Origin of the sequence: Stutzerimonas kunmingensis (genome assembly GCF_014764705.1) — a bacterium.
In the GTDB taxonomy this organism is placed as follows: domain Bacteria; phylum Pseudomonadota; class Gammaproteobacteria; order Pseudomonadales; family Pseudomonadaceae; genus Stutzerimonas.
Map to the genome: position 1 here is coordinate 55,364 of NZ_JACXXG010000005.1, position 169,355 is coordinate 224,718.

The 169,355-nt window shown below is 61.8% G+C and carries 168 protein-coding genes, 2 tRNA genes, 2 other RNA genes and 3 pseudogenes (1 of these 175 cut by a window edge); 132 read left to right on the forward strand and 43 right to left on the reverse strand.

Features of this window, described 5'->3' with window-relative positions; genetic code table 11:
- From IEG05_RS06395 to IEG05_RS06405, 3 genes are all read left to right on the forward strand, one after another.
- Nucleotide 1 carries a 1-nt sliver of a hypothetical protein gene (locus IEG05_RS06395; RefSeq protein ID WP_046618665.1) on the forward strand. 260 nt of this gene lie to the left of the window's left edge, so just 1 of its 261 coding nucleotides falls inside the window; the start codon falls outside the window, past its left edge; only part of the stop codon is in view: it crosses the left edge, with 1 base visible at nt 1.
- Between the two features lie 106 nt (nt 2-107).
- Nucleotides 108-1,934 (forward strand): phosphogluconate dehydratase, encoded by a 1,827-nt coding sequence (edd, locus tag IEG05_RS06400; protein WP_046618661.1) that lies wholly within the window; start codon nt 108-110, stop codon nt 1,932-1,934.
- Nucleotides 1,931-2,890, forward strand: a complete 960-nt coding sequence (locus tag IEG05_RS06405; RefSeq protein WP_046618660.1) for a glucokinase — start codon at nt 1,931-1,933, stop codon at nt 2,888-2,890. The genes edd and IEG05_RS06405 overlap by 4 nt, the downstream gene beginning before the upstream one ends.
- A 72-nt stretch (nt 2,891-2,962) precedes the next feature.
- On the opposite strand, the gene IEG05_RS06410 is transcribed toward IEG05_RS06405, so the two are convergent.
- On the reverse strand, nt 2,963-3,832 hold the full coding sequence (locus IEG05_RS06410; RefSeq protein WP_014820929.1) for a MurR/RpiR family transcriptional regulator: 870 nt from the start codon (nt 3,830-3,832) through the stop codon (nt 2,963-2,965).
- Between the two features lie 171 nt (nt 3,833-4,003).
- On the opposite strand from IEG05_RS06410, the gene zwf reads away from it, so the two are divergent.
- The 6 genes from zwf to sugE all read left to right on the forward strand — a co-directional run bounded on the left by zwf (nt 4,004) and on the right by sugE (nt 10,194).
- The gene (zwf, locus tag IEG05_RS06415; protein ID WP_046618659.1) at nt 4,004-5,473 is read left to right on the forward strand and encodes a glucose-6-phosphate dehydrogenase; all 1,470 of its coding nucleotides are present in this window, start codon (nt 4,004-4,006) and stop codon (nt 5,471-5,473) included.
- Nucleotides 5,460-6,173 carry a 6-phosphogluconolactonase gene (gene pgl / locus IEG05_RS06420; protein WP_046618657.1) on the forward strand — a complete coding sequence of 238 codons (714 nt, stop codon included), beginning with the start codon at nt 5,460-5,462 and terminating at the stop codon, nt 6,171-6,173. Before zwf ends, pgl begins: the two co-directional genes overlap by 14 nt.
- Nucleotides 6,174-6,191: 18 nt before the next feature.
- The gene (locus IEG05_RS06425) at nt 6,192-6,929 is read left to right on the forward strand and encodes a bifunctional 4-hydroxy-2-oxoglutarate aldolase/2-dehydro-3-deoxy-phosphogluconate aldolase (RefSeq protein ID WP_046618655.1); all 738 of its coding nucleotides are present in this window, start codon (nt 6,192-6,194) and stop codon (nt 6,927-6,929) included.
- A 70-nt stretch (nt 6,930-6,999) separates the two neighbouring features.
- Nucleotides 7,000-8,628: an NADP-dependent glyceraldehyde-3-phosphate dehydrogenase gene (locus IEG05_RS06430; protein ID WP_003299666.1), complete on the forward strand. Its 1,629-nt coding sequence runs from the start codon at nt 7,000-7,002 to the stop codon at nt 8,626-8,628.
- Between the two features lie 12 nt (nt 8,629-8,640).
- Nucleotides 8,641-9,504: an aldo/keto reductase gene (locus IEG05_RS06435; RefSeq protein WP_046618654.1), complete on the forward strand. Its 864-nt coding sequence runs from the start codon at nt 8,641-8,643 to the stop codon at nt 9,502-9,504.
- A gap of 369 nt (nt 9,505-9,873) precedes the next feature.
- Complete coding sequence (sugE, locus tag IEG05_RS06440; RefSeq protein WP_046618651.1) at nt 9,874-10,194, forward strand: quaternary ammonium compound efflux SMR transporter SugE; 321 nt, start codon at nt 9,874-9,876, stop codon at nt 10,192-10,194.
- Nucleotides 10,195-10,231: 37 nt separating this feature from the next.
- On the opposite strand, the gene IEG05_RS06445 is transcribed toward sugE, so the two are convergent.
- From IEG05_RS06445 to mfd, 4 genes are all read right to left on the reverse strand, one after another.
- Complete coding sequence (locus tag IEG05_RS06445) at nt 10,232-10,798, reverse strand: hypothetical protein (protein ID WP_023446743.1); 567 nt, start codon at nt 10,796-10,798, stop codon at nt 10,232-10,234.
- Nucleotides 10,799-10,943: 145 nt separating this feature from the next.
- The gene (locus IEG05_RS06450; protein WP_046618649.1) at nt 10,944-13,274 is read right to left on the reverse strand and encodes a DEAD/DEAH box helicase; all 2,331 of its coding nucleotides are present in this window, start codon (nt 13,272-13,274) and stop codon (nt 10,944-10,946) included.
- A 73-nt stretch (nt 13,275-13,347) separates the two neighbouring features.
- Nucleotides 13,348-13,866 (reverse strand): CsiV family protein, encoded by a 519-nt coding sequence (locus tag IEG05_RS06455; RefSeq protein WP_046618648.1) that lies wholly within the window; start codon nt 13,864-13,866, stop codon nt 13,348-13,350.
- Entirely contained in the window at nt 13,867-17,313 is a 3,447-nt protein-coding gene (gene mfd / locus IEG05_RS06460; protein ID WP_014820921.1) for a transcription-repair coupling factor, read from the reverse strand.
- Nucleotides 17,314-17,471: 158 nt separating this feature from the next.
- On the opposite strand from mfd, the gene IEG05_RS06465 reads away from it, so the two are divergent.
- From IEG05_RS06465 to sthA, 10 genes are all read left to right on the forward strand, one after another.
- Nucleotides 17,472-18,923, forward strand: coding sequence for a glyceraldehyde-3-phosphate dehydrogenase (locus IEG05_RS06465; protein WP_003299659.1), 1,452 nt, complete (start codon nt 17,472-17,474; stop codon nt 18,921-18,923).
- A gap of 334 nt (nt 18,924-19,257) precedes the next feature.
- Nucleotides 19,258-20,595, forward strand: a complete 1,338-nt coding sequence (locus tag IEG05_RS06470) for a Na(+)-translocating NADH-quinone reductase subunit A (RefSeq protein WP_046618646.1) — start codon at nt 19,258-19,260, stop codon at nt 20,593-20,595.
- Between the two features lie 3 nt (nt 20,596-20,598).
- On the forward strand, nt 20,599-21,810 hold the full coding sequence (locus IEG05_RS06475) for an NADH:ubiquinone reductase (Na(+)-transporting) subunit B (RefSeq protein ID WP_044316179.1): 1,212 nt from the start codon (nt 20,599-20,601) through the stop codon (nt 21,808-21,810).
- Nucleotides 21,803-22,597 (forward strand): Na(+)-translocating NADH-quinone reductase subunit C, encoded by a 795-nt coding sequence (locus IEG05_RS06480; protein ID WP_046618644.1) that lies wholly within the window; start codon nt 21,803-21,805, stop codon nt 22,595-22,597. The genes IEG05_RS06475 and IEG05_RS06480 overlap by 8 nt, the downstream gene beginning before the upstream one ends.
- A complete protein-coding gene (locus IEG05_RS06485; protein WP_172602757.1) occupies nt 22,594-23,268 on the forward strand; it encodes an NADH:ubiquinone reductase (Na(+)-transporting) subunit D in 675 nt (224 codons plus the stop codon). Before IEG05_RS06480 ends, IEG05_RS06485 begins: the two co-directional genes overlap by 4 nt.
- Complete coding sequence (nqrE, locus tag IEG05_RS06490; RefSeq protein ID WP_003283709.1) at nt 23,268-23,876, forward strand: NADH:ubiquinone reductase (Na(+)-transporting) subunit E; 609 nt, start codon at nt 23,268-23,270, stop codon at nt 23,874-23,876. The genes IEG05_RS06485 and nqrE overlap by 1 nt, the downstream gene beginning before the upstream one ends.
- 12 nt (nt 23,877-23,888) lie before the next feature.
- Entirely contained in the window at nt 23,889-25,115 is a 1,227-nt protein-coding gene (gene nqrF, locus IEG05_RS06495) for an NADH:ubiquinone reductase (Na(+)-transporting) subunit F (RefSeq protein ID WP_172602804.1), read from the forward strand.
- A 130-nt stretch (nt 25,116-25,245) separates the two neighbouring features.
- Nucleotides 25,246-26,169, forward strand: coding sequence for an FAD:protein FMN transferase (locus tag IEG05_RS06500; RefSeq protein ID WP_046618688.1), 924 nt, complete (start codon nt 25,246-25,248; stop codon nt 26,167-26,169).
- The gene (gene nqrM / locus IEG05_RS06505) at nt 26,166-26,393 is read left to right on the forward strand and encodes a (Na+)-NQR maturation NqrM (RefSeq protein WP_003283705.1); all 228 of its coding nucleotides are present in this window, start codon (nt 26,166-26,168) and stop codon (nt 26,391-26,393) included. Before IEG05_RS06500 ends, nqrM begins: the two co-directional genes overlap by 4 nt.
- 165 nt (nt 26,394-26,558) lie before the next feature.
- Nucleotides 26,559-27,953, forward strand: coding sequence for a Si-specific NAD(P)(+) transhydrogenase (sthA, locus tag IEG05_RS06510; protein ID WP_003299651.1), 1,395 nt, complete (start codon nt 26,559-26,561; stop codon nt 27,951-27,953).
- 145 nt (nt 27,954-28,098) lie between these two features.
- Here the strand turns inward: sthA and IEG05_RS06515 are convergent, their stop codons facing one another.
- The 3 genes from IEG05_RS06515 to IEG05_RS06525 are packed head-to-tail and all read right to left on the reverse strand — an operon-like array spanning nt 28,099 to nt 29,766.
- Nucleotides 28,099-28,821 (reverse strand): glycerophosphodiester phosphodiesterase, encoded by a 723-nt coding sequence (locus tag IEG05_RS06515; RefSeq protein ID WP_046618642.1) that lies wholly within the window; start codon nt 28,819-28,821, stop codon nt 28,099-28,101.
- A 15-nt stretch (nt 28,822-28,836) separates the two neighbouring features.
- A complete protein-coding gene (locus IEG05_RS06520; RefSeq protein ID WP_152664396.1) occupies nt 28,837-29,127 on the reverse strand; it encodes a phosphodiesterase in 291 nt (96 codons plus the stop codon).
- A 3-nt stretch (nt 29,128-29,130) separates the two neighbouring features.
- Nucleotides 29,131-29,766 carry a PilZ domain-containing protein gene (locus IEG05_RS06525; protein ID WP_080950566.1) on the reverse strand — a complete coding sequence of 212 codons (636 nt, stop codon included), beginning with the start codon at nt 29,764-29,766 and terminating at the stop codon, nt 29,131-29,133.
- 36 nt (nt 29,767-29,802) lie between these two features.
- Between IEG05_RS06525 and IEG05_RS06530 the strand changes: the two genes are divergently transcribed.
- From IEG05_RS06530 to IEG05_RS06540, 3 genes are read left to right on the forward strand one after another with little or no spacing between them, the layout of a single operon-like run.
- Nucleotides 29,803-31,050, forward strand: coding sequence for a lipoprotein-releasing ABC transporter permease subunit (locus IEG05_RS06530; protein WP_046618639.1), 1,248 nt, complete (start codon nt 29,803-29,805; stop codon nt 31,048-31,050).
- Nucleotides 31,051-31,057: 7 nt separating this feature from the next.
- On the forward strand, nt 31,058-31,756 hold the full coding sequence (gene lolD / locus IEG05_RS06535) for a lipoprotein-releasing ABC transporter ATP-binding protein LolD (protein ID WP_046618685.1): 699 nt from the start codon (nt 31,058-31,060) through the stop codon (nt 31,754-31,756).
- A complete protein-coding gene (locus IEG05_RS06540) occupies nt 31,756-33,000 on the forward strand; it encodes a lipoprotein-releasing ABC transporter permease subunit (protein ID WP_041014588.1) in 1,245 nt (414 codons plus the stop codon). Before lolD ends, IEG05_RS06540 begins: the two co-directional genes overlap by 1 nt.
- A gap of 6 nt (nt 33,001-33,006) precedes the next feature.
- Here IEG05_RS06540 and IEG05_RS06545 read toward each other — a convergent pair whose 3' ends face one another.
- Entirely contained in the window at nt 33,007-33,522 is a 516-nt protein-coding gene (locus tag IEG05_RS06545) for a DUF2062 domain-containing protein (RefSeq protein ID WP_003299644.1), read from the reverse strand.
- A 150-nt stretch (nt 33,523-33,672) separates the two neighbouring features.
- On the opposite strand from IEG05_RS06545, the gene IEG05_RS06550 reads away from it, so the two are divergent.
- From IEG05_RS06550 to murB, 8 genes are all read left to right on the forward strand, one after another.
- Nucleotides 33,673-35,898 carry a DNA internalization-related competence protein ComEC/Rec2 gene (locus IEG05_RS06550; RefSeq protein ID WP_080950565.1) on the forward strand — a complete coding sequence of 742 codons (2,226 nt, stop codon included), beginning with the start codon at nt 33,673-33,675 and terminating at the stop codon, nt 35,896-35,898.
- 71 nt (nt 35,899-35,969) lie between these two features.
- A complete protein-coding gene (locus IEG05_RS06555) occupies nt 35,970-36,602 on the forward strand; it encodes a MotA/TolQ/ExbB proton channel family protein (RefSeq protein ID WP_046618636.1) in 633 nt (210 codons plus the stop codon).
- Nucleotides 36,599-37,027, forward strand: coding sequence for an ExbD/TolR family protein (locus IEG05_RS06560; RefSeq protein ID WP_014820907.1), 429 nt, complete (start codon nt 36,599-36,601; stop codon nt 37,025-37,027). The genes IEG05_RS06555 and IEG05_RS06560 overlap by 4 nt, the downstream gene beginning before the upstream one ends.
- The gene (lpxK, locus tag IEG05_RS06565; RefSeq protein ID WP_046618633.1) at nt 37,027-38,031 is read left to right on the forward strand and encodes a tetraacyldisaccharide 4'-kinase; all 1,005 of its coding nucleotides are present in this window, start codon (nt 37,027-37,029) and stop codon (nt 38,029-38,031) included. Before IEG05_RS06560 ends, lpxK begins: the two co-directional genes overlap by 1 nt.
- A gap of 45 nt (nt 38,032-38,076) precedes the next feature.
- Nucleotides 38,077-38,262 carry a Trm112 family protein gene (locus IEG05_RS06570; RefSeq protein WP_003299639.1) on the forward strand — a complete coding sequence of 62 codons (186 nt, stop codon included), beginning with the start codon at nt 38,077-38,079 and terminating at the stop codon, nt 38,260-38,262.
- Entirely contained in the window at nt 38,259-39,023 is a 765-nt protein-coding gene (gene kdsB, locus IEG05_RS06575; protein ID WP_046618632.1) for a 3-deoxy-manno-octulosonate cytidylyltransferase, read from the forward strand. Before IEG05_RS06570 ends, kdsB begins: the two co-directional genes overlap by 4 nt.
- 1 nt (nt 39,024) lies before the next feature.
- Nucleotides 39,025-39,489, forward strand: coding sequence for a low molecular weight protein-tyrosine-phosphatase (locus IEG05_RS06580; protein ID WP_046618630.1), 465 nt, complete (start codon nt 39,025-39,027; stop codon nt 39,487-39,489).
- Nucleotides 39,486-40,505, forward strand: coding sequence for a UDP-N-acetylmuramate dehydrogenase (gene murB / locus IEG05_RS06585; RefSeq protein WP_046618629.1), 1,020 nt, complete (start codon nt 39,486-39,488; stop codon nt 40,503-40,505). The genes IEG05_RS06580 and murB overlap by 4 nt, the downstream gene beginning before the upstream one ends.
- 372 nt (nt 40,506-40,877) lie before the next feature.
- Here the strand turns inward: murB and rne are convergent, their stop codons facing one another.
- The gene (gene rne, locus IEG05_RS06590; RefSeq protein WP_191121784.1) at nt 40,878-44,012 is read right to left on the reverse strand and encodes a ribonuclease E; all 3,135 of its coding nucleotides are present in this window, start codon (nt 44,010-44,012) and stop codon (nt 40,878-40,880) included.
- Between the two features lie 557 nt (nt 44,013-44,569).
- Between rne and rluC the strand changes: the two genes are divergently transcribed.
- Genes rluC through sppA form a run of 3 tightly spaced genes read left to right on the forward strand, consistent with a single transcriptional unit; the run spans nt 44,570 to nt 47,175 of the window.
- Nucleotides 44,570-45,523, forward strand: coding sequence for a 23S rRNA pseudouridine(955/2504/2580) synthase RluC (gene rluC, locus IEG05_RS06595; RefSeq protein ID WP_014820901.1), 954 nt, complete (start codon nt 44,570-44,572; stop codon nt 45,521-45,523).
- Entirely contained in the window at nt 45,516-46,202 is a 687-nt protein-coding gene (locus tag IEG05_RS06600) for an HAD-IA family hydrolase (protein ID WP_023446723.1), read from the forward strand. The genes rluC and IEG05_RS06600 overlap by 8 nt, the downstream gene beginning before the upstream one ends.
- Complete coding sequence (gene sppA, locus IEG05_RS06605; RefSeq protein WP_046618625.1) at nt 46,192-47,175, forward strand: signal peptide peptidase SppA; 984 nt, start codon at nt 46,192-46,194, stop codon at nt 47,173-47,175. The genes IEG05_RS06600 and sppA overlap by 11 nt, the downstream gene beginning before the upstream one ends.
- 14 nt (nt 47,176-47,189) lie before the next feature.
- Here the strand turns inward: sppA and IEG05_RS06610 are convergent, their stop codons facing one another.
- Nucleotides 47,190-47,768 (reverse strand): Maf family protein, encoded by a 579-nt coding sequence (locus IEG05_RS06610; protein ID WP_046618623.1) that lies wholly within the window; start codon nt 47,766-47,768, stop codon nt 47,190-47,192.
- Nucleotides 47,769-47,871: 103 nt separating this feature from the next.
- Here IEG05_RS06610 and IEG05_RS06615 point away from each other — a divergent pair, with 103 nt between their 5' ends.
- The 14 genes from IEG05_RS06615 (at nt 47,872) to IEG05_RS06680 (ending at nt 59,567) form a co-directional block, all read left to right on the forward strand.
- Nucleotides 47,872-48,399, forward strand: coding sequence for a YceD family protein (locus IEG05_RS06615; RefSeq protein ID WP_080950564.1), 528 nt, complete (start codon nt 47,872-47,874; stop codon nt 48,397-48,399).
- Nucleotides 48,400-48,411: 12 nt separating this feature from the next.
- The gene (gene rpmF / locus IEG05_RS06620) at nt 48,412-48,594 is read left to right on the forward strand and encodes a 50S ribosomal protein L32 (RefSeq protein WP_046618619.1); all 183 of its coding nucleotides are present in this window, start codon (nt 48,412-48,414) and stop codon (nt 48,592-48,594) included.
- A 3-nt stretch (nt 48,595-48,597) separates the two neighbouring features.
- Nucleotides 48,598-49,668 carry a phosphate acyltransferase PlsX gene (gene plsX, locus IEG05_RS06625; protein ID WP_046618617.1) on the forward strand — a complete coding sequence of 357 codons (1,071 nt, stop codon included), beginning with the start codon at nt 48,598-48,600 and terminating at the stop codon, nt 49,666-49,668.
- Between the two features lie 62 nt (nt 49,669-49,730).
- The gene (fabD, locus tag IEG05_RS06630; protein WP_042922584.1) at nt 49,731-50,669 is read left to right on the forward strand and encodes an ACP S-malonyltransferase; all 939 of its coding nucleotides are present in this window, start codon (nt 49,731-49,733) and stop codon (nt 50,667-50,669) included.
- 14 nt (nt 50,670-50,683) lie between these two features.
- Entirely contained in the window at nt 50,684-51,427 is a 744-nt protein-coding gene (gene fabG / locus IEG05_RS06635) for a 3-oxoacyl-ACP reductase FabG (RefSeq protein WP_042922585.1), read from the forward strand.
- Between the two features lie 193 nt (nt 51,428-51,620).
- Entirely contained in the window at nt 51,621-51,857 is a 237-nt protein-coding gene (acpP, locus tag IEG05_RS06640) for an acyl carrier protein (protein ID WP_003283670.1), read from the forward strand.
- A 173-nt stretch (nt 51,858-52,030) separates the two neighbouring features.
- On the forward strand, nt 52,031-53,275 hold the full coding sequence (gene fabF, locus IEG05_RS06645) for a beta-ketoacyl-ACP synthase II (RefSeq protein ID WP_044316189.1): 1,245 nt from the start codon (nt 52,031-52,033) through the stop codon (nt 53,273-53,275).
- A 2-nt stretch (nt 53,276-53,277) separates the two neighbouring features.
- Nucleotides 53,278-54,093: an aminodeoxychorismate lyase gene (gene pabC / locus IEG05_RS06650; protein ID WP_046618615.1), complete on the forward strand. Its 816-nt coding sequence runs from the start codon at nt 53,278-53,280 to the stop codon at nt 54,091-54,093.
- A complete protein-coding gene (gene mltG / locus IEG05_RS06655; protein WP_046618613.1) occupies nt 54,090-55,160 on the forward strand; it encodes an endolytic transglycosylase MltG in 1,071 nt (356 codons plus the stop codon). Before pabC ends, mltG begins: the two co-directional genes overlap by 4 nt.
- Nucleotides 55,157-55,789 carry a dTMP kinase gene (gene tmk / locus IEG05_RS06660; RefSeq protein ID WP_041014478.1) on the forward strand — a complete coding sequence of 211 codons (633 nt, stop codon included), beginning with the start codon at nt 55,157-55,159 and terminating at the stop codon, nt 55,787-55,789. Before mltG ends, tmk begins: the two co-directional genes overlap by 4 nt.
- Nucleotides 55,782-56,768 (forward strand): DNA polymerase III subunit delta', encoded by a 987-nt coding sequence (locus IEG05_RS06665; protein WP_014820889.1) that lies wholly within the window; start codon nt 55,782-55,784, stop codon nt 56,766-56,768. Before tmk ends, IEG05_RS06665 begins: the two co-directional genes overlap by 8 nt.
- Before the next feature lie 31 nt (nt 56,769-56,799).
- Nucleotides 56,800-57,156, forward strand: coding sequence for a PilZ domain-containing protein (locus IEG05_RS06670; RefSeq protein WP_003283656.1), 357 nt, complete (start codon nt 56,800-56,802; stop codon nt 57,154-57,156).
- 119 nt (nt 57,157-57,275) lie between these two features.
- Entirely contained in the window at nt 57,276-58,061 is a 786-nt protein-coding gene (locus tag IEG05_RS06675; protein ID WP_014820888.1) for a TatD family hydrolase, read from the forward strand.
- 108 nt (nt 58,062-58,169) lie between these two features.
- Nucleotides 58,170-59,567 carry an amino acid permease gene (locus IEG05_RS06680; protein WP_046618611.1) on the forward strand — a complete coding sequence of 466 codons (1,398 nt, stop codon included), beginning with the start codon at nt 58,170-58,172 and terminating at the stop codon, nt 59,565-59,567.
- A gap of 204 nt (nt 59,568-59,771) precedes the next feature.
- On the opposite strand, the gene IEG05_RS06685 is transcribed toward IEG05_RS06680, so the two are convergent.
- Entirely contained in the window at nt 59,772-60,905 is a 1,134-nt protein-coding gene (locus IEG05_RS06685) for an aminotransferase class V-fold PLP-dependent enzyme (RefSeq protein WP_014820886.1), read from the reverse strand.
- A gap of 75 nt (nt 60,906-60,980) precedes the next feature.
- Here IEG05_RS06685 and IEG05_RS06690 point away from each other — a divergent pair, with 75 nt between their 5' ends.
- The 4 genes from IEG05_RS06690 (at nt 60,981) to IEG05_RS06705 (ending at nt 63,905) form a co-directional block, all read left to right on the forward strand.
- On the forward strand, nt 60,981-61,601 hold the full coding sequence (locus tag IEG05_RS06690) for a TetR/AcrR family transcriptional regulator (protein ID WP_003299617.1): 621 nt from the start codon (nt 60,981-60,983) through the stop codon (nt 61,599-61,601).
- A gap of 38 nt (nt 61,602-61,639) precedes the next feature.
- On the forward strand, nt 61,640-62,536 hold the full coding sequence (locus IEG05_RS06695; protein ID WP_125876424.1) for a radical SAM protein: 897 nt from the start codon (nt 61,640-61,642) through the stop codon (nt 62,534-62,536).
- 129 nt (nt 62,537-62,665) lie between these two features.
- Complete coding sequence (locus IEG05_RS06700) at nt 62,666-63,280, forward strand: DUF4823 domain-containing protein (RefSeq protein ID WP_046621915.1); 615 nt, start codon at nt 62,666-62,668, stop codon at nt 63,278-63,280.
- A gap of 55 nt (nt 63,281-63,335) precedes the next feature.
- The gene (locus tag IEG05_RS06705; RefSeq protein ID WP_046621918.1) at nt 63,336-63,905 is read left to right on the forward strand and encodes a DUF1285 domain-containing protein; all 570 of its coding nucleotides are present in this window, start codon (nt 63,336-63,338) and stop codon (nt 63,903-63,905) included.
- 55 nt (nt 63,906-63,960) lie between these two features.
- On the opposite strand, the gene IEG05_RS06710 is transcribed toward IEG05_RS06705, so the two are convergent.
- Complete coding sequence (locus tag IEG05_RS06710; RefSeq protein ID WP_046621920.1) at nt 63,961-65,616, reverse strand: electron transfer flavoprotein-ubiquinone oxidoreductase; 1,656 nt, start codon at nt 65,614-65,616, stop codon at nt 63,961-63,963.
- Between the two features lie 329 nt (nt 65,617-65,945).
- On the opposite strand from IEG05_RS06710, the gene IEG05_RS06715 reads away from it, so the two are divergent.
- The 7 genes from IEG05_RS06715 to IEG05_RS06745 all read left to right on the forward strand — a co-directional run bounded on the left by IEG05_RS06715 (nt 65,946) and on the right by IEG05_RS06745 (nt 71,830).
- Nucleotides 65,946-66,695, forward strand: coding sequence for an electron transfer flavoprotein subunit beta/FixA family protein (locus IEG05_RS06715; RefSeq protein ID WP_046621922.1), 750 nt, complete (start codon nt 65,946-65,948; stop codon nt 66,693-66,695).
- Nucleotides 66,696-67,625, forward strand: a complete 930-nt coding sequence (locus tag IEG05_RS06720; protein ID WP_046621923.1) for an electron transfer flavoprotein subunit alpha/FixB family protein — start codon at nt 66,696-66,698, stop codon at nt 67,623-67,625.
- A 126-nt stretch (nt 67,626-67,751) separates the two neighbouring features.
- A complete protein-coding gene (locus IEG05_RS06725) occupies nt 67,752-68,576 on the forward strand; it encodes a substrate-binding periplasmic protein (RefSeq protein WP_031298316.1) in 825 nt (274 codons plus the stop codon).
- A gap of 8 nt (nt 68,577-68,584) precedes the next feature.
- Nucleotides 68,585-68,941 carry a DUF4398 domain-containing protein gene (locus tag IEG05_RS06730; protein ID WP_042922615.1) on the forward strand — a complete coding sequence of 119 codons (357 nt, stop codon included), beginning with the start codon at nt 68,585-68,587 and terminating at the stop codon, nt 68,939-68,941.
- Nucleotides 68,938-69,735, forward strand: coding sequence for an OmpA family protein (locus IEG05_RS06735; RefSeq protein ID WP_046621924.1), 798 nt, complete (start codon nt 68,938-68,940; stop codon nt 69,733-69,735). The genes IEG05_RS06730 and IEG05_RS06735 overlap by 4 nt, the downstream gene beginning before the upstream one ends.
- A gap of 110 nt (nt 69,736-69,845) precedes the next feature.
- Nucleotides 69,846-71,276, forward strand: coding sequence for an aminotransferase-like domain-containing protein (locus IEG05_RS06740; RefSeq protein WP_014820876.1), 1,431 nt, complete (start codon nt 69,846-69,848; stop codon nt 71,274-71,276).
- 32 nt (nt 71,277-71,308) lie between these two features.
- Nucleotides 71,309-71,830, forward strand: a complete 522-nt coding sequence (locus tag IEG05_RS06745) for a superantigen-like protein SSL4 (RefSeq protein WP_046621925.1) — start codon at nt 71,309-71,311, stop codon at nt 71,828-71,830.
- Nucleotides 71,831-71,857: 27 nt separating this feature from the next.
- Here the strand turns inward: IEG05_RS06745 and IEG05_RS06750 are convergent.
- Nucleotides 71,858-74,425, reverse strand: a pseudogene (locus IEG05_RS06750) (bifunctional diguanylate cyclase/phosphodiesterase).
- A gap of 122 nt (nt 74,426-74,547) precedes the next feature.
- On the reverse strand, nt 74,548-74,715 hold the full coding sequence (locus tag IEG05_RS06755; protein ID WP_080950615.1) for a DUF2897 family protein: 168 nt from the start codon (nt 74,713-74,715) through the stop codon (nt 74,548-74,550).
- Nucleotides 74,716-74,881: 166 nt separating this feature from the next.
- Here IEG05_RS06755 and pyrF point away from each other — a divergent pair, with 166 nt between their 5' ends.
- Nucleotides 74,882-75,577 carry an orotidine-5'-phosphate decarboxylase gene (gene pyrF, locus IEG05_RS06760; RefSeq protein ID WP_046621926.1) on the forward strand — a complete coding sequence of 232 codons (696 nt, stop codon included), beginning with the start codon at nt 74,882-74,884 and terminating at the stop codon, nt 75,575-75,577.
- A 51-nt stretch (nt 75,578-75,628) separates the two neighbouring features.
- On the opposite strand, the gene IEG05_RS06765 is transcribed toward pyrF, so the two are convergent.
- The gene (locus IEG05_RS06765; protein WP_046621928.1) at nt 75,629-76,633 is read right to left on the reverse strand and encodes an NADP-dependent oxidoreductase; all 1,005 of its coding nucleotides are present in this window, start codon (nt 76,631-76,633) and stop codon (nt 75,629-75,631) included.
- 217 nt (nt 76,634-76,850) lie between these two features.
- Between IEG05_RS06765 and IEG05_RS06770 the strand changes: the two genes are divergently transcribed.
- Nucleotides 76,851-77,612, forward strand: coding sequence for an SDR family oxidoreductase (locus IEG05_RS06770; RefSeq protein ID WP_014820870.1), 762 nt, complete (start codon nt 76,851-76,853; stop codon nt 77,610-77,612).
- A gap of 45 nt (nt 77,613-77,657) precedes the next feature.
- Here the strand turns inward: IEG05_RS06770 and IEG05_RS06775 are convergent, their stop codons facing one another.
- Nucleotides 77,658-78,845 carry a benzoate/H(+) symporter BenE family transporter gene (locus IEG05_RS06775; RefSeq protein ID WP_046621930.1) on the reverse strand — a complete coding sequence of 396 codons (1,188 nt, stop codon included), beginning with the start codon at nt 78,843-78,845 and terminating at the stop codon, nt 77,658-77,660.
- Nucleotides 78,846-79,091: 246 nt separating this feature from the next.
- Between IEG05_RS06775 and fliE the strand changes: the two genes are divergently transcribed.
- The 18 genes from fliE to flhB all read left to right on the forward strand — a co-directional run bounded on the left by fliE (nt 79,092) and on the right by flhB (nt 94,545).
- Nucleotides 79,092-79,421: a flagellar hook-basal body complex protein FliE gene (fliE, locus tag IEG05_RS06780; RefSeq protein WP_003299599.1), complete on the forward strand. Its 330-nt coding sequence runs from the start codon at nt 79,092-79,094 to the stop codon at nt 79,419-79,421.
- 13 nt (nt 79,422-79,434) lie between these two features.
- Nucleotides 79,435-81,216 (forward strand): flagellar basal-body MS-ring/collar protein FliF, encoded by a 1,782-nt coding sequence (gene fliF / locus IEG05_RS06785; RefSeq protein ID WP_046621931.1) that lies wholly within the window; start codon nt 79,435-79,437, stop codon nt 81,214-81,216.
- Nucleotides 81,209-82,225 (forward strand): flagellar motor switch protein FliG, encoded by a 1,017-nt coding sequence (gene fliG / locus IEG05_RS06790; protein WP_014820867.1) that lies wholly within the window; start codon nt 81,209-81,211, stop codon nt 82,223-82,225. The genes fliF and fliG overlap by 8 nt, the downstream gene beginning before the upstream one ends.
- A gap of 19 nt (nt 82,226-82,244) precedes the next feature.
- Nucleotides 82,245-83,021 (forward strand): flagellar assembly protein FliH, encoded by a 777-nt coding sequence (gene fliH, locus IEG05_RS06795; protein ID WP_014820866.1) that lies wholly within the window; start codon nt 82,245-82,247, stop codon nt 83,019-83,021.
- On the forward strand, nt 83,011-84,369 hold the full coding sequence (gene fliI, locus IEG05_RS06800; protein WP_014820865.1) for a flagellar protein export ATPase FliI: 1,359 nt from the start codon (nt 83,011-83,013) through the stop codon (nt 84,367-84,369). The genes fliH and fliI overlap by 11 nt, the downstream gene beginning before the upstream one ends.
- 3 nt (nt 84,370-84,372) lie before the next feature.
- A complete protein-coding gene (gene fliJ, locus IEG05_RS06805; RefSeq protein WP_014820864.1) occupies nt 84,373-84,825 on the forward strand; it encodes a flagellar export protein FliJ in 453 nt (150 codons plus the stop codon).
- Nucleotides 84,826-85,062: 237 nt separating this feature from the next.
- The gene (locus IEG05_RS06810; protein WP_003299593.1) at nt 85,063-85,368 is read left to right on the forward strand and encodes an STAS domain-containing protein; all 306 of its coding nucleotides are present in this window, start codon (nt 85,063-85,065) and stop codon (nt 85,366-85,368) included.
- Between the two features lies 1 nt (nt 85,369).
- On the forward strand, nt 85,370-87,061 hold the full coding sequence (locus IEG05_RS06815) for an ATP-binding SpoIIE family protein phosphatase (protein WP_191121785.1): 1,692 nt from the start codon (nt 85,370-85,372) through the stop codon (nt 87,059-87,061).
- Nucleotides 87,062-87,089: 28 nt separating this feature from the next.
- On the forward strand, nt 87,090-87,440 hold the full coding sequence (locus IEG05_RS06820; RefSeq protein ID WP_014820862.1) for an Hpt domain-containing protein: 351 nt from the start codon (nt 87,090-87,092) through the stop codon (nt 87,438-87,440).
- 166 nt (nt 87,441-87,606) lie between these two features.
- Nucleotides 87,607-88,845, forward strand: coding sequence for a flagellar hook-length control protein FliK (locus IEG05_RS06825; RefSeq protein ID WP_046621932.1), 1,239 nt, complete (start codon nt 87,607-87,609; stop codon nt 88,843-88,845).
- A 244-nt stretch (nt 88,846-89,089) separates the two neighbouring features.
- Complete coding sequence (gene fliL / locus IEG05_RS06830) at nt 89,090-89,623, forward strand: flagellar basal body-associated protein FliL (protein ID WP_191121786.1); 534 nt, start codon at nt 89,090-89,092, stop codon at nt 89,621-89,623.
- 13 nt (nt 89,624-89,636) lie between these two features.
- Nucleotides 89,637-90,608: a flagellar motor switch protein FliM gene (fliM, locus tag IEG05_RS06835; RefSeq protein ID WP_042926994.1), complete on the forward strand. Its 972-nt coding sequence runs from the start codon at nt 89,637-89,639 to the stop codon at nt 90,606-90,608.
- 40 nt (nt 90,609-90,648) lie between these two features.
- Entirely contained in the window at nt 90,649-91,122 is a 474-nt protein-coding gene (gene fliN, locus IEG05_RS06840; protein ID WP_046621939.1) for a flagellar motor switch protein FliN, read from the forward strand.
- Between the two features lies 1 nt (nt 91,123).
- Complete coding sequence (gene fliO, locus IEG05_RS06845; RefSeq protein WP_046621941.1) at nt 91,124-91,543, forward strand: flagellar biosynthetic protein FliO; 420 nt, start codon at nt 91,124-91,126, stop codon at nt 91,541-91,543.
- A complete protein-coding gene (fliP, locus tag IEG05_RS06850) occupies nt 91,543-92,319 on the forward strand; it encodes a flagellar type III secretion system pore protein FliP (RefSeq protein WP_041014454.1) in 777 nt (258 codons plus the stop codon). Before fliO ends, fliP begins: the two co-directional genes overlap by 1 nt.
- Before the next feature lie 11 nt (nt 92,320-92,330).
- The gene (gene fliQ, locus IEG05_RS06855) at nt 92,331-92,600 is read left to right on the forward strand and encodes a flagellar biosynthesis protein FliQ (RefSeq protein WP_003296594.1); all 270 of its coding nucleotides are present in this window, start codon (nt 92,331-92,333) and stop codon (nt 92,598-92,600) included.
- Between the two features lie 4 nt (nt 92,601-92,604).
- Entirely contained in the window at nt 92,605-93,381 is a 777-nt protein-coding gene (fliR, locus tag IEG05_RS06860; protein WP_014820856.1) for a flagellar biosynthetic protein FliR, read from the forward strand.
- A 27-nt stretch (nt 93,382-93,408) separates the two neighbouring features.
- Nucleotides 93,409-94,545, forward strand: coding sequence for a flagellar biosynthesis protein FlhB (flhB, locus tag IEG05_RS06865; RefSeq protein WP_191121787.1), 1,137 nt, complete (start codon nt 93,409-93,411; stop codon nt 94,543-94,545).
- A gap of 43 nt (nt 94,546-94,588) precedes the next feature.
- Here flhB and sodC read toward each other — a convergent pair whose 3' ends face one another.
- Nucleotides 94,589-95,110: a superoxide dismutase family protein gene (sodC, locus tag IEG05_RS06870; RefSeq protein ID WP_191121788.1), complete on the reverse strand. Its 522-nt coding sequence runs from the start codon at nt 95,108-95,110 to the stop codon at nt 94,589-94,591.
- Nucleotides 95,111-95,331: 221 nt separating this feature from the next.
- On the opposite strand from sodC, the gene flhA reads away from it, so the two are divergent.
- The 15 genes from flhA (at nt 95,332) to IEG05_RS06945 (ending at nt 109,988) form a co-directional block, all read left to right on the forward strand.
- Nucleotides 95,332-97,452, forward strand: a complete 2,121-nt coding sequence (gene flhA / locus IEG05_RS06875) for a flagellar biosynthesis protein FlhA (RefSeq protein ID WP_179486165.1) — start codon at nt 95,332-95,334, stop codon at nt 97,450-97,452.
- A gap of 15 nt (nt 97,453-97,467) precedes the next feature.
- Complete coding sequence (gene flhF / locus IEG05_RS06880; protein ID WP_042926986.1) at nt 97,468-98,760, forward strand: flagellar biosynthesis GTPase FlhF; 1,293 nt, start codon at nt 97,468-97,470, stop codon at nt 98,758-98,760.
- Nucleotides 98,761-98,851: 91 nt separating this feature from the next.
- Entirely contained in the window at nt 98,852-99,679 is an 828-nt protein-coding gene (gene fleN, locus IEG05_RS06885) for a flagellar synthesis regulator FleN (RefSeq protein WP_014820851.1), read from the forward strand.
- A 17-nt stretch (nt 99,680-99,696) separates the two neighbouring features.
- The gene (fliA, locus tag IEG05_RS06890) at nt 99,697-100,422 is read left to right on the forward strand and encodes an RNA polymerase sigma factor FliA (RefSeq protein WP_014820850.1); all 726 of its coding nucleotides are present in this window, start codon (nt 99,697-99,699) and stop codon (nt 100,420-100,422) included.
- Between the two features lie 74 nt (nt 100,423-100,496).
- Nucleotides 100,497-100,871: a chemotaxis response regulator CheY gene (locus IEG05_RS06895; RefSeq protein WP_011913679.1), complete on the forward strand. Its 375-nt coding sequence runs from the start codon at nt 100,497-100,499 to the stop codon at nt 100,869-100,871.
- A 23-nt stretch (nt 100,872-100,894) separates the two neighbouring features.
- Entirely contained in the window at nt 100,895-101,689 is a 795-nt protein-coding gene (locus IEG05_RS06900) for a protein phosphatase CheZ (RefSeq protein WP_191121789.1), read from the forward strand.
- Between the two features lie 11 nt (nt 101,690-101,700).
- Nucleotides 101,701-103,893, forward strand: a complete 2,193-nt coding sequence (locus IEG05_RS06905; protein WP_191121790.1) for a chemotaxis protein CheA — start codon at nt 101,701-101,703, stop codon at nt 103,891-103,893.
- A gap of 53 nt (nt 103,894-103,946) precedes the next feature.
- A complete protein-coding gene (locus IEG05_RS06910) occupies nt 103,947-105,062 on the forward strand; it encodes a protein-glutamate methylesterase/protein-glutamine glutaminase (RefSeq protein ID WP_191121791.1) in 1,116 nt (371 codons plus the stop codon).
- 16 nt (nt 105,063-105,078) lie between these two features.
- Entirely contained in the window at nt 105,079-105,819 is a 741-nt protein-coding gene (locus IEG05_RS06915) for a flagellar motor protein (protein ID WP_014820846.1), read from the forward strand.
- 5 nt (nt 105,820-105,824) lie between these two features.
- Nucleotides 105,825-106,667, forward strand: coding sequence for a flagellar motor protein MotD (gene motD / locus IEG05_RS06920; RefSeq protein WP_191121792.1), 843 nt, complete (start codon nt 105,825-105,827; stop codon nt 106,665-106,667).
- A gap of 87 nt (nt 106,668-106,754) precedes the next feature.
- Nucleotides 106,755-107,543, forward strand: a complete 789-nt coding sequence (locus tag IEG05_RS06925; RefSeq protein ID WP_014820844.1) for a ParA family protein — start codon at nt 106,755-106,757, stop codon at nt 107,541-107,543.
- Nucleotides 107,544-107,630: 87 nt separating this feature from the next.
- Nucleotides 107,631-108,431: a CheW domain-containing protein gene (locus tag IEG05_RS06930; RefSeq protein WP_101274882.1), complete on the forward strand. Its 801-nt coding sequence runs from the start codon at nt 107,631-107,633 to the stop codon at nt 108,429-108,431.
- 83 nt (nt 108,432-108,514) lie between these two features.
- Nucleotides 108,515-108,994 carry a chemotaxis protein CheW gene (locus IEG05_RS06935; RefSeq protein ID WP_014820842.1) on the forward strand — a complete coding sequence of 160 codons (480 nt, stop codon included), beginning with the start codon at nt 108,515-108,517 and terminating at the stop codon, nt 108,992-108,994.
- A gap of 3 nt (nt 108,995-108,997) precedes the next feature.
- Nucleotides 108,998-109,411, forward strand: coding sequence for a DUF2802 domain-containing protein (locus tag IEG05_RS06940; protein ID WP_041014448.1), 414 nt, complete (start codon nt 108,998-109,000; stop codon nt 109,409-109,411).
- Between the two features lie 136 nt (nt 109,412-109,547).
- Nucleotides 109,548-109,988 carry a rhodanese-like domain-containing protein gene (locus tag IEG05_RS06945; RefSeq protein WP_014820840.1) on the forward strand — a complete coding sequence of 147 codons (441 nt, stop codon included), beginning with the start codon at nt 109,548-109,550 and terminating at the stop codon, nt 109,986-109,988.
- Here the strand turns inward: IEG05_RS06945 and IEG05_RS06950 are convergent.
- Nucleotides 109,969-110,301, reverse strand: a complete 333-nt coding sequence (locus IEG05_RS06950) for an EscU/YscU/HrcU family type III secretion system export apparatus switch protein (RefSeq protein ID WP_014820839.1) — start codon at nt 110,299-110,301, stop codon at nt 109,969-109,971. The two genes, IEG05_RS06945 and IEG05_RS06950, sit on opposite strands and share 20 nt — an antisense overlap.
- Entirely contained in the window at nt 110,298-111,827 is a 1,530-nt protein-coding gene (gene fliK, locus IEG05_RS06955; protein WP_191121793.1) for a flagellar hook-length control protein FliK, read from the reverse strand. The genes IEG05_RS06950 and fliK overlap by 4 nt, the downstream gene beginning before the upstream one ends.
- A 137-nt stretch (nt 111,828-111,964) precedes the next feature.
- Between fliK and ccmA the strand changes: the two genes are divergently transcribed.
- From ccmA to IEG05_RS07025, 15 genes are all read left to right on the forward strand, one after another.
- A complete protein-coding gene (gene ccmA / locus IEG05_RS06960) occupies nt 111,965-112,600 on the forward strand; it encodes a cytochrome c biogenesis heme-transporting ATPase CcmA (protein ID WP_014820837.1) in 636 nt (211 codons plus the stop codon).
- The gene (gene ccmB, locus IEG05_RS06965; RefSeq protein ID WP_014820836.1) at nt 112,597-113,268 is read left to right on the forward strand and encodes a heme exporter protein CcmB; all 672 of its coding nucleotides are present in this window, start codon (nt 112,597-112,599) and stop codon (nt 113,266-113,268) included. The genes ccmA and ccmB overlap by 4 nt, the downstream gene beginning before the upstream one ends.
- A 93-nt stretch (nt 113,269-113,361) precedes the next feature.
- Nucleotides 113,362-114,117, forward strand: coding sequence for a heme ABC transporter permease (locus tag IEG05_RS06970; RefSeq protein ID WP_125861582.1), 756 nt, complete (start codon nt 113,362-113,364; stop codon nt 114,115-114,117).
- Nucleotides 114,114-114,290, forward strand: coding sequence for a heme exporter protein CcmD (ccmD, locus tag IEG05_RS06975; protein ID WP_014820835.1), 177 nt, complete (start codon nt 114,114-114,116; stop codon nt 114,288-114,290). Before IEG05_RS06970 ends, ccmD begins: the two co-directional genes overlap by 4 nt.
- Nucleotides 114,287-114,754 carry a cytochrome c maturation protein CcmE gene (gene ccmE, locus IEG05_RS06980; protein WP_041014444.1) on the forward strand — a complete coding sequence of 156 codons (468 nt, stop codon included), beginning with the start codon at nt 114,287-114,289 and terminating at the stop codon, nt 114,752-114,754. The genes ccmD and ccmE overlap by 4 nt, the downstream gene beginning before the upstream one ends.
- The gene (locus IEG05_RS06985; RefSeq protein ID WP_191121794.1) at nt 114,751-116,724 is read left to right on the forward strand and encodes a heme lyase CcmF/NrfE family subunit; all 1,974 of its coding nucleotides are present in this window, start codon (nt 114,751-114,753) and stop codon (nt 116,722-116,724) included. The genes ccmE and IEG05_RS06985 overlap by 4 nt, the downstream gene beginning before the upstream one ends.
- A 1-nt stretch (nt 116,725) precedes the next feature.
- Complete coding sequence (locus tag IEG05_RS06990; protein WP_102828911.1) at nt 116,726-117,253, forward strand: DsbE family thiol:disulfide interchange protein; 528 nt, start codon at nt 116,726-116,728, stop codon at nt 117,251-117,253.
- Nucleotides 117,250-117,720 (forward strand): cytochrome c-type biogenesis protein, encoded by a 471-nt coding sequence (locus IEG05_RS06995; protein WP_191121795.1) that lies wholly within the window; start codon nt 117,250-117,252, stop codon nt 117,718-117,720. The genes IEG05_RS06990 and IEG05_RS06995 overlap by 4 nt, the downstream gene beginning before the upstream one ends.
- The gene (gene ccmI, locus IEG05_RS07000; RefSeq protein WP_191121796.1) at nt 117,717-118,937 is read left to right on the forward strand and encodes a c-type cytochrome biogenesis protein CcmI; all 1,221 of its coding nucleotides are present in this window, start codon (nt 117,717-117,719) and stop codon (nt 118,935-118,937) included. Before IEG05_RS06995 ends, ccmI begins: the two co-directional genes overlap by 4 nt.
- Nucleotides 118,938-118,954: 17 nt before the next feature.
- Entirely contained in the window at nt 118,955-119,395 is a 441-nt protein-coding gene (locus IEG05_RS23245; protein ID WP_041207339.1) for a hypothetical protein, read from the forward strand.
- A 150-nt stretch (nt 119,396-119,545) separates the two neighbouring features.
- Nucleotides 119,546-119,842, forward strand: a complete 297-nt coding sequence (gene fliT / locus IEG05_RS07005; RefSeq protein ID WP_014820829.1) for a flagellar protein FliT — start codon at nt 119,546-119,548, stop codon at nt 119,840-119,842.
- 373 nt (nt 119,843-120,215) lie between these two features.
- Nucleotides 120,216-121,685 carry a sigma-54 dependent transcriptional regulator gene (locus IEG05_RS07010; RefSeq protein WP_042926965.1) on the forward strand — a complete coding sequence of 490 codons (1,470 nt, stop codon included), beginning with the start codon at nt 120,216-120,218 and terminating at the stop codon, nt 121,683-121,685.
- 162 nt (nt 121,686-121,847) lie between these two features.
- A complete protein-coding gene (locus IEG05_RS07015) occupies nt 121,848-123,035 on the forward strand; it encodes a sensor histidine kinase (RefSeq protein ID WP_045665532.1) in 1,188 nt (395 codons plus the stop codon).
- Nucleotides 123,036-123,040: 5 nt separating this feature from the next.
- Nucleotides 123,041-124,429 (forward strand): sigma-54-dependent transcriptional regulator, encoded by a 1,389-nt coding sequence (locus IEG05_RS07020; protein ID WP_102832857.1) that lies wholly within the window; start codon nt 123,041-123,043, stop codon nt 124,427-124,429.
- A gap of 61 nt (nt 124,430-124,490) precedes the next feature.
- A complete protein-coding gene (locus tag IEG05_RS07025) occupies nt 124,491-125,150 on the forward strand; it encodes a thiopurine S-methyltransferase (protein WP_102832856.1) in 660 nt (219 codons plus the stop codon).
- 25 nt (nt 125,151-125,175) lie between these two features.
- Here the strand turns inward: IEG05_RS07025 and IEG05_RS07030 are convergent, their stop codons facing one another.
- The 4 genes from IEG05_RS07030 to IEG05_RS07045 form a co-directional block, all read right to left on the reverse strand.
- The gene (locus IEG05_RS07030) at nt 125,176-125,820 is read right to left on the reverse strand and encodes a DUF2959 domain-containing protein (protein ID WP_102832855.1); all 645 of its coding nucleotides are present in this window, start codon (nt 125,818-125,820) and stop codon (nt 125,176-125,178) included.
- Between the two features lie 81 nt (nt 125,821-125,901).
- Nucleotides 125,902-126,774, reverse strand: coding sequence for a protease HtpX (htpX, locus tag IEG05_RS07035; protein ID WP_003299548.1), 873 nt, complete (start codon nt 126,772-126,774; stop codon nt 125,902-125,904).
- Between the two features lie 88 nt (nt 126,775-126,862).
- Nucleotides 126,863-127,333 carry a hypothetical protein gene (locus IEG05_RS07040; protein WP_191121797.1) on the reverse strand — a complete coding sequence of 157 codons (471 nt, stop codon included), beginning with the start codon at nt 127,331-127,333 and terminating at the stop codon, nt 126,863-126,865.
- Nucleotides 127,334-127,336: 3 nt separating this feature from the next.
- Nucleotides 127,337-128,548, reverse strand: coding sequence for a pyridoxal phosphate-dependent aminotransferase (locus tag IEG05_RS07045; protein WP_014820822.1), 1,212 nt, complete (start codon nt 128,546-128,548; stop codon nt 127,337-127,339).
- Nucleotides 128,549-128,738: 190 nt separating this feature from the next.
- Between IEG05_RS07045 and msrB the strand changes: the two genes are divergently transcribed.
- The 3 genes from msrB (at nt 128,739) to IEG05_RS07060 (ending at nt 130,625) form a co-directional block, all read left to right on the forward strand.
- On the forward strand, nt 128,739-129,137 hold the full coding sequence (msrB, locus tag IEG05_RS07050; RefSeq protein WP_003299543.1) for a peptide-methionine (R)-S-oxide reductase MsrB: 399 nt from the start codon (nt 128,739-128,741) through the stop codon (nt 129,135-129,137).
- Nucleotides 129,138-129,163: 26 nt separating this feature from the next.
- Nucleotides 129,164-129,646 (forward strand): glutathione peroxidase, encoded by a 483-nt coding sequence (locus IEG05_RS07055; protein WP_191121798.1) that lies wholly within the window; start codon nt 129,164-129,166, stop codon nt 129,644-129,646.
- Nucleotides 129,647-129,734: 88 nt separating this feature from the next.
- The gene (locus IEG05_RS07060; protein WP_191121799.1) at nt 129,735-130,625 is read left to right on the forward strand and encodes an ATP-binding protein; all 891 of its coding nucleotides are present in this window, start codon (nt 129,735-129,737) and stop codon (nt 130,623-130,625) included.
- 63 nt (nt 130,626-130,688) lie between these two features.
- Here the strand turns inward: IEG05_RS07060 and IEG05_RS07065 are convergent, their stop codons facing one another.
- Both IEG05_RS07065 and IEG05_RS07070 read right to left on the reverse strand, forming a co-directional pair.
- The gene (locus IEG05_RS07065) at nt 130,689-131,366 is read right to left on the reverse strand and encodes a glutathione S-transferase family protein (RefSeq protein ID WP_023445004.1); all 678 of its coding nucleotides are present in this window, start codon (nt 131,364-131,366) and stop codon (nt 130,689-130,691) included.
- 36 nt (nt 131,367-131,402) lie between these two features.
- Nucleotides 131,403-132,170: a hypothetical protein gene (locus IEG05_RS07070; protein WP_313486273.1), complete on the reverse strand. Its 768-nt coding sequence runs from the start codon at nt 132,168-132,170 to the stop codon at nt 131,403-131,405.
- A gap of 217 nt (nt 132,171-132,387) precedes the next feature.
- Here IEG05_RS07070 and IEG05_RS07075 point away from each other — a divergent pair.
- Nucleotides 132,388-132,463: transfer RNA gene (locus IEG05_RS07075), tRNA-Glu, on the forward strand.
- A gap of 17 nt (nt 132,464-132,480) precedes the next feature.
- Nucleotides 132,481-132,556 (forward strand) — tRNA-Gly (locus IEG05_RS07080).
- A gap of 223 nt (nt 132,557-132,779) precedes the next feature.
- On the opposite strand, the gene IEG05_RS07085 is transcribed toward IEG05_RS07080, so the two are convergent.
- The gene (locus IEG05_RS07085; RefSeq protein ID WP_014820817.1) at nt 132,780-133,070 is read right to left on the reverse strand and encodes a metal-sensing transcriptional repressor; all 291 of its coding nucleotides are present in this window, start codon (nt 133,068-133,070) and stop codon (nt 132,780-132,782) included.
- Nucleotides 133,071-133,253: 183 nt separating this feature from the next.
- Here IEG05_RS07085 and IEG05_RS07090 point away from each other — a divergent pair, with 183 nt between their 5' ends.
- From IEG05_RS07090 to IEG05_RS07105, 4 genes are read left to right on the forward strand one after another with little or no spacing between them, the layout of a single operon-like run.
- Nucleotides 133,254-133,571 (forward strand): ArsR/SmtB family transcription factor, encoded by a 318-nt coding sequence (locus tag IEG05_RS07090; RefSeq protein ID WP_003299535.1) that lies wholly within the window; start codon nt 133,254-133,256, stop codon nt 133,569-133,571.
- Entirely contained in the window at nt 133,568-134,002 is a 435-nt protein-coding gene (locus tag IEG05_RS07095) for a YeeE/YedE family protein (protein WP_014820816.1), read from the forward strand. The genes IEG05_RS07090 and IEG05_RS07095 overlap by 4 nt, the downstream gene beginning before the upstream one ends.
- A 2-nt stretch (nt 134,003-134,004) precedes the next feature.
- Nucleotides 134,005-134,424 (forward strand): YeeE/YedE family protein, encoded by a 420-nt coding sequence (locus IEG05_RS07100; RefSeq protein WP_014820815.1) that lies wholly within the window; start codon nt 134,005-134,007, stop codon nt 134,422-134,424.
- 13 nt (nt 134,425-134,437) lie between these two features.
- A complete protein-coding gene (locus IEG05_RS07105; protein WP_003299529.1) occupies nt 134,438-134,638 on the forward strand; it encodes a YgaP family membrane protein in 201 nt (66 codons plus the stop codon).
- A gap of 73 nt (nt 134,639-134,711) precedes the next feature.
- On the opposite strand, the gene IEG05_RS07110 is transcribed toward IEG05_RS07105, so the two are convergent.
- The 7 genes from IEG05_RS07110 to IEG05_RS07140 all read right to left on the reverse strand — a co-directional run bounded on the left by IEG05_RS07110 (nt 134,712) and on the right by IEG05_RS07140 (nt 142,787).
- Nucleotides 134,712-135,092 (reverse strand): rhodanese-like domain-containing protein, encoded by a 381-nt coding sequence (locus IEG05_RS07110; RefSeq protein ID WP_014820814.1) that lies wholly within the window; start codon nt 135,090-135,092, stop codon nt 134,712-134,714.
- Complete coding sequence (locus IEG05_RS07115; RefSeq protein WP_191121800.1) at nt 135,089-136,867, reverse strand: SulP family inorganic anion transporter; 1,779 nt, start codon at nt 136,865-136,867, stop codon at nt 135,089-135,091. Before IEG05_RS07115 ends, IEG05_RS07110 begins: the two co-directional genes overlap by 4 nt.
- Nucleotides 136,864-138,612 (reverse strand): bifunctional protein tyrosine phosphatase family protein/NAD(P)/FAD-dependent oxidoreductase, encoded by a 1,749-nt coding sequence (locus tag IEG05_RS07120; protein ID WP_191121801.1) that lies wholly within the window; start codon nt 138,610-138,612, stop codon nt 136,864-136,866. The genes IEG05_RS07115 and IEG05_RS07120 overlap by 4 nt, the downstream gene beginning before the upstream one ends.
- Before the next feature lie 23 nt (nt 138,613-138,635).
- Entirely contained in the window at nt 138,636-139,499 is an 864-nt protein-coding gene (locus tag IEG05_RS07125; RefSeq protein WP_191121802.1) for an MBL fold metallo-hydrolase, read from the reverse strand.
- A 154-nt stretch (nt 139,500-139,653) separates the two neighbouring features.
- On the reverse strand, nt 139,654-140,385 hold the full coding sequence (locus IEG05_RS07130) for an ABC transporter ATP-binding protein (protein WP_191121803.1): 732 nt from the start codon (nt 140,383-140,385) through the stop codon (nt 139,654-139,656).
- The gene (locus tag IEG05_RS07135) at nt 140,378-141,598 is read right to left on the reverse strand and encodes an ABC transporter permease (RefSeq protein WP_191121804.1); all 1,221 of its coding nucleotides are present in this window, start codon (nt 141,596-141,598) and stop codon (nt 140,378-140,380) included. Before IEG05_RS07135 ends, IEG05_RS07130 begins: the two co-directional genes overlap by 8 nt.
- Nucleotides 141,599-141,602: 4 nt before the next feature.
- Entirely contained in the window at nt 141,603-142,787 is a 1,185-nt protein-coding gene (locus IEG05_RS07140; RefSeq protein WP_191121805.1) for an efflux RND transporter periplasmic adaptor subunit, read from the reverse strand.
- A gap of 186 nt (nt 142,788-142,973) precedes the next feature.
- On the opposite strand from IEG05_RS07140, the gene IEG05_RS07145 reads away from it, so the two are divergent.
- Entirely contained in the window at nt 142,974-143,906 is a 933-nt protein-coding gene (locus IEG05_RS07145) for a ZIP family metal transporter (RefSeq protein ID WP_003299516.1), read from the forward strand.
- Between the two features lie 4 nt (nt 143,907-143,910).
- On the opposite strand, the gene IEG05_RS07150 is transcribed toward IEG05_RS07145, so the two are convergent.
- The 3 genes from IEG05_RS07150 to IEG05_RS07160 form a co-directional block, all read right to left on the reverse strand.
- Nucleotides 143,911-144,642 carry an OmpA/MotB family protein gene (locus tag IEG05_RS07150; protein WP_046622121.1) on the reverse strand — a complete coding sequence of 244 codons (732 nt, stop codon included), beginning with the start codon at nt 144,640-144,642 and terminating at the stop codon, nt 143,911-143,913.
- Nucleotides 144,639-145,454 (reverse strand): motility protein A, encoded by an 816-nt coding sequence (locus IEG05_RS07155; protein WP_003299513.1) that lies wholly within the window; start codon nt 145,452-145,454, stop codon nt 144,639-144,641. The genes IEG05_RS07150 and IEG05_RS07155 overlap by 4 nt, the downstream gene beginning before the upstream one ends.
- A 101-nt stretch (nt 145,455-145,555) precedes the next feature.
- Nucleotides 145,556-146,542, reverse strand: coding sequence for an NAD(P)/FAD-dependent oxidoreductase (locus tag IEG05_RS07160; RefSeq protein ID WP_191121806.1), 987 nt, complete (start codon nt 146,540-146,542; stop codon nt 145,556-145,558).
- A 307-nt stretch (nt 146,543-146,849) separates the two neighbouring features.
- Between IEG05_RS07160 and ffs (IEG05_RS07165) the strand changes: the two genes are divergently transcribed.
- The 3 genes and pseudogenes from ffs (IEG05_RS07165) to IEG05_RS23250 all read left to right on the forward strand — a co-directional run bounded on the left by ffs (IEG05_RS07165) (nt 146,850) and on the right by IEG05_RS23250 (nt 148,471).
- Nucleotides 146,850-146,946: signal recognition particle sRNA small type (gene ffs, locus IEG05_RS07165), an RNA gene on the forward strand.
- 142 nt (nt 146,947-147,088) lie between these two features.
- A pseudogene (locus IEG05_RS23625) lies at nt 147,089-147,157 on the forward strand (hypothetical protein); the annotation flags it as partial.
- Nucleotides 147,158-147,568: 411 nt separating this feature from the next.
- On the forward strand, nt 147,569-148,471 hold the full coding sequence (locus IEG05_RS23250) for a site-specific integrase (RefSeq protein ID WP_336509757.1): 903 nt from the start codon (nt 147,569-147,571) through the stop codon (nt 148,469-148,471).
- Here IEG05_RS23250 and IEG05_RS07175 read toward each other — a convergent pair.
- Nucleotides 148,363-148,962 (reverse strand): Rha family transcriptional regulator, encoded by a 600-nt coding sequence (locus tag IEG05_RS07175; protein ID WP_191121808.1) that lies wholly within the window; start codon nt 148,960-148,962, stop codon nt 148,363-148,365. The genes IEG05_RS23250 and IEG05_RS07175 overlap by 109 nt on opposite strands.
- A gap of 90 nt (nt 148,963-149,052) precedes the next feature.
- The gene (locus tag IEG05_RS07180; protein WP_191121809.1) at nt 149,053-149,259 is read right to left on the reverse strand and encodes a hypothetical protein; all 207 of its coding nucleotides are present in this window, start codon (nt 149,257-149,259) and stop codon (nt 149,053-149,055) included.
- A gap of 386 nt (nt 149,260-149,645) precedes the next feature.
- Here IEG05_RS07180 and IEG05_RS07185 point away from each other — a divergent pair, with 386 nt between their 5' ends.
- Entirely contained in the window at nt 149,646-150,047 is a 402-nt protein-coding gene (locus IEG05_RS07185) for a MarR family winged helix-turn-helix transcriptional regulator (RefSeq protein WP_191121810.1), read from the forward strand.
- Nucleotides 150,048-150,310: 263 nt separating this feature from the next.
- Here IEG05_RS07185 and IEG05_RS07190 read toward each other — a convergent pair whose 3' ends face one another.
- Together IEG05_RS07190 and IEG05_RS07195 are read right to left on the reverse strand one after the other, a co-directional pair.
- Nucleotides 150,311-150,454: a hypothetical protein gene (locus IEG05_RS07190; RefSeq protein WP_191121811.1), complete on the reverse strand. Its 144-nt coding sequence runs from the start codon at nt 150,452-150,454 to the stop codon at nt 150,311-150,313.
- Complete coding sequence (locus IEG05_RS07195; protein ID WP_191121812.1) at nt 150,454-151,275, reverse strand: antA/AntB antirepressor family protein; 822 nt, start codon at nt 151,273-151,275, stop codon at nt 150,454-150,456. The genes IEG05_RS07190 and IEG05_RS07195 overlap by 1 nt, the downstream gene beginning before the upstream one ends.
- Nucleotides 151,276-152,314: 1,039 nt before the next feature.
- On the opposite strand from IEG05_RS07195, the gene IEG05_RS07200 reads away from it, so the two are divergent.
- From IEG05_RS07200 to IEG05_RS07210, 3 genes are read left to right on the forward strand one after another with little or no spacing between them, the layout of a single operon-like run.
- Nucleotides 152,315-153,877 carry a type I restriction-modification system subunit M gene (locus IEG05_RS07200; protein ID WP_191121813.1) on the forward strand — a complete coding sequence of 521 codons (1,563 nt, stop codon included), beginning with the start codon at nt 152,315-152,317 and terminating at the stop codon, nt 153,875-153,877.
- The gene (locus tag IEG05_RS07205) at nt 153,874-155,046 is read left to right on the forward strand and encodes a restriction endonuclease subunit S (RefSeq protein WP_191121814.1); all 1,173 of its coding nucleotides are present in this window, start codon (nt 153,874-153,876) and stop codon (nt 155,044-155,046) included. Before IEG05_RS07200 ends, IEG05_RS07205 begins: the two co-directional genes overlap by 4 nt.
- Nucleotides 155,047-155,061: 15 nt before the next feature.
- On the forward strand, nt 155,062-158,244 hold the full coding sequence (locus tag IEG05_RS07210) for a type I restriction endonuclease subunit R (protein ID WP_191121815.1): 3,183 nt from the start codon (nt 155,062-155,064) through the stop codon (nt 158,242-158,244).
- Between the two features lie 52 nt (nt 158,245-158,296).
- Here the strand turns inward: IEG05_RS07210 and IEG05_RS07215 are convergent, their stop codons facing one another.
- The gene (locus IEG05_RS07215) at nt 158,297-158,881 is read right to left on the reverse strand and encodes a recombinase family protein (protein WP_191121816.1); all 585 of its coding nucleotides are present in this window, start codon (nt 158,879-158,881) and stop codon (nt 158,297-158,299) included.
- A 218-nt stretch (nt 158,882-159,099) separates the two neighbouring features.
- Between IEG05_RS07215 and IEG05_RS07220 the strand changes: the two genes are divergently transcribed.
- From IEG05_RS07220 to efp, 4 genes are all read left to right on the forward strand, one after another.
- Nucleotides 159,100-159,846, forward strand: coding sequence for an abortive infection family protein (locus tag IEG05_RS07220; protein WP_191121817.1), 747 nt, complete (start codon nt 159,100-159,102; stop codon nt 159,844-159,846).
- Between the two features lie 320 nt (nt 159,847-160,166).
- Nucleotides 160,167-160,263, forward strand: an RNA gene (ffs, locus tag IEG05_RS07225) — signal recognition particle sRNA small type.
- A gap of 195 nt (nt 160,264-160,458) precedes the next feature.
- Nucleotides 160,459-161,613: an elongation factor P maturation arginine rhamnosyltransferase EarP gene (earP, locus tag IEG05_RS07230; RefSeq protein ID WP_191121818.1), complete on the forward strand. Its 1,155-nt coding sequence runs from the start codon at nt 160,459-160,461 to the stop codon at nt 161,611-161,613.
- 150 nt (nt 161,614-161,763) lie between these two features.
- Nucleotides 161,764-162,330: an elongation factor P gene (gene efp, locus IEG05_RS07235; RefSeq protein ID WP_003280508.1), complete on the forward strand. Its 567-nt coding sequence runs from the start codon at nt 161,764-161,766 to the stop codon at nt 162,328-162,330.
- A 131-nt stretch (nt 162,331-162,461) separates the two neighbouring features.
- Here the strand turns inward: efp and IEG05_RS07240 are convergent, their stop codons facing one another.
- Nucleotides 162,462-163,811: a class II 3-deoxy-7-phosphoheptulonate synthase gene (locus IEG05_RS07240; protein WP_191121819.1), complete on the reverse strand. Its 1,350-nt coding sequence runs from the start codon at nt 163,809-163,811 to the stop codon at nt 162,462-162,464.
- Between the two features lie 132 nt (nt 163,812-163,943).
- Between IEG05_RS07240 and IEG05_RS07245 the strand changes: the two genes are divergently transcribed.
- From IEG05_RS07245 to IEG05_RS07255, 3 genes and pseudogenes are all read left to right on the forward strand, one after another.
- Nucleotides 163,944-164,693 (forward strand): spermidine synthase, encoded by a 750-nt coding sequence (locus IEG05_RS07245; RefSeq protein WP_023444991.1) that lies wholly within the window; start codon nt 163,944-163,946, stop codon nt 164,691-164,693.
- A 273-nt stretch (nt 164,694-164,966) separates the two neighbouring features.
- Nucleotides 164,967-167,128 (forward strand): annotated as a pseudogene (locus tag IEG05_RS07250) (methyl-accepting chemotaxis protein).
- 376 nt (nt 167,129-167,504) lie between these two features.
- On the forward strand, nt 167,505-169,175 hold the full coding sequence (locus IEG05_RS07255; RefSeq protein WP_014820801.1) for a DEAD/DEAH box helicase: 1,671 nt from the start codon (nt 167,505-167,507) through the stop codon (nt 169,173-169,175).
- The last annotated feature ends 180 nt before the right edge of the window (nt 169,176-169,355 follow it).

Sequence of the window (169,355 nt, forward strand, 5' to 3'; positions counted from 1 at the left end):
AGGTGGTCGTAATTTTGTTGTTTTAATAAACATATTTCTTCGAAATCGCCTGATTCGCCGTTATGATCCCGACCTATTGTTTATAAAAACTATAAATAGGAGGTTTCATGCATCCCGTAGTCGTCGAAGTCACTCAGCGCCTGATCGAGCGCAGCCGCCCGACGCGCGAGGTCTATCTCGCCATGATTCGCGGCGCTGCTAGTGCTGGCCCGGCGCGCAACGGGGCGCAGTGCGCAAACTTTGCCCATGGCGTCGCCGGCTGCGGCGCGCAGGACAAGCAGCGTCTGCGCCTGCCGGACGCGGCTAATGTCGCCATCGTCACCGCCTACAACGACATGCTCTCGGCGCACCAGCCCTACGAGGATTACCCCGAGCGCCTGCGCCAGGCGCTGCGCGAGATCGGCTCGGTGGGGCAGGTGGCGGGCGGTGTGCCGGCGATGTGTGACGGCGTCACCCAGGGCGAGCCGGGCATGGAGCTGGCCATTGCCAGTCGCGAGGTGATCGCCATGAGCACCGCGGTGGCGCTGTCGCACAACCTGTTCGATGCGGCGCTGCTGCTCGGTATCTGCGACAAGATCGTCCCCGGACTGCTGATCGGTGCGTTGCGCTTCGGTCATCTGCCCGCCGTGTTCGTGCCGGCCGGGCCGATGCCGTCCGGTCTGGCCAACAAGGACAAGGCCGCGGTGCGCCAGCGCTATGCCGAAGGCAAGGCCAGTCGCGACGAGCTGTTGGCGGCAGAGATGCAGGCCTATCACAGCCCTGGCACTTGTACGTTTTACGGCACCGCCAACACCAACCAGATGCTGATGGAAGTCATGGGCCTGCATCTGCCGGGCTCGTCCTTCGTCAACCCGGGCACACCATTGCGCGATGCACTGACCGCCGAGGCCGCGCGCCAAGTCACCCGACTGACGCCCCAGGGTGGCAACTTCACGCCGCTGGGTGAGCTGGTCGACGAGCGTGTACTGGTCAATGCCATCGTCGCGCTGCATGCCACCGGCGGCTCGACCAACCACACTCTGCACATGCCGGCAATCGCCCAGGCGGCGGGCATCCAGCTGACCTGGCAGGATATGGCCGACCTCTCCGCGGTGGTGCCGACGCTGGCGCGGGTCTATCCCAATGGCTCGGCCGATATCAATCACTTCCATGCCGCGGGCGGCGTCGCGCTGCTGGTGCGCGAGCTGCTCGCGGCCGGCCTGCTGCACGAGGATGTGCATACCGTGATGGGTCGCGGCCTCAATCGCTACACCCAGGAGCCCTTCCTCGAAGACGGTCGATTGACCTGGCGTGAAGGCGCTGCGGCGAGCCTGGACGAAAGCATCCTGCGGTCGGTCGCGCGGCCGTTCTCGGCCGAAGGCGGGCTGCGGGTGATGAGCGGCAATCTCGGTCGCGGCGTGATGAAGGTGTCCGCCGTGGCGCCCGAGCACCGTGTCGTGGAAGCGCCGGCGCGGGTCTTTGCCGATCAGCTGGAGCTGGTCAAGGCGTTCAAGGCGGGCGAACTTGAGCGCGACGTCGTTGCGGTGGTGCGCTTCCAGGGGCCGCGTGCCAACGGCATGCCCGAGTTGCACAAGCTGACGCCCTATCTAGGTCTGCTGCAGGACCGCGGTTTCAAGGTCGCGCTGGTCACCGACGGGCGTATGTCCGGTGCGTCCGGCAAAGTGCCGGCGGTGATTCATGTGTGCCCGGAGGCAATTGATGGCGGGCCGTTGGCGTGCGTGCGCGACGGCGATCTGCTGCGCGTGGATGGGCAGACCGGCGCGCTCGAGGTGCTGGTCGATGCTGCCGAGCTGACCGGCCGATCGCCTGTTGCTGCGCCGGCTGCGAGCGTGCAGGGTTGCGGGCGCGAGCTGTTTGGCTTTATGCGCTCGGCGTTCAGCTCCGCCGAGCAGGGCGCCAGTGTGTTCACTGCCGGGCTGGAGGCGCTGCGATGAGGCTGGCGCTGGTCGGCGATATCGGCGGCACCAATGCGCGTTTCGCGCTGTGGCGCGACTCGCGGCTGGAGTCGGTACGGGTGCTGGCGGCGGCGGATTTCGCCACGCCCGAAATGGCGGTTGAGTATTACCTGGCATCCCTCGGCCTGGCGCCGGGCAGCGTCGAGGCAGCCTGTCTGGCCTGCGCCGGGCCGGTCAAGGGCGAGCAGTTCACTTTCACCAACAATCACTGGCGGCTGACGCGAAGCGACTTCTGCGGCGCCCTGCAGATGGACGAGCTGCTGCTGATCAATGACTTCGCTGCAATGGCGCTGGGTATGACGCGGGTAGGCGAAGCGGGGCGCCGCATGATCTGTGCTGGCGAGGCCGAGCCCGATGCGCCGGCACTGGTTATCGGGCCGGGCACCGGGCTTGGCGTTGCCGGGTTGCTACCCTTGGGTGGTGGCAGCTGGCGTGCATTGCCGGGGGAGGGTGGGCATGTCGACCTGCCCGTGGCGGATGCTCACGAGGCGGCGCTGTGGCAGATGCTCTTCGCCCAGCTTGGCCATGTGCGCGCGGAAGACGTGCTCAGTGGTGGCGGCCTGTTGCTGCTCTATCGTGCGGTCTGTGCCCTGGCCGGTTTGATGCCGCGACTGGCGTCGCCGGCTGAGGTCACGGCGGCTGCGCTCGCTGGCGATCATGTTGCGGTGGCGACCCTGGAGCAGTTTTGCGTCTGGCTCGGGCGGGTTGCCGGCAACAACGTGCTGACGCTCGGTGCGCGGGGAGGGGTGTATATCGTTGGCGGTGTAGTGCCGCGTTTCGCCGATTTCTTCGCGGCCAGTGGTTTCGCCCGAGGCTTCGCCAGCAAGGGCTGCATGAGTGGTTATCTCGGCGATGTGCCGGTGTGGCTGGTGACTGCTGAGTTTCCAGGGCTTGAGGGCGCCGGTGTGGCGCTGGAGCAGGCGCTGGCGCGCTGATCGGGCGCTTTCGGGTATGGAAGGCGGGATGTTGTTATAGCAACATCCCCTTCTCGTGTCGGCGCGGTTGCCTTAGCTCGGTTCTTCATCCGCCGGATAACGGCTGGCGTTGAGGCTTTCCTTTACCTTGCGCAGGTGCGGCTGGAAATCCACGCCGCGGCGCAGGGTCATGCCGGTGGCGAGCACGTCGAGCACGGTGAGCTGGATGATGCGTGAGGTCATCGGCATGTAGATGTCGGTGTCCTCGGGCAGCGGGATGTTCAGGCTTAGCGTGCTGGCCTGTGCCAGCGGTGAGCCGGCGGCGGTCAGGCCGAGTACCGAGGCGCCGTTCTGCCGCGCGATACGTGCCACCTCCACCAGTTCGCGGGTGCGCCCGGTGTAGGAAATGATCACGAACAGCTCGCCGGTATGCGCCACCGAGGCCAGCATGCGCTGCATCAGCACGTCCGAATGTGCGGTCACTGCCAGGTTGAAGCGGAAGAATTTGTGCTGCGCATCCAGTGCCACCGAGGCTGAGGCGCCGAGGCCGAAGAAGTGGATCTGCCGGGCCTGGATCATCAGGTCGACGGCTCGGCTGACCAGCTGCGGATCGAGGCTCTGGCAGGCGCTGTCCAGCGAGGCAATGGCCGAGCCGAAAATCTTGCGCGTGTATTCCGCCGGGCCGTCGTCGGGCTCCACCGCCTGGCTGACATAGGCGGCGCCGCTGGCCAGGCTCTGCGCCAGCTGCATCTTCAGTTCCGGGTAGCCGCTGACGCCGAACGAGCGACAGAAGCGATTTACTGTCGGTTCGCTGACCTGCGCGGTCTGCGCCAGGGTGGCGATGCTGAAGCGGGTCGCCTGCTGCGGATTGCGCAGGATCACCTCGGCGACCTTGCGCTCGGCCTTGTTGAGGTCTTCGATGCGGCGCTGGATCTGCTCGAGCAGGTTGTGTACGCGGTCCATGTCGGTCCTGATGCGGCTTGCCAAAGGGGTGGCCTATGCTACTGAGCGAGATGCGGAGCGACCATAGGAATCTTGTTTTGCAGTAAATGTTGTTTTTATTACTACATTGAGCTTGAATAACAGGGCATCGCCGTGTATTCATAGCGCAGTTTTAGTAGAAGAACAAACATCATGACGCCACTATCTGTCGAACCCTGCACCCTGGCGCTGTTCGGCGCCCTCGGTGATCTGGCCCTGCGCAAGCTGTTTCCCGCGCTCTATCAGCTCGATCGCGCCGGTCTGCTGCCAACCGAAACGCGCCTGCTCGCGCTGGCGCGTGAGAGCGGCGAGCCGGCAAGCCATCTGGCGATGATCGAAGAGCATCTGCGCCGCCACGTCGGCGAACGCGACCTCGATGAAGCCGTGCTGCAGCGCTTCATGGCGCGCCTGGACTACCTGAGCATGGATTTCCGCCGCGCCGGGGATTTCGCCGCGCTGGCGGACAAGGCCGGCAACGCGGAAAGCATCGTCGCCTTCTTCGCCACCCCGGCTTCCGTCTACGGCGCGATCTGCGCCGGGCTGGCCGAGGCGGGCCTGGCCGAGCGCACCCGCGTGGTGCTGGAAAAGCCCATCGGTCATGACCTGGAATCCTCCCGCGAAGTGAACGACGCGGTGGCGCGCTTCTTCCCGGAAGACCGCACCTACCGCATCGACCATTACCTGGGCAAGGACACGGTGCAGAACCTGATCGCCCTGCGTTTCGCCAACAGCCTGTTCGAAACCCAGTGGAACCAGAATCACATCTCCCACGTGGAGATCACCGTTGCCGAAACCGTCGGCATCGAAGGCCGCTGGGGCTACTTCGACCAGGCCGGCCAGCTGCGCGACATGATCCAGAACCACCTGCTGCAGCTGCTCTGCCTGATCGCCATGGACCCGCCCAGCGACCTCTCGGCCGACAGCATCCGCGACGAGAAGGTCAAGGTGCTCAAGGCGCTGGCGCCGATTGCGCCAGAACATCTTGGCCAGCAGCTGGTGCGCGGCCAGTACGTCGCCGGCAGCATCCTTGGCCGCCACGTGCCGGGCTATCTGGAGGAAGAAAACTCCAACACCCAGAGCGACACCGAAACCTTCGTCGCGCTGAGGGCGGAAATCTGCAATTGGCGCTGGGCCGGCGTGCCGTTCTACCTGCGTACCGGTAAGCGCATGCCGCAGAAGCTGTCGCAGATCGTTATCCACTTCAAGGCGCCGCCGCACTACATCTTCGCCCCGGAACAGCGCCAGCTGATCGGCAACAAGCTGATCATCCGCCTGCAGCCGCAGGAGGGCATCTCGCTGCTGGTTATGACCAAGGACCAGGGCCTGGACAAGGGCATGCAGCTGCGCAGCGGCCCGCTGCAGCTGAACTTCTCGGAAACCTACAAGAGCCCGCGTATCCCCGATGCCTACGAGCGCCTGTTGTTGGAAGTGATGAAGGGCAACCAGAACCTCTTCGTGCGCAAGGACGAAATCGAATACGCCTGGAAGTGGTGCGACCAGCTGATCGACGGCTGGCAGCGCGTCGGCGCCCCACCCAAACCTTATGCAGCAGGCAGCTGGGGACCGGCTGCCTCGATTGCCCTGATCAGCCGTGATGGCAGGAGTTGGTATGACGATCTCTAATCTCGATCTGCCCGTGCAGACCCTGGGTTTCAGCCTTGGTGACGCCGAGCAGCTGGCCGGCGAACTGGCACTGACCGTTAGCAACGCCCTGCGTGGTGCGATCACCGAGCGCGGTGCGGCGACCCTGGTGGTTTCCGGCGGCCGCAGCCCGATCGCCTTCTTCGAGCGCCTGGCGCAGCAGGAACTGGATTGGGCCAAGGTCACCGTCAGCCTCGCCGACGAGCGCTGGGTGCCGGTCAGCCATCCCGAAAGCAACGAAGGCCTGCTGCGTCGCCATCTGTTGCAGGGGCCGGCCGCCGCGGCACGCCTGGTTGGCCTGTACCAGAGCGCGGCGAGTCTGGAAGAGGCCGCCGAACGCGCCGACGCCGTATTGGCCGAGCTGCCGCCGATCGACGTGCTGGTGCTGGGCATGGGCGAGGACGGCCACACAGCCTCGCTGTTCCCGGAGAGCCCGAATCTGCAGCAGGCGCTCGACCCGCGTGGTACGCGGCGCTGCCTGCCGATGCAGGCGCCAACTGTGCCGCGCCAGCGCCTGAGTATGAGCCTGTCGCTGCTGGCCAGCGCCCGCCTGACGCTGCTCGCTCTGCACGGCCCGGGCAAGCTGGCCACGCTCAATCAGGCCCTGGCTGGCGAGCCCTACGAAGCGATGCCGATTCGCGCCTTCCTCGCCCGTCCCCTCGAAATCTACTGGTGCCCCTGAGGCCGCAAGGAATTATCCATGACATCTATCCAAACCAGCGCCGACGCCATGAACGACAAGATCGCCCTGATCGACAAGTGGTGCAGCGCTGCGCGCATCCTGCCGGTGATCACCATCGAGCGTGAGGCGGACATCCTGCCGCTGGCTGATGCTCTGGCCGCCGGTGGCCTGCGCGTGCTCGAGATCACCCTGCGTTCGGCGCTGGGCCTGGGCGCCATTCGCCTGCTGCGCGAGCAGCGCCCGGAGCTGATCGTCGGCGCCGGCACCGTGCTCGACGCCAACATGCTGGAGCAGGCCGAGGCCGCCGGTGCACAGTTCATCGTCTCGCCCGGCAGCACGCCGGCGCTGCTCGAGGCCGCGTTGCAAGGGCCGCTGCCGCTGCTGCCGGGCGTCGCCAGCGCCTCGGAAATCATGCTCGGCTACGCCATGGGCTATCGCCGCTTCAAGCTGTTCCCCGCCGAGATCTGCGGCGGCGTAGCAGCACTCAAGGCGCTGGGCGGGCCGTTCGGTGACATCCGCTTCTGCCCGACCGGTGGCGTCAATGCGCGCAATGCGCGGGATTACCTAAGTCTGGCCAATGTGATGTGTGTCGGCGGTACCTGGATGGTCGATGCCAAGGCCGTGCGTGCCGGCGACTGGGCCGCCATCGAAAGCGCCACGCGCCAGGCCCTGCAGGCGCTGGACAGCGCGCCGGCGGTCGAGCTGCCGCGCGACTTCGACCTGCGCGCCGAGCGTGCCGAACAGCGCGAGCTGTAATCGTCCCATCCCCTCGCGGCGGGCGAAGGTCCGCCGCATCTTCCCCATCTTCTCGCTACCTGGAGGTTGCATGAGCAACGCGCGCCCGCTTTCCGAGCTTTTCCCCCGTCTGGATGAGATTCCCGAGGCCTATCGTCCGGATGCACCGGTTACGCAGCGCGATTATCTGGTCGATGGCGAGCTGATGAACTGGGACGGTCCTATGGCCGAGGTACGCAGCCCGGTGTTCCTGCGCGAGGCGGACGGCTGCGAGCGCCAGGTAGTCCTTGGCAGTACGCCGCTGCTGGATGCCGACGCCGCGCTACGCGCATTGGACGCCGCTGTCGCCGCTTACGATAACGGCCGCGGCGCTTGGCCGACCATGCGCGTGGCTGAGCGCATCGCCCACGTCGAGAGCTTTCTGGCGCGCATGCGCGAGCAGCGCGAGGCGGTGGTCAAGCTGCTGATGTGGGAGATCGGCAAGAACCTCAAGGATTCCGAAAAGGAATTCGACCGCACCTGCGACTACATCGTCGACACCATTCATGCGCTGAAGGAGCTGGACCGCAGCTCCAGCCGCTTCGAGCTGGAGCAGGGTACGTTGGGGCAGATCCGTCGGGTACCGATGGGCGTGGCGCTTTGCATGGGGCCGTACAACTACCCGCTGAATGAAACCTTCACCACGCTGATCCCGGCGCTGATCATGGGTAACACGGTGGTGTTCAAACCGGCCAAGTTCGGTGTGCTGCTGGTACATCCGCTGCTCGAAGCCTTCCGCGACAGCTTCCCGGCCGGCGTCATCAACGTCATCTACGGCCGTGGTCGCGAGACAGTCAGTGCACTGATGGCCAGCGGCAAGATCGACGTGTTCGCCTTTATCGGCACGCACAAGGGCGCCGCCGATCTGAAGAAACTGCATCCGCGTCCGCACCGCCTGCGTGCTGCGCTGGGGCTGGACGCGAAGAACCCGGGCATCGTCCTGCCGCAGGTCGATCTGGACAACGCGGTGGAAGAGGCCGTGACCGGCGCGCTGTCGTTCAATGGCCAGCGTTGCACGGCATTGAAGATTCTCTTCGTGCACGAGGCGGTGCTCGATGGTTTCCTCGAACGCTTCGCTGCGCGGGTCAACGCGCTCAAGCCGGGCATGCCCTGGGAGCCGGGCGTGGCGCTGACGCCGCTGCCCGAGCCGGGCAAGACCGATTATCTGCATGCCGTGCTCGAAGACGCCGTGGCCAAGGGTGCGCGGGTGATCAATGCCGGCGGCGGCGAGTCGCACCAGACCTTCTTTCATCCGGCGGTGCTGAGCCCGGTTGATTCGTCCATGCGTGTCTATCACGAAGAGCAGTTCGGCCCGCTGGTGCCCGTAGTGCCGTACCGCGACCTGCAGGAAGTGATCGACTATGTGACCGCCTCCGATTACGGCCAGCAGCTGTCGATCTTCGGCAACGATCCGGCGCAGGTCGGCGAGCTGGTCGATGCCTTCGTCAACCAGGTCGGTCGCATCAACATCAATGCCCAGTGCCAGCGCGGGCCGGATAGCTATCCGTTCAACGGCCGCAAGAATTCGGCCGAGGGAACGCTGTCGGTACACGATGCGCTGCGGGTGTTCTCCATCCGCACCCTTGTGGCGACCCGTTTCAACGAGGCCAACAAGCAGTTGGTTGACACCATCATCCGGGAGCGTCGCTCGGGCTTCCTGACCACCGATTACATCTTCTGACGGAGCCTTGCCATGGCCTCGCCCGTGCTCGCCCAGCCGCTGTTGCTGGGCATGATGCGCCTGCTGGAATACCCCGAGCTGGGTGAACCCCAGGCACTGCTGGCGTTCATCGAACGCTGCGTCGAGCGCGGGCTGAACGGTTTCGACCATGCCGATATCTATGCTGGCGGGCGCTGCGAGGCGCACTTCGGCGTGGCCCTGCGTCAGGCGCCGGGGCTGCGTCAGCGCCTGCAGATCATCGGCAAGGCCGACATCGTACCGGCCGGGCAGGATTGTTCGCGCTGGCGGGTCAAGCACTACGACTCCAGCGCCCGCTATCTGCGCCAGGCGGTGGACGGCAGCCTGACGCGGCTGGGTGTTGAGCGGCTAGACGGTTTTCTGTTGCACCGGCCGGACCCGCTGTTGCAGGTCGACGAGGTGGCGGACACGCTGAACGACCTGATCGCCAGCGGCAAGGTCGGCTGGGTAGGGCTGTCAAACGCCGGGGTGTTGCATTGCCAGGCATTGGCGCAACGCGTGCCGCTGCGCTGCAACCAGATCGAACTCTCGCTGCAGGCCCAGCAAGGGGTATGGGACGGCGGTTTGCATGCCTTGCAGGCCGCGGGTCTGCAAGTGCTGGCCTGGTCGCCGATGGCCGGTGGGCGTTTCGGCGAGCGACTGCGCAGTGCGCTCGAGGAAGTCGCCGCTGATCGGGGCGCAACGGCCAATCAGGTGGCGCTGGCCTGGCTTCGGGAATTGCCCGGCAGCCCGTTGCCGATCCTCGGCAGCCTGCGCTGGGAACGTATCGAGGAGGCGCTGCTGGGCGCTGAATTAGAGCTGGACCGTCCCGCCTGGTTCTACCTCAGCGAAGCGGCCCGCGGGCATGAGGCGGCGTAGGGCTGAGTGTTCATCTGCCGCCAATCCAAGGTGGAAAATGCTTCGCAGTTTTCCACCCTACGGGGTGGTTCGTAGGGTGGATGACGCTTCACCCATCCACCGCGTGGCATTCGCGATGGGACCGCATCGGCTACATCTTTGATGACCATGCCCACGCTCCGGCGCCGACACGGGAGCTGCTGATGGTTCCACGCTGGAGCATGGGACCAACATCGATCTCCGTTCAGCAATCAGTAAACCTGCGATCGACGGACGCTGCGAGTGGTCCAAAACAGTGCGCCGCTGTGCTAGGGTCGCGTCCGCCGCGGGACGACCCGCTGGCATGTCGAATCGTGCGGGGACGGCCCTGCAGTTGATGGAGTCATCGTCATGCATTCGGCCTGGATCATGCTGATCGTAGCCGGCCTTCTGGAAGTGGGTTGGGCCATTGGCCTCAAGGCTTCCGAAGGCTTCACCCGCCCGCTACCCAGCGTGTTCACCATAGCGGCCATGGCTGGCAGCTTTTTCCTGCTCGCGCGTGCCATGCAGGTTCTGCCGGTGGGTACGGCCTACGGCATCTGGGTCGGTATCGGCGCATTGGGTACCGTGCTGCTGGGCATTCTCATCTTCGGCGAAAGCGCCTCGCCCGCGCGGCTGGTGAGCGTGCTGCTGTTGCTGGCTGGGCTGGTTGGTCTGAAGCTGAGCGCCTGAGGAATCTCTGCGGCGCTCACTCCCGAACGTGTGCCCGTCAGTCCTGCAGCTTCAGATGCGATATATCCGGCACCACGGCGGTGGTGTCGCGCGGCTTTTCGCCCATGTCGCTTCCCACCGGGGCAAGGCTGAACTGAGAAAGGTCCACGCGCGGCGCCTCTGGCTCGGGCCGGGCGTCCTGCAGGTCGACACCGATCGGCGCAATACCGAAGTCCGGTGCCTCGACGTCGGCGAAGGCCGCCATGTATTCGTCACGCGGCGTCACCTTGAGTGTGGCCGGGGCGTCGCTCGTTTTTCCTGCGCTGCTCTCGGTGCTGGCCGCGCTGGTCGCCGTCGATGCCGGAGGCGGCGCCAGTTCGATTTCCTCCACATCGACGGGCAGCGGTTTGAGTTCTACCTGCGCGCCGGCACGCTCCATCGCCTGGCGATATTTTTCGGCCGCGGCGAAGTCCAGATTCTGCTTGATCACGATGCGCCGGCCGGAGAACAGCAGCGCGATACGCTGGGCGTCGGCCTGGAACAGCTTGGTCAGGTTGGCCTCGACCTGCTCGAGCTTGGCGCCCGGGAGCAGTTGGCCGGAAAAGGCGATCTCGTAGAGACTCATGGTGCGGTTCCTTTTGTAACCGATGCCAGTGATCGTGGAGGCGGCGGGGCGCCTCGGGACGGAAACGTAAGCGAGGTGGCGATGATCTGGCAAAGCGCAAACTGCTGCACTCGCCGGTGTCACAAGTTTGCATGCCGCCATAGCGTCAGGGTAGCGGTGCGAACAGGGCGTCGATGTCGCGTTCGCCAAGCTGCAAGCTGCCGTCGACTGCACCTTCGAGTACACCTGCCGCGAGTTCGGCCTTGCGCGCCTGCAACTCGCGGATGCGCTCCTCGACGGTGCCGCGGCTAATAAGACGATAGACGAAGACCGGCTTGTCCTGGCCGATGCGATAGGCGCGGTCGGTCGCCTGGTTCTCCGCAGCGGGATTCCACCAGGGATCGTAGTGGATCACCGTATCCGCCGCCGTCAGGTTGAGCCCGGTGCCACCGGCCTTCAGGCTGATCAGGAACAGCGGCACTTCGCCGGCCTGGAAGCGCTCGACCGGTGTGCGTCGATCATCGGTCTCACCCGTCAGCTTGACGTACTCGATGCCGCGCTTGTGCAGCGCCTGCTCGATCAACGCCAGCATCGAGGTGAACTGGGAAAACAGCAGCACCCGCCGGCCTTCGCTCATCAGCTCGTCGAGCATCTCCAGCAGGCTGTCGAGCTTGCCGGAGCTGCTGCCGCGTGCGGCTCGTGCCGGCTCACCCTTCAGCAGGCGCAGGTCGCAGCAGACCTGACGCAGCTTGAGCAGCGCCTCGAGGATGACCATCTGGCTGCGCGCGAGTCCCTTGCGCTCGATCTCGTCGCGCACCTTGCGATCCATTGCCAGCCGCAAGGTCTCGTAGACCTCGCGCTGGACGTCATTCAGTTCGACCCAGTGGACGAACTCGTTCTTGGCCGGCAGCTCAGTGGCTACCTGTTCCTTGGTGCGCCGCAACAGGAACGGCCGAATGCGGGCGCGCAGGTGCGCCAGTCGTGCATCGTCGCCGTGTTTTTCGATCGGATTGCGGTACTCCTGGGTGAAGCTTTTGGCGTCTCCAAGCCACCCGGGCATGAGGAAGTGGAATAGCGACCAGAGCTCGCCGAGGTGATTCTCCAGCGGTGTGCCGGTCAGGCACAGGCGCTGCCGGGTCTGCATTTCGCGTACGGCCTGGGCCGCTTTGCCGGACGGGTTCTTGATGTGCTGCGCCTCGTCGAGAATGAGTAGGTGCAGCGGCTGCTCACGCAGTGCGGCTATGTCGCGCGTCAGCAGCGCATAGCTGGTCAGCAGTAGATCGTGCTCGCCAAGTTCGCCGAAGTGTTTCTGCCGGGTGCTGCCCTTGAGCGTCAATACCCGTAGCTGCGGGGCGAAACGGCTGGCCTCGTCCTGCCAGTTGGGAATCAGGCTGGTCGGCATCACCACCAGCGCCGGACGATCGAGCCGTCCTGCCTGCTTTTCGGCGAGGATGTGGGCAAGGCTCTGTAGCGTCTTGCCCAGGCCCATGTCGTCGCCGAGGATGCCGCCGGCGCCCAGCTCACGCAGCGTCTGCATCCAGACCAGGCCCTGCTGCTGGTAGGGCCGCAGTTTGCCAGCGAGCCCGGTTGGGGGCGGGCAGGCCTTGATATCAGGGTTGCGCAGGCGCCCGGCGAACTCACGCAGTCGTTCACCGCCTTTCCATTGCGGTGCCAGGCTGTCGAGCCCGGCCAGGCGCGCGCCGTCGGCCTTGCTCATACGCAGCGATGGCCCATCCATCTGCTCGCGCATGTAGAGCTCGCCGAGGGTGGCCAGAATCGGCTTGATGCGCCCCAGCGGTAGCGTCACGTGCAGCGCCTGCTTGTCGTGTTGTCCCGGCCGGTCCAGTTGCACGCGCAGCTGCTCCTCATCGCTACGCAGCGCGATGGCGCGAGGGCTGAGCAATTGAGGGTTCTGGCGGATCAGCCGCAACAGGATCGGCAGCATGCCGATACGCTGCCCGTTGACGATGATGCCGAGATCGAGATCGAACCAGTCCTCATCAGCTGACTCGTCGATCTGCGCGTACCAGCTGTCGATGGCGGTCAGGTCGTAGGCGAAGCCGGGATGGATATCGATCTGCCAGCCTTGTCGGCGCAGTTCGGGCAGTTGCTGCTGAACGAACCTGAGCCAGGCATCTTCGCCGGGCAGCTGGAACATCTCCGCCGACTCCTTCGGCAGCGCCAGGCTCTGGCGCAGCGCCGGCCGGAAGCCCAGCTGTTCAAGCTGTCTGCGCAGCGCCTGTTCGGCTTGGGGATGGCGTGCGATCAGCTGTAGCTCGTTGCCGACCAGATGGCGGACACGTTCGCCGTCGCGCTTGCCGTGGATGCGCGCGTCCCCATAGAGAAACGACAGGCCGGCGCGGTGCTGATGGTCGCTGACCATGCGCTGGTTACCCGGCTGGTAGTTGATTGCCAGATGACTGCCGAGACTGAGCAGCGGCACGGGCGGCAGATCGTCGATCAGCCGTTCGTCGCGAGGTGCCAGCGGAGGGCTCATCTGCCGGGCCCTCTGTGCCGGAGTGCGGCAAGGCAGGCCAGCCGGCTACCGGCCGGATATCGGCGCGAAATGCTCATAGTGGTTTCAGTTCGATCAGCAGCCCGAGGCTGCCATGGTCGATGTAGGTCAGACGCCCAGGGACCAGGCGAACGCGCTGCGTCAGACGCTCGCTGGCGAGCAGTTGGCCGTACTCGCCGAAGCGGTTCACCCAGAAGGTCATGTCAGTCTGCATATAGCGCCCGGGTCTGACCCTCAGCAGACCCTGAATCGGGTAGTGCTCGAATTGGCGTTGCCCCTGGTGCAGTGCAATGGTCGGCGCATCTTCGCTGACTGCTTGCTGCCAGGCGCGTTGCATCAGTACCTGGTAGCCCTGGTCCGGCGTAAGCCTGGCGGCGACATGCTCGAGGGCTGGCTGGCGTTCGGCGCGCCTGTCCAGCACCTGCGCACTATCGGCCCAGTCGTAGGGCGCGTGCTGGCTGGCTTCCAGTGGCGGGGCGTGGCGAAACAGGATCAGCTCGACGCGATATAGCGCCTCGGCGTGAGCCTGAGGCGCCAGCAGCGTCAGCAGCAAGACCAGATAGCGAAGTGGCATCTACGATCCTTGCTCGTTGGGCGCCAGCCGCTCGAGCAGCGCTTCCAGCGTATTGAAGCGTTCCTCCGGGCGTTCCATCGGCACCTGGAATTTGAACAGCGTGGCGCCTTCGAACTTGTAGCGATTCGGCTGGCTCTGGATCAGCTTGATCAGCACCATCGGGTCGACCGAGGTGTCGGCTGAGAACTCGATGCGCCCACCCTGCGGGCCTGCGTCGATCTTGGTAATGCCGAGCTTTTCCGCCTGCAGCTTGAGCAGTGTCAGGCGCACCAGGTTCTTCGTCGGTTCCGGTAGCAGGCCGAAGCGGTCGATCATCTCCACCTGCAGTTCTTTCAGCCCGTCTTCGTCGGCCGCATTGGCAATGCGCTTGTAGAGGATCAGGCGGGCATGCACATCCGGCAGGTAGTCTTCCGGGATCAGGGCTGCCAGGCGCAGGTTGATTTCCGGCCCGCCGCCGAGCGGCTGCTCCAGATTCGGCTGCTCGCCCTTGCGGATCGCTTTGACCGCGCGCTCGAGCATTTCCATATAAAGGGTGAAGCCAACCGCCTGGATCTGCCCGCTCTGGCCCTCGCCGAGCAGCTCGCCGGCGCCGCGGATTTCCAGGTCGTGGGTGGCGAGTACAAAGCCTGCACCGAGGTCCTGGGCATTGGCGATGGCCTCCAGACGCTTCTGCGCGTCATCGGTCATTGCCTTGCGGGTCGGGGTCAGCAGATAGGCATAGGCCTGGTGGTGACTGCGCCCGACCCGGCCACGCAGCTGGTGCAGCTGCGCAAGGCCGAACTTGTCGGCGCGCTCGATGATGATGGTGTTGGCACTCGGCACGTCGATGCCGGTTTCGATAATGGTCGAGGCCACCAGCACGTTGAAACGCTTGTGGTAGAAGTCGCTCATGACCTGTTCGAGGTCACGCTCGCGCATTTGCCCGTGGCCGATCGCGACGCGTGCCTCCGGCACCAGTGCCTGCAGGTCGGCGGCGCATTTCTCGATGGTCTTCACATCGTTGTGCAGGTAATAGACCTGGCCGCCGCGCAACAGCTCGCGCAGCAGCGCCTCCTTGATCACGGTGTTCTGCTGTTCCATGACGAAGGTGCGAACCGACAGCCGGCGCGCCGGCGGCGTGGCGATGATCGACAGGTCGCGCATGCCGGCGATGGACATGTTCAGCGTGCGTGGAATCGGCGTGGCGGTCAGCGTGAGAATGTCCACTTCGCTGCGCAATGCCTTGAGCTGTTCCTTCTGGCGCACGCCGAAACGGTGTTCCTCGTCGATGATGACCAGGCCCAGGTTGCTGAACTTGACGTCATCCTGCAGTAGCTTGTGGGTGCCGATGAGAATATCGATCTTGCCCTCGGCAAGCTCGGCGATAGCGTTCTGCACTTCCTTGGCGGACTTGAAGCGGCTCATCACCTCGACCCGCACTGGCCAGTCGGCGAAGCGGTCGCGGAAGCTGTTGTAGTGCTGCTGAGCGAGCAGGGTGGTCGGCACCAGTACGCCAACCTGCCGGCCGCCATGGACGGCGATGAAGGCGGCGCGCATGGCCACCTCGGTCTTGCCAAAGCCGACGTCACCACAGACCAGACGATCCATCGGCTTGGCCGACAGCAGGTCCTCGCGTACCGCGTCGATGGCGGCCTGCTGATCGGGCGTCTCTTCGAACGGAAAGCCTGCGGCGAACGTCTCGTAGTCGACCTGCGGGTCCTTGAAGGCATAACCCTCGCGTGCGGCGCGGCGGGCGTAAATATCCAGCAGCTCGGCCGCGACATCGCGGACCTGCTCGGCCGCCTTACGCTTGGCTTTCTGCCAGGTTTCCGAGCCGAGCCGGTGCAGTGGCGCGAGCGCGTCGTCGCTGCCTGTATAGCGGGCGATCAGGTGCAGGCTGGCGACCGGTACGTAGAGCTTGGCGTCCTCGGCGTACTGCAGCAGCAGGAATTCCTGCGCCTGGCCTTCGATCTCCAGGGTAACCAGGCCCTGGTAGCGACCGACACCGTGATCGATGTGCACCACCGGCGAGCCTTCGCGCAGCTCGGTGAGGTTCTTGATGACGTTCTCGCCACCGTCGCGACTCTTCTCGCGTCGCCGGCGCTGCATGACGCGCTGACCGAACAGCGGGCTTTCCGCAACCAGTGCGACGTCGTCCAGTTGCAGGCCTTCGTCGAGCGGAGCGATGGTGATCGCCAGGCGCTCCTGGCTGGCGAGGAATTCCTCCCAGCCTTCGACTTCTTGCGGGCGCAGCTTCAGACGGGCGAGCAGCTCCAGCAATACTTCGCGGCGGCCGGCTGATTCGGCAGTAAACAGCACACGCCCGGCATATTCGTCGAGGAAGCGTCGTAGCTTGCCCAGCGGTTCGCTCGCCTTGGCCTCGATTGCCAGTTCCGGCAGGGCCTGCGCGGTGAAGCGTTCGCGGCCGATGCCAGGCTCGACATCCTGTTGGCTGGCGACCACACGCGGCCAGAGCTTGAGCCGAGCGAAGCAGTCCTCCACCGGCATGAACAGTTCGGCCGGCGGCAGCAGCGGTCGCTCGGGGTCGACGCGGCGTTCTTCGTAGCGATTGCGAACGTCGCTCCAGAACTGCTCGGCGGCCTGCTCGATGCCGGGCAGGGAGAACACCTGGCTGTCTTCAGGCAGGTAGTCGAAAAGCGTCGCGGTTTCTTCGTAGAACAGCGGTAGGTAATACTCGATGCCCGCTGGGGTGATGCCGGTAGAGAGGTCCTGGTAGATCGGGCAGCGGCGGAAGTCGACGTCGAAACGCTCGCGAAAACGCGCGCGGAAGCCGGTGACTGCCTCCTTCTTCAGGGGGAACTCGCGTGCTGGCAACAGGCGGATCGACTCGACCTTGTCGATCGAGCGCTGGTTCTCCGGATCGAAGGTGCGCAGTGTCTCGATCTCGTCATCGAACAGGTCGATGCGGTAGGGCAGGGGGCTGCCCATGGGGAACAGGTCGATCAACGCGCCGCGCACGGCGAACTCGCCGTGCTCGTACACGGTGTCCACGCAGCGATAGCCGGCTGCTTCCAGGCGCAGGCGCATCTGCTCCACATCCAGCTTCTGCCCGACGTCCAGCACCAGGCTCGAACCCAGCAGGAAGCGCTTTGGCGCTAGCCTGTGTAGGGCGGTGGTGATCGGCACTACCAGCACGCCGTGGCTCAGCTCCGGTAGTTGGTAGAGGGCGGCAATACGCTGGGAGACGATGTCCTGGTGCGGCGAGAAGATGTCGTAGGGCAGCGTTTCCCAGTCAGGAAAATGCAATACCGCCAGCTGTGGCGCGAAGAAGGCGAGTTCTTCCTGCAGGCGCTCGGCGCTCTGGCTGTCGGCAGTGAGCAGGAGCGTGAAGCGTTTGGCGTTGCTGGCTGCTTCGGCAATCGCCAGGCTTAGCGCAGCTCCTGGAAGATTGCCCCAATGTTGCTTGCCGCTGGCGGCAGGCAGGGGGGGAAGGCGCAAGACGGACACGAGTGGGCGTGGCTCCGATCAAAAAATAGGCCGCCGGGATTGTAACTATCGAGGCGCTTGGCTGTCAGTGTTTCGTCCGCTGCAGATTGCCGGCGCTAGGGTGCGCCGTCATAATGTAGCCCCTTTTCTCAGCCCCTACATGTTGGAAGGAACTGCCCGTGACTCAGAAGCCCGACCAGTGTCTTGGTGAATGGATTGACCGCGAAGCGCTCGCCGAAGCGATGATTCCGCTGATTGGTCAGCTGTATCGCAACAACAACGTGGTGACTTCGATCTACGGCCGTGGCCTGATCAATCGTTCGGTGATCGCCATCCTCAAGGCACACCGTTTCGCCCGTCACCGCATCGCCGACGAAACCGAGCTGTCGGTGCACGACACCTTCCAGATCCTCAAGACGATGAGCGAAATGAACCTGGGCGCCGCTTCGGTGGACCTGGGCAAGCTGGTCGCCAAGTACAAGGAAGTGGGCAACGGTCGCAATCTCGAGCAGTTCGTCCGTGAAGAGCTGGCTGAGGTGGCCGACAAGCGTCACGCCGCAGCTGGTCACAAAGGCACTGACGTGGTTCTCTACGGGTTCGGCCGTATCGGCCGTCTGCTGGCGCGTATCCTGATCGAGAAAACCGGTGGTGGCGACGGCCTGCGCCTGCGCGCCATCGTCGTGCGCAAGGGCGCGGACAACGATCTGGTCAAGCGTGCCAGCCTGCTGCGTCGCGACTCGGTGCATGGTCCTTTCGATGGCACCATCACCATCGACGAAGAGAACAGCACCATCACCGCCAACGGCAACCTGATTCAGGTGATCTACTCCAACGATCCGTCCTCGGTGGATTACACCCAGTACGGCATCGAGAACGCGCTGCTTGTCGACAACACTGGCAAGTGGCGTGACGCTGAAGGCCTGGGTCAGCACCTCAAGTGCCCGGGTGTTGCTCGCGTCGTATTGACCGCGCCGGGCAAGGGTGAGCTGAAGAATATCGTGCATGGCATCAACCATGGCGACATCACCGCCGATGACAAGATCATCTCCGCCGCATCCTGCACCACCAACGCCATCGTGCCGGTGCTCAAGGCGGTGAACGATCAGTACGGCATCGTCAACGGTCACGTGGAAACGGTGCATTCGTACACCAACGACCAGAACCTGATCGACAACTTCCACAAGGGCAGTCGTCGTGGTCGCAGCGCTGCGCTGAACATGGTGATCACCGAAACGGGTGCCGCCACCGCTGCAGCCAAGGCACTGCCGGTGCTTAAAGGCAAGCTGACTGGCAACGCGATCCGCGTCCCTACGCCGAACGTGTCCATGGCAATTCTCAACCTGAACCTGGAGAAGGCCACCAGTCGCGAAGAGATCAACGAGTACCTGCGCCAGATGGCCATGCACTCGGATCTGCAGAAACAGATCGACTTCGTCAACTCTCAGGAAGTTGTATCCACTGATTTCGTCGGATCGCGCCATGCTGGCGTGGTGGATGCCGAAGCGACCATTTGCAACGACAACCGTGTCGTGCTTTACGTCTGGTACGACAACGAGTTCGGCTACAGCTGTCAGGTCGTGCGGGTGATGGAAGACATGGCAGGGGTTAACCCGCCAGCCTTCCCGCGCTAAACGCTGCGGACGGTGAAATCGAAACGGGAGCCTCGGCTCCCGTTTCGCGTTTCTGGGCGGTAGTAATAGCGCGAGCTGCCGGGGTTGAGCGGCCGAGCGGTCGGCTCGATTTCGTGCGCCGCTAATTTTGCTTCTCTTGTTTCGAGTCAAAAATCCGCAATGCTTGGGTGGTCAGTCAAGGTCCGCGACCTCTATAATCGGGCGGATTTTTTACCTGGGTCCGCGACATGGTGTCGCGTCAATAACGTATTGGCGCGCGCGGCGCAATCCTACTTTGCGCCATGCCGCTGGGCCTGCAAAAAAAGCTTTCTAAAATCAGTGGTTAGGCAAACCGATGATCAATATAAAACGAGGGCTTGATTTGCCCATAGCCGGTGCGCCGGCGCAGCGTATCGAGGCCGGCAGGCCCGTGCGCAGCGTCGCCGTCGTCGGCTTCGACTATCCGACCATGAAGCCAACCATGGCTGTTCAGGTCGGTGATCGGGTTAAGCTGGGGCAGATCCTTTTTTCCGACAAGAAGTCCGAAGGCGTGCATTACACCGCGCCCGGCGCCGGTGTCATCAGTGCAGTTCACCGCGGCGAAAAGCGCGTGCTGCAATCGGTGGTCATCGACCTCGAGGGCGATGAAGAGGTCACCTTCACGAGCTATTCGCCAGCCCAGCTGGATGGTCTGAGCGGCGAGCAGGTGCGTGAAAACCTGCAGCAGTCAGGCCTGTGGACCGCGCTGCGCACGCGCCCGTTCAGCAAGGTGCCGGCCGTCGATGCCACGCCTGCCTCGATTTTCGTGACCGCGATCGACACGCATCCGCTGGCAGCCGATCCGGCGATCATCATCGCTGAACAGCCTGAAGCCTTTGAAGCCGGACTCAAGGTCCTGACTAATCTGGCCAAGGTGTTCCTGTGCAAGGCGCCAAATGCCTCGTTGCCAGGCGAGTCCCTGGCCAAGGTTCAGGTCGAAAGCTTCAACGGTCCGCATCCTGCCGGGCTGGCTGGTACCCACATCCATTTCCTCGACCCGGTAAGCGCCAGCAAAAGCGTCTGGACCATCGGTTATCAGGACGTGATTGCCGTGGGCAAGCTGTTCACCAGTGGGCGTTTGTCGGTGGAGCGCGTTGTCGCCCTGGCCGGCCCGGTGGTCGAGCAGCCACGTCTGGTACGTGCCCGTCTCGGTGCCAACCTCGACGAACTGACCGCTGGTGAGCTGCAACCCGGAGCCAATCGCGTCGTTTCCGGCTCGCTGCTGGGTGGTCGTACCGCCCATGGTGCGTTCACCTACCTTGGTCGCTACCACCAGCAGGTTTCCTGCCTGCGTGAGGGCAAGGAGCGCGAGATGCTCCATTACATGCGCCCGGGCGTCGACAAGCATTCGATCCTCAATATCTATATCTCCAAGCTGATGGCCGGCAAGAAGTTCGCCTTCTCTACCTCCACCAACGGCAGCCCACGGGCGATGGTGCCGGTAGGTAACTACGAAGAGGTCATGCCGCTGGACGTCCTGCCGACCCAGTTGCTGCGTGCACTGATCGTGGGTGACACCGAAGTGGCGCAGAAACTCGGTTGCCTGGAGCTGGATGAAGAAGATCTGGCGCTGTGCAGCTATGTCTGTGCCGGGAAATACGAATACGGCCCGATCCTGCGGGACAATCTGACCCGCATCGAGAAGGAGGGTTAAGGCATGGGCATTCGCGCATTCCTCGACAAGATCGAGCATCATTTCGAAAAAGGCGGCAAGTACGAGAAGTGGTACGCGCTTTACGAAGCGGCCGACACCTTCCTCTATCGTCCCGGCAGCGTCACCAAGACCACGGCCCACGTGCGCGACGGCATCGACCTCAAGCGCATGATGATCACCGTCTGGATGTGTACCTTCCCGGCGATGTTCTTCGGCATGTGGAACACCGGCTACCAGGCCAACCTGATCTTCGCGCAGAGCCCTGATCTGCTCGCAGCTCAGGAAGGCTGGCGCTTCGGTCTGATCGGCGCACTGGCGGGCTTCGATCCGAACAGTCTCTGGGATAACTTCATCCAGGGCGCAGCCTACTTCCTTCCGATCTACGCGGTGACCTTCATCGTCGGTGGGTTCTGGGAAGTGCTGTTCGCTTCGATCCGCAAGCACGAGGTCAACGAGGGCTTCTTCGTTACGTCCGTGTTGTTCGCCCTGATCCTGCCGCCGAGCATTCCGCTGTGGCAGGTCGCGCTGGGTATCAGCTTCGGCGTGGTAATCGGCAAGGAAATCTTCGGTGGTACCGGCAAGAACTTCCTGAACCCGGCGCTTACTGCGCGGGCGTTCCTGTTCTTCGCCTACCCGGCACAGATGTCCGGTGACGGCGTCTGGACTGCGGTCGATGGCTATGCCGGCGCAACTGCGCTGAGCCTCGGTTTCGTCGGCGGTATCGAAAACGTGATCGACAACGGCATCACCTGGATGGACGCCTTCGTCGGTACCATTCATGGCTCGATCGGTGAAACCAGCACGCTGGCGATCTTCATCGGCGGCGTGATCCTGATCGGTAGCAAGATTGCCTCCTGGCGCATCGTTTCCGGTGTGATGCTCGGCATGATCGGTCTGAGCTTCCTGTTCAACCTGATCGGTTCCGACACCAACCCGCTGTTCGGCATGCCCTGGTACTGGCACATGGTCGTCGGTGGCTTCGCCTTCGGCATGATCTTCATGGCGACCGACCCGGTGTCGGCCTCCATGACCAATACCGGCAAGTGGGTGTTCGGCATCCTGATCGGTGTGATGGTCGTGCTGATCCGCGTGGTCAACCCCGCCTTCCCGGAAGGCATGATGCTGGCGATCCTGTTCGCCAACCTGTGTGCGCCGCTGATTGACCATTTCGTCATTCAGGCCAATATCAAGCGGAGGCTGGCACGTAATGTCTAGTCAGAAAGAATCCACCGTTCGCACGCTGACGGTAGCCCTGTTGGTCTGCCTGGTGTGCTCCATCTTCGTGGCTGGCGCCGCCGTGGCGCTTCGCCCGACTCAGCAGGAAAACCGTCTGCTGGACAAGCAGCGCAGCATCCTGGCGATCGCCGGTCTGGGCGAGGCGGGCATGTCCGGTAATCAGGTCAAGCAGTTGTTCAACGAGCGCATCGTCGCCCGTCTGGTCGATCTGGAAACCGGCAAGTTCAGCGATGAATTCGAAGCCAAGACCTTCGATCCGCTCGCCGCTGCCAAGGACCCTGCGCTGTCCCAGGCGCTGCCTGGGGAGCAGGATATTGCCTCGATCAAGCGTCGCGAGCGTTACAGCACCGTTTATATCGTCGAAGGGCAGGGCGAGGGCGAGATCGATACGCTGATCCTGCCGGTTCGTGGCTACGGTCTCTGGTCGACGCTCTATGGCTTCATGGCAGTCGAGGGTGACCTGAATACCGTTGCCGGCTTCGGCTTCTACCAGCACGGTGAAACCCCGGGCCTTGGCGGTGAGGTCGACAATCCGAAGTGGCGCGGCATGTGGCCCGGCAAGGAACTGTACGACGACAACGGCAAACTGGCGGTGCAGATCGTCAAGGGCGGTGCCGACCCTCAGAGCCCGAAAGCCGACCACCAGGTCGATGCCCTGGCCGGTGCGACCCTGACCAGCAACGGCGTCAACTCGCTGTTGCACTTCTGGTTGGGCGAGAACGGCTTCGGTCCATTTATCGCTAATCTGCGCGCTGGGGAGGCTTGATCATGTCGCAACCCACTGTCAAAGAAGTTCTGCTCAATCCGATCTTCAATAACAACCCCATCGGCCTGCAGATTCTCGGAATCTGCTCGGCGCTGGCCGTCACCTCCAACCTGAACACAGCGCTGGTGATGTCTGTCGCGCTGACCCTGGTGGTGGCGTTTTCCAACCTGTTCATCTCGATGATCCGCAGCCAGATCCCCAACTCGATCCGCATGATCGTGCAGATGGTGATCATCGCCTCGCTGGTGATCCTGGTGGATCAGGTGCTCAAGGCCTACGCGTTCTCGCTGTCCAAGCAGCTCTCGGTGTTCGTCGGTCTGATCATCACCAACTGCATCGTGATGGGGCGTGCGGAAGCGTTTGCCATGCAGAACCCGCCAATGCTGTCGTTCTTCGACGGTATCGGCAACGGGCTGGGCTATAGCGCCATGCTGATTGCACTCGGCTTCATTCGCGAGCTGACTGGTGCTGGCAAACTGATGGGTTACACCATTCTGCCCGTCGTCAACGACGGCGGTTGGTATCAGCCCAACGGCATGATGCTGCTGCCGCCTTCGGCATTCTTCCTGATCGGCCTGTTCATCTGGGGCATTCGTGCCTGGAAGAAGGAGCAGGTCGAAAAGCCTGCCTTCAAGATGGCGCCGCAAGTCTCGAACAAGGAGGCTTACTAATGGAGCATTACATCAGCCTGTTCGTCCGTGCCGTGTTCATCGAGAACATGGCCCTGGCGTTCTTCCTTGGCATGTGTACCTTCATCGCGATTTCCAAGAAGGTGGAAACCGCCATTGGCCTGGGTATCGCGGTCATCGTGGTGCAGGCCATTACCGTGCCTGCCAACAACCTGATCTACACCTACCTGCTGAAAGCCGGAGCTTTGTCCTGGGCAGGATTGCCAGATGTGGACCTGAGCTTTCTCGGTCTGCTCAGCTATATCGGCGTGATCGCGGCCATTGTGCAAATCTTGGAAATGCTGCTGGATAAGTACGTACCTAGCCTCTACAACGCACTGGGCGTATTCCTGCCGCTGATCACCGTGAACTGCGCCATCATGGGCGGCACTTTGTTCATGGTCGAGCGTGACTACAACCTGGGCGAGAGTGTCGTCTACGGGTTCGGCTCCGGCGCATCCTGGGCGCTGGCCATTGCTTTGCTGGCCGGTATTCGCGAGAAACTGAAGTACAGCGATGTTCCGGATGGGTTGCAGGGGTTGGGTATCACCTTCATCACCATCGGACTGATGTCGCTGGGCTTCATGTCTTTCTCTGGCGTACAGCTGTAAGGACGGAACGAACTGATGAGTTACGAAATTTTCCTCGCCATCGGTATGTTCACCGCCATCGTGCTTGCGCTGGTGGTGATCATCCTGGCTGCACGCGCCAAGCTGGTATCCAGCGGTGACGTGTCAATCGAAATCAACGGTGAGCGTACGATTACCGTGCCCGCCGGTGGCAAGTTGCTGCAGACTCTGGCCGCCAACAACATCTTCCTCTCGTCAGCCTGTGGTGGCGGCGGTACCTGCGCGCAGTGCAAGTGCATCGTCGAGAGCGGTGGTGGCGAGATGCTGCCTACCGAGGAGTCGCACTTCACCCGTCGCGAGGCGGGCGAGGGCTGGCGCCTGTCCTGCCAGACTCCGGTCAAGGCGGACATGAAGATCGAAGTGCCGGAAGAAGTCTTCGGCGTGAAGAAGTGGGAATGCACCGTTGAGTCCAATCCGAACGTCGCGACCTTCATCAAGGAACTGACACTCAAGCTGCCGGAAGGCGAGAACGTCGACTTCCGCGCTGGTGGTTATGTGCAGCTCGAGTGCCCGCCGCATGAAGTGCGTTACCGGGACTTCGACATTCAGGAAGAGTATCGCGGCGACTGGGACAAGTTCGACCAGTGGAAGTACGTGTCGAAGTGCGACGAGACCGTCATTCGCGCCTACTCCATGGCGAACTATCCGGAAGAGCGTGGCCTGGTGAAGTTCAACATCCGTATCGCCTCACCGCCGCCAGGCCGTGACGATATTCCGCCGGGCAAGATGTCATCCTATGTCTTCAGCCTGAAGCCGGGCGACAAGATCACCGTTTACGGACCGTTCGGCGAGTTTTTCGCCAAGGACACCGACGCCGAGATGGTCTTCATCGGCGGTGGCGCGGGGATGGCACCGATGCGCTCGCACATCTTCGACCAGCTCAAGCGTCTCAAGTCCAAGCGCAAGATGAGCTTCTGGTATGGCGCGCGCTCCATGCGCGAGGCATTCTACGTGGAAGAGTACGACCAGTTGCAGGCGGAGAATCCGAACTTCCAATGGCATCTGGCCCTGTCCGATCCGCTGCCGGAAGATAACTGGGATGGTCCGACCGGCTTTATCCACAACGTGCTGTACGAGAACTATCTGAAGGATCATCCGGCTCCGGAAGATTGCGAGTTCTACATGTGCGGGCCGCCCATGATGAACGCATCGGTGATCAAGATGCTCACCGACCTCGGCGTCGAGCCGGAGAATATTCTGCTCGACGACTTCGGCGGCTAGCATGACCCGAGCGTCACTGCAGGCTCTCCATGCTGTCGTGTACCTCCGGCCCGTCATCGCTGTCGCTCTCGCGGCAGCCCTGACGGGCTGTCTGTTTCAGGACAGGGTCGAGGTCATCAGCGGCCCAACGATGGGCAGCACCTATACCGTCAAGTACGTAAGCAGCGGCGACGTCCCGTCCAGGGAGGAGCTGCACGGTGAAGTCGAGGCCATTCTCGGCGACATCGACAAACAGCTGTCCACCTACCGAAGCGATTCCGATGTCGAGCGCTTCAATGCGCTGCCCGCCGGAAGCTGCGAGTCGATGCCGGATACGGTGCGCGAATTGGTCGCAGCGGGCGATCAGCTATCGGCCGACAGCGATGGCGCGTTCGATCTTACACTCGAGCCATTGCTGAACCTTTGGGGCTTCGGTCCGCAAGGTCGTGCCGAACAGGTTCCATCCGCGGCGGATATCGAGGCTGCGCGGGCGTTGACCGGCCATCGGCATCTACGTATCGATGGCGATCAGTTGTGCAAGACGGTGGCGCTGCAGCTGGACTTCAACAGTATTGCTGCCGGTTATGCGGTTGATCGCGTTGTCGATCGTTTGAAGGCGCTCGGCGTAGAGAGTTACCTCGTTGAGATCACTGGCGAGCTCAAGGCTGAGGGCCGCAAGCCCGATGATTCACCGTGGCGCATAGCCATTGAAGCGCCCAGGGATGACCAGCGGGTTGCGCAGAAGATCGTCGAACTCGATGGTCTGGGCGTATCCACCTCCGGCGACTATCGAAACTATTTCGAGCAGGACGGCCGGCGTTATTCACATACCCTGGACCCGCAAAGCGGCAGACCGATCGAGCATCACCTCGCTGCGGTGACGGTCATCGATAAATCGACTTTGCGTGCTGACGGGTTGTCTACCGCGTTGATGGTGCTCGGCCCCGAGCGGGGGCTGGCACTGGCAGAGCGTAATGCGATCGCCGCGTTCTTCGTCGTGCGCGAGGGGCAAGGCTTCGTAACAACGAGCACCAAGGCTTTTGACGAGCTGTTCGGTGCGGGAGTAGAGCAATGACTTGGTTACTGGTTTTTCTGGTGATGCTGCTTGTGGTATTCGGCATGGCCATCGGCGTGATCATGGGACGCAAGCCCATCGCGGGTTCCTGCGGGGGTATCGCCAATCTGGGCATCGAGAAGGAGTGCTCCATCTGTGGCGGTAGCCGCGAGAAGTGCGAAGAAGTGAACGAGGCGAAGAACGCGGGTAACGCCGATCTCGCCTACGACGCCACCAAGCGTTGATGTGAACCTTTGCGCGTCCAGGCAGCCCTGAGCGGGCTTGCCTGACCGGGCTCCTGATGGGCACGGCGCGCGCAGAGCTTGAAAGAAGTGGCTGGTTTGCGTCTTTGGACATCGGCGAATTCGTTGACAGCAGCGGCGTCTCCCGCTGCGTTTTCAGGAGTGTATATGGCGGTCTATAACTACGATTTGGTGGTATTGGGTTCCGGTCCGGCCGGGGAGGGCGCGGCAATAAATGCCGTCAAGGCGGGACGCAAGGTCGCCGTGGTAGATAACCGTCCGCTGGTTGGGGGCAACTGCACACACCTGGGCACCATCCCGTCCAAGGCCTTGCGCCATTCGGTACGGCAGATCATGCAGTACAACACCAACCCGCTGTTCCGCCAGATCGGCGAACCACGCTGGTTCTCCTTTCCGGACGTGCTGAAGAGTGCCGAGAAGGTCATCAGCAAGCAGGTCACTTCCCGCACGAGTTACTACGCGCGTAACCGCATCGATACCTTCTTCGGGACTGCCAGCTTCTCCGATGAGCAGAGCGTCGAAGTGGTCTGCCTCAATGGCATGGTGGAAAAGCTGGTTGCCAGCCAGTTCGTCATCGCCACCGGCTCGCGCCCGTATCGACCGGCTGATATCGACTTCAATCACCCGCGTATCTACGACAGCGACACCATTCTTACTCTCAGTCACACGCCGCGCCGGATGATCATCTATGGGGCCGGCGTCATCGGTTGCGAATATGCATCGATCTTCAGCGGTCTGGGCGTGCTGGTCGATCTGATCGACAACCGCGAGCAGCTGCTCAGCTTCCTCGATGACGAGATTTCCGATGCGCTCAGCTATCACCTGCGCAACAACAACGTGCTGATTCGCCACAACGAAGAGTACGAGCGGGTCGAGGGGCTGGAGAACGGCGTCATCCTGCATCTTAAGTCGGGCAAGAAGATCAAGGCAGACGCATTCCTCTGGAGCAACGGACGTACCGGTAATACCGACAAGCTCGGGCTGGAGAACATCGGGCTCAAGGCCAACAGTCGTGGTCAGGTCCAGGTTGATGAGCACTACCGCACCGAGATCGGCAATATCTACGCTGCCGGCGATGTGATCGGTTGGCCGTCGCTGGCCAGTGCCGCTTATGACCAAGGCCGCTCGGCAGCGGGCAGCATCGTCGAGAATGACTCCTGGCGTTTCGTCGATGACGTACCGACCGGTATCTACACCATTCCCGAGATCAGCTCGATCGGCAAGAATGAGCGCGAACTGACCCAGGCGAAGATTCCCTATGAAGTCGGTAAGGCGTTCTTCAAAAGCATGGCGCGGGCGCAGATTTCGTTCGAGCCAGTGGGCATGCTGAAGATTCTCTTCCACCGCGAAACGCTGGAAGTGCTCGGTGTGCACTGCTTCGGTTATCAGGCTTCGGAGATCGTGCACATTGGCCAGGCGATCATGAACCAGAAGGGGCCGGCGAACAGCATCAAGTACTTCGTCAACACAACCTTCAACTACCCGACAATGGCCGAAGCCTACCGCGTCGCTGCGTTCGACGGGCTCAACCGGCTTTTTTGAGCAGCTCCGGCCGCTGGCCTGAGGCGGCTGGAGAGGGCGGCGACTCCCGTAATTGGCATTGGCCTAACCGGGAGAGCTTCTGATCAGGTGAGGGTGAATCCGGCAGCGGCCTGCGCTGCCGGATCGTGCCGCGGTGCGTTGGCTGTCAGGATCGCGATAGCGTACTGACAGCCAGGCCGGGGTAGTCGGTGATCAGGCTGTCGACGCCGAGGTCGGCCAGGCGGCGCATCAGGGCTGGTTCATTGACTGTCCACACCGATACATGCAGGCCCTGTTTACGCGCTTTTTCCAGACGCTCCGGGGTGCACAGCGTCCACTTCAATGCCAGCAGGCTGCAGCCATATTGACGGGCGACCTTCAGTGGGTCGAGCCAGTTGTGCTCGGCTACCAGCCCGCGTGATATCTCTGGCGCCAGCCGGTTCAGCGCACGCAGGACTTCACGAGAACTCGACGTGACGGTGATGCGATCGAGCAACCGATGCTGTTCGGCCAGCTCCTTGATCGCCATGACCGTACGCGCGGCGCGCACCCGTGAAGCACTCTTGACCTCAAGCTGCCAGTGCTCGAAATCGCATTTTTCGAACAGCTCGCTCAGCCTCGGAATAGGGCAGGGTGTCTTCCAGCCAGGTCCGCCTTCCCGGGCGTCGTAGTTCACAAGCTCGTCGGCATCATGTTGCACGACTTTTCCCCGGCGACCGGTGGTGCGCTTGAGTGTCGGGTCGTGGATGACCATCAATTCGCCGTCGCGGGAAAGATGCAGATCCAGCTCGCAGCGGCGCACGCCGTGCTGGAGGCATTGCTCGAAGCTCACCAGGGTGTTTTCTGGCGCTTCGCCCTTGGCGCCGCGATGGCCGTAGATGAGTGTCACGGTTGCAAGTCTTCCTTAGGGGGATGATGGGGGGCGTTGATGATGGCGCACGCTGCTGATCACCCGGTCGCCTTCGAAGTACACGGAAAACTCCCGGTAATCCCAGCGGGTGATCGGCGGCTGGCCGACGGCGGGTCGCTCTTCATCGGCCAGGCCGAAGCGGTCCAGAACCTGGTTCTTCGAGTCGCCACGACTCGGCATGGTCATTTCCGGCAGGCCTTGTTGGCCAACAGGTATCCGAATGTCTTCGGCGAACAGGGGGGGACTGAATGTCAGTACGAGCAGCAGAGTCGCCAGGCGGCGCATCGGTCAATCTCCTTGCAGGCTTTCCAGGGCCAGGCGCCGCTCCAGCGCCTGTTTCTGCAGGATATGTCGTGCGAGCAACTGTCGCTGTGCATCAGTCAACGCTTCGAACTCTGTGCCGATATCGTAACGCCCGTCATCCATCGGCGTGCAGTAGATAACCCGCGCGGCCAGCACAAGGCCAAGCCCCTGGGGCAGCAGAATCAGCTTCAGTGTGAGCCCCTCTCCTTCAGCTTTGGGCTGCTCGCTGGCGAAGCTGATACCGCCTTCGGACAATATCACCGGCTGCGGTGCGCCCTGATCCTTCAGCAGATCCTGCGCCAGTGCCTGGCCCAGGAGTTCGATTCGTTTGTTCTGCACCTTCAGGTAATTGGCCAGCGTGCGATTGCTCTCGGCAATCTGCCGCAACAAATGCTGCGCTTCGAAATCAAGTTGGTGCAGCTCGCCGAGCAGGCTGAAAAGCGGCGGTAGGGGCGCTGCGTCGGCCTCCTGGCCTTGGCCGGCCGGGATGATTTCCAGTGCCACACGATCCTCGATACGGTAGTATTCGCGGCGTTCTTCAGTGTCTTGTGTCGGCATGGCGATACCCCGGATGCAGTAATGGCCAGAGTGTATCAGGCCCCGCGGTGACGTCAGCTGCATGTTGTTTCTTCCCCCGCCAGCGAACCCGTCGATCTTATGTTCAGACCGCTGTCCGTCTTTATCGGCGCGCGTTACACCCGCGCCAGACGTCGTAGCCTCTTCGTCTCCTTCATCTCCCTGACATCCATGATCGGGCTCGCCCTGGGTGTGCTGGTGATGATCGTCGTGCTTTCCGTGATGAACGGCTTTGATCACGAGATGCGTACCCGCGTGTTGGGCATGGTGCCGCATGCGACGATCGAAAGCCCGACGCCAATTGGCGACTGGCAGACACTTGGGAAGCGCCTCGAAGGGCACTCCCAGGTCGCGGCGACGGCACCTTTCATTCAAAGCCAGGGGTTGCTGACCCATCAGGGGCAGGTGACCAAAATCCTGATCAACGCAGTGGACCCCGAGGCCGAACGGCGGGTTTCGATCATCGATCAGTTTTTCCGCGAGGGTTCGCTGGACGATCTCGCCGCAGGCGAGTTCGGTATCGTCATCGGTGACAAGGCTGCGACCAAGCTCGGTGTCGGCGTGGGGGACAAGATCACCTTCGTGGCGCCCGAAGTCATCGTGACTCCAGCTGGGATGTTCCCGCGCATGAAGCGTTTTACCGTGACCGGAATCTTTCATGTCGGAGCCGGCGAGATCGATGGCTACGTTGCGCTGGCGAACATCGCTGACATAGCACGGCTGCAGCGCTGGAAGCCGGACCAGGTCCAGGGAGTTCGTCTGCGTTTCGACGACCTGTTCCAGGCGCCCCGCATTGCCTGGGAGCTGGCCGGCCAGCTCGGCGATGATTTCTATTCCCGTGACTGGACCCGCACCCATGGCAACCTGTACCAGGCGATTCGCATGGAGAAGGCCATGATCGGACTGTTGTTGCTGCTGATCGTGGCGGTGGCGGCGTTCAACATCATTTCGACGCTGGTGATGGTAGTAACCGACAAGCGCGGCGATATCGCCATCCTTCGCACGCTGGGCGCGACCCCGAAACAGATCATGGCGATATTCATGGTCCAGGGTACGGTGATCGGCGTCGTCGGCACCTTGGTCGGGGCGCTGCTGGGCATGTTCGCGGCAGTCAATGTCAGCAGCTGGATCGCTGCCCTGGAACGCCTGATCGGACACAAGTTTCTCAGCGCCGACGTCTATTTCATTGACTATCTGCCGTCACGGCTGATGGCGGCCGACGTCATCCAGGTCTGTGTTGCCGCGCTGGTCCTGAGTTTCCTCGCGACCCTGTATCCGGCCTGGCGCGCTGCGCGCACCCAGCCGGCAGAGGCGCTACGTTATGAGTGAACAGGTTATGAACGAGCTTTCTTCGCAAAAGCACGCGGTGCTGAGCTGCCGCAATCTTGGCAAACGCTACGAGCAGGGTCCGGAGTCGGTGGAAGTGCTGTCCGGCCTGCAACTCGAGTTGTTCCCGGGGCAGCGCGTCGCCATCGTCGGCAGTTCCGGCTCGGGCAAGAGCACCCTGTTGAACCTGCTTGGCGGGCTGGATACGCCCAGTGAGGGCAGTGTCTGGCTGGCCGGTGAGGAGCTTTCGGCGCTCAACGAAAAGGATCGCGGGTTATTGCGTAACCGCGCGCTGGGCTTCGTTTACCAGTTCCATCACCTGCTCGCCGAATTCACTGCACTGGAGAATGTCTGCATGCCGTTGCTGATCGGGCGGACGCCGATCCCGAAAGCGCGGCAGAAGGCCGCTGCGCTGTTGACGCGTGTCGGACTCGGGCATCGCCTTGAGCACAAACCGGCGGAGCTCTCGGGCGGTGAACGCCAGCGTGTGGCGATTGCACGGGCGCTGGTGAACGAGCCGGCGCTGGTACTGCTCGACGAACCTACCGGAAACCTTGACCATCACACGGCGCAAGGCATCCAGGACCTCATGCTGGAGCTCAGCAAGTCGTTGCAGACTGCCTTCCTCGTGGTTACCCATGACCGTCAGCTTGCCGCGCAGATGGATCAGATCCTGCGGTTAGAAGACGGACGTCTGGTGGTCGAATGATGTTCAGGCCTCTGAGTGTCTTTATCGGCAGCCGCTACACCCGTGCCAAGCGGCGCAACCATTTCATCTCGTTCATCTCCCTGACCTCGCTAATCGGCCTGGCACTTGGCGTGTTGGCGATGATCATGGTCCTGTCCGTGATGAACGGATTTCAGCGCGAGATGAGTTCGCGCATTCTCGGGATGGTGTCCCACGCCACCGTCATCGGTGATCAGCCATTGGACGACTGGCAGGCCGTTGCGTCGCGCCTGTCGGCGCATCCTCAGATTGTCGGCAGTGCACCCGTCACCCAGCTCGAAGGCATGCTGTCATTCAAGGGCAGCATGCAGCCGATACAGATCAGCGGTATCGATCCGCAGGCTGAGGCGGATGTATCCATCGTCGGTGATCGCCTGGTCGGGGGCAGTCTGGATGCGCTGAAACCGGGTGAGTTCGGCGTCATCATCGGCTTGATGACCGCCCGGCGCTTCGGTCTGAAGCTGGGCGACAAGTTGACACTGATCGTGCCGGAAGTGAGCTCCTCGCCCGGTGGAGTCACGCCTCGCATGCAGAGGCTGAATGTGGTTGGCGTTTTCAAGGTGGGCGCCGATCTGGACGGCAGCCTGGGGATGATCCACCGCGCCGATGCTGCGCAGATCCATCGTTGGGCGCCGCAGCAGGTGCAGGGCGTGCGGCTCAAGCTGAGCGACCTGTATCGGGCGCCGGAGGTGGCAGCGCAGGTGGCTGAAATGCTCGGTGATGGCTACCGCGTGGAGGACTGGTCTTATACGCAGGGCAGCCTATTCAGCGCGATGAAGATGGAAAAGACCATGATTGGGCTGTTGTTGATGCTGATCGTTGCGGTGGCTGCCTTCAATATCATTGCGACGCTGATCATGGTCGTTGCCGACAAGCGAGCCGATATCGCGATTCTGCGCACGCTTGGCGCGACTCCACGGCAGATCATGGCGATCTTCATGGTTCAGGGCAGCATCATTGGCTTCAGTGGCACCGTGATAGGCGTGATTCTGGGCGTACTCGGTGCGCTGAACGTAAGTGCTCTGGTGGCCTGGCTGGAAAAAGTGTCAGGCCAGCATATCTTTAGTTCCGACGTCTACTTCATCAGCACCCTGCCATCGGAGCTGCGTCTGGAGGACGTGGTGCTGGTATCGGTCGCGGCGCTGACCTTGAGCTTCTTGGCTACGCTCTATCCGGCATGGCGAGCCGCGCAGACCCAGCCGGCCGAGGCACTGCGCTACGAGTGATGGCCGTTAGCGCCGGCCGTTCTGTCGCCGGCGCCAGCTGCGCCCGACCCACCAGCGCCAGTAGGCCTGAGTTAGAACGTAGCCGAGAATGGCGAAAACGACGCCCGAAACCAGCGAGCCCAGATACAGCGGCTGCCAGTTGTGCTGCAGCATGTGACTTACCCAGGCCAGGCTCAATTCTGCCGGCATGTCAGAGGCCGGTGTATCCAGCAGCCAGGTTCCGACCTTGTAATTGCAATAGAACACCGGAGGCATGGTCAGCGGGTTGGTCAGCCAGACCAAACCTACCGCGATGGGCAGATTGGCTCTCGCGGGAAGCGCACAGACGGCCGCCGCGAGCATCTGCATGGGCATCGGAATCATCGCCCAAAACAGGCCGATAGCCATGGCTCGCGCCACCGAGTGCCTATTGAGATGCCAGAGATTGGGATCGTGAATCAGCGCGCCGAGAAAACGCAGGGACTTGTTAGTCTTGATGCGATCGGGGTGCGGCATGTAGCGTTTGAAAAAGCGACGCGGCATGAAGGTTCTCTGGCAGGCTGCAGCCCGGCGATTATGCCTCGAATCGCGATGCGGCGCTGACAGGAGTTTTGTGACATTAGGTCTACGCCCGCGACAAATTGACCATCCGCCCACAGCGGTCCCGGAATGGATTCCAGGAGTCGAAAAAGCATGCGCACATGGATGTTGGCGCTCGCGGCAGGCCTCGTCTTGCCCCGTTTCTTACCGGCGTTGCCCTCTGTCTGGATCTTGTGCGTGCTTGGCGTGCTGGGGGGCTTGCTGCTTTCGCGTCGGCGCTGGGCGTCGTCCGGGTTGCTTCTCCTCGGGTTCGCCTGGGCATGCTGGCAGTGCCAGAGTGCCATTGATGATCGCCTGCCCGTTTCGCAAGATGGCCGGACATACTGGATCCAGGGGACGGTCAGTGGATTGCCCACCAGCACGGGCGATGTCGTGCGCTTCGAGTTGGAGGATATCGAGTCGAGGCATGCTGGGCTGCCGTCGAAGGTGCGTCTGTCCTGGTACGGCGGCCCGCAAGTGCGGGCCGGCGAGCGCTGGCGGCTTGCGGCTCGACTGAAACGTCCGCGTGGCCTGGTCAATCCGCATGCGTTCGACTACGAAGCCTGGTTGCTGGCGCGTCGCATTGGCGCGACCGGTTCGGTCAAGGCGGGAGAGCGCCTCTTCGCGCCGCACTCCGTGAATAGTTGGCGCGACCGCTTGAGGCTCCGTCTGATGGAGGTCTCCGCGTCCGGTCGACAAGGCGCGATTGCGGCACTGGTGGTCGGTGATGACTCCGGCCTGAGTCATGAGGATTGGCAGGTGTTGCAGGACACCGGCACGGTGCACCTGATGGTCATATCCGGACAGCACATCGGCATGCTGGCTGGCTTGCTATACGGACTGGTTTCGCTAGCAGCTCGATGGGGCTTCTGGCCCAGCCGTTGGCCCTGGCTTCCATGCGCATGCGCGTTGGCTCTCGCTGGCGCGCTTTCCTATGGATGGCTCGCGGGGTTCGATGTGCCGGTGCGTCGTGCGTGTCTCATGGTCGCCGTGGTCCTGCTCTGGCGCTTGCGCTTTCGTCATCTGGGTGTCTGGCAGCCGCTGTTGCTGGCGCTGAATGGTGTCCTGCTGGTCGACCCCCTGGTCTCGTTGCAGCCGGGGTTTTGGCTCTCATTCGGGGCCGTTGCGGTGCTCGCGCTGGCGTTCTCCGGTCGGCTCGGCCGATGGAAGTGGTGGGCGACGCTGACGCGCGCCCAATGGGCAGCTTCCCTCGGCCTGCTGCCTCTGTTACTGACGCTGGGACTGCCGGTCAGCGCCAGCGGGCCTTTGGCCAATCTGATTGCCGTACCCTGGGTAAGCCTCACCGTTCCCTTCGCGCTGCTCGGTACGTTGCTTCTGCCGTTGGGCGCTATCGGCGAGACGCTACTCTGGTTGGTCGGCACCTCGCTGGCGCTGCTGTTCGAGCTGCTGTCCGCCATGGCTACCTGGCAACCCGCCTGGCTGGCGGTCGGTATACCCATCTGGGCCTTGCTGATGATTGGGCTGGGTGTGCTGTTGATGTTATTGCCGTCAGGTGTGCCGGTGCGTGCGCTCGGACTGGTGCTCCTCGCGCCGTTGGTGTATCCCCCGTATTCCGAAGTAGCCGAAGGACGGGCGCAGGTCTCGGTGCTGGATGTGGGGCAGGGGCTTTCGGTACTGGTGCAGACCCGGGAGCACGCGTTGCTCTACGATGCGGGACCGAGGCAGGGTGATTTCGATACCGGCGAGCGTGTCGTGTTCCCGTCGCTGCGAAGCCTGGGCGTGAAGAGGCTGGACATACTGCTGCTGAGCCATGCGGATAACGATCATTCCGGTGGCGCTCAGGCGATCCGTCGACTGCTTCCGGTCGCGCGGACCGTCAGTGGGGAGCCGCAACGACATGCGACCGATCTGAATGCCAAGCCCTGTGAAAACGGTGCCGAGTGGCGGTGGAACGGCGTGCGTTTCAGTCTCTGGCAATGGCAGACGGCCCGGGAAAGCAATCAGACGTCATGCGTTCTGCTGGTCGAGGCCAATGGCGAACGGGTTCTGCTTACCGGCGATATCGATCAGGCCGCGGAGCAGGCTTTGCTGCTCAGCGGACAGGACGTAAAGGCGCAGTGGTTGCTATTGCCTCATCACGGCAGCCTCAGCTCATCGTCGGAGCCATTCCTGCGAGCGGTGGAACCGAGCGCCGCGCTGATCTCACGGAGCCTGCACAACGCTTTCGGTCATCCTCATCCGACTGTGACCGCTCGCCTCGAAGCGTCCGCGATCGACGTTTACGACACTGCCTTGCACGGCGCGATCCGCATCGATCTCGGCGATTTCTCGGTGGCGGAGATACAGCGTGCGGAACGTCGGTTCTGGCGGGAAAAATGAGAACGGCGGCCGTCGGCGACCCCGCGACCCTATGCTAGAGTGGCGCCACTTTTTCGAGGGGGATTCATCTCGTGTGGGAGCTGGTCAAAGCAGGCGGCTGGATAATGCTGCCAATCATCCTGTGTTCCATCGCCGCCGCCGGCATCGTTGCTGAGCGCCTGTGGACACTGCGCCCGAGTCGTGTCACGCCGCCGCATCTGCTTGGCCAGGTGTGGAAGTGGATCAAGGACAAGAAACTCAGCAACCAGAAGCTCAAGGAGCTGCGCGCGGATTCGCCTTTGGGTGAGATTCTTGCCGCCGGCCTCAGCAACTCCAAGCGTGGTCGCGAGATCATGAAGGAGTGCATCGAAGAGGCGGCCGCGCGCGTCGTTCACGACCTGGAGCGCTACCTCAACGCCCTTGGCACCATTGCCGGCATCGCGCCCTTGCTTGGCCTGCTGGGAACGGTGCTGGGCATGATCGAGATCTTTAGCGCCTTCATGGGCTCTGGCATGGCCAACGCGCCGCTGCTCGCCGGCGGTATCGCCAAGGCGCTGATCACCACCGCGGCGGGCCTGATGGTCGGTATCCCAGCGCTGTTCTTCCATCGTTTCCTGCAACGCCGCGTCGACGAGCTGGTCGTTGGCATGGAGCAGGAAGCGATCAAGCTGGTGGAAGTGGTGCAGGGCGACCGCGATGTCGATCTCGGTGAGGGCAAGGCGTGAAATTCCGTCGCAAACCCCGGGAGAACGTGGAGATTGGGCTGGCACCGCTGATCGACGTGGTCTTCATTCTGCTGTTGTTCTTCGTGGTCACCACGACCTTCACCCGTGAAACGCAGCTCAAGGTCGATCTTCCGGAAGCCGCCAGCGGTACACCGCCGCAGGATGCCGAGGTCCGCCAGCTGGAAGTGCTGATCGACGTGGCCGGCAATTATTCGCTCAACGGCAAAGCGCTACTGAAGAGCGACCTCAATTCGCTGATGGCGGCGTTGAGCAAGGAATCAGGCGGCGACAATCGGCTGCCGATGGTCATCAGCGCCGATGGTAAGACCCCGCATCAGGCGGTGATCACCGCGATGGATGCCGCCGGCAAGCTGGGCTTCGGCCAGCTGCGCATCACCACGGTCGAGGCGCAGGCCTCTCCCTGATGTCATTCGCCGATCGCCTGCAACGCGCCTGGTATCAGGGGCATCCGGCCCTATGTGTGCTGGCTCCGCTGGAGCTACTCTATCGGCGCGTTGTCGAGGCAAAGCGACGGCGCTTTCTCAAAGGTGAAAGCGCTGCCTATCGCGCACCAGTGCCGGTCATCGTGGTGGGTAACATCACCGTAGGTGGAACAGGCAAGACTCCACTGATTCTCTGGCTGATCGAGCATTGCCGTAGCCGCGGGCTGCGCGTCGGCGTCGTCAGCCGCGGCTACGGTGCCAGGCCGTCGGCGCTGCCCTGGCGCGTTCAACCCGAACACTCGGCGGAGCAATCAGGCGACGAGCCGCTGTTGATCGTGCAGCGTACCGGCGTGCCGCTTATGATAGATCCCGACCGATCACGCGCGGTACGGTGCCTGCTGGAGACCGAATCGCTTGACCTGATCCTTTCCGACGATGGCCTGCAGCACTATCGGCTGGCCAGGGACCTCGAACTCGTACTGATCGACGCGGCACGCGGGCTGGGCAACAGGCGCTGCCTGCCGGCTGGCCCCTTGCGCGAGCCGGCCGAACGCCTGAATAGCGTGGATGCTGTGCTGGTCAACGGCACCGATTCGGATACCGCCGACGGCTATGCGTTCAGCCTCAAGCCGGTCGCGCTGGTCGAACTGTGCTCCGGCGAGCGCTGGCCTCTCGATCACTTTCCCGCCGGCCAGCGGCTGCACGCGGTGGCTGGCATCGGCAACCCGCAGCGTTTCTTCACCACGCTCGAAACGCTACACTGGCGTCCGATTCCGCACCCCTTCGCCGATCACGCCGCCTACAGCCAGGAGCAGCTGGAATTCAGCCCCGCCCTGCCGTTGGTGATGACCGAGAAGGATGCGGTGAAATGCCGGGCATTCGCACCGCCGGGTTGGTCATATCTTCAGGTGCACGCCGTACCTTCTGCGGCTTTCGTCACCTGGTTCGACGGCCAGTTGGCGCGATTGCTGCCCGATCACTCTTAAGCCGCTCGCACTGCCATCGCAGTCGAACGCTTCCAAGGACTGCGCATGGATACCAAACTGCTCGACATACTGGCCTGCCCACTATGCAAGGGGCCGCTGAAGCTGACCGATGACAAGTCGGAACTGATCTGCAAGGCCGACGCCCTGGCGTTTCCCGTGCGCGATGGCATCCCGGTGATGCTCGAGAGCGAGGCCCGTACGCTGGACGTGGATGAGCGCCTCGACAAATGAGCACTGCCTACACTGTCGTGATTCCCGCCCGCTATGCCTCGACCCGCCTGCCTGGCAAGCCATTGCAGGACATCGCCGGCAAGCCGATGATCCAGCACGTGTGGGAGCAGGCAAGCAAGAGCACGGCTCAGCGCGCGGTCATCGCCACCGACGACTCGCGCATCGTCGATGCCTGCTCGGCATTCGGTGCGCAGGTTGTTTTGACCCGCCCCGACCACAACTCCGGCACCGACCGGCTGGCTGAGGTGTGCGAGCAGCTTGGTCTGCCGAGTGACGCCATCGTGGTCAACGTGCAGGGCGACGAGCCGCTGATTCCCCCGGCAGTCATTGATCAGGTTGCCGCCAATCTGGCTGCGCACCCCGAGGTGGCCATCGCCACGCTCGCCGAACCATTGAGTGATGTGCAGGCGCTGTTCAATCCAAACGTGGTAAAGGTGCTCTCGGACACCAATGGCCTGGCGCTGACCTTCAGTCGGGCGCCGCTGCCCTGGGCAAGAGATGCGTTTGCCGCCGATCGCAGCGTACTGCCTGCTGGCGTGCCGTACCGCCGGCACATTGGTATCTACGCCTATCGCGCCGGTTTCCTCGCTGATTTCGTTTCCTGGGGTCCTTGCTGGCTCGAGGACACCGAGTGTCTGGAGCAGTTGCGCGCGCTCTGGCACGGCCAGCGTATTCACGTTGCAGACGCGGTACAGGCACCGCCTGCGGGGGTGGATACCGCGGAAGACCTGGAGCGGGTCCGTCGTCTGCTGGGCGGCTGAGATGAGAATCCTGTTCGTCTGCATGGGCAACATCTGCCGTTCGCCCACCGCCGAAGGCGTGTTTCGCCAGCGCGTCGAGCAGGCCGGGCTCGGCAGTCGGATCGAGATCGATTCTGCTGGGACCGGCGATTGGCATGTGGGCAAGGCTCCGGACTCGCGTGCTTGCGCCGCGGCCGGCAAACGCGGCTATCGGCTGACAGCGCTGCGCGCGCGCCAGGTGCAGCCGGAAGACTTCCTGCGTTTCGACCTTATTCTGGCGATGGATCACGACAACCTGGCTCGACTGGAGGCCTTGCGCCCCGAAGCGAGCAGGGCGGAGCTTGATCTGTTGCTACGCCGTTGCGGACTGGCGCGTGACGTGGTGCCAGACCCTTACTACGGCGAGGCAGGCGGCTTCGAGGAAGTGTTGGATCTCCTCGAGGAGGCCTGTGATGCGCTGCTTGCGGAATTGAAGGGGCAACTGTGAGCCTGATCCTCGAATCGAACCGATCACTCAAGGCATTCAACACGTTCGCTGTCGATCAGCGTGCGCGCTACTTCGCGGCCGCTCATAACGATGAGGATGTTCGTGACGCGCTCGCCCAGGCGCGTCGGCTCGACGTTCCGCTGCTGCCGATCGGTGGTGGCAGCAACTTGCTGCTGACTCGTGACGTGCCGGCGCTTGTCCTGCATATGGCCAGCCGTGGCAAACGCATCATCGATGAGTCTGCCGAGCAGGTTCTGGTCGAGGCGGAGGCAGGCGAGCCCTGGCACCCATTCGTGCTCTGGACGCTGGATCAAGGCTTGGCGGGCCTCGAGAATCTGAGCCTGATACCAGGTACCGTTGGTGCATCACCAATCCAGAATATCGGTGCCTACGGTGTCGAGATCAAGGACGTATTTGCAGGGCTCACTGCGCTGGATAGTGAAACTGGGATCATCCGTGAGTTCAGCGAGGACGACTGCGCATTCGGTTATCGCGACAGTCTGTTCAAACAGCAGCCCGGGCGTTTTCTGATTCTGCGAGTGCGTTTCGCGTTGCGTCGCCAGGCAGCGCTGCATCTTGAGTATGGGCCGATCCGCCAGCGTTTGGCGGAGCAGGGGATTACCGTACCTTCCGCGCAGGATGTGAGCCGAGCTGTTTGTGCCATCCGCAGTGAAAAGCTGCCGGATCCACAGCAGCTGGGCAATGCCGGGAGTTTCTTCAAGAATCCGCTGGTGCCGGCTGCCGCTGCTCAGACGCTGCGCGACCGTTACCCCGAGCTGGTCGGTTATCCGCAAGCCGACGGTCAAGTGAAACTGGCGGCTGGCTGGCTGATCGAGAAGGCTGGCTGGAAGGGATTTCGTGACGGCGACGCAGGGGTGCATCGGCTGCAGGCGTTGGTGCTGGTCAATCATGGCCTGGCCACGGGGGTGCAGCTGCTGGACCTGGCGCGACGTATCCAGGCCGATGTGCTGGAGCGCTTCGGCGTAAGCCTTGATATCGAGCCAAATGTGCTCTGACTACGACTCGTACGGTCAGTTCTCGCTGCGTTAAAGCCAGGCCGTGCGGTGGTGTAGATATCTGGTTCCGGTCGCTTGAGTTGTACTGATCTCGTACTTCGGTTCGCCTAGCGCGGGCAACCAAGCAGAACCTGCGATGTGCATCGGATGTAAGCGAGCTCAATTTCGACCTGCAGCCGGTCCGGCTTCTCAAGCTTGCAGTGACGGCTTTTTCGGGGAGAGATGGGGCAGTGAATAGCCTTGCTGACTGCGCCGCACCCCTTCTGCCATGAGCGTTCTCCTGATGAATAAGACGAAGGTGTAAACCTTATTCAGGACGGGACAATGCAAAAAAAAGGATGCCGAAGCATCCCTTTTTTAGGCCGGCGGTGTTTAGCCTTGCGGCTTCTCACGGTTATCTGGCTGGTCACCTTCTGCAGCTTGTTCCGGCTCCTGGGGTGATGGCTGAACCACTTCCTCAGTTGTCGGTGCTTCTGGCTTCTGCTCGTCTACTTCAGCGGTCGACACCTGTGCTTGTTCGGCGGGCTCGTCAGCCTCGGCGAGCGACTGCTCGTGGAGGGTGGTGACTGGCTCGGCGAACTGCTCAGGCTGGGCGTCGGCAGCCACCGGCTCCGCAACTTGTTCAACTTGCGCTTCGACGACTGGCTCGCTGGCGACGATCTCCGGGCTGGCCAGAGGTTGCTCCGCTGCGGCCTTGGCGTCGGCTTCTGCCGCTTCCTTGGCCAGACGCTCGGCTTCACGCTGACGGCGACGGACCTCGCGCGGATCATTAGGCGCGCGTCCGCTCGGCGCCAGTACTGGCGCCACGGCCGGTGCGACTTCGACTTTCTCGACCACCGGCTCCGGGGCAGGCTGCGGGGTGACGTCGGCTTGGACGACCTGTGCTGCTTCGCTCGGCGCAACTTCGGCAGCGTGTGTCGATGTCTCGTCTGCAGCTTCGATAGCTATCGACTGCTCGGCCACAGTGCGCTGCTTGTCCGTACTTTCCACGCTTGGCGCATGCTCGACAATCGTCGCTACACCATCGGTGCTGGTTTGAATCACGGCGTCATCAGCGAGCTTAGCCTGTGGAGCCGCTTCGGTGTCGGCGGTGTTCGCGGCCAGGGCGGCGGCTGTTGCTGCGACGGCGATTTCCTCGGTTTTCACCGGGGCGTTGCTCTCGTCGACCTCGTCGATTTCGTTACCGTTGGCGTCACGCTGACGCTCACGGCGATTGCTGCGACGACGCTGGCCGCGGGAGCGGCGGCGTGGGCGGTCGCCGTCGTTGCCTTCGCTGCCCTCGTTGGAGTCCTGGGCGTCCTCGGCTTCGTTCGCATCCTCGGTTTGCTGCAGCAGCTCATCGGCGGCTACCGGGGCTTGCCGTTCGGCGCGCGGCTTGCGCTCTTCGCGCGGGGCGCGTGGTTGCCGCTCGGCCTGCTCTTCTTCTGCTGCTACAGCGATCGGAGCTTCGTCGATTGGTGCTCGCAGTTCGCGCTTACGCTCCTCGCGGGGCTTGCGGTCCTCGCGTGGGGCTCGCTCGCGGCGCGGCTGGCTTTCGGCAACTTCGGCCTGTTCACGGGGTTTGCGTTCCTCGCGTGGTGGGCGCGGCTGGCGCTCTTCGCGGGGCTGACGCTCCTCGCGAGCTTGGCGCTCCTCACGGGGCTGGCGTTCTTCGCGCGGCTTGCGCTCCTCATCACGGCCACCGCGCGAATCGCGGCGACGGTTCTGCTGGCGTCCGCTGCGGCGCTCGTCATTGCGCTGCGGGCGCGGCGAGGCGGGCTTCTTCTCGACTTCGGCTGTGGCCTGCGGTTCTTTCGTCTCGCCTGCGAACAGTCCGACCAGGGATTTGATCAGGCCCTTGAACAGACTTGGTTCCTGCACCGGCGCGGCAACGGGTGTTTCGGCTGGCGCTGCGGCGGCTGCCGCCGGTGCGGTGCGCTGCGGTGCGGTCTTGACCGCCGCTTCCTGACGAACCAGGGTGCGTGTGGAGCTGACCGGCTGAGCTTCTTCGGCCTCGGTCGGGCTCATTTCGTAGCTGGCTTGGCCTGCCATGATTTCTGGGCTGTCGTCACGCAGTCGCTGAACTTCGAAGTGCGGCGTTTCCAGGTGATCGTCCGGCAGTATGAAGATGCGCGCACGGGTGCGCAGCTCGATCTTGGTGATCGCGTTGCGTTTCTCGTTGAGCAGGAATGCTGCTACCTGGAACGGCACGCGGGCGCGAACCTCGGCGGTGCGGTCCTTGAGGGCTTCTTCTTCGATCAGGCGCAGAATCGCCAGCGACAGCGATTCGACGTCACGAATGATGCCTTGGCCGTTGCAGCGTGGGCAGACGATGCCGCTGGTCTCGCCCAGAGAGGGGCGCAGACGCTGGCGGGACATTTCCAGCAAACCGAAGCGCGAGATACGGCCGACCTGGATACGTGCACGGTCGGCTTCCAGTGCTTCGCGCATCTTCTCCTCGACGGCGCGCTGGTTCTTGGCAGGGGTCATGTCGATGAAGTCGATGACGATGAGTCCGCCGATGTCGCGCAAACGCAGCTGGCGGGCGATTTCCTCGGCCGCCTCCAGATTGGTCTGCAGGGCGGTTTCTTCGATGTCGCCACCCTTGGTGGCGCGAGCCGAGTTGATGTCGATGGATACCAATGCTTCGGTCGGATCGATGACGATAGAGCCGCCGGAAGGCAGTTTTACTTCACGCTGGAAGGCCGTCTCGATCTGGCTTTCGATCTGGAAGCGGTTGAACAGCGGTACGGAATCTTCGTACAGCTTGATCTTGCTGGCGTACTGCGGCATCACCTGCTGGATGAAGCTCAATGCCTCGTCCTGTGCTTCGACACTGTCGATCAGCACTTCGCCGATGTCCTGGCGCAGGTAGTCGCGGATGGCGCGGATGATGACGTTGGATTCCTGATAGATCAGAAATGGCGCGGGGCGATCCTGGGACGCATCCTTGACTGCGGTCCAGAGCTGCAACAGATAGTCGAGGTCGCACTGCAGCTCTTCGCTGGAGCGGCCCAGGCCTGCCGTGCGGACGATCAGACCCATGTCAGCGGGGATATCGAGACCGTTCAGGGCTTCACGCAATTCATTGCGTTCTTCACCTTCGATGCGGCGCGAAATGCCACCAGCACGCGGATTGTTCGGCATCAGGACCAGATAACGGCCGGCCAGACTGATGAAGGTGGTCAGTGCAGCGCCTTTGTTGCCGCGCTCTTCTTTTTCGACCTGAACGATGACTTCCTGGCCTTCGCGCAGGACGTCCTTGATGTTCACGCGGCCTTCAGGCGATTTGCTGAAGTATTCGCGAGAAATTTCCTTGAGGGGGAGGAAGCCATGGCGCTCGGCGCCGAAGTCGACGAAAGCAGCTTCGAGACTGGGCTCGACGCGGGTGATCTTGCCCTTGTAGATGTTGGCTTTCTTCTGCTCGCGGGCACCTGATTCGATGTCCAGATCGAACAGACGTTGGCCGTCGACCAGTGCGACACGCAACTCTTCGGGCTGAGTTGCGTTAATTAGCATTCTTTTCATGTAGTACCGTCGGTTTCCGTGGCATCCGGAAACGGCGTTCGGCACACACGACTCTCGCGGTCGGTGTCAGGTGAGTCAGGAATGGCTGTAAAGCACTCCAGTGTCCAGCGATGTGCGGCCAAATGGGCCGGCGTCGCGACGACGTCTCCTGCTTGCTGTCGGAACAGAAGCAATGGTTCGGGAGGAGGAATCAGGCATCGGTAGCGGACGGAATGAAGCGTCTGTGAAAGCCTTTGCTACGCAATCCGATGCTGTGCATCTCCACCCAACACGCATACTTTGAAAATCGGGTGCCGCTCGCAGAATCCGGGGAGCGGGTTGTCGATTATCGCGATTCCCATAGGGGGCACGCATCATGTCTTCAAGGCTTGTTTCGCAACTTCTCCGCTACTTGAGGGAAGCTCCGTCGGACGGCCTCACGTCCTAGAACATTTTTTTGCCGGTCTGGGTTGGCGGTATCGCTGGCATCCCTGGACCTGACCGCTTTTGGCGGCGTTCGCGACTATAACAGCAATGTTTAAGTGCTTCAATTCCATGAAAATTGATATGATGCCGCGATGACCAATACCCCCTCCCAGACCTCCGGTGTGCAAATACTCGAGGTCGCGCCGGAACTTGCCGGCCAGCGCATTGATAACTTTCTCCGCAATCAGCTCAAAGGCGTGCCCAAGACGTTGATCTACCGCATCTTGCGCAAGGGCGAGGTGCGTGTGAACAAAGGGCGCATCAAGCCTGAGTACAAGTTGCAAGCCGGTGATCTGGTGCGCGTGCCGCCGCTGCGCCTGGCCGAGCGCGACGAGCCTGAGCCGCTTGCTCAAGGACTGTTGGAAAGGCTGGAAAAGGCCATCGTGCACGAGGACAAGGCGCTCATCGTACTGAATAAACCGGCCGGCATAGCTGTGCATGGTGGTAGCGGGCTCAGCTACGGGGTGATCGAGGCTTTGCGGCAACTGCGTCCTGATGCCAAGGAGCTTGAATTGGTGCATCGACTGGATCGCGATACCTCCGGTCTGCTGATGGTCGCCAAGAAGCGCAGCATGTTGCGCCACCTGCATCAGGCGTTGCGCGGTGACGGTGTAGACAAGCGTTATATGGCTCTGGTGCGTGGTCGCTGGGAAACGTCGAAGAAGCAGGTCAATGCGCCGTTGCTGAAGAACACACTGCGCTCTGGTGAGCGAATGGTCGAGGTGACCGAAGACGGCAAGGAAGCGCTGACATTGTTTCGCGTGCTTCGTCGCTTTGGTGACTTCGCAACGCTAGTGGAGGCCAAGCCAGTTACCGGTCGCACGCACCAGATTCGTGTGCACGCGCGCCATGCCGGGCACAGCATCGCCGGCGACAGCAAGTACGGTGATGAGGAGTTCACTCGCGAGATTCGCGAACTAGGCGGCAAGCGATTGTTCCTGCATGCATACGCGCTGAAGGTTCCCTTGCCTGATGGCGGTGAGTTATCCCTGGAGGCGCCCGTCGACGAAATGTGGGCGCGAACGCTGGAGCGTCTCGGTGAGTGAGTACCGGGTTCTGATATTTGATTGGGATGGCACGCTGGTCGACTCGATCGGGCGTATTGTCGAATCGATACATGTTGCGGCGCAAAATTGTGGTTTGCCGCAGGTCGATGATGCCTCGGTCAAGGGCATCATCGGGTTGGCCTTGCCGGAAGCGATTGGCGTGTTGTATCCGGATCAGGCGGATGTCGCGCTGATCGAGGATTTTCGTCACTGCTATAGCGAGTATTATCTGTCCCTGGAGACCCAGCCTTCAGCTCTTTATCCGGGAGTCGCCAAGGCGTTATCCGAGTTCCGTGACGCCGGGTATATGCTCGCTGTCGCGACTGGAAAGGGGCGTCGCGGCCTTGATCGCGTTTTGGCTGGGCAGGGGTGGGAGGACTTCTTCGATATCACCCGTTGTTCGGACGAGACGGCAAGCAAGCCCGATCCACTGATGATCCACCAGATTCTTTCTCACTGCGGTGCTCGTCCGGAGCAGGCGCTGATGGTCGGTGATTCGGTGTTTGACCTGCAGATGGCTCATCGCGCGGGTGTGGATGGCGTAGCTGTCGCTTATGGCGCACAACCACTGCACATCCTGCAGCAGTGCAAGCCGCGCACTGCGATCAATCATTTTTCGGAGCTTGGTGATTGGCTGCGCTCCTTGGCGGTTTCTGAGGTGAATGCAAATGTCGGATGAGTGGAAGGCTCCGGTAGACGAGTCCAAGGGTGATCGTAATAGCTGGAAGCTGCTGGAGAAGACGCTGCTTGCAGGGGTTCAGGAGCAGCGGCGCGCTAGGCGCTGGGGTATCTTCTTCAAGTTATTGACCTTCATTTACCTGTTCGGCGCGCTGGCACTGTTTTCCCCGGCGCTGCAGTTTGGTTCCAGCAAGGGCGCGGAGGGTAGTCATACGGCGGTCATCAATGTGCGCGGCATGATCGCGGATGAAGAGCCTGCCAGCGCCGATAACGTCGTCGGTGCCTTGCGGGCAGCCTTCGAGGACGCCAATACCAAGGGTGTGGTGCTGCGAATCAACAGCCCGGGGGGCAGTCCGGTGCAGTCGGGCTATATATATGACGAAATCCGGCGTTTGCGCGGCGAACATCCGACCATCAAGGTCTATGCGGTGATTACCGACCTGGGGGCGTCGGGTGCGTACTACATCGCTAGCGCCGCGGACGAAATTTATGCTGACAAGTCCAGTCTGGTGGGGTCGATCGGTGTAACCGCGGCCACCTTTGGCTTCGTTGATACCATGGAAAAGCTCGGCGTCGAGCGGCGTGTCTATACGGCGGGTGAGCACAAGGCTTTTCTGGATCCGTTCCAGCCGGAAAAGCCTGAGGAGACCCAGTTCTGGCGAGGCGTGCTGGCTACCACCCATCAGCAGTTCATCGACAGCGTCAAGCGTGGTCGCGGCGATCGCCTTCAGGAGGAGCAGCATCCGGAGTTGTTCTCAGGTCTGATCTGGTCTGGGGAGCAGGCATTGGAGCTCGGGTTGATCGATGGTTTGGGAAGTACGGCGCATGTCGCGCGCGAGGTGATCGGTGAGCCCGAGCTGGTGGACTTCACTGTCAAAGAGTCGCCGCTGGATCGTTTTACCAAGAAACTTGGTGCTGGCGTCGCCGAACGCTTGGCTGTTCTGGTTGGGGTGCAGGGGCCGGTGTTGCGATAGCAGCCGGCTCGCGCTCACGGAACGTCGTAGCCTGCGTTCAGTAGCATGTCCACTAGGCGGATGAGCGGAAGGCCTACCAGGCTGGTAACGTCCTCGCCTTCGGTGGCGCGGAAAAGACTGATGCCTAATCCTTCAGCCTTGAAACTGCCCGCGCAATCGTAGGGCTTTTCAATTCTCAGATAGCGCTCGATTCGGGCTTCATCTAGTTCTCTGAAGTGTACGGTGAACGGTATGCAGTCGGTCTGAATTCTGCCTGTCGCGCTGTCGAGGAGCGCCAGTCCGGTCAGAAATCGGACGCTGTTGCCGCTGGCGGATTGCAGTTGCTGTTTTGCCCGCTCGAACGTGTGCGGTTTGCCGATAATCTTCGAGTCCAATACTGCAGTCTGATCGGAGCCGATAATCAGGTGATTCGGATACCGCTCGGCAAGCGCTCTGGCCTTCTGCTCGGCGAGTCGGTTTACGAGTTGTTCGGCGCTTTCTCCGGGTAGATGGGTTTCATCGATATCCGGGGCGCAGCTTTCGAACGGCAGTCCCAGCCGGGAGAGCAATTCCTGTCGATAGGGTGAGCTGGATGCAAGCAGCAGGCGGCGCATGATTCCTCCTTTATATACAGGTGCGAGATTGTATGCGTTGCGTCGTGAAGCTGGGCGGAATTCCTTTGACAGGCTGCGGGCGCGTCCCTAGAATGCCGCGCTTATGTTGAAAGGACCGATACCACCGCACGTTGATCCGCGCAAGCTCGCCGACCGAGCGGCCACCCTAGCCGGTGAGCTGCAATTGTCGCAGCTGAAGCGGCTCGCCGATCCTCTTGAAGAGGATCAGGGTGTGGTGCGCGCCAGTTTTGCCTTTGGGCGCGACGAGCAGCGTACTGCGGTTATCCGTAGTCAGCTCGACGTTGAAGTCAAAATGATTTGCCAGCGTTGTCTGGAGCCGGTTGTTCTGCCGATTCACAGCGAGTGCGATTACGCGGTTGTGAATGAAGGGGCGAGCAGCCAGCACCTGCCCAAAGGGTATGACGTGCTGGAAGTGGGAGAGGATCCTCTGGATCTGCTGGCGCTGGTCGAAGACGAGCTGTTGCTCGCTCTGCCGATTGTTCCACTCCATGACCCTGAAATTTGCCAGCCGCCGGTTGGGCCAGATGAGCCTGAACCGAGTGAGGACGAGGTAACGCGGTCCAACCCGTTCAGCGTACTGGCGCAGTTAAAGCGTGACCCAAACGTTTAGGAGTTGATCCAAATGGCTGTTCAGCAGAACAAAAAATCCCGTTCCGCCCGTGACATGCGTCGTTCCCATGACGCTCTCGAGCCGAGCGCGCTGTCCGTGGAAAAGAGCACCGGTGAAGTTCACCTGCGTCACCACGTGTCCCCGGACGGTTTCTACCGTGGTCGCAAGGTGATCGACAAGGGCGCTGACGAGTAATCCTTGTCCGCTCCGGTCATCGCGATCGATGCAATGGGTGGGGACTTCGGTCCCCACTGCATTGTTCCTGCCAGTCTGTCCTGTCTGGCTGAAAGCCCCTCGCTGCATCTGGTCCTTGTCGGCCAATCTTCCCTTCTCGAACAGCTTGTCGCCCAGCATCCTGGGGTCGATCGTTCGCGCCTGAAAATCGTCGATGCGCCTGAAATCATTGGTATGGCTGAACGCCCGGCTCAGGCATTGCGTGGCAAGCCACGCTCTTCCATGCGTATTGCCCTCGAGCAGGTTCGCGACGGTAATGCCAATGCTTGTGTAAGCGCCGGTAACACCGGCGCGCTGATGGCATTGGCGCGCCAGGTTCTGAGAACGCTGCCAGGTATCGATCGGCCGGCGATGGTGACAGCGCTCCCTACGCAGGCTGACCCATGCCTGCTGCTGGACCTGGGCGCAAATGTCGATTGCCCGCCCGAGCAGCTTTTCCAGTTTGCTGTCATGGGGGCTGTGGCGGCCGAATCGCTGGGGCGACAACAGCCTAGGGTCGCGCTGCTGAATGTCGGTACCGAAGAGATCAAGGGCAATCAGCAGGTCAAGCAAGCCGCGCTGCTGTTGCAGCAGGCCGCTGATCTCAACTATCAGGGCTTCATCGAGGGGGATGGTCTGTATCGCGGTGAAGCCGACGTGGTCGTATGCGATGGCTTTGTCGGCAACATATTGCTCAAATCCAGCGAGGGCTTGGCTGGGATGCTGGTCGCCAGAGTCGAGGCGCTTTTCAAACGTTCGCTTGGCGCGCGCATTGTCGGTGCTGTCGTATTGCCGTTGTTGCGCCGTCTGCGGGCGGATCTCAATCCGGCTCAGTACAACGGTGCGAGCTTTCTCGGGCTGCAGGGAATTGTCGTCAAGAGTCATGGTAGTGCCGGCGCGGAGGGCTTCAAAGCAGCGATCCGGCGCGCGGCGCAGGATGTCGAGCATGATCTCCCTGGGCAACTGAGGAGCAGGCTGGGGCATTTTCTGCGGCCGCCTCATCCGTTCGATGATGTGGATGATGTGACCGCAGGTGGTGGCCAGCCATCCAACTGAAATTCGCGACGCCGGTCCCTGGCGTATTCTTCAGACGAACAGAACCACAAGAGAGTCGTTTCATGTCCGCATCACTTGCTTTCGTCTTTCCCGGTCAGGGGTCTCAGTCCCTTGGCATGCTGGCCGAGCTGGGTGCCCAGCAAAGCGTGGTCGTCGATACTTTTGCCGAGGCATCTTCGGCGCTCGGGTACGACCTTTGGGCGTTGACCCAGACCGGTCCGGAAGAACAGCTGAATCAGACCGACAAGACCCAGCCGGCGATTCTTGCCGCCTCCATTGCAATCTGGCGTTTGTGGCAGACAGAAAGCGGCGCGCAGCCCGCATTCGTTGCCGGACACAGCCTCGGTGAGTACTCCGCTCTGGTGGCGGCGGGCAGCCTGCCGTTCGCTGACGCCATCAAGCTGGTTGAATTGCGCGGTCAATTGATGCAGCAGGCAGTGCCGGCCGGGCAGGGCGGCATGGCCGCCATTCTCGGGCTGGAAGATGCCGATGTATTGGCCGCCTGTGCCGAGGCCGCGCAAGGTGAGGTGGTCAGTGCGGTCAACTTCAACGCTCCGGGTCAGGTGGTGATTGCCGGCAGTGCGGCGGCGGTAGAGCGCGCGATCGAAGCGTGCAAGGCCAAGGGTGCCAAGCGTGCGATGGCTTTGCCGGTGAGTGTCCCCTCTCACTGCGATCTGATGCGCCCGGCTGCCGAACGCTTCGCTTCCTCGGTGGAGTCGATCGAATGGCAAGCGCCGCAGATTCCGTTGGTGCAGAACGTCAGCGCAGCAGTCGTCGCGGATCTGGAAGTGCTCAAGCGTGATCTGCTGGCACAGCTCTACAGTCCGGTGCGCTGGGTCGAGTCCATGGTTGCTCTGGGAGACCGTGGCGTCACCTCGCTGGTCGAGTGCGGACCCGGCAAGGTTCTGTCGGGCCTCAACAAACGCTGCGTCAAGGGCGTCAGCACCTACAATCTGGATACCCCCGAGGCCTTCGCGGCCGCTCGTGCCGCATTGGCTTGAACAAGGAGAATGCTATGAATCTGCAAGGTAAGGTGGCGTTGGTAACCGGCGCGAGCCGCGGTATTGGCCAGGCCATTGCCCTTGAGTTGGGCCGCCAGGGCGCGATCGTAATTGGTACTGCGACCACGCCAACCGGCGCCGAGCGCATCGCCGAGACACTGAAGGAAAACGGTATCGAAGGCGCTGGGCTGGTGCTCGATGTTGGCAACGATGAATCTGTCAGCAGCACTCTTGAGCACATTCAGCAGCATCTCGGGCAGCCGGCAATCCTGGTCAACAATGCCGGTATTACCCGCGATAACTTGATGCTGCGCATGAAGGATGATGAGTGGCATGACGTCATCAACACCAACCTGAATAGCCTGTATCGCCTTTCCAAGGCCGTGCTGCGCGGCATGACCAAGGCTCGCTGGGGGCGAATCATCAATATCGGTTCGGTGGTTGGTGCCATGGGCAACGCCGGACAGGTAAACTACGCGGCAGCCAAGGCCGGTCTGGAGGGTTTCAGCCGTGCATTGGCTCGTGAGGTCGGTTCTCGTGGTATCACGGTAAATTCCGTGGCGCCTGGTTTCATTGATACCGACATGACTCGCGAGTTGCCGGAAGCCCAGCGTGATGCGCTCGTGGGGCAGATTCCCCTGGGACGTCTCGGTCAGGCCGAAGAAATTGCAAAGGTCGTTGCGTTTCTCGCTTCGGACGGCGCTGCCTACGTCACCGGTGCTACCGTTCCGGTGAATGGCGGCATGTACATGAGCTGAGTGTGACGCCTACGCAGGAGGACAGTCTTAGAGGCTGTCTTTAAATTAGCTATAAAACCGCAGCTGGTTTATAGACAGAAGGTTGAAGGCGGCGTCATGCTTGCCTGCTTCCAGCTTGAAATGCGGAAAACGCTTTCTATACACTACCGCGCAAACCAGCTGCCTGATTTTTCCATAGGAGTGAAAACAAGGTATGAGCACCATCGAAGAACGCGTCAAGAAAATCGTTGCCGAGCAACTTGGCGTTAAAGAAGAGGAAGTAACCAACAGCGCTTCCTTCGTCGAAGACCTGGGTGCCGACTCTCTTGACACCGTTGAGCTGGTGATGGCTCTGGAAGAGGAATTCGAGACCGAGATCCCGGACGAGCAAGCTGAGAAGATCACCACCGTTCAGGAAGCCATCGATTACATCAACGCGCACGCGCAGTAAGTTGTAATCTGCTTCAGAAACAGGAACAGCCGCACTGCCTTTGAACGAGGTAGTGCGGCTTTTCTTTGAGAGGGATTCATCCAGGTCGCGGGGGCTCCATTGCACCCAACCGGGGATGGTTCCTGTCTTGGCGGGAACCGAGCCAAGTACGTTTAGGTATAGGAGTAATCGCTGTGTCGCGTAGACGCGTCGTAGTCACCGGGATGGGCATGCTATCGCCACTGGGTAACGATGTGCCAAGCAGCTGGCAGGGAATTCTCGCCGGCCGCAGTGGTATCGGCCTGATCGAGCACATGGATCTTTCTGCCTATTCCACTCGTTTTGGCGGGTCGATCAAAAGCTTCGATGTCGAGCAGTATCTGCCGGCAAAAGAGGCACGCAAACTCGACCTCTTCATTCAGTACGGCCTTGCCGCGAGTTTCCAGGCGGTGCGTGATTCCGGGCTGGAGGTCACTGACGCCAATCGGGAGCGCATCGGCGTCGCGATGGGGTCCGGTATCGGCGGCCTGACCAATATCGAAAACAGCTGCAAGGCACTTATCGAGCAAGGTCCGCGGCGTATATCTCCCTTCTTCGTGCCGGGCTCCATCATCAACATGGTGTCTGGTTTCCTGTCGATCCATCTGGGATTGCAGGGCCCCAACTATGCGATCGCTACCGCCTGTACCACGGGCACCCACTGCATTGGCATGGCCGCCCGTAACATTGCCTATGGCGAGGCGGATGTCATGGTGGCCGGCGGTTCCGAGATGGCTGCCAGTGGGCTTGGTATCGGAGGCTTTGCAGCAGCACGCGCACTGTCCACCCGCAACGATGACCCGGCGGCTGCGAGCCGGCCCTGGGACAAGGGGCGCGACGGTTTCGTCCTCTCCGATGGTGCCGGTGCGCTAGTGCTGGAGGAGCTGGAGCATGCCAAGGCCCGGGGGGCGCACATCTATGCCGAACTGATCGGTTTCGGCATGAGCGCCGATGCGTTCCACATGACCTCGCCGCCCGACGACGGCGCCGGTGCTGCGCGCTGCATCCGCAATGCGCTGAAGGACTCCCAGTTGAATGTCGATCAGGTGCATTACATCAATGCACACGGCACCTCGACTCCCGCAGGTGACAAGGCCGAGGCTGCTGCTATTCGCAGCGTATTCGGTGATCACGCCTATGAGCTGTCGGTCAGTTCGACCAAATCCATGGTCGGCCACCTGCTGGGTGCTGCCGGTGCGGTGGAAGCGATCTTCAGTGTTCTGGCTATTCGTGATCAGGTCGCTCCGCCGACCATCAATCTGCATGAGCCGGATGAAGGCTGCGACCTTGATTTCGTTCCGCACGAGGCCAAGCCCCGACCGATCGAAGTGGCGGTGTCCAACTCGTTCGGTTTTGGCGGAACCAACGGTTCGCTGGTATTCCGCCGGTTCGCCGAGTGACATTGAGCTGGCTGAACGGGGAGCCCTGTGATGGGCTGCCCATTCATGATCGAGGACTGGCCTACGGCGATGGGCTGTTCGAGACTATTCGCGTCGCAGGTGGCCAGGCGCGGTTGGTCGAACGCCATCTGCAGCGGCTGCAAGATGGGTGTGAGCGCCTCGCCATTCCCGTTGATGCAAATCTGCTGCGCAATGAGCTGATGCGCTTCTGCCGGGCACTGGGGCAGGGCGTCGCCAAGCTCATCGTCACGCGTGGCGCCGGACAGCGTGGTTATGCAACGCCACAGCCGTGTCAGCCGCAGCGTCTGCTGTTAGGCTCGTCCTCTCCATCTTATCCGCCACAGCATGCTGAAACCGGCATCAGGCTATTTCCGTGCGAGACCCGGCTTGCCGAGCAACCGCGACTCGCCGGCATCAAGCATCTGAATCGCCTGGAACAGGTGTTGGCGCGTGCCGAGTGGCATGATCCGGTCTACGCGGAAGGGTTGATGCGCGATATGTCCGGCCGAGTGGTGGAGGGCGTTTTCAGCAATCTGTTCATCGTGGAAGCCGGAAAACTGCGTACCGCGCCGCTGACTCGTTGCGGAGTCGCTGGGGTCATGCGTGCGGAGATCATTGCGCGCGCAGCACAGCACGGGCTCCCGGTCGTGATCGACGACATCAACTATGCCGAGCTTGTGCAGGCCGATGAGGTATTCCTCTGCAACAGCCTTTACGGCATCTGGCCCGTGACAGCTTTGGCCGAGTGCGTCTGGCCCGTCGGTCCGCTGACCCGTAAACTGCAGTCCGTTGTCGCCGACCTGTTGAGTGATTCGTGATCCGTATAATTCTTGTTCTTCTGCTGACAGTGTTGCTGTTGGCGGCGATTGCGCTCGGGCTGTTCACCTGGAAACAGCATGCTGCGCTCGAGCAGCCTCTGGCCGTTACCGACGAGGCCCTGCTGCTCGACGTGCGTCCGGGCGATACGCCCAGTGGCGTACTTCAGCGGTTGGAGGCCGAAGGCGTATTGGAGGATGCCTTCTGGTTGCGTTTGTATTGGCGTTTGAACCTGTCCGGGCAGAGCTTGCACACCGGCGAGTATCGCCTGACCCCCACTATGACGGCGCGGGACATGATCGGGCTTTGGCAGCGTGGCGAAGTGGTGCAATACAGCCTGACTCTGGTCGAGGGCTGGAACTTCCGCCAGTTGCGTAGCGCCCTGCAGAATCAGCCCAAGCTGGAGCAAACCCTGGATGGTTTGACTGATGCCGAAATCATGTCGCGCATAGGTGCGTCGGGCCAGCACCCGGAAGGACGCTTCTTCCCAGATACCTATCGTTTCACCCGCGGCACATCCGATGCAGACCTCTTGCGCCGTGCCTACGCCCGGCTGGAGCAGGTCCTCGAGGAGGAGTGGCAGCAGCGTGCCAGGGAGCTACCGTACAAGGACGCTTATCAGGCGCTGATCATGGCCTCGATCATCGAGAAGGAAACCGGCGTGCCCGGCGAGCGTGGAGAGATTGCCGGCGTCTTTGTGCGCAGGCTGGCGCGGGGCATGCTGCTGCAGACCGACCCAACCGTTATCTACGGCATGGGTGAGAAGTACAAGGGCCGGATCACCCGCGCCGATCTGCGCACGCCGACACGCTACAATACCTACACCAATGCCGGCCTGCCGCCGACCCCGATCGCGATGGTCGGGCGCGAGGCGATCCACGCCGCGCTGCATCCGGCGGATGGCACCAGTCTCTACTTCGTCGCCCGTGGCGATGGCAGCCATGTTTTCAGCGATACGCTCAATCAGCACAACCGTGCGGTGCGCGAGTATCAGCTCAAGCGCCGTGCCGACTACCGCTCCAGCCCGCCGCCACGGCAGGCACCGGCGGACAACGGAAACGTACAATGAAAGGACTCTTCGTGACCCTCGAAGGCCCTGAAGGGGCCGGCAAGAGCACCAATCGTGAATATCTCGCCGAGCGCCTGCGCGCATGTGGCGTGGATGTCGTGCTGACCCGTGAGCCCGGTGGGACGCCGCTGGCCGAGCGTATCCGCGAGCTGCTTCTCACCCCGGCCGACGAGCCGATGGCGGTGGATACCGAGTTGCTGCTGGTCTTCGCCGCACGTGCTCAGCATCTCGCGCAGGTCATACGCCCGGCACTGGAGCGCGGGGCGGTGGTGCTCTGCGATCGTTTCACCGATGCCACCTATGCCTATCAGGGCGGGGGTCGAGGGCTCTCTATCGAGCGGATCGCCCAGCTGGAAGCCTTCGTGCAGGGTGAGCTGCGACCTGATCTGACCTTGATCTTCGACCTGCCGGTCGAGGTGGGGCTGGCCCGTGCTGCGGCGCGCGGTCGTCTGGATCGCTTCGAACAGGAAGGCCTCCGCTTTTTCGAATCGGTACGGCGCGCCTATCTGGAGCGCGCCAAGGCTGCGCCGTCGCGCTATCGAATCATCGATGCAGGGCAGCCATTGAATGTCGTGCAGCAGGATGTACAGGCCCTGATTCCCGACCTGATGGGGCGCCTCGATGGCTGACGTCCTCCCCTGGCAAGCGGAGCTCTGGCGGCAGCTGGCAGGTCGTACGCAGCATGCTCACGCTTACCTGCTGCACGGTCCTGGCGGCATCGGCAAGCGGCAGCTCGCCGAGCAATTGATGGCGCTGCTGCTTTGCCAGCGGCCCGTGAACGCCACGGCCTGTGGTGAATGCAAGGCTTGTCAGCTGTTGGCTGCACATACGCACCCGGACCATTACATACTCGAGCCGGAAGAGGTCGACAAGGCCATACGGGTCGACCAGGTGCGTGATCTGGTCGGCTTCGTCACCCAGACTGCGCAGCTGGGTGGGCGCAAGGTGATACTGCTGGAGCCCGCCGAGGCGATGAATCTCAATGCGGCCAACGCATTGCTCAAGAGCCTTGAGGAGCCCTCCGGCGATACGGTACTGCTGCTCATCAGTCACCAGCCGAGTCGCCTGTTGCCGACCATCAAGAGCCGTTGCGTGCAGCAGGCCTGCCCTCTGCCGGGACGGCAACAGAGTCTCGACTGGCTGGCTGGACAGCTCCCCGAGCTGGCAGCGGAGCTGCGTGAGCAGCTACTGACACTGGCGGCGGGGTCACCTCTGGCCGCCTTGAAGTTGCATGAGCAGAAAGTACTGGATTTGCGCGCGCAGGTTGTCGACAGCGTGAAGAAGCTGCTCAAGCAGCAACAGTCACCCAGTCAGCTGGCTGAGGGCTGGAATGCGCTGCCGCTGATCCTGCTGTTCGACTGGTTTTGCGAGTGGACGCATCTGATCCTGCGGTATCAGATGGCCGGTGATGATGCTGAGCTCGGTGCAGCCGATATGCAGAAGGTGTTGCAGTACCTTGCGCAGAAGTCAGCGCAACACAAAGTGATGGCGCTGCAGGACTGGCTGCTCGAACATCGGCAAAAAGTGCTAGGCAAAGCCAACCTCAACCGTGTGTTGCTTCTCGAAGCGCTGCTGGTGCAGTGGGCAACGCTGCCCGGCGCGGGCTAGAATCGACTGGAATTTTCGTTAGGAACACCGCATGAGCCTGCCAGCAAATCTTGGTCCGCGTAATGGCATCCTGTCCCTGACCATCAAGGACAAGTCGGTGCTCTATGCCGCGTTCATGCCCTTCATCAAGCATGGAGGTCTGTTCATCCCGACCAACAAGAGCTACAAGCTTGGCGACGAAGTGTTCATGCTGCTCAACCTGATGGACGAGCCGGAAAAGATTCCCGTTGCCGGCAAGGTCGTCTGGATCACCCCAAAGGGTGCCCAGGGCAGTCGCGCTGCGGGAATTGGCGTGCAGTTCAACGAAGGCGACAGTACCGCACGCAACAAGATCGAAACCTATCTAGCCGGTGCGCTCAAATCCGACCGTCCGACCCACACGATGTAACGCTCTGAGTCACTGAACGTCATCCCTCGCCAGACGGCAGGGTGTTCGTTGGCCTTTCCTGACAACCGGCCATTTGCTCTACAATCGCCCCTTTTTCGCGATAGCAAGTAGTGCATTTCATGCTGGTAGATTCCCACTGTCACCTTGACCGACTCGACCTGACCGCACATGACGGTTCACTGGATGCCGCGTTGGACGCTGCGCGCTCGCGCGGTGTCGGGCATTTCCTCTGCATCGGCGTTAGCGCCGACAACGCAGCGACGGTCAGATCGCTGTCCGAGCGCCATGCCGACGTGGATTGCTCGATCGGTGTTCATCCTCTGGATCTCGAGCCGACGAGCCAGCCGGTGCTGGACTGGTTGCTTGGCGAGCTCCAGCATCCGCATGTGGTTGCCATTGGTGAAACCGGTCTGGATTACCACTACGAGCCCGAAGCTGCGCAGATGCAGCAGCAGTCCTTCCGGCTGCATCTTGAAGCAGCCAGGCTGACCGGCAAACCGGTCATCGTGCACACCCGGGCTGCCCGCGCCGATACGCTGGATCTGCTGCGTGAAGCGGCGCTGCCGCAGGCGGGTGTATTGCATTGCTTTACCGAGGACTGGGACATGGCCAAGGCTGCGCTTGATCTCGGTTTCTATATCTCGCTGTCGGGGATCGTCACGTTCCGCAATGCCGATGCGCTGCGCGATGTGGCCCGCAGAGTTCCGGCTGATCGCTTGCTGGTCGAAACCGATTCGCCGTATCTGGCGCCGGTTCCCCACCGTGGCAAAGCCAACCTGCCGCAGTATGTGCGGGAGGTCGCCGAGTTTGTTGCGGAGTTGCGTGGCGTTCCGTTCGAGGCTCTGGCTGAGCAAACCACTGCCAACTTCAAGACACTGTTCCCGCTGGCCAGGGTGCGCAGCTGACGTCGCCGCCGCGCAGGGTTGATGCTTTCCAGCACGTCCGGTGCGCTGCGTTCTTTCTCGCCGACACGAGCGGCGCTTTTCTTGCCCTGAAGATCCACAAGGTGGCGTATGACCGCTGAAACGCTGCACACCGGACCGCTCCAGCGCGGTCTGAAGAATCGCCATATCCAGCTGATCGCCCTGGGCGGAGCGATTGGAACGGGACTGTTCCTGGGCTCGGCCGGAGTTCTGAGAAGTGCCGGCCCGTCGATGATCCTGGGTTATGCGATCGGCGGCTTCATCGCTTTTCTGATCATGCGCCAGCTGGGGGAGATGATCGTCGAGGAGCCGGTCGCAGGGTCGTTCAGCCATTTTGCACACAAATATGGCGGCGGTTATGCGGGGTTCCTTTCCGGCTGGAACTACTGGGTGCTGTACGTCCTGGTGGGCATGGCCGAGCTGACGGCGGTCGGCAAGTACGTACAGTTCTGGTGGCCTGATATTCCCGCCTGGGCCACAGCCGCTGCGTTCTTCGTGCTGATCAATCTGATCAATCTCAGCAACGTCAAGGCTTTCGGTGAGGCCGAGTTCTGGTTTGCCATCGTCAAGGTCGCCGCCATCGTCGGCATGATCCTGCTCGGGCTTTTCCTGCTGGTCAGTGGCCAGGGGGGCGAGCAGGCAAGCATCAGCAACCTGTGGACGCACGGTGGCTTCTTCCCTAACGGCTTCAGCGGCATGCTGCTGGCGCTGGCGATCATCATGTTCTCCTTCGGTGGACTGGAGCTAGTCGGCATCACGGCGGCAGAAGCGGCGGAGCCAAAAACCGTGATTCCCAAGGCGATCAATCAGGTCGTCTATCGCATTCTGATCTTCTACATAGGCGCGCTGACGGTGCTGCTGGCGCTGTATCCCTGGGACGCGCTGTTGCAGACGCTGGGCTCCGCGGGCGACCCCTACAGCGGCAGCCCCTTCGTGCAGATATTTTCGCTGATCGGCAGCGATACGGCGGCGCTTCTGCTGAACTTCGTCGTGCTGACGGCTGCGCTTTCGGTCTATAACAGCGGCGTGTATTGCAACAGCCGTATGCTGTACGGCCTGGCAGAGCAGGGCGATGCGCCGCGCAGCCTGATGAAGATCAATGCCCGGGGTGTCCCGGTGCTAGCGGTGGGCGTGTCGGCCCTGGTAACCCTGCTCTGCGTGGCGGTGAACTACCTGTTTCCGCAGGGCGCGCTCGAACTGCTGATGTCCCTTGCGGTGGCTGCGCTGGTAATCAACTGGGCGATGATCAGCCTTGCGCACCTGAAATTTCGTCGCGCCATGCAGCGCCAGGGCGTTGAGCCGAGCTTCAAGGCGTTCTGGTTCCCGCTGAGCAATTACCTGTGCCTGGCCTTCGTCAGCGGGATCCTGGTCATCATGCTGTGGCTGCCCGGCATCCGCATGTCGGTGTTCGCGATTCCGGTCTGGGTCGGGTTTCTCTGGCTGTGCTACCGGCTGCGGACTCGTTTGCTGGCGCAGCCCCAGACCTGAGAGCAAAAAAAACCCGGTTTCCAGGGAAGCCGGGCCAAGACCATTAGGAGTATGAAATCGCAATCCTAGCGACCTCATCTGGCTGGGCAGTGGGGGGATTGCCCGGCCAGTTACTCAAGTATTAACGCTGCTCCGCGGGTTTGCCGGCGGATTTCCCTGATTTTTAAACGCATTTGGAATACAAGTCTCGCTGGCTGATCGCCTTCAGTGCGCAGCCAGGTCATGCAAAAGGCCTAGCGTTTCGTCTATGACGTGCTCCGGCGTGTAGAAATGTGGCGAGAAGCGGATGCCGCCGCCGCGTTGTGCACACACCACCTGTTCAGTCTTGAGTCGCTCGAACAGAGTGGCATTGGGCCAACCGTCGAGGCGGAACGTGACGATGCCGGAGCGTCTCTCCGCTTGGCCTGGCGAGAGGGTTTCTACTCCTTTCAGCTTGCTGATCCCGTGAGTCAGCCACTCGATTCGCTCGTCCAGCGATCGGGCGACTTGCTCCATCCCCACGTCCTCCAGCAGCGACAGGCTGGCTTCGAGTGCCATTGCCCCCAGCATGTTCGGGCTGCCGCACTCGAACCGCCTGGCACTGCGTGCGGGCTCCCAGTCGCTACGGTCGTAATCGCCGGCGTGCTCCAGCATGTGCCAGCCGTACTCGTGCAGTTTCAGTTGCTCGCGTAGGTCGCTGCGACAATAGAAAACACCGAGTCCTTCCGGGCCGAGCATCCACTTGTGACCATCCGCCATGGCGAAGGCGCAACGGTTCTGCTGGACATCGAAGGGCAGGGCGCCCAATTGCTGGATTGCATCGATGCACAGAAGCACGCCGCGTTGCTCGCAGCCTTCGCCCAGGCGCGGAAGATCCAATCGCATGCCGCTCGCATATTGCACGGCGCTGATCGACATCAGGCGTACCCGAGGACCACACGCTGCAAGGAGGTCAGCCTCGGGATCGACACCCTTGAGACTGACCTGAATGACTTCCACGCCGAGCGGCCGCAATGCCTCCCAGACCACCCGATTGGACGGAAACTCCTGGTCGCTGATCACGATCTGGTCACCGCTTTTCCAGTCCAGCCCGAAGGCGACGAATGAGAGCGCTTCGGAAGTGTTCTTGACCAGCGCCACATCGGCACTGCTCGGCGCGTTGAGCAGTCGCGTCAGGCGTTGGCGCAGGCTGCGTTCCACTGTGAGCCATTCGGGGTAGTCGCGCGCGCCCAAGGTTGCATTCTGCTCGGCAAAGGCGCTCACGGCCCGAGCGGCCCGCCTGGGCCAGGGAGCGACGGCAGCATGGTTCAGATATCGCAAACCGACTATTTGCGGGAATTCGTCATTTATTTGAATCATGGTTGGATGCCCCGTGCATTTCATGACCGGTTAGGCATAATGGCTGCCTCGTTTTTCACCTCAAGCAGCCTTCCTATGCAGAATGAACCTCGTAAGGTCCGCGAATTTCGTCGCCGCGAACAGGAAATCCTCGATACCGCGTTGCAGCTTTTTCTCGACCAGGGAGAGGACAGCGTTACTGTCGAGATGATTGCCGATGCGGTCGGTATCGGCAAAGGCACGATCTACAAGCACTTCAAGTCCAAGGCCGAAATCTACCTGCGGCTGATGCTGGACTACGAGCGCGACCTGAACCAGATCCTCCACTCTCCCGACCTGGACCGCGACAAGGAAGCGCTTTCGCGCGCCTACTTCGAGTTCCGCATGCGCGACCCGCAGCGCTATCGGCTGTTCGACCGCCTCGAGGAGAAAGTGGTCAAGGGCAATCAGGTGCCGGAAATGGTCGAGCAGCTGCACAGCATCCGCGCCTCCAACTTCGAACATCTGACCCAGTTGATCAAAGGCCGTATTGCCGAAGGCAAGCTGGAAGACGTGCCGCCGTATTTCCACTATTGCGCCGCCTGGGCGCTGGTGCATGGTGCGGTGGCGCTGTACCACTCGCCGTTCTGGAGCAACGTGCTGGAAGATCAGGACGGCTTCTTCCAGTTCCTCATGGATATCGGCGTACGCATGGGCAACAAGCGCAAGCGTGACTGAATCGGCGGCAGCGTGAAGATCGAACAGGCGTGGACGCAATGAACGTGAGCGAGTTTCCCATCCGCTACATCGAGCCGGTATTTCGGCCGCCCAGCGAGGCGCATTCGCTGATCCTGCCGGTGACCAATGGTTGTTCCTGGAACAGCTGTACCTTCTGTGAGATGTATACCTCGCCGCAGAAGAAGTTTCGTGCTCGCGATGAGGCGGAGGTGCTCGACGAGATCCGTCGTTGCGGCGAGCAGTTGATCGTGCAACGCGTATTCCTCGCCGATGGTGACGCCTTGGTGTTGCCGACCCACCGGCTGTTGAGAATCCTTGAACAGATCCGCCAGTGCCTGCCCGAAGTTCAACGTGTCTCGAGCTATTGCCTGCCACGCAACCTGCGCAAGAAGTCGGTTGCCGAGCTGCAGGAACTGGCGGATGCGGGGCTCGGCATGGCCTATGTCGGTGCCGAGTCCGGCGACGATGAGGTGCTGGCGCTGGTCAACAAGGGGGAGACCTATGAATCGACGCTCAGCGCGCTGGATAAGCTGGGGGCGGCGGGCATCGCACGCTCGGTGATGATTCTCAACGGGCTTGGCGGTCGCCAACTGAGTCGCCAGCACGCACGCAATTCGGCGCGGCTGATGAATGCAGCGCAGCCCGAGTTTCTGTCCACGCTGGTGGTCAGTTTTCCGCAGGGTGAAGCGCGTTTTCGGCAAACCTTCGAGGATTTCGAGCCGCTGGTGCCGGCCGATCTGTTTCGCGAACTGGAGTGGTTGCTGGAGGATCTGGAGCTGACCGATACGGTTTTTCGCAGCGATCACGCGTCCAATTATCTGGTGCTTAAAGGCATTTTGGGTGCCGATAAGCCTGGCCTGCTGCGTCGGGTACGTGAGGCCATCGAAGACCCGCGTAACGCTCCGTTGCGTCAGGAGTGGCAGCGAGGGCTGTAGCCGCCTCGTTCGAGCGGGGAGTCGAGAGCATCCAGCTGAACCGGCTCGCCTCGGTGCTGGAAGTGGCGTGGATGCTGCATTGGCTGTCGAATCGTCGGTTTTTCGTCGCCGTCCTATGAGGTGAGTTTCATGCGATTTCTGTTACTGGCAGTGCCAGGCTTGCTTGCATTGCTCTTGCTTTCTGGCTGCATGAAGGTCAGCGACATGGCGGAGGGTACCCGTTATCACCTTCGCGATGCCGGAATTCTGGATCATAGCGAAACCCGTCGTTCCAACTCCTGGCGCCTGCAGGCGGACTCATTCATCTATATCGCGCAGGGACATTTCGTGCCGCCCGGTGACGCATACCCGCGGCCGAACGTCGTGGCCGAAGAGGCCTTCAGCGGGTTTGTCGAGTACTTCCCAATGGTTCGTCGAGCCCGTGGCCCGCTCGGGCTCGAGGAGGCAATGGCCGAAGCGTCGGCAATGGGGGCGCATTATCTGCTGTATCTGCGGTTTGCCGCGGCTGATGATCGCATCGGCAGTTTCGACGAGCTGAACGATCAGCGCGCACTGGATCGCCTTGGTGTCGATTCCGGCGTGGTGCAGTTGATGCTGGTGGAAACCGGAACTCGCTATCTGGTCGATACCGCTCGCATTCGTAATCGTGGCGGCGTGCTCGGCATCTACGATGCCAAGCCGGAGCAACTCTTGCGTCCGCCACTGCAGGACTATGCTCGTCGTTTGTTGGGCCTGTCACGTTGAGCGATGTGGCAGTATCGGGAACAGGCGATTACCTCATTCAATCGAGGAGGACCGAATGACCGATACAGGCAAGGCTGGGGATCTGCTGGCGCAGCTGTCCGCTGGCGGGAAGAAGAAAGGGTTGCCGCCGGTGCATCTGTGGAACCCTCCGTTCTGTGGCGATCTGGACATGCGCATCGCGCGCGACGGGACCTGGCACTATCAGGGTTCGCCGATCGGGCGGCCGGCAATGGTGCGTTTGTTTTCCACGGTGATTCGCCGCGACGGCGACGACTACTTCCTGGTGACACCGGTAGAGAAGGTCGGTATCCAGGTCGAAGATGCGCCTTTCGTTGCGGTCTGGCTGGAAGTCAGTGGCGAGGGTGAGACGCAAAGCCTGCGCTTTATCACCAATGTCGAGGACGAGGTCGAGGCTGGTGAAGAGCACCCTTTGCGCGTTGTCACCGACCCGCAAACGCAGGAGCCGGCGCCATATGTGCATGTGCGTGCCAACCTCGAGGCACTGATCCATCGCAATGTGTTTTATGAGCTTGTGGAGCTGGCGGTGCCCGGCAAGGTAGATGGCAAGGATTACCTCGGTGTGTGGAGTGGCGGGACGTTCTTCCCGATTGGCGCCGCTGAGTAGCTGTTTCGTTACCCATGATCAAAAAAGGCTCCCGAGGGAGCCTTTTTTGATGGTCTTACATGTTGGGGTAGTTCGGTCCGCCGGTACCTTCGGGCGCGACCCAGGTGATGTTCTGCGCCGGGTCCTTGATGTCGCAGGTCTTGCAGTGCACGCAGTTCTGCGCGTTGATCTGGAAGCGCTTGCTGCCATCGTCGTTGCTCACGACCTCGTAAACGCCGGCCGGGCAGTAACGCTGTGCCGGTTCGTCGTACATCGGCAGGTTCTTTTCGATCGGAATGCTCGGGTCGGTCAGTTTCAAGTGAACCGGCTGCTCTTCCTCGTGGTTGGTATTGGAGAGGAATACCGAGGAGAGCTTGTCGAAGCTCAGCTTGCCGTCCGGCTTGGGGTAGTCGATTTTCTTCGACTCTGCAGCCGTCTTGAGACAGGCGTAGTCCGGCTTGGTGTCGTGCAGGGTGAAGGGGATCTTGCCACCGAAGATGTTCTGATCGATGAAGTTGAACGCGCCACCCTTGATTGCGCCCCACTTGTGAATGGCAGCGCCGAAGTTGCGGCTCTTGTATAGCTCGTCGTACAGCCAGCTGGACTTGAAGCCCTCTTCGTACGCGGTCAGTTCGTCGCCACCTTCGCGTCCGGCCAGCAGTGCGTCCGCAGCGGCTTCGGCAGCCAGCATGCCGGACTTCATCGCCGTGTGGCTGCCCTTGATCTTGGCGAAGTTCAGGGTGCCGGCGTCGCAGCCGATCAGTGCACCGCCATTGAATACCATTTTCGGCAGGCAGTTGATGCCGCCCTTGGCGATCGCACGTGCGCCATAGGAAACGCGCTTGCCGCCTTCCAGGTACTGCTTGATCACCGGATGGTGCTTGTAGCGCTGGAATTCGTCGAACGGCGACAGATACGGGTTGCTGTACGACAGGTCGACGATCAGGCCGACGACCACCTGATTGTTTTCCAGGTGATAAAGGAAGGAGCCGCCGGTGTTTTCGTCGTTCAGCGGCCAGCCCGCGGTGTGTACCACCAGGCCCTGCTCGTGCTTGGCCGGATCGATGTCCCACAGTTCCTTGATGCCGATGGCGTAGTGCTGCGGGTCGACGTTGGCGTTGAGCTGGAAGCGGTTGATCAGCTGCTTGCCGATATGACCGCGGCAGCCTTCGGCGAACAGCGTGTACTTGGCGCGCAGCTCCATGCCTGGCGTGTACATGCCTTCCTTCGGATTGCCTTCGCGGTCGACGCCAAGGTCACCGGTGACGATACCGCGCACGACGCCGTTTTCGTCGATCAGCGCTTCCTGAGCGGCGAAGCCTGGGTAGATCTCGACACCCAGGTTCTCGGCCTGCTGGGCCAGCCAGCGGCACAGGTTGCCGAGGGAAATGATGTAGTTGCCTTCGTTGTGCATGGTCTTGGGGACCAGTGCATTGGGCAGCTTGCTGGCGGCTTCGGCGGTCTTGAGCAGGTAGATGTCGTCACGCTTGACCGGCGTATTGAGCGGGGCGCCGAGCTCTTTCCAGTCAGGGAACAGCTCATTCAGTGCGCGCGGCTCGAAGACTGCGCCGGATAGAATATGGGCGCCTACTTCGGAGCCTTTCTCAACGACGCATACACTGATTTCTTGACCAGCGTCGGCGGCTTTCTGCTTCAGGCGGCAGGCTGCGGATAGGCCTGCAGGGCCGGCGCCGACGATGACAACGTCGAATTCCATGTATTCGCGTTCCATTGGGCTTTCTCCTACTCAGGGCTTGGTTGTTATATAAGTGGTGGAGGGCTGTGATCGGTCCTGACCGAGCCGGGCCGGCGCATTATATATAGACGCTCGAATCGGTCCAATACAAACGTTTGTTTGAATTTTCTGGAAGCCTGTTAGAATCGCCCGAACCGCGTCGTTATGACGGGTCATATGCGTTGTTGACCCCGTCCGCGGCCTGCGGTCAAGATACGGACGGTTTGCACTCGCCGAACAGGGCAGCGGCTATCAAAACCCAAGCCACGAGCAAGGCTCGGTTCGCCTCGGCGGAATTCTATTCACCGGAGAGTAACGAGGAATCCATGAAGGTTCTTGTAGCTGTCAAACGAGTGGTCGATTACAACGTCAAGGTTCGCGTCAAGGCGGACAATTCGGGCGTTGACCTCGCCAACGTCAAGATGTCGATGAACCCCTTCTGCGAAATTGCCGTGGAAGAAGCCGTACGCCTGAAAGAGAAGGGCGTGGCGAGCGAAATCGTTGTCGTCTCCATCGGTCCGACCGCTGCCCAGGAGCAGCTGCGCACCGCGCTGGCGCTGGGCGCCGACCGCGCCGTGCTGGTCGAGTCCAACGACGAACTGAACTCCCTGGCTGTCGCCAAGCTGCTCAAGGCCGTGGTCGACAAGGAGCAGCCGCAGCTGGTCATTCTCGGCAAGCAGGCGATCGACAGCGACAACAACCAGACCGGGCAGATGCTCGGTGCACTGACTGGCTATGCCCAGGGCACCTTCGCCTCCAAGGTGGAAGTGGCTGGCGACAAGGTCAACGTGACCCGCGAAATCGACGGCGGCCTGCAGACCGTCGCGCTCAGCCTGCCGGCGATCGTCACCACGGACCTGCGTCTGAACGAGCCGCGCTACGCGTCGCTGCCGAACATCATGAAGGCCAAGAAGAAGCCGCTGGAAACGCTGACTCCAGATGCGCTGGGCGTCACCATCACGTCTACCGTGAAGACCCTGAAAGTCGAAGCGCCGGCTGCCCGCAGCGCCGGTATCAAGGTCAAGTCCGTGGCTGAACTGGTCGAGAAACTGAAGAACGAGGCGAAGGTACTCTAAATGACTATCCTGGTTATCGCTGAACACAATAATGCCGTCCTCGCGGCCGCTACCCTGAACACCGTTGCCGCCGCCAAGGCCATTGGTGGCGACATCCACGTACTGGTAGCCGGCAGTGGCTGCGGTGCTATCGGTGAAGCAGCCGCGCAGATCGAAGGCGTGGCCAAGGTATTGGTCGCTGACGACGCGGCTTACGCCAATCAGCTGCCGGAAAACGTCGCGCCGCTGATCGCCCGCCTGGCGAAGAACTACAGCCACGTGCTGGCTGCAGCGACCACCAATGGCAAGAACTTCCTGCCGCGCGTTGCTGCTCAACTGGATGTCGATCAGATCTCCGAGATCATCGCTGTGGAAAGCGCCGATACCTTCAAGCGCCCGATCTATGCCGGTAACGCCATCGCTACCGTGCAGTCCAGCGCTGCCATCAAGGTCATCACCGTGCGTGCCACCGGCTTCGATGCCGTGAATGCCACCGGCGGTTCGGCTGCGGTCGAGCAGGTCTCAGGCGCTGGCGATGCTGGCAAGTCGGCTTTCGTTGGCGAAGAGCTGGCCAAGTCGGATCGCCCCGAGCTTACCGCTGCCAAGATCGTCGTTTCCGGCGGTCGTGGCATGCAAAACGGCGAGAACTTCAAGCACCTGTACTCGCTGGCCGACAAGCTCGGCGCGGCTGTTGGTGCCTCCCGTGCCGCGGTCGATGCCGGCTTCGTGCCGAACGACATGCAGGTCGGCCAGACCGGCAAGATCGTTGCACCGCAGCTGTACATCGCGGTGGGTATCTCCGGTGCCATCCAGCACCTGGCAGGCATGAAGGACTCCAAGGTGATCGTCGCGATCAACAAGGACGAGGAAGCGCCGATCTTCCAGGTTGCCGACTACGGCCTGGTGGGCGACCTGTTCGAGATCGTGCCGGAGCTGGAAAAGCTCGTCTGAAGCTGATTGCTGTTGAAGAAACCCGCTCATGTAGCGGGTTTTTTCATGGGCGATGGGCGGGTTCGTCGGTGTACCATCGGCGAACTTCGACCAGCATCAGTTAACTCGCGCAATAAGGGGATCTTCATGCGTTTCGCTTTTCCGTTGAAATTGGCCATGGTCGCGCTGGTGTTGGCAACGCCATTCACGGCAGCGGCAGCGGGGAAGTGCGACCGTCTGGTGGCGACTGGCGCAGCGGACAACCCTCCCTTTCTCTGGCGCGATCCGCAGAACCCGAAGCGTCTGATCGGGGCCAATGCGGACCTGCTTGGGCAGATCGCCGACTCGCTCGATCTGAAACTGGACCTGCTTTACACCGGTGACCGAACCAAAGCGCTCGAAGAGGTGCGCAGTGGCCGGGTCGACGTACTGGCCGATGCGACGCTGACGGTGCAGCGACTCGAAGAACTGGATTTCGTCCACCCGGCCATCCTGCAATTGCAGACCGTCGCCTGGGTACGCAATGAGCCCGGCTTCTTCTATGCCAGCCGTGAAGATCTTGGAGGCCACGCCGGCTTGATCGCTGGCACCAGCCGCTTCGGTAGCGAGTTCGACGCCTTCGCGAAAAAACACCTGCAATTGCAGCCGGTCGCCGACCTCGCTCAGGGGCTGAAGCGGATCGTTGCGGGCAATGGCGACTACTTGCTGCATGAGCGGTACAGTGCAGTCGCGGCGGCTGATGCATTGGGGCTGCTGGACAAGGTGCAGCGTCTCGAACCTCCAGTGGTAGGCCGGGATATGCACCTGGCCATTTCGCACGACTCGGCCTGCAATGATCCCTGGCTGCGCGGACAACTGGCGCGGAAGATGACAGAATTGCGCGCCGCCGGTGTGCCTGAGCAACTGGTGGCGCACAACCTGACCGTCTGGAAGAACCAGCAGTCAGAGCGGGCAAAGGCTTCGAAAAAGTAGGACTCGCCGTGTTGAAAAGACTTTTCGCCAGCCCATTTCTGGTCCTGGTTTTCCTGACTGGCTGTGCCAGTGATCCCGCCCCGACAGAACAACTGCGCCTGAGCTCGCAGGCCGTGGCGCAGGCACGCTCCGTAGGCGCAACCGATGCGTACGAGGAGCTGGTGCTGGCCGAAAGCAAGTTGAGCAAGGCCCAGGAGGCACTCGAGGCGGGCGATAATCGCAAAGCCCGGCTGCTGGGCGAGCAGGCGGAGCTGGATGCTCGTCTGGCGGAGAGCAGGGTTCTGAAGGACAAGCGCGAGGCGCAGATCGACGATCTGAATCGTCGCATTCAGCGGCTACGGCAGTTGCTGGGGGAGGCCAGGTGAGAAGTGGATTTGCGATAGCCCTGGCTGGGCTGATACTGGCCGGTTGCTCGACGCCGCAGACCGAGCTCGAATTGAACCGCGCATCTGCGGCGCTGCAACGCATTCAGGCTGACAGTATGGTCCAGCGCAGCGCGCCGAAGGATGTTCAGCGTGCGCTCGAGACGCAGCAACGCGCCGAGCGTTTCAACCAGTACTGGGGGGGCGCCGCCGACGCCCGGCATTACGCCTACCTGAGTCAGCGCTACAGCGAAATCGCCGCGCAGCAGGGTGAGCTGCTGCAGCATCAGGAACAGGTCGCACGCCTGGAGATGGAGCGCGACCGGTTGCGGCGCATGCTGCAGGACGCCAGGTTGATGACCGCCGAGCAACAGGGTCGCTGGCTGGAAGACCAGATGATGAGCCTGGCTGCCAGCGAAACCGATCGCGGCATGGTCATGACGCTGGGCGACGTGCTATTTCGTGCCGGCAGTGCCGACCTCAGCCACACGGCCAATCGCACCTTGCTCAAGCTGGTGCATTTCCTCCAGCTCAATCCGCAGCGCAAGATTCGCATCGAGGGATACAGCGACAGCCGCGGCGATGCCCAGGAGAATCTCGCGCTGTCACAGGCGCGGGCGCAAACGGTGGCGGATCTGCTGATCAATCTTGGCGTCGCTGCCGAGCGGGTAGAGGTGCGCGGCTATGGTGAGCGCTTTCCGTTGGCCGAGAACGCCTCGGCACGCGGTCGCGCGCAGAACCGTCGCGTTGAGATCCTGTTCTCCGACGCGGAAGGCAATCTCGGTCCCGACCGTTAGTCGCGCGGCCATCTGAGCAGACTGTTTCGCCTAGACGTGACCTAACTGTATTGGTCTGGGTCTCCAGCAGTGCGCTACTGTTACGGTTCAGTTGGCAGGAGACCGGCGAGATGACCAATCTGTTGCTCTATCAGCGCATTGCCCAGCAGCTTGCCGAAGATATTCGGCGCGGCGTATATCGCCCCGGTGAGCGCGTGCCGTCGGTACGCAAGATGAGCCGACAGCTGAGTGTCAGCCACGCCACGGTGTTGCAGGCGTACGCCAATCTCGAAGATCAGGGCATGATCCGTGCGCGCCCGCAGTCCGGCTTCTACGTCCACCAGACGCCCGTACTCACTGCGCCGACGCCGGATATTGCCCAGGTCGAGCGGCCGAAACTGGTCACCCGCAGCAGCATCATCAATCAGGTGCTCAGCGAGTCGCGCCGTGAGGGGCTGATTCCGCTGGGCGCGGCCGTGCCGCATGTGGATTATCTGCCGGTGCGGGCGTTGCACCAGCAGTTGGCCAAGGTCACGCGGTTTCACAGCCCTCGGGCATTCAGCTACATGTTCAGCCCGGGCTACGAGCCTCTGCGCCGCCAGGTGGCGATTCGCATGCGCGATGCCGGTGTGGTGGTGGATTCGAGCGAGATCGTCATCACCCACGGCTGCGTCGACGCGCTGCAGATGTCACTGCGGGTCCTGACCAAGCCGGGCGATCTCATCGCCGCCGAGTCGCCGACCTATTACGGCTTGCTTCAACTGGCCGATCTGCTCGGACTGAAGGTCATCGAGATCCCCAGCGACCCGGATACCGGAATGAGCCTTGAGGCGCTGCAGCTTGCGGCAGGGCAGTGGCCGATCAAGGCCCTGGTGCTGACCGCGCGCCTGAGTAATCCGCTGGGCGTGAGCATGCCTGACCACCGGCAGAAGCAGCTGCTGAGCCTGGCGGCGCGTTTCGACATCCAGATCGTCGAGGACGATATCTATGGCGAACTGATGTTCGACCAGGGCCAGTACAAGGCGCTCAAGTCCAATGATCGGGACGGACGTGTCATCTACTGTTCCAGCTTTTCCAAGACGCTTTCGCCGGGGGTGCGGATCGGTTGGGTCATCGCCGGGCGCCATCAGGCCGAGATCGAGCGCCTGCAGACCTTCAGCACCCATTCGGCGTGCAGCGTCACTCAGATGGGTGTGGCGGCTTATCTGGAGAACGGGGGTTACGATCGACACCTGCGTGCCATCCGCCAGGAGTACCGCAAGAATCTCAGCGCGTTTCAGCTGGCGGTACAGCGCTACTTCCCGGAAGGCACACAGATGACGCGCCCCAAGGGCAACTTCATCCTCTGGGTCAGCCTGCCGGTGCGGGTCAATACCCAGGACCTGCACGTCAGGGCGCTGGAGCGGGGGATCAGCATCGCGCCGGGACTGATCTTCAGCAACACTGAACAATTCAACCACTGCATTCGTCTCAACTGTGGGCTGCCCTGGAATAACGAGACCGAGCGGGCGCTGCGGACACTCGGGCAGCTGGCTTCGGAACTGTGCCGGGATGCCCAGTAGCGCCCCAACCTGCCGCTGTAAGGAGCGATCGGATGCGAAGGCCGCTGTTGTTATTGCTGTCGTTGGCCTTGCTGGGGGGATGCGGGGACGACGAATCGACTTCATCGCGTGCGCCCGCGCCGGTCGAGCAGCTCTCTGAACCGGAGAGTATCGTCGAGCAGGAAGAGGTGCCGCCTGATCTCGATATTGAGCTGGCGCCAATCGAAGAAACCTCCGATGCCGAGCCGCCGGAGGTGGAGATCAGCCTGCCCGAACCCGTTCCCGAGGACGAGGCGCCTGCCCCGGCGCCGCAGCCATCGACGGCCAAGCGCTCCACGCCGCCGCCAGCGAAGGTCGAACTGCCCGAGCCGGAACTCGATCTGCGCTTGCCCGAGGAACTGGTCGAGGAGCTGGCGCCAGGGCCGGGTGATGAATCGATGCGGCTGTTACCGCCGCTTTTCGAGGGTGGCGGGCCGTCGCGATCGATGCAGATCGGCGGCCGGCTGATTTCCGGCGAGGCAGAAGACGAGGAGCTCATCGAGGGCGCGGAGATTCGCCTCGAATTCAAGCGCTGAGGTGCATGCGTTCGCCGGTCCTGCGCTTTAGTCCCTGGCTGGCAGCAGCGATAGCAGCCGCTGCAGTTCATCGGCCGGCATCGGGTGGCTCATGTGGAAGCCTTGCACCTCGGTGCAGCCGTCGTCTTTCAGCAGCCGCAGCTGTTCCTCGGTTTCCACGCCCTCGGCCGTCACGCGCATCTGCAGGCCGCGGCCCAGTTCGATCAAGGCGCGTACGATCGAATGATCTTCCATCGACTGCCCGATACCGGCGACGAAGCTGTTGTCGATCTTTATCACATCGAAGGGGTAGTGGCGCAGGCTGGTCAGCGACGAGTAGCCCGTGCCGAAGTCATCCACGGCCAGGTGTACGCCGAGCGCCTTGATCCGCTTGAGCTGGTCCAGCGTGCCCTGCGTTTCCCGTAGCAGTGCACTCTCGGTAACCTCCAGCTCCAGCCGCTTGCCTGGCAGATCGTTCTCGCCGAGTGCCTGGGCTATCTCGTCGAGTAGCCGATCATCATGCAGCTGCAATGGCGAGAGGTTGACCGAGACGACCGTATCGCCTGGCCAGCGGGTCGCCTGGCTGCAGGCCTGATGCAGTACCCAGCGCCCGAGTGGAATGATCAGTCCGGTATCTTCGGCCAGTGGAATGAACTGCTCTGGCAGTAGCAGCCCACGCTCGGGGTGATTCCAGCGCACCAGTGCCTCGGCGCCGATGATCTGCATGCCGTGGCTCAGGTAGCGCGGCTGGTAGTAGACCTCCAGCTGCTGCTCGGCAATCGCGACGCGCAGTGCCTCTTCGCGCTGGAGCCGCTCGTGCAGCCGCTGATCCATCTCGCGGCCATAGGCACGCCAGGTTCCCCGGCCTGCATCCTTTGCCTGGTAGAGCGCAATGTCGGCGCAACGCAGCAGTTCGTTGGCCTGGTTGGCATCGTCGGGCGCCAGGGCTACGCCGATGCTGGCGCCGATATTGATCTGCTGATCCTCGTAGACGAAGGGCGCGCTGATTGCCTCGATGATGCGGTTGCAGAGACGGTCGATATCGGTGTCTTCGCTCATCCGGTGGAGCGCGACGACGAACTCGTCACCGCCCAGCCGCGCCACGAGGTCGCCGTCGCGGGTGTGTTGGCGCAGGCGGGATGCCACGCCGATCAGTACTTCGTCGCCAGCGGCGTGACCGAGGGTGTCATTCACCGGTTTGAAGCGGTCCAGGTCGATGTAGAGCAGTGTCAGCGCCGAGCCGCTACGAAGCGCCGCCAGATTCTGATCCAGGTAGTCGCGCAGCCGGCTGCGGTTGGGCAGGCCGGTCAGGGCATCGTGCTGAGAGAGGTACTGAACGCGAGCCTGCGCCTTGGTTTCCTCGGTGATGTCGCTAGCGGTGCCGCGATAGCCGACCAGCTTGTCGTCCTGATGGATGGCGCGGGCAGCCAGCCGGCAGAAACGCTCGCAGCCATCGGCGGCACGATAGCTGCTGCGCAGTGGTGCGACCTGTGGTGCCTGGAGCCAGTTCTGCAGCGCAGCACTGTCGCTGATCAACAGTTCCAGCAACGGGCGGCCCAGCCACTGGCTGGATTCGTGTCCGGTGATCTGGCGAAAGCGATTGGAAAGAAAGGTCAGCCGAGCTTGCGCGTCGGTTTCCCAGATCCAGTCGGAAGCGGCCTCGGCGACATCGCGAAAGCGCTCTTCGCTATCCGCCAGTGCGCTGCGACTGGCGGCCAGCCTTGCATAGCTGATGTCGAGCAAGTGCAGGCTGCGCAAGGCATGGCGAATGAGCAACCAGGCGAGCAGCCCCAGCCCCAGGGCCACGGCCGCGAGGATTGGCAGGGTAACCCACAGCAGCAGGCGCCCCGGCTGCGCCGGCGTCCAGGTGAGCTGAATGGTCGAACCATCCTCCAGCAGTCGCTCGATGCGCGGATCATCGGTTGGTGTCGAGTCGGGAGCCAGGCGCAGGCGCTCGATCGCATACTGCTCACCAATCTCCGCCAGCCGCTCGGCATCCAGCAGGTCGACAAACAGCAGAATCGACGCCGGACCTTCGTCCTCGTCGATATCCGTACCACCGGTGGTCAGCGTGGCTGCAGCGACCAGCGCCGGCTGACCGTCAGCCCAGAGCAAAGCGGAGACGCCCGATTCCTCCTCGACAGCTTCCCGGGCTCGCGCCAACAGTTACGCTAAACCGTGCTGGAGAAACACGAAACCGTCGATCGTCTGCAGTTCGCCGCTAACCACGGAATAGGCCGTATCGCCTGCCGAAGTGATGACCAGCACCGCTTCGTAGCCGAAGTCCTTGTACAGGGACGGGCCTAGGTTGGCCTGGGTAAAGGCCCAGTCGAGATCGACCTGGCTGTTTAGGTGCGCGTAGGCATCACCCCAGAATGCATAGTCGACGATGGAGCGGTTCATCGAGTCGCGCTGTGCTTGTAGCGCCTTGCCTGCGAGGAAATGGCTTTGTCGCAGCGCATCCTGATCGATGCGTCTGGCGATATGGATCAGCGCAGCGGCAGCCACAACGAGGGCGATCACCAGCAGCGAGACCATGCCAGGAAGAATACGGCGAGCGAAGATCAATCTGGCCTTCGGTTTGACCGGGCCATCAGCGGGAGGGGGCGTTTGCATGAGGGATTCCTGCCAGCACTGCATTGAAACGCGGCAATGGCGGCATGGTGCCACTGCCGTTCGGCAAAATCATCGTAAATAGCAGCGGGCTGCCGGGCCGAACTGCTGCGTCGGGCGGGCGTTCAGCGGTCGCGGGAGTCCTGCGCGTCCGCCTCGTCGTTGCGTTGAGCGATGCGCTTTTTCTGTTCTTCGGTCAGGGGAATCTTCTTTGCCGTCGAGCGCAGCATCAGCAGGCTACCGACGATCGAGCCCAGCGCGACGAGCAGAATAAGCCAGAAATACCAGGGCATGTTTTTCCTCCGGGCGGTTGGGCGGCAGTGACGAGCCGCACTCTACGTGGCTGCGTCAGGGTGGTCACTATCGGCGTTGCGATAGCTATTCTGACCCCGCAGGGAGGCTTTCGTCGCGCGTGGTGTTTTCTGCGACAATGCGCGCCGACTTTTCCGAGGACGTGTCATGACCTGCCAGACTCCGATTATCGTAGCGCTCGATTTCCCCTCCCGCGATGCTGCTTTGGCATTGGCGCGCCAGCTCGATCCGCGGCTTTGCCGGGTCAAGGTCGGCAAGGAGCTGTTCACGCGTTGCGGTCCGGCGGTGGTCGAGGCGTTGCAGGGAATGGGCTTCGAGGTGTTTCTCGACCTCAAGTTTCACGATATCCCTAACACCACCGCGATGGCGGTGAAGGCCGCTGCCGAGCTGGGTGTGTGGATGGTCAACGTGCACTGCTCCGGCGGTCTGCGGATGATGGCGGTCTGCCGTGACACGCTTTCTGGCATGGCCGGACCCACGCCGCTGCTGATTGGTGTCACCGTGCTGACCAGCATGGAGCAGGACGATCTCGCTGGCATCGGTCTGGATATCGCACCGCAGGAGCAGGTGCTGCGGCTGGCCGGGCTGGCTGCGCAGGCTGGGCTGGATGGACTGGTCTGTTCGGCGCAGGAGGCAGTTCCGCTCAAGGCGCAGTTCCCGGCGCTACAGCTGGTCACACCGGGCATTCGTCCGGCCGGCAGTGCGCAGGACGATCAGCGCCGCATCCTGACTCCGGCCCAGGCCATGGCTGCAGGCTCCGATTATCTGGTGATCGGCCGGCCGATCGCGCAGGCAGCCGATCCGGCGCAAGCGCTGGCAGCCGTGGTGGCCGAGCTGGCATGACGAAAAAAGGCTGGGCCTCACGGCTCAGCCTTTTTCGCAGCGGGCAGTTGCTCAGCTGACCTTGAGCACCAGCTTGCCGAAGTTGCCGCCGGTGAACAGCTTCATCAGCGTGTCCGGGAAGGTCTGCAGTCCCTCGATGATGTCTTCCTTGCTCTTGAGCTGGCCGCTCGCGAGCCATTCGGCCATGTCGCGCATCGCCTCGGGATAGCGAGTGACATAGTCAGTCACCACCATGCCTTCCATTCGCGCGCGGTTGACCAGCAGCGAAAGGTAGTTGGACGGGCCCTTCACCGCCTCCTTGTTGTTGTACTGGCTGATGGCGCCGCAGATCACCACTCGCGCGCCGACGCTGATGCGCTGCAGCACCGTATCCAGGATGTCGCCGCCAACGTTGTCGAAGTACACGTCCACGCCTTTCGGGCATTCGCGCTTCAAGCCAGCGGCCAGATCTTCGTTCTTGTAATCGATGGCGCCATCGAAGCCGAGCTTCTCAGTGAGGAAGCGGCACTTGTCAGCACCGCCGGCGATGCCCACGACGCGACAGCCTTTGATCTTGGCGATCTGCCCGGCAATGCTGCCGACCGCGCCGGCGGCGCCGGAGATCACCACGGTCTCGCCGGCCTTGGGCTGGCCGACCGCGAGCAGCGCAAAGTAGGCGGTCATGCCGGTCATGCCCAGCGCGGACAGGTAACGCGGCAGCGGAGCCTGTTGCGGGTCGACCTTGTAGAAACCCTTCGGCTCGCCGAGGTAGTACGCCTGCACGCCCAGCGCACCGTTTACATAGTCGCCTTCCTTGTAGTCAGGATGCTGCGAGGCAATCACCTTGCCGACACCGAGAGCGCGCATTACTTCGCCGATGCCCACAGGTGGAATGTAGGACTTGGCATCGTTCATCCAGCCGCGCATGGCTGGGTCTATGGACAGGTATTCGACCTTGACCAGAATCTGATTGGGGTCAGGCTCGCTCACCGGCTTCTCGACGTAGTCGAAGGTCTCCCGGGTCGGCGCACCGATCGGCCGCTGGGCTAGCAGGAATTGCTGGTTGAGCAGGGTCATGGAATAAGCCTCGTGTTTGCGAAAGGTTTGGTTTAGCCCGGCCAGCGCCGCGCCGCAAGCTACGTCAGCAGGCTGGAATGAACGGGCATCCAGTTCGGTGATATGACCGTGCCGGCAGTTAAATGCGCGAGCGCATAGCGGTATAAGTTCGACCGGGAAGCCTTGTGCGGTCATTTTGCGGGCGCAAGGTGAGTCGAATTCTTCGGGAAGAACAATCATGAGCATGACATTCTCCGGGCAGGTTGCCCTGGTTACCGGCGCAGCAGCAGGAATCGGTCGCGCCACCGCGCAGGCGTTCGCCGAGCAGGGCCTCAAGGTGGTGCTGGCCGACATCGACGAAGCGGGCATCCGCGACGGCGCAGAAAGCATTCGTGCTGCTGGCGGCCAGGCGATCGCCGTGCGCTGCGACGTCACGCGCGATGCGGAGGTCAAGGCGCTCATTGAGCAGACGCTGGCGCAGTACGGGCGGCTCGATTACGCCTTCAACAATGCCGGCATCGAGATCGAGCAGGGACGCCTGGCCGAAGGCAGCGAGGCGGAGTTCGACGCGATCATGGGCGTCAACGTCAAGGGTGTCTGGCTGTGCATGAAGCACCAGCTGCCGGTCATGCTGGCGCAGGGTGGTGGCGCTATCGTCAACACCGCGTCCGTTGCGGGTCTCGGTGCTGCGCCGAAGATGAGCATCTACGCGGCATCCAAGCATGCGGTGATCGGCCTGACCAAGTCGGCAGCGATCGAGTACGCCAAGAAGCAGATTCGCGTGAATGCGGTATGCCCGGCGGTGATCGACACCGACATGTTCCGCCGTGCCTACGAGGCCGACCCGCGCAAGGCGGAGTTCGCTGCGGCCATGCACCCAGTCGGGCGCATCGGCAAGGTCGAAGAGATTGCCGCCGCGGTGCTGTACCTGTGCAGCGACAGCGCCGCCTTCACTACCGGTCATGCGCTGGCGGTAGATGGCGGGGCGACGGCGATCTGACGGCGCGCCCGGCGCTGTCTGGCCGGGCACCCCTTTCAGCGCCGCTCAGTTACGACGGCGCAGAATCAGCAAGGTGATTACACCTGCGATCAATCCCCACAGCGCCGCGCCGATGCCGAACAGCGTCAGCCCTGACGCCGTGACCATGAAGGTGATTAGCGCTGCCTCTCGCTCGTCGGGCTGCTGCATCGCCTGGGTCAGCCCCGAGCCGATCGAGCCGAGCAATGCCAGCGCGGCGACGGACAACACCAGTGCCGCGGGGAAGGCGGCGAACAGCGCGGCCAGGGTTGCGCCGAAGATGCCGGCAATACCGTAGAACACCCCGCACCAGGCAGCTGCGGTATAGCGTTTTTGCGGGTCGGGATGAGCTTCTGGGCCTGCGCAGATGGCCATGGTGATCGCCGCCAGATGAATGCCGTGGGAGCCGAACGGCGCCAGCAGTACCGAAGCGATGCCGGTGGTGGAGATCAGCGGCGAAGCCGGCACCTGATACCCCTCGGCACGCAGCACGGCCAGGCCTGGCATGTTCTGCGAAGCCATGGCGATGACGAACAGCGGGATGCCGATACTGAAGATCGCCGCGAGGGAAAACGCCGGTGTGGTCCACACCGGCACCGCGACCTGCAGGCTGAAGCGCTGGAAGTCCAGCAGACCGGAAATGCCGGCGATCAGGCAGCCGACCAGCAGCGCTGCGAGCACGGCGTAGCGGGGCTGCATTCGCTTGGCCAGCAGGTAGCTGAAGAACATGCCGAGCACCAGCACCGGCTGAACCTCGACGGCACGGAAAATCTCGCTTCCGATATTGAACAGCACGCCCGCCAGCAGCGCGGCAGCCAGCGATGCCGGTACTCGCCGCATCAGCCGATCGAAGCTTCCAGTCAGGCCGCACAGGGCAATCAGCGCCGAGGCGAAGATGAAGGCGCCGATGGCTTCGGCGTACGGCACGCCGGGCAGACTGGTGATCAACAGGGCCGCGCCGGGCGTCGACCAGGCAACCACCACCGGCGTGCGATAGCGCAGCGACAGGCCGATGCTGCAGATCGCCATGCCGACCGACAGTGCCCAGATCCACGAAGAGATCTGCGCCGTGCTCAGGCCTGCTGCCTGGCCGGCCTGGAACATCAGCACCAGCGAGCTGGTATAGCCGGTGAGCATGGCGATGAAGCCGGCGACGACGGTCGAAGGCGAGCTATCGCTCAGGGGGCGCAGGGCGGTACGGCTGATTTCGTTCATTGCTGATTTCTACTTATGCAAGGTATGACGTCGCGCGGCTGCGGCAGCCTATCCTACAGAGCCTATTGGCCGTGGTCGGGTAGCGTCGCGGTACAGCCGCCCGCGTATTGGACGTAACAGTTGCGACGGGCGTAAGTGCAGGTCATCGCCGCGCCTGGCCGCTGGTATTCGATCTGGCACCCTTGTTGCTATCTAGTCTTTGCCTGCCGCGATACGTCAAAAAAACCGCGGCTGTTGGAGGATTAGATGAGTCAGGGTGTTCAATTCAATCGCTTGATGCTGGAAATGCGGGCCATGCAGACCGATGCAATGGCGCGCGCCAAGCCGGAGGTCAAGACCCAGGAGGTCGGCGCTCCGAGCTTCTCCGACATGCTTGGCCAGGCGGTGAATAAAGTGCACGAAACCCAGCAGGTTTCGAGTCAGCTGTCATCTGCCTTCGAGATGGGGCAGGGCGGTGTCGACCTGACCGAAGTGATGATCGCCTCCCAGAAGGCAAGCGTTTCCTTTCAAGCCATGACCCAGGTGCGCAACAAACTGGTTCAGGCTTATCAAGACATCATGCAGATGCCGGTGTGAGGCGGATTGAATCATGGCTGAAGCGGTGAACGTTCCGGTGCCGGCTACTCCCGAGGGTGTCAAGAAGCCCCTGCTGGGCTTGTCCTTTCTGGAAAACCTTTCGGATATGTCCATGCTGCGGCAGGTCGGCCTGTTGGTCGGGCTGGCGGCCAGCGTGGCGATCGGTTTTGCCGTGGTGCTCTGGTCGCAGCAGCCCGATTATCGTCCGCTGCTCGGCAGCCTGGCGGGGATGGATGCCAATCAGGTGATGGAAACCCTCGCCGCTGCGGATATCGCCTATACCGTCGAACCGAACTCCGGCGCCCTGCTGGTCAAGGCGGATGATCTTGCTCGCGCACGTCTCAAGCTCGCCGGTGCGGGTATCGCGCCGGCCGACAGCAACATCGGTTTCGAAATCCTCGACAAGGAACAGGGGCTGGGTACCAGCCAGTTCATGGAGGCGACCCGTTATCGCCGTGGTCTCGAGGGCGAACTGGGCCGCACCATTTCCAGCCTGAACAACGTCAAGGGCGCCCGTGTGCACCTGGCGATCCCGAAGAGCTCGGTGTTCGTTCGCGACGAGCGCAAGCCCAGTGCCTCGGTACTGGTGGAGCTTTACCCGGGCCGCGCGCTGGAACCGAGCCAGGTGATGGCGATCATCAACCTCGTCGCCACCAGCGTGCCGGAACTGGGCAAATCGCAGATCACCGTGGTGGATCAGAAGGGCAACCTGCTGTCCGATCAGCAGGAACTGACCGAGCTGAGCATGGCCGGCAAGCAGTTCGACTACAGCCGCCGCATGGAAGGCCTCTACACCCAGCGCGTGCACAACATTCTGCAGCCAGTGCTGGGCAGCGGCCGTTATAAGGCCGAAGTCTCCGCGGACGTGGATTTCAGCGCCGTCGAATCCACCTCGGAAACCTTCAACCCCGATCAGCCGGCGTTGCGCAGCGAACAGAGCGTCAATGAGCAGCGCCAGAGCAGCCTGCCGCCGCAAGGCGTGCCGGGCGCCCTGAGCAATCAGCCTCCTGGCCCGGCGACCGCGCCCGAGCAGGCCAATCAGGCCGCAGCCGCCGCGGGTGCCGTGGCTCCTGGTCAGCCTCTGCTCGATGCCAATGGTCAGCAGGTCATGGATCCCGTGACCGGTCAGCCGATGCTCGCGCCTTATCCGGCCGACAAGCGCGAGCAGGCTACGCGCAACTACGAACTCGATCGCTCGATCAGCTATACCAAGCAGCAGCAGGGTCGCCTGCGCCGGCTCTCGGTGGCAGTAGTGGTCGACGATCAGATGACGCTCAATGCGGCCGGCGAGATGGTTCGCGTACCGTGGAACGCCGATGATCTGGCGCGCTTCACTCGCCTGGTGCAAGACGCGGTGGGTTTCGATGCCAGCCGCGGCGATAGCGTCAGCGTGATCAACACCGCGTTCGTCGCCGACAGCGCTGGTGAGACCTTCGAAGAGATACCGTTCTACTCGCAACCGTGGTTCTGGGATGTGGTCAAGCAGGTCCTCGGCGTGCTGTTCATCCTGGTGCTGGTGTTCGGTGTGCTGCGTCCGGTGCTCAAGAGCCTCACCAATCCGTCCAGCGGCAAGGAACTGCAGGTTGCCAGCGGTCCGGGCGAACTGGGTGACGATGATGGACTGGACTCCGGCCTGGCCAGTGACCGGGTCAGCCTGAGCGGCCCGCAGAACATTCTGCTGCCGAGCCCCAGCGAGGGATATGAAGCCCAGCTGAACGCGATCAAGAACCTTGTGGCCGATGACCCGGGACGGGTAGCCCAGGTGGTGAAAGAGTGGATCAACGCCGATGAATGACAATCGAGTTCAAGCCAAGCTCAACAAGGTCGACAAGGCCGCCATCCTGTTGCTCTCGCTGGGTGAAACCGACGCTGCGCAGGTCCTGCGTCACCTCGGTCCGAAAGAGGTGCAGCGCGTCGGTACTGCCATGGCGCAGATGCGCAACGTGCAGAAGGCACAGATCGAACAGGTAATGAGCGAGTTCGTCGAGATCGTCGGCGACCAGACCAGCCTCGGCGTCGGCTCCGACGGTTACATCCGCAAGATGCTTACCCAGGCGCTCGGCGAGGATAAGGCAGGCGGCCTGATTGATCGCATCCTGCTGGGCGGCAACACCAGCGGTCTGGACAGCCTGAAATGGATGGAGCCGCGTGCGGTGGCGGATGTGATCCGCTACGAGCACCCGCAGATCCAGGCCATCGTGGTGGCCTATCTCGACCCGGACCAGGCTGGCGAGGTGCTCTCGCATTTCGACCATAAGGTGCGCCTGGACATCGTCCTGCGCGTGTCCTCGCTCAACACCGTGCAGCCGGCTGCGCTGAAAGAGCTGAACCTGATCCTGGAAAAGCAGTTCTCCGGCAGCACCAACACCAGCCGCGCCAGCCTGGGCGGCGTAAAGCGCGCGGCGGACATCATGAACTACCTGGACAGCTCCATCGAAGGCCAGCTGATGGATGCCATCCGCGATGTGGACGAGGACCTGTCGAGCCAGATCGAAGACCTGATGTTCGTCTTCGACAACCTCGCCGAAGTCGACGACCGCGGCATTCAGGTGCTGCTGCGTGAGGTATCCTCCGACGTGCTGGTGATGGCGCTCAAGGGCGCCGACGACGGCATCAAGGAAAAGGTCTTCAAGAACATGTCCAAGCGCGCCGGCGAGCTGCTGCGTGACGACCTGGAGGCCAAGGGCCCGGTGCGTGTCAGTGATGTCGAGAATGCGCAGAAGGAAATCCTTACCATTGCTCGCCGCATGGCCGAGGCCGGTGAAATCGTCCTGGGTTCCAAGGGCGGCGAAGAGATGATCTAACCAGGTACGAATTCCACCCATGGCCAAGGACAACCCCAGCGACGTCATACGCGCGAAAGACGTCAGCCTGTTCGATCGCTGGTCGCTGCCCAGCTTCGACCCGCAGGGCGAAGAAGACGAGTTGCCTGCAGCAGGGGTCGTGGAAGAGCCCGCCGAAGAGCTGGCGCGCAGCGAGGACGTCCCGGTCGAGGAAGTCAAACCGCTGACGCTCGACGAACTCGAAGCGATCCGCCAGCAGGCATACAACGAAGGTTTCGCCACCGGCGAGAAAGATGGTTTCCATGCCGGCCAGCTCAAGGCGCGGCAGGAGGCCGAGGCCGCGTTGGCGCCGCGGCTGGAAAACCTCGAGCAGCTGATGGGTCAGTTGCTCGAGCCGATTGCCGATCAGGATCGCAATCTCGAGCACGCCATGGCGACCCTGGTCAGCCACATGGCGCGCGAAGTGATCCAGCGTGATCTGCTGATCGATTCCAGCCAGATCCGTCAGGTGCTGCGTGAGGCGCTGAAGTTGCTGCCAATGGGCGCCAGCAATGTGCGAATCCACGTCAATCCGCAGGACTTCGAGCTGATCAAGGCGCTGCGCGAGCGGCACGAGGAAAGCTGGCGAATTCTCGAGGACAGCAGCCTGCTGCCTGGTGGCTGTCATATCGAAACCGAGCACAGCCGCATCGATGCGAGCATCGAGACGCGCCTCACCCAGGCCATCAAGCAACTGTTCGAACAGCAGCGCGAGAATGCCACCCGCCCCCCTGCCGCCGATCTGACCATCGATCTGGACATGCCCGATGCGCCTTGAGCGAACCAGTTTCGCCAAGCGTTTCGAAGCCTATGGCGAAGCGATCAAACTGCCCAGCCAGCCCATGCTCGAAGGGCGCCTGTTGCGCATGGTCGGTCTGACGCTGGAGGCTGAGGGGCTGCGCGCAGCCGTTGGCAGTCGCTGCCTGGTGATCAACGACGACAGTTATCACCCCACTGAGGTCGAGGCCGAGGTGATGGGCTTTTCCAGCGGCAAGCTGTATCTGATGCCTGTCGGCAGCCTTGCCGGCATCGCGCCGGGCGCGCGGGTCGTGCCGCTGGTCAATACCGGACGGCTGCCCATGGGCATGTCCATGCTCGGCCGCGTGCTGGATGGCGCAGGGCGTGCACTGGACGGTAAGGGTGGCATGAGAGCGGAGGATTGGGTGCCGATGGACGGCCCCGTTATCAACCCGCTCAAGCGCCACCCGATCAGCGAGCCGCTGGATGTCGGCATCCGCAGTATCAATGGCTTGCTGACCGTCGGTCGCGGTCAGCGCCTAGGCCTATTTGCCGGCACCGGTGTCGGCAAGTCGGTGCTGCTGGGCATGATGACCCGCTTCACCGAGGCCGACATCATCGTCGTCGGCCTGATCGGCGAGCGGGGGCGAGAGGTCAAGGAATTCATCGAGAACATCCTCGGCGAGGAAAGCATCAAGCGCTCCGTGGTGGTGGCATCGCCGGCTGACGAAGCGCCGCTGATGCGCCTACGCGCCGCGCAGTACTGCACGCGTATTGCGGAGTACTTCCGTGATCAGGGCAAGAACGTGTTGCTGCTGATGGATTCGCTGACGCGCTATGCTCAGGCCCAGCGCGAGATCGCCCTGGCCATCGGCGAGCCGCCAGCGACCAAGGGCTATCCGCCGTCGGTGTTCGCCAAGCTGCCGAGTCTGGTCGAGCGCGCCGGTAATGCCGAGCAGGGCGGCGGCTCGATCACGGCGTTCTACACCGTGCTCTCCGAAGGTGACGACCAGCAGGACCCGATCGCCGATGCCGCTCGCGGTGTGCTCGACGGCCACATCGTGCTGTCGCGCCGTCTGGCCGAAGAAGGCCACTATCCGGCTATCGACATCGAAGCCTCCATCAGCCGGGTCATGCCGCAAGTGGTGAGCGCCGAGCATGTGCGCGCGTCGCAGCGTTTCAAGCAGCTCTGGTCGCGCTACCAGCAGAGCCGCGACCTGATCAGTGTCGGCGCCTATGTGCCAGGTGGCGATCCGGAAACGGATATGGCCATAGCGCGTCAGGCCGAGATGGTCAGTTACCTGCGCCAGGGCCTTGACGAGAGCGAGGACCTGACGCGCAGCGCCGCGCAACTCGCAGCGGTGTTCAATCCACGGCAGGGCGGCTAACCGATGGCGGCCAGTCGGGCGGCGCGCCTGGCGCCGGTCATCGAGATGGCCGAAAAGGCCGAGCAGGAGGCCGCACGGTTGCTGGGCCAGGGCCAGACTCAGCTGAATCAGGCCGAGGCCAAACTCGGTGAGCTGGAGCAGTACTTCAGCGACTACCAGCAGCAATGGATGCAGCAGGGCAGTCAGGGCGTCTCGGGGCAGTGGCTGATGAATTACCAGCGCTTCCTGTCGCAGCTGGAGTCGGCCATTGGTCAGCAGCAGCGCAGCGTCAACTGGTACCGCGACAATCTGAAGAAGCTGCGCCAGCAGTGGCACCAGCGCCATGCGCGTGTCGAAGGCCTGAGCAAGCTGGTCGAAAGCTATCAGAAGGAAGCGCGGATCGCGGCGGACAAGCGCGAGCAGAAGTTGCTTGACGAGTACGCCCAGCGGCTGTCTGGGAGAACGCGTGAGCAGTGATCCAGCCACGGTCTCAGGCCGGATTCGTGCTTGCCGTACCGCTGCTTGAATGATAAATCTTGACCGCGTTTCAGCGCGGCGACCGCCAACAGATCGTTTCAGCTGCCATCTGGCTCTTCCGAGGATAAGTCTCAGAACCGGATGGCCGCCTTTCAGCCGGTACACGGCTGTTCATTTCGCTTATCGCGACGGCTGCTCGCAAGCCGCTTTCAAGACGTACCGGATCAGGAGTGCCACATGACCATTACCTCGCAGCCTTCGACGGATGGCCAGGAGTTGACCATATCCATCAGCGGACGCTTCGACTTCAATGCGCATCAGGCCTTCCGAGATGCTTACCAGCGTCAGGACGTGAATCCGCAGCGTTATGTGGTCAATCTGCAAGGCACCACTTACATGGACAGTTCGGCGCTGGGCATGCTGCTCTTGTTGCGCGATCACGCCGGTGGCGACGAGGCGGACATCCGCCTGCTCAACTGCAATGGCGACGTGCGCAAGATCCTGTCGGTGTCGAATTTCGAACAATTGTTCGTGATCGCCTGACATGCCCATGCGGCTGTCGATCCTGATCGCCGAAGACAGCCCGGTCGATCGGATGCTGCTTTCCACCATCGTCGCCAAGCAGGGCCACCGGGTGCTGACGGCAGCCGATGGGCAAGAGGCGGTCGAGCTGTTTCAGGAGGAGCGGCCGCAGCTGGTGCTGATGGACGCGCTGATGCCGGTAATGGATGGCTTCGAGGCGGCGCGGCGCATCAAGCAACTGGCCGGCGATGAGCTGGTCCCGATCATCTTTCTCACCTCGCTGACCGAGCACGAAGCGCTGGTCAGCTGCCTCGAGGCTGGCGGCGACGACTTCATCGCCAAGCCTTACAACCCGATCATTCTCGAAGCCAAGATTCAGGCCATGCATCGCCTGCGCCGCCTGCAGGCGACCGTGCTCGAGCAGCGCGACCTGATCGCCAGGCGCAATCAGCAGCTGCTCGACGAACATCGGGCCGCCAAGGCGATCTTCGACAAAGTCGCACATGCTGGTTGCCTGAGCGCGCCCACCATCCGCTTCCGCCAGTCGCCGCAGGCGCTGTTCAACGGCGACCTGCTGCTGGCGGCGCAGGCCCCGGCGGGGCAGATGTTTGTCCTGCTCGGCGATTTCACCGGCCACGGGCTGCCCGCCGCGATCGGGGCCATGCCGCTGGCGGAAACCTTTTACGGGATGGCGGCGAAAGGCTATTCGAGCACCGACATCCTTCGCGAGATGAATGCCAAGCTCAAACAGATCCTCCCGGTGGAAATGTTCTGCTGCGCGACGCTGCTCGATATCGATCCCAAACAGGGCAGCCTGCGGGTGTGGAACGGCGGTTTGCCCGACGGTTACCTGATCGGCGCGGCCGGCCGGCGCACGGTCCTGGCATCCCGTCACCTGCCGCTTGGTGTCGTCTCCCCGGCCGCGCTGGACGACAAGTTCGAGCATTACCCCTTGGCCCCCGGCGACCGGCTGTTGCTGCTGTCCGACGGCGTGGTCGAGAGTCGCAATGCCAATGACGAGCTGTTCGGCGAGCAGCGCCTGCTCGCCGTGCTGGACGCCAACGACGATCCGGCACGGCTGTTCGACGAGATCGAGCAGGCGCTGCTGGATTTCCACGGCCAGCAGCACGACGACCTGAGCCTGGTCGAGGTCGTAGTCAGCCCGGAGGTGATCACGATGCCGTCGATTGCCCCGGCCACCGCGCACCGCTCACGGCCGATGGACTGGTCGATTCGGCTCGAGCTGCGTGCCGACAGCCTGCGCAGCGGCAATCCATTGCCTTCGTTGCTGCAGATCCTGCTGCAGGTCAATCAGTTGCGCTCGCGTGTCGGTGAGATCTACACCGTGTTGGGCGAGCTCTATTCCAATGCCCTGGAGCATGGCGTGCTCGGCCTCGATTCGAGCCTCAAGTGTGATGCCGACGGTTTCAAGCAGTACTACGACTTGCGCCAGCAACGCCTGCAGGCACTGGTCGACGGTCATGTGCATCTGCAGCTGAACATCAAGACCGCCCCGCATGGAGGGCGCCTGCGCATCGGCATCAGCGACAGCGGCTCGGGCTTCGACGTGTCGCGCGCGTTGCAGGCGCAGTTTGGCAGCGACCGCTTCAGTGGGCGTGGCTTGCATCTGGTGCGCCAGTTGAGCGACCGATTCGACTGGCAGTCGGATGGGCGCGGGCTGAGCGTGGAGTTCGCCTGGCAGGCTGAGGCATAATCGTCCGCTTTCACTCAGGGGTGTACCGGTGTCCAACACTCATCTCGACAGCGCCGTGCTGACCACGCTGCAGGACGTGATGGAGAGTGAGTATCCGGCGCTGCTGGATACCTTTCTCGCCGACTCCGAGGAGCGCGTTCGGCTGCTCCGCCAGGCCTGTCTCGCCGACCAGTCTGAAACCTTGCGGCGTGCTGCGCACAGCTTCAAAGGCAGCTGCAGCAACATGGGCGCGACGCTGCTGGCCGACCTCTGCCAGGAGCTCGAGAGTGCCGCTCGGGAGGAGAACCTCGCGCAGGCCCCGGCGCTCATCGAATCCATCGAGCGAGAATTCGCCATCGTCGGAATTCTGTTCCGCGCCGAGCGCCAGCGCCACGGCTGAGTGGCCAAATCTCTGACGCCGGTGCCCTCTAACAGCAGAGCCGTTGCCGCCGGGCCGTCGTTTCTGTTCATGTCAGCGCGCTTCCCCGGCGTTTTTCCGGCATTCATGCCGCTGGCCCGGAACTTGCTCTGCTTCCGCCACGATCCATCCGTAGCGGAATGACCTCATGGCTGTTTCCCCCGACCTGTTGCTTAGATCCCCATCCGTCGACGCGCGCCCAAAAGCGGCGGCCAAAGCGCCAGAAGCACCGCGCGAAGGGCGAGACAGCGGCAGCGCCAGCTTCTCCGATGTCTACGCCAAGGAGCGTCAGACGAAGCCAGCCGAGCGCCCGGTGCGCAACGAGGCCAGCCGCGACAAGCCGGTCGAGAACAAGCGCGAGCAGGAAACGGCGGAGGCGACCACCGACGAGAAGCCGGCGGTTGCCGAAAGCGGCAATACCTTGCCTCCCGAAACGCCGGCTGAGGAAATTCCGGAGGCGGAGCTCGATCCAATGCTGCTGCTTGGTCTTGGCACGCAGTTCGTGGCGGAGTCCGAAGCCCAGCCTGAAACCGAGGTCGATGCTGTCTCCCTGCTTCCGGGGCTGCCGACGGCCGCTGCCGGCATTGCCGGCGATGAGGCTGTCGATGCGGACGAAGCAGCACTGGCCGGCATGCGTACGCTGACCGAAACCCCGGCAGCCATGCAGAAGACGGCCCAGCAGCAATTGCAGAACCCGCTGACCGATGCGCAGGCGAAGGCCTCGGCTGACGATGGCTTTGCCAGCGCGTTGCTGGCGAGTCAGGACGCGGGTGAGGGCGAAGAGCTCGATGTGGAATTGCTGACCAAGGACCTGCTGGAAAGCGTGGAGGCGCCAAAGGAGAGTCGTGCCAGCGCCAGCGAACTGGCTGCGGGACGCCTCAACCCCTTGAGCCAGACCATCGCTCAGCAGGTGCAGCAATCGCAGCGTCCGCAACTGGTGCCGGGTCAACCGGTACAGATGCAGCAGTCCGGCTGGAGCGAGGCGGTCGTCGACCGCGTGATGTGGCTGTCCAGCCAGAATCTCAAGTCGGCGGAAATCCAACTCGACCCGGCTGAACTCGGTCGTATGGAAGTACGCATCGACCTGACCAAGGACCAGGCGCAGGTGACCTTCCTCAGCCCGCATGCGGGGGTGCGCGACGCGTTGGAAGGGCAGATGCAGCGACTACGGGAAATGTTCACCCAGCAGGGCATGAACCTGATGGACGTGAACGTATCCGATCAGTCGCTGGCGCGTGGCTGGCAAGGCGGAGCCGATGGTGGTTCCTCGCGGGGTGGAGCGTCGGGTGAGGGGGATCTGGCAGGCGAGGAGCTGGAGCTCGGCGTGACGGAAATCGCCTCCAATCGTGCCGCCGGTGATCGCGGACTCGTCGACTACTACGCCTGAGTCATCCGCTTTTAGGGATAATCCGGCGCCGCGGTTCAGGTGCGCGCCGGTTTTCCGCCGCCCGTCGCTGCAATCGCTTTCGCGTCGCCTATCCAGGCGTTATCTCCATCCTTTTCCTGATACCTTGTGAGCGCACTGCCTGGAGCCCGAGGCTGCGCCGTACCGGCGTGCATTGACGTTGGCACAGCTGTTGCTCCTAACTCCTGAAATCAGAATCGAACGCTGTTGATGACGGATATTTGGCATGGCTAAGAAACAGGCTCCACCAACAGTGCCGCCAACCGGACCGGAAGCGGAGCCGGCAGGCAAGGGAAAGCTGAAACTCATCCTGGTGATCGTGGTCGCCATGTTGGTGGCCGTAGGGCTTTCCATCGGCGGTACGCTTTACTTCATGAACAAGGGCGGCGACCTTGGTGACGACAAGGCCGAAGAGGCCGCGAACACTGCCTCGGGCAAGCAGCCGGCGATCTATGAAGTCCTGATGCCGGCCTTCGTGGTCAATTTCAGCAACAAGGGACGCCAGCGTTACATGCAGGTCAGCATCGCGTTGATGTCGCGTGATCAGGCTGCGCTGGATGCACTGAAAGTGCATATGCCGTTGTTGCGCAACCGACTGGTCATGCTGTTCTCCAGTCAGGACTTCGAGGCGTTGAAAACGCCCGTGGGCAAGGAAATGCTGCGTCAGCAGGCGACTGCCAGCGTGCAGGAACTGGCGCAGAAGGAAATTGGCAAGCTTGCCGTCGAGCAAGTGCTTTTCACCAACTTCGTATTGCAATAGAAGGCTGCCGCAGATGGCTGTTCAAGACCTGCTCTCGCAAGACGAGATCGATGCGCTCCTGCACGGGGTCGACGACGGTCTGGTGGATACCGAAAGCGATTCCGAGCCGGGGTCCATCAAGAGCTACGACCTGACCAGTCAGGACCGCATCGTGCGTGGGCGCATGCCTACGCTGGAAATGATCAACGAGCGTTTCGCCCGTTACACCCGGATTAGCATGTTCAACCTGCTGCGCCGCTCTGCCGATGTGTCGGTGGGTGGCGTGCAGGTGATGAAGTTCGGCGAGTACGTGCATTCGCTGTATGTACCCACCAGCCTCAATCTGGTGAAGATGAAGCCGCTGCGTGGCACGGCGCTGTTCATCCTCGACGCCAAGCTGGTGTTCAAGCTGGTGGACAACTTCTTCGGCGGCGACGGTCGCCACGCCAAGATCGAGGGGCGCGAGTTCACCCCGACCGAGTTGCGCGTCGTGCGCATGGTGCTCGATCAGGCCTTCACCGATCTCAAGGAAGCCTGGCACGCGGTGCTGGACGTCAACTTCGAGTACGTCAACTCGGAAGTGAACCCGGCTCTGGCCAACATCGTCAGCCCCAGCGAAGTGGTGGTGGTTTCCACCTTCCACATCGAACTGGACAGTGGTGGCGGCGATCTGCACGTGACCATGCCTTATTCGATGATCGAGCCGATCCGCGAAATGCTGGATGCCGGCTTCCAGTCGGACGTCAGTGACCAGGATGAGCGTTGGGTCAAGGCGCTGCGTGAAGACATTCTCGACGTCAGCGTTCCGCTGGGCGCAACTGTCGTCAGGCGGCAACTGAAATTGCGCGACATTCTGAACATGCAGCCCGGCGATGTGATCCCGGTGGAAATGCCAGAAGACATGATCATGCGTGCCAATGGCATGCCGTCCTTCAAGGTCAAGCTGGGTGCCCACAAGGGCAACCTGGCATTGCAGGTGCTGGAGCCCGTGGTCCGCCCACGCTGAGCCAGCCCTTTACTCAATTCGAGCCGATCGAGGATTAGCGATGGCAGACGAACACGACAACACCTCCCCCGAGGAACAGGCGCTGGCCGATGAATGGGCTGCGGCGTTGGCCGAAGCTGGCGACGCCAGCCAGGACGACATCGATGCGCTGCTGAATCAGGGGCCGGAAGCGGCTGCACCAGCCGCCCCGCGGGCACCGCTGGAGGACTTCGCCAGCGCACCCAAGTCCAATGGCGTGCAGCTGGGACTGGAAGGTCCCAATCTGGACGTGATCCTCGACATCCCGGTTTCCATCTCGATGGAGGTCGGCAGTACCGAAATCAGCATCCGCAACCTGCTGCAGCTCAACCAGGGCTCGGTGGTGGAGCTCGATCGTCTGGCTGGCGAGCCGCTGGACGTATTGGTCAACGGCACCCTCATTGCCCATGGCGAGGTGGTGGTGGTCAACGAGAAGTTCGGCATCCGGCTGACCGATGTGATCAGCCCGACCGAACGCATCAAGAAGCTGCGCTGACGTGCGCGCGCTCGTATTCCTGGCAGTGTTCGTCGCGCTGCCAGCCTTCGCCGCAGAGCCGGCAACCAGCATGAGCAGCGAGGGCATGGGCGCTCAGCTGAGCAAACTGATGCTCGGCCTGTTGCTGGTGATCGGGCTGATCTTCCTGCTCGCCTGGCTGCTGCGTCGGGTTCAGCAGCTGAACCCCCGCGGCACTCAGGTGATCAAGCTGATCTCCACCCAGGCGCTGGGGCCTCGCGAGCGGCTGGTGCTGGTCCAGGTTGGCGGCGAGCAGATTCTGATCGGCCTCAGTGGCGGCCGCATCACGCCATTGCACGTGATGCAGGAGCCGGTACATCTGCCGGACGCCGAGCCGGCCAACCCTGAATTCGCCCAGCGTCTGATGGAGCTGCTCGGCAAGGACCACAAGGACAAGCCTTGATGTTGCGCATTCTGCTGGTGGTCGCGCTGATGTTGCTCGGCCCGCTCGCCATGGCGCAGGAGCCTTCCGGCATCCTGGCCCAGGGAAACAACCCGCTCTCGATTCCGGCGATCACTCTGACCACCGACGCGGAAGGGCAGCAGGAATACTCGGTCAGCCTGCAGATTCTGCTGATCATGACGGCGCTGAGCTTCATTCCGGCGTTCGTCATGCTGATGACCAGCTTCACCCGCATCATCATCGTGTTTTCCATCCTGCGTCAGGCGCTTGGCCTGCAGCAGACACCGTCGAACCAGATCCTCATCGGCCTGACCCTGTTCCTCACGCTATTCATCATGGCGCCGGTGTTCGAGCGGATTAACCAGGAAGCGCTGCAGCCTTACCTCAGCGAGCAGATCCCGGCGCAGGAAGCGATTGCCCGCGCCGAAGTACCGCTCAAGGGCTTCATGCTGGCGCAGACCCGTGAGAGCGATCTTGAGCTTTTTGTCAGGCTGTCACGACGCACCGATATCGCATCGCCGGAAGCTGCACCGATGACCATCCTGGTGCCAGCGTTCGTCACCTCCGAGCTGAAGACGGCGTTCCAGATCGGCTTCATGATCTTCATTCCCTTCCTGATCATCGACATGGTGGTGGCCAGCGTGCTCATGGCGATGGGCATGATGATGCTGTCGCCGCTGATCATCTCGTTGCCGTTCAAGATCATGCTGTTCGTGCTGGTGGACGGCTGGGGTCTGATAATCGGCACGCTGGCCGGTAGCTTCGGCACGCTTTAGGAACCACGCATATGACTCCAGAAGTAGCGGTGGACCTGTTTCGCGAAGGGTTGTGGATGACGGCGATGATCGTCGGCGTGCTGGTGGTGCCAAGCCTGCTGGTCGGCCTGGTGGTGGCGATGTTCCAGGCCGCGACGCAGATCAACGAGCAAACCCTGAGCTTCCTGCCGCGCCTGCTGGTGATGCTGCTGACGCTGATCTGGGCTGGGCCATGGCTGGTGCGCGAGCTGATGGAGTACACCCAGAACCTTGTCCAGAACATTCCGTTGCTGATCGGGTAAGCGCGTGCTTGAGCTGAGCAATGCGCAGATCGGCGGCTGGGTAGGGCAGTTCCTGCTGCCGCTGTTCCGCATCGCCGCCTTGCTGATGAGTATGCCGCTGATTGGTACGCAGCTGGTGCCGATGAGGGTGCGGCTTTACCTGTCGCTGGCCATCGCCCTGGTACTGGTGCCGACGTTGCCGCCCATGCCGGTGGTCGAGTCGCTCAGCCTGGCCTCGTTGCTGCTGATCGCCGAGCAGCTGGTGATCGGTGTGATGCTGGGGTTCGTCCTGCAGCTTTTCTTCCACGTGTTCATCGTGTCCGGCCAGTTGCTGGCCATGCAGATGGGCCTGGGTTTCGCGTCGATGGTCGATCCTGCCAACGGCATCTCGGTGCCGGTGCTCGGTCAGTTCTTCAACATGCTGGTGATCCTGTTGTTCCTCTCGGTAAACGGCCATCTGGTGGTGCTGGAGATTCTTGCCGAGAGCTTCGTGACGCTGCCGGTAGGTGGTGGTCTGTCGACCAATCATTACTGGGAGGTGGCGGGCAAGCTGGGCTGGGTGCTGGGCGCCGGCCTGCTGCTGGTGCTGCCGGCGATTACCGCACTGCTGGTGGTGAACCTGGCGTTCGGCCTGATGACGCGGGCCGCGCCGCAATTGAACATCTTCTCCATTGGCTTTCCGTTGACCCTGGTGCTGGGCCTGATCATCGTCTGGATCGGCATGGCGGACATCTTTGCGCAGTACCAGGTTTTTGTCAGCGAGGCGCTGGCCATGCTGCGTGAACTGGCGGGAGCGCGCTGATGAGAGTGGCAGGGTCGGAGGTCGCGCATGGCTGAGAGCGAAAGCGGCGCCGACAAAAGCGAGGAACCCACAGAGAAACGCCTGCGCGAATCCCGCGAAAAAGGGCAGTTGGCCCGTTCCCGCGAGCTCAGCACGGTCGCAGTGACCCTGGGCGGTATCGGCGGGCTGCTGGCGTCTGGCGCAGGTCTGGCGCAGAGCCTGATGGCGATGATGCAGGGTACCTTCGAGCTGAGCCGGGAAACGCTGCTCGACGAAGGCTCCATGGTACGACTGCTGATGGGCAGCGGCATGATTGCGCTGGAGGCGATCATGCCGCTGGTGATCGCCTTGCTGATCGCATCGATCGTCGGCCCGGTATCGCTGGGTGGCTGGTTGTTCTCGGCCAAGGCGATGGCGCCGAAGATGAGCCGGATGAATCCGGCTGCCGGGCTCAAGCGGATGTTCTCCACCAAGGCGCTGGTCGAGCTGCTCAAGGCGCTGGGCAAGTTTCTCGTGGTACTCGGCGTGGCGTTGCTGGTGCTTTCGGCCTATCAGGACGATCTGCTGTCCATCGCCAAGCAGCCGTTGGACCTGGCCATCATGCACAGTGCCGAGGTGGTTGGCTGGTGCGCCCTTTGGATGGCCTGCGGCTTGATCCTGATCGCGGCGGTGGATGTGCCGTTCCAGCTCTGGGACAACAAGCAGAAGCTGATGATGACCAAGCAGGAGGTTAAGGACGAGTACAAGGATTCCGAGGGCAAGCCGGAGGTCAAGTCACGCATCCGCCAGCTGCAGCGTGAGGCGGCGCAGCGGCGCATGATGCAGGCTGTGCCCGAGGCAGACGTGGTGATCACCAACCCGACGCACTTCGCCGTCGCCCTGAAATACGACGGCGACAAGGGCGGTGCGCCCCGGCTGGTGGCCAAGGGCGGCGACTTCGTCGCGCTGAAGATTCGTGAAATCGCCCAGGAGCACAAGGTGACGGTGCTGGAGTCGCCGGCGCTGGCGCGGGCGGTGTACTACTCGACCGAACTGGACCAGGAGATTCCCGACGGCCTTTACCTGGCAGTGGCGCAGGTACTGGCGTACGTCTATCAGCTGCGCCAGTACCGCGCGGGCAAGGGGCGGCGGCCGGACCCCTTGAATGATGTGCCCATCCCGCCGAATCTGCGCCGCGACGACTGAGGCGCATCACGCGGCGATCGCCGGCTCGCCGCGTGTCCCAGCGTTATTCGATGACGCCGCAGGCGACCCGCGCACCGCCACCGCCGAGGGGTTGCGGATGGTCGGAATGATTGTCTCCGCCCTGGTGAACCATCAGCGCCAGGCCTTTGATATCGCCCAGGCTCTTCAGGCGCGGCGCCAGCACTGGCTGACTGGCTTTGCCCCCGCTGTCGACGTACAGCGCCGGCAGGTCGCCCATATGGCCGTCACCCCATGGCTCGCCATGCTTGCCGCTGTTCTTCGGGTCCCAGTGACCGCCCGCTGCGCCAGCCGGGGTCTGCTTGCCATCGATCTCGGCCGGCTCGCAACTGCCCTTGGCGTGAACGTGAAATCCGTGGGCGCCAGGCTGCAGGCCAGATAGCTCGGGGCGGAACACCAGCCCGTATTCGCTGTTTTCGATCTTGACGCTGCCGACCGATTCGCCGACGCCCTGGGCCGTCACGGCGTTCACCTTGACGTTCAATGTATCAGCCTGAACGGCGACCGCAGTGCAGCCGGCCAGCGCGGCGATGATCCACTGTTTCATCTGGAAGCTCCTTTGTACAAACGGCGACGGGCTGTCGCCGGTTGCTAGTGTGACTGCCAGTTGTCGGTGGCGTTCGCTGGCGCGGCGGCTCGCAGGTCTGGCTGGGGACAGACCGTGCGGCGGGCTCTGCGACGGGCCGCAGAAGTTGGACCCCTTCTTGCTATAACCCGGGCAGGACGCTTGTCGCGTCAAGAATTCGTTCTGTATCCCCGGGGGCTACGTTGGATCGCACGCAACTCATCAATATTCGCAATGGCCTGACGGGTGCGGGGCGCGGCAACCTCGGCGTGCCGCTGCTGCTGCTCGTGATGATGGGCATGATGATGCTGTCGGTGCCGCCGTTCCTGCTGGATCTGCTGTTCACCTTCAACATTGCGTTGTCGATCGTCGTGCTGCTGGTCAGCGTCTATGCGTTGCGCCCGCTGGATTTCGCAGTGTTCCCGACGATTCTGCTGGTTGCCACACTGATGCGTCTGGCGTTGAACGTGGCGTCGACGCGGGTGGTGCTGATCAACGGCCATGAAGGCGGCTCCGCTGCCGGCCATGTGATCGAGGCCTTCGGTAATGTGGTGATCGGCGGCAACTACGTCGTCGGTATCGTGGTGTTCGCGATCCTGATGATCATCAACTTCGTCGTGGTGACCAAGGGTGCCGGCCGCATCTCGGAAGTGAGTGCGCGCTTCACCCTTGATGCCATGCCCGGCAAGCAGATGGCGATCGACGCCGACCTCAACGCCGGCCTGATCGACCAGGAAGAAGCCAAGAAGCGTCGTAGTGAAGTGTCATCGGAAGCTGATTTCTACGGTTCCATGGATGGTGCGTCGAAGTTTGTCCGTGGTGACGCCATCGCCGGTCTGCTGATTCTCTTCATCAACCTGATCGGCGGCGTCGGTATCGGCATGGCGCAGCACGGTATGAGCTTCAGCGATGCCGGCCAGGTCTATGCACTGCTGACCATCGGTGATGGCCTGGTTGCGCAGATTCCTTCGCTGCTGCTGTCTACCGCGGCGGCCATCATGGTTACCCGTGTTACCAGTTCCGAGGACATGGGGCAGCAGGTGCAGCGGCAGATGTTCGCCTCGCCCAAGGCGCTGGCCGTTTCCGCGGCAATCATGATTGCCATGGGTCTGGTTCCCGGCATGCCGCACATGTCCTTCCTCGGCCTTGGCGCCGCGGCTGCAGCGGGTGCCTACTGGATCTGGCATCGGCAGAAGCAGGTCGTGAAGAAGGCCGAGCAGGAAGTACAGAAACAGCAGGATCTGCTCCCGGCCCAGCGTGCGGCCGAAACCAAGGAGCTGGGTTGGGACGATGTAACCCCGGTCGACATGGTGGGGCTGGAAGTTGGCTACCGTCTGATTCCGCTGGTGGATCGCAACCAGGGTGGCCAGCTGCTGGCGCGAATCAAGGGCGTACGCAAGAAGCTCTCGCAGGACCTGGGTTTTCTCATGCCCTCGGTTCACATCCGTGACAACCTCGATCTGTTGCCCAACGCCTATCGCTTGACGCTGATGGGGGTGAGTCTGGCCGAGGCTGAGGTCTATCCGGATCGGGAACTGGCGATCAATCCGGGTCAGGTGTTCGGGCCGCTCAATGGCATTACCGCCAGAGACCCGGCGTTCGGGCTGGAGGCGGTCTGGATCGAAGCGAGCCAGCGTGATCAGGCGCAGTCGCTTGGTTATACCGTGGTGGATGCCAGTACCGTGGTCGCCACCCACCTCAATCAGGTGCTGCACAAGCATGCCCACGAACTGCTTGGCCATGAGGAGGTCCAGCAGCTGTTGCAGCTGCTGGCCAAGAGCTCGCCCAAGCTGGCCGAGGAGCTGGTGCCCGGGATGGTTTCGCTGTCCACGCTGCTCAAGGTGCTGCAAGCCTTGCTGCAGGAGCAGGTGCCGGTGCGCGACATCCGGACCATCGCCGAGGCCATCGCCAATGCGGCCGCCAAGAGTCAAGATCCCGCCGCAATGGTTGCTGCGGTACGCGTCGCATTGTCTCGCGCAATCGTGCAAAACGTTGTGGGACTAGAGCCGGAGCTGCCTGTGATCACTCTGGAGCCTCGGTTGGAACAGATTTTGCTCAATAGCCTGCAGAAGGCTGGTCAAGGCTCCGAAGACGGCATTCTGCTGGAGCCGGGAATGGCCGAAAAGTTGCAAAGGTCTCTGGTAGATGCAGCACAGCGTCAAGAAATGCTCGGCAAGCCGGCGGTACTGCTGGTAGCCGGCCCGGTACGGGCGATGCTGTCGAGATTCGCGCGTCTGGCGGTACCGAACATTCATGTTCTGGCCTACCAGGAAATACCGGACAACAAGCAGGTCACCATCGTCTCGACGGTGGGTCAGAATTAACCGAGGGTACAGGCCATGCAGGTCAAACGTTTCTTCGCCGCCGATATGCGCATCGCCATGAAAATGGTTCGCGACGAGCTGGGCGCCGATGCCGTGATCATCGGCAATCGCCGGGTGGCCGGTGGCGTCGAGCTGACCGCTGTGCTCGATTACCCCATGCAGTCCGCGCCGGCGGCCAACAAGCCCAACCCGGCGCTGGAAGCCGAATTGCGCAAGACGCAGTCGCGGCTGGCCAATGCACATGCCGAGCTGAGCGCTGCGCCGCGCGCGAAGATGCAGGATCGTCAACTGGTTGACGAGAAGCCTGCCGTCGCGGCCAGCAAGGTGCAGCCCGATACGGTCGCCGAGCCTTCCCCCGCGGCCGACTCCCGTGCCATCGAAGCGATGTACTCGGAACTGCACGGTTTGCGCGAGCTGATCGAAGTGCAGCTCGGCTCGATCGCCTGGGGCCAGGAGCAGAGCCGTCGCCCGCAGCAGGCAGGCCTCTGGCGCCGTCTGCAGCGCCTGGGCCTGCCGGCCGAGCTATCGCGTAGCCTGCTGGAAAAGGTCGCCGGCATTAACGAGCCGCGTCAGGCCTGGCGCATGGTGCTGGCGTATCTGGCGCAGGCAATCAAGGTCACCAAGAACGAGCCGCTGGAAGAGGGCGGTGTGATTGCTCTGGTCGGCCCAGCAGGCGTCGGCAAGACCACTACGCTGGCCAAGCTGGCTGCTCGCTACGTGCTGAAACATGGCGCGCAGAGCATTGCGCTGGCCAGCATGGACAATTATCGGATCGGTGCGCAGGAGCAACTCAAGACACTGGGCCGGATCCTCGACGTGCCGGTGGTGCAGATCGATCCTAGCCAGCCGCTGAGCAAATCGCTGGCCTCGCTGGCGCGTAAGCGGATCATCCTGATCGACACCGCCGGCTTGCCGGCAAGCGATCCGACGCTGCGCATGCAGCTCGAAGCGCTGTCGGACAAGGGCGTCAAATCGAAGAATTACCTGGTGCTGGCGGCAACCAGCCAGAGCCAGGTGCTCAAGGCTGCATGGCACAACTATCGTCGTTGTGGGCTGGCCGGTTGTATCCTGACGAAGCTCGACGAGGCGGGCAGCCTTGGCGATGTGCTCGGTCTCACGATCAGCCAGCATTTGCCGATAGCTTACCTGGCCGATGGTCCCCGGATTCCTGACGACCTGCATCTGCCGCGCAGCCATCAGCTGGTCAGTCGGGCGGTTAGCCTGCAGTCCGGCGAGGAGCCGAGCGAAGAAACCATGGCCGACATGTTCGCCGGGTTGTACAACGGCTCGTCACGGCGGGCTGGATGATGCTGCGACAGCGGTACTCGAATGAATCAGATGCGTGCCATGCGGACGCATCGCCGGCCGCAAGGCCCCAGCAAGATATAGGCATGTGAACATGGGTATGCATCCCGTACAGGTGATTGCGGTGACTGGCGGCAAGGGTGGCGTCGGCAAGACCAACGTGTCGGTCAATCTGGCACTGGCGCTGGCGGACCTCGGCCGGCGTGTGGTGTTGCTTGACGCCGACCTTGGCCTGGCCAACGTCGACGTGCTGCTGGGGCTTACCACCAAGCGCACCCTGGCTGACGTCATCGCCGGCGAATGTGATCTGCGCGACGTACTGATCCAGGGGCCGGGCGGCATCCGCGTAGTGCCGGCCGCATCCGGCACGCAGAGCATGGTGCAGCTGTCTTCCCTGCAGCACGCCGGGTTGATCCAGGCGTTCAGCGAGCTTGGCGACGAGCTCGACGTGCTGATCATCGACACCGCGGCTGGCATCGGCGATTCCGTTGTGAGCTTCGTGCGCGCAGCTCAGGAAGTGCTGCTGGTGGTCACCGACGAGCCCACGTCCATCACCGACGCCTATGCACTTATCAAGCTGCTGAACCGCGATTACGGCATCAGCCGCTTCCGCGTGTTGGCCAACATGGCTCACGCACCGCAGGAAGGCCGCAATTTGTTCGCCAAGCTGACCAAGGTTACCGAGCGCTTTCTCGACGTGGCGCTGCAGTATGTCGGTGCAGTCCCTTACGACGAAGCGGTGCGCAAGGCCGTGCAGAAGCAGCGCGCAGTCTATGAAGCGTACCCGCGCTCGAAATGTGCACTAGCCTTCAAGGCGATCGCGCAGAAGGTTGATACCTGGCCTCTGCCGGCGACGCCGCGGGGTCATCTCGAGTTCTTCGTAGAGCGCCTCATCAGCCCCGCTTCACCCAGCCACGAATGACAGGTGCCGGATCCGCTATGTATTACAGCAAGGCTCAGGCAAAGGATGCGCAGTACCGCCTGATCGATCAGTACGCCCCGTTGGTCAAGCGAATCGCTTACCACTTGTTGGCGCGTCTGCCTGCAAGCGTGCAAGTGGACGATCTGATTCAGGCTGGAATGATCGGACTGCTGGAAGCAGCTAAGAAATACGACGCCGGCAAGGGTGCCAGCTTTGAAACCTACGCCGGTATCCGCATTCGCGGCACCATGCTGGACGAAGTCCGCAAGGGTGACTGGGCGCCGCGTTCGGTACATCGCAATTCGCGGATGGTCAGCGAGGCGATCCGGGCGATCGAAGCGAAAACCGGGCGCGACGCTAAAGATCACGAGGTTGCGGCCGAACTTAAGCTAAGTCTCGACGAGTATTACGGCATTCTTGGCGATACGCTGGGTAGTCGCCTGTTCAGCTTCGACGATCTGCTGCAGGAAGGCGATCATGGCGAGCTCGAGGAAGACGCTGCCAGTCTCCACCCGGAGCCGTTCCGTGATCTCGAGGATGAACGTTTTCAGCAGGCGCTGGCCGACGCCATCGCCAACCTGCCCGAGCGTGAAAAGCTGGTGCTGTCGCTGTATTACGACGAAGAATTGAATTTGAAGGAAATCGGTCAGGTGCTGGGGGTCAGCGAGTCGCGTGTGAGCCAGTTGCATAGCCAGTGCGCTGCGCGCTTGCGCGCGCGTCTCGGCGAATGGCGCGCCAATTGACGATTGTTTGCGGTATGACGTGCTCGGTTTGCTGAGGCATTTTGGGACTTACGGAGGTCGACTTGGACAAGAACATGAAAATCCTCATCGTCGATGACTTCTCGACGATGAGACGAATCATCAAGAACCTCCTGCGTGATCTGGGGTTCACCAACACCGCCGAAGCGGATGACGGTACTACCGCACTGCCGATGCTGAAAAGCGGCAGCTTCGATTTCCTGGTCACCGACTGGAACATGCCGGGCATGAGCGGTATCGATCTGCTGCGCACAGTGCGCGCGGACGAGCGCCTCAAGCATCTGCCGGTACTGATGGTGACCGCCGAGGCGAAGCGCGATCAGATCATCGAAGCGGCCCAGGCCGGGGTCAATGGCTATGTGGTCAAACCCTTCACCGCCCAGGTGCTCAAGGAAAAGATCGAGAAGATCTTCGAGCGCGTCAACGGCTGAAGCAGTAACGCCGCGAGGGCACTATGACGCAAGCAGACCAAAGCCTGGCAGAGTTCGAAGCAACTCTGAAGGCGCATGCACCCAAGTTGATCGAAAGTCTGCAGCAAGGCCGCTTCGATGAAGCGACGCAGATGTTCAACGAGCTCAATCAGGTGCGCAACAACGGGCTCTATCAGGAAGTGGGCAAGCTCACGCGCGAGCTTCACAACGCCATCGTCAAGCTCGAGATGGACACCTGCGCCACGGGCGGCGACCCGTCACCGATCACCGATGCCACCGACCGTCTGTCCTACGTGGTGGAGATGACCGAGAAGGCTGCCAACCGCACCATGGACCTGGTCGAAGAATCAGCGCCGCTGGTGAACTACGTGAGCTATGAGGCGCAGAGCCTGACAGCCGACTGGCAGCGTTTCATGCGTCGTGAGATGAGTGCCGATCAGTTCCGCGATCTGGTCAAGCGCATCGACCAGTACCTGCAGCGCAGCATGAACGATGGCGGCCAGCTGTCGCAGAACCTCAGCGAAATCATGCTGGCGCAGGACTTCCAGGACCTGACCGGCCAGGTGATCAAGCGAGTGACCCGCCTCATCACTGAACTCGAAAGCAACCTGCTTAACCTGGTCCTGATGGCGGGGCAGGTCGATCGCGTGGCGGGCATCCAGCATGACCGCGAGGCGATGCGCGCCGAGCAGGAAAAGAAAAAACAAGAAAAAGAGCCTTCCAAGGGTGAAGGTCCGCAGATGCATGCCGATATGCGTGAAGACGTCGTTTCCGGCCAGGACGATGTCGATGATCTGCTTTCAAGCCTGGGCTTTTAGGGGAAGTGAATATGAGCTTCGACGCCGATGAAGAAATCCTCCAGGACTTCCTGGTAGAGGCCGGCGAGATTCTCGAACTATTGTCCGAGCAACTCGTGGAGCTGGAAAGCAGCCCCGATGACATGGCGTTGCTCAATGCGATTTTTCGCGGGTTCCATACGGTCAAGGGCGGTGCCGGGTTCCTCCAGCTGCATGAGCTGGTGGAGTGCTGCCATATCGCCGAAAACGTCTTCGACATCCTGCGCAAGGGTGAGCGTCGAGTCGATTCCGAACTGATGGATGTCGTTCTGCAGGCGCTCGACGCCGTGAACGCGATGTTCAGTCAGGTCCGCGAGCGCGTCGAGCCGACGCCAGCCTCGCGTGAGTTGCTTGCGGCGCTGGCACGTCTGGCGGAGCCAGCCTCGGCTGATGAGCCAGCGCCGGCAGTCGAACCGCAGGTCGTGGCCGAATCCCGATCCGAGGGCGCCGATAGCGAATTCGAACTGATGCTCGATGCCATTCAGCCGTCCGCCAGCGAGCCGGCTGCGGCCGAAGTAGCGACTGGCCCTGCCACCGACGAGATTACCGACGACGAATTCGAGTCGCTGCTCGACCAGCTGCATGGCAAGGGACAATTCTCTGCCGCTGCGGGTGCCTCGATGCCTGCCGAGAGCGAGTTCGTTGCTGCGCCGACCAGTGACGAAATCACCGATGACGAATTTGAAGCCTTGCTGGACCAGCTGCATGGCAAGGGTAAGTTCGAAGCGGCCCCGGCTGAACCCGCTGCGCCAGCAAGCGCCGAACCGGCAAAGGGCGGTGGTACAGCTGGTGCAGCTGACGAGATCACCGACGACGAGTTCGAAGCACTGCTCGATCAACTGCATGGCAAGGGCAAGTTCGAGCCTGCGGTCGTCGAGACTCCGGCTGAACCTGCTGCGGCTGTGCCGATCAAACCGGCGCCCAAGCCCGCCCCTGCTGCTGCTCCGGCCAAGGCCGCTCCGGCAGCTGCGGTGAGCAAGCCGGCCGCTGCTGCTCCGGCGGAAAAGCCTCCGGCCGAGGCCGAGACCACCGTGCGCGTCGATACCGCACGCCTGGACGAGATCATGAACATGGTCGGGGAGCTGGTGCTGGTGCGTAACCGTCTGGTACGCCTGGGCTCCAACAGCGGCGACGAGGCGATGGCCAAGGCCGTCTCCAACCTCGACGTGGTGACGGCCGATCTGCAGAGTGCGGTGATGAAGACCCGCATGCAGCCGATAAAGAAGGTCTTCGGTCGCTTCCCGCGCCTGGTCCGCGACCTGGCTCGCAGCCTGAAGAAAGAGATCAACCTTGAGCTCGTCGGTGAAGAAACCGATCTCGACAAGAACCTGGTCGAAGCCCTGGCCGATCCGCTGGTGCACCTGGTGCGCAACGCGGTCGACCACGGTATCGAGATGCCCGAGGAGCGCGAAGCCGCCGGCAAGCCGCGTACCGGGCGGGTAGTGCTTTCCGCCGAGCAGGAAGGCGACCACATCCTGTTGATCATCAGTGATGACGGCAAGGGTATGGATGCCAACGTCCTGCGCGCCAAGGCCGTCGAAAAAGGCATGCTGGAGAAGGATGCCGCCGATCGCCTGAGCGACCTGGAGTGCTACAACCTGATCTTCGCGCCGGGCTTCTCGACCAAGACCGAGATTTCCGACGTGTCCGGCCGCGGTGTCGGCATGGACGTGGTCAAGACCAAGATTTCCCAGCTCAACGGCACGGTGAACGTGTTCTCCACCAAGGGCCAGGGCTCGCGGGTGGTGATCAAGGTGCCGCTGACCCTGGCGATCATGCCGACCCTGATGGTCATGCTCGGCAGCCAGGCCTTCGCCTTCCCGCTGGTCAACGTCAACGAGATCTTCCACCTCGACCTGTCGCGGACCAACGTCGTCGATGGCCAGGAAGTGGTGATCGTCCGCGACAAGGCGCTGCCGCTGTTCTACCTCAAGCGCTGGCTGGTCAACGATGCGGCTCAGGAGGAGCAGCGTGAAGGCCATGTAGTAATTCTCAGCGTCGGCAATCAGAGCATCGGCTTCGTCGTCGATCAGCTCGTGGGCCAGGAAGAAGTGGTCATCAAGCCGCTTGGCAAGATGCTGCAGGGTACGCCTGGTATGTCTGGCGCGACGATCACCGGCGATGGCCGCATCGCGCTGATTCTCGATGTTCCCAGCATGCTCAAGCGCTACGCACGCAGGATTTGATTCAGTCAGGCAGCGCTTACCTCGGATGGGAGCGCTGCCGCTAGGAGTGATGTATGGCAGTCAAGGTCCTGGTCGTCGACGATTCCGGCTTCTTTCGTCGGCGCGTCTCGGAAATCCTTTCCTCTGATTCGAATATCCAGGTCGTCGGCACCGCCACCAACGGACGCGAGGCGATCGACCAGGTGCTGGCGTTGAAGCCGGATGTCATCACCATGGACTACGAGATGCCGATGATGGACGGCATCACGGCGGTGCGGCAGATCATGCAGCGCTGCCCCACACCGGTGTTGATGTTTTCCTCGCTGACGCACGAAGGTGCTCGGGTCACCCTCGATGCACTGGATGCCGGCGCCGTCGACTATCTGCCGAAGAACTTCGAAGACATTTCGCGTAACCCGGATAAGGTCAAGCAGCTGCTGTGCGAGAAGGTACATACCGTTTCGCGCAGCAACCGGCGCTACAGCACGTTCTGTACCTCGAGCGTAAGTACGCCGCCGGTATCCGCGCGTGGCACTGCCTCGACATTGGCTACTGCAGCGCCTCGGGCCGGCGCTACAGCGCCAGCGCCCGCGGCGCCGGCAGCTCGTTCGCCGGCGCCCAAGCGCAAGGCGTACAAGCTGGTGGCCATCGGTACGTCTACTGGCGGTCCGGTGGCGCTGCAGCGTGTGCTCACTCAGCTCCCGGCGAATTTCCCCGCGCCGATCGTACTCATCCAGCACATGCCGGCCGCGTTCACCAAAGCCTTCGCCGATCGTCTGGACAAGCTTTGCCGCATTCGTGTCAAGGAAGCCGAGGACGGCGACGTGCTGCGTCCGGGGCTTGCTCTGCTGGCACCGGGTGGCAAGCAGATGATGATCGATGGCCGCGGTGCGGTACGCATTCTGCCGGGCGATGATCGCCTCAACTACAAGCCTTGCGTCGACGTTACCTTCGGTTCGGCCGCCAAGTCGTTTCACGACAAAGTGCTGGCGGTAGTGCTGACCGGCATGGGTGCCGATGGTCGCGAAGGCGCACGGTTGCTCAAGCAGAGCGGCAGCCAGGTGTGGGCGCAGGATGAAGCCAGCTGCGTGATCTATGGCATGCCGATGGCGGTGGTCAAAGCCAACCTGAGTGATGCGGTCTACGGGCTCGACGACATCGGTCGCAATCTGGCCGAGGCGTGCATCTGATGGAGGCCCGCCTCTAATGGACGTGCTCAGCCTGATCGGGCTGCTGTTGGCGTTCGTCGCCATCGTTGGGGGCAATTTTCTCGAGGGCGGGCATATCTCGGCGCTGCTCAATGGGCCGGCCGCGTTGATCGTGCTTGGCGGTACCCTGGGTGCCGTCCTGCTGCAGACGCCCATCGCCGTGTTCATGCGGGCGATGAGTATCGGTCGCTGGATATTCTTTCCGCCGCGCATCGATCTCGCGCGCGGCATCCTCATGGTCACTACCTGGAGCAATACTGCGCGCAAGGAGGGGTTGCTCGGCCTCGAGCCGGTCGCCGAGACGGAGCCCGATCCTTACGCACGCAAAGGCCTGCAGCTGCTGGTCGATGGCGCCGAGCCGGAAGTGATCCGCAGCATCCTCGAGGTCGATCTGTATACCCAGGAGGGGCGTGACCTGCGCGCGGCCAAGGTCTACGAGAGCATGGGTGGCTACTCGCCGACCATCGGGATCATCGGCGCGGTGATGGGGTTGATCCACGTGATGGGCAATCTGGCCGATCCCAGCCAGCTGGGCAGCGGCATCGCCGTTGCGTTCGTGGCGACCATCTATGGCGTCGCTTTCGCCAACCTGCTGGTGCTGCCGGTCGGCAACAAGCTGAAGAGCGTCGTCCAGCGGCAGACCGCCTATCGCGAGATGCTGCTGGAGGGCGTGTTGTCCATTGCCGAGGGCGAAAATCCGCGTTCCATCGAGATGAAGCTGCAAGGCTTCATGGACTGACCGCCATGGCCAGACGCAGACCACCGGAAGAGCACGAGAATCACGAGCGATGGCTGGTGTCCTACGCCGACTTCATCACGCTGTTATTTGCCTTCTTCGTGGTGATGTACTCGATCTCCTCGATCAACGAGGGCAAGTACAAGATCCTCTCCGATTCGCTGGTCGGCGTGTTCAATCAGGTCGATCGTTCGGTCAAGCCCATCCCCATCGGTGAGGAGCGACCTCGGACCACCGAGGCGGAAGTGTCCCAGGTCGAGGATCTGTCGGGCCCGGCTTCGTCGGCGGGGAAGCCGACCCTCGATCCGCTGGAGCGAATTGCGCAGAGCATGCGCGAGACGTTCGGCGAGCTGATCGCCAACGAGCAACTGACGATCCGTGGCAATGAGCTGTGGATCGAGATCGAACTCAACTCCAGCCTGCTGTTCCCCAGCGGCGATGCGCTTCCCAACGACCAGGCATTTCTGCTGATCGACAAGGTCGCCGGAATTCTGGCCCCTTTCGACAACCCGATCCGTGTCGAAGGGTTTACCGACAATCTGCCAATCAGCACCAGCCAGTTCCCTACCAACTGGGAGCTGTCCGCAGCCCGCGCTGGCAGCGTTGTGAGGATGCTTGCAGCGCAGGGGGTGGACCCTTCGCGGATGGCAGCGGTGGGCTATGGCGAATTTCAGCCCGTGGCGGACAACGCGACAGCCGAAGGCCGGGCGCGCAACCGGCGGGTGATTCTGGTGGTGTCGCGCAATCTCGATGTGCGCCGAAGTGTCACCGGAATGGGCAGCAGCAATGTACGGCCTGACGATGCGTTGCGTCGGGCTGGCACACAATCTGCACCGGCTGTGTCCATGTAAGCGCTTCAGGGCGCAGTCGTCAAAACACCGTCGCTTTGCCGTTTTCAGGCAATGCCGTTCCGGTCAGCTTCGCCGGGTGGAAGATCAATGAGAGTCTGGGCTGTAGCCAATCAAAAGGGTGGGGTGGGCAAGACCACTACGTCGATCGCACTGGCGGGCTTGCTGGCCGATTCCGGCAAGCGCGTCGTCGTGCTGGATCTGGATCCACATGGGTCGATGACCAGCTATTTCGGGCATGATCCCGATAACCTGGACCATAGCGTCTTCGATCTCTTCCAGCACCAGGGTACCGTGCCGGATGGCCTGCCGTGGCAGCTGCTGCTGGCCACCAGTCACGAGCGTATCTCGCTGATGCCTTCCAGTACCGTGCTGGCGACACTCGAGCGCCAGTCGCCCGGGCAGAACGGCCTCGGGCTGGTCATTGCCAAGAGCCTGTCGCAGCTGTGGCAGGACTTCGATTACGCCATCATCGACAGCCCGCCGCTGCTCGGTGTGCTGATGGTCAACGCACTGGCTGCCAGTCAGCAGCTGGTGATTCCGGTGCAGACGGAGTTTCTGGCGATGAAGGGTCTCGAGCGAATGGTCAGCACGCTGTCGATGATCAACCGTTCGCGCAAGCAAGCGCTGCCTTACACCATCGTGCCGACCTTGTTCGACCGCCGCACCCAGGCCTCGATGAATACGCTCAAGGTACTGCGAGCCGGTTATGCCGATCATCTCTGGCCAGCGTTCATCCCGGTCGATACGCGGCTGCGCGATGCCAGCCGCGCCGGCCTGACGCCTTCGCAGTTCGATCCGACCAGTCGTGCGGTTCTTGCCTATCGGGCCTTGCTCAAGCATCTGCTGGCGTCGCAAGTGTCTCCGCAGGTGGCGTGAAGTGCCATGCCGCTCGGCGCCTGCCAGCTCAAGTTTGTCGCGCCAGTGGCCGATAGCCTGTTCAGATTCTCATAACGAGTTCGTTCCATGAGCCGCACCGTCCTAACCGAAACCCGATCCCAGCAGGCGCTGCAGTCCTATCTCGATGGGCTGTTGCAGGACGCTGCCATCGAACTGGCCGACTCGGTCAGTCAGGACGAATTCCAGGCGGCCGTGCTCGAGGAGCAACTGCGTGATACGCGGCAGAGCCAACCGCCGCGTCTTGAAATAGTCCAGCCGGCGCCGCCGCCCGTGGTGGAAGCGCCTCTAACGATGCCGTCGGTGCCGACTCTTGAGCCGGTCGTGGAGCTCGAGGTTGCGCCGCAGCTGCCCAGCGAACCAGTCGGAGCCGTGCCTGACGCCCATCCGGGTTGGGGTGAGGAGCCTTTCGAGTGCCTGCTGTTCGATGTGGCAGGGTTGACCCTGGCGGTGCCGCTGGTGTGCCTGGGCTCCATCTATCCGCTGGCCGGACAGGAGCTGACGCCGCTGTTCGGTCAGCCCGACTGGTTTCTTGGCATACTGCCGAGCCAGTCAGGCAACCTGAAGGTGCTGGACACCGCGCGCTGGGTGATGCCTGATCGGTATCGTGACGACTTCCGCGAGGGGTTGCAGTACGTGATCTCGGTTCAGGGCTACGAATGGGGTCTGGCGGTCCATCAGGTCAGTCGCTCGATTCGCCTCGACCCCAGTGAGGTCAAGTGGCGTACGCAGCGCAGTCAGCGTCCATGGCTGGCCGGTACGGTAATCGAGCATATGTGCGCGCTGGTCGACGTGACTGCGCTGGCCGAGTTGATCGCCAGTGGCGCTGTGAAACAGATGCAGGGCGCGACGAAGCCGCGGACGCATTGAAAGCAAACAATTGACGGTCGCGCCTGTTGCGCGGCCCGGCGATAGAATCGACCGCCATTGCGGTAACTGAAGAAGGTGGGGCTATGAAGATGACGTCTGCGCAGGGTTCCGAAGATCCTGTACTGCAATGGGTGACCTTCCGTCTGGACAACGAGACGTACGGTATCAACGTGATGCAGGTCCAGGAGGTGTTGCGTTATACCGAGATCGCGCCGGTACCGGGTGCTCCGAGCTATGTGCTCGGCATAATCAACCTGCGCGGCAATGTGGTGACGGTGATCGACACGCGTCAGCGTTTCGGCCTGGAAACCGCGTCGGTATCGGACAATACTCGAATCGTGATCATCGAGGCGGATCGTCAGGTCATCGGCATCATGGTCGATAGCGTTGCCGAGGTGGTCTACCTTCGCCAATCCGAGATCGAAACTGCGCCCAACGTCGGTAATGATGAGTCGGCCAAATTCATTCAGGGCGTCTGCAACAAGAACGGCGAGCTGCTGATTCTGGTCGAACTCGACAAGATGATGAGCGAAGAAGAATGGGCCGAGCTTGAGAGCATCTGATACATGCTGATCGCGTCGCTGGTCGCATCGTTGGTTGCGCTGGCCTTCTGCTGTCTTGGGCTGCTGGGCTTCTGCCTGTGGCTGCTCAGGCGGCAGCGGTTTCTGGCCGAACAACAGCAGCAACGCGATGCGAACAGGGATAAGCGCATCAAGGAGCTGAGCAGCCGCCTGGATGCCTATCTGGAAGGCAGCTTGCGCATGGGCGATGAGTTGCGTGAGTTGAGTCGCACGCTGGCGCCGTTGCCGGACAAGCTCACCCAGCTGGAACAGCGCGACCCCAACAACTTCTCCTTCTCCCAGGCGGCCAAACTGGTCGGCATGGGCGCAAGTGTCGACGACCTGACGCAGTCGTGTGGCCTGTCGCAATCCGAAGCGGAGCTGATGAGCAAGCTGCATCAGGCTCGCAAGAAACCCTGATTGCAGTTTTTCCGTCGACTGGTCGTCCCTTCCGGGTCTTGTGCCGGAACCTCCCACACCCTGCACATTCCAATCCGTATCAGCTTGGCATTGCTGAGCTTGTCCAGGTCCCATGCTTGGGACGAGGAGGACAATGATGCGGCTTACTCTCATTCTGTTGCTGTTCATGGTTTCGCTCGGCGCTCAGGCCGTCGAGGCGCCAGACGATGTGGACGGCGCAATGACCGTAAACGTCTTTCAAGCCAAGCGCCTTCATGAACTGGGCGCCGTCTTCATCGATGTGCGTGCCGACCGCGAATGGTTATGGGGCCACGTAGAAGGCGCCGTGCACTTCGATCTGGCCAGTGATTTCGTAAGCCTGGCCGGGCCGGAGTGGCCGCGTGAGCTTCCGCTGGTGATTTACTGCGACAGCGAGATCTGCCCGCGTAGCGCGGAAGCCGCAAGAATGGCCGTGGCCTGGGGCTACCAGCGGGTGTTCTATTTCCGTGCCGGCTATTTCGCCTGGCAGCTGCATGATCTCCCTCAGGTCACTGGTGAAGATCGTGCAGCCGTCGTACTCAACGCGCAGGCCCACTGAGTTGCGGCAGGGGCGGCGCTGGTTCGCCTGCGCTCCGTTCGTGGAACCCTGGTGGGCATTTGCCCTTGAGATACCAGGCAAAGGCGATGATCTCCGCGATGGTGCGGTATAACGCTTCCGGGATCTCGTCGCCCAGCTCCAGTTTCGCCAGCAATCTCACCAGATCGGCGTTCTCGTAGATCGGCACCTCATGTTCCCGAGCGATGGCGAGGATTGTCTCTGCTAGCTCGTCATCACCCTTGGCGCTCAGACTCGGCGCGTTGACACCGTCATAGCTGAGCGCGATTGCCTGGCGTGGCTGCTTGTCGGTCATGCCTTTTCGTCCACGAAGCGTTGCTCCAGATTGGTGCTCGGACCCTGCGGTGGCGTGCCTTGCCTGCAGCTCAGTTCTCCGACACTCAGCCCGGCTGCCTGTAGACGCTCACGCAGATGGGTAAGTTCGGTCGCCACCAGCTGGGCCGTGGCACTGCGCTCGGCCCACAGCTGGCTGGTGAGGGTGCCGCGCGTCAACTGTGCTTGAACTTGCAGTGGCCCGAGTGGTGCGACATCGAATGCGAGTTCGATCTTCCAGAGCGGCTCGCCACGCTCCTTTTCCTGCTTTCTCGGCTCTTCTTCGCGCTGCAGCTTGATTTGCAGCGGCACGATATCGCGCTGGTCGCGCATTGGCAGCTCCAGCTGCCAGGTGGTGAGGAGGGCGCCGTCCGGGCCGATTTGTGTCTGCGCGAGACTGGACAGTTGATGGGTCTGCAGCCTGGATACCGCGGCGGCTGCGAGCTTGAGCAGCATTTCGAGGTCGGCTTCTTCTTCCAGGCCAGGCGGCAGTCGGGTTGGTAGCGGGAACCCCAGCGCGAGCTGACGGACATTGCTTTGCGCCAGGGAGCCCAGCGCTTGCCGCGCAAATGCAGGCAACGCCTGGCCCATGGCGGCACTGGCCTGGGCGCTGGCCAGCGGCGTGCTACCTGGAAGATTGGGCATTTGCGCCAGTAGGCGCAGCAGCCCAGCCTTGAGGTCGCCCTGCAGCCCGTCGGTTTGCCCGGCCAGCAAGCGCGCCTCAAGGAACACGCCGCTCCTGGCCAGCGCTGCGGCGAGTGCCTTGGCATCGCCCAGTTGCTGCATTTCGGGTATCAGCCCCAGCAGTTTTTCGGCGGCGCCGCGCAGCCCCTCGGGGAGAGCCCCGGTACCACCCTGTAGAGCCTTGAACAGGCCTTCCAGCGAGGCCTGGCGGTTGTGTTGGGCGCCCAGTTGCTCGCCGAGATGCAGCTGATCGAGGCGCCTGCTCAGCGGAAGGAATGCGAGGGATTGGTCGCCCTTGACCTGCGCTGTCAGCAGGCTGCCGAGTGTCAGCGGGTTGGCTGATTCGATATTCAGCTTCTGTCCAGCGACGGGGCTGTTGAGCAGGCTGATGACCGCCTTGAAGATCTTCTGCCCGTCCTCCGACTGCTGTTGACTGGTCGCCACGACACGGCCCTGGATGATGCTGCCGACCGGCAGTTGCTGAAGGTCGATCATCGAGGCGGGCTGGCGCCCGGCGATCTGTGGAGCGGCCAGCAACCGGGTGTCGGACAGGGCGGTGATGACGTATGCGGTGCCGGGTGGCGGCGCCTTGTTGCTGCTGACCTCGACGGTCGCCTGGCGCCCGCTGCCCATGGTCAGCCGCAGCACCAGCCGAAATGCCTGCGCCGCTTCCCTGATGCTGACTACCTCCGCTTCGGCGTTTTCGCCAGCCGCCAGAAGGCCTTGCATCGGTTGCAGCAGTTTCAAAACGAGGTCATTCGCCGCTGCCGCCTGGCGCGGCGCGCTGCTTGGGGGCAGGGCAGTGGTACTCTTGATCTCGGTCATCTTTCCTCAAATGCTCTTACAACCTTTCGCGTTCGCGGCCCTCGGCAACCAAAGGTTGCCATGTATAATTCCGCCCGCCTGGCCCTGCTTCCTGAGTATAGCGGCCAGGCCTTTTTCATCTTGAGGTGTCGCCAGCCGTGTCAACTCCCTTTCTCGAAGCCGTAGCCCTCGCTTGCGAACGGGATTGGCGGCTGCTTTTCGACAAGCTGGATCTGCGTCTCGAGAGTGGGGAAATGCTGCAGATTTCCGGGCCCAATGGCAGCGGCAAAACCAGTCTGCTGCGCCTGCTATGCGGCCTGATGCAACCAACCGCAGGCGAGGTGCTGCTCAAGGGCCGGTCGCTCAGCGCTCAGCGTGGTGAACTGGCACGCAACCTGTTGTGGATCGGCCATGCTGCTGGCATCAAGGGCTTGCTGACAGCTGAGGAGAATCTCACCTGGCTCTGTGCGTTGCACCAGCCGGCCAGCCGCGAGGCGATATGGCATGCACTTGCCGAAGTGGGACTGCGCGGGTTCGAAGACGTGCCCTGTCATACCCTTTCTGCTGGCCAGCAGCGCCGCGTGGGGTTGGCGCGTCTGTATCTCTCGCCACCGCCGCTGTGGATTCTCGATGAGCCATTTACCGCGCTCGACAAACATGGCGTGGCGCAGCTTGAGAGGCATCTCGCAGCGCATTGCGAGCAGGGCGGACTGGTCGTACTGACCACTCACCACAGCCTGACGGAAAAGCCAACCGGCTACTGTGAGCTCGATCTGGGGCAGCGAGCCGCATGAGCAGCGTATTCACTCTTCTGCTGGCGCGCGAGACGCGTCTGCTGTTCCGTCGCCCGGCTGAGCTGGCCAACCCGCTGGTGTTCTTCGCCATCGTTATCGCGTTGTTCCCGCTTGCGGTAGGGCCGGAGACTCAGCTTCTGCAAACCATCTCTCCCGGCTTGGTCTGGGTGGCAGCACTATTGGCCGTTCTGCTGTCACTGGATGGTCTTTTTCGCAGTGATTTCGAAGATGGCTCGCTCGAGCAGTGGGTCGTTTCGCCGCACCCGCTCGCGCTCCTGGTTCTCGCCAAGGTACTGGCGCACTGGGCTTTTTCCGGGTTGGCGCTGGTGCTGCTGGCGCCGCTGTTGGGCTTGATGTTGGGTCTGCCGCTTGGGACCATTCCGGTGCTGCTGGTTTCACTGTTGCTGGGGACGCCGATTCTGAGTCTGCTCGGTGCGGTGGGCGCGGCGTTGACGGTAGGATTGAAGCGGGGTGGCTTGCTGCTGGCGTTGCTCATCCTGCCGCTCTACATCCCGGTACTGATTCTCGGCAGCGGCGCCCTGCAAGCGTCGTTGCAAGGTCTACCGGCAGTCGGTCACCTGCTTTGGCTGGCCAGTCTGACTGCGTTGGCCGTTACCCTTACACCCTTTGCGATAGCTGCCGGGCTGAAGATCAGCGTTGGCGAATAGCGACACACCCAGATGGCCGGTGCTCACACCCGGTCGACGTAACGAATCTCGGGGCCTGCATTTGCAAGGTCCCGCTGGACGACGAGTCATCCGATGAACTGGACATGGTTTCACAAGCTGGGCTCACCCAAATGGTTCTATGAGATCAGCGGCCGCTGGCTGCCCTGGCTTGCCTGGGCAGCCGTGCTGCTGGTCAGCGTCGGTGTGGTCTGGGGTCTGGCGTTCGCGCCGGAGGATTACCAGCAGGGCAACAGCTTCCGGATCATCTATATCCACGTGCCGGCTGCGTTTCTCGCTCAGTCGATCTACGTGATGCTCGCCGTGGCGGGGGTGGTCGGGCTCGTCTGGAAGATGAAGCTGGCCGATGTGGCTCTGCAGCAGGCCGCCCCCATCGGCGCCTGGATGACCTTCATCGCCCTGTTGACCGGCGCGGTCTGGGGCAAGCCGACCTGGGGTGCCTGGTGGGTATGGGACGCACGGCTGACCTCAATGCTCATCCTGCTGTTTCTGTACTTCGGCATCATTGCGCTCGGACAGGCGATCAGCAATCGTGACAGCGCGGCCAAGGCGTGCGCTGTGCTGGCCATCGTCGGAGTGGTGAACATCCCGATCATCAAGTATTCGGTGGAGTGGTGGAACACGCTGCACCAGCCGGCAACGTTCACCGTCACCGAAAAACCGGCGATGCCAGTGGAAATGTGGCTGCCGCTCCTGGTGATGGTGATCGGCTTCTACTGCTTCTTCGCCGTGGTGCTGCTGATGCGCATGCGCCTGGAAGTGCTGCGTCGCGAATCGCGCGCCAGCTGGGTGAAGAATGAGGTCAAGGCTCTGGTAGGAAACAACTCGTGAACTTTTCATCCTTCGCGGATTTCATCGCCATGGGCAATCATGGCGTGTACGTCTGGACGTCCTATGGCATCAGCCTGGCTGTCCTGATTCTCAACGTCGCGCTGCCAGCCTTGGCACGCCGGCGTTACCTGCAAGATGAGGCGCGTCGTTTGCGCCGGGAGGAGTCGAAGTGAATCCGGTGCGCAAGAAGCGTCTTTTCATCGTCCTGGCGATCCTCGCCGGTGTCGGTATCGCCGTGGCGCTGGCGTTGTCCGCTCTGCAGCAGAACATCAACCTGTTCTACACACCGACCCAGATCGCAGCGGGGGAGGCTCCTGAGGGCACCCGGATTCGAGCAGGCGGCCTGGTCGAAGAGGGTTCGGTGAAGCGTACCAACGACTCACTCAGCGTCGCCTTCCGTGTCACTGATGGCGCCCAGGCGATCACTATCACCTACCAGGGAATTCTCCCGGACCTGTTCCGCGAAGGGCAGGGTATCGTCGCGCTGGGGCGGGTCAATTCCGAGGGCGTTCTGGTTGCCGACGAAGTGCTGGCCAAGCATGACGAAAACTACATGCCGCCCGAAGTAACTCAGGCGCTGGAGAAGAGCGGCATGATGAAGCACTACGAGGGCGGTAAGCAGGAGTACGCGAAATGATTCCCGAGCTCGGCCATCTGGCGATGATTCTGGCGCTGTGCCTGGCAGTGGTCCAGGCCACGCTGCCGCTGATCGGTGCTTGGCGCGGTGACCGACAGTGGATGGGCCTGGCCCAACCAGCCGCCTGGGGTCAGTTTGCCTTTCTCGGTTTCTCCTTCGCCTGCCTGACGTACGCCTTCATGGTCGACGATTTCTCCGTTGCCTACGTCGCCCACAACTCCAACAGTGCCTTGCCCTGGTACTACAAGTTCAGCGCGGTCTGGGGCGCTCACGAAGGCTCCTTGCTGCTGTGGGCCTTCATCCTGGCTGGCTGGACTTTTGCCGTGGCGATCTTCTCCCGCCAGCTACCGGAAGACATGCTGGCGCGCGTGCTCGGCGTCATGGGTTTGATCAGCATCGGTTTCCTGCTCTTTCTTATCGTCACCTCGAACCCCTTCGAGCGGCTGCTGCCGCAGGTCCCAATGGATGGACGCGACCTCAATCCACTGCTGCAGGATTTCGGTTTGATCGTCCACCCGCCCATGCTTTACATGGGGTACGTGGGTTTCTCGGTGGCGTTCGCCTTTGCGATCGCCGCGTTGCTGGGTGGTCGCCTTGACGCGGCCTGGGCACGCTGGTCGCGTCCTTGGACGCTCGTCGCCTGGGCCTTCCTCGGCCTGGGCATCGCCCTTGGCTCCTGGTGGGCCTATTACGAGCTCGGCTGGGGCGGCTGGTGGTTCTGGGATCCGGTGGAAAACGCCTCCTTCATGCCCTGGCTGGTCGGTACGGCGCTGATTCACTCGTTGGCAGTGACCGAGAAGCGCGGCGTGTTCAAGAGCTGGACCGTGTTGCTGGCAATCGCGGCGTTCTCGCTGAGCCTGCTTGGGACCTTCCTGGTCCGTTCCGGCGTGCTGACGTCGGTGCACGCGTTTGCTACCGATCCCGAGCGCGGCGTGTTCATTCTGGTCTTTCTGCTGATGGTGGTAGGCGGCTCGCTGACGCTGTTTGCCATGCGCGCGCCTGTGGTCAAGAGCCAGGTCGGGTTCGGCCTGTGGTCGCGCGAGACTCTGCTGCTAGTCAATAACCTGCTGTTGGTCGTCGCCACGGCGATGATTCTCCTCGGCACGCTCTATCCGCTGCTGCTGGACGCATTGTCCGGTGCCAAGCTTTCCGTCGGTCCACCGTACTTCAATGCGATGTTCGTTCCGCTGATTGGCGCGCTGATGCTGACGTTGGGTGTCGGAATCCTGGTGCGCTGGAAGGACACTCCGCTGAAGTGGTTGCTCGGCATGCTCACCCCAGTGCTGATCACCAGCGTAGTGCTTGGTGGTCTGGGCTCGTTGCTGTTCGGTGACTTCAACTGGGCGGTACTTGCAGTGTCCTTGCTGGCGGCCTGGGTGGTAATCGCTGGCATCCGTGATCTGCTGGACAAGACGCGCCACAAGGGTTTGTTCAAGGGCATGCGCAGCCTCGCGCCAAGCTACTGGGGCATGCATCTGGCGCACCTCGGGCTGGCGGTCTGTGCCATTGGCGTGGTACTCACCAGCCACCAAAGTGCGGAGCGCGATCTGCGCTTGGCTCCTGGGGAGTCACTGTCGCTTGGCGGCTATGAGTTCGTCTTCGAAGGCGCGGTGCATCACGAAGGACCGAACTTCACGTCGGACAAGGCGACCATTCGCGTGCTCGACGGCGACAAGCGGATCGTCACGCTGCACCCGGAAAAGCGCCTGTACACCGTGCAGCAGATGCCGATGACCGAGGCAGGCATCGACGCAGGCTTTACCCGCGACCTCTACGTCGCGCTGGGCGAGCCGCTGGGCGATGGCGCCTGGGCGGTACGCGTGCATATCAAACCCTTCGTGCGCTGGATCTGGCTCGGTGGGCTGATGATGGCCTTTGGCGGCATGCTGGCGGCGAGTGACCGGCGGTATCGGGTCAAGGTGAAAACCCGGGTGCGTGAAGCACTGGGGCTGGCTGGACAAGGAGCCTGATGTGAAACGAGTGCTGATGTTGCTGCCGCTGGCGATCTTCCTGGTGGTGGCGGTATTTCTGTATCGCGGGCTGTTTCTCGATCCGACCGAGTTGCCTTCGGCGCTGATTGGCAAGCCGTTTCCGGCGTTCGAGCTGCCGGCAGTGGAGGGCGACCGGCAGGTTCGCCGCGAGGACTTGCTGGGCAAGCCAGCGCTGGTGAACGTCTGGGCGACCTGGTGTCCGACCTGTAAGGCCGAGCACGCCATGCTCAATCGCCTGGCCGAGCAGGGCGTCGTGATTCACGGCATCAACTACAAGGACGAGAACGCCAAGGCGCAGCAGTGGCTCAAGGATTTCCTCGACCCCTACCAGCTCAACGTCAGTGATCCGGATGGCAAGCTGGGATTGGACCTGGGCGTCTACGGCGCACCAGAAACCTTCCTGATCGACAAGAACGGCATCATTCGCCACAAGTACGTTGGCGCGATCGACGAGCGAGTCTGGCGCGAGCAACTGGCGGCGCTCTATCAGGAGCTGGTGGACGAATGAAATCGATGATCCGCGCGCTTTTGCTGGGTTTGGCCGTCAGCGCTACGGCACATGCTGCCATAGACACCTATGACTTCAAGGACGAAGCCGAGCGCGAGCGCTACCGCACGCTCACTGAAGAACTGCGCTGTCCGAAATGCCAGAACCAGAACATCGCCGACTCCAACGCGCCGATCGCGATGGACCTGCGCGAAGAGATCTTCCGCATGCTGGAGGAAGGCAAGAGCAACGACGAGATCGTTGCCTATCTGGTCGATCGCTATGGCGATTTCGTTCGTTACAAGCCACCGGTAAACGCGAAAACCATGCTGCTCTGGTATGGGCCGGTTGGTTTGCTGGTCCTCGGCTTCGGCGTGCTGACCGTGATTCTGGTGCGTCGTCGCCGGGTCGAAAAGGCACCTGCATCAACCCTTTCCGAGACCGAGCGCGAACGTCTCGCCAAGCTTCTGGATAAAAAAGACTCATGATCGATTTCTGGATAGCCGCCGGCGCCCTGCTGCTGGTGGCATTGGCCTTTTTGTTGTTACCCATCCTGCGTGGCCGTCGAGCCCAGGCCGAAGAAGATCGTACGGCGCTGAACGTTGCCTTGTATGAAGAGCGCCTTGCCGAGTTGACCTCTCAGCACTCTGCCGGAACCTTGACCACCGAGCAGTTGGAGGCTGGGCGAGCAGATGCTGCACGCGAGCTGTTGGAGGACACCGAGAATAGCGACAAGCCGCGAATCGCCAAGCTTGGTCGCAGCGTTCCGCTGATTGCGGCGGTTCTGGTGCCCCTGATGGGCTACGGGCTTTATATGTATTGGGGCGCCAGCGACAAAGTTCAGATGGCTCGACAGTTTTCGGAGCAGCCTCGCACAGTCGAGGAAATGACCGCTCATCTGGAGCAGGCCGTACAGGAGCAGCCGGATTCTGCCGAAGCCTGGTACTTCCTGGGTCGTACTTATATGAACCAGGAGCGTCCAGCCGACGCAGCCAAGGCTTTCGGGCGCGTGGTGGAAATTGCGGGCCGTCAGCCCGAGCTGCTCGGTCAGCTGGCGCAGGCGCTCTATTTCGCCGGTGACCGTCAGTGGTCCGATAAGCTTCAAGCCCTTACTGACGAGGCGCTGCAGGGCGATCCGCAGGAGGTGACCAGTCTCGGCCTGCTTGGCATCGCGGCATTCGAGGAAGCGCGTTATCCGGATGCCGTGCGCTTCTGGGAGCAACTGGTTGCGGCGCTTCCCGAAGAAGATCCTTCGCGCGAAGCGATCCGTGGCGGCATCGAGCGGGCGCGGCAGCAGATCGAGGGGGGCAGCTCCACCACCGAACAGGCTTCAGCGGCAAGCGAGAAGGCTGATAACGCAGGGGCCACGCTTCAGATTCAGGTTGCGCTGGACCCGAAGGTGGCGGAATCGGTTTCGCCGCAGGATACGGTTTTCGTATTCGCTCGCGCAGTAGCGGGGCCACCCGTTCCGCTGGCAGCAAAACGCCTGACGATTGCCGATCTGCCTGCAACCGTCACGCTTGGCGATGCCGATGCGATGGTGCCTTCGATGAAGATATCCAGCGTCGAGCAGGTCACGGTAATGGCGCGGGTCTCCCGTTCCGGCGACGCAACAAAAGGTGAGTGGATGGGTCAAAGCGAAGCGCTTGATACTGCGAGCGATAACGCCATTGATCTGGTGATCGACCGCGCCGAGGCTCCCTGAACACCCATGAGGTAGAGATGCACACGAATTCGTCAGCACACCCGCTTAGGCTTGCGCGGTTCGGCCCGCGGGTCGTACTGCTCGGATTGACATTGGCGCTCGGCGCTTGCGCAGGTAATCCCTACGGTTCCGCGCCTCAGGGGCCTGCTCCAAGTCCGGTGCCGCGTGCGCCCGAGCCCAGTGGGCCGGTTATCTCACCCCCTCCTATCAAGGCGCCACCGGCACCCAGGGCTCCAACTACCCAGAAGAGCCATCCGCGTTATGCGCCACCACCGCACGTGGCTGCGCACTGGGACAATCGTCTTGGGGTCTATGTCGTGGAGGGGCGTGATCTCTTTTACCGGGAGCGCCTGTATTACCGGTGGGATGGCGACTGGTACTGTGCTGGGCGCCCCGATGGCCCGTGGGAGCCGGTCGCGCCGCCCAGTGTTCCGCCGGGTCTTCGTGACCGCTATTGATGTTACTCCTCGGCAGCGGGCGCTAACTTTTTGCGCTTCAGCCTAAAGGCGGCTTGCCTATTGCCGATAAAGGTTCAGCACCGTTGCACTGCAACGTTCCCAGCTGGCTCGGCCTATGCCGTCCATCGGACTCATGCCCCGGAGTCGATAATGAATGCTTCCGTCAAGCGCCTCGAAGAAACTGGTTCCGCTCTACGCGATGCGCTGACGCAGCAGGACTGGGCCGCAATCAGTATGCTGGATCGCGAGTGCCGTAATGCTGTCGACGAGGCGATGCAGGCACATGAACGCGACAACGGCGTGGTTCGTCAGCGGTTGCAGGAGCTGCTTGATCTGTATGGTGAGCTGGTAATGACCTGCCAGATTGAACAGGCACGGGTCGCAAGCGAGCTGCGTCAGCTGAATCAGTCTCAACAGGGCACCAAGGTTTACCAGCTATTCGCCTAAGCGTGGCCTCAGGCCCGACAGCTTCAAATTCTTCCCAGGATCACTGGGGCTGAATTCTTCCTCAATATTTATCATTACAAAGTATGTGGCATTATGCCGCTACCCTTTTGTTGGCGAGCGGCTAATTGGCGCTTATTGCCTGGTAAATACCTATCTTCGCGGTCATCGTGCACCGAAGTCTTCAAATCGATCTTGAGGTGTCTCTCAAGGTACTGATTTTTGGCTCGTTCTTTGGTCGCTAATTCACGCCATAAATTTGACTCAGTTCATTTTTTCATTAATCTACGTTCCATCTGCCATCAGTGTGATCGCCGTTCTTCCATGGATGCGAGCGCAGGCTTTCTTTCAGCTTCTTTAGAGCCCTATAAACAAGATGTGGCGTGAAACCAAGATTTTGTTGATAGACGATGATCACGACCGCCGGCGCGACCTGGCCGTCATCCTGAACTTTCTCAGCGAGGATCATCTGGCTTGTTCAAGCAGTGAATGGCAGGAGGCGGTCGCCGGCCTCGAGTCCAGCCGTGTTGTCAACGGTGTCATGCTGGGCGACGTGTCCTCCAAGGGCGGCGCTGTCGAACTGATCAAGCAGATGGGCAAATGGGATGAGAATGTCCCGCTGATGCTGATCGGTGAGCCCGCTCCGGCGGACTGGCCGGACGATCTGCGACGCAGAGTGCTGACCAGCCTGGAAATGCCACCCAGCTATAACAAGCTGCTCGACTCCCTGCACCGTGCGCAGGTCTATCGCGAGATGTACGACCAGGCAAAGTCCCGTGGTCGCCAGCGCGAGCCCAATCTTTTCCGCAGCCTGGTCGGCACCAGCCGAGCGGTGCAGCACGTCCGGCAGATGATGGAACAGGTCGCCGACACCGAAGCCAGTGTGCTGATTCTTGGTGAGTCCGGCACCGGCAAGGAAGTGGTTGCGCGAAATCTGCACTATCACTCGAAGCGGCGTCAGGGGCCTTTTGTACCTGTCAATTGCGGAGCGATTCCGGCGGAGTTGCTGGAAAGCGAACTGTTTGGTCACGAGAAGGGTGCCTTTACCGGTGCGATTACTGCTCGCGCGGGTCGTTTCGAGCTTGCCGAGGGCGGCACGCTGTTTCTCGATGAGATAGGCGACATGCCGTTGCCGATGCAGGTCAAACTGCTGCGGGTTCTGCAGGAGCGCACCTTCGAGCGTGTTGGCAGCAACCGTACGCAGAATGCCGATGTGCGCATCATCGCGGCGACGCATAAGGACCTGGAGAAAATGATCGAGGAGGGGACCTTCCGCGAGGACCTCTACTATCGTCTGAATGTCTTCCCCATCGAGATGGCGCCGCTACGGGAGCGCGTCGAGGATATCCCGTTGCTGATGAACGAGCTGATCTCGCGCATGGAGCATGAAAAGCGCGGCTCTATACGTTTCAACTCAGCTGCAATCATGTCGCTATGCCGGCACGACTGGCCGGGTAATGTCCGCGAGCTGGCAAACCTGGTAGAGCGCATGGCGATCATGCATCCCTATGGCGTTATCGGGGTAATGGAGCTGCCGAAGAAGTTTCGCCACGTCGACGACGATGATGAGCAGTACGCGACCAGCCTGCATGATGAGATGGAGGAGCGTGCGGCAATCAGTGCGCCAATGGTAGTACCCGAAGCTCAGGCGATGCTGCCGATCGAGGGTCTGGATCTCAAGGAATACCTCGGCAATCTTGAGCAGGGGCTTATTCATCAGGCTCTCGAAGATGCTGGTGGCGTGGTGGCTCGGGCGGCCGAGCGGTTGAGGATTCGCCGAACCACGCTGGTCGAGAAAATGCGCAAGTACGGCATGAATCGTCGCGACGACGATATGGGCGACTAGCACGCTGCTAGCGGTTCTAAAAAGACGTTCAAAAAGGCCACCTGGATCAGGTGGCTTTTTTCGTTTGGCATGGTCGTGCCGATGGCGGGACGTGCTGAGTGCCGGGCACGAAGATTGCTGGTCCCCGTCAACCGACTTTCTTTTGACAGGCGCAAGCGACCCGTGAATTCCGTCACCAAGCCATCCGAAAGTTCATTCGATGCCCCAGACGTGCTGGCGCTGACTCGATCACTGGAGCTCTTTCGTCAGGTATCCGGACAGCTTGGTGAATCCGAGGAGCTGTTGCAGGTACGCGTCGCCGAGCTCAAGGGGCAACTTGCCGAGGCCGGCGAGCTTCGACGACAGGAGCTGGAGGAGAAAGAGCGTCTCGCGCAGCGATTGCAGAGCGTTCTCGACCTGCTGCCAGGTGGCGTCATCGTGATCGATGGGCAGGGTGTGGTGCGCGATGCGAACCCGGTTGCTCTTGAGCTGTTGAGCGAGCCACTCGTGGGGCACCCCTGGCGCGAGGTGATTGGCCGCTGTTTTGCGCCGCGGCGGGACGACGGGCACGAGATATCGCTACGCAATGGTCGCCGCCTATCGATCGCTACGCGCTCGCTTGCCGGGGAACCTGGTCAGCTGGTGCTGCTCACCGACCTTACCGAGACCCGCCGACTCCAGGATCAGCTGGCGCGCCATGAACGGCTGTCGTCGCTAGGGCGCATGGTGGCTTCGCTTGCCCACCAGATTCGCACTCCGCTGTCCACCGCGTTGCTATATGCCAGTCACCTCGAGCAGGGTGGCCTGAGCGAACAGCAACAGCAGCGCTTCGCCGGTAGCCTCAAGGCTCGTCTGCACGAACTGGAGCATCAGGTCCGTGACATGCTGATCTTCGCCCGCGGTGATCTGCCGCTGAACGACCGACTGAGTCCGGCTGCGCTGTTGTCGGCGCTGCGTTCGGCCGGCGAGCCACGTCTTCAGGGCGCCAGCGTGCGCTGGCAGTGTGACGTGCAGGGGGTGGAGGTGTTGTGCAATCGCGATACGTTGGTCGGAGCATTGCTCAATCTCATCGAAAATGCGTTACAGGCCAGCGTCGGGGCGCCGCGTCTGAAGGTCCACCTGTATCGCCGCGACGAAACGGTGCGGGTTTGCATAAGCGACTGCGGTAAAGGCATCGACGCCGAAACACTGGGTCGGTTGGGCGAGCCGTTTTTCACCACCCGAACCACGGGAACCGGCCTGGGTCTGGCAGTGGCCAAGGCCGTTGCCCGAGCCCATCAAGGTGACCTGCAGTTGCGCTCGCGGCCAGGCCGCGGAACCTGTGCGCTGATGAGCCTGCCGCTGATTCCCGCCACTCACAAACCGGAGTGACCTGTATGGCCGCCACGATACTTCTCGTCGAAGACGATCACGCCCTGCGCGAAGCCCTAGGCATCACGCTGCAGCTTGGGGGCTACGATTACCGTGCCGTCGATTGCGCCGAAGCGGCCTTGTGTGCGCTGCAGGAAGAGTCATTCGGCCTGGTCATCAGTGACGTGAACATGCCCGGCATGGACGGCCACGAACTGCTCTCGCTGGTTAGGCAACGCTACCCGCAGGTGCCCGTGCTGCTGATGACCGCCTTTGGCGCGGTAACGAGGGCGGTGGATGCGATGCGCCAGGGCGCTGTCGATTATCTGGTCAAGCCGTTCGAGCCAGGCACATTGCTTGAGCTCTTGGGGCGTCATGTGAACGGCATCGCTGCTACCGAGGCAGAAGGGCCGGTGGCGCTCGAGCCGTCCAGCCAGCAGCTGCTGGCTCTTGCCCGGCGGGTGGCGCAAAGTGACTCCACCGTACTGATCTCCGGTGAGTCAGGCACTGGCAAGGAGGTGCTGGCGCGCTATATCCACCAGCAGTCACCGAGGCACTGCAAGCCATTTATCGCCATCAATTGCGCTGCCATTCCGGACAACATGCTCGAGGCAACCCTGTTCGGGCATGAGAAGGGCGCTTTCACCGGCGCGATTGCCAGTCAGCCTGGCAAGTTCGAGCAGGCCGACGGCGGTACTTTACTGCTCGACGAGATATCCGAGATGCCGTTGGGGTTGCAGGCGAAACTGCTACGTGTGCTGCAGGAGCGAGAGGTCGAGCGGGTCGGTGGGCGGAAGCCTATCGCTCTGGATATTCGTGTGCTCGCCACCACCAACCGTGATCTCGCTGGCGAGGTAGCGGCGGGTCGCTTCCGTGAGGACCTCTATTACCGTCTTTCGGTTTTCCCACTGGCGTGGTCGCCGCTGAGGCAGCGCCCGGCCGATATTCTGCCGCTGGCCGAACGCCTGTTGGTCAGCCACGCCAGGAAGATGCGCCAGGCGCCTGCGCGGCTTTCGGCCGAGGCGCAGCGCTGCCTGGTGGCGCACGCGTGGCCGGGCAACGTGCGCGAACTGGACAACGCGATACAGCGAGCGTTGATTCTTCAGCAGAGCGGCATGATCCAGCCGCAAGATCTGTGCCTAGCGGGTGTGGGCGGTGTCACCAACTTGCCTGTCGCCAGTAGCGCGGCACAACCGTGCGAGGGCGCTGCAGGGGAGACGGGGGGCTGTTCCGGACTGGGGGATGATCTGCGCCGCCGCGAGTTCCAGTTGATCATCGATACCCTGCGTGCCGAACGTGGACGGCGCAAGGAGACGGCTGATCGCCTGGGCATCAGTGCGCGCACCCTGCGTTACAAGCTGGCGCAGATGCGCGACGCCGGGATGGATGTCGAGGCATCGCTCTACGCGGGCTGAGCGCGCTCCCTTCAACCTCGCTCTGATAAGCTGCCGCCATCCTCATGATGGAGATTTCCAGGTGCACAAAGACTTCTGGCAGGAGCGCTGGGCTCGCAACGAGATTGGTTTCCACCTTGACGATGTTCATCCCGGCATGCGTCGCCACTGGCCGCGACTGGCGTTGCCTGATGGTGCGACGGTGCTGGTGCCGTTGTGCGGCAAGAGTCTGGATCTGACCTGGCTGGCCAAGCAAGGGTTCAATGTCGTGGGGGTGGAGCTGAGTGAGAAGGCTGTAGACGCGTTTTTCTCCGAGCAGCAGCTCGAAGCTGAAATTTCCCAGCGTGGGCCGTTCAAGGTCTATCGCTCCGGTACCCTGGAGATCCGTTGCGGCGACTTTTTCGCGCTCAGTGCGGCCGATGTCCTCGGGTGCCAGGCGGTCTATGATCGCGCCGCCTTGATCGCATTGCCGCACGCGATGCGTCAGCGGTACGCGGCACTGATGTCGAGCATCCTCCCGGCCGGCTGTCAGCAGCTTCTGGTTACGCTGGATTATGACCAGGCAGAGATGGAAGGCCCGCCCTTCGCGGTGGGTACGAGTGAGGTGCGCGACCTGTACGCCGCTGAGTGGAGCGTGGAACTGCTGGAAGCCAAGGAAGTGCTGGAGCGTAATCCGCGGATGCGCGAGCGCGGTCTGACGCGGCTCGAGGAGCACTTCCATTGGCTGCAACGGCGGGTCTGACCCGCCGCTTGTAATGCTGCGGCGATCAGCCGTCGGCCTGTAAGCGGCGGATGAACGTGTCGGCCTCGTCGATGGCGCGCTGCATGTCAGCCATCAGCTGGTCGACGTTGCCCTGCAGCGTGCGGTACTCCCCGTGCAAGGCGCTTATCGCGCGAGCATTGAGGTTGTGCTTGAGAAACAGCACCTGATCGCGCAGAACGCTGAGCACCGGGTCGATGCGTTTCTCCGCCGCTTTCATCCGCTGGATCAGCGTTCGGTATTCGGTGCGGGTCCGGTTGAGTTCTTTGGCGCTGGCGGCTTTCAGGCTGGCGTTGCTGTATTGCTTGAGTTCGCTTTCCCATTCCCTGAACAGCGCGTCGGCCACGTCTTCGACCGCTTCGATGCGGGCGCGGACGTCACGCGCACTCGCTACGCTGGCTTCGTACTCTTCATTGAGTGCGTCGTAACGCTTCTCCAGATCGCCGCCCTTGACCTCGACGACGCTGCGATAGCGCTCCAAAGCATCCTTGAACTGCTGTTTGGCTTCCTGCTGCGCGTCACGCGACTCCTCCACACGATCGACCAGGATATCGCGCTTATGGATACCGGCCTTCTCCATCGCTGAATAGTAGGCGCTCTGACAGCCGCCGAGCGCGAGCAGTGCGAAGCAGGCGAATATGAAACGACGCATGGCGATTCCTTGTATGCGGGTTGAGTCTGCATAGACAAAAGAAAAGGGCGACTTGCGTCGCCCCTGTTGCGTTCAGTGCAATTAGCCGCGCTGGCGGAGCGCTTCGATGCGGTCTTCCAGCGGCGGGTGGGTCATGAACAGCCCGGCGAGGCCATGCTTCAGCGAACCGTTGATGCCGAATGCCTTGAGCGTGTCGGGCATGTGAACCGGCATGCCCTGTTCGGCACGCAGGCGCTGCAGGGCGCCAATCATGGCGCTGGTGCCGGCCAGTTGGGCACCGGCCTCGTCGGCACGGTACTCGCGTTTGCGCGAGAACCACATGACGATAATGCTGGCGAGCAGACCCAGTACCAGTTCGGCAAAGATCGTCGCGACGAAGTAGCCGATGCCGTGGCCGTCCTCGTTTTTCAGGATCGCCTTGTCGACGAAGTTGCCGAAGATACGTGCGAAGAACATGACGAAGGTGTTTACCACACCCTGGATCAGCGCCAGGGTCACCATGTCGCCGTTGGCCACGTGGCCGATCTCGTGGGCAAGCACCGCTTTCACTTCATCCGGCGAGAAGCGCTCGAGCAGCCCCTGGCTGACCGCCACCAGTGCGTCGTTGCGGTTCCAGCCGGTGGCAAAGGCGTTGGCCTCGTAGGCCGGGAAAATGCCGACTTCGGGCATCTTGATGCCGGCGTCGCGCGACAGTTGCTCGACTGTCTGCAGCAGCCACTGCTCGTGACGGGTGCGCGGCTGGCTGATGATTTCCGTACGCGTACTCATCTTCGCCATCCATTTGGAGATGAACAGCGAAATGAGCGAGCCCGCGAAGCCGAAAACCGCACAGAAGACCAGCAGGCTGCCGTAGTTCTGGCCGGTATAGCGATCGACCCCGAGCAGCTTCAGGGTGATGCTGGCGATGACCAGTACCGCAAGGTTGGTGGCCAGGAACAAGAAAATGCGCATCATGTTGCGGCAGACTCCAGGGTAGGAATTGAAGAACGATAGGCTATATAAGGTGCGCCCTTGAGCTATTCAACCGGGCGACTATTTCAAGCTATGTCGCTTGTCCATGGAGGCTGGGATGCAGTGGTGCGCCGGACTGGCTTTCGAACATCAATCGGGCCAACTGAGCGATGCGCTCGCTGTTCGCGCACTTCAATGCCTCGCGAAGCTGATGGGCGAGGCTGGCCTGAATGCGCAGCACGCTGGGAGGGAGGCTGAGGTCGTCGGCGATCTGTCCAGGCACCGCTCGTGACAGGCGCACGAAGCCTTTTTCGGTGAGCACCGCCTGGTCCAGCGCCTGGAAATGAATGGTGCTCTCGTAACGCAGATAGCCCTCCTCGGCGAGCCAGAGCAGGGCACCCAGGCAGCTCTGGTGGCGTTTGGAGGGAAGGCCGAACTCATCCGGCTCTTCCCGGCCGATCAGATCTTCTACATACAGTGAGACCTTGCGTGGGAAGGCCTGATAGAGCATCAGCAGGCCACCCGCTGCGTCCTTGTAGAAATCGTCGATCTGCAAATCCATCGCTTACTGGTGGTAGGTCTTGAGGAAGTTGCCGATGCGGCCAATGGCCTGCTCCAGATCGTCGACGCGGGGCAGGGTGACCACGCGAAAATGATCCGGCCATGGCCAGTTGAATGCAGTGCCTTGAACGATCAGCAGCTTCTCGGAAAGCAGCAGGTCAAGCACGAACTTCTCATCGTTGTGGATCGGGCAGATCTTAGGGTCAATGCGCGGGAACGCATACAGCGCGCCCATGGGTTTGACGCAGCTGATGCCCGGGATGTCGTTGAGCAGCTCCCAGGTACGGTTACGCTGCTCTAGCAGGCGGCCCGGCGGTAATACCAGATCATTGATGCTCTGGTAGCCGCCCAGTGCAGTCTGAATCGCATGCTGCGACGGTACGTTGGCGCACAGGCGCATGTTGGCGAGTATATCCAAGCCTTCGATGTAGCTCTGCGCCCTGTGCTTCGGCCCGGAAATCGCCACCCAGCCCGAACGGAAGCCGGCAACCCGGTAGGATTTGGACAGCCCGTTGAAGGTAAGGCAGAGCACGTCCGGCGCCAGCGAGGCGGTGGAGATGTGTACGGCGTCGTCGTAGAGGATCTTGTCGTAGATTTCGTCGGAGAACAGAACGAGCTTGTGCTGGCGCGCAAGCTCGACCATGCCTTCGAGCACTTCCTTGGGGTAGACCGCGCCGGTGGGGTTGTTCGGGTTGATCAGCACCAACGCCTTGGTGTTAGACGTGATCTTGGCCTTGATATCGGCCAGGTCCGGCCACCAGTTGGCCTGCTCGTCGCAAAGGTAGTGCACCGGCTTGCCGCCGGCCAGGCTCACCGCAGCGGTCCACAGCGGGTAATCCGGGGCAGGGATCAGCACTTCATCGCCATTGTTCAGCAATGCCTGCATGGACATGACGATCAGCTCGGACACACCGTTGCCGAGGTAGATGTCTTCGATGCCGACGCCTTCAACCTGCTTCTGCTGGTAGTACTGCATGATCGCCTTGCGGGCGCTGAACAGACCTTTGGAGTCGCTGTAGCCCTGGGCAGTGGGCAGGTTGCGGATCACGTCCTGGAGGATTTCCTCCGGTGCTTCGAAACCGAACGGCGCCGGGTTGCCGATGTTCAGCTTGAGGATGCGATGGCCTTCCTCTTCCAGGCGTTTGGCGTGCTTGAGCACGGGCCCGCGGATGTCGTAACAGACATTGGCAAGCTTGTTCGATTTGCTGACCTGCATGATCCTGAGTGTCCCGAAGTGAAAACGCGCCAGTTCCGGAAATGGCTGGCCGCGCTTGGCATGAACCCGGGCGCCTTGGCAGTCGGAAACCCCGCTGCCAGACTAGGCGTCGAAGAGGGACGCATGATACGTGCGCCCCGACCACCGGAAAAGGTACGGATCGGCCTTTTTTGAGCTGAGGAGTGTATCAATGGACAAGCTGGAAAAACCGCTCGACGTCTGGCGCGAGGAGCTCTCCGATGAGCAGTTCCAGATCTGCCGGCTGGGCGCCACCGAGCGTCCCTTCACGGGTAAGTACAACGACACGAAGACACCTGGCATCTACCATTGCGCCTGCTGCGACACGCCACTGTTCGATGCGGATGCTAAGTTCGATTCCGGTTGTGGCTGGCCCAGCTATTTTCAGCCGGTCAGTGATACCGCTATCGCCAGCCTGGATGATTTCAGTCACGGTATGCACCGGATCGAGGTCAGGTGCGCACGCTGCGATGCTCACCTCGGTCATGTTTTTCCCGACGGCCCGCAGCCGACCGGGTTGCGCTACTGCATCAATTCCGCCTCTCTCAACCTGAAACCGCGCGAAGCCTGAGCATCGTCGGTTGCAAGGAGCCTCGCATGCACGACCCTTTGCTGGACATTCCCTGCGTCACCATCGAGGGCGAGCAGAAGAGGCTCGCGGATTTCAATGCCAAGGTGCTGCTGGTGGTCAACACGGCCAGTCAGTGTGGTTTTACCCCGCAATACAAGGGGTTGGAAGCGTTGTGGCAGCGTTACGGCGAGCGCGGATTGATCGTGCTCGGATTTCCCTGTAACCAGTTCGGCAAGCAGGAGCCAGACGGCGAGCTGGAAATCGCAGCATTCTGCGAACGCCGCTTCGGCGTTTCCTTTCCCCTTTTCGCCAAAGTCGAGGTGAACGGTGGGGATGCTCATCCGCTCTTCATTGAATTGAAAAAGCGCGCACCTGGGCTGCTGGGTAGCAAGGCGATCAAGTGGAATTTCACCAAGTTTCTCATCTCTGACCAGGGTAGGGCGGTGAGGCGTTTTTCTTCTCGCACCACGCCGGAGGCAATGGCCGCGGAAATCGAAACATTGCTTTGACTGCTACTTAAGTGATGTTGCGTTTCGCCTGCCTGATTGCCTGTTGTCGGGTCCGGTCCAGCCGGGCCTTTTCGTCTCTGGAGTCATCATGGATGTCGAGTTGAAAGCCTTCCTGCAGCGTGCCGAGGGACTGCTGGCGCGTATCGAGCCGCTGCTACCTGCCAAGCCACCGGTCATCGATTGGGATCGTACCTTTGCGGCGCGCTGGCAGCGTGATGCTCGCAGCGGCTTTCTGGCACCGCTGGAAGTCAGTCTGGATCTGAGTCTGGCCGATCTGATCGGCATTGATCGCCAGCGCGATCTGCTGTCCGCCAACACGCGCCAGTTCGTCGATGGATTGCCGGCCAACCACGTGCTGTTGTGGGGCGCCCGTGGCACCGGCAAGTCGTCGCTGATTCGCGCGTTGCTGGCCGAATACGCCGCGGATGGGCTGCGTCTGATCGAAATCGAGCGTGACCATCTGGCGGACCTGCCACGCGTTGTCGAACTGTTGGCCGGGTTACGACAGGCATTCGTCCTGTTCTGTGACGACCTCTCGTTCGAGGCGGGAGAGGGCGACTATCGCGTGCTCAAGAGTGTGCTGGATGGATCGCTGGAGCGTGCGCCGGAGAACGTGCTGTTGTACGCCACGTCTAATCGCCGGCACCTGGTCCCGGAACGTCAGAGTGACAACGAGAACTGGCAGATGGTCGACGGCGAACTGCACCCGAACGAAGCGGTGGAAGACAAGATCGCGTTGTCCGACCGCTTCGGTTTGTGGCTGTCGTTCTACCCCTTCACCCAGCAGCACTACCTCAGTGTGGTACGCCATTGGATCGATTCGTTGGCGCGGCGGGCCAGCCTCGATTGGGCGTGGAGCGAAGCCCTTGAGAAGGATGCGATTCGTTGGGCAACCGGGCGCGGCAACCGCAACGGTCGCTGCGCCTACCAGTACGCTCGGCAGTGGGTGGGTAAGCGTCTGCTCGAAGCGCGAGGCTGAACGTATTTGCTGAGGTCGTCAAGGCGGCCTGCTGCGTGACTTCACAGCGGGCGTGATCGGAACTCAGGCGGTAGCGGCCTTGCCCATTTCCTTGAGCTTGGCGTTCATGCGCTGCTCGTCCGGCAGGATGCCCGCGACCGATGGCAATGCCAGCATGCGTGCATGATGTGCTGCGAGGTCGGGCCAGCGCTGCGCGTCGAGCTGTTCGCCACCGTGCGCCATGTTGATCAGTTGGCAGGCGACGGCGATGTCCGCCATCGACAGTTGGTTGCCGACGAGGAACTCCCGCTGGGCGAGTTGCTGCTCAAGGTAATCGAAATGCGGCGGTAGCTTCTGCTTCAGCGCGGCCTGCACTGCCTCTTCATTGCAGGCTTGACCGGCGGTCGGCTTAAGGATGCGGTTGCGGAAAACGGTAAAGGTGGCCAGAGGTGCCAACTCGTAGTCTGCGTACTTTTCCAGCCAGCGGACCCGCCCGCGTTCCTGCGCGTTGCTAGCGTAAAGGGCAGGCGTATCGGGATAGGCCTCCTCGAGGTACTGGCAGATCACGCTGGAGTCAGCGAGGGTGCAGTCGCCGTCCTTGAGCGCCGGGATGCGTCCCAGTGGATTGATGGCCAGGTACCATTGCGGAGGCGTGAAGGGCATGACCGTCTCTAGCTGATAATCGAGCCCCTTTTGCCTGAGGCACAGGCGCACCTTGCGCACGAACGGTGAGAGGGGAACGCCATACACGGTCAAGGTCATGGGATTTCTCCGTAGCAGATCAGGGCTGATGAGCTATCAATAGACGTTGTTTTTCTTCCAGAGATCTTCGTCATCGAACGCCTTCATGCCTTCGGCGAGCTCGTTGGGCTCGTCTGTCTTGGGCACCTCGTTCTTCAACACCAAAGCGTCGGCATGTGCGAGGAGGGCTTCCAGCTGTTTGAGCTGGCTCTGATAAGGCGCCGGTGCAGGCTGGCGGCGAATATGCTGAATGCCTCGTTCGAAGGCCAGGCGTGCGCGTTGCGGCTGGTTCTGTTGCAGCGCAAGTTTGCCCAAGCCGGTGAAGAACTCGATGTGCAGGATAGCCAGCATGCGTTGGATGTCCTGCACCCAGCGTTTGGCTTCGGCCTGATCGATCAGGCCGTCCTTGGTGGCGCGAACGATCTGGGCGTGGAGATCCTCGAGCATGAAGCGACTTTCCTTGGCCTGTGCTTCCGTCACGATCTGCCGCGGAGCATTGCGCATCTCGATCGCTTCGCCCTTGGCCAGCTCGGCCTGCAGCGCCTGCATTCGCGCGCTCAGTTTGTCATTGCCCTTGTCCACCGGCCGCAGCCGTTCGCTCAGCGCAAGTTCGAGGCGGGTCAGCAATAGCTTCAGCGCGGGTGTCATCATCTGTCCCGGGAGTCCGTCGGACAGCTCCGCGCAGCGGCGGCAGCGGTCAGTGAGGTCAGCCCGTTTACGGGCCTTTTCCAGATTGCCTTTTTCGACGATCTGAATGGTGTAGACGATGCCGACCAGCAGGAACACACCGACCAGGATCAACGCAGTGATCATTAATGGAGACACTTGACTGCACCTCTCGAGCCGCTGGTTTTTCGCTTGAGTGTAGTGGCTTGATGATGTGGCCGATAGCTCTACGTGCTGCCCAGGTATGGCCTTCAAATTTTTTTAAAAACTATGCTTGACGACTCCCGAGGGCCTCCATAGAATGCGCGCCACTTGCAGCGTGAAGCACCAAACAGAGCGCTGCAGGCCGGAATGAAGCTTGTGGTTTCCGGGCAACGTCCCCTTCGTCTAGTGGCCTAGGACACCGCCCTTTCACGGCGGTAACAGGGGTTCGAGTCCCCTAGGGGACGCCATTTTTGCTGTAGATAATGCGGGAATAGCTCAGTTGGTAGAGCACGACCTTGCCAAGGTCGGGGTCGCGAGTTCGAGTCTCGTTTCCCGCTCCAAATTCTCTTCGGTGACCTTTTCAAGGTGATCGAAGAAAGAAAAAAGCGACCTCAGGGTCGCTTTTTTCGTTTCAGTCGATCCCTTTCAGATCTCAGCTCTTGCTGATCTTTATGCCCAGCGCCTGCGTGGCTTGCCATGCGCTGGCGCCGTCCGCTACCTCAGGCCAGCCTACTGCATCGCGCGGCGGGCTGCCGGAGGAGGCTCAAGGTGGTGGGCGTCCCCTCAGGTGTATTTGGTGAAGATGCTGCGCACCCGTTCCAGGGTCTCGCCTGTATCTTGCGTCTGGTCGTGCAGCGCCTCTTCGATCAGGCAGGTCAGCATCAGTCGGTAGGCTTTGTCCAGCGCGCTACGAGCAGCGGAAAACTGTTGAGCGATGGCTTCGCAATCTTCGCCTCGCTTGATCATTGCCTGGATGCCGCGCACCTGCCCCTCGACTCTCGCTAAACGTTTCAGCATGGCCTGCTGCTGGGCCTGCATCTCTGCGGATTCCACGGGGAGGGTCTGGTCATTCATGCGGCTACCTCGACATGACTGGATGGAGAGCCTGCGAAGATTCCGATTAGGGTCGCGGCTCATATACGGGTAGGGGCATGCTAGCGATGCCGCCGCTGGCGGCCAACTTCTTTCGGTCAGGGCTTGCCAAACAATATATAAAAAAATATATTGTCATCATCTTAAGTGTTTGATCGCTGACCTATGACTGCCGATCTGGATATCGAGCAACTGCGCGCCAATGCGGCGTCCGCGGGGGCTTTGCTGAAGGCTTTGGCCAACCCTGACCGCCTGTTGCTGCTTTGCCAGTTGTCGCTGGGCGAGCGCAACGTCTCCGAGCTGGAACAGCTGCTGGGCATTCAGCAGCCGACGCTGTCGCAGCAGCTCGCCGTATTGCGCCGGGAGGGGCTTGTTGCAACGCGCCGCGAAGGTAAGCAGGTCTACTACCGGATCAGCAGCGCTGAAGCATTGGCGGTGATCACGACGCTTTATCAGCTGTTCTGCGAAGGGGGCAAGCAATGACCATCGACTGGATCAACTTCACACCTTGGGCGGCATTGGCTGGTGGTGTCCTCATCGGTGCCGCGGCCAGCTTGTTCGTCCTGCTCAATGGCCGAATCGCCGGGATCAGCGGGCTGCTTGCCAGCCTGCTGGAAACGGGGGGCGAGGGGCGAAGCGAAAAACTGTTGTTTCTGCTCGGCATCCTGCTCGCGCCGCTCCTTTGGATGCTGTTTGGCACCCTGCCAGCGATGGAGTTTCAGTCCGGCTGGATCGGTTTGCTGGTGGCCGGGATGTTGGTCGGCGTCGGTACTCGCTACGGCTCCGGTTGCACCAGTGGGCATGGGGTCTGCGGGATCTCGCGACTGTCACCGCGCTCCATCGTGGCGACCGTGGCATTCATGGTCGCCGGCTTCGCCACGGTCTATGTACTACGTCATCTGTTGGGAGGCTGAGCATGCGCAAGTTGACTTCATTTGCTGCTGGTCTGCTATTCGGGCTGGGGCTGCTGCTTTCCGGAATGGCCAACCCGGCCAAGGTCATCGGTTTCCTTGATCTGGCGGGCGCCTGGGATCCCTCGTTGGCGCTGGTGATGGTCGGTGCCATCGCTACGGCGCTGGTGCCTTTCACCTGGGCGAGGAAACACGAGCGCTCTTTGCTCGATGCGCCGATGCAGCTGCCAACCAAGCGCGAGCTGGATGGCAGGCTGATCGGTGGCAGTCTGCTGTTCGGTGTGGGCTGGGGAATCGCTGGCATCTGTCCGGGCCCGGCCATCGCCATGCTGCTCGGCGGGCACTGGCAGGTCGTGCTTTTCGTTCTCGCCATGCTTGGCGGAATGCTGTTGTTCTCCGCGCTGGAACGCCGGCGCGCTTGCTGACCGGGAGGTCTTTATGAAAGTCAACGTTGGAACCATTGATCGGGCACTGCGCATCGTTGTCGGCTTGGTGCTTATCGGTCTGAGCCTGGGCGGCGTGATCGGTGCCTGGGGCTGGATCGGTCTGTTGCCGCTGGCGACTGGCATCTTCCGTTTCTGCCCAGCCTATACGCTGCTCGGTATCAAGACTTGCAAGGCGTGCGATTCCAAGTCCTGAGAGTCTGCGAAGCTCCACAGCAAAAAGGCCGACATCGATGTCGGCCTTTTTTTGTCTGCGCGCTGCGATCCGGCTATTCGAAACTGGGCAGGCTCGGCTTCACAACGGGCTTGTTCGCGCCGACCCAGGCGTCGAACCCGCCGGCGATCGACTGGACATGCAGGTAGCCCATGTCCTGCAGCGCAGCTGCGGACAGTGCGGCGCGACCGCTGGTCTTGCAATAGAGCACGATGTTCATGTCGCGCGCGGCGAGTTCCGGTGTGCCGCTGAGCTTGAACTCCAGCAGCCCCCGCGGAATGTTGAGGGCGCCGGCGATATGGCCCTCACGAAACTCATCCGCCTCGCGCACGTCGATCAGCACGTCCGCTGCCTGGATCGCGGCGTCGGCATCCGCGACTGCGACTTCCTGTACGTGGGCCCGGGCCAGTTCGACGAGGTCATGTGCGTTCTTCATCCTGCGTTCTCCTTGATGTTGCCAAAACATTCACGCTGCCGTTCACGGGCATGGTGGGTGGTGTCCGGGTCCAGTGCGAGCAGCGCTTCGTACTGGCTGATGAAAACCTGACCGCCCAAATGAGCGATGAAATCAGTGTTCCGTAATCGGTCCATGACCGGCCCCTTGACCTCGGAAAGATGGAGCTGGATGCCTGCGGTGTGCAGGCGGGCCGTGATGGCCTCAAGACTCTCCAGGGCGCTGGCGTCGATCAGGTTCACGCCTGGACACATCAGCACCAGGTGCTCGGCCTGCGGATAGCGCCCGATCAGCTCGGCGACGCGGTCTTCGAGGAAGCGCGCATTGGGGAAATACAGGCTCTCGTCGACGCGCACCGAGAGCACCCTCGGGCTCTGTATTACGGCGAAGCGCTCGATGTTGCGAAAATGTTCGCTACCCGGCAGCTGGCCGACCACGGCAATATGCGGCTGGCTGGTGCGCCAGAGAAACAGCAACAGCGATAGGCCGACACCGAGCAGGATGCCGCTCTCCACGCCGATCAGCAGCACACCGAGCATGGTGGCAGCCATGGCCGCGGCGTCCTGTCGGGAGTAGCGCCAGGTGCGGCGCAGGGCGGAGAGGTCCACCAGGCTGAGCACAGCGACAATGATCGTCGCGGCCAGTACCGCGTGTGGCAGATTGCGGAACAGTGGCGTGAACAGCAGCACAGTGAGGCCGATGCCCACTGCGGTCAGCGCACCAGCCAGCGGCGTCTGTGCGCCAGCATCGAAGTTGACCACCGAGCGGGCGAAGCCGCCGGTTACCGGAAAGCCACCACTGAGGGCCGCGGCGACATTGGCGCCGCCAAGCGCGATCAGTTCCTGGTTAGGCTCGATGCGTTCGCGGCGCTTGGCCGCCAGGGTCTGCGCCACGGAAACCGACTCGACGAAGCCGACCAGGCTGATCAGCACCGCCGCAGGCAACAGTTGCAGTGCTAGCGTCATATCCAGCGTTGGCAGGCTCATGCTGGGTAGGCCGCCAGGCACCGCACCGACTACCCGCACGCCGGCATCGGCGAGCTGAAAGACGCTGACCGCCGCTATTGCCAGCAGCAAGGCGGCGACCGGCCCGATCTTGCTCAGCGTGCCGGCGATATGCGGACTCATACCCAAACGCTGCAGCCAAGTGGAGAGGCGGCTGCGCACCAGGTAGAGAAATAGCAGGCTCGTCGTGCCGACGATGAACGTCGGCAGATGCATTTGCGACAGTGTTCCGAGCAGGCCCCAAATCAGCTCCACGGCGTTTTCACCTCCGGTTGAGATGCCGAGGATGTGCTTGAGCTGGCCGAGAGCGATGAGGATGCCCGAAGCGCTGATGAAGCCGGAAATCACCGGATGGCTGAGGAAATTCGCCAGAAAGCCCAGGCGCAGCATGGCCATGAGCAGCAGCACCGCGCCGGAGAGCAGCGCCAGCAGCATGGCCGCGCCCGCATATTCCGCGCTACCCGGGGCGAACAACGGTCCCAAGGCGGCCGCAGTCATCAGCGATACCACTGCCACCGGGCCGACTGCCAGGGTGCGACTGGTGCCGAACAGGGTATAGGCGATCAGCGGCAGCATGCTGGCGTACAGGCCGGTCACTGGCGGCAGGCCGGCGAGCATGGCGTAGGCGAGGCTCTGTGGGATCAGCATCAGTGTTACGATCAGCGCGGCAAGGCTGTCCTTGGCCGCGGCCGCGCGATCATAGTGCCTGACCCACTCTAATATGGGCATGTAGCGGGCCAAGCGCTGCTTCATCCCTTCTTCTCCTGGGTGAAGTCGCAAGCGTCGGGTGCCTCGGCCGGGCGCGGTTCGAAGTCCAGATGCTTCGGCTCGGCCAGCCATTCATGGCCCTTGAGCATCATCTCGAAGTAGATCGACGGCATCCATTGGGTCTTCAGCTTCCAGGCCAGGCGGCGCGGCACTTTCGGGTCGAGCGGGAACGTCGGCAGCAGCTTTCCGCCATAGCCGAACTCGGCGAGGATCACCTTGCCGTGCTCGACGGTCAGCGGGCAGGAGCCGTAACCATCGTAGATCGCCCGCGGGCCGCTGCCCTTGAGCACACTCAGCACGTTTTCGGCGACCACCGGTGCCTGTTTGCGCACCGCTGCTGCGGTCTTGGCGTTGGGCGCGGAACACACATCGCCGAGGCTGAAGACGTTGCCGAAGCGCGGATGTCGCAGCGTCTCGTGCTCGGCCTCGAACCAGCCGTCGGCGTTGGCCAGGGCGCTGTGGCGAATGAAGTCCGGTGCGTGCTGCGGTGGCACCATGTGCAGCAGATCGAACTCACGCTCCACCGTGGTACTTTGCCCGGCGCTGTCGGTCACCTTGAACCAGGCCTTGCGCGCCGGTCCGTCGACAGCCACCAGATTGTGGTTGAAGTTCAGTCGCGCGCCGTAGCGCTCGACGTACTGCATCAGCGCGGGCACGAAGTCTGCGACGCCGAACAGGACCGCGCCAGCCGAACAGAAGTCGACTTCGATATCCTTCAGCACGCCTTGCTGGCGCCAGTGATCGCAGGACAGGTACATCGCCTTCTGCGGTGCGCCGGCGCACTTGATCGGCATGGGTGGCTGGGTGAATAGCGCCTTGCCGCCGCGCAGGTTCTGCACCAGTTGCCAGGTGTAGGGCGCCAGTTCGAAGGCATAATTCGAGGTCACCCCGAACTTGCCGAGGCTGTCGCGGGCGCCTTCGATGGCGTCCCAGTCGAGGCTCAGGCCTGGGCAGACCACCAGCGCCCGGTAGCCGATGCGACTGCCGTCTTCGAGCACCACTTGCTGGTGCTCCGGCTCGAAGGCTTCGGCAGCCGCGCGGATCCATTGCGCCTTGGACGGAATGCAGCGACTCATCGCGCGCTCGGTGGCGGCGCGGTCGAACACGCCGGCGCCTACCAGTGTCCAGCCTGGCTGATAGTAGTGCTGTTCACGGGGTTCGATGATCGCGACGCGCAGTTCGGGGTCGCGCTTGAGCAAACTGGCTGTCACGGCACAGCCGGCCGCGCCGCCGCCAATCACCAAGACGTCGTAGCGCGGCGTGATGGCGAATTTCGAAGCGCCCGGCAGCGGCAGATCGGTTGTCGACTGCCAGTAACCCTGCATGCGTGGCAGCAGGCCGCTGAGGTCGTAACTGGCTTGCTGGGCTGTCTGCAGCAGCACCTGCGGGTCGAGGTGATGGGCCTCGACCAGTGCCCAGAGCGAAGCCGAGCGTGTCCCAGTGCGACAGAACGCCAGTGCTGGCCCCTTGATCCGCGCCAGTAGCGCTCGGAAGGCCGCGACGTCGGCATCAGTGATCTGCCCGGATACGACCGGTAGATGGTGATACTCAAGGCCGGACGCCTCTGCGGCGGTGCGCATGACCTCGCTGGACGGCTGGCCTTCGCCCTCGTTGTCCGGGCGGTTATTGATGACGCAGCGAAATCCGCTGCCGGCCAGCAGCACCATGTCCGCCGGTTGCAACTGGGCAGCGACGGAGATGAAAGGGGTCAGTCGTTTTATTGTTTGCATGTCGACGTCCTCCACGCTTGGGGCTACAGCACGTCCAGGGGGATCTTCAGGTAGCGCGTGCCGTTGCTTTCCGGCTCGGGCAGCTCGCCGCCGCGCATGTTGATCTGCACAGAGGGCAGGATCAGCGTAGGCATGCCCAGCGTGGCATCCCGTGCCGTGCGCATGGAGACGAACTGGTCCTCGCTGATGCCGGCGTGCACGTGCACGTTGTGTTCGCGTTCGGCGGCGATGGTCGTTTCATGGAGGAACTCTTCACGGCCGGGCGCCTTGTAGTCGTGGCACATGAATACCCGTGTGTCGCCCGGCAGGGCGAACAGCTTCTGGATGGACTGGTACAGCGTGCGCGCGTCGCCGCCCGGGAAATCGCAACGGGCAGTGCCGTAATCGGGCATGAACAGCGTGTCGCCGACGAACGCCGCATCACCGATGACATAGGTCATGCAGGCCGGGGTGTGGCCCGGGGTATGGATGGCGCGCGCCTGGATGTTGCCGACCTGGAAGGTATCGCCATCGTGGAACAGGTGGTCGAACTGGCGGCCATCGGTCGCAAAGCCGGTACCGGCGTTGAACAGCTTGCCGAAGGTGTCCTGCACCACGGTGATGCGATCACCGATCGCCAGCTGACCACCTAGTTGCTGCCTGAGGTACGGCGCGGCGCTCAGATGGTCGGCGTGCACGTGGGTTTCCAGCAGCCACTGCACCTTGAGGTCCTGCTCGCATACATAGTCGACCAGACGCTGGGCGGTAGCATGGGAGGTACGGCCGGATGCCGGATCGTAGTCCAGCACCGAATCGATCACCGCGCATTGGCGTGTCTGCGGATCGCTGACCACGTAGCTGTAGGTGAAAGTCGCGGGATCGAAGAAGGGTTCGATATGGGCATTCATGGGCGCGCTCCTCTCCAAGATTAATACCGGTGGGGGTATGTATGTGGAGTGATGTTAGCCCTGATTTAGGTTATATGCTTAGACTTAATAGTTATTAGCTGGTGGCGGGACATTCGCCGCGACCCGCTATGGAAGGGGCGCAGCGGCTGTCGGGTCAGCGACTGGGCGGATTGGCAGCGTCACTGACGATATGGCCATCGACCAGCTGTATGGTCCGCCCGCAATCGGCCGCAAGCCGTGGATCATGGGTCACCACCAGTATTGCGCAGCCGAACTGGGCATTGATGCGATGAAATAGCTCGAACACGCTTTGCGCTGTGCGGGTGTCGAGGTTGCCGGTCGGCTCGTCGGCCAGCAACAGAGGCGGGCGGGTCACCAGCGCCCGGGCGATTGCAACTCGTTGCTGCTGGCCGCCGGAGATCTGCGTCGGCTTCTTGTCGGCGAACTGCGCCAGTCCGACTTCGTCGAGCAGGCCGCGAGCCAGGTCGATATCCGCGTGTGACGGCTTGCCGTGACGAATCATCAGCGGCATCAGCACGTTCTCCAGCACGCTGAATGCCGAAATCAGGTGGTGAAACTGGAACACGAAGCCGATTGCCTGGTTGCGCAGGTGCGTGCGCGCTTCATCGTCGCTGTCGCGTGTCGCCTGGCCGAGCACGTACAGTTCGCCGGAGCTGGGCGTATCGAGCAGGCCGATCAGGTTCAGCAGCGTGCTCTTACCTGAGCCGGACGGGCCGATCAGCGCGGCCAGCTCGCCGCGGCTCAGACGCAGGTCGATACCGTGCAACACCTCGGTTTCCAGTGGTGTGCCTATGTTGAAGGCCTTGCGTACCTGTTCCAGGCGCAGGACCTCATTGGCCGGGCTGGCTGGCAGGGTTTCAGACATATCGAATCGCCACCGCAGGGTCGTAGCGCGCCGCACGCCGCGCCGGCATCGCCGCCGCCAGCACGCCGGTGATTGTCGCTACCAGCATGGCCAGCGGCACCAGTGTCGGATCGACCGGAATGGTGAATAGCCGCGGGCCAAACAGATTGAAAACCTGCACCAGGCCCCAGCCGACGCCTCCGCCGCAGGCCGAACCGAGCAGCCCGAGCAGCCCGCCCTGCAGCAGGAACACGCGCAGGATCTGCCCGCGCGGGCTGCCCATGGCGCGCAGGATGCCGATCTCGCGGGTGCGCTGGACGACGCTCACGGCGAGCACGCTGGCGATGCCAAAGGCCACGGAGATACCGACGAATACACGGATCATCTCCGTGGTCATGCTCTGCGAGGCGAGCGCGTTGAGCAGTTGCCCATTGGTTTCCATCCAGCTTTCGGCGCGCAGCCCGGTGAGGCGCGCGAGGCGCTCGGCGACCTGATCGGCCTCGAAGATCTCGGCGACCGTGGTATCGATCACCGTGACGCCGCCGGGCAGGTCGAGCAGTGTCTGCGCCTGTTTCAGGTCCAGGTACACGTAGCGCGCATCCAGCTCGCGTACGCCCAGCTCGAAGATACCGGCGATATCGACGACTGCCTCGCGGCCTTCGCCGGCGTCCAAACGCAGCTTGTCGCCGATGCCCAGGCCGAGGTCGCGTGCCAGTTCCTTGCCGATAACCGCATGGCCGGCGCCCACGGTGAACTGCCCGGCGATCAGGTCGTCTGCCAGCGGGATGATGCGCTGATAGCGCGGCGGGTCGATGCCGAGCAGCGCCACCGAGGCGCGGGCCACGCCGCGTAGGGCGATGGCCGGGCCGCTGATCACCGGCGACACCGCGAGGATCTGTGCGTCCTGGTCGAGTACGTCGCGTACGTCCTGCCAGTTGATGATCGAGCGCAGGCGCTGGGCCCGCGGGCTCTCCAGCACCAGCGGCCAGCTGTGGTCATCGGCGGGCAGAAGGCGGTTGACCTCGTCCGGCGGCAGGATGCGGATATGCGCCTGGGTGCCCAGGGTGCGCTCGACCACATTGGCCTGCAGGCCGGTGATCAGCGCCGTGATGAACACGATCACCGCCGAGCCGACGGCGATACCGAACATGATCAGCAACGTCTGCATGCGGTTGTCCAGCAAGAAGCGCAGGGCGATCTTCCATTCGGTCCACAGCGAGTCGGCCAGGCGCATGCAGTCAGTCCTGAATGCCGGTTGGAATCGTTTGCTCACGCACGCGTACGCGCTGGCCTTCCTCGGCGTCGCCGATTAACACCAGATCACCTGCCGCCAGCCCTTCACTGACTTCGCTCAGCGCGGTGCCGAGCATCCCCAGACGCACGCCGACCCGCTCCACCACGCCGTCATTGACGCGCAATACCTGGGCGCGTGTTCCGTCGCGGGCGCGCAGCGCATCGTTGGGCAATACCAGGGCTTGCTCGCGTCGGCCGGTCTCGATGTTCACCGAGACGGTCATGCCCTGACGCAGGAAGTCGGCTGGCTCCAGCAGGTCGAGATGGACATCGATGGTCCCACGGGCGGTATCGACGCTCGGCGCGATGAAGCTGACGCGTGCCGGCAGCACTCGATCCGGGTAGGCATCGGCGATGATCCTGGCGGCCTGGCCCAGTTCGATCGGGGCCAGATTCTTTTCGTCCAGAGGCAGCAGGATTTCGCTACTGCCGGAGCGGGCAATCGTCAGCAGGGTGCGGCCGGGCTGTACCAGGTCGCCGGGTTCGACTTCGCGCGTCTGCACGATGCCGTCGACTTGGGCGTGGATGCGGGCTTTCGCCAGGTTCGCGCGCGCCGCTTCCAGGCGCTGACGCAGGACCTGTTCCTCGCTGCCGCCTTCGCCCACGGCCGCGGCAGCGAAACGGGCGCGGTCGCGGACCACACGGGCAGTCAGCGTTGCGCGGCGAGCCTGCTCAAGGGCCTCGGAGGCCAGGAGCTTGCGTTCGAACAGTGTCTCCCGGCGCTGGAGTTCGCGATCGGCCTGTTCGAGGTTGTTCTGTGCCTCGCGCAGGGTGGCCTGTGCTTGGGGGCGGCTGGAATCAATCAGCTGCTGCAGGGCCGCTTCCGCCTCGCGCAGGCGGGCGCGCTGCTCGTCGTCGCGCAGCTCCAGCAACAGATCGCCAGCCTTTACCGCATCGCCCTCGCGCACATGGCGCACGGCGACAACGCCGGTGATTTCGCTGCCGACCTGCGCCAGCGACTGGCTGTCCACCTCGCCGCTGGCGACCACGCGTTGCACCAGTGGGCGTGTTTCCAGGCGATAGCCGGGCAATTCCGGCCCTTGAAGCTGGCGCCAGATCATCCAGCCGGCCAGCAGCAGGACCGGGATGATCAGCAAAAGCGCGCGACGAATGGTTTTTGCGGCGGGCACGACGGACCACTCCTTAATGCGGCCCCTCCGGGCCATCGAACCCGCCAAGCTTACGGTCATACCCGTGGGGGTACAACGCGGGCGTTGCGCGCAGGTCGGGCGATGGTCTGCGGCTATCGTGACCATAGGCTCTGGAGCAGGGCGTGGCGGAGTACACTGGCCGCCCGCATCGAGGATTCTGAAATCATGGCGTCCACCGTTCAAAGCCCGGCGGCCACTCTGCGCGCTGCCTGGCTCGCACAGGCGCAAGCCAACCCCTGGATCACCTTCGGTCTTGCGGCAACTGCAGTGGCGGTGCTGTTACTGCTAGTGGCGGGTACCGCCAACGCTTTGCAGAGCAGCGAGGCGGGCAACGTTCGCTACGCGCTGTTGGGCGGCAGCGCCGGTTTCGTAGCGACGGCGGTCGGCGCGTTTCTGGCGATCGGCCTGCGTGACATTTCTACCCGCACCCAGGACAGCATGCTTGGCTTTGCCGCCGGCATGATGCTCGCTGCGAGCGCTTTCTCCCTGATCCTTCCGGGGCTGGAAGCGGGGCGTGAATTGTTCGGTAACGGCCCGGCTGCGGCGCTGACGGTGGTGGTCGGCCTGGGTCTTGGCGTGTTGCTCATGCTCGGTCTGGATTACTTCACGCCGCACGAGCATGAAAGCACTGGCCCCTGTGGTCCCGAGTGCGAACGCCTGAACAGGGTCTGGCTGTTTGTGCTCGCCATTGCGCTGCACAACATTCCCGAAGGCATGGCCATCGGTGTGAGCTTCGCCAATGGCGACCTGAGCGTTGGCCTGCCGCTGACCACGGCGATCTCCATTCAGGACATTCCCGAGGGCCTGGCCGTCGCGCTGGCGTTGCGCACCACCGGGTTGTCGGCGCTGGGTTCGGTGTTGGTCGCCGCGGCATCCGGGCTGATGGAGCCGATCGGCGCGTTGGTGGGTATCGGCATGTCCAGCGGCTTCGCCATCGCCTATCCCATCAGCCTCGGCCTGGCCGCGGGGGCAATGATCTTCGTGGTATCCCACGAGGTGATCCCGGAAACCCACCGCAACGGCCATCAGACGCCCGCCACGCTGGGCCTCATGGTGGGCTTCGCGGTGATGATGTTCCTCGATACCGCGCTGGGCTGAAGCGTCAGGGCTTGTCCGCCTCGGTCTGCATGATCAGCTCGACGCGGCGGTTGCTGGCGCGACCCTGTTCGTCGCCGTTGTCGGCGAGCGGTCGCGTGTCGGCGTAGCCGGTTGCGCTCAGCCGCGTCGATTCGATGCCGGCCAGCTGCAGGTAGCGCACCACGCTGCTGGCGCGGCTGGCGGAAAGCTCCCAGTTGGACGGGAAGCGCTCGGTCTGGATGGGCAGATTGTCGGTATGGCCCTCGACGATGATCCGATGACCGCCTGCGGCGAGGGTCGGGACCAATCGGTCGATCACATCCAGCCCGGCGTCTTCCAGCTCCGCCCGCCCTGAGCCGAACAGAATTTCGCTGCTGATTCGAAAGCTGATGCTGCCATCGTTGACGATGACCTCGATGTCGTCGCCCAGCGCCAGATCGGGCTTCGCTTCGCTCGTGTCGTCCTGCTGCGTATCAGCCGCCGGCGCCGGTAGCGGCACGATCGATGGTATGGGTGAAGCGCTTGGCTGCAGTGCTACCAGCTGATCGCCAGCCGCCTGCTGCGTGGCTTCTACCATCGCTGGCTCGCTCTGCTGGCCTTCGCCCTTGCCGGCCAGCGCCAGCATGATCACCAGCATCACCAACAGCAGGGTGAGCATGTCCAGGTAGGTGATCAGCCAGGCTTCCTGCTCTTCCTCTCGCTGCGGCTCGATATGCCAGCGGGAGAAGCGGCTGCCCTGCGATGCCTGGCCGTTCACGTGCGTTCGTCCTGCGGCGCGCTGCGCGGTGCGGCGGGGCTGCCGTCGCGAATTTCGTCGTCGTGGTGGGCGATGAACGACTTGAGCGTTTCGCGCATGTAGGCCGGGCTGCGGCGATTGCACATCATCGAGATGCCCTGCATCACCAGATTCATCAGCGCCACGCGTTGCTCGGTACGCCGTTCGAGCTTCACGGCCACTGGTTTGAGGATCAGGTTGGCCAGCAGCACGCCGTAGAAGGTCGTCATCAGCGCGACCGCGAGGCTGCGGCCGATCAGGTCCATATTGCCGCTACCGAGCATGAACATCAGGTTGATCAGCCCGACCAGCGTGCCGATCATGCCGAACGCCGGCGCATAGTTGGACATCGCCCGGAACAGCTGTGCCTCGGCATTCTCCCGGGCGCGCAGTCGGGCGATGCGCCATTGCAGAAGTTCCAGGATGTCTTCTTCCGGGGTGTTGTCGATCACCAGCTGCACGCCGGTGCGCAGAAAGGGATTGCTGACCTGCTCGACCGCTTTTTCCACCGCAGGTAGGTCACCGCTGATCCACAGTCGCGAGATCTGCACCAGCTCATCGAGATCCTGCCGGGTGTACAGGCGCTCGTTGCGCATCACGGTCCAGATCAGCCCGAACACTCGGGTGACTTCGCGCAACGGATAGCTGATAAAGGTCGCCGCCAGGGTGCCGACTAGTACGATGCCGAGGCTTGGCAGGTCGATGAAAAGCGCGGGTTCTTTGGCGGCGAAGAGCATGACGACGGCGAGCAGTCCGATGCTCGCGACGATGCCGATCAGGGTGGAGGGATTCATCGGAACTCCGCTGAAGGGGGGCAGTGCAGAAAGCGCGCGATCATAGCAGCTGGCCTTGCGCGTACGGCTGACCTGGGTCAGATCAGCCGCTGGCAGCCGCTCTACAGATTCTCAAGCAGCCGGCGCGCCGCTTCCTGGCCGCTAAGCCAGGCGCCTTCCACTCGGCCGGACAGGCACCAGTCGCCGCAGGCGTAAAGACCCAAGCCGGCGTCGGCCAGGGCATTCCATTCGTGGGCCTGGGCCGGGCGGGCATACAGCCAGCGATGGGCCAAGGTGAACTCCGGGGCCGGCACCACACAATCGATCAGCTCGGCGAATGCGCCATGCAAGCGCTCGATCACCGCCTCCTTGGGCAGGTCGAGGTGCTGTCGGCTCCAGCTGCTGGTGCCGTGCAAAACCCAGGTATCCAGCTCGCCGTTGCGGCCGGGCTTGCTGCGGTTGCGAGCGATCCAGTCCAGCGCATCGTCGCGAACGAAGCAGCCTTCCAGCATGGTGTTCAACGGAGTCGCGAAGCCCAGCGCGACCGCCCAGGTGGGCTCCATGGCTACGCTGGCGGCGACGGCGGCGAGCTTGGGTGCGCTGGAGAGCAGCGCAGCCGCCTGCGGCGCCGGAACGGCGATCACCACCTGGCTGAACGGCCCGTGGCTGACCCCGCTGGCGTCGACCAGCGTCCAGAATTGTTCGCCGCGAAACACTTCGGTGATGCGGCAACTGAAGTTGACGGGCATGTCGCCGAGCAACCCGCGGGTGATCGAGCTCATCGTCGGCGTGCCGACCCAGCGTACTTGCTCGTCGGCAGATGGTTTCAGTTGACCATCATGAGACTGATACATGCTGGGTGACCATTGATCGACCCAGCCTTCGTTCTGCCACTGGCGGACGGTTTCGCCAAAGCGACGATCGCGGGCGGTGAAGTACTGCGCGCCCAGGTCGAGCGAGCCCGCGTCGCTGCGTTTGCTGGCCATGCGGCCGCCGCTGCCGCGGCTCTTGTCGAACAGATGTACTGCCTGCCCGGCATCGTGGAGGGTCCGCGCAGCGGAAAGCCCCGCGATCCCGGTTCCGATGATGGCGATTGGAGCCTTGCTCATGATTACCTCGTGTGCTGTTGCCATCAGCCGCGCAGTGAAAATCGCTGCACAGCATGGTTTCATGACAAGCGTTCGATAGCGCTTGAGCCTGCCCATCCTCGGACAGACGTTGGTCTTTGGCTAGAGGCTTTCGACGCAATGCGCATACCGCTCGCCGGTTCAATCCATTGAGCGGGTTGCTGGCGCTGCATAGAAGAGGATGCAATTGGCCTGCCGCAGGCCCGGCAGCAGTCTGTGGTTGTAAGTTGCTGATAAGCCGGTACAATGGCGCCGCTCGCCGCCAGGCGGGTTTCGTTATGGTGGGCCCTGCCGGTCCCCTCGCAACGATCAGCCGTGAACCCGGTCAGGCCCGGAAGGGAGCAGCCGCAGCGGTGACATTGTGTGCCGGGGTGTGGCTGGTAGGGTTCACCTCCATAACGTATCTCCTTGATTTCTAACGGTTTTTCGCTCTGATCACGCCAGTGATCCATAGGGTGATCCACCGTGTCTTCTGTACCTTCTTACCTCTGGTTATCCCGACACTCGATCTTCTATTTCAGAATCGTGGTGCCTGGAGTTCTGCGTCCGCTTTTCCCTTGTTCCGAGATCCGCCGTTCACTGCAGACACGCTGCAAGCGCGAAGCGCTGATCCGTGGGCGCGAATTGCTCCTGCAGGTTCAGCAGCTCTACACCCAGGCATTCCAGGGCACTCGGCCATCCCTCGACTCCCTACGTGGTGCTTGGGAGGCGGGCGGTAAGCGAGTTGCTAGTTGGGCTGCATGGCTCCGTCAGCAGCAATTGGTTGCGCTTGCGGAGAAGCCTTTGGAGCAAGGGGAGGGAGGCAGGGTGAGAGGGCCACAGAAGCCCCGCAGTGCCCCCTCAAGAGCCAAACAGGTGCAGCCAGATAGGCTGATAGCAGATGCGCCAAGCAACGCTCCACGCTTCTCCAGGGTGGTTCAGGAGTGCCTGGAGCAGCAGTCTCATGAAGGCGTGGCTGCGAAGACGCTATCCGACAAGCGTTCCGTGGCTGAGCTAATGACTCGGATCGTGGGTGATTTGCCGGTCGATCTCATCACTCGCCAGGATGCCCGCAAGTTCCGAGAGGTGGCACTCAAGCTCCCGCCGAGGATGAATCAGCTTCCCGAGGGACAATCGCTGGAGCAGATCATCGAGACTGCCACCACCACGATCAGCCTCACCACGTTCAACAACTACGTGAAGAACCTGACGACCTTTTTCTCCTATGCCATCCGTGAGGGCTACTGCGAGCGCAACCCGTTCGACGGGCTTCGAGTCAGGCAGCGAGGCAAGGTCAGCGAGGAGCGCAGTGTCTTCACCGAGGACGATCTGCGCCGTCTGTTCTCGAAGCAGGTTTACGCATCAGCCAACTCAGCTCAGCCGCACAAGTACTGGCTGCCACTGCTCGGCCTGTACACCGGGGCGAGACTCAATGAGCTATGCCAGCTCTATCTGGATGATGTGGTCTGCATTAACGGCATCGATTGCTTACACATCCGGGCGACCAGGTCCGATCAGAAGCTGAAAACCGTCACTTCGGAAAGACTCGTGCCGATCCACTCGAAGTTGAAAGCGCTGGGGTTCCTTGAGTTCGTCCGGTCGCAGCGGGAGGCTGGCCACCAACGTCTTTTCGCGGAGCTGACCTTGCACAAGGCGCATGGCTACGCTGCCGCTCCCTCCAAGTGGTTCACTCGGGTTCGTGATCAGTTGGGCTTCCGTGATGGGGCAGAGCGCAAGGACTTCCACAGCTTCCGGCACACGCTTGCTGATCATCTGAAGCAGAAGGGAATAGTCGAGTCGCTGGTTGGCGGCATTCTTGGCCATCAGAGCGGTGGGATTACCTTCAGTCGATACGGAAAGGACTTCAGGCCGGAGGTGCTGGCTCCGGTGATTGAGGCAGTGGATTTTGATGCTGCTGAGTGGCTGCGGTGATTGGTGATGATGGCCATCGTGTTGACGCCTTCCAGGGTACGCACGAAGGTGGCCAGGGATTCCTGGCGCAACGCCACGCAGTTGTCGAAAACGACAGCCTTCGGTGCCATCTCCTTGTTCTCCAGGGCGAGCTGCTCGTTCTTCTCTGCCAGCTCGGCAGCCAGACGCAGGGCTTCGGGCAGCGACTGCGGGACACGGAAGGCAGCGCCCTTGGCTTGCTCCTCTAGTTCATGCAGACGGTCGATGACCTTGGCGCGGAGCGGGATGCTGTAGCCGGTCAGCAGGATCTCAACCTCGCGGCGCGGGAGGTTGAAGCAAGGCTTCTCACGGCCATAGGCGTCCAGATAGATGCCCTCAAAACTGAAGGCATCTTTCCCAAGCTCTTGCAGCATCGAGCGGATGTCCCGCATCACGTTGTAGTGTTCCTTCCCGGTCAGCTCTGCGATCTCGCGGCTGCTCATGGTTACCGGCTTGTTGGTCAGTGCATTCATGTTCTGTCCTCCAGAAAAGACGAAGCCCGCTCAGAGGCGGGCTATGGGTGTTCGCTGGTAGTGAGGGTTTTTCCGTGATCGTGGAAAAAGTCAGTGGCCTGGGCCGATCAATGCCTTGAGGTTCTCGGCGGTCTCTTTAGCCGCCTGGGCTTCCGCGATCAGGATCAGGTTCTTCTCCTGCAGTCGGTCGATCTGCTCGGTGTTGCGACTGACCTCGATGTTGTTGGTGGCGGTCAGTTGTTCGAGCTGGTCGATGGTCTTCTGGAAGGACTTGAGGATCTTGTTGAGCTGGATCATGCGGGCCTCTCGTCGGGAGGCAAGAGCGAGAGGCGAACTATGCGCGCGCGGTTAGTTGGACTGGCTGGTTGGGACACGATGCCGCTGCAGCCTCGATAAAGACTGGCACGGCCAACTATTGAGTTATGCAATTGATTCTGCAGTGAAAATAACGCGAAGGTGAGAACGTTGAAGCGCCCCGATACGGTTTGCTATCTGTAGCGAACACGACAAATGAATCGGAGGTTTCAGCCAATGACCAGCAATCAATTTGGCTTCAGCGTCTCTATTGGCAAAGCACGTCTTTGCTTATTCATCGGTGACGTGTACGTCCGAATGCCGAGGCGCTTTGAGTTGGCCTGGAATAGCTCTGGTTTCTATCTCGGCAAGGACGGAGCGTGACGCACATGGAAACCACATTCAGCAAACACGCCCTGGCTTATGATCGGTATGCACTTGTCCAGCTTTTCAAAGCGATTGAAGAGTTCCGTGGCGTTGACCCAGAGATGCCAGCACAAGGCATGGCATTGTTCCTCTACTCGGCGATCTACCCAGGCTGCACGATGGCGGATCTGCAGAAGAACCTCGGGATGACCCAATCGTCCTGTTCAAGGAATGTCTCAGCCTTGTCGGAGTGGCATCGTCTTGAAAAGCCAGGACTCGGATTGATAGTGGCAACGCCAGATCCGATGGAACGCCGCAGGAAGATCGTGCAGTTGACCGAGAAGGGGCAGCAACTGGCTGTCTCCCTGACCGAGGCGGTGATGAATCCGGTTCGACTGTCGTCGTTCTCGAAGGCAGCACGGTAAAAAAATAACCCCCAGCACCAAACCGATAGGTCGGCCTCCTGGCTTTCCAGGCTAAGGGTGATGGGGGTTCTGTCAGTTGCTGCTCGTTGGTGCCAGCCGGAGCACCGGAAGGTTCATCTGCTGGGCTGCTTTCCATCTGCGTTTGTCTGCGGCCAGGATCTCGCTCAGCAGCGGATGTTGGGCGGTGCCTCCGGCAGTCGTAGCCAACAAGCCCGAAGTGCTCCGACTCCTGGCCTTCCTCACTTCACTGGCGATGCTCTTCATCAGCGAGACCCTTCTGCAGTTCTCTGCTTGGATCGAGCAACCAACTTGAAGTCGGTCTGCCAGGCGATGCAGAGCAGGTACACCAGGGGAACCAAAGGCCAGAGAAGCAGGGCGCCCAGGAAGATCAGTTCAGGCAGACGCATCAGGCTACCTCCTCTGGGGTCTTGATGTAGTCGCTCGGGTCGACGCTGTTTCCGTAGGGCTGGTTCAGTACTGCCTCGATCTGCGACAGTGTCATGCCGCCAGCCAGCATGGTCAGGGCGGAGTCGTAGGCACGGCTGTACTGGTTGAGGTCATCGGTAGTGAGCGAGTCCCGAATGGGGCGGCCTATCTTGGCTCGCCATTCGCTGGAGGACAGTCCGGTCATCACTCGGCACACGAGCGACATCAGGCATCCTTTCATCTCCATGGCTTCCTGCCTGACGAGGCTCCTTGGCAGCTCTCCAGACTTAGCCTTCTCGCCAGCGATGACGAATGCCTGATGAGCGACCTGATTGTCGATGCTTGTCAGCATGGAGCCCCGGATCGGGGTATAGCGGATGAGCTTGAAGGCCAGCTCTTCCATGTCGAGGAAGTAGTGCCGCACCTCGCGCCCTTCTGGGGTTTGTGTGCTCATGGCCAAATGCGCCGCGCAGTTACGGCTGAGAATGTAGTCGGTGCGGGGCTTTCGCGATGATGGCGTGCTCTTTTTTACCACCTCCGAATAATGCCCGAACTCGTCCACTATTCTTGCTGCGCCGCGAGAGACCCATTTGTCGAAACGGGCTTCGGGTCTGCCTATTTTCTCCCAGAGCCTCCGAGCATCAATACACGGCTCTGTTCTGCTCTCGACGAATGGCAGTATCCGGCGAACCCGGATCATCCTCTCGGCCTGTTCCTCGGTGAAGCCAAGAGTCTGCATGACGTGCTTCGGGCAGTTGGCGGGAGTGTGGTTAAAGGTCTTGCCAGTTCGTTTGCTTTTCATGGCGTAGATCATCCTTTTTGTGCAGCCGTCAGAGTCCCTTCCATCCATGCCACCAGCTCCCATCTACAAGGGAAACACGGACGGCTCGGACGGCTGGACAAAACGGGCTGGGTTTCAGGGGTATCTGCAAGGGATGCAGGGTTGATGCTGGTGACTTGCCCAGGAGTTCCCCGATGCCTGGAAGCCATCCATGGGCCAAAGCCTGGGCAGCAGTGGTTGCCTAGGTCGCTACTGTGCTGAGGCCAGGGCTGATGGATGACAGAGGCGAATGGGGAAACTCCTGGGCGGAGTCATCTGGAGGTACATGAAGATGAGCAGGAGGTGGTCTGGCAGAGTGTCTTGGGCTTCCTGACAACCACTGACGGGGATGGTCACTGACAACATCGTCATCGGTAATCATCGATCCTGTGTCAGCAGAGTTGGGGAGGCATCAAGAGCAACTCCGCAAGACAGACTTGATGTTGTCTCATTGCTTCGTTCTTCATTGATGGATTGATGGTAATGACCATGGATGAAGGACAGCTCAAAGACACTCTTAGAGTGGCTTCGCCATCCACCGCTACACCCCGCGAGTCATCGCAGGTAGCCAGCCTCGACTAGGTGCCATCACCCCCTAGCCAGCTATGTCAGGTTCGTCATCACCCGTGACTGCTGGCCGATTGGTCGGGGCAGTGAGAGGGGCTGTACGCCTGAAGCTCAAAGTAGCAGTAGGTACTCGGCGGTCGCCTCGCTGGGCTGTTGCCTTTCCCTGGCTCGATCAGCTCCTCCGGCGGTTTGCGGCGGTGAAGATCGAGCGTCATGGTTGAAGATCGAACGTGCGAGATTGCGCGTTCTTTCCTCCATAACAGTGTGGTAATCGATCTTCGTCGAACGTGCTGCGATCTTGCTAGCAGGGCATTGGTGGCAAGTAGGCTGCTCCTCTTTGGTAGCAGAGCGCGTGATGGCACTCTGGTCTGTTCCGGTTATAGCCATGCGTTTGATTGGCTCTCGCCTGTAGTAAGCTCATCGGCATTTCTGTATTACTGCGTGGAGATGTGCCTTGGTCACTGGAGATGTAGAGAAGCGTTTGTGGGCTGTAGCTGACCAACTATGGGCCAACACGGGGCTGAGGCCGGGGGAGTTCTCGGTGCCTGTCCTGGGGCTGATCTTCCTGCGATATGCCGAGAAGATGTACGCCGCTGCCGAAGAGAAGCTGGGGCCGATTGGCTCTGGTGGTCGCCGTAAGGTCAGCAAGGATGACTATCTGGCCGAGGGTGTGATCTTCCTTCCAGAGAAGGCCCGCTTCTCCTATCTGCAGACCCTCACCGAGGGCGATGTCATCGGTCTGGCGATTAACGAAGCCATGAAGGCCGTTGAAGAAGAGAACGTCGACCTCAAGGGCGCTCTGCCTCGCAACTACGTCCAGCTTGGCAACAAGGTGCTGCTGGAACTGATCAAGCTGCTCGGCCCGGTGGATCTCAGCGGTGACGCTTTCGGCAAAGTCTACGAGTACTTCCTGGGCAACTTCGCACTGAAGGAAGGCCAAAAGGGCGGTGTCTTCTATACCCCCGAGTCTATCGTGAAGCTGATCGTCGAGATCATCGAGCCGTTCCATGGGCGGATCTTTGACCCGGCTTGTGGTTCGGGCGGCATGTTCGCCCAGTCGGCTGACTTCGTTAAGCGTCACCACAAGACGGCGATGGAAGAAATCTCCATCTTCGGCACCGAGAAAGAGCAGGTCACGGTCAATCTGAACAAGATGAACCTGGCTGTGCATGGCCTGTCGGGTGATGTGCGTATCGCCAACACCTACTACGAAGACCCGCATGAGGCCGTTACCCGTGATGGCGGGCGCTTCGACTTTGTTATGGCCAATCCGCCGTTCAACGTATCGGGTGTCGATAAGGAGCGACTTGAAGGCGACCTGCGGTTCCCGTTCGGTGTGCCGAAGACCGACAACGCCAACTACCTCTGGATCCAGCTCTTTTACGCATCGCTGAACAAGAACGGTCGCGCTGGTTTCGTTATGGCGAACTCGGCAGGTGATGCACGAGGCAGCGAGCAGGTCATCCGGCAGAAGCTCATCGAGAGTGGCGCAGTCGATGTGATCGTTTCGGTTGGCTCGAATTTCTTCTACACCGTGACCCTGCCTTGCACGCTGTGGTTCTTTGACCGAGCGAAAGAACGTGATGCAGAGAGAGCAGACAAGGTTCTGTTTATCGATGCTCGCCACATCTACCGGCAGATCGACCGGGCACACCGTGATTTCATGCCTGAGCAGATCGAGTTTCTTGCCAACATCGTGCGGCTTTATCGTGGCGAAGCGCCGGAACTGGAGCAGGGTAGCGCTGAGTTGCTAGCCGAGAGAGGGCTGGGCGATGGTTATGTGGATGTCCCTGGGCTGTGCAAGGTTGCCACTCGCCAGCAAATTGAAGCTCAGGGCTGGTCGCTGAACCCAGGTAGGTATGTTGGTGCTGCTGCTAGAGAAGTCGAGGATGTGGACTTCACCGAACGGTTAGAAGAGCTGGCTGAAGAGTTGGAAGTTCTAAATGCTGAGTCACGAGAACTCGAATCAAGAATTGCAGATAACATTGCAGTGATCTTCGATGGAGCATCCGCATGACTGTAGGTGCTTCTTGGACGGAGGTTACTCTAGAAGATCATGTTGATTTAGTAGTGGGGTACGCGTTTAAAAGCTCTGGCTATACAGACGACGAAAGCGATGTGCGTCTCCTGCGCGGCGACAATGTTGCTCAGGGAGAGCTGCGTTGGGATAAGGCTAAAAGATGGCCTGTCTCTGATTACCAGAGATACGAGGCTTTTCATCTTAGGGAGGGGGACATAATACTCGCAATGGATCGACCTTGGATCAGTGCGGGCCTAAAGTATGCCAGGGTTAAGCGCAAGGATACTCCTTCACTCCTTGTTCAGCGAGTTGCGCGTCTTCGTGGTACTGAAAGTCTTAAGACGGATTATCTACGCTGCGTTATCGGTAGCGCTGATTTTACCGACTATGTTCTCTCAATTCTGACTGGCGTAAACATCCCGCATATAAGCGCAAAGGATATTAAGCGGTTTAGATTTTTGCTGCCTCCAGTGCCGACTCAGGAAAAGATCTCAAGGGTTATAACGAGTTACGATGACCTCATCGAAAACAACACACGCCGCATCGAGATCCTCGAAGAAATGGCGCGGCGGTTGTACGAGGAGTGGTTCGTTCAGTTCCGCTTTCCGGGTCATGAGGAAAAACAGCTAGCCTTTGAGCAGCTAAATATATTTGATATTTTTTCAGTAAAATACGGGAAAGGTCTTTCAAAGAAAGAGCTAATAGATGGTGGGGAGTTTCCTGTCTATGGCGCTGCAAAAGTTATTGGCCATTATCACTCTTATACATATGCTGATAGGCAAATCATAGCTGGCTGCAGAGGTAGTGTGGGAGAGTTTAGAATTACAGAGCCGAAAAGCTTTGTAACTAATAATTCTTTTGTTTTTTTGCCGCGTGCCTCTGTGGATTTCTTTTGGGGATACCAGGCGCTAAAAATGCGTGGGCTAAAGGATGTGATCGGAGGGGCTGCCCAGCCTCAAATAACTTTAGATGCCCTCCAGAGTATAAGTATTCCCTATCCGTCAAGTGAACTCCGAGAGGCATATTCAGACTCCGTCAGTCCATTGTTTTCGATGGTTTGGAATTTGGAAAGGAAAAACAAAAATCTCCGAACCCAGCGAGACCTGCTGCTCCCCAAACTAATCTCCGGTGAGATCGACGTATCCGATATCCCCATGCCGACCTAAAAGGAGTTCAGGCGCATGAGTCCAGCAGCACCGCATTCGTACGACTATTCCGAGGACACGCTAGTCGAGCAGCCAGCCATTGCGCTGTTCGAGTCTCTCGGCTGGGAAACTGGGAACCTCTACGCAGAGTGGACAGGTAGTTCCTCCAGCGAAGGTCGACAGACCCAGCAGGATGTGGTGCTGGAGGGGCGTCTGCGGGCAGCACTCCGTAAGCTAAATCCTGATCTGCCTGACGAGGCCATCAATCTGGTGGTCGAGGAGTTGGCCCGAGATCGCTCCAAGCTGCTGCCGGTGAACGCCAATCAGCAGGTCTACCGGCTGCTGAAGGATGGGGTGCCTGTCCCTGTCACCGATGAGCACGGGCATAACACGCTCAAGGTGGCCAAGGTCATCGACTGGGGCAATGTCGAGGAGAACGACTTCTTCCTCGCTTCACAGTTCTGGGTGAAGGGGGACTACCACACGCGACGCACTGACCTGCTGGGCTTCGTGAACGGTATCCCGCTGTTGTTCGTCGAGCTGAAGGCGACCCATAAGACACTCAAGGCCGCCTACGACGACAACCTCACCGACTACCGCACGGTTATCCCGCAGCTCTTCACTTACAACGGCGCACTGATGCTGTCGAACGGTTCCCAGACGGTCGTGGGAAGCACCTTCTCGCCTTGGGAACATCTGTTCGAGTGGAAGCGGATCAACGATGAAGGTGAAAAGGGCGTTGTCTCACTGGAGACGGCCATCAGGGGCATCGGTGAGCCTTCCAGGCTGCTGGATATCGTCGAGAACTTCACCGTCTTCGAGGACGTAGCTGGTGGTGTGATCAAGAAGATCGCCAAGAACCACCAGTACCTGGGGGTCAATAAGGCCATCGCAGAGGTCTGGCGTACCAAGGATCGGCCCAAGGATCAGGCTGGGCGGCTGGGCGTCTTCTGGCACACCCAAGGCTCAGGCAAGTCTCTCTCGATGGTCTTCTTCGCTCAGAAGATCCTGCGCAAGATCCCCGGCAACTGGACGTTCGTGATCGTCACCGACCGCAACGAACTGGACGAGCAAATCTACAAGACCTTCGCCGCTACAGGGGCGGTGGGTGAAGTCGAGGCTCATGCCACCAGCGGTGCTCACCTCAAGCAGTTGCTCAGCGAAGACCACCGCTACGTCTTCACACTGATCCAGAAGTTCGGCACGAAGAAAGGCGAGGTCTACCCGCAGCTCTCTGACCGCCAGGACATCATCGTCATCACCGACGAAGCTCACCGTTCCCAGTACGACACGCTGGCCATGAACATGAGGACGGCTCTTCCCAATGCCGCCTTCCTGGGCTTCACCGGGACGCCACTGATGGCTGGCGAGGAGAAGACCAAAGAGGTCTTCGGTGACTACATCTCCGTCTATGACTTCGGCCAGTCCATCGCTGACGGTGCCACGGTTCCGCTGTACTACGAGAACCGCATTCCCGAAATGCAGCTCATCAATGACAACCTCAACGAGGACATGGCGGCGCTACTCGAAGAGGCCGAGCTGGACGAGGAGCAGGAGCGCAAGGTTGAGCAGGTCTTCGCCCGTGAGTACCACCTGATCACCCGAGAAGATCGCCTTGAAGCCATCGCCAAGGATTTGGTGAATCACTTCGTTGGTCGTGGTTACCAGGGCAAGGCCATGCTGGTGTGCATCGACAAGGCCACCGCCGTCCGCATGTACAACAAGGTTCAGGATTACTGGAAGACGTATCTGGCTGAACTGAAAGCTCAACTTGCAAAGGCTCCCAAGGAGCAGCAGGAAGAGCTACAGCACAAGATCCAGGTGATGACATCGACCGACATGGCGGTGGTTGTCTCCCAAGGTCAGAACGAGGTGAAGGAGCTAGCGGACAAAGGGCTGGACATCATCCCGCACCGTAAGCGCATGAATGAGGAGAACCTGGGCGAGAAGTTCAAGGACTCCAAGGATCCGCTGCGGTTGGTCTTCGTGTGCGCCATGTGGATCACCGGCTTTGATGTGCCGTCTTGCTCGACCATCTACCTCGACAAGCCGATGAAGAACCACACCCTGATGCAGACCATCGCTCGGGCCAACCGGAAGTATCCGGGCAAGGAAGCGGGGCTGATCGTCGACTATGTTGGGGTCTTCCGTAAGCTGCAGGAAGCCTTGGCGATCTACGGTGGGGCTTCTTCTGGCGAAGGTGGTGAGGGTGAGCCAATCAAGAACAAGGCCGAGCTGGTCGAGTACTTGAAGCACCTGCTTGCCAGGGGGATCTCGTTCCTGTCCGAGCACGGTGTGAATGCCCAGGCCGTCAAGGATGCTCAAGGCTTCGAGAAGGTGGCCAGGCTGGACGATGCTGTTGAGCAGCTCATTGCTAATGAGGAAACCAAGAACAGCTTCATGAGTCAGGCCCGGATTGTGTCTCGGGTCTACCGAGCGATTCTTCCCGATCCTGATGCCAATGAGCTTGCTCCTGATGCTGTGCTGATCTCCGTGATTGCCCAGAAGATCAAGGCACTGGCTCCCCCCGTCGACATCTCCGAGGTGATGCAGCAGGTCGAGGAATTGCTGGATCGCTCCATCGCTCCGGTGCCTTACATCATCAAGGAAGACGACGATCAGCCACTGCATGACCTCAGCCAGATCGACTTCGAGAAGCTCAAGGAGAAGTTCAATCAGGGTCGCAAGCGTACCGAGGCCGAGAAGCTCCGGGCTTTGCTGAGCATGAAACTGGAAACCATGCTGACCGAGAACCCCACTCGCAAGGATTTCATGGAGAAGTTCCAGAAGCTGATCGATGCCTACAACTCAGGCAGCATGAACATCGAGCTGTTCTTCAAGGAGCTGGTGGATCTGACTGCTGATCTGCAGGTCGAGGATCAACGAGCTATCCGCGAGAACCTCTCCGAGGAAGAGCTGGCTCTGTTCGACATCCTGACCAAGCCAGTGCCGGAGCTTGCAGATAAGGAAAGGGCGCAGGTGAAGAAGGTCTGCAAGGAGCTTCTGGAGACACTGAAGGCCGAGAAGCTGGTGCTCGACTGGCGCAAGAAGGACAGGGCCAGGAGTGATGTGCGACGCACGCTGGAGATTGTCTTCGACCGGGGCTTGCCTGAGAGCTACGACGAGGGGATCTACAACGAGAAATGCGATCTGGCTTTCCACCACATCTTCACGAGCTACTACGGGGCTGGTGAGAGCGTGTACTCGGCCATGCGGTAACGGTGCTTTGGGGGGAGCAAAAAATAATGCGCCCCCAACCACACAACCTCGTCTATACGGCTGGCGCTTGTGGCACTCGCAGCACCCTGCAAGCCCGCTTCACTGCAGCCGTCGAGATCCCCCAGTGCTTGGCCGTATCCGCAATGCTGGCCTCGTTCTCCTTTCTCCAGACTGCAACGGCCTGATCGTCGATCACTTTGGGTGCGCCCAGCTTCTTGCCCTGTGCCCTGGCTCGCTCGATCCCGGCCATCTGACGCGCCTTGATATTGGCCCGCTCCAGTTCAGCTACGGCAGCCAGCATGGTGAGCATGGCCTTGCCGACTGGACTGGATAGGTCGAAGCCTTCGCGCATCGAGACCACGGTCACGCCTTTGGCTTTCAGGGCTTCGACTGTTTCCAGCACGTCGATGGTATCCCTGCCCAGGCGGTCGATGGCTGCCACGACAACCGTGTCTCCCTTCCTGGCGTAGGCATGGAGAGCCTTGAAGCCCTCCCGTTGCAGTGCCTTGGTGGCCCCGCTGGTGGCCTCATCGGAGAACCACTCACTGACATTGAAGCGTTGGCTGATGGCGTGGCGCTGGGCCTCGGTGGTTTGGTCGTCGGTGCTGACTCGGACGTAGGCAATGGTGGCGGTCATGGCTAATAGCTCCTTGAGCGCTAGGTGGATCACAAAGCTAGCTCAAGATGCTATTGGATGGATCGGTATAAATCAACAGTTCTGATCCATGCGAAGGCTGCAGCGTTTCGTCTGGCTCAAGCTGTGCTCAGGTTGGCTCGGAAGGTACACCTTCTGATCCACGTCGTTTCCGTCCGGTATAGTTCGTCGATTACCACGAGAGGCGAGACAGGGATGCCATGCGAAAAGACCTTCTTATAGCTGCCGAGTCGCTGTTGAATCTAATGATTGGCCACGCAACAGGTTGGCCCGAAAGCGATGCCGACTATGTCAGGTTACGGAAACAGATTCTTGAGGCTACGACCCTGGCAGATCTGGTGCCTCGGACAGTGCAGACCTGTCGCTCTCTCGGGCAGTTCTGGGGGGCGATCAAGCAGAAGTACAGCACCTATCAAGAGCGCAGGGATTTCCTTTTTGCTGAGTTTCAGCCTCTTCTTGATCACCTTGAGCTTGCGACCGGCTCGCCTTCAGACGAACTGATTAGTGGCTCGGTGAAGAGATTGGATGGTGCCTATGTTCACGCTGCCTGGGGCAAAGCTCTTGAGCGTAGGAACAGCGATCCAGAAGGAGCCATCACGATGGCCAGAAGTCTGCTGGAGGCTGTCTGCAAGCTCATCCTCGATGGCGCAGGGGTGAGCTATGGCGATGCTCCCGACATAAACAAGCTCTACAGCTTAGCGGCAGAGCAACTGAATCTCTCTCCGAGCCAGCACGCTGATAAGGACTTCAAGCGCATCCTTGGAGGCTGTACATCAGTGATTGAGGGGCTTGGCGGCCTTAGAAACAGGCTCGGCGATTCCCACGGTAAGGGCGCTAGCTGGGTCAAGCCAGCACCTCGCCATGCGGAGCTAGCAGTGAACCTCGCTGGTGCCATGGCAACCTTCCTGCTCGCGACCTGGGAGTTTCGGCAGGGTCAACAAGCCTGACGCCGTTTCTCTTGGTAGAAGTCACCGCGAGCAGTTCTAACAAAGGCATCGTCGGTGATACCGGGGTGCCGCTTTTTGGTCCGACCCACCCCAGGGTGCCGGGGGGAAAGTAGCGCCGCGACGTCATAGATACCGCCTCGCATTTTTGTTAAAAAAAATAGCCGATGGGGTGTGGCCAGGTGATCCAAAAGGGATCCAGAAGTGATCCGAAACGGTGATCCAAAGTGCTCGCAATGGCCTACATCAGGTCTATAGAATGGCGTCCAACTTGAAAGCAGTGTGATGAGCGATAATCGCTGAAAGCCAGGATTTACGAGGGCTGCCGGTCCCCTCGCAACGATCAGCCGTGAACCCGGTCAGGCCCGGAAGGGAGCAGCCGCAGCGGTGACATTGTGTGCCGGGGTGTGGCTGGTAGGGTTCACCTCCATAACGATCTTCTCGTTTTTCCTTTCTTTTTATCTGAATCCGCTGACGCCTTTGCAGGCTCGGGCGTATACGCGCGTCTGCCGTTCCTGTGTTGTGGCATGGCAACCGGTTGCTGGCGCCAACCTTGTATCCTGCGCAGCGTTTCCAGAGGCACGAAGTGCCGGTATCGGCTCGAGGAGCACGGTTTTGTCTGTAAAAGCGAAGTGGGACATCTTCTGCGCAGTCGTGGATAACTTCGGTGACATCGGCGTCACCTGGCGCCTGGCCCGGCAGCTGGCGGCGGAACACGGTCAGCATGTGCGGCTGTGGGTGGATGACCTGGATACCTTCGCTCGACTGTGCCCGGCGGCCAGTGCCGAGGCGGAACAGCAGCTGCACGAAGGAGTGGAGGTCCGGCGCTGGTCCGGTCAATGGGCTGCTACCGAGCCCGCCGATGTGGTCATCGAGGCGTTCGCTTGCAATCTGCCGCAGCCCTATATCAACGCCATGGCTGCCAGCGGTCGTCGTATCCTCTGGCTGAACCTCGAGTATCTGAGCGCCGAGGACTGGATCGTCGGCTGCCATGCGCTGCCTTCACTGCAGGCTAACGGCTTGCAGAAGTACTTCTTCTTTCCGGGCTTCGAAGCCCGGACCGGCGGGCTGATCCGTGAAGCCGATCTGATGTTGCGTCGTGCGGAATTTCAGAGCGATATGGCGCAACAGACCGCTTTTCTTGCCTCGCTCGGCGTGGCGCGACAGCCCGGCGCGCGCCTGTTGTCCTTGTTCGCCTATGAAAACACTGCGGTCGCGGGTTGGCTGGACGCCCTCGCGGCCGATTCGCGCAGCAACCAGCTGCTGGTCCCGGAAGGGCGAGTACTTGGCGATGTTGCCGCCTGGCTTGGCGTGCCGAGCCTGCAGACGGGCGATCAGCATCGGCACGGCAGTCTGCAGCTGTGCATCATGCCGTTCATGACTCAGGACGAATACGACCTGCTGCTGTGGAGCTGCGATTTCAACGCAGTGCGCGGGGAGGAGTCCTTTATCCGCGCCCAGTGGGCCGGCAGACCGCTGGTGTGGCACATCTATCCTCAGGAAGACGATGCCCACTGGGATAAACTCCACGCCTTTCTCGATCTGTACGCGCATGAGCTGTCGCCCACGGCCAACGCAGCGCTACGGGAATTCTGGCGTGCGTGGAACGCCGGGCAGGGGGCTGGCGAAGCCTGGACCGCTCTGGTCCGCGAATATCCGGCGTTGCTCGAACATGCCGAAGCCTGGACCCACGAGCAGGTAGCCAATGGCGATCTCGCCGGAAAGCTGGTGTTCTTCTACACCGATTGGCTGGGCGCCGTTCACGGTTAGGTCGTTGCCGGGACGTTCCCTGCGGCTGCTGTGCGGCAGGTTGCCGACCCTGCGTCATCTGGCGCAGCAACGTGGCTTGCGACCAGGCGGGAACAGACCCTATGATACGCGGCCTGTTTTTTGTCTCTAATTCCCCTTCGGATATTTCGTATGAAAACCGCACAAGAGTTCCGTGCCGGCCAGGTGGCCATCATCAACGGCGCACCCTGGGTCATCCAGAAAGCCGAGTTCAACAAGTCCGGTCGTAACAGTGCCGTGGTCAAGATGAAGCTGAAGAACCTGCTCAACGGTTCGGCTACCGAGACCGTATACAAGGCTGACGACAAGCTGGAGCCGGTCATCCTCGAGCGCAAGGAAGTGACCTATTCCTACTTCGCCGACCCGCTGTACGTGTTCATGGACGACGAGTTCAACCAGTACGAAATCGAAAAAGACGACCTGGAAGGTGTGATGACCTTCATCGAAGACGGCATGACCGACGTCTGCGAAGCCGTTTTCTACAACGACAAGGTGATCTCCGTCGAACTGCCGACCACCATCGTTCGTGAAATCGTTTACACCGAGCCGTCCGTACGTGGCGATACGTCCGGCAAGGTCATGAAGACCGCTCGCCTGAAGAACGGTGCCGAGCTGCAGGTTTCCGCGTTCTGCGAAATCGGTGACTCGATCGAGATCGACACCCGCACCGGCGAGTACAAGTCCCGCGTCAAGGCCTGAGGCCGCGCAGACTGCTCGAAAAAAAACCCGGCCTGGCGCCGGGTTTTTTATGTCATCTCACTTCACTTGCCGATCGGTGCGCAAAAAGTGTCGAGCACCGTGACCGGCAGCCCGCGGCTTCTACCTCGCCATCAGTTGGGCCGCAGCTGCTTCAGGGTTTCCGCGATCATGAACGCCATTTCCAGCGACTGATCGGCGTTTAACCGCGGGTCGCACTGGGTGTGATAGCGATCGCTGAGGCCGGCTTCGGTGATCGGCCGCGAACCGCCGATGCATTCGGTGACGTTCTGTCCGGTCATCTCGATATGAATCCCACCGGGGTAGCTGCCCTCGGCACGATGCACATCGAAGAACTGACGCACTTCGGCGAGCACCTTCTCGAAGTCCCGCGTCTTGTAGCCGCTGGACGCCTTGATGGTGTTGCCATGCATTGGGTCGGAACTCCAGAGCACATGGCGACCTTCGTTCTGTACCGCGCGCACCAGTCGCGGCAGGCCGGCTTCGACCTTGTCGGCGCCCATGCGCACGATCAGGTTCAAGCGACCGGGGTCGTTCTGCGGGTTGAGGATGTCGATCAGGCGGATCAGCTCCTCGCTGTCCATGCTCGGGCCGACCTTCACGCCGATGGGATTGCCCACTCCGCGCAGGAATTCGACATGCGCGCCGTCGAGCTGACGGGTGCGGTCACCGATCCACAGCATGTGCGCGGAGCAGTCGTACCAGCCGCCGCTGAGGCTGTCCTGGCGGACGAAAGCCTGCTCGTAGTTCAGCAACAGTGCCTCGTGAGCCGTGAAAAAGCTGGTCTCGCGCAACTGTGGCGCGCCGTCCAGTCCGCATGCGCGCATGAATTTCAGCGTTTCGTCGATGCGTGCGCCGAGCTGGTGGTACTTCTCGGCCAACAGCGAGTTGGCGATGAAATCCAGGTTCCACTGGTGCACCTGGTGCAGGTCGGCGAAACCGCCCTGGGCGAATGCACGCAGCAGGTTCAGGCAGGAGGTGGACTGATGGTAGGCCTGCAGCAGACGCTCCGGGTCCGGCACGCGGCTTTGTGCGTTGAAGTCGATGCCATTGACGATATCGCCTCGGTAGGCCGGCAGCGTCACGCCATCGACGGTTTCGTCGCCGGCCGAGCGGGGTTTGGCGAACTGGCCGGCCATGCGTCCGACCTTTACCACCGGGCAGCCGGCCGCGAAGGTCATGACGATCGCCATCTGCAGCAGAACCTTGAAGGTGTCGCGAATCTTGGTGGCCGAGAATTCGGCGAAACCCTCGGCGCAATCGCCGCCCTGCAACAGGAACGCGCGGCCCTGGGTCACCTCGGCGAACTGCCGTCTCAGCTCCCGTGCTTCGCCGGCGAAGACCAACGGTGGCAAGCCGGCCAGGGTGCGTTCAACGCGCGAGAGGTGTTCGGCATCCGGGTATTCGGGTTGCTGCTGGATCGGCTTGCTTCTCCAGCTATCGGGGCTCCAAGCGTCGTTCATGATCGTTCCAACTGATAAAAGTGCGGCGATTTTACCTGAAGCGCCCGGGCCCCGGAGATAGCGATGGCCTATGGGGCTGCGTAAGATGCGTTCGCCGACACGCTGGTGATCGGATAGCTGCGGAGCACATTGATGGACAAAGAGGAACGTCTGCTCGCCGAAGTGCATGACGCTTTCGGGCTGATTCGCGTACTCGAGGTGGGCGACTACCGTTTTCTCGAGTTTGGCGCGGCGGTCGAGCAGAGCTGCGTATTCACCGCCGATCCTGCCTGGCTCGAATACGATTACACCCGCGCGATGCTGCTCGGTGGGCTGTGTCATGCAGAGCCGGAAACCGCACTGTTTCTAGGGCTTGGTGCCGGCAACCTGACCCAGGCCTGTCTGCAGTTCCTGCCGCTGGAGGACGTCGAGGTCATTGAACTGCGGCCGGCGGTGCCGGAGCTTGCGATGCAGTACCTCGGCTTGCAGAACGACTCGCGGCTGTATATCCGCATCGGCGATGCCACCGAGTTGCTGGATACCGCCGAGAGTTCCGATCTGATCTTCGTCGACCTGTACAACGATGCCGGCCCCGATGCCGCGCATCTGGCCTGGTCGTTCCTCAAGCGCTGTCAGGAAAAACTCAATCCGGGCGGCTGGCTGATCATCAATCAGTGGGGCACCGATGACGATCGCCCGTTGGGCGCGGCGCTGCTGCGTGGCCTCTATCATCGGCATTACTGGGAGTGCCCCGTGAAGGAGGGCAACGTGGTGCTGCTGGTGCCAGCGGATCTCGATCAGCAGCTGGACATGACCGGGCTGCGCCAGCGGGCCGAAGTGTTGGCACCGCGCTTGGGCTATTCGCTGGATTCGTTGATTGCGGCACTGCGGCCCGCGAGCTAACTCTGCACCGAACGGGTGCGTCGACGGTAGTGAAGGTTTGTGGCTGTTCCATATCGGTGCGTACTGACCGGCGCCGTCCCGCACGGAAAAGCGCGACGCGCGGCTCTATCGCGGGGCCTCACTCGTCCCACTCAATATCTGGGTCCCACGAAGCCAGCAGTTAATCAATGCTGGATCGCTGTGTCTTGCCGCGCTGATGAGCAAACGTGACGGCATGGCTGGTCTGCTAATTGCAAAACGCCAGCATATTTTGTCGGCAGTAAGGAATCGCCCGTGCCTCATCTTCAAAGCAATCTGATGCATCTGTCCGCTAGCGAGCGCCATTGGCTTCCGTGGTCGGGGCCAACCGGCAAGCTGTCGATGCGCTGGTCGTGCTGGTTGAATCGTGGCGTGTATCCCGTGGTGGAGCAGGTCTTCGAGGGCGTTGCGCAGTCACGGGTGCGCATCCTGCAGAACTGGGTCGCCAGTCACTGGGGTCATCTGGCGGACCTCGCCGCCAACCTGGGCGAAGCCGTTGGCCACGTCGCTAGCGATGTGCTGGAGGGGAAACGGGCACAGCTGCCGGATATTTCCGAGCTGTTCGTCATCGATTCGCAAGGCCGCGTGCTGGCATCCACCTGTGCGGCTCATGTCGGGCAGCAGGATCTTGATGGCCGAGCGGTAGCGCGCGGGATGAGTGAGCCGTTCCTGCATGGGCCCTATCGTGATCCGCTGACCCAGCGCCTGGGCGCGAGCACGTCGCGCTTCCATGATGCGGTCACCCTGATGTTCTACCAGCCGGTGCATGTTGGCGGTAAGTGTCTCGGCTGCATCTGCGCGCGGGTGCCCAATGATGTGATCGGTGACCTCATCCAGCGCGAGGCCGGCCACGTCTACCCGGAATCGGGTGACAACTACCTGTTCATGGTGGAGTCGCGCTTCGACAGCAGTGTTCAGACCGGCACGGCGCTGTCACGCTCGCGCTTCGAAGATGCCACCTTCAGCCACGGCGAGAACCTGAAAAGCGGTGTGCACACGCGCTGGGGAACGGTGCGCGTGCAGCAGCATACCGAGCTGGAATTGCGTTTTACCGATCCGGCCACCGGCCAGTTGCATCCTGGTGTGCGGGAGACGATCGCCAAGGGTGCCAACCTGTTCGTCACCTATCCCGGCTACTCGGACTACCGCCATATTCCGGTCATCGGCAAGGGCGTTACCTTTCAGCTGCAAGGCTCGCCAGACCGTTGGGGGATGATGTGCGAGGCGGATCTGGAGGAGGTCTATCGTCGCCGTTCGCTGAGCGTCGGGCTGATGAAGACGTATCTGCTCACGGTGACCACGCTGTTCGCCATCGGCAGTCTGCTGCAGGAGTTCAGCGGTCTGCCCACCACCGCGCTGCACCTGGTCAACGGTTTGCTGCTCCTGCTGGGGGCCTGGGCGTTCGCGTCCTTTGGGCCGCGACGGCTGGCTGCGCGCATGCAGGAGATGACCGAGGTGATTCGTACGCTGGCCGAAGGCGAGGCAATCTGCGCCAAAGGGTCGACAGCAGCACCATGCAGCGCGATGAGAGTGGCGACATGGGGCGTTGGATCAACAGCTTCATCGACAGCCTGGACGGCGTGGTCGGCCAGGTGATTCAGGTCTCGAAAAACGTTCGTCAGGACAACGAGCTGATGCTCGAACGCAGCAGCGAAGCGGGGCAGACCACCAGCGATGTGGCCGAATCGATCCATCAATTGTTGCTGCTGGTGGAGGAGCAACTTGGCGAAATTCAGCAGGCATCGATGACCGCCGAGGAAATGAAGGGCGCCATGGACGAGGTGATGCAGCGTGCCCGCGAGCGTTTCGACACCGTGCGTAACGGTACCGAATCGATCCGTGATGTGGTGCAGCGCTCGGCTCAGAGCGTTCAGCTGCTCGACAGCCGCATGGGCGAGATCGATGAGATCGTCGGGCTGATCAGCGACATCACCACGCAGACCAATCTGCTGGCACTGAACGCGGCAATCGAGGCGGCCAGGGCAGGGGACCATGGTCGCGGCTTCGCCGTGGTAGCGGGTGAGGTCCGCTCACTGGCGCAGCGTACGGCCAAGGCGGCAGAGGACATTCGGCACAAGGTCGAGAGCCTGCAGGCGGAAACGCGCCAGGCGGTGTCGTTCATGGAGGGTGGCGTCCAGAATGTCGACAGCAGCCTGCGCCTGACCGAGGAGGCATCCTCGGAGAATGTGCATCTGCATCACACCGTCGAGCGCATGTTCGACATCATCAAGGGGCTGAACGAGCGCAGCCTGCATTACGGCCAGACCATCCGTGGCGTCGACCAGGCCTCCAATGAGATGGGGCAGACCCTCGGCGTGCTGCAGGACAGCGCCGAACGTGTTCGTCATACGGCTGGCAAACTGCACCAATTGGTCGGCCGCTTCCGCGTCAGCGCCGCCAATAGCGAGGCTGCCTGAAAGTGATGCCCGCCGCGAGGGCGAGACCTGCCACGGTGCCGCTGCTGTGCACCTGGCTCGGTGCAGGCGAGCCGCGCGGCGGGGCTTGCTGGCCAACGGCGCGCCCGGCAGCCCAACCGCCAGCGCAAAATACCCGCACAGCTTCACGTTAATCCGGTATAGTACGCGCCGGCTGAAACCCAGCCTGCGTTCAGGTACTGCAACACACGAAGCACTGCTTCGGCTGCTGTCCGCTTCGAGCGGGCTATCCTTGACGATTCATCATTCATACGTTTTCGCAACCCCGCCGACCAAGCTGCCAGGGTGACCTTCGGGTTTTGCACGGCATGCGCAGCTTCGGAACAATGGGTCTTGCGGAGCATCAGAGACAAGACCCATGACCCAGGAAATCGGCGGCTTTGCCGCACTCGGTATTCACTCCGCTGTTCTGGCTGCCATCAGCGCAGTCGGCTACGAAGAACCATCCCCTATTCAATCTCAGGCGATCCCGGTGATCCTTGGCGGTCACGACATGATCGGCCAGGCGCAGACCGGTACCGGCAAGACCGCGGCCTTTGCGCTGCCGATCCTGTCCAAGATCGATCCCGCTCGTAAGGAAGTGCAGGCACTGATCCTCGCGCCGACTCGCGAACTGGCGCTGCAGGTCGCTACTGCATTCGAAACCTATTCCAAGCAGATGCCTGGCCTGACCGTCGTCGCGGTCTACGGTGGCGCACCTATGGGCCCGCAGCTCAAGGCCATCCGCCAGGGCGCGCAGGTCATCGTCGCGACCCCAGGCCGTCTGGTCGATCACCTGAGCCGCAACAGTGGCCTGCTGTCGACCATCCGCTTCCTGGTCCTCGATGAAGCCGATGAAATGCTCAAGCTGGGCTTCATGGACGACCTCGAAGTGATCTTCGAAGCGATGCCAGAGAGCCGTCAGACTGTTCTGTTCTCCGCTACGCTGCCGCACTCCATTCGCGCGATTGCCGAAAAGCATCTGCGCGAGCCGCAGCACATCAAGATCGCTGCCAAGACCCAGACCGTCGCTCGCATCGAGCAGGCACACCTGATGGTCCATGCCGACCAGAAGATCCAGGCTGTGCTGCGCCTGCTGGAAGTCGAGGATTTCGACGCCCTGATCGCCTTCGTTCGCACCAAGCAAGCCACCCTGGATCTGGCCGCCGCGCTGGAAGCCAAGGGCTACAAGGCTGCTGCGCTGAACGGCGACATTGCCCAGAACCAGCGTGAGCGCGTCATCGAATCGCTCAAGGACGGCCGCCTTGACATCGTTGTCGCCACCGACGTCGCCGCTCGCGGTCTCGACGTGGCGCGCATCACCCACGTATTCAACGTGGACATGCCTTACGATCCGGAATCCTACGTGCACCGTATCGGCCGTACCGGTCGTGCCGGTCGCGAAGGCCGTGCACTGCTGCTGGTCACCCCGCGTGAGCGTCGCATGTTGCAGGTCATCGAGCGCGTGACCAACCAGAAGGTCGCTGAAGCCCGTCTGCCGAATGCGCAGCAGGTGCTGGACGCTCGCATCAAGAAACTCACTAACAGCCTCGCGCCGCTGGTTGCCGATGCCGAAGCCACCCATGGCGAGTTGCTCGACAAGCTGGTCGCCGACATCGGTTGCAGCCCGCGTGCTCTGGCTGCTGCGCTGTTGCGCAAGGCCACCAATGGTCAGGCTCTGACCCTGGCCGAGGTGGAAAGAGAGCAGCCTTTGGTTCCCACCAGCAGCCCGCGTGAGCGCACCGAGCGTTCGGATCGTCCCGAGCGTAGTGGTGATCGCGAGCGCCGCGCTCCGGTCCCACTGGCCGAAGGCCGCGCCCGCTGCCGTACGCCGCTTGGGGCGCGTGACGGCATCGCTGCCCGTAACCTGCTCGGCGCCATCCTCAACGAAGGCGGCCTGGCTCGCGAAGCCATCGGTCGCATCCAGGTGCGCGACAGCTTCAGCCTGGTAGAGCTGCCGGAAGACGGCCTCGACCGCCTGCTCGGCAAACTCAAGGACACCCGCGTCGGTGGCAAGCAGCTCAAGCTGCGTCGCTATCGCGAGGATTGATCGGTAGCTGGTTAAACGAAAGGCGGGCTTATTAGCCCGCCTTTTTTATTGGTGCGCCAGGCATGGCGCGTAGCGCCGTGACTGGCGCTGTCGGGTTCACTGTGGTGGTGAGCCTGGCGACTTGGAGGTGAAAGTCCTCTACACACCCGGCAAGGGGAAGTGTTAGCTGAAGGCAAGGGT

Coding starts and splice junctions, on each gene's coding strand:
- IEG05_RS06665 (WP_014820889.1), top strand. CDS start 55,782: ATGGCTGACGTCCTCCCCTGGCAAGCGGAGCTCTGGCGGCAGCTGGCA.
- IEG05_RS06520 (WP_152664396.1), bottom strand. CDS start 29,127: ATGCGCCGCCTGGCGACTCTGCTGCTCGTACTGACATTCAGTCCCCCC.
- lolD (WP_046618685.1), top strand. CDS start 31,058: ATGAACGAGCTTTCTTCGCAAAAGCACGCGGTGCTGAGCTGCCGCAAT.
- IEG05_RS06810 (WP_003299593.1), top strand. CDS start 85,063: ATGACCATTACCTCGCAGCCTTCGACGGATGGCCAGGAGTTGACCATA.
- IEG05_RS07040 (WP_191121797.1), bottom strand. CDS start 127,333: ATGGATTTGCAGATCGACGATTTCTACAAGGACGCAGCGGGTGGCCTG.
- IEG05_RS06905 (WP_191121790.1), top strand. CDS start 101,701: ATGAGCTTCGACGCCGATGAAGAAATCCTCCAGGACTTCCTGGTAGAG.
- msrB (WP_003299543.1), top strand. CDS start 128,739: ATGGACAAGCTGGAAAAACCGCTCGACGTCTGGCGCGAGGAGCTCTCC.
- IEG05_RS07060 (WP_191121799.1), top strand. CDS start 129,735: ATGGATGTCGAGTTGAAAGCCTTCCTGCAGCGTGCCGAGGGACTGCTG.
- IEG05_RS06705 (WP_046621918.1), top strand. CDS start 63,336: ATGACCGATACAGGCAAGGCTGGGGATCTGCTGGCGCAGCTGTCCGCT.
- IEG05_RS06770 (WP_014820870.1), top strand. CDS start 76,851: ATGAGCATGACATTCTCCGGGCAGGTTGCCCTGGTTACCGGCGCAGCA.
- IEG05_RS06985 (WP_191121794.1), top strand. CDS start 114,751: ATGATTCCCGAGCTCGGCCATCTGGCGATGATTCTGGCGCTGTGCCTG.
- IEG05_RS07175 (WP_191121808.1), bottom strand. CDS start 148,962: ATGAATGCACTGACCAACAAGCCGGTAACCATGAGCAGCCGCGAGATC.
- IEG05_RS07215 (WP_191121816.1), bottom strand. CDS start 158,881: ATGACCGCCACCATTGCCTACGTCCGAGTCAGCACCGACGACCAAACC.
- fliG (WP_014820867.1), top strand. CDS start 81,209: ATGAATGACAATCGAGTTCAAGCCAAGCTCAACAAGGTCGACAAGGCC.
- ccmI (WP_191121796.1), top strand. CDS start 117,717: ATGATCGATTTCTGGATAGCCGCCGGCGCCCTGCTGCTGGTGGCATTG.
- IEG05_RS06710 (WP_046621920.1), bottom strand. CDS start 65,616: ATGGAACGCGAATACATGGAATTCGACGTTGTCATCGTCGGCGCCGGC.
- fliM (WP_042926994.1), top strand. CDS start 89,637: ATGGCTGTTCAAGACCTGCTCTCGCAAGACGAGATCGATGCGCTCCTG.
- kdsB (WP_046618632.1), top strand. CDS start 38,259: ATGAGCACTGCCTACACTGTCGTGATTCCCGCCCGCTATGCCTCGACC.
- IEG05_RS06530 (WP_046618639.1), top strand. CDS start 29,803: ATGTTCAGACCGCTGTCCGTCTTTATCGGCGCGCGTTACACCCGCGCC.
- IEG05_RS07115 (WP_191121800.1), bottom strand. CDS start 136,867: ATGAAGCAGCGCTTGGCCCGCTACATGCCCATATTAGAGTGGGTCAGG.
- IEG05_RS06675 (WP_014820888.1), top strand. CDS start 57,276: ATGCTGGTAGATTCCCACTGTCACCTTGACCGACTCGACCTGACCGCA.
- efp (WP_003280508.1), top strand. CDS start 161,764: ATGAAAACCGCACAAGAGTTCCGTGCCGGCCAGGTGGCCATCATCAAC.
- IEG05_RS06580 (WP_046618630.1), top strand. CDS start 39,025: ATGAGAATCCTGTTCGTCTGCATGGGCAACATCTGCCGTTCGCCCACC.
- flhB (WP_191121787.1), top strand. CDS start 93,409: ATGGCTGAGAGCGAAAGCGGCGCCGACAAAAGCGAGGAACCCACAGAG.
- nqrE (WP_003283709.1), top strand. CDS start 23,268: ATGGAGCATTACATCAGCCTGTTCGTCCGTGCCGTGTTCATCGAGAAC.
- IEG05_RS06670 (WP_003283656.1), top strand. CDS start 56,800: ATGAGCCTGCCAGCAAATCTTGGTCCGCGTAATGGCATCCTGTCCCTG.
- IEG05_RS07205 (WP_191121814.1), top strand. CDS start 153,874: ATGACTGTAGGTGCTTCTTGGACGGAGGTTACTCTAGAAGATCATGTT.
- IEG05_RS06695 (WP_125876424.1), top strand. CDS start 61,640: ATGAACGTGAGCGAGTTTCCCATCCGCTACATCGAGCCGGTATTTCGG.
- IEG05_RS07190 (WP_191121811.1), bottom strand. CDS start 150,454: ATGCGTCTGCCTGAACTGATCTTCCTGGGCGCCCTGCTTCTCTGGCCT.
- fliF (WP_046621931.1), top strand. CDS start 79,435: ATGGCTGAAGCGGTGAACGTTCCGGTGCCGGCTACTCCCGAGGGTGTC.
- IEG05_RS06540 (WP_041014588.1), top strand. CDS start 31,756: ATGTTCAGGCCTCTGAGTGTCTTTATCGGCAGCCGCTACACCCGTGCC.
- fliT (WP_014820829.1), top strand. CDS start 119,546: ATGAATGCTTCCGTCAAGCGCCTCGAAGAAACTGGTTCCGCTCTACGC.
- rluC (WP_014820901.1), top strand. CDS start 44,570: ATGACCAATACCCCCTCCCAGACCTCCGGTGTGCAAATACTCGAGGTC.
- IEG05_RS06430 (WP_003299666.1), top strand. CDS start 7,000: ATGAGCAACGCGCGCCCGCTTTCCGAGCTTTTCCCCCGTCTGGATGAG.
- IEG05_RS06765 (WP_046621928.1), bottom strand. CDS start 76,633: ATGACCCTGCTCAACCAGCAATTCCTGCTAGCCCAGCGGCCGATCGGT.
- IEG05_RS07055 (WP_191121798.1), top strand. CDS start 129,164: ATGCACGACCCTTTGCTGGACATTCCCTGCGTCACCATCGAGGGCGAG.
- IEG05_RS07100 (WP_014820815.1), top strand. CDS start 134,005: ATGCGCAAGTTGACTTCATTTGCTGCTGGTCTGCTATTCGGGCTGGGG.
- IEG05_RS06445 (WP_023446743.1), bottom strand. CDS start 10,798: ATGAGTCTCTACGAGATCGCCTTTTCCGGCCAACTGCTCCCGGGCGCC.
- IEG05_RS06745 (WP_046621925.1), top strand. CDS start 71,309: ATGCGAAGGCCGCTGTTGTTATTGCTGTCGTTGGCCTTGCTGGGGGGA.
- IEG05_RS06405 (WP_046618660.1), top strand. CDS start 1,931: ATGAGGCTGGCGCTGGTCGGCGATATCGGCGGCACCAATGCGCGTTTC.
- sugE (WP_046618651.1), top strand. CDS start 9,874: ATGCATTCGGCCTGGATCATGCTGATCGTAGCCGGCCTTCTGGAAGTG.
- IEG05_RS07105 (WP_003299529.1), top strand. CDS start 134,438: ATGAAAGTCAACGTTGGAACCATTGATCGGGCACTGCGCATCGTTGTC.
- IEG05_RS06930 (WP_101274882.1), top strand. CDS start 107,631: ATGAGCCGCACCGTCCTAACCGAAACCCGATCCCAGCAGGCGCTGCAG.
- IEG05_RS07145 (WP_003299516.1), top strand. CDS start 142,974: ATGGCGTCCACCGTTCAAAGCCCGGCGGCCACTCTGCGCGCTGCCTGG.
- IEG05_RS07135 (WP_191121804.1), bottom strand. CDS start 141,598: ATGCGCCTGGCCGACTCGCTGTGGACCGAATGGAAGATCGCCCTGCGC.
- IEG05_RS07090 (WP_003299535.1), top strand. CDS start 133,254: ATGACTGCCGATCTGGATATCGAGCAACTGCGCGCCAATGCGGCGTCC.
- IEG05_RS06525 (WP_080950566.1), bottom strand. CDS start 29,766: ATGCAGCTGACGTCACCGCGGGGCCTGATACACTCTGGCCATTACTGC.
- IEG05_RS06725 (WP_031298316.1), top strand. CDS start 67,752: ATGCGTTTCGCTTTTCCGTTGAAATTGGCCATGGTCGCGCTGGTGTTG.
- IEG05_RS06910 (WP_191121791.1), top strand. CDS start 103,947: ATGGCAGTCAAGGTCCTGGTCGTCGACGATTCCGGCTTCTTTCGTCGG.
- fabG (WP_042922585.1), top strand. CDS start 50,684: ATGAATCTGCAAGGTAAGGTGGCGTTGGTAACCGGCGCGAGCCGCGGT.
- IEG05_RS06570 (WP_003299639.1), top strand. CDS start 38,077: ATGGATACCAAACTGCTCGACATACTGGCCTGCCCACTATGCAAGGGG.
- IEG05_RS07110 (WP_014820814.1), bottom strand. CDS start 135,092: ATGAAGAACGCACATGACCTCGTCGAACTGGCCCGGGCCCACGTACAG.
- IEG05_RS06950 (WP_014820839.1), bottom strand. CDS start 110,301: ATGACCGACAAGCAGCCACGCCAGGCAATCGCGCTCAGCTATGACGGT.
- IEG05_RS07030 (WP_102832855.1), bottom strand. CDS start 125,820: ATGCGTCGTTTCATATTCGCCTGCTTCGCACTGCTCGCGCTCGGCGGC.
- IEG05_RS07020 (WP_102832857.1), top strand. CDS start 123,041: ATGGCCGCCACGATACTTCTCGTCGAAGACGATCACGCCCTGCGCGAA.
- zwf (WP_046618659.1), top strand. CDS start 4,004: ATGACGCCACTATCTGTCGAACCCTGCACCCTGGCGCTGTTCGGCGCC.
- IEG05_RS06925 (WP_014820844.1), top strand. CDS start 106,755: ATGAGAGTCTGGGCTGTAGCCAATCAAAAGGGTGGGGTGGGCAAGACC.
- fabD (WP_042922584.1), top strand. CDS start 49,731: ATGTCCGCATCACTTGCTTTCGTCTTTCCCGGTCAGGGGTCTCAGTCC.
- fliH (WP_014820866.1), top strand. CDS start 82,245: ATGGCCAAGGACAACCCCAGCGACGTCATACGCGCGAAAGACGTCAGC.
- sppA (WP_046618625.1), top strand. CDS start 46,192: ATGTCGGATGAGTGGAAGGCTCCGGTAGACGAGTCCAAGGGTGATCGT.
- IEG05_RS07220 (WP_191121817.1), top strand. CDS start 159,100: ATGCGAAAAGACCTTCTTATAGCTGCCGAGTCGCTGTTGAATCTAATG.
- fliP (WP_041014454.1), top strand. CDS start 91,543: ATGTTGCGCATTCTGCTGGTGGTCGCGCTGATGTTGCTCGGCCCGCTC.
- fliI (WP_014820865.1), top strand. CDS start 83,011: ATGCGCCTTGAGCGAACCAGTTTCGCCAAGCGTTTCGAAGCCTATGGC.
- IEG05_RS06740 (WP_014820876.1), top strand. CDS start 69,846: ATGACCAATCTGTTGCTCTATCAGCGCATTGCCCAGCAGCTTGCCGAA.
- fliK (WP_191121793.1), bottom strand. CDS start 111,827: ATGACCGAGATCAAGAGTACCACTGCCCTGCCCCCAAGCAGCGCGCCG.
- rpmF (WP_046618619.1), top strand. CDS start 48,412: ATGGCTGTTCAGCAGAACAAAAAATCCCGTTCCGCCCGTGACATGCGT.
- motD (WP_191121792.1), top strand. CDS start 105,825: ATGGCCAGACGCAGACCACCGGAAGAGCACGAGAATCACGAGCGATGG.
- IEG05_RS07255 (WP_014820801.1), top strand. CDS start 167,505: ATGACCCAGGAAATCGGCGGCTTTGCCGCACTCGGTATTCACTCCGCT.
- fleN (WP_014820851.1), top strand. CDS start 98,852: ATGGGTATGCATCCCGTACAGGTGATTGCGGTGACTGGCGGCAAGGGT.
- IEG05_RS06995 (WP_191121795.1), top strand. CDS start 117,250: ATGAAATCGATGATCCGCGCGCTTTTGCTGGGTTTGGCCGTCAGCGCT.
- edd (WP_046618661.1), top strand. CDS start 108: ATGCATCCCGTAGTCGTCGAAGTCACTCAGCGCCTGATCGAGCGCAGC.
- IEG05_RS06545 (WP_003299644.1), bottom strand. CDS start 33,522: ATGCCGCGTCGCTTTTTCAAACGCTACATGCCGCACCCCGATCGCATC.
- fliJ (WP_014820864.1), top strand. CDS start 84,373: ATGGCGGCCAGTCGGGCGGCGCGCCTGGCGCCGGTCATCGAGATGGCC.
- IEG05_RS07240 (WP_191121819.1), bottom strand. CDS start 163,811: ATGAACGACGCTTGGAGCCCCGATAGCTGGAGAAGCAAGCCGATCCAG.
- IEG05_RS06935 (WP_014820842.1), top strand. CDS start 108,515: ATGAAGATGACGTCTGCGCAGGGTTCCGAAGATCCTGTACTGCAATGG.
- IEG05_RS07065 (WP_023445004.1), bottom strand. CDS start 131,366: ATGACCTTGACCGTGTATGGCGTTCCCCTCTCACCGTTCGTGCGCAAG.
- IEG05_RS06550 (WP_080950565.1), top strand. CDS start 33,673: ATGCGCACATGGATGTTGGCGCTCGCGGCAGGCCTCGTCTTGCCCCGT.
- IEG05_RS06755 (WP_080950615.1), bottom strand. CDS start 74,715: ATGCCCTGGTATTTCTGGCTTATTCTGCTCGTCGCGCTGGGCTCGATC.
- IEG05_RS06720 (WP_046621923.1), top strand. CDS start 66,696: ATGACTATCCTGGTTATCGCTGAACACAATAATGCCGTCCTCGCGGCC.
- IEG05_RS06915 (WP_014820846.1), top strand. CDS start 105,079: ATGGACGTGCTCAGCCTGATCGGGCTGCTGTTGGCGTTCGTCGCCATC.
- IEG05_RS07085 (WP_014820817.1), bottom strand. CDS start 133,070: ATGAATGACCAGACCCTCCCCGTGGAATCCGCAGAGATGCAGGCCCAG.
- IEG05_RS06480 (WP_046618644.1), top strand. CDS start 21,803: ATGTCTAGTCAGAAAGAATCCACCGTTCGCACGCTGACGGTAGCCCTG.
- fliQ (WP_003296594.1), top strand. CDS start 92,331: ATGACTCCAGAAGTAGCGGTGGACCTGTTTCGCGAAGGGTTGTGGATG.
- IEG05_RS07095 (WP_014820816.1), top strand. CDS start 133,568: ATGACCATCGACTGGATCAACTTCACACCTTGGGCGGCATTGGCTGGT.
- fliL (WP_191121786.1), top strand. CDS start 89,090: ATGGCTAAGAAACAGGCTCCACCAACAGTGCCGCCAACCGGACCGGAA.
- IEG05_RS06615 (WP_080950564.1), top strand. CDS start 47,872: ATGTTGAAAGGACCGATACCACCGCACGTTGATCCGCGCAAGCTCGCC.
- IEG05_RS06940 (WP_041014448.1), top strand. CDS start 108,998: ATGCTGATCGCGTCGCTGGTCGCATCGTTGGTTGCGCTGGCCTTCTGC.
- IEG05_RS07160 (WP_191121806.1), bottom strand. CDS start 146,542: ATGAGCAAGGCTCCAATCGCCATCATCGGAACCGGGATCGCGGGGCTT.
- IEG05_RS07120 (WP_191121801.1), bottom strand. CDS start 138,612: ATGCAAACAATAAAACGACTGACCCCTTTCATCTCCGTCGCTGCCCAG.
- pgl (WP_046618657.1), top strand. CDS start 5,460: ATGACGATCTCTAATCTCGATCTGCCCGTGCAGACCCTGGGTTTCAGC.
- tmk (WP_041014478.1), top strand. CDS start 55,157: ATGAAAGGACTCTTCGTGACCCTCGAAGGCCCTGAAGGGGCCGGCAAG.
- htpX (WP_003299548.1), bottom strand. CDS start 126,774: ATGATGCGCATTTTCTTGTTCCTGGCCACCAACCTTGCGGTACTGGTC.
- IEG05_RS06500 (WP_046618688.1), top strand. CDS start 25,246: ATGGGCAGCACCTATACCGTCAAGTACGTAAGCAGCGGCGACGTCCCG.
- IEG05_RS06680 (WP_046618611.1), top strand. CDS start 58,170: ATGACCGCTGAAACGCTGCACACCGGACCGCTCCAGCGCGGTCTGAAG.
- IEG05_RS06700 (WP_046621915.1), top strand. CDS start 62,666: ATGCGATTTCTGTTACTGGCAGTGCCAGGCTTGCTTGCATTGCTCTTG.
- IEG05_RS06895 (WP_011913679.1), top strand. CDS start 100,497: ATGAAAATCCTCATCGTCGATGACTTCTCGACGATGAGACGAATCATC.
- IEG05_RS06425 (WP_046618655.1), top strand. CDS start 6,192: ATGACATCTATCCAAACCAGCGCCGACGCCATGAACGACAAGATCGCC.
- IEG05_RS06450 (WP_046618649.1), bottom strand. CDS start 13,274: ATGAGCCCTCCGCTGGCACCTCGCGACGAACGGCTGATCGACGATCTG.
- pyrF (WP_046621926.1), top strand. CDS start 74,882: ATGACCTGCCAGACTCCGATTATCGTAGCGCTCGATTTCCCCTCCCGC.
- IEG05_RS06945 (WP_014820840.1), top strand. CDS start 109,548: ATGCGGCTTACTCTCATTCTGTTGCTGTTCATGGTTTCGCTCGGCGCT.
- rne (WP_191121784.1), bottom strand. CDS start 44,012: ATGAAAAGAATGCTAATTAACGCAACTCAGCCCGAAGAGTTGCGTGTC.
- ccmB (WP_014820836.1), top strand. CDS start 112,597: ATGAGCAGCGTATTCACTCTTCTGCTGGCGCGCGAGACGCGTCTGCTG.
- sthA (WP_003299651.1), top strand. CDS start 26,559: ATGGCGGTCTATAACTACGATTTGGTGGTATTGGGTTCCGGTCCGGCC.
- IEG05_RS06410 (WP_014820929.1), bottom strand. CDS start 3,832: ATGGACCGCGTACACAACCTGCTCGAGCAGATCCAGCGCCGCATCGAA.
- IEG05_RS06610 (WP_046618623.1), bottom strand. CDS start 47,768: ATGCGCCGCCTGCTGCTTGCATCCAGCTCACCCTATCGACAGGAATTG.
- IEG05_RS07210 (WP_191121815.1), top strand. CDS start 155,062: ATGAGTCCAGCAGCACCGCATTCGTACGACTATTCCGAGGACACGCTA.
- IEG05_RS07185 (WP_191121810.1), top strand. CDS start 149,646: ATGGAAACCACATTCAGCAAACACGCCCTGGCTTATGATCGGTATGCA.
- lpxK (WP_046618633.1), top strand. CDS start 37,027: ATGTCATTCGCCGATCGCCTGCAACGCGCCTGGTATCAGGGGCATCCG.
- flhF (WP_042926986.1), top strand. CDS start 97,468: ATGCAGGTCAAACGTTTCTTCGCCGCCGATATGCGCATCGCCATGAAA.
- IEG05_RS06970 (WP_125861582.1), top strand. CDS start 113,362: ATGAACTGGACATGGTTTCACAAGCTGGGCTCACCCAAATGGTTCTAT.
- IEG05_RS07155 (WP_003299513.1), bottom strand. CDS start 145,454: ATGAATCCCTCCACCCTGATCGGCATCGTCGCGAGCATCGGACTGCTC.
- IEG05_RS06775 (WP_046621930.1), bottom strand. CDS start 78,845: ATGAACGAAATCAGCCGTACCGCCCTGCGCCCCCTGAGCGATAGCTCG.
- acpP (WP_003283670.1), top strand. CDS start 51,621: ATGAGCACCATCGAAGAACGCGTCAAGAAAATCGTTGCCGAGCAACTT.
- sodC (WP_191121788.1), bottom strand. CDS start 95,110: ATGAAACAGTGGATCATCGCCGCGCTGGCCGGCTGCACTGCGGTCGCC.
- fliA (WP_014820850.1), top strand. CDS start 99,697: ATGTATTACAGCAAGGCTCAGGCAAAGGATGCGCAGTACCGCCTGATC.
- IEG05_RS06825 (WP_046621932.1), top strand. CDS start 87,607: ATGGCTGTTTCCCCCGACCTGTTGCTTAGATCCCCATCCGTCGACGCG.
- IEG05_RS06475 (WP_044316179.1), top strand. CDS start 20,599: ATGGGCATTCGCGCATTCCTCGACAAGATCGAGCATCATTTCGAAAAA.
- IEG05_RS06900 (WP_191121789.1), top strand. CDS start 100,895: ATGACGCAAGCAGACCAAAGCCTGGCAGAGTTCGAAGCAACTCTGAAG.
- IEG05_RS07180 (WP_191121809.1), bottom strand. CDS start 149,259: ATGATCCAGCTCAACAAGATCCTCAAGTCCTTCCAGAAGACCATCGAC.
- IEG05_RS06685 (WP_014820886.1), bottom strand. CDS start 60,905: ATGATTCAAATAAATGACGAATTCCCGCAAATAGTCGGTTTGCGATAT.
- IEG05_RS06715 (WP_046621922.1), top strand. CDS start 65,946: ATGAAGGTTCTTGTAGCTGTCAAACGAGTGGTCGATTACAACGTCAAG.
- IEG05_RS07130 (WP_191121803.1), bottom strand. CDS start 140,385: ATGTCTGAAACCCTGCCAGCCAGCCCGGCCAATGAGGTCCTGCGCCTG.
- nqrM (WP_003283705.1), top strand. CDS start 26,166: ATGACTTGGTTACTGGTTTTTCTGGTGATGCTGCTTGTGGTATTCGGC.
- IEG05_RS07195 (WP_191121812.1), bottom strand. CDS start 151,275: ATGAAAAGCAAACGAACTGGCAAGACCTTTAACCACACTCCCGCCAAC.
- IEG05_RS07125 (WP_191121802.1), bottom strand. CDS start 139,499: ATGAATGCCCATATCGAACCCTTCTTCGATCCCGCGACTTTCACCTAC.
- IEG05_RS06690 (WP_003299617.1), top strand. CDS start 60,981: ATGCAGAATGAACCTCGTAAGGTCCGCGAATTTCGTCGCCGCGAACAG.
- IEG05_RS07045 (WP_014820822.1), bottom strand. CDS start 128,548: ATGCAGGTCAGCAAATCGAACAAGCTTGCCAATGTCTGTTACGACATC.
- IEG05_RS06815 (WP_191121785.1), top strand. CDS start 85,370: ATGCCCATGCGGCTGTCGATCCTGATCGCCGAAGACAGCCCGGTCGAT.
- fliN (WP_046621939.1), top strand. CDS start 90,649: ATGGCAGACGAACACGACAACACCTCCCCCGAGGAACAGGCGCTGGCC.
- fliE (WP_003299599.1), top strand. CDS start 79,092: ATGAGTCAGGGTGTTCAATTCAATCGCTTGATGCTGGAAATGCGGGCC.
- IEG05_RS07010 (WP_042926965.1), top strand. CDS start 120,216: ATGTGGCGTGAAACCAAGATTTTGTTGATAGACGATGATCACGACCGC.
- IEG05_RS07245 (WP_023444991.1), top strand. CDS start 163,944: ATGGACAAAGAGGAACGTCTGCTCGCCGAAGTGCATGACGCTTTCGGG.
- IEG05_RS06470 (WP_046618646.1), top strand. CDS start 19,258: ATGATCAATATAAAACGAGGGCTTGATTTGCCCATAGCCGGTGCGCCG.
- IEG05_RS06435 (WP_046618654.1), top strand. CDS start 8,641: ATGGCCTCGCCCGTGCTCGCCCAGCCGCTGTTGCTGGGCATGATGCGC.
- IEG05_RS06455 (WP_046618648.1), bottom strand. CDS start 13,866: ATGCCACTTCGCTATCTGGTCTTGCTGCTGACGCTGCTGGCGCCTCAG.
- IEG05_RS23245 (WP_041207339.1), top strand. CDS start 118,955: ATGCACACGAATTCGTCAGCACACCCGCTTAGGCTTGCGCGGTTCGGC.